Annotated in this window: 187 protein-coding genes and 2 pseudogenes (2 of these 189 running past the window's edge); 102 read left to right on the top strand and 87 right to left on the bottom strand. The window is 73.2% G+C overall.

Annotated elements, in window-relative coordinates:
- Positions 1 to 695 carry the 5' portion of an aldo/keto reductase gene (locus tag ACSU53_RS11385; RefSeq protein WP_437026989.1) on the bottom strand. Its footprint begins 250 nt before the window's first position, so 695 of the gene's 945 nt are visible here — the first part of the coding sequence; its start codon is at positions 693 to 695; its stop codon lies beyond the left edge, outside the window.
- 605 nt (positions 696 to 1,300) lie between these two features.
- Between ACSU53_RS11385 and ACSU53_RS11380 the strand changes: the two genes are divergently transcribed.
- The 8 genes from ACSU53_RS11380 to ACSU53_RS11345 all read left to right on the top strand — a co-directional run bounded on the left by ACSU53_RS11380 (position 1,301) and on the right by ACSU53_RS11345 (position 10,431).
- Entirely contained in the window at positions 1,301 to 2,353 is a 1,053-nt protein-coding gene (locus tag ACSU53_RS11380) for a BMP family lipoprotein (protein WP_437026987.1), read from the top strand.
- Between the two features lie 403 nt (positions 2,354 to 2,756).
- Entirely contained in the window at positions 2,757 to 3,812 is a 1,056-nt protein-coding gene (locus ACSU53_RS11375) for a BMP family lipoprotein (RefSeq protein ID WP_437026986.1), read from the top strand.
- 167 nt (positions 3,813 to 3,979) lie between these two features.
- Entirely contained in the window at positions 3,980 to 5,593 is a 1,614-nt protein-coding gene (locus tag ACSU53_RS11370; RefSeq protein ID WP_437033128.1) for an ABC transporter ATP-binding protein, read from the top strand.
- On the top strand, positions 5,593 to 6,714 hold the full coding sequence (locus tag ACSU53_RS11365; RefSeq protein ID WP_437026984.1) for an ABC transporter permease: 1,122 nt from the start codon (positions 5,593 to 5,595) through the stop codon (positions 6,712 to 6,714). The genes ACSU53_RS11370 and ACSU53_RS11365 overlap by 1 nt, the downstream gene beginning before the upstream one ends.
- Complete coding sequence (locus ACSU53_RS11360) at positions 6,711 to 7,985, top strand: ABC transporter permease (protein ID WP_437026983.1); 1,275 nt, start codon at positions 6,711 to 6,713, stop codon at positions 7,983 to 7,985. The genes ACSU53_RS11365 and ACSU53_RS11360 overlap by 4 nt, the downstream gene beginning before the upstream one ends.
- Positions 7,982 to 8,386, top strand: a complete 405-nt coding sequence (locus tag ACSU53_RS11355) for a cytidine deaminase (protein WP_164333607.1) — start codon at positions 7,982 to 7,984, stop codon at positions 8,384 to 8,386. Before ACSU53_RS11360 ends, ACSU53_RS11355 begins: the two co-directional genes overlap by 4 nt.
- Positions 8,387 to 8,474: 88 nt before the next feature.
- The gene (locus ACSU53_RS11350) at positions 8,475 to 9,752 is read left to right on the top strand and encodes a thymidine phosphorylase (RefSeq protein ID WP_437033126.1); all 1,278 of its coding nucleotides are present in this window, start codon (positions 8,475 to 8,477) and stop codon (positions 9,750 to 9,752) included.
- Positions 9,753 to 9,846: 94 nt separating this feature from the next.
- Positions 9,847 to 10,431: a Uma2 family endonuclease gene (locus ACSU53_RS11345; protein ID WP_437026981.1), complete on the top strand. Its 585-nt coding sequence runs from the start codon at positions 9,847 to 9,849 to the stop codon at positions 10,429 to 10,431.
- A gap of 90 nt (positions 10,432 to 10,521) precedes the next feature.
- Here ACSU53_RS11345 and ACSU53_RS11340 read toward each other — a convergent pair whose 3' ends face one another.
- Positions 10,522 to 11,445: an AEC family transporter gene (locus ACSU53_RS11340; RefSeq protein ID WP_437026979.1), complete on the bottom strand. Its 924-nt coding sequence runs from the start codon at positions 11,443 to 11,445 to the stop codon at positions 10,522 to 10,524.
- A 213-nt stretch (positions 11,446 to 11,658) separates the two neighbouring features.
- Here ACSU53_RS11340 and ACSU53_RS11335 point away from each other — a divergent pair, with 213 nt between their 5' ends.
- The gene (locus ACSU53_RS11335; protein WP_437033124.1) at positions 11,659 to 12,051 is read left to right on the top strand and encodes an STAS domain-containing protein; all 393 of its coding nucleotides are present in this window, start codon (positions 11,659 to 11,661) and stop codon (positions 12,049 to 12,051) included.
- Here the strand turns inward: ACSU53_RS11335 and ACSU53_RS11330 are convergent.
- Together ACSU53_RS11330 and ACSU53_RS11325 are read right to left on the bottom strand one after the other, a co-directional pair.
- The gene (locus ACSU53_RS11330; protein WP_437026977.1) at positions 11,935 to 12,951 is read right to left on the bottom strand and encodes a sigma-70 family RNA polymerase sigma factor; all 1,017 of its coding nucleotides are present in this window, start codon (positions 12,949 to 12,951) and stop codon (positions 11,935 to 11,937) included. The genes ACSU53_RS11335 and ACSU53_RS11330 overlap by 117 nt on opposite strands.
- Before the next feature lie 195 nt (positions 12,952 to 13,146).
- Positions 13,147 to 14,430, bottom strand: a complete 1,284-nt coding sequence (locus ACSU53_RS11325; protein ID WP_437026975.1) for an MFS transporter — start codon at positions 14,428 to 14,430, stop codon at positions 13,147 to 13,149.
- Between the two features lie 63 nt (positions 14,431 to 14,493).
- Here ACSU53_RS11325 and ACSU53_RS11320 point away from each other — a divergent pair, with 63 nt between their 5' ends.
- Positions 14,494 to 15,447 (top strand): LysR family transcriptional regulator, encoded by a 954-nt coding sequence (locus ACSU53_RS11320; RefSeq protein WP_437026973.1) that lies wholly within the window; start codon positions 14,494 to 14,496, stop codon positions 15,445 to 15,447.
- Between the two features lie 53 nt (positions 15,448 to 15,500).
- On the opposite strand, the gene ACSU53_RS11315 is transcribed toward ACSU53_RS11320, so the two are convergent.
- Complete coding sequence (locus tag ACSU53_RS11315; protein ID WP_437026972.1) at positions 15,501 to 16,262, bottom strand: alpha/beta hydrolase; 762 nt, start codon at positions 16,260 to 16,262, stop codon at positions 15,501 to 15,503.
- Positions 16,263 to 16,374: 112 nt separating this feature from the next.
- On the opposite strand from ACSU53_RS11315, the gene ACSU53_RS11310 reads away from it, so the two are divergent.
- Together ACSU53_RS11310 and ACSU53_RS11305 are read left to right on the top strand one after the other, a co-directional pair.
- Entirely contained in the window at positions 16,375 to 17,532 is a 1,158-nt protein-coding gene (locus ACSU53_RS11310; RefSeq protein ID WP_437026970.1) for an adenosine deaminase, read from the top strand.
- A 140-nt stretch (positions 17,533 to 17,672) separates the two neighbouring features.
- Positions 17,673 to 18,026: an ATP-binding protein gene (locus tag ACSU53_RS11305; RefSeq protein WP_437026969.1), complete on the top strand. Its 354-nt coding sequence runs from the start codon at positions 17,673 to 17,675 to the stop codon at positions 18,024 to 18,026.
- Positions 18,027 to 18,201: 175 nt separating this feature from the next.
- Here ACSU53_RS11305 and ACSU53_RS11300 read toward each other — a convergent pair whose 3' ends face one another.
- The 5 genes from ACSU53_RS11300 to afsQ1 all read right to left on the bottom strand — a co-directional run bounded on the left by ACSU53_RS11300 (position 18,202) and on the right by afsQ1 (position 22,396).
- Positions 18,202 to 18,402 carry a PspC domain-containing protein gene (locus ACSU53_RS11300; RefSeq protein WP_437026967.1) on the bottom strand — a complete coding sequence of 67 codons (201 nt, stop codon included), beginning with the start codon at positions 18,400 to 18,402 and terminating at the stop codon, positions 18,202 to 18,204.
- A gap of 58 nt (positions 18,403 to 18,460) precedes the next feature.
- Positions 18,461 to 19,039 carry a VanZ family protein gene (locus ACSU53_RS11295; RefSeq protein WP_437026965.1) on the bottom strand — a complete coding sequence of 193 codons (579 nt, stop codon included), beginning with the start codon at positions 19,037 to 19,039 and terminating at the stop codon, positions 18,461 to 18,463.
- Positions 19,040 to 19,218: 179 nt separating this feature from the next.
- Positions 19,219 to 19,809 (bottom strand): hypothetical protein, encoded by a 591-nt coding sequence (locus tag ACSU53_RS11290; RefSeq protein WP_437033122.1) that lies wholly within the window; start codon positions 19,807 to 19,809, stop codon positions 19,219 to 19,221.
- A gap of 140 nt (positions 19,810 to 19,949) precedes the next feature.
- The gene (locus tag ACSU53_RS11285) at positions 19,950 to 21,722 is read right to left on the bottom strand and encodes an ATP-binding protein (protein ID WP_437026963.1); all 1,773 of its coding nucleotides are present in this window, start codon (positions 21,720 to 21,722) and stop codon (positions 19,950 to 19,952) included.
- Complete coding sequence (afsQ1, locus tag ACSU53_RS11280; protein ID WP_024883374.1) at positions 21,719 to 22,396, bottom strand: two-component system response regulator AfsQ1; 678 nt, start codon at positions 22,394 to 22,396, stop codon at positions 21,719 to 21,721. The genes ACSU53_RS11285 and afsQ1 overlap by 4 nt, the downstream gene beginning before the upstream one ends.
- 264 nt (positions 22,397 to 22,660) lie before the next feature.
- On the opposite strand from afsQ1, the gene ACSU53_RS11275 reads away from it, so the two are divergent.
- Together ACSU53_RS11275 and ACSU53_RS11270 are read left to right on the top strand one after the other, a co-directional pair.
- Positions 22,661 to 23,395, top strand: a complete 735-nt coding sequence (locus ACSU53_RS11275; RefSeq protein WP_437026961.1) for a SigE family RNA polymerase sigma factor — start codon at positions 22,661 to 22,663, stop codon at positions 23,393 to 23,395.
- A 593-nt stretch (positions 23,396 to 23,988) separates the two neighbouring features.
- Entirely contained in the window at positions 23,989 to 24,183 is a 195-nt protein-coding gene (locus ACSU53_RS11270) for a hypothetical protein (RefSeq protein ID WP_437026959.1), read from the top strand.
- Positions 24,184 to 24,218: 35 nt separating this feature from the next.
- Here ACSU53_RS11270 and ACSU53_RS11265 read toward each other — a convergent pair whose 3' ends face one another.
- On the bottom strand, positions 24,219 to 24,863 hold the full coding sequence (locus ACSU53_RS11265; protein WP_437026957.1) for a uridine kinase family protein: 645 nt from the start codon (positions 24,861 to 24,863) through the stop codon (positions 24,219 to 24,221).
- A gap of 139 nt (positions 24,864 to 25,002) precedes the next feature.
- On the opposite strand from ACSU53_RS11265, the gene ACSU53_RS11260 reads away from it, so the two are divergent.
- Entirely contained in the window at positions 25,003 to 25,407 is a 405-nt protein-coding gene (locus ACSU53_RS11260) for a hypothetical protein (RefSeq protein WP_437026956.1), read from the top strand.
- Between the two features lie 147 nt (positions 25,408 to 25,554).
- Here the strand turns inward: ACSU53_RS11260 and ACSU53_RS11255 are convergent, their stop codons facing one another.
- Genes ACSU53_RS11255 through deoC form a run of 3 tightly spaced genes read right to left on the bottom strand, consistent with a single transcriptional unit; the run spans position 25,555 to position 28,833 of the window.
- Positions 25,555 to 26,445, bottom strand: a complete 891-nt coding sequence (locus ACSU53_RS11255; protein WP_437026954.1) for an aldehyde dehydrogenase family protein — start codon at positions 26,443 to 26,445, stop codon at positions 25,555 to 25,557.
- A complete protein-coding gene (locus ACSU53_RS11250; RefSeq protein WP_164346971.1) occupies positions 26,438 to 27,874 on the bottom strand; it encodes an aldehyde dehydrogenase family protein in 1,437 nt (478 codons plus the stop codon). Before ACSU53_RS11250 ends, ACSU53_RS11255 begins: the two co-directional genes overlap by 8 nt.
- Before the next feature lie 5 nt (positions 27,875 to 27,879).
- Positions 27,880 to 28,833 carry a deoxyribose-phosphate aldolase gene (gene deoC, locus ACSU53_RS11245; protein ID WP_437033120.1) on the bottom strand — a complete coding sequence of 318 codons (954 nt, stop codon included), beginning with the start codon at positions 28,831 to 28,833 and terminating at the stop codon, positions 27,880 to 27,882.
- A gap of 216 nt (positions 28,834 to 29,049) precedes the next feature.
- Here deoC and ACSU53_RS11240 point away from each other — a divergent pair, with 216 nt between their 5' ends.
- The gene (locus ACSU53_RS11240) at positions 29,050 to 29,769 is read left to right on the top strand and encodes a PH domain-containing protein (RefSeq protein WP_437026951.1); all 720 of its coding nucleotides are present in this window, start codon (positions 29,050 to 29,052) and stop codon (positions 29,767 to 29,769) included.
- A 422-nt stretch (positions 29,770 to 30,191) separates the two neighbouring features.
- Here ACSU53_RS11240 and ACSU53_RS11235 read toward each other — a convergent pair whose 3' ends face one another.
- The 3 genes from ACSU53_RS11235 to ACSU53_RS11225 all read right to left on the bottom strand — a co-directional run bounded on the left by ACSU53_RS11235 (position 30,192) and on the right by ACSU53_RS11225 (position 34,245).
- Complete coding sequence (locus tag ACSU53_RS11235) at positions 30,192 to 31,823, bottom strand: phospho-sugar mutase (protein ID WP_437026949.1); 1,632 nt, start codon at positions 31,821 to 31,823, stop codon at positions 30,192 to 30,194.
- A gap of 565 nt (positions 31,824 to 32,388) precedes the next feature.
- A complete protein-coding gene (locus tag ACSU53_RS11230) occupies positions 32,389 to 33,213 on the bottom strand; it encodes a purine-nucleoside phosphorylase (protein ID WP_362090914.1) in 825 nt (274 codons plus the stop codon).
- Positions 33,214 to 33,807: 594 nt separating this feature from the next.
- A complete protein-coding gene (locus ACSU53_RS11225) occupies positions 33,808 to 34,245 on the bottom strand; it encodes a gamma-glutamylcyclotransferase (RefSeq protein ID WP_362090916.1) in 438 nt (145 codons plus the stop codon).
- Between the two features lie 96 nt (positions 34,246 to 34,341).
- Here ACSU53_RS11225 and ACSU53_RS11220 point away from each other — a divergent pair, with 96 nt between their 5' ends.
- Both ACSU53_RS11220 and ACSU53_RS11215 read left to right on the top strand, forming a co-directional pair.
- Positions 34,342 to 35,790, top strand: coding sequence for an NAD(P)H-quinone dehydrogenase (locus tag ACSU53_RS11220; RefSeq protein WP_437026947.1), 1,449 nt, complete (start codon positions 34,342 to 34,344; stop codon positions 35,788 to 35,790).
- Positions 35,791 to 36,004: 214 nt separating this feature from the next.
- Positions 36,005 to 36,916 carry a DeoR/GlpR family DNA-binding transcription regulator gene (locus ACSU53_RS11215; protein ID WP_437026945.1) on the top strand — a complete coding sequence of 304 codons (912 nt, stop codon included), beginning with the start codon at positions 36,005 to 36,007 and terminating at the stop codon, positions 36,914 to 36,916.
- Between the two features lie 453 nt (positions 36,917 to 37,369).
- On the opposite strand, the gene ACSU53_RS11210 is transcribed toward ACSU53_RS11215, so the two are convergent.
- Positions 37,370 to 39,142, bottom strand: coding sequence for an acetyl/propionyl/methylcrotonyl-CoA carboxylase subunit alpha (locus ACSU53_RS11210; RefSeq protein ID WP_437026944.1), 1,773 nt, complete (start codon positions 39,140 to 39,142; stop codon positions 37,370 to 37,372).
- A 357-nt stretch (positions 39,143 to 39,499) separates the two neighbouring features.
- Between ACSU53_RS11210 and ACSU53_RS11205 the strand changes: the two genes are divergently transcribed.
- Positions 39,500 to 40,036 carry a hypothetical protein gene (locus tag ACSU53_RS11205; protein ID WP_437026942.1) on the top strand — a complete coding sequence of 179 codons (537 nt, stop codon included), beginning with the start codon at positions 39,500 to 39,502 and terminating at the stop codon, positions 40,034 to 40,036.
- Here the strand turns inward: ACSU53_RS11205 and ACSU53_RS11200 are convergent.
- The 4 genes from ACSU53_RS11200 to ACSU53_RS11185 all read right to left on the bottom strand — a co-directional run bounded on the left by ACSU53_RS11200 (position 40,005) and on the right by ACSU53_RS11185 (position 42,933).
- Entirely contained in the window at positions 40,005 to 40,625 is a 621-nt protein-coding gene (locus ACSU53_RS11200; protein WP_437026940.1) for a Maf family protein, read from the bottom strand. The genes ACSU53_RS11205 and ACSU53_RS11200 overlap by 32 nt on opposite strands.
- Positions 40,626 to 40,725: 100 nt before the next feature.
- Positions 40,726 to 40,854, bottom strand: a complete 129-nt coding sequence (gene mmpB, locus ACSU53_RS11195; RefSeq protein ID WP_437026938.1) for a morphogenic membrane protein MmpB — start codon at positions 40,852 to 40,854, stop codon at positions 40,726 to 40,728.
- Positions 40,855 to 41,104: 250 nt separating this feature from the next.
- Complete coding sequence (locus tag ACSU53_RS11190; RefSeq protein WP_437033118.1) at positions 41,105 to 41,314, bottom strand: acyl-CoA carboxylase epsilon subunit; 210 nt, start codon at positions 41,312 to 41,314, stop codon at positions 41,105 to 41,107.
- Positions 41,315 to 41,343: 29 nt separating this feature from the next.
- Entirely contained in the window at positions 41,344 to 42,933 is a 1,590-nt protein-coding gene (locus tag ACSU53_RS11185) for an acyl-CoA carboxylase subunit beta (protein WP_437026936.1), read from the bottom strand.
- Positions 42,934 to 43,043: 110 nt separating this feature from the next.
- On the opposite strand from ACSU53_RS11185, the gene ACSU53_RS11180 reads away from it, so the two are divergent.
- Positions 43,044 to 43,919: a biotin--[acetyl-CoA-carboxylase] ligase gene (locus tag ACSU53_RS11180; RefSeq protein WP_437026934.1), complete on the top strand. Its 876-nt coding sequence runs from the start codon at positions 43,044 to 43,046 to the stop codon at positions 43,917 to 43,919.
- A 226-nt stretch (positions 43,920 to 44,145) separates the two neighbouring features.
- Positions 44,146 to 45,258 (top strand): adenylate/guanylate cyclase domain-containing protein, encoded by a 1,113-nt coding sequence (locus tag ACSU53_RS11175; RefSeq protein ID WP_437026932.1) that lies wholly within the window; start codon positions 44,146 to 44,148, stop codon positions 45,256 to 45,258.
- A gap of 556 nt (positions 45,259 to 45,814) precedes the next feature.
- Here the strand turns inward: ACSU53_RS11175 and ACSU53_RS11170 are convergent.
- Entirely contained in the window at positions 45,815 to 46,495 is a 681-nt protein-coding gene (locus ACSU53_RS11170; protein WP_437026930.1) for a hypothetical protein, read from the bottom strand.
- Positions 46,496 to 46,710: 215 nt separating this feature from the next.
- On the opposite strand from ACSU53_RS11170, the gene ACSU53_RS11165 reads away from it, so the two are divergent.
- From ACSU53_RS11165 to hutH, 3 genes are all read left to right on the top strand, one after another.
- Positions 46,711 to 47,511: an enoyl-CoA hydratase/isomerase family protein gene (locus ACSU53_RS11165; protein WP_437026929.1), complete on the top strand. Its 801-nt coding sequence runs from the start codon at positions 46,711 to 46,713 to the stop codon at positions 47,509 to 47,511.
- 98 nt (positions 47,512 to 47,609) lie between these two features.
- A complete protein-coding gene (locus tag ACSU53_RS11160) occupies positions 47,610 to 48,758 on the top strand; it encodes a diguanylate cyclase domain-containing protein (protein ID WP_437026927.1) in 1,149 nt (382 codons plus the stop codon).
- Positions 48,759 to 48,834: 76 nt separating this feature from the next.
- On the top strand, positions 48,835 to 50,403 hold the full coding sequence (hutH, locus tag ACSU53_RS11155; protein ID WP_437033117.1) for a histidine ammonia-lyase: 1,569 nt from the start codon (positions 48,835 to 48,837) through the stop codon (positions 50,401 to 50,403).
- A 50-nt stretch (positions 50,404 to 50,453) separates the two neighbouring features.
- Here the strand turns inward: hutH and ACSU53_RS11150 are convergent, their stop codons facing one another.
- Positions 50,454 to 50,780: a hypothetical protein gene (locus ACSU53_RS11150; RefSeq protein ID WP_437026925.1), complete on the bottom strand. Its 327-nt coding sequence runs from the start codon at positions 50,778 to 50,780 to the stop codon at positions 50,454 to 50,456.
- Positions 50,781 to 50,889: 109 nt separating this feature from the next.
- Here ACSU53_RS11150 and ACSU53_RS11145 point away from each other — a divergent pair, with 109 nt between their 5' ends.
- A complete protein-coding gene (locus ACSU53_RS11145; RefSeq protein WP_437026923.1) occupies positions 50,890 to 51,456 on the top strand; it encodes a hypothetical protein in 567 nt (188 codons plus the stop codon).
- Positions 51,457 to 51,700: 244 nt separating this feature from the next.
- Positions 51,701 to 52,948 carry a L,D-transpeptidase gene (locus tag ACSU53_RS11140; protein ID WP_437026921.1) on the top strand — a complete coding sequence of 416 codons (1,248 nt, stop codon included), beginning with the start codon at positions 51,701 to 51,703 and terminating at the stop codon, positions 52,946 to 52,948.
- A 563-nt stretch (positions 52,949 to 53,511) separates the two neighbouring features.
- Here ACSU53_RS11140 and ACSU53_RS11135 read toward each other — a convergent pair.
- The 5 genes from ACSU53_RS11135 to ACSU53_RS11115 form a co-directional block, all read right to left on the bottom strand.
- Entirely contained in the window at positions 53,512 to 56,526 is a 3,015-nt protein-coding gene (locus ACSU53_RS11135; RefSeq protein WP_437026920.1) for a hypothetical protein, read from the bottom strand.
- A complete protein-coding gene (locus ACSU53_RS11130) occupies positions 56,523 to 57,644 on the bottom strand; it encodes an ATP-binding protein (protein ID WP_437026918.1) in 1,122 nt (373 codons plus the stop codon). Before ACSU53_RS11130 ends, ACSU53_RS11135 begins: the two co-directional genes overlap by 4 nt.
- A 161-nt stretch (positions 57,645 to 57,805) precedes the next feature.
- Positions 57,806 to 59,332: a VWA domain-containing protein gene (locus ACSU53_RS11125; RefSeq protein ID WP_437026917.1), complete on the bottom strand. Its 1,527-nt coding sequence runs from the start codon at positions 59,330 to 59,332 to the stop codon at positions 57,806 to 57,808.
- On the bottom strand, positions 59,329 to 60,753 hold the full coding sequence (locus tag ACSU53_RS11120) for a hypothetical protein (RefSeq protein WP_437026915.1): 1,425 nt from the start codon (positions 60,751 to 60,753) through the stop codon (positions 59,329 to 59,331). The genes ACSU53_RS11125 and ACSU53_RS11120 overlap by 4 nt, the downstream gene beginning before the upstream one ends.
- Positions 60,723 to 61,241: a hypothetical protein gene (locus ACSU53_RS11115; RefSeq protein ID WP_437026913.1), complete on the bottom strand. Its 519-nt coding sequence runs from the start codon at positions 61,239 to 61,241 to the stop codon at positions 60,723 to 60,725. Before ACSU53_RS11115 ends, ACSU53_RS11120 begins: the two co-directional genes overlap by 31 nt.
- 323 nt (positions 61,242 to 61,564) lie before the next feature.
- Here ACSU53_RS11115 and ACSU53_RS11110 point away from each other — a divergent pair, with 323 nt between their 5' ends.
- Complete coding sequence (locus tag ACSU53_RS11110; protein WP_437026912.1) at positions 61,565 to 64,876, top strand: S8 family peptidase; 3,312 nt, start codon at positions 61,565 to 61,567, stop codon at positions 64,874 to 64,876.
- A 155-nt stretch (positions 64,877 to 65,031) separates the two neighbouring features.
- Here ACSU53_RS11110 and ACSU53_RS11105 read toward each other — a convergent pair whose 3' ends face one another.
- On the bottom strand, positions 65,032 to 66,150 hold the full coding sequence (locus ACSU53_RS11105) for a hypothetical protein (protein WP_437026910.1): 1,119 nt from the start codon (positions 66,148 to 66,150) through the stop codon (positions 65,032 to 65,034).
- A 264-nt stretch (positions 66,151 to 66,414) separates the two neighbouring features.
- Here ACSU53_RS11105 and ACSU53_RS11100 point away from each other — a divergent pair, with 264 nt between their 5' ends.
- Entirely contained in the window at positions 66,415 to 67,572 is a 1,158-nt protein-coding gene (locus ACSU53_RS11100; protein ID WP_437026909.1) for a cystathionine gamma-synthase, read from the top strand.
- 30 nt (positions 67,573 to 67,602) lie between these two features.
- Here ACSU53_RS11100 and ACSU53_RS11095 read toward each other — a convergent pair whose 3' ends face one another.
- The 3 genes from ACSU53_RS11095 to ACSU53_RS11085 all read right to left on the bottom strand — a co-directional run bounded on the left by ACSU53_RS11095 (position 67,603) and on the right by ACSU53_RS11085 (position 69,217).
- On the bottom strand, positions 67,603 to 67,851 hold the full coding sequence (locus ACSU53_RS11095) for a hypothetical protein (RefSeq protein WP_437026907.1): 249 nt from the start codon (positions 67,849 to 67,851) through the stop codon (positions 67,603 to 67,605).
- A 199-nt stretch (positions 67,852 to 68,050) separates the two neighbouring features.
- Complete coding sequence (locus ACSU53_RS11090) at positions 68,051 to 68,554, bottom strand: sigma factor-like helix-turn-helix DNA-binding protein (RefSeq protein ID WP_437026905.1); 504 nt, start codon at positions 68,552 to 68,554, stop codon at positions 68,051 to 68,053.
- A gap of 156 nt (positions 68,555 to 68,710) precedes the next feature.
- Complete coding sequence (locus ACSU53_RS11085) at positions 68,711 to 69,217, bottom strand: MarR family winged helix-turn-helix transcriptional regulator (RefSeq protein WP_437026903.1); 507 nt, start codon at positions 69,215 to 69,217, stop codon at positions 68,711 to 68,713.
- A 179-nt stretch (positions 69,218 to 69,396) separates the two neighbouring features.
- Between ACSU53_RS11085 and ilvA the strand changes: the two genes are divergently transcribed.
- The 3 genes from ilvA (at position 69,397) to ACSU53_RS11070 (ending at position 72,678) form a co-directional block, all read left to right on the top strand.
- Positions 69,397 to 70,626, top strand: a complete 1,230-nt coding sequence (gene ilvA / locus ACSU53_RS11080; RefSeq protein WP_437026902.1) for a threonine ammonia-lyase — start codon at positions 69,397 to 69,399, stop codon at positions 70,624 to 70,626.
- Between the two features lie 184 nt (positions 70,627 to 70,810).
- Positions 70,811 to 71,821 carry an ATP-binding cassette domain-containing protein gene (locus ACSU53_RS11075; RefSeq protein WP_437026900.1) on the top strand — a complete coding sequence of 337 codons (1,011 nt, stop codon included), beginning with the start codon at positions 70,811 to 70,813 and terminating at the stop codon, positions 71,819 to 71,821.
- Positions 71,818 to 72,678, top strand: coding sequence for an ABC transporter permease (locus ACSU53_RS11070; RefSeq protein WP_437026898.1), 861 nt, complete (start codon positions 71,818 to 71,820; stop codon positions 72,676 to 72,678). The genes ACSU53_RS11075 and ACSU53_RS11070 overlap by 4 nt, the downstream gene beginning before the upstream one ends.
- Positions 72,679 to 72,762: 84 nt before the next feature.
- Here the strand turns inward: ACSU53_RS11070 and greA are convergent, their stop codons facing one another.
- Positions 72,763 to 73,260 carry a transcription elongation factor GreA gene (gene greA / locus ACSU53_RS11065; protein WP_362090994.1) on the bottom strand — a complete coding sequence of 166 codons (498 nt, stop codon included), beginning with the start codon at positions 73,258 to 73,260 and terminating at the stop codon, positions 72,763 to 72,765.
- 167 nt (positions 73,261 to 73,427) lie between these two features.
- The gene (locus ACSU53_RS11060; protein ID WP_437026896.1) at positions 73,428 to 73,826 is read right to left on the bottom strand and encodes a DUF4307 domain-containing protein; all 399 of its coding nucleotides are present in this window, start codon (positions 73,824 to 73,826) and stop codon (positions 73,428 to 73,430) included.
- A gap of 148 nt (positions 73,827 to 73,974) precedes the next feature.
- Between ACSU53_RS11060 and mca the strand changes: the two genes are divergently transcribed.
- A complete protein-coding gene (mca, locus tag ACSU53_RS11055) occupies positions 73,975 to 74,856 on the top strand; it encodes a mycothiol conjugate amidase Mca (RefSeq protein ID WP_437026894.1) in 882 nt (293 codons plus the stop codon).
- A complete protein-coding gene (locus ACSU53_RS11050; protein WP_437026893.1) occupies positions 74,849 to 75,103 on the top strand; it encodes a hypothetical protein in 255 nt (84 codons plus the stop codon). Before mca ends, ACSU53_RS11050 begins: the two co-directional genes overlap by 8 nt.
- A gap of 801 nt (positions 75,104 to 75,904) precedes the next feature.
- Here the strand turns inward: ACSU53_RS11050 and ACSU53_RS11045 are convergent.
- Positions 75,905 to 79,105: a tetratricopeptide repeat protein gene (locus ACSU53_RS11045; RefSeq protein ID WP_437026891.1), complete on the bottom strand. Its 3,201-nt coding sequence runs from the start codon at positions 79,103 to 79,105 to the stop codon at positions 75,905 to 75,907.
- 608 nt (positions 79,106 to 79,713) lie between these two features.
- On the opposite strand from ACSU53_RS11045, the gene ACSU53_RS11040 reads away from it, so the two are divergent.
- The 11 genes from ACSU53_RS11040 to ACSU53_RS10990 all read left to right on the top strand — a co-directional run bounded on the left by ACSU53_RS11040 (position 79,714) and on the right by ACSU53_RS10990 (position 97,563).
- On the top strand, positions 79,714 to 81,099 hold the full coding sequence (locus ACSU53_RS11040; protein ID WP_437026889.1) for a sensor histidine kinase: 1,386 nt from the start codon (positions 79,714 to 79,716) through the stop codon (positions 81,097 to 81,099).
- The gene (locus ACSU53_RS11035; protein ID WP_437026887.1) at positions 81,096 to 81,815 is read left to right on the top strand and encodes a response regulator; all 720 of its coding nucleotides are present in this window, start codon (positions 81,096 to 81,098) and stop codon (positions 81,813 to 81,815) included. Before ACSU53_RS11040 ends, ACSU53_RS11035 begins: the two co-directional genes overlap by 4 nt.
- Positions 81,816 to 82,087: 272 nt before the next feature.
- Positions 82,088 to 82,948: an ABC transporter ATP-binding protein gene (locus ACSU53_RS11030; RefSeq protein ID WP_437026886.1), complete on the top strand. Its 861-nt coding sequence runs from the start codon at positions 82,088 to 82,090 to the stop codon at positions 82,946 to 82,948.
- On the top strand, positions 82,945 to 85,719 hold the full coding sequence (locus ACSU53_RS11025) for an FtsX-like permease family protein (protein ID WP_437026885.1): 2,775 nt from the start codon (positions 82,945 to 82,947) through the stop codon (positions 85,717 to 85,719). Before ACSU53_RS11030 ends, ACSU53_RS11025 begins: the two co-directional genes overlap by 4 nt.
- A 306-nt stretch (positions 85,720 to 86,025) precedes the next feature.
- Complete coding sequence (locus tag ACSU53_RS11020; RefSeq protein WP_437026883.1) at positions 86,026 to 87,429, top strand: MFS transporter; 1,404 nt, start codon at positions 86,026 to 86,028, stop codon at positions 87,427 to 87,429.
- Positions 87,426 to 88,649 (top strand): FAD-dependent monooxygenase, encoded by a 1,224-nt coding sequence (locus ACSU53_RS11015; RefSeq protein WP_437026881.1) that lies wholly within the window; start codon positions 87,426 to 87,428, stop codon positions 88,647 to 88,649. Before ACSU53_RS11020 ends, ACSU53_RS11015 begins: the two co-directional genes overlap by 4 nt.
- A 123-nt stretch (positions 88,650 to 88,772) precedes the next feature.
- Positions 88,773 to 90,806 carry a thioredoxin domain-containing protein gene (locus tag ACSU53_RS11010; protein ID WP_437026879.1) on the top strand — a complete coding sequence of 678 codons (2,034 nt, stop codon included), beginning with the start codon at positions 88,773 to 88,775 and terminating at the stop codon, positions 90,804 to 90,806.
- Between the two features lie 229 nt (positions 90,807 to 91,035).
- On the top strand, positions 91,036 to 92,304 hold the full coding sequence (locus ACSU53_RS11005; RefSeq protein WP_437026877.1) for a glycosyltransferase: 1,269 nt from the start codon (positions 91,036 to 91,038) through the stop codon (positions 92,302 to 92,304).
- Positions 92,301 to 93,947: an ArnT family glycosyltransferase gene (locus tag ACSU53_RS11000; protein ID WP_437026875.1), complete on the top strand. Its 1,647-nt coding sequence runs from the start codon at positions 92,301 to 92,303 to the stop codon at positions 93,945 to 93,947. The genes ACSU53_RS11005 and ACSU53_RS11000 overlap by 4 nt, the downstream gene beginning before the upstream one ends.
- Positions 93,944 to 95,125 carry a glycosyltransferase gene (locus ACSU53_RS10995; protein ID WP_437026874.1) on the top strand — a complete coding sequence of 394 codons (1,182 nt, stop codon included), beginning with the start codon at positions 93,944 to 93,946 and terminating at the stop codon, positions 95,123 to 95,125. Before ACSU53_RS11000 ends, ACSU53_RS10995 begins: the two co-directional genes overlap by 4 nt.
- Entirely contained in the window at positions 95,122 to 97,563 is a 2,442-nt protein-coding gene (locus tag ACSU53_RS10990; protein ID WP_437026872.1) for a galactose oxidase-like domain-containing protein, read from the top strand. Before ACSU53_RS10995 ends, ACSU53_RS10990 begins: the two co-directional genes overlap by 4 nt.
- Positions 97,564 to 97,653: 90 nt before the next feature.
- Here the strand turns inward: ACSU53_RS10990 and ACSU53_RS10985 are convergent, their stop codons facing one another.
- From ACSU53_RS10985 to trhA, 4 genes are all read right to left on the bottom strand, one after another.
- Positions 97,654 to 98,385, bottom strand: a complete 732-nt coding sequence (locus ACSU53_RS10985) for a Mut7-C RNAse domain-containing protein (protein WP_437026870.1) — start codon at positions 98,383 to 98,385, stop codon at positions 97,654 to 97,656.
- A gap of 33 nt (positions 98,386 to 98,418) precedes the next feature.
- On the bottom strand, positions 98,419 to 99,051 hold the full coding sequence (locus ACSU53_RS10980) for a TetR/AcrR family transcriptional regulator (protein WP_437026868.1): 633 nt from the start codon (positions 99,049 to 99,051) through the stop codon (positions 98,419 to 98,421).
- Between the two features lie 5 nt (positions 99,052 to 99,056).
- Entirely contained in the window at positions 99,057 to 100,637 is a 1,581-nt protein-coding gene (locus ACSU53_RS10975) for an MFS transporter (protein ID WP_437026867.1), read from the bottom strand.
- A 141-nt stretch (positions 100,638 to 100,778) separates the two neighbouring features.
- Positions 100,779 to 101,480: a PAQR family membrane homeostasis protein TrhA gene (gene trhA, locus ACSU53_RS10970; RefSeq protein ID WP_437026865.1), complete on the bottom strand. Its 702-nt coding sequence runs from the start codon at positions 101,478 to 101,480 to the stop codon at positions 100,779 to 100,781.
- 336 nt (positions 101,481 to 101,816) lie between these two features.
- On the opposite strand from trhA, the gene ACSU53_RS10965 reads away from it, so the two are divergent.
- Entirely contained in the window at positions 101,817 to 103,637 is a 1,821-nt protein-coding gene (locus tag ACSU53_RS10965) for a phosphoenolpyruvate carboxykinase (GTP) (RefSeq protein ID WP_437026863.1), read from the top strand.
- A gap of 217 nt (positions 103,638 to 103,854) precedes the next feature.
- On the opposite strand, the gene ACSU53_RS10960 is transcribed toward ACSU53_RS10965, so the two are convergent.
- On the bottom strand, positions 103,855 to 104,406 hold the full coding sequence (locus ACSU53_RS10960) for an ATP-binding protein (RefSeq protein WP_437026861.1): 552 nt from the start codon (positions 104,404 to 104,406) through the stop codon (positions 103,855 to 103,857).
- 147 nt (positions 104,407 to 104,553) lie between these two features.
- Here ACSU53_RS10960 and ACSU53_RS10955 point away from each other — a divergent pair, with 147 nt between their 5' ends.
- From ACSU53_RS10955 to ACSU53_RS10930, 6 genes are all read left to right on the top strand, one after another.
- Positions 104,554 to 105,408, top strand: a complete 855-nt coding sequence (locus ACSU53_RS10955; protein WP_437026859.1) for a helix-turn-helix domain-containing protein — start codon at positions 104,554 to 104,556, stop codon at positions 105,406 to 105,408.
- A complete protein-coding gene (locus ACSU53_RS10950; protein WP_437026857.1) occupies positions 105,389 to 105,679 on the top strand; it encodes a DUF397 domain-containing protein in 291 nt (96 codons plus the stop codon). The genes ACSU53_RS10955 and ACSU53_RS10950 overlap by 20 nt, the downstream gene beginning before the upstream one ends.
- A 502-nt stretch (positions 105,680 to 106,181) precedes the next feature.
- Positions 106,182 to 106,808, top strand: coding sequence for a hypothetical protein (locus ACSU53_RS10945; RefSeq protein WP_437026855.1), 627 nt, complete (start codon positions 106,182 to 106,184; stop codon positions 106,806 to 106,808).
- A 347-nt stretch (positions 106,809 to 107,155) separates the two neighbouring features.
- A complete protein-coding gene (locus ACSU53_RS10940) occupies positions 107,156 to 107,410 on the top strand; it encodes a hypothetical protein (protein ID WP_437026854.1) in 255 nt (84 codons plus the stop codon).
- Positions 107,389 to 108,411 (top strand): hypothetical protein, encoded by a 1,023-nt coding sequence (locus ACSU53_RS10935; protein ID WP_437026852.1) that lies wholly within the window; start codon positions 107,389 to 107,391, stop codon positions 108,409 to 108,411. The genes ACSU53_RS10940 and ACSU53_RS10935 overlap by 22 nt, the downstream gene beginning before the upstream one ends.
- A 282-nt stretch (positions 108,412 to 108,693) precedes the next feature.
- Positions 108,694 to 110,025: a VanZ family protein gene (locus tag ACSU53_RS10930; RefSeq protein ID WP_437033115.1), complete on the top strand. Its 1,332-nt coding sequence runs from the start codon at positions 108,694 to 108,696 to the stop codon at positions 110,023 to 110,025.
- Positions 110,026 to 110,264: 239 nt separating this feature from the next.
- Here the strand turns inward: ACSU53_RS10930 and ACSU53_RS10925 are convergent, their stop codons facing one another.
- Complete coding sequence (locus ACSU53_RS10925; protein ID WP_437026850.1) at positions 110,265 to 110,687, bottom strand: hypothetical protein; 423 nt, start codon at positions 110,685 to 110,687, stop codon at positions 110,265 to 110,267.
- Positions 110,688 to 110,795: 108 nt separating this feature from the next.
- The gene (locus ACSU53_RS10920) at positions 110,796 to 112,007 is read right to left on the bottom strand and encodes a pyridoxal phosphate-dependent aminotransferase (RefSeq protein ID WP_437026848.1); all 1,212 of its coding nucleotides are present in this window, start codon (positions 112,005 to 112,007) and stop codon (positions 110,796 to 110,798) included.
- Between the two features lie 380 nt (positions 112,008 to 112,387).
- Here ACSU53_RS10920 and ACSU53_RS10915 point away from each other — a divergent pair, with 380 nt between their 5' ends.
- A complete protein-coding gene (locus ACSU53_RS10915) occupies positions 112,388 to 113,338 on the top strand; it encodes a S1 family peptidase (protein ID WP_437026847.1) in 951 nt (316 codons plus the stop codon).
- A gap of 42 nt (positions 113,339 to 113,380) precedes the next feature.
- On the opposite strand, the gene ACSU53_RS10910 is transcribed toward ACSU53_RS10915, so the two are convergent.
- Positions 113,381 to 114,991 (bottom strand): N-acyl-D-amino-acid deacylase family protein, encoded by a 1,611-nt coding sequence (locus tag ACSU53_RS10910; protein WP_437026845.1) that lies wholly within the window; start codon positions 114,989 to 114,991, stop codon positions 113,381 to 113,383.
- 11 nt (positions 114,992 to 115,002) lie between these two features.
- Positions 115,003 to 116,280, bottom strand: a complete 1,278-nt coding sequence (locus ACSU53_RS10905; protein ID WP_437026844.1) for an amino acid deaminase — start codon at positions 116,278 to 116,280, stop codon at positions 115,003 to 115,005.
- Between the two features lie 252 nt (positions 116,281 to 116,532).
- On the opposite strand from ACSU53_RS10905, the gene ACSU53_RS10900 reads away from it, so the two are divergent.
- The 5 genes from ACSU53_RS10900 to ACSU53_RS10880 all read left to right on the top strand — a co-directional run bounded on the left by ACSU53_RS10900 (position 116,533) and on the right by ACSU53_RS10880 (position 121,306).
- On the top strand, positions 116,533 to 117,540 hold the full coding sequence (locus ACSU53_RS10900) for a sugar kinase (RefSeq protein ID WP_437033113.1): 1,008 nt from the start codon (positions 116,533 to 116,535) through the stop codon (positions 117,538 to 117,540).
- A complete protein-coding gene (locus tag ACSU53_RS10895) occupies positions 117,537 to 118,301 on the top strand; it encodes an IclR family transcriptional regulator (RefSeq protein WP_362091081.1) in 765 nt (254 codons plus the stop codon). The genes ACSU53_RS10900 and ACSU53_RS10895 overlap by 4 nt, the downstream gene beginning before the upstream one ends.
- On the top strand, positions 118,298 to 118,708 hold the full coding sequence (locus ACSU53_RS10890; protein WP_437026842.1) for a RidA family protein: 411 nt from the start codon (positions 118,298 to 118,300) through the stop codon (positions 118,706 to 118,708). The genes ACSU53_RS10895 and ACSU53_RS10890 overlap by 4 nt, the downstream gene beginning before the upstream one ends.
- Before the next feature lie 132 nt (positions 118,709 to 118,840).
- Entirely contained in the window at positions 118,841 to 120,328 is a 1,488-nt protein-coding gene (locus tag ACSU53_RS10885) for a GntP family permease (RefSeq protein WP_437026841.1), read from the top strand.
- Positions 120,329 to 120,421: 93 nt separating this feature from the next.
- Positions 120,422 to 121,306 (top strand): hypothetical protein, encoded by an 885-nt coding sequence (locus ACSU53_RS10880; RefSeq protein ID WP_437026839.1) that lies wholly within the window; start codon positions 120,422 to 120,424, stop codon positions 121,304 to 121,306.
- Between the two features lie 238 nt (positions 121,307 to 121,544).
- Here the strand turns inward: ACSU53_RS10880 and ACSU53_RS10875 are convergent, their stop codons facing one another.
- Both ACSU53_RS10875 and ACSU53_RS10870 read right to left on the bottom strand, forming a co-directional pair.
- The gene (locus ACSU53_RS10875; protein ID WP_437026837.1) at positions 121,545 to 123,812 is read right to left on the bottom strand and encodes a heavy metal translocating P-type ATPase; all 2,268 of its coding nucleotides are present in this window, start codon (positions 123,810 to 123,812) and stop codon (positions 121,545 to 121,547) included.
- 219 nt (positions 123,813 to 124,031) lie between these two features.
- Positions 124,032 to 125,375, bottom strand: a complete 1,344-nt coding sequence (locus ACSU53_RS10870) for a M14 family metallopeptidase (protein ID WP_437026835.1) — start codon at positions 125,373 to 125,375, stop codon at positions 124,032 to 124,034.
- Between the two features lie 215 nt (positions 125,376 to 125,590).
- Between ACSU53_RS10870 and ACSU53_RS10865 the strand changes: the two genes are divergently transcribed.
- The gene (locus ACSU53_RS10865; RefSeq protein WP_437026833.1) at positions 125,591 to 126,925 is read left to right on the top strand and encodes an Nramp family divalent metal transporter; all 1,335 of its coding nucleotides are present in this window, start codon (positions 125,591 to 125,593) and stop codon (positions 126,923 to 126,925) included.
- A 395-nt stretch (positions 126,926 to 127,320) separates the two neighbouring features.
- Here the strand turns inward: ACSU53_RS10865 and ACSU53_RS10860 are convergent, their stop codons facing one another.
- Positions 127,321 to 129,036, bottom strand: coding sequence for a chitinase (locus ACSU53_RS10860; RefSeq protein WP_437026831.1), 1,716 nt, complete (start codon positions 129,034 to 129,036; stop codon positions 127,321 to 127,323).
- A 654-nt stretch (positions 129,037 to 129,690) separates the two neighbouring features.
- Between ACSU53_RS10860 and ACSU53_RS10855 the strand changes: the two genes are divergently transcribed.
- From ACSU53_RS10855 to ACSU53_RS10775, 17 genes are all read left to right on the top strand, one after another.
- Positions 129,691 to 130,545 (top strand): hypothetical protein, encoded by an 855-nt coding sequence (locus ACSU53_RS10855; protein ID WP_437033111.1) that lies wholly within the window; start codon positions 129,691 to 129,693, stop codon positions 130,543 to 130,545.
- Positions 130,546 to 130,695: 150 nt separating this feature from the next.
- The gene (gene cpaB, locus ACSU53_RS10850; protein ID WP_437026830.1) at positions 130,696 to 131,403 is read left to right on the top strand and encodes a Flp pilus assembly protein CpaB; all 708 of its coding nucleotides are present in this window, start codon (positions 130,696 to 130,698) and stop codon (positions 131,401 to 131,403) included.
- Between the two features lie 7 nt (positions 131,404 to 131,410).
- The gene (locus ACSU53_RS10845) at positions 131,411 to 132,679 is read left to right on the top strand and encodes an AAA family ATPase (protein ID WP_437026828.1); all 1,269 of its coding nucleotides are present in this window, start codon (positions 131,411 to 131,413) and stop codon (positions 132,677 to 132,679) included.
- Between the two features lie 16 nt (positions 132,680 to 132,695).
- Positions 132,696 to 133,115, top strand: a complete 420-nt coding sequence (locus tag ACSU53_RS10840; RefSeq protein WP_437026826.1) for a pilus assembly protein — start codon at positions 132,696 to 132,698, stop codon at positions 133,113 to 133,115.
- Positions 133,108 to 133,476, top strand: a complete 369-nt coding sequence (locus ACSU53_RS10835; RefSeq protein WP_437026824.1) for a TadE/TadG family type IV pilus assembly protein — start codon at positions 133,108 to 133,110, stop codon at positions 133,474 to 133,476. Before ACSU53_RS10840 ends, ACSU53_RS10835 begins: the two co-directional genes overlap by 8 nt.
- 115 nt (positions 133,477 to 133,591) lie before the next feature.
- A complete protein-coding gene (locus ACSU53_RS10830; RefSeq protein ID WP_437026822.1) occupies positions 133,592 to 134,929 on the top strand; it encodes a CpaF family protein in 1,338 nt (445 codons plus the stop codon).
- Between the two features lie 11 nt (positions 134,930 to 134,940).
- Positions 134,941 to 135,885, top strand: a complete 945-nt coding sequence (locus tag ACSU53_RS10825) for a type II secretion system F family protein (protein WP_437026820.1) — start codon at positions 134,941 to 134,943, stop codon at positions 135,883 to 135,885.
- A 22-nt stretch (positions 135,886 to 135,907) separates the two neighbouring features.
- Positions 135,908 to 136,795: a DUF5936 domain-containing protein gene (locus tag ACSU53_RS10820; RefSeq protein WP_437026818.1), complete on the top strand. Its 888-nt coding sequence runs from the start codon at positions 135,908 to 135,910 to the stop codon at positions 136,793 to 136,795.
- 16 nt (positions 136,796 to 136,811) lie between these two features.
- Positions 136,812 to 138,431 (top strand): sensor histidine kinase, encoded by a 1,620-nt coding sequence (locus ACSU53_RS10815; protein WP_437026816.1) that lies wholly within the window; start codon positions 136,812 to 136,814, stop codon positions 138,429 to 138,431.
- 56 nt (positions 138,432 to 138,487) lie between these two features.
- Positions 138,488 to 139,402 (top strand): response regulator, encoded by a 915-nt coding sequence (locus ACSU53_RS10810; protein WP_437026814.1) that lies wholly within the window; start codon positions 138,488 to 138,490, stop codon positions 139,400 to 139,402.
- Positions 139,403 to 139,562: 160 nt separating this feature from the next.
- On the top strand, positions 139,563 to 139,760 hold the full coding sequence (locus ACSU53_RS10805) for a Flp family type IVb pilin (RefSeq protein WP_362091127.1): 198 nt from the start codon (positions 139,563 to 139,565) through the stop codon (positions 139,758 to 139,760).
- Positions 139,760 to 140,350 carry a pilus assembly protein TadG-related protein gene (locus tag ACSU53_RS10800; RefSeq protein ID WP_437026812.1) on the top strand — a complete coding sequence of 197 codons (591 nt, stop codon included), beginning with the start codon at positions 139,760 to 139,762 and terminating at the stop codon, positions 140,348 to 140,350. Before ACSU53_RS10805 ends, ACSU53_RS10800 begins: the two co-directional genes overlap by 1 nt.
- A 34-nt stretch (positions 140,351 to 140,384) precedes the next feature.
- Entirely contained in the window at positions 140,385 to 140,966 is a 582-nt protein-coding gene (locus ACSU53_RS10795) for a hypothetical protein (protein ID WP_437026810.1), read from the top strand.
- A 57-nt stretch (positions 140,967 to 141,023) separates the two neighbouring features.
- Positions 141,024 to 141,617 (top strand): OmpA family protein, encoded by a 594-nt coding sequence (locus tag ACSU53_RS10790; RefSeq protein ID WP_437033109.1) that lies wholly within the window; start codon positions 141,024 to 141,026, stop codon positions 141,615 to 141,617.
- Positions 141,618 to 141,870: 253 nt separating this feature from the next.
- On the top strand, positions 141,871 to 144,441 hold the full coding sequence (locus ACSU53_RS10785) for a Tox-REase-5 domain-containing protein (RefSeq protein ID WP_437026808.1): 2,571 nt from the start codon (positions 141,871 to 141,873) through the stop codon (positions 144,439 to 144,441).
- 100 nt (positions 144,442 to 144,541) lie between these two features.
- Positions 144,542 to 145,366 carry a hypothetical protein gene (locus ACSU53_RS10780; protein WP_437026807.1) on the top strand — a complete coding sequence of 275 codons (825 nt, stop codon included), beginning with the start codon at positions 144,542 to 144,544 and terminating at the stop codon, positions 145,364 to 145,366.
- Positions 145,363 to 145,890: a hypothetical protein gene (locus tag ACSU53_RS10775; protein ID WP_437026805.1), complete on the top strand. Its 528-nt coding sequence runs from the start codon at positions 145,363 to 145,365 to the stop codon at positions 145,888 to 145,890. Before ACSU53_RS10780 ends, ACSU53_RS10775 begins: the two co-directional genes overlap by 4 nt.
- 26 nt (positions 145,891 to 145,916) lie before the next feature.
- Here ACSU53_RS10775 and ACSU53_RS10770 read toward each other — a convergent pair whose 3' ends face one another.
- Complete coding sequence (locus tag ACSU53_RS10770; protein ID WP_437026804.1) at positions 145,917 to 146,309, bottom strand: DUF192 domain-containing protein; 393 nt, start codon at positions 146,307 to 146,309, stop codon at positions 145,917 to 145,919.
- A gap of 156 nt (positions 146,310 to 146,465) precedes the next feature.
- Between ACSU53_RS10770 and ACSU53_RS10765 the strand changes: the two genes are divergently transcribed.
- From ACSU53_RS10765 to ACSU53_RS10740, 6 genes are all read left to right on the top strand, one after another.
- Positions 146,466 to 147,374, top strand: coding sequence for an LLM class flavin-dependent oxidoreductase (locus ACSU53_RS10765; RefSeq protein WP_437026802.1), 909 nt, complete (start codon positions 146,466 to 146,468; stop codon positions 147,372 to 147,374).
- A 1,334-nt stretch (positions 147,375 to 148,708) separates the two neighbouring features.
- The gene (locus ACSU53_RS10760) at positions 148,709 to 149,173 is read left to right on the top strand and encodes a hypothetical protein (protein WP_437026800.1); all 465 of its coding nucleotides are present in this window, start codon (positions 148,709 to 148,711) and stop codon (positions 149,171 to 149,173) included.
- Positions 149,174 to 149,367: 194 nt separating this feature from the next.
- Positions 149,368 to 150,141, top strand: a complete 774-nt coding sequence (locus ACSU53_RS10755; protein WP_437026798.1) for an isoprenyl transferase — start codon at positions 149,368 to 149,370, stop codon at positions 150,139 to 150,141.
- Positions 150,142 to 150,534: 393 nt separating this feature from the next.
- Positions 150,535 to 151,860, top strand: a complete 1,326-nt coding sequence (locus ACSU53_RS10750; protein ID WP_437026796.1) for a PhoH family protein — start codon at positions 150,535 to 150,537, stop codon at positions 151,858 to 151,860.
- Between the two features lie 423 nt (positions 151,861 to 152,283).
- On the top strand, positions 152,284 to 152,991 hold the full coding sequence (locus tag ACSU53_RS10745) for a transglycosylase SLT domain-containing protein (protein WP_437026794.1): 708 nt from the start codon (positions 152,284 to 152,286) through the stop codon (positions 152,989 to 152,991).
- Positions 152,992 to 153,136: 145 nt separating this feature from the next.
- On the top strand, positions 153,137 to 154,537 hold the full coding sequence (locus ACSU53_RS10740) for an AI-2E family transporter (protein ID WP_437026792.1): 1,401 nt from the start codon (positions 153,137 to 153,139) through the stop codon (positions 154,535 to 154,537).
- 86 nt (positions 154,538 to 154,623) lie between these two features.
- On the opposite strand, the gene ACSU53_RS10735 is transcribed toward ACSU53_RS10740, so the two are convergent.
- Together ACSU53_RS10735 and ACSU53_RS10730 are read right to left on the bottom strand one after the other, a co-directional pair.
- On the bottom strand, positions 154,624 to 155,157 hold the full coding sequence (locus ACSU53_RS10735) for an alkyl hydroperoxide reductase (RefSeq protein WP_437026791.1): 534 nt from the start codon (positions 155,155 to 155,157) through the stop codon (positions 154,624 to 154,626).
- A gap of 6 nt (positions 155,158 to 155,163) precedes the next feature.
- On the bottom strand, positions 155,164 to 155,718 hold the full coding sequence (locus ACSU53_RS10730; protein ID WP_437026789.1) for a peroxiredoxin: 555 nt from the start codon (positions 155,716 to 155,718) through the stop codon (positions 155,164 to 155,166).
- A 132-nt stretch (positions 155,719 to 155,850) separates the two neighbouring features.
- Here ACSU53_RS10730 and ACSU53_RS10725 point away from each other — a divergent pair, with 132 nt between their 5' ends.
- On the top strand, positions 155,851 to 156,795 hold the full coding sequence (locus ACSU53_RS10725; protein WP_437026787.1) for a LysR substrate-binding domain-containing protein: 945 nt from the start codon (positions 155,851 to 155,853) through the stop codon (positions 156,793 to 156,795).
- A gap of 73 nt (positions 156,796 to 156,868) precedes the next feature.
- Here the strand turns inward: ACSU53_RS10725 and ACSU53_RS10720 are convergent, their stop codons facing one another.
- The 5 genes from ACSU53_RS10720 to ACSU53_RS10700 all read right to left on the bottom strand — a co-directional run bounded on the left by ACSU53_RS10720 (position 156,869) and on the right by ACSU53_RS10700 (position 161,828).
- Complete coding sequence (locus tag ACSU53_RS10720) at positions 156,869 to 159,202, bottom strand: ABC transporter permease (RefSeq protein ID WP_437026785.1); 2,334 nt, start codon at positions 159,200 to 159,202, stop codon at positions 156,869 to 156,871.
- A complete protein-coding gene (locus tag ACSU53_RS10715; protein WP_437026783.1) occupies positions 159,199 to 159,900 on the bottom strand; it encodes an ABC transporter ATP-binding protein in 702 nt (233 codons plus the stop codon). Before ACSU53_RS10715 ends, ACSU53_RS10720 begins: the two co-directional genes overlap by 4 nt.
- Positions 159,897 to 160,421: a PadR family transcriptional regulator gene (locus tag ACSU53_RS10710; RefSeq protein WP_437026781.1), complete on the bottom strand. Its 525-nt coding sequence runs from the start codon at positions 160,419 to 160,421 to the stop codon at positions 159,897 to 159,899. Before ACSU53_RS10710 ends, ACSU53_RS10715 begins: the two co-directional genes overlap by 4 nt.
- A gap of 178 nt (positions 160,422 to 160,599) precedes the next feature.
- On the bottom strand, positions 160,600 to 160,884 hold the full coding sequence (locus tag ACSU53_RS10705; protein WP_437026776.1) for a hypothetical protein: 285 nt from the start codon (positions 160,882 to 160,884) through the stop codon (positions 160,600 to 160,602).
- Positions 160,881 to 161,828: an SPFH domain-containing protein gene (locus tag ACSU53_RS10700; RefSeq protein WP_437026774.1), complete on the bottom strand. Its 948-nt coding sequence runs from the start codon at positions 161,826 to 161,828 to the stop codon at positions 160,881 to 160,883. The genes ACSU53_RS10705 and ACSU53_RS10700 overlap by 4 nt, the downstream gene beginning before the upstream one ends.
- Positions 161,829 to 162,093: 265 nt before the next feature.
- On the opposite strand from ACSU53_RS10700, the gene ACSU53_RS10695 reads away from it, so the two are divergent.
- Complete coding sequence (locus tag ACSU53_RS10695; protein WP_437026772.1) at positions 162,094 to 164,379, top strand: transglycosylase domain-containing protein; 2,286 nt, start codon at positions 162,094 to 162,096, stop codon at positions 164,377 to 164,379.
- 190 nt (positions 164,380 to 164,569) lie between these two features.
- Here ACSU53_RS10695 and ACSU53_RS10690 read toward each other — a convergent pair whose 3' ends face one another.
- The 4 genes from ACSU53_RS10690 to ACSU53_RS10675 form a co-directional block, all read right to left on the bottom strand.
- A complete protein-coding gene (locus ACSU53_RS10690) occupies positions 164,570 to 166,753 on the bottom strand; it encodes a SpoIIE family protein phosphatase (protein ID WP_437026770.1) in 2,184 nt (727 codons plus the stop codon).
- Between the two features lie 276 nt (positions 166,754 to 167,029).
- On the bottom strand, positions 167,030 to 167,722 hold the full coding sequence (gene fomD, locus ACSU53_RS10685; protein WP_437026768.1) for a cytidylyl-2-hydroxypropylphosphonate hydrolase: 693 nt from the start codon (positions 167,720 to 167,722) through the stop codon (positions 167,030 to 167,032).
- A gap of 72 nt (positions 167,723 to 167,794) precedes the next feature.
- Positions 167,795 to 169,183: a class II fumarate hydratase gene (locus ACSU53_RS10680; RefSeq protein WP_437026766.1), complete on the bottom strand. Its 1,389-nt coding sequence runs from the start codon at positions 169,181 to 169,183 to the stop codon at positions 167,795 to 167,797.
- Between the two features lie 270 nt (positions 169,184 to 169,453).
- A complete protein-coding gene (locus ACSU53_RS10675; protein WP_437026764.1) occupies positions 169,454 to 171,130 on the bottom strand; it encodes a fumarate hydratase in 1,677 nt (558 codons plus the stop codon).
- A gap of 201 nt (positions 171,131 to 171,331) precedes the next feature.
- Between ACSU53_RS10675 and ACSU53_RS10670 the strand changes: the two genes are divergently transcribed.
- Positions 171,332 to 172,018 (top strand): DUF1707 SHOCT-like domain-containing protein, encoded by a 687-nt coding sequence (locus ACSU53_RS10670; protein ID WP_437026762.1) that lies wholly within the window; start codon positions 171,332 to 171,334, stop codon positions 172,016 to 172,018.
- A 172-nt stretch (positions 172,019 to 172,190) separates the two neighbouring features.
- On the top strand, positions 172,191 to 172,565 hold the full coding sequence (locus ACSU53_RS10665; RefSeq protein ID WP_437026760.1) for a WhiB family transcriptional regulator: 375 nt from the start codon (positions 172,191 to 172,193) through the stop codon (positions 172,563 to 172,565).
- A 316-nt stretch (positions 172,566 to 172,881) separates the two neighbouring features.
- Here the strand turns inward: ACSU53_RS10665 and glpX are convergent, their stop codons facing one another.
- Positions 172,882 to 173,916 carry a class II fructose-bisphosphatase gene (glpX, locus tag ACSU53_RS10660; RefSeq protein WP_437026758.1) on the bottom strand — a complete coding sequence of 345 codons (1,035 nt, stop codon included), beginning with the start codon at positions 173,914 to 173,916 and terminating at the stop codon, positions 172,882 to 172,884.
- Between the two features lie 144 nt (positions 173,917 to 174,060).
- Between glpX and ACSU53_RS10655 the strand changes: the two genes are divergently transcribed.
- A complete protein-coding gene (locus ACSU53_RS10655) occupies positions 174,061 to 174,567 on the top strand; it encodes a DUF4245 domain-containing protein (protein ID WP_437033107.1) in 507 nt (168 codons plus the stop codon).
- Between the two features lie 420 nt (positions 174,568 to 174,987).
- On the opposite strand, the gene ACSU53_RS10650 is transcribed toward ACSU53_RS10655, so the two are convergent.
- The 3 genes from ACSU53_RS10650 to xseA form a co-directional block, all read right to left on the bottom strand.
- A complete protein-coding gene (locus ACSU53_RS10650; protein WP_437026756.1) occupies positions 174,988 to 175,575 on the bottom strand; it encodes a malonic semialdehyde reductase in 588 nt (195 codons plus the stop codon).
- Between the two features lie 214 nt (positions 175,576 to 175,789).
- Complete coding sequence (locus tag ACSU53_RS10645) at positions 175,790 to 176,065, bottom strand: exodeoxyribonuclease VII small subunit (RefSeq protein ID WP_437026755.1); 276 nt, start codon at positions 176,063 to 176,065, stop codon at positions 175,790 to 175,792.
- 9 nt (positions 176,066 to 176,074) lie between these two features.
- Positions 176,075 to 177,283 (bottom strand): exodeoxyribonuclease VII large subunit, encoded by a 1,209-nt coding sequence (gene xseA, locus ACSU53_RS10640; protein WP_437026753.1) that lies wholly within the window; start codon positions 177,281 to 177,283, stop codon positions 176,075 to 176,077.
- A gap of 68 nt (positions 177,284 to 177,351) precedes the next feature.
- Here xseA and ACSU53_RS10635 point away from each other — a divergent pair, with 68 nt between their 5' ends.
- Together ACSU53_RS10635 and ppgK are read left to right on the top strand one after the other, a co-directional pair.
- Positions 177,352 to 178,380 carry a 4-hydroxy-3-methylbut-2-enyl diphosphate reductase gene (locus tag ACSU53_RS10635; protein WP_437026751.1) on the top strand — a complete coding sequence of 343 codons (1,029 nt, stop codon included), beginning with the start codon at positions 177,352 to 177,354 and terminating at the stop codon, positions 178,378 to 178,380.
- A gap of 75 nt (positions 178,381 to 178,455) precedes the next feature.
- A complete protein-coding gene (gene ppgK / locus ACSU53_RS10630; RefSeq protein WP_437026749.1) occupies positions 178,456 to 179,202 on the top strand; it encodes a polyphosphate--glucose phosphotransferase in 747 nt (248 codons plus the stop codon).
- Between the two features lie 263 nt (positions 179,203 to 179,465).
- On the opposite strand, the gene ACSU53_RS10625 is transcribed toward ppgK, so the two are convergent.
- Positions 179,466 to 179,891, bottom strand: a complete 426-nt coding sequence (locus ACSU53_RS10625) for a DUF6542 domain-containing protein (RefSeq protein ID WP_437026747.1) — start codon at positions 179,889 to 179,891, stop codon at positions 179,466 to 179,468.
- Between the two features lie 541 nt (positions 179,892 to 180,432).
- Here ACSU53_RS10625 and ychF point away from each other — a divergent pair.
- Positions 180,433 to 181,521, top strand: a complete 1,089-nt coding sequence (ychF, locus tag ACSU53_RS10620; RefSeq protein WP_437026745.1) for a redox-regulated ATPase YchF — start codon at positions 180,433 to 180,435, stop codon at positions 181,519 to 181,521.
- Between the two features lie 141 nt (positions 181,522 to 181,662).
- On the opposite strand, the pseudogene ACSU53_RS10615 reads toward ychF, so the two are convergent.
- The 7 genes and pseudogenes from ACSU53_RS10615 to ACSU53_RS10585 form a co-directional block, all read right to left on the bottom strand.
- Positions 181,663 to 181,821, bottom strand: a pseudogene (locus ACSU53_RS10615) (IS5/IS1182 family transposase); the annotation flags it as partial.
- Between the two features lie 97 nt (positions 181,822 to 181,918).
- Positions 181,919 to 182,311, bottom strand: a complete 393-nt coding sequence (locus tag ACSU53_RS10610) for a PIN domain-containing protein (protein WP_437026743.1) — start codon at positions 182,309 to 182,311, stop codon at positions 181,919 to 181,921.
- Complete coding sequence (locus tag ACSU53_RS10605; protein ID WP_437026742.1) at positions 182,308 to 182,574, bottom strand: hypothetical protein; 267 nt, start codon at positions 182,572 to 182,574, stop codon at positions 182,308 to 182,310. Before ACSU53_RS10605 ends, ACSU53_RS10610 begins: the two co-directional genes overlap by 4 nt.
- 267 nt (positions 182,575 to 182,841) lie before the next feature.
- Complete coding sequence (locus ACSU53_RS10600; protein ID WP_437026740.1) at positions 182,842 to 184,050, bottom strand: condensation domain-containing protein; 1,209 nt, start codon at positions 184,048 to 184,050, stop codon at positions 182,842 to 182,844.
- An 80-nt stretch (positions 184,051 to 184,130) separates the two neighbouring features.
- Complete coding sequence (locus ACSU53_RS10595) at positions 184,131 to 184,406, bottom strand: chorismate mutase (RefSeq protein ID WP_437026738.1); 276 nt, start codon at positions 184,404 to 184,406, stop codon at positions 184,131 to 184,133.
- 2 nt (positions 184,407 to 184,408) lie between these two features.
- Complete coding sequence (locus ACSU53_RS10590; protein WP_437026736.1) at positions 184,409 to 184,633, bottom strand: hypothetical protein; 225 nt, start codon at positions 184,631 to 184,633, stop codon at positions 184,409 to 184,411.
- Positions 184,634 to 184,716: 83 nt separating this feature from the next.
- Positions 184,717 to 185,073, bottom strand: a complete 357-nt coding sequence (locus ACSU53_RS10585) for a hypothetical protein (RefSeq protein ID WP_437026734.1) — start codon at positions 185,071 to 185,073, stop codon at positions 184,717 to 184,719.
- Between the two features lie 143 nt (positions 185,074 to 185,216).
- Between ACSU53_RS10585 and ACSU53_RS10580 the strand changes: the two genes are divergently transcribed.
- Positions 185,217 to 186,341: a LuxR C-terminal-related transcriptional regulator gene (locus ACSU53_RS10580; protein WP_437026732.1), complete on the top strand. Its 1,125-nt coding sequence runs from the start codon at positions 185,217 to 185,219 to the stop codon at positions 186,339 to 186,341.
- A 101-nt stretch (positions 186,342 to 186,442) separates the two neighbouring features.
- On the opposite strand, the pseudogene ACSU53_RS10575 reads toward ACSU53_RS10580, so the two are convergent.
- From ACSU53_RS10575 to ACSU53_RS10525, 11 genes and pseudogenes are all read right to left on the bottom strand, one after another.
- Positions 186,443 to 187,387 (bottom strand): annotated as a pseudogene (locus ACSU53_RS10575) (hydroxyacid dehydrogenase); the annotation flags it as partial.
- An 833-nt stretch (positions 187,388 to 188,220) separates the two neighbouring features.
- The gene (gene fabG, locus ACSU53_RS10570; RefSeq protein WP_437026730.1) at positions 188,221 to 188,973 is read right to left on the bottom strand and encodes a 3-oxoacyl-[acyl-carrier-protein] reductase; all 753 of its coding nucleotides are present in this window, start codon (positions 188,971 to 188,973) and stop codon (positions 188,221 to 188,223) included.
- Positions 188,970 to 190,043 (bottom strand): beta-ketoacyl synthase N-terminal-like domain-containing protein, encoded by a 1,074-nt coding sequence (locus ACSU53_RS10565; RefSeq protein ID WP_437026728.1) that lies wholly within the window; start codon positions 190,041 to 190,043, stop codon positions 188,970 to 188,972. The genes fabG and ACSU53_RS10565 overlap by 4 nt, the downstream gene beginning before the upstream one ends.
- The gene (locus ACSU53_RS10560; RefSeq protein WP_437026726.1) at positions 190,040 to 191,308 is read right to left on the bottom strand and encodes a beta-ketoacyl-[acyl-carrier-protein] synthase family protein; all 1,269 of its coding nucleotides are present in this window, start codon (positions 191,306 to 191,308) and stop codon (positions 190,040 to 190,042) included. Before ACSU53_RS10560 ends, ACSU53_RS10565 begins: the two co-directional genes overlap by 4 nt.
- Entirely contained in the window at positions 191,305 to 191,562 is a 258-nt protein-coding gene (locus ACSU53_RS10555; protein ID WP_437026724.1) for an acyl carrier protein, read from the bottom strand. The genes ACSU53_RS10560 and ACSU53_RS10555 overlap by 4 nt, the downstream gene beginning before the upstream one ends.
- A gap of 34 nt (positions 191,563 to 191,596) precedes the next feature.
- A complete protein-coding gene (locus ACSU53_RS10550; RefSeq protein ID WP_437026722.1) occupies positions 191,597 to 191,806 on the bottom strand; it encodes an MbtH family protein in 210 nt (69 codons plus the stop codon).
- Positions 191,807 to 192,012: 206 nt separating this feature from the next.
- Complete coding sequence (locus ACSU53_RS10545) at positions 192,013 to 200,481, bottom strand: amino acid adenylation domain-containing protein (protein WP_437026721.1); 8,469 nt, start codon at positions 200,479 to 200,481, stop codon at positions 192,013 to 192,015.
- Positions 200,478 to 208,217, bottom strand: coding sequence for an amino acid adenylation domain-containing protein (locus ACSU53_RS10540; RefSeq protein WP_437026719.1), 7,740 nt, complete (start codon positions 208,215 to 208,217; stop codon positions 200,478 to 200,480). The genes ACSU53_RS10545 and ACSU53_RS10540 overlap by 4 nt, the downstream gene beginning before the upstream one ends.
- Complete coding sequence (gene sbnA / locus ACSU53_RS10535; RefSeq protein WP_437026717.1) at positions 208,214 to 209,194, bottom strand: 2,3-diaminopropionate biosynthesis protein SbnA; 981 nt, start codon at positions 209,192 to 209,194, stop codon at positions 208,214 to 208,216. The genes ACSU53_RS10540 and sbnA overlap by 4 nt, the downstream gene beginning before the upstream one ends.
- A gap of 21 nt (positions 209,195 to 209,215) precedes the next feature.
- The gene (locus ACSU53_RS10530; protein ID WP_437026715.1) at positions 209,216 to 210,019 is read right to left on the bottom strand and encodes an ABC transporter permease; all 804 of its coding nucleotides are present in this window, start codon (positions 210,017 to 210,019) and stop codon (positions 209,216 to 209,218) included.
- Positions 210,016 to 211,002 carry an ATP-binding cassette domain-containing protein gene (locus ACSU53_RS10525; RefSeq protein ID WP_437026713.1) on the bottom strand — a complete coding sequence of 329 codons (987 nt, stop codon included), beginning with the start codon at positions 211,000 to 211,002 and terminating at the stop codon, positions 210,016 to 210,018. Before ACSU53_RS10525 ends, ACSU53_RS10530 begins: the two co-directional genes overlap by 4 nt.
- Before the next feature lie 370 nt (positions 211,003 to 211,372).
- Here ACSU53_RS10525 and ACSU53_RS10520 point away from each other — a divergent pair, with 370 nt between their 5' ends.
- The 3 genes from ACSU53_RS10520 (at position 211,373) to ACSU53_RS10510 (ending at position 215,157) form a co-directional block, all read left to right on the top strand.
- Positions 211,373 to 213,622 (top strand): MMPL family transporter, encoded by a 2,250-nt coding sequence (locus tag ACSU53_RS10520; RefSeq protein WP_437026711.1) that lies wholly within the window; start codon positions 211,373 to 211,375, stop codon positions 213,620 to 213,622.
- 62 nt (positions 213,623 to 213,684) lie between these two features.
- Positions 213,685 to 214,692, top strand: a complete 1,008-nt coding sequence (sbnB, locus tag ACSU53_RS10515) for a 2,3-diaminopropionate biosynthesis protein SbnB (protein WP_437026709.1) — start codon at positions 213,685 to 213,687, stop codon at positions 214,690 to 214,692.
- A gap of 252 nt (positions 214,693 to 214,944) precedes the next feature.
- Positions 214,945 to 215,157, top strand: coding sequence for a hypothetical protein (locus ACSU53_RS10510; RefSeq protein ID WP_437026707.1), 213 nt, complete (start codon positions 214,945 to 214,947; stop codon positions 215,155 to 215,157).
- 109 nt (positions 215,158 to 215,266) lie between these two features.
- Here the strand turns inward: ACSU53_RS10510 and ACSU53_RS10505 are convergent, their stop codons facing one another.
- Complete coding sequence (locus ACSU53_RS10505; protein ID WP_437026705.1) at positions 215,267 to 217,201, bottom strand: serine hydrolase domain-containing protein; 1,935 nt, start codon at positions 217,199 to 217,201, stop codon at positions 215,267 to 215,269.
- Positions 217,202 to 217,377: 176 nt separating this feature from the next.
- Between ACSU53_RS10505 and ACSU53_RS10500 the strand changes: the two genes are divergently transcribed.
- The gene (locus ACSU53_RS10500; RefSeq protein ID WP_437026703.1) at positions 217,378 to 218,625 is read left to right on the top strand and encodes a sensor histidine kinase; all 1,248 of its coding nucleotides are present in this window, start codon (positions 217,378 to 217,380) and stop codon (positions 218,623 to 218,625) included.
- A complete protein-coding gene (locus tag ACSU53_RS10495) occupies positions 218,610 to 219,254 on the top strand; it encodes a LuxR C-terminal-related transcriptional regulator (RefSeq protein WP_437026701.1) in 645 nt (214 codons plus the stop codon). Before ACSU53_RS10500 ends, ACSU53_RS10495 begins: the two co-directional genes overlap by 16 nt.
- 118 nt (positions 219,255 to 219,372) lie before the next feature.
- On the opposite strand, the gene ACSU53_RS10490 is transcribed toward ACSU53_RS10495, so the two are convergent.
- The 3 genes from ACSU53_RS10490 to ACSU53_RS10480 all read right to left on the bottom strand — a co-directional run bounded on the left by ACSU53_RS10490 (position 219,373) and on the right by ACSU53_RS10480 (position 221,991).
- The gene (locus ACSU53_RS10490) at positions 219,373 to 219,864 is read right to left on the bottom strand and encodes a DinB family protein (protein WP_437026699.1); all 492 of its coding nucleotides are present in this window, start codon (positions 219,862 to 219,864) and stop codon (positions 219,373 to 219,375) included.
- Between the two features lie 243 nt (positions 219,865 to 220,107).
- On the bottom strand, positions 220,108 to 220,737 hold the full coding sequence (locus ACSU53_RS10485; RefSeq protein ID WP_437026697.1) for an SAM-dependent methyltransferase: 630 nt from the start codon (positions 220,735 to 220,737) through the stop codon (positions 220,108 to 220,110).
- Between the two features lie 210 nt (positions 220,738 to 220,947).
- Positions 220,948 to 221,991 (bottom strand): helix-turn-helix domain-containing protein, encoded by a 1,044-nt coding sequence (locus ACSU53_RS10480; RefSeq protein WP_437026695.1) that lies wholly within the window; start codon positions 221,989 to 221,991, stop codon positions 220,948 to 220,950.
- A gap of 612 nt (positions 221,992 to 222,603) precedes the next feature.
- On the opposite strand from ACSU53_RS10480, the gene ACSU53_RS10475 reads away from it, so the two are divergent.
- The 7 genes from ACSU53_RS10475 to ACSU53_RS10445 form a co-directional block, all read left to right on the top strand.
- On the top strand, positions 222,604 to 224,187 hold the full coding sequence (locus ACSU53_RS10475) for a S8 family peptidase (protein WP_437026693.1): 1,584 nt from the start codon (positions 222,604 to 222,606) through the stop codon (positions 224,185 to 224,187).
- A gap of 138 nt (positions 224,188 to 224,325) precedes the next feature.
- Positions 224,326 to 225,864, top strand: coding sequence for a DUF4190 domain-containing protein (locus tag ACSU53_RS10470; RefSeq protein WP_437026692.1), 1,539 nt, complete (start codon positions 224,326 to 224,328; stop codon positions 225,862 to 225,864).
- A 105-nt stretch (positions 225,865 to 225,969) separates the two neighbouring features.
- Positions 225,970 to 226,722 (top strand): GntR family transcriptional regulator, encoded by a 753-nt coding sequence (locus ACSU53_RS10465; RefSeq protein ID WP_437026690.1) that lies wholly within the window; start codon positions 225,970 to 225,972, stop codon positions 226,720 to 226,722.
- A gap of 642 nt (positions 226,723 to 227,364) precedes the next feature.
- A complete protein-coding gene (locus tag ACSU53_RS10460) occupies positions 227,365 to 227,553 on the top strand; it encodes an SPOR domain-containing protein (protein ID WP_437026688.1) in 189 nt (62 codons plus the stop codon).
- A gap of 210 nt (positions 227,554 to 227,763) precedes the next feature.
- Positions 227,764 to 228,180: a (deoxy)nucleoside triphosphate pyrophosphohydrolase gene (locus tag ACSU53_RS10455; RefSeq protein WP_437026686.1), complete on the top strand. Its 417-nt coding sequence runs from the start codon at positions 227,764 to 227,766 to the stop codon at positions 228,178 to 228,180.
- 171 nt (positions 228,181 to 228,351) lie between these two features.
- On the top strand, positions 228,352 to 228,819 hold the full coding sequence (locus ACSU53_RS10450) for an ATP-binding protein (protein ID WP_437026684.1): 468 nt from the start codon (positions 228,352 to 228,354) through the stop codon (positions 228,817 to 228,819).
- Positions 228,820 to 229,360: 541 nt separating this feature from the next.
- Positions 229,361 to 230,686, top strand: partial view of a SpoIIE family protein phosphatase gene (locus ACSU53_RS10445; RefSeq protein WP_437026682.1) — the beginning only. Its footprint extends 1,353 nt past the window's final position; only the first 1,326 of its 2,679 coding nucleotides appear in the window; it begins with the start codon at positions 229,361 to 229,363; its stop codon lies off the right edge, out of view.

Genomic DNA, 230,686 nt, shown 5'->3' with positions numbered 1-230,686 from the left:
TAGGAACCCCACATCAGCGAGCTGTACGACCACACGGTGAGCCCTTCCGACCGCGCGAGGTCCAGGTCATCCTCGGTGAGCAGGCGATGGGCGCTCTCCGCGAGCGGGGTGAGGGGACGCGGCTGGACGAGCGAGTGGCGCAGCTGCAGGGCCGTCCACGGTTCCACGCCCTGCTCGCGGGCGAGCGACCGGGCGCGTTCGACACGCCAGGCGGCGTGATTGGCGGCCCCGACGCGCAGCACCGTTCCCTTCGTGACCAGCTCGCCGAAGGCACCGACGGTCTCCTCCAGCGGCACGGTCCGGTCCTCGGCGTGGGCCCAGAGAAGATCGACGTGGTCGACGCCGAGACGCTCCAGGCTCCCCTCGACACCCCTGCGCACGGCGGGGGCGGACAGCCTTTCGGCGCTCTGCGGCCAGGAGTGCGCGACGAGCGGGTCCTGCCGGACCTTCGTCGCAATCCGCACCGTGTCGCGTGCGCCGGGGCGGGACCGGAGCCAGGCGCCGATGACCCGCTCGCTGGCACCGCCGAGGCCACTGGCGTCGGTCCAGAAGGAGTAGCAGTTCGCGGTGTCGAGCCAGACGCCGCCTCCGTCGGCGAAGGCATCGAGGATCGCGAAGGCATCCTCCTGGCCGACGCGGGTGCCGAAGTCGATCGTCCCGAGGACGATCCGGGGAGCAGTGGTGTTGAGGTCCATGCCCGTGATCCTCGGATCTGGAGCGCGCTCCAGATCAAGTGCTTTCGCGGAACCGGGCGCGGAACGGAGGGACAGGGGTGGCGAACACGCGGTGCCGCATGCCCTCGCCACGGTCGATCGGACGGAGGGGGCGGCCGGGTGCCGGGGTGCGGCCGCTGCCGGCGCGCACGATGGCGCGGGTGCCGCGGGTGCCGCGGGTGCCGCGGGTGCCGCGGGCACGAGGGCGCGGATGCCGGCCGGCTTGTGGCCCCCGGGCGCCGCGGGCGGATGCCGGCCGGCCCGTGGCCCCCGGCGCCGCTCCTGCACCCTCCCGCCCAGGCCCTCGGCACTCCCGTCCCACCCGTCCCTCCCGTCCCCCGTCCGGCCGTTCCGGTTGCGGCCGGGACGGGGGAGGGGCAGCGTGGTGCCGCGCCGTCAGGCATGCGCGCCTGACCGGTTCCGCCCCTTTCCGCCCCGGCGGTCCCCCCGGTTCACCAGGGTGTAACCGGCCAGCGGCACGAATGGATAACGGCGCCGCGGAACCCCGTTCCCAGGAGTGTCTACGCGCGTTAATGTGCGCCGAACCGAGCACCCGCTGCGGGGCTTTGGAGAATGGGGAACTTCAGATGCGTCGGACATCGAAACTGACTCGCGTCGCGGTGGGGGTCGCGTCGCTCGCACTCGCCGCCACGGCCTGCGGCGGCACCAGCAGTGACAACGGCGACAGCGGCGGCAGCACCAAGGAGGACCTCGGTCTCGCCATCGCCTACGACATCGGCGGCAAGGGCGACCAGTCCTTCAACGACGCCGCCTACGCGGGTCTGCAGAAGGCCCAGAAGGAGTTCGGCTACAAGACCGCCGACGTCGAGCCCACCGAGGGCGAGACGGACGCGGACAAGGAGCAGCGCCTGTCCTCGCTGGCCAAGCAGGGCTACAACCCCGTCATCGGCGTCGGCTTCGCGTACGGTCCGGCGATGGAGGCGGTCGCCGCGAAGTACCCGAAGACCACCTTCGGCATCGTCGACTCCGTGGTCGAGGGCGACAACGTCGCCTCCCTGGTCTTCGCCGAGGAGCAGGCGTCCTACCTGGCCGGCGTCGCCGCCGCCAAGGCCACCAAGACCGACGTCGTCGGCTTCGTGGGCGGCGTGGACATCCCGCTGATCCACAAGTTCGAGGCCGGTTTCCAGCAGGGCGTCAAGGCCACCGACCCGAAGGTCAGGGTGATCCCCCAGTACCTGACCCAGACGGCGGAGGAGGGCGGCTTCTCCAGCCCCGACAAGGGCAAGGCCGCCGCCGAGGGCCAGATCGAGAAGAAGGCCGACGTCATCTACCAGGCCGCCGGTCTGTCCGGCCAGGGCGTGATCGAGGCCGCCGCCAAGGCGAAGGTCTGGGCGATCGGCGTCGACTCCGACCAGTACCAGCAGGAGGCCCTGGCGTCCTACAAGGACTACATCCTCACCTCCGCCCTGAAGGACGTCGGCGGCGCGGTCTACGCGCTGGCCAAGTCCGTCGAGGAGGACAAGCCGCTGACCGGCACCCAGGTCTTCGACCTCAAGGTGGACGGTGTCGGCCTGTCCGACAGCAACCCGAAGATGGCCGAGGTGCCGGGTCTCACCGACGCGGTGGCCAAGGCCAAGGAGGGCATCGTCGACGGGACGATCACCGTCAAGACGGAGTAGCGGACCGGCGCCGGCCGTGCGGCGCGGGGCGTCCGGGAGACGCCCCGCCACCGGCCGGCGGTGAAGGGTCCTGGTCCACCACCGCGGAGGCGGGCGGACGGCACACGTGCCCCCGCCCGCTTCTGCGTGTGGGCGGCACACGCGCCCCCGCCCGCCCGCGCGCATGGACGGCGCCCGCCCCGCCCCCTCGCACCTAAGGGCAGTGGCCGCCCTCACATCACCCAGGGCCACGTCCTCTTCGCAGTCGGCAACGCCGTGACCAGCGCGCACGACCGCTTGGCCACGGGCGCATAACAAGGTGGACAGAAGGGGTTTTCAGGCAGGTCTACGCGCGTTAATCTGCGGCGAAGCCAGCGCCGTTGCTGATACCGTCCGGCGCTTTGTACGACAGGAGCACCACACCATGCGCCGGATTTCCCGGATCACGGTCGCAGGCGCAGCGACCGCCTCCCTGGCCCTCGCCCTCTCCGCCTGCGGCGGCACCTCGACCTCCTCGTCCTCGGACTCCTCCGGGTCGAAGGAGGACAAGGGCCTGGCCATCGCGTACGACGTCGGCGGCCGCGGCGACCAGTCCTTCAACGACGCCGCCTACGCGGGCCTGAAGAAGGCCCAGGACGAGTTCGGCTACAAGACCGCCGACGTCGAGCCCACCGACGGCGAGACGGACGCGGACAAGGAGCAGCGCCTGGCCTCGCTGGCCAAGCAGGGCTACAACCCCGTCATCGGTGTGGGCTACGCCTACGCCGCCGCCGTGAAGGGTGCCGCGGAGAAGTTCCCGGACACCACCTTCGGCATCGTCGACGACGCCACGGTCGAGGCGGACAACGTCGCGGACCTGGTCTTCTCCGAGGAGGAGGCGTCCTACCTGGCCGGCGTGGCCGCCGCCGAGACCACCAAGACCGACGTCGTCGGCTTCATCGGCGGTGTGGACATCCCGCTGATCCACAAGTTCCGCGCGGGCTTCGAGCAGGGTGTCAAGGACACCAACCCGAAGGCCAAGGTCATCTCGCAGTTCCTGACCCAGACCGCGGAGGAGGGCGGCTTCTCCAGCCCCGACAAGGGCAAGAGCGCCGCCGAGGGCCAGATCGAGAAGAAGGCCGACGTCGTCTACGCGGCCGCCGGTCTCTCGGGCCAGGGCGTCATCGAGGCCGCCGCCGCCAACAAGGTGTGGGCGATCGGTGTCGACTCCGACCAGTACAAGCAGGAAGCCCTCGCCAAGTACAAGGACTCGATCCTCACCTCGGCGATGAAGGACGTCGCCAAGGCGGTGTACAACCTGGCGCAGTCGGTCGAGGACGGGAAGCCCGCGACCGGTATCGTCAAGGGCGATCTGAAGACGGGTGAGGTGAGCCTGTCGAACTCCAACCCGAAGTTCGCGGACGACGCCGAGCTCCAGGCAGCCATCGAGAAGGCCAAGGAGAAGATCATCAGCGGCGAGATCAAGGTCAAGTCCAGCTGACACCCCCTCCGAACGACCCGGAGCAGCGTGTGACTCCGGGGTTGCGTCCGCGCCACGGGGTGCGGGGAGCCAGGCTCTCCGCGCCCCGTCGGTTCGGTGCGCCACCCCTTTGTATGCCGTAGGGGCGCTACGCGCGTAGAAGGCCCCCGTCCCCAGGAGAGTGCGCCATCAAAGCGTCCAGCAGCCCTCCGGCCGGAGCGGCGGTCAACGGTCAGACCGCCGTCGAGCTCGCCGGGATCACCAAGCGATTTCCCGGTGTCGTGGCCAACCACGACATCCACCTGACTGTCCACAAGGGCACCGTCCACGCCCTGGTGGGCGAGAACGGCGCCGGCAAGTCGACCCTGATGAAGATCCTCTACGGCATGCAGAAGCCGGACGAGGGCACCATCGCCGTCGACGGCGAGCAGGTCACGTTCGGCTCACCCGCCGACGCCATCGCGCGCGGCATCGGCATGGTCCACCAGCACTTCATGCTCGCCGACAACCTCACCGTCCTCGAGAACGTCGTGCTCGGCAGCGAGAAGCTGTACGGGATCGGCGCCCGGGCCCGCCGCAAGATCAAGGAGCTCTCCGAGCGCTACGGCCTGGACGTGCGCCCCGACGTCCTGGTCGAGGAACTGGGCGTCGCCGCCCGCCAGCGCGTGGAGATCCTCAAGGTCCTCTACCGCGGTGCGACCACGCTGATCCTCGACGAGCCCACCGCCGTCCTGGTCCCGCAGGAGGTGGACGCCCTCTTCGAGAACCTCCGCGAGCTGAAGTCCGAGGGCCTGTCGGTCATCTTCATCTCCCACAAGCTGGGCGAGGTCCTCTCCGTCGCCGACGAGATCACCGTCATCCGCCGCGGCACCACCGTCGGCACCGCGGTGCCCGCCGAGACCACCTCCCGGCAGCTCGCCGAGATGATGGTGGGCAGCGAGCTGCCCAGCCCGGAGAAGGGCGAGTCGACGGTCACCGACCGCCCCGTCATCACCGTCGACAAGCTCCGCCTGACCGCCCCGGGCGGCAAGGCCCTGCTCGACGACATCACCTTCACCATCCACGAGGGCGAGATCCTGGGCATCGCCGGCGTGGAGGGCAACGGCCAGACCGAACTCGTCGACGCGCTGATCGGCCTGCGCGCCGCCGACTCCGGCGTCATCCGGCTCGCCGACGAGGAGATCACCGCCTGGAGCACCCGCAGGCGCCGGGAGGAGGGCATCGGCTACATCCCCGAGGACCGCCACCGCCACGGCCTGCTGCTGGAGGCGCCCCTCTGGGAGAACCGCATCCTCGGCCACGTCACCGAGAAGCCCAACGCCAAGGGCATCTGGCTGGACCCCAAGGCCGCGCAGGAGGACACCCGCCGCATCGTGACGACCTACGACGTCCGCACCCCGGGCATCGACGTCACCGCGGCCTCCCTGTCCGGCGGCAACCAGCAGAAGCTGATCGTCGGCCGCGAGATGAGCCACAAGCCGCGCTTCCTGATCGCCGCGCACCCCACCCGCGGTGTGGACGTCGGCGCGCAGGCCGCGATCTGGGACCACATCCGTGAGGCCCGCCGCGAGGGACTGGCCGTCCTGCTGATCTCGGCCGACCTCGACGAGCTGATCGGCCTGTCCGACACGCTCCGGGTGATCTACGACGGCAAGCTGGTCGCGGACGCCGACCCCGCGACCGTCACTCCGGAGGAGCTCGGCACCGCCATGACGGGTGCCGCCACCGGCCACCTCGAACACGAAGACACCCCCGAGACCTCGGCCGACGCCCCCGAGTCTCCGGAAGACGAGGCCCGCTGATGAAGAAGTTCGACAAGGAGCGCGTACTCCTCGCGGTGGCCGGACCGGTCATCGCGCTGGCCGTGGCCTTCGTGCTGAGCGCGATCGTGCTGCTCGCCTCCGGCAAGAACCCCACCGAGCCGTTCGCCCTGATGTTCCAGCAGGCGACGTACTCGGACATCCAGGTCCTGATCATCAACCAGGCGTCGATGTACTACATCGCGGCCCTGGCGGTGGCCATCGGCTTCCGGATGAACCTGTTCAACATCGGCGTCGACGGCCAGTACCAGCTCGCCGCCATGATGGCCGCCATCGTCGGTGCCCACGCCGACCTGCCGGCCGCCCTGCAGATCCCGCTGCTGCTCCTGACCGCCGTGTTCACCGGCGCCTTCTGGTCCGGCATCGCCGGTGTCCTGAAGGTCACCCGCGGCGTCAGCGAGGTCGTCGCGACGATCATGCTCAACGCGATCGCCACCGCCGTCATCGGCTACCTGTGGCTGCCCAGCGTCTTCGGCGTCAAGGTCGGCAACAACAACACCACCGGCGAGATGAACGAGTCCGGCTGGGTCCCCGGCCTCGACATGGGCGACGCGGGCGAGATCTACGGCCTGGTCCTCCTCGCCGTGGTGCTCGGCATCGGCTACTGGGTCGTCCTCAACCGCACCCGGTTCGGCTTCGACCTGCGCGCCTCCGGCGCCTCCGAGTCCGCCGCCGCGGCCAGCGGTGTCAGCCCCAAGCGCATGGTGCTCACCGCCATGCTGCTCTCCGGCGCCATCGCCGGACTCGCCGGCCTGCCGATCCTGCTCGGCGACACCCACACCTACAGCCTCAACTTCCCCACCGGCATCGGCTTCCTCGGCATCGGCATCGCCCTGCTCGGCCGCAACAGCCCGGTCGGCATCGCCTTCGCCGCCGTGCTGTGGGCCTGGCTCGACAAGGCGTCCCCCGAGCTGGACTTCCACGGCTACGACAAGGAGATCGCGGTCATCATGCAGGGCCTGATCGTCCTCTCGGTCGTCGTCTCCTACGAGGCCGTCCGCGAGTGGGGCCTGCGCCGCCAGCAGCGCCGTGTCGGCGCGGAGCTCGCCGCCGGACACGTCCTGGGCGCTGACAACAACACGAAGGAGGTGGCCGGCCGATGACTGCTCCGACCACTGCGACCGACGTCAACCAGCCGTCGCTGCAGCCCACGGCGCCGACCGGCCGCCGCATGTCGCTGCCGGTGCTGCTCCTGGTCATCGCCGGAGCCCTGGCGCTGACCTCGATCGTCCGCCTGATCACCGGCGCCAACGGCATCACCAACGTCAGCCAGATGTCCACCGCCCTCCAGCTCGCCGTCCCGATCGGCCTCGCCGGTCTCGGCGGTCTGTGGGCGGAGCGGGCGGGCGTCGTCAACATCGGCCTCGAGGGCATGATGATCCTCGGCACCTGGTTCGGTGCCTGGGCCGGGTTCCAGTGGGGTCCGTGGACCGGCGTCCTCGTCGGCCTCATCGGCGGCGCGCTCGGCGGCCTGCTGCACGCCCTGGTCACCGTCACCTTCAACGTCAACCACATCGTCTCCGGTGTGGCGATCAACATCCTCGCGCTCGGCGCCACCCGCTACCTCGCCCCGCTGGCCTTCGAGGGCCACCAGGGCGGCTCCGCCAAGCAGTCCCCGGCCGTCGAGTCGCTCGGCAACTTCACGGTGCCGGGACTCTCCGACGCCCTGCGGGACCTCAACGCCAAGGGCTGGTTCTTCGTCTCGGACATCGCGGGACTGCTCGGCGGCCTGGTCACCAACGTGTCCTGGCTGACCCTGATCGCCGTCGCGCTCGTCCCGGCCACCTGGTACATCCTGTGGCGCACCGCGTTCGGCCTGCGCCTGCGTTCCTGCGGTGAGAACCCGATCGCGGCGGAGTCCCTCGGCGTCAACGTCTACAAGTACAAGTACCTGGCCGTGATCATCTCCGGTGCCCTGGCCGGCCTCGGCGGTGTCTTCCTGTCCATCGTCGCCAACCCCTTCTACCTGGAGGGCCAGACCAGCGGCCGCGGCTACATCGGCCTCGCCGCGATGATCTTCGGCAACTGGATGCCGGGCGGCCTCGCCATCGGCGCCGGCCTCTTCGGCTACACCGACAGCCTCAACCTGCGCGGCGGCTCCGCCAACGTGCACGCCCTGCTGCTGCTCGGCGCGCTGCTGCTGGTCATCGGCGCGATCTGGCTGGCGATCCGCAAGAAGTACGTCCACGCGGCGATCACCCTGGTCATCGGCATCCTCGTCTACGCCTGGTACGCCGGCACCAACGAGGTCCCCAACCAGGTCGTCGCCGCCACGCCGTACGTCATCACGCTGGTCGTGCTCGCCCTGTCCGCGCAACGGCTGCGGATGCCCAGGGCGAACGGCATGCCGTACCGGAAGGGACAGGGCAAGTGACCCCGGCCGCGGCGGACGCCGACTGGGAGGCGCTGCGCGCCCTCGCCCGCGAGGCGATGACCCACGCGTACGTCCCCTACTCGGGCTACCCGGTCGGCGTGGCCGCCCTCGTCGACGACGGGCGCACCGTCTCCGGCTGCAACGTGGAGAACGCCAGCTACGGACTCGGCCTGTGCGCCGAGTGCGGGCTGGTCTCCGAGCTGCAGCGCACCGGAGGCGGCCGGCTCACGCACTTCACCTGCGTGGACGGCCGGGGCGAGATCCTCGTCCCGTGCGGCCGCTGCCGGCAGCTGCTGTACGAGTTCGGCGGCCCGGACCTGCTGCTGGAGACCCCGGCGGGCATCCGGCCGCTGTCGGAGATGCTGCCCCAGCCCTTCGGCCCGCAGCACCTCACCAAGTAACGCCCAGCGGCCCCCTCGGACGACGGTCGGTACCGTCACCCGGAGGGGGCCGCACCCTTCGCACCCCGGAAGGAACGCCAGCATGGCCATGGACGCCATCTCCGTCATCCGCACCAAGCGGGACCGCGCCGAACTCACCGACGAGCAGATCGACTGGGTCATCGACGCCTACACCCGCGGGGAGGTGGCCGACGAGCAGATGTCGGCGCTCGCCATGGCGATCCTCCTCAACGGCATGAACCGGCGCGAGATCTCCCGCTGGACGGCGGCGATGATCGCCTCCGGCGAGCGCATGGACTTCTCCTCGCTGTCCCGCCCCACCGCCGACAAGCACTCCACCGGCGGCGTCGGCGACAAGATCACCCTCCCGCTGGCCCCCCTGGTCGCCGCCTGCGGCGCGGCCGTCCCGCAGCTCTCCGGCCGCGGCCTCGGCCACACCGGCGGCACCCTCGACAAGCTGGAGTCCATCCCGGGCTGGCGCGCCCTGCTCTCCAACGAGGAGATGCTGGACGTCCTGGACACCACCGGCGCCGTCATCTGCGCGGCCGGCGACGGGCTGGCCCCCGCCGACAAGAAGCTCTACGCGCTGCGCGACGTCACCGGCACCGTCGAGGCCATCCCGCTGATCGCCTCCTCCATCATGTCCAAGAAGATCGCCGAGGGCACCGGCTCCCTGGTCCTGGACGTGAAGGTCGGCACCGGCGCCTTCATGAAGACCCTCGACGACGCCCGCGAACTCGCCCGCACCATGGTCGGCCTCGGCACCGACTCCGGGGTGAAGACGGTCGCCCTGCTCACCGACATGTCCACCCCCCTCGGCCTGACCGCCGGCAACGCCCTGGAGGTCCGCGAGTCGGTCGAGGTCCTCGCCGGCGGCGGCCCCGCCGACGTCGTCGAACTGACCCTCGCCCTGGCCCGCGAGATGCTCGACGCGGCCGGCCTGAAGGACGCCGACCCGGCGAAGGCCCTGGCCGACGGCTCCGCGATGGACGTCTGGCGCCGCATGATCACCGCCCAGGGCGGCGACCCGGACGCCGAACTCCCCGTCGCCCGCGAGCAGCACGTCGTCAAGGCCGCCTCCTCCGGCGTCCTGACCCGCCTCGACGCCTACGACATCGGCGTCGCCGCCTGGCGCCTCGGCGCGGGCCGCGCCCGCAAGGAGGACCCGGTGCAGGCCGGCGCCGGCGTCGAACTCCACGCCCGCCCCGGCGACGAGGTGACCGAGGGCCAGCCCCTCCTCACCCTCCACACCGACACCCCCGACCGCTTCGACTACGCCCTCACGGCCGTCGACGGCTCCTACGACATCGCCGCCCCCGGTACGGCCTTCAGGCCCACCCCCGTGGTGCTGGAACGCATCGCCTGACCTGCGCTTTCCCCGATCGGGTGAACGGGACCGGTGGACCCCCGCCGGTCCCGTTCGGCGTGCTGGACTCGACGTTGCCCCGAAGGAGGCCGTGATGCACGCACTCACCGTGAGCGAGGAACCCGAACAGCGCTGGGACGACCTCGTCCGGTTCTGGGAGAAGATGGAGTGGCCCGAGGGCAGCAGGGTGGAGATCATCGAGGGGATCGTCACCGTGTCACCTGCTCGCACATACAGTCATGATGAGATCGCGGCGCGCATTCAGCGCCGTCTGTACTTCCTGATCCCCGAGGCCTGGGAGATCTTCCGGACGCAGGCCATCGCCGTGCCGTCCCGGTTGGGCATGTTCATCCCGGATCTCGTGGTCGCCCCGGTACGGGACCGCACCGATCCTGAGTCCCACATCCCTGCCGCGCTCGCAGAGTTGGTCGTCGAGGTCACCTCCAAGTCCAATGCCCGCCATGACCGCGTGAGCAAGCCCGCCGCCTATGCCGCCGCGGGCATCCCGCTGTTCCTCCTGGTCGACCGCTGGGCCCCCGACGGCCCGGCCGCGACCCTCTACGGCGACCCCAAGGGTGACGTCTACCGGCCCCTGCTCACGGCGAAGTTCGGTGAGCCGCTGAAGCTCCCCGCCCCCTTCGGCCTCGTGATCGACACCGCGGAGTTCCCGGCCCCCTGAGTACGCCGGCGGGACGTGGCCGTCACGCAGGCCGGGCAACGGAAAACCCCCGGACTCCGGTGTCTGTGGCGTCCTCACGGGCGCGCACGCTCATCCCAGCAGCGCCGCCACGACCACCAGCACCGGGACCGACAGCACCGTCGACACCAGGACGGCCTCCCGGGCCAGGGTCTCGCCCGCGCGGTAGCTGCTGGCGTAGGTGAACAGGTTCTGGGCGGCGGGGAGCGCCGAGGTGACGACCACGTCGAGGAGGAGGGGGCCGCGCAGGCCGAAGACGCCGGCCGCCAGGACCCAGGCGACCGCGGGCTGGACGAAGGACTTCAGGGCCACGGCGAGCAGCACCGCGCCGCGCTCGCCGTTGCGCAGGGGCAGGGTGCTGCCGCGCAGGGAGATGCCGAAGGCGAGGAGGACCGCCGGGACGGCCATGTTGCCGATGAGGGTGAGGGGGTCCATCACCGGGCCGGGGATGTCCGCACCGGTCGCTGACACCGCCACGCCCGCCAGCGAGCCCACCGCGACCGGATTGCGCAGCGGGGTCAGCAGCCGGCGTGCCAGGGACTGCCGGGCGCCGTCGGCGGTGGCCAGGTCGAGCACGGTCAGCGCGACCGGGGTGACGCCGACGAGCTGGAACAGCAGGACCGGTGCCACCAGCGAGGCGTCGCCGAGGACGTACACGGCGATCGGGATGCCGAGGTTGCCGGCGTTGACGTAGCCGGAGCACAGGGCGCCGATGGTGGTGCGGGCCACGCCCCAGCGGCGGGCCACCCCCACCGCCACGAAGACGCCCGCCACGCCCACCGCGCTCAGCGCCGTGACCAGGAGGCGGCTGGAGAAGACGACGGACAGGTCGGCGTCGGCGAGGATCGTGAACAGCAGCGCCGGTGACGCCACCCGGAAGGCGAGCCGGGTCAGGACCTCACTGCCGTGCGGTCCGAGGTAGCCCCGCCGGCCGATGAGGTAGCCGGCGCCGATGACGACCGCGATCACCGCGAAGCCGCTCAGCACCCCCTGCACGGCGGCCCCTGACGGCGGAGCGGGACACCGGGCGCGGCGGGCGGTGGCGGTCTGTGGCACATGCAGCCAACCCTCCGGGGGCGGGCGCGCCCGGGTCAATGTGATCCTCGTGGCGTGGCTGTTGCCCCCGGTCCGCGCGCCGCCCGCGCCGGTGTCCCGCTCCCTTCCTCGCCCGGTCCCAGGACCCCGCCCCGGGACCGTGGCCGGGCCGCGATGAGTTCCGGGCTCCCGCCGGGTCTACCGGTCGTGGACGCCATGACACCGCCCGTACTCGTGCTGCAGGGCCCCGTCACCCGGGACGGGGTGCGGGAACCCTGCGCCGCGCTGCGCGCTCTGCTGGACGGCCGAGGCGGCGGCTGCGGGGTGGTCGTGTGCGACGTGGCCGGACTGGGGCCGCCGGGTCTCGCGGCGGTGAACCTGCTCGCGCGGCTGCAACTGCTGGCCCGCAGGACGGGCGGGCGGATCCGGCTGCGGGACCCCGATCCCGCGCTACGCGCCCTGCTCGACCTGGTCGGTCTCTCCTTCGAGGTGGAGGGGCAGCCCGAACAGCGGGAACCACCGCTGGGTGTCGAGGAAGCAGTGGAACCCGGTGATCCGCCCGTCTGAGATCTCCAGCACCTGCACCGCCCAGGGCGTGTGACCGCCGGACTCCGGGTCGGGCTTGTACTGCGCGAACCCGGGCAGGCCGTTGACCTGGACCGGAAGCAGGCGGGAGTGGGCGCAGGCGGCGCCCATCGTGGTCATGAAGCCGGTGATGTCCTCGGCGCCGGTCAGCCACAGGTCGAACGGCGGCATCGTCATGATGGCGTCCTCGTGCAGCAGCGCGGTCAGGGCCGTCATGTCGTACCCCTCGAACGCGGCCACGTACCGGTCCAGGAGCTTCTGCTGCTCCTCGTCCAGCGGGTCGGAGACGGCCGCGTCCTCACCCGGCTGCCGCCGCTCGGCGAGCGTGGCCCGCGCCCGCTGCAGCGCGCTGTTCACCGAGGCGACGGAGGTGCCCAGCAGCTCGGCGACCTCGCTCGCCCGCCACGCCAGCACCTCCCGCAGGATCAGCACCGCCCGCTGCTTCGGCGGGAGTTGCTGGAGCGCGGCCATGAAGGCCAGCCGCACCGACTCCTTGGCGACGGCCGCCTCCGCCGGGTCCTCGACGGTGGGCAGCACCCGGGCGTCGGGGACCGGCTCCAGCCAGGTGTGGTCCGGGCGCGGTGACAGGGCGGCCTGGGCGAGCGGGGTCGACTCGGTCAGGTCCATCGGGCGGGCCCGCTTGTTGCCCGCCGTGAGCATGTCCAGGCAGACGTTGGTCGCGATGCGGTACAGCCAGGAACGCAGGCTGGAGCGCCCCTCGAACTTGTCGAAGCTGCGCCAGGCCCGGACCATCGTGTCCTGCACGGCGTCCTCCGCCTCGAAGGACGAGCCGAGCATCCGGTAGCAGTACCCGGTCAGTTCGACCCGGTGGGCCTCCAGCCTGCTGTCCAGGTCCGTCGTCGTCGCCGTGCCGTTCGTCATCGTCCACCCGCCCCTGTGGCCTGTCCGTGGTGCGTCGTCGCATCCAGCACTTCGGAAGCTACCGCAGCCCACTGACAACGGCCCGGCGAGCGGGAGAACACGCAGGCCGGAGCGTGATCGTGCCGGAAGGAGCGGTCGGATCGGGCAGGGGGAGGAAGGGGTGGGGAGGGGGGCCGGAGCGCCCAGCGCCCGGGGTCAGGCGGCCGCGGCCACCCGCCGCTCCACCCGGGCCGCCCGGGTGCCCAGCAGGGTGATCGCCCCGACGCCCGCCACCGCGACGAGCCCCACGCCGACCGTGCCGGCCCAGCCGGTGCCGTGGAAGGCGAGCGCCCCGACGGTGCTGCCGACGCTGGAACCGACGTAGTACGCGGACTGGTAGAGCGCCGACGCCTGCGCCCGGCCGTGGGTCGCGATCCTGCCGACCGCGGAGGACGCCACCGCGTGCCCGGCGAAGAAGCCCGCCGTGATCAGCACCAGCCCCAGCAGCACGAGGGGCAGCGAGCCGGCCAGGGACAGCAGCAGCCCCGCCGCGGTCGTGGCGCCGCCGGCGTACAGCGCGCCCCGGCGGCCGAGCCGGCTCACCAGGCGGCCCGCCGCCGACGCCGACACGGTGCCCACCAGGTACACCAGGAAGATCGAGCCGACGATGCCCTGGGGGAGGGAGAACGGCGCCTCCGTCAGGCGGTAGCCGATGACGGTGTAGACCCCGCCGAACACCGTCATGAACAGGGCGCCGATCGCGTAGAGCCGCCGCAGCAGCGGGTTCGCGAGGTGGCCGCGGACCGTGCGCACCAGCACGCCGGGGCGCAGGGAGCCGGGCCGGAAGTGCCGCGGCGCGGGGAGCAGCAGCCGGAAGGCCACCGCGCAGCCCACCGCGAGCACGCCGACGACGGCGACGGCGACCCGCCAGCCCCACTCCTGCGCCACCCAGCCGGTGAGGACCCGGCCGCTCATGCCGCCGACGCTGTTGCCCGCGACGAACAGCCCGATCGCGGTGACCAGCGCCCGGGGCGTGACCTCCTCCGCGAGGTACGCGGTCGCGGACGCGGGCAGACCGGCGAGGGCGGCCCCCTGGAGCGCCCGCAGCGCCACCAGGGCGCCGAGGGAGGGCGCGAAGGGCACCAGGACCCCGAGGGTGACCGCGACGGCCAGCGAGGCGGTCATGACCGTCCGCCGGCCGTAGCGCTCGGAGAGGGCGCTCATCGGCAGGACGAACACCGCCAGTCCGCCGGTGGCCGCCGCCACCGTCCAGCTCGCGTCGCCCGCGCTCACCCCGAAGTCGCCGGAGATCAGCGGCAGCAGGGCCTGGGTGGAGTACAGCAGCGCGAAGGCCGCCACCCCCGCGAGGAACAGCGCGAGGCTCATCCGGCGGTAGCCGGGGCCGCCCGGGGACATCCGGGACTCGGCGGGAGGCGGGGAGGAGGGAACGTTCGGACCGGCGTCCACCAGGGTGGACGCCCCGGTACTGGCGGGAGACATGCCTCGAACGTACGGACGGCCCCGCTGATCCGTCCAATGCATGGAATCGTCATAATCGTTCCCATGGTGCATCAGCAGAGGTCAGCGGAGTGGCTGTCACCGTCCGGTGACACAGAAGACATGGTGATGTCGCTCGCGCCCCGCCTCGCGTACTTCGCGGGCGTGGCGCGGACCGAGCACGTCACGCGGGCCGCGCAGGAGATGCAGGTGCCGCAGTCCACCCTGTCGCGGGCGATGGTCCGGCTGGAACAGGACCTCGGCGTCGACCTGTTCGCGCGGCACGGCCGCACCCTCTCCCTCACCCCGGCCGGCCGTACGTTCCTGCGGTCCGTGGAACGCGCCCTCGCCGAGGTCGGGCGGGCCGCGGAGGAGGTCCGTGCCGACGCCGACCCGGCCACCGGCAAGGTCGCCTTCGGCTTCCTGCACACCATGGGCGCGGAGACCGTGCCCGGCCTGCTGCACGCCTTCCGCGCCGACCACCCGCGGATCCGCTTCGCGCTGGTCCAGAACTACGGCGAGGCCATGCTCGAACGCCTGCGCGCGGGCGACCTCGACCTGTGCCTGACCTCTCCGGTGCCGGACGCCCCCGACCTCGTCGCCCGCCGCCTCGACGAGCAGAAGCTGCGGCTGGTCGTGCCCGCCGACCACCGGCTGGCGGGCCGCCGCCGCATCCGGCTCGCGGAGGCCGCCGACGAGACCTTCGTGACCCTGGAGCCCGGCTACGGCCTGCGCCGCATCACCGACGACCTGTGCGGCCGGGCCGGGTTCCGGCCCCGGGTGGCCTTCGAGGGCGAGGAGGCGGAGACGCTGCGCGGCCTGGTCGCGGCGGGACTCGGCGTGGCGCTGCTGCCCCCGCCGGCCGTCCCCCGCCCCGGGGTGGTGGAACTGACCGTCACGTCCCCCAGGGCGGCCCGCGAGATCGGCGTGGCCTGGCTGGCGGGCCGCCCCGACACGCCCCCGGTCGCGGCCTTCAAGAAGTTCCTGCTCTCCCGCAGAGGGTCGCTGCTGCCGCACTGAGGCGGGGAGGGGACGGGGACGGGAGGGGGACGGGCCGGCGGCCGGGCGGTGTCTCAGCGGCGCAGGGACGAGCCGAACCCGGCGGCCAGGGGCATGCGCAGGCCCAGCGGCGGCGGCGCGGCGAAGGCGTCCTGGACCGGACGGGAGAACGGCCGGCCGGACAGCACGCCGCCCACGAAGTTCTCGGCCAGAGCGAGCACTTCGTCCTTGTACTGGCTCAACCCGTGCCCGTCGGCGTGGACTTCGAAGCGGCACACGTCCCGGTTGGCCTTCTTGGCCCGTGCCGCAAGCCGGAAGGACAGCTCCGGGTCGGTCCGCGCGTCGTGGGTGCCGTGCACGATCAGCACGCGCCGGCCGGCGAGGTGCTTCACCGGTTCGAGTGTGTCCCCGCCCTCCTCCCCGGGCAGCCACGGGGCCAGCGCCAGCACGGAGTTGACGGCGTCGTGCCCGCCGGCGCGCAGCGCGGCCCGGCCGCCCATCCCGAGTCCGGCGAGGCACACGGGGACGTCCCCGTAGCGCCGTACGGCCTCGTCGGCGGCCCAGGCGGCGTCGTGCGCGAGGTGGGCGTGGCCGCCGTTCCAGCCCCGGTAGCGGTAGTGGACGACGTGCACGACGAGGCCGTCGGCGCGGCCCGTGCGGCCGAGCCGCCGCCCCAGGGCGCGGACGGAGGCGGCCGCCATCATCGGGGACGGCCTGCGGGTGGAGACCTCGTCACCGGTCGGGAGCAGGAGCACCACACCGCTCACCGCCGTCGGTTCGGGACCGAGGGCCTTGCCGAGCCGGGCCCTGCGAACCGGCGTCGCTTGCTGTGCCATGACAGAACATTCTCAGAACCCGGGCCGAACCCGACCCGTCCGTGCGGTCACCGTTACGTATCGACGGATTCGTACACCGGTGATCTACGCGCGTAGGGGTTACAGTGCCGAAATGACCAGCCAGAGCATCGTGAACACGCCGACGGCGGATCAGATCCGCCGGGCGCCCAAGGTTCTGCTGCACGACCACCTGGACGGCGGGCTGCGCCCCGGCACCGTCGTCGACCTGGCCCGGGAGAACGGCTACGACCGGCTGCCGGAGACCGACGCCGGAAAGCTCGGCCTGTGGTTCCGGGAAGCGGCCGACTCCGGTTCCCTGGAGCGGTATCTGGAGACCTTCTCGCACACCGTCGGCGTCATGCAGACCCGCGAGGCGCTGGTCAGGGTCGCCGCCGAGTGCGCCGAGGACCTCGCCGAGGACGGGGTCGTCTACGCCGAGGTCCGGTACGCCCCCGAACAGCACCTGGAGGGCGGGCTGACCCTGGAGGAGGTCGTCGAGGCGGTCGACGAGGGCTTCCGGGAGGGTGAGCGGCGGGCGAGGGAGAACGGGCGGCGCATCCGGGTCGGCGCCCTGCTCACCGCCATGCGGCACGCCGCCCGTGCGCTGGAGATCGCCGAACTGGCCAACCGCTACCGGGACCGGGGCGTCGTCGGCTTCGACATCGCGGGCGCCGAGGCCGGGTACCCGCCCACCCGGCACCTGGACGCGTTCGAGTACCTGAAGCGGGAGAACAACCACTTCACCATCCACGCCGGCGAGGCGTTCGGGCTGCCGTCCATCTGGCAGGCGCTCCAGTGGTGCGGCGCCGACCGGCTCGGGCACGGCGTGCGCATCATCGACGACATCGAGGTCCGCGAGGACGGCACGGTCGAACTGGGCCGGCTCGCCTCCTACGTCCGCGACAAGCGGATCCCGCTCGAACTGTGCCCCAGCTCCAACCTCCAGACCGGGGCGGCGGACTCCTACGCCGGGCATCCCATCGGACTGCTGCGGCGACTGCATTTCCGGGTGACGGTCAACACGGACAACCGCCTCATGTCGGACACGAGCATGAGCCGGGAATTCGAGCACCTGGTCGAGGCATTCGGCTACACGCTCGACGACCTCCAATGGTTCTCCGTCAATGCGATGAAATCAGCATTCATTCCTTTCGATGAACGACTGGCCATGATCAATGACGTGATCAAGCCCGGATATTCCGAGCTGAAATCCGAATGGCTGTTCCGGCAAACCGCTTCCACCAGCGGTTCTGTCCCAGAGAAGGGCTGACGCGGAGGACGTGTGCACACGCGGAATGCGGACGGTGTTCACCATCCGTCCGCATTTCGATGTTTGCGGCGGGGGGTACGGCGTGTTTACGGTCACGGCACCGCTCACATCCCCGTATCCCATTTCGAGGACACATCTTCATGAAGCAGTCTGCTGCCAAGACCCTCGGCGTCGCCGCCCTCGGTGCCGCCTTCGCCGCCACCGGTGCGGGTGCCGCCAACGCGGCGCCGGCGCTCCCCGACGCCGGTTCGGCCCTGGACACCGTCACCCAGGCGCTTCCGGCGGAGAACCTCTCCGGCGTGCTGCCCGGCGCCGAGCGCGCCCTGGAGACGGGTCAGCACGTGGCGGGCACGGGCATGACGGCCGCCCAGCCGGTCGCCCAGCAGCTCGTCTCCGAGGGCCCCACGCAGCCGGTGGCCGGTCTGCTCGGCGGCCTGCCGCTCCAGGGTCTGCCCACCCAGGGCCTGCCCGTCAACGGCCTCCCGCTCGGCTGACCCACCCAGGCGGAACCGCGCCGACGGGGCGCCCCGGTGTACGGGCGCCCCGTCGGCGTACCCGGACGCGGCGCACCCGGCGCCCCGGCCGGACGCACCGGGCACCCGGTGCCCGGGGCGGGAGCGGGCCGTGGCGGGCCGTCCCCCGCGGAGCCGTCCGCGCCCCGGGCCCGCGTCACCAGGCGGCCCGTTGCCTGTCCTCCGACGGCAGCAGGATCCACAGCGCGATGTAGAGCAGGAACTGCGGGCCGGGCAGCAGACACGACACGAGGAAGATCACCCGCATCGTGGTGGTCGACGTGCCGAAGCGCCGGGCCAGCGCGGCGCACACTCCGCCGAGCATGCGGCCGTTGGTGGGGCGGGCGAGGCTGGACATCGTGGCTCCTTCGTGAGCGGTCCGAGGCTCCCGTCCGGGTGCCTCTCTGCCCTCCACGTTACGGAGACGAAGGGGGCAAAGCGTCGCTCCACGGGGCGATCCCGACCCTGGGAATCGTCGGGGTCCGACCCTGAGCCGGCTCCTGGAGCGGCGGCGGGACGGCACGGTTCCCGGCCCGGCGGCGCAGCCAGGACCGTCCGGCGGGCACCACGAGAACGTGCGCGAGTGCCGCGCCCGCCGTGTTCAGCAGCAGCGAGTCGACGTCCACGACCTGCCCGGGAACCGCGGTCTGCAGCATCTCGATGCCCAGCGACAGCAGGGCCGTCGCGGCCATGGTGCGCACCAGCGAGCCGAGCGGGGACACCCCGAGCCGGCCCCCGGCCATGGGCAGCAGCACCCCCAGGGGGGCGAGCAGCGCCAGTCCCTCGGCGACCCGGCGGGCGCCCTCGGTCCAGCCCGCCGCGAAGTCGGCCCGCAGCCCGTCGAGCGGGTGCAGGTTGGCGGGCATGACCCAGGGGACGTCGAGCGGACGCAGCGTGTACCAGGCCACGAACGCCAGATACGTGGCCAGGAGGATTCCCCCCGTCACACGGATGCGGATCGCGGCGGTGCCGCCGATGGAGCCTTGACGCTGCACGAACCCCTAGACGCGGCCCCTGGCACCATCGGTTCCGTGCGGGGGGCCGTTCCCCGGCTGAGGCGTGCGCCACACCCGGCCGCACCGGCGGCCGACTCCGTCCACAGCCGGGACACCGCCGCTTCCGGCCGCCGGCCGCGGGGCCGGACGGCCGTTCCCGGCATCGGGCGCCTTCGCCGTCAGCGGTCCCCGGCGGCCTGGGCCGACGGCGGTTCGTTGCTCCCCGGGCGGGCCCGCACTTCCTCGGTGCACTCGTAGCGGCGCGGCGGTTCGTCGCCGGGCCCGCCCAGCACCACCGACCCGTCGCCCTCCGCCGTGGCCGAGTCGGAGAAGGTGCACACGACCTGAGCGAGCGCGAACGACGTGAGGTCGCCGGGCGGGGTGCTCAGGCGCAGGGTGTCCTCCGGGTCGCCGGGACGCGGTCCGCTCACGGTCGTCCGCGCCGGGACGTGCGTGCTGTACCCGGCGCGCTTCTCCGCGGCCGTCGGCGGGGCGGCGAGCGCGTCCAGCACGCCCTGGGCCACCAGCGCGCGCCGGCCGTCGTCCGCCGCGCCGTCGGGGACCCGCACCGTGCGGTCCACGGCCGCCAGGGACGAGCCGCACAGCAGGAACAGCCGCACCGGCAGGCCCACCCCGTCCCGGGTGGTCACCTCCGGCTCGGTCAGGGAGCAGCGCACCCGGGAGGGCGCGGGGCCGAAGTCGGTCGGCACCTCGGTGGCCCGGATGCCGCAGCCCGTGACCAGGACGCCGAGCGCGACCGCGGCGAGCAGCCCTCTGGCGCGGCCCGCCCTCGGCCGGTCCGTCCGTGCCGGGCCTGCGGCGGTCCGGCCTGCGGTCGCCGGACGTGCGTCCACGCCGCCCGCTTCCGTCCCGTGTCCGCCCGTGTGTCCCGCGTGCCTGCGGCGCCCGTTCATCCGGCGTCCCCCTTGCCGCCCCCGCCCTTGCCGGCGGACCTCCGCGTGCCGTCCGGCACGTCCCCGTTCCCCTCGTCGGCCCGCGCGCCGGCCCCGCTCCCGGTGCCGGGTCCCGCGCCCGTGCTGCTCGTACTGCTGGTGCCCTTCGTGCCGGCCGTGCCGTTCGTCCGGGCCGCGGCCCTCGTGCCGTCGGCGGCCTCGGCGTCCTCGGCGGCATCCCGCTCCGTCAGCGCGGTGGCGTCCCGGGGCAGGCTCAGGGTGAACACCGCACCCCCCTCGGGGTGGTTGAACGCGGTGATCTCGCCGCCGTGGATGTGCGCGTTCTCCAGGGCGATGGACAGCCCGAGCCCGCTGCCCTCGGAGCGCGGCCGGGAGGCGCTGGCCTTGTAGAAGCGGTCGAAGACGTGCGGCAGGACCTCCTCGGGGACGCCCGGCCCGCGGTCGCGCACCTCGATGACCACCGCCCCGCCGTCCTCGGCACCGTCCTCCCGCTCCTCGCGCACCGACACCCGCACCGGCGAGCCGCCGTGCTTGAGGGCGTTGCCGATGAGGTTGGCGAGGATGACGTCCAGCCGGCGCGGATCGATCCGGGCGTGGATGCCGCGCTCGGCGTCCAGTTCCACCGCGTCCAGCCAGGCCCGGGCGTCGATGCAGGCGGTGATCTGGTCGGCGACGTCGACGTCGTCCAGGACCAGTCGGGCGGTGCCCGCGTCGAAGCGGGTGACCTCCATCAGGTTCTCGACCAGGTCGTTCAGCCGCCGCGTCTCGCTCACCACGAGCCGCACCGCCGGCTCGATCATCGGGTCGATGCCGCCGCCCTCGAACTCCAGCTCCTCCTCCAGGACTTCCGTCACGGCGGTGATCGCGGTCAGCGGGGTGCGCAGCTCGTGGCTCATGTCGGCCACGAACCGGCGGGAGGCCTCGTCGCGTGCGGCCATCTCGGCCACCCGCTGCTCCAGCGCCTCCGCCGCCTTGTTGAACGTGCGGGACAGGTCGGCCAGTTCGTCGGTCCCGGACACCCTGAGCCGGGTGTCCAGCCGGCCCTCGCCGAGCCGCCGCGCCGCCGTGCCGAGCCGCTGCACCGGCTTGAGCACGGTGGTCGCGGCGGCCTGCGCGAGCAGGGCGGAGCCGATCAGGGCCAGCCCGGTGGCGATCCCCAGGGACCAGGCCAGCGAGTTGAGGTCCTTGGCCTCCGGCTCCAGCGACTTCAGCATGTAACCGGTCGGCCCGCCGCCGATCATCCGGGCGCCCGCCACCAGGTAGGGCGTGTCGTCCTCGACGATCCGCTGCCAGTACATGCGGTGCGGGTGCTTGTTGGTGGAGGTGATCTTCTGCTCTTCGGTCACCGCGGTGCGCAGCGACTCGGGCACGTCCTGCAGCGAGAAGCCGTTGAGCCCGCCCGAACTGCCGTAGACCGTACGGCCGTCGGGGTCCTGGGCGACCAGCAGCACCGTGAAGCGCTGACTGCTGTTCGCCATCTGCCCGGCCGTGTGCTGCAGTTCGTCCTGGGTCGGGTGCTCGGGCAGCGCGCCCGCCCGGTTCTGCATCGCCTGCTCGAAGTCGCGCAGCACCGCGTCCTGCGTCCGGGTCAGCACCGCCTCCCGGTTGAGCCAGTACGCGATGCCGGACGCCGACACGGCCGCGGTGAGCGCGACCAGCGCGAACACGAGCACGAGCCGCAGCCTGAGGCTGGTCAGGCGCAGCCGCGCCCAGACTCCCTTGCGTGCCGCGGACCAGCGGCGGGTTCCCCCCTGGTGTTCCTGGGTCACTGAGGCGGGTCCAGCCGGTAGCCGACACCGCGCACGGTACGGATCAGGGTCGGGGACGACGGCACGTCCTCGACCTTGGCGCGCAACCGCTGCACACACGCGTCCACCAGACGCGAGTCGCCCAGGTAGTCGTGCTCCCACACCAGCCGCAGCAGCTGCTGCCGGGACAGGGCCTGTCCCGGACGGCGGCTCAGCTCCAGCAGCAGCCGCAGCTCGGTGGGCGTCAGCTGGAGGTCCTCGCCGTTCTTCGTGACGGTCATCGCCGACCGGTCGATGACGAGGCTGCCGAAGGTCGCCGAGTCGCTGGACTCCCGCTCGCCGCGCCGCAGCACCGCCCGGATCCGGGCGTCCAGCACCCGGCCCTGCACGGGCTTGACGACGTAGTCGTCGGCGCCGGACTCCAGCCCGACCACCACGTCGATGTCGTCGTTGCGCGCGGTGAGCAGGATGATCGGCAACTGGTCGGTGCGCCGGATGCGCCGGCACACCTCGAAGCCGTCGATGCCGGGCAGCATCACATCCAGCACGATCAGATCCGGTCGCTGCTCGCGGAGCAGTTTCAGACCGTCCTCACCGCTGGCAGCGGTCGCCACCCGGTGTCCCTGGCGCGTCAGGGAGAGCTCCAGGGCCGTACGGATGGCGTCGTCGTCCTCGATCAGCAACAGGGAAGGCACGGGCTCATTCTGGCCCATGGAGGGCTTCCGGTTCGACCCGCGGAGTCAGATGCCCGCAGGGCCCGCACAAAGGCGCTCCCCGCACCGGCCCGCGCACCCGCCCGCGCGCCGCTCGCGTGAAGATCGTGTGCGCGCGGGCGGCCGGTCCCTGTGACAGGTCTGTGACAGTCGGCGGACACGGCCATGAAGTGGGTTCGGCAAGCTTTTCGGCACAGGCAGGGATCAGCACCGAGAAGACCGGAACTCCACGACGGGGGGCGCGAGATGAACACGCTGCACGGCTCCAGCACCAGCGCAGTGGTCACGCGTCTGCACGACGTGCACCGGGGTGCCGAGAAGTCCGGTGCCGTGGCCAAGCGGGGGTGCTCGCACGGCACCGGGCGTCACACCACGTTCATGACGGTGGTGGACGCGCCGACGGGGGAAACGCACGGGGGAAGCGCGTACGGGGAGGGCTCGGGGGAGCGTCGCTCGCCGTCGGAGGCGGAGTTCACCGCCTACGTCCAGGAGCGCCGCGCCTCCCTGTACGCCACCGCCTACCACCTGACCGGCGACCGCTTCGAGGCCGAGGACCTGCTGCAGAGCGCGCTGTTCTCGACCTACCGGGCGTGGGACCGGATCAGCGACAAGGCGGCGGTCGGCGGGTACCTCCGCCGCACCATGACGAACCTGCACATCAGCGCCTGGCGGCGCCGCAAGCTCAACGAGTACCCGACCGAGGAACTGCCGGAGACGGCCGGCGACACGGACGCGATGCGCGGCACCGAGCTGCGCGCGGTCCTGTGGCAGGCCCTGGCCCGGCTGCCCGAGCTCCAGCGCACCATGCTGGTCCTGCGTTACTACGAGGGCCGCACGGACCCGGAGATCGCGGACATCCTCGGCATCAGCGTCGGCACGGTGAAGTCCAGCATCTGGCGGTCGCTCCGCCGGCTGCGCGAGGACGAGGTCCTCAGCTTCGGCCGTGACGAGGAGAACGCCTTCGGCGAGCTGGTCGCCTGAAGGTCCCGGGGACCGGACGGGGAAACGGAACCGGCGGACCGGGGGGTCCAAGGGTTCCGGGAGGCCGGTCACCGGGGAACCGCGGGGATGCCGGGGGGCGTCACCGCACACACGGGGGGGGGACCTCAAGGGGGTCACGGGGGACCCTGGGGGGGGATCCGGGGGGATCCCGCGAGGGGGGAAGCACGGGGGGAGTACGGGGGAGCACCAAGGAACGGGACTGGAGGGCCGGGGGGTCCGTCCAGTCCCGTTTCCGTGTGTGCGGGGAGGGGGCCCGAGCCCGTGCCTCCCGGCCGCGGACCGCTTGTGCGGCCCGCCCCCGGTCGGCCAGGATGCGCGGAGAGGCCGTCCGTGATCCACGGGGAAGCCGTCCGTGATCCACGGGGAAGCCGTCCGTGATCCAGGGGGAAGCGGGCGTCCGGGCCCCATGGGGAAGCGGGCGTCCGGGCCCCATGGGGAAGTCGGCGTCCGGGCCCCACGGTGAAATCGTCCGCGCTCCGTGACATGCCCCGGGTCGCCGCCTGCCGCCGTGTGGCGGGACAGCTGGCCCGGGCGGACGGCGGAGACGTTCCAGCACCTTCCGGGAGATCCACGTGAACCGAACGTCCGTCGGCGGTGCGCTGATCGCCGTCGGTGCCGTCGCCGTCATGGCCGGTGTCCTGATGTACGTGCTCCCGGGGCCCGGCCTTCCCGTCCTCGTGGTGGGGACGGTGCTCACCGCCGCCGGAGCCGCCGTACGGCTGCTCGGCAGCGGGCGGAACGAGCGGTCGCGGTCGGCCGGACCCTGAGCGCGCGGCACCGCCCCGCGGGCGGACCGGTCCGGCTACGCCGTCGCCGCGCCCGTGCCCGCCGGGGAGAGGCCCGCGGACGCCGCCGCGCGCAGCCGGCCCAGGGCCTCGTCGCGGTCGCAGGCGTGGGCGCCCAGGGCCGTCTGACGGGCGATGATCGACCGCTCCAGCCGCATCAGGCGCCAGCCGCGGCGCAGCAGGAACGGCACGGACTTGCGGCCCTCCCGCAGGTCCCGCAGGAACCGGCGGCGGAACGTCGTCACCGCGCCCCGGCTCAGGCACAGCGCGTCGGCCAGCAGTCCCGCCTCGCGGCAGCGGCCGACGATCTCCGCGGCGAAGACGCCCTCGGCGATGAACAGCGGGGCGCCGCCGATGTCGACGCTGCCCTCGCCGGTGCGGGCGCTCAGGGAGATGTCGTAGACGGGGATGCCGGTGCGGCCGGTGCGGCACAGCCGTTCGATCGCGGCGACGGCGGTGTCCGCGTCCCACGAGCCGGGATGGTCCCAGTCGATGTCGGAACTGCCCGCGACCAGCGGGAGCGTCGGGTCGTCGCCCTCCTTGTAGAAGTCGTCGAGGCGCAGCACCGGAAGGCCGGAGCGGGCCGCGAGGAGGGACTTGCCGGAGCCTGAGGGGCCGCAGAGCAGCACGACACGCGCGGATATGGGCGACTGGGAACTCACGGAACACCATTGTGCGGCAGCGGGCGGCCCCCGGACGACCCGGTGGGTCGACTTTGATGCGCGCCTCACACCTCAACTACGCTGCGCGTCGACCCGTTCACGCAGTGCAGGCAAGCGAAGGCAAGAGGTGGCAGCAGCGATGGCCCGACACGTCTCCCCGAAGAAGCCGACCGTCCGGCGCGCGCTTGCGGTCCTCTCCGTCGCGGGCGCGGCCCTCGGGGCGGGGGCCGGCTCGGCGGCGGCGGACACCGAGCCGCTGCTGGGCGTGGCGGAGAGCCGCCCCACCTCGCTCGGTGAGGTCGACCCGCAGGCCGGGCTCCAGGCGCTGACCGGCACCGTCGGGTACGTCACCGGCCCGGTCGCGGGCCTGAAGCCCAACCCGCTGGCCGGCACCGGCGTCGACCCCCTCGACAACGGGGTGGGCACCCAGCTCGCCGACTTCCAGCCGCTGACCTCGCAGGCGGTGACCGGCCCGGTGGCGCAGGCCCCGTCGGTCGACAGCATCCCCGTCGTCGGCCAGGTGACCGGGCTGCTCGGCGCCTGACCCGGCCACCGGCCCGCGTCGGCCCCGCCCCGGTACGCGTAGGAGTCCCGCCCCGGCACGCGAAGAGCCGCCCCCGCATACGAAGAGCCGCGCCCCTCCCGGACGGAGGAGGGACGCGGCTCTCCAGCTGTGGGGGTGGCGGTCAGGTCAGTACGCCGAGCCGGACGCGCCCAGCGAACCCGTCGGGTGCCAGACCGTCTTGGTCTCCAGGAAGGCCGTCAGGCGCTCGGTGCCGGGCGTCGCCGCCCAGTCGTCCACAGGCTGTGGACGCAGCACCCGCTTGAGGTTGTCGGCCGCCGCCGTCTCCAGCTCCTTCGCCAGCACCTCGTCGGCGCCCGCGAGGTCGATCGCGTTGACGTCCTGGTGCGCGGCCAGCGGCGCGGCGATCTCCGCCGTGCGGCCGGACAGCACGTTGACGACCCCGCCGGGCAGGTCGGAGGTGGCCAGCACCTCGCCCAGCGACAGGGCGGGCAGCGGAGCCCGCTCCGAGGCCACCACGACCGCCGTGTTGCCGGTGGCGATCACCGGGGCGACGACCGAGACCAGGCCCAGGAAGGACGACTCCTGCGGGGCCAGGACGGCGACCACGCCCGTCGGCTCGGGGGACGACAGGTTGAAGAAGGGGCCCGCGACCGGGTTGCCGCCCCCGACCACCTGGGCGATCTTGTCGGTCCAGCCCGCGTACCAGACCCAGCGGTCGATCGCCGCGTCCACCTGGTCGGCGGCCTTGGACTTCGACAGCCCCTCGGCCGCCGCGACCTCGCGGACGTACTGCTCGCGGCGGCCCTCCAGCATCTCGGCGACGCGGTACAGGATCTGGCCCCGGTTGTACGCGGTCGCGCCGGACCAGCCGCCGAACGCCTTGCGGGCGGCGGACACCGCGTCCCGGGCGTCCTTGCGGGAGGACTGCGGGGCGTTCGCCAGCCACGTGCCCTTGGAGTCGGTCACCTCGTACACCCGGCCGCTCTCCGAACGCGGGAACTTCCCGCCGACGTACAGCTTGTAGGTCTTGAAGACACTGAGTCGCGGGTCAGACATCGAGGTACGCCTCCAGGCCGTGGCGGCCGCCCTCGCGGCCGTAGCCCGACTCCTTGTACCCGCCGAACGGCGAGGTCGGGTCGAACTTGTTGAACGTGTTGGACCAGACGACACCCGCCCGGAGCTTGTTCGCCACGGCGAGGATCCGCGAGCCCTTCTCCGTCCAGATGCCCGCCGACAGGCCGTACGGCGTGTTGTTCGCCTTGGCGACGGCCTCGTCCGGGGTGCGGAAGGTGAGCACCGACAGCACCGGGCCGAAGATCTCGTCGCGGGCGACGGTGTGCGCCTGGGTGACGCCGGTGAACAGCGTCGGGGCGAACCAGTAGCCGCTCTCCGGCAGGTCGCAGGGGGCGGACCAGCGCTCGGCGCCCTCCGCCTCGCCCCGCTCGACCAGCGAGGTGATGCGGCTGAGCTGCTCCTCGGAGTTGATCGCGCCGATGTCGGTGTTCTTGTCCAGCGGGTCGCCGAGGCGCAGCGTGGACAGGCGGCGCTTGAGGGCGTCCAGCACCTCCTCCTCGACCGACTCCTGCACCAGCAGCCGGGAGCCCGCGCAGCAGACCTGGCCCTGGTTGAAGAAGATGCCGTTGACGATGCCCTCGACGGCCTGGTCGACGGGGGCGTCGTCGAAGACGATGTTGGCGCCCTTGCCGCCCAGTTCGAGGGTGACCTTCTTGCGGGTGCCCGCGACGGTGCGCGCGATCTGCTTGCCGACCGCGGTGGAGCCGGTGAAGGCCACCTTGTTCACGTCGGGGTGCGCGACCAGGGCGGCTCCGGCGCGGCCGTCGCCGGTGACGATGTTGACGACGCCCCGGGGCAGCCCGGCCTGGCGGCAGACGTCCGCGAAGAACAGGGCGGACAGCGGCGTCGTCTCGGCCGGCTTGAGCACGACCGTGTTGCCGGTGGCCAGCGCCGGGGCGATCTTCCACGCGAGCATCAGCAGCGGGAAGTTCCACGGGATGACCTGGCCGGCCACGCCCAGCGGGCGCGGGTTCGCGCCGAAACCGGCGTGGTCCAGCTTGTCGGCCCAGCCCGCGTAGTAGAAGAAGTGCGCGGCGACCAGCGGCAGGTCCGCGTCGCGGGTCTCCTTGATCGGCTTGCCGTTGTCCAGGGTCTCCAGGACGGCCAGCTCGCGGCTGCGCTCCTGGATGATCCGGGCGATGCGGAAGAGGTACTTCGCGCGCTCGGAGCCGGGCAGCGCGGACCACTTCTCGAACGCCTTGCGGGCGGCGCCGACCGCGCGGTCGATGTCGGCCTCGCCGGCCTCGGCGACCTCGGAGAGGACCTCCTCGGTGGCGGGGGAGACCGTCTTGAAGACCTTGCCGTCCGCGGCCTCGGCGAACTCGCCGTCGATGAACAGGCCGTAGGAGGGGGCGATGTCGACGACCGAGCGGGACTCGGGCGCCGGGGCGTACTCGAATGCGGATGCCATGGTGATCAGTCCACCGTCACGTAGTCGGGGCCGGAGTAACGGCCGGTGGCCAGCTTCTGCCGCTGCATCAGCAGGTCGTTGAGCAGCGAGGAGGCGCCGAAGCGGAACCAGTGGTTGTCCAGCCAGTCCGCGCCCGCCGTCTCGTTGACCAGGACGAGGAACTTGATGGCGTCCTTGCTGGTGCGGATGCCGCCGGCCGGCTTCACGCCGACCTGCACGCCGGTCTGGGCACGGAAGTCGCGCACCGCCTGGAGCATCAGCAGGGTGTTGGCGGGCGTGGCGTTGACCGCCACCTTGCCGGTCGAGGTCTTGATGAAGTCGGCCCCGGCCAGCATGCCGAGCCAGCTCGCCCGGCGGATGTTGTCGTACGTGGACAGCTCGCCGGTCTCGAAGATGACCTTGAGCCGGGCGTTCGCCCCGCAGGCCTCCTTCACGGCGGTGATCTCGTCGTACACCTTCAGGTAGTTCCCCGCGAGGAACGCCCCGCGGTCGATGACCATGTCGATCTCGTCCGCGCCGGCGGCGACGGCCTCGCGGACATCGGCCAGCTTGACGGCGATCGGGGCGCGGCCCGCCGGGAAGGCGGTGGCGACGGAGGCGACCTTGACGCCGGAGCCGGCCACGGCCTGCTTGGCCACGGCCACCATGTCGGGGTAGACGCACACCGCGGCCGTGGTGGGCGTGGAGCGGTCGGTCGGGTCGGGGAGGACCGCCTTGGCGCCGAGCGCCCGGACCTTGCCCGGGGTGTCCGCGCCTTCCAGCGTCGTCAGGTCGACCATCGAGATGGCGAGGTCGATGGCGTACGCCTTCGCGGTCGTCTTGATCGAACGGGTGCCGAGGGAGGCGGCGCGCGCCTCCAGGCCGACCGCGTCGACGCCGGGCAGCCCGTGGAGGAAGCGGCGCAGCGTGCTGTCGGACGCGGTGACGTCAGCAAGTGCGTGGGGTGCAGTGGTGGGCATGGTCACCAGCCGAGCATATCTACGCGCGTAGCGGCTGTACAGCCCCCGACCTCATCTCCGCGACGCCCGGACGCTTCGGCGGCCCCCGCCCGCTGCGGAAGGGATTCCTCCGGTTCATGCGTCCCCTGCACCCCCTGCGCCCCACCGGTACCTCCCGCACCGTCCGTACCGGACCGCGGCTCGGGTCCGCACGCCTCCGTCGTGCAGAATCGCCGTATGACGACCCCCGAGCCCCAGTCGCCTGCCCCGGAGCCCAAGCAGCCCCCGGTGTCCGCCGCACCCGACGACCGGGACCAGGTGCACCGGTCCCCCGCGGGCATCGCCGGCGGCGTCCTGCTCCTCGGCGTCTGCGCGTGGTTCGGCATCGACGCCTCCCTCCGCGGTGAGGGCCGCACGCCATGGCTCGCGCTCGCCTCGCTGCTCCTGGCGGTGCCGCTGATCGTGGCCTTCACGCTGCGCCCCGCGATCCACGTCAACGAGGACCGGCTGCGGGTCCGCAACCCCTTCCGGCTGATCGTGCTGCCCTGGGGGCGGGTCGCCTCGCTGCGCTCCGGCTACTCCAACGAGGTCTTCTCCGACGCGGGCACCACGTACCAGCTGTGGGCCCTGCCGGTGTCCCTGCGCGCCCGCAAGCGGGCTGCCCGCCGCGAGATGCGGGCCACGGGGGAGCGGGCCTCCGGCGTCGACGTGCGCACCGCGGGACACGGCCCGGGCGGCGCCGCCCTCCGCCGGGGCGGGCGGCCGTCCGCCGCCGCCGACGACGGTCCGGTCCGGGGGCGGACCGACGGTGTCATGGACGAGCTGCGCGAACTGCACGAACGCCGTCAGGGCGCGGACGCCGCACAGGGCGCCCCCGTCGTGCGCTGGGCGTACGAGATCCTTGCGCCCGCGGCGGCCGGTGCCGTGCTGCTGGCGGTCCTGCTGGCGACGGGCTGAGGCCGGACGGCCGCACCGGCGGGCCCTGCGGGGGCGTACGGCTGACCGGTGACCGACCGGTGAGCCACCGGTGAGCCACCGGTGAGTGGCGGGTGAGGGCGCGGACGGACCTGGACGGCCGACGGGCCGAGGGGGCTGCACGGGCGCCTACAGGCGCCTACAGGCGCCTACAGGCGCCTACGGGAGCGTGCGGGCGAGTACGGGCGCACGTGCCAGCTGGTACGCAGGGCGCGCACGAGCAGGCCGGTGCGCCCGGCGCACCCGGCGTCGGCGGGCCCGGCGTCCCGTCCCCGTGGGCCGACCGCCCGTCCTTGGTGGGCCGGAGTTCGGCGGCCCCGAAACGCTCCGGGAGCGTTCCGGGCCCGCTGGGGTGAGGTGTGTGAGGTGCGCAGCCGCCCGGCCGGGGACCGGTGCCGGCGGCGTCAGATGCCGGCGGCGCGGGACAGGTCCCGCTTGAGCGCGTCCAGCAGTTCCGTCGCGCGGGCGCGGGCGGCCGGGAGACCGTCACGGCCGGAGACCGGGATCACGACCTCCAGGTAGCACTTCAGCTTCGGCTCCGTGCCGCTGGGCCGGACGATCACGCGGGCGCCGTCCAGGGTGTACCGCAGGCCGTCCGTGGGCGGCAGCTTCGCCGAGCCCCGGGTCAGGTCCTCCGCCTCGACGACGCGCAGCCCGGCCAGCTCGGCCGGGGGCTGCTCGCGCAGGCGGCCCATGGCGTCCGCGATCAGCGAGAGGTCCTGCACCCGGACCGACAACTGGTCGGTGGCGTGCAGACCGTGCTCCACCGCCAGGTCGTCCAGCAGGTCCGGCAGCGTGCGGCCCTCCGCCTTGAGCACCGAGGCCAGCTCGGTGAGCAGCAGCGCCGCCGTGATGCCGTCCTTGTCGCGGACGCCGTCCGGGTCGACGCAGTAGCCGAGCGCCTCCTCGTAGCCGTAGCGCAGGCCGTCCACCCGGGCGATCCACTTGAAGCCGGTCAGCGTCTCCTCGTACGGCAGCCCGGCCGCCTCGGCGATCCGGCCCAGCAGCGAGGACGACACGATCGACTCGGCGAACGTGCCGGCCGCCCCCCGCCGCACCAGGTGGGCCGCCAGCAGGGCGCCCACCTCGTCGCCGCGCAGCATGCGCCAGTCGCCGCCGTCCCGCACGGCGGCGGCGCAGCGGTCGGCGTCCGGGTCGTTGGCGATGACCAGGTCCGGCTCGACCGCGCGGGCCCGTGCGAAGGCCAGGTCCATCGCGCCGGGCTCCTCCGGGTTGGGGAACGCGACGGTGGGGAAGTCGGGGTCCGGCTCGGCCTGCTCGGCGACCAGCACCGGCTCCGGGAAGCCGGCCCGGGCGAAGGCGGCGAGCAGCACGTCCTTGCCGACGCCGTGCATCGCCGTGTAGACGGTGCGGGCGGTGCGCGGGGAGTCGGGGGCGAGGACGGCGTCGGTGCGGGCGAGGTAGGCGTCCAGGACACCGTCGTCCAGGGTCTCCCAGCCGTCGGCCGGGCGCGGGACGTCGGCCAGGGACGCGACCGCCTCGATCTCCGCGGCGATCTCCGCGTCGGCCGGCGGCACGATCTGGGAACCGTCGCCGAGGTACACCTTGTAGCCGTTGTCGCGGGGCGGGTTGTGGCTGGCGGTGACCTCGACCCCGGCGACCGCGCCGAGGTGCCGGATCGCGAAGGCCAGTACGGGCGTGGGCAGCGGCCGGGGCAGCACGGCGGCGCGCAGACCGGCACCGGTCATGACGGCGGCGGTGTCGTGCGCGAACTCGGCGGACTTGTGGCGGGCGTCGTAGCCGATGACCACCAGGCCGTCGCCGTGGCCCTGCCCGCGCAGGTACGCGGCCAGACCGGCGGCCGCACGGATGACGACCGCGCGGTTCATCCGCATCGGGCCGGCCCCGAGTTCACCGCGGAGACCGGCGGTGCCGAACTGCAGGGTGCCGCCGAAGCGGTCGGCGAGCTCCGCGTGGTCCCCGGTCTCGATGAGCCGGGCGAGTTCGGCGCGCGTCTCCGGGTCGGGGTCCTCGGCGAGCCAGGCCCGGGCGCGGGCGATGAGGGCGTCGTGCACGGTCGGTCAGCCTCTCCTCGTGCGGGTGGGTGTAGGGAACGTGGGGTGCGGTGTCCGGTGCGGGTACCCCGGGCCGGTGCCGGAAGCGGGGTGTGCCCCCGGCGCGACGGGCCGGACGGATACGGACCGGGGGGAGGGGACGGCGGAGGGCCGACCTGCGGCCGGTCGTGGAGCCGGCCGCCCCTTGGTGGGGGCAGGTCCCGCGGCTGCCGGCCCGCGATGCCAGGGCCGGTCCGGTACGACCGGGGATGCGGCCGTCGGCCGGGTACGACCAGGGGCGCGCTCGGACCGGCCGGGTGCGGGCGGTGGCGCCGCGCGCGGCGGCGCGGGACCGTCCGGCGGGGCCGCGGTGCGCGCTCCTCGCGTACCGGGTGCCGTATCCGGCACACGGTCCTCCCGTACCGGGTGCCGTATCCGGCCCCGGGGCCCGGATCTCCGGCGCGCCGGGGCCGGGCGGCCGTCGGTGCCGGCCTTGCGCCCCGGTGGCGCGCCCGGGAGCCCGGCCCACGCCCCGTGGGGGCACCCGGCGGGCACCCCCGCACTCGTCCGACACTGCGCGGGCCGGTTACAGGCGGCCCAGGACCTGGGTGAGCAGGGCCCCCATGCGGGTGGCGGAGTCGCGGCCGGCCTGGAGGACCTCCTCGTGGTTGAGGGGTTCACCGGTCATGCCGGCGGCCAGGTTGGTGACCAGCGAGATGCCCAGGATCTCGGCGCCGGCCTCACGGGCGGCGATGGCCTCCAGCACCGTCGACATGCCCACCAGGTCCGCGCCGATGACACGGGCCATGCGGATCTCGGCCGGGGTCTCGTAGTGCGGGCCGGGGAACTGGGCGTACACGCCCTCCTCCAGCGTGGGGTCGATCTCCTTGCACAGGGCGCGCAGGCGCGGCGAGTAGAGATCGGTGAGGTCGACGAAGTTGGCGCCGACGATGGGGGAGGTGGCCGTGAGGTTGATGTGGTCGCTGATCAGGACCGGCTGGCCGGGACGCATGCCCTCGCGCAGGCCGCCGCAGCCGTTGGTCAGGACGACGGTCTTGGCGCCGGCCGCGACCGCGGTGCGCACCCCGTGGGCGACGGGGGCGACCCCGCGGCCCTCGTAGTAGTGGGTGCGGCCCAGGAAGACCAGGGCCCGCTTGCTGCCGACACGGTACGAGCGGATCTTGCCTCCGTGGCCCTCGACCGCCGGGGGCGGGAAGCCGGGCAGCTCGGTGACCTGGAACTCCGCGTCGGGCTCGCCGAGGGCGTCGACGGCCGGAGCCCAGCCGGAGCCCATCACGAGGGCGACGTCGTGGGTCTCGGCGCCCGTCAGTTCGCGCAGGCGCGCGGCGGCGGCGTCGGCTGCGGCGTACGGGTCGCCCTGGATGTCGTCCGGAAGAAGAGAAGCGTTCACCCGCACGAGAGTAGCCGGTCTTCGCCTACGCGCGTAGATGTGAAAGCTCACGGGGTGGCGATCGTTGTCTTGTCGTTTCCGACAGGAGGGGACGGCCGCGGGCCGGCCGGGGCCCGGGGGCGAGCCGGTCGCGCCGGTGACGAGTCGGGCCGGTGGCGAGTCGGGCCGGGGGACCGGCGGGGGGCGGGGAAGTGGAGGGGAAGGGAAGTGGAGAGCCGGGGAAATGAGGGCGGGGATGCGGCGGCCCCGCGCATCGGAACCGGCGCGTCAGGAGCGGCGCGTCACCCGACGCGCGCGCCGCTTCCGCACCCCGCACTCCTCCGTCCGTCCCGGCCCCCGGCGCACACGCCCGGCGCATCCGGGCCTGCGCCCGACCCGGCCGGGGCCTGCGCCCGAATCGGCCGGGGGCCTGCGCCCGAACCGGCCGGGGGCCTGCGCCCGAACCGGCCGGGGGCCTGCGTCCGGCGCATCCAAACCTGCGCCCGGCCGATCCGGGCCTGCGCCCGGCGTACCCGAAACCTGCGCCCGACCGAACCAGGGCCTGCGTCCGGCGTCACGCCGGGCCCGAGCCCGGCGTGATGCCGAGGAGAGGCTCTAGCAGGGCCGCTTCCGCAGCTCCATCACGTAGTCGTGCGGGGCGCCCGCGGACTCCGCCGCGTCGGCGATCTCGCCCAGGTAGCGGGCCGAGGGCAGACCGCCCTCGTACGCGTTCAGGACGTAGGTCCAGGCGTTCTCCTCGCCGTCCAGGGTGTGGACGCGCACCCGGGTGCGGCGGTAGATGCCCATCCCGGAGCCCTCCCAGCGGTCCAGCGACTCCTCGTCCATCGGGGCGATGTCGTACAGCGCCACGAAGACCTGGGCCAGGGGGTCCTCGACCAGGGTCGCCAGCGCGCCGTCCCAGCCGATCTGCTCGCCCCCGAACGTCAGCCGCCACCCGTTGAGCCACCCGGTGGCGCGCAGCGGCGAGTGCGGAGCGCGGCGGGACATCAGCCGCGCGTCGAGGTTGCCGGCGTACGCGGCGTAGAGCGACATGGGGAGAGCGTACGGCAGCCGTCACACGGGCCCCGGACGCAACGGGGGAGCCCCGCCCGGGCCCCCGGGCGGTCGCACGGTGAAGTGTGCGGGACAATGGAGTACGTGACTCGGATCGTGATCATCGGTGGCGGACCCGGCGGATACGAAGCGGCGCTGGTCGCCGCGCAGCTCGGCGCGGAGGTGACCGTCGTCGATGCCGACGGTCTGGGCGGTGCGTCGGTGCTGACCGACTGCGTGCCGTCCAAGACCCTCATCGCCACGGCGGAGGTGATGACGACCTTCGACTCCTCCTACGAGGAACTGGGCATCATCGTCGCCGACGACACCCCCCACATCGAGCAGGCCGCCCGGGTGGTCGGCGTGGACCTGGGGAAGGTCAACCGCCGGGTGAAGCGGCTGGCGCTCGCCCAGTCGCACGACATCGCCGCGTCCGTGACCCGGGCCGGCGCGCGCGTGCTGCGCGGCCGGGGCCGGCTGGAGGGCATGCAGGCCCTCGACGGCTCCCGCAAGGTCGTGGTGCGCGCCGCCGACGGCACCGAGGAGACGCTCACCGCGGACGCCGTCCTGATCGCCACCGGCGGGCACCCCCGCGAACTCCCCGACGCCCGCCCCGACGGCGAGCGCATCCTGAACTGGACCCAGGTCTACGACCTCACCGAGCTGCCCGAGGAGCTCATCGTGGTCGGCTCCGGTGTGACCGGCGCCGAGTTCGCGGGCGCGTACCAGGCGCTCGGCTCCCGGGTGACCCTGGTGTCCTCCCGCGACCGCGTGCTGCCCGGCGAGGACCCGGACGCCGCGGTCGTCCTGGAGGACGTCTTCCGGCGCCGCGGGATGAACGTGATGGCGCGCTCGCGCGCGGCGTCCGCCAAGCGGGTCGGGGACCGGGTGGAGGTCACCCTCGCCGACGGGCGGGTCATCACCGGTTCGCACTGCCTGATGGCCGTCGGCGCCGTCCCCAACTCCGCGGGCATGGGCCTGGAGGAGGCCGGGGTCCGGCTGCGGGACTCGGGCCACATCTGGACCGACAAGGTCTCCCGCACCACCGCCCCGGGCGTGTACGCGGCCGGTGACGTCACCGGGGTGTTCGCGCTGGCGTCGGTGGCGGCGATGCAGGGGCGCATCGCGATGTACCACTTCCTGGGCGACGCCGTCGCCCCGCTGAACCTGAAGGCGGTCTCCTCGAACGTCTTCACCGACCCCGAGATCGCCACCGTGGGCTACACCCAGGCCGACGTCGACGGCGGGAAGATCGACGCCCGGGTGGTGAAGCTGCCGCTGCTGCGCAACCCGCGCGCCAAGATGCAGGGCATCCGCGACGGATTCGTCAAGATCTTCTGCCGTCCGGGCACCGGGATCGTGGTCGGCGGCGTCGTGGTGGCGCCCCGCGCGTCCGAGCTGATCCACCCCATCTCGCTGGCCGTGGACAACAACCTGACCGTCGAGCAGATCGCGAACGCCTTCACCGTCTACCCCTCCCTCTCGGGGTCGATCGCCGAGGTCGCACGGCAGCTGCACACCCGCAAGACGGACGGTGCCGGCTGACCGCCGCCGGGCGGGCCGGAGCCGACTCCCCGCCCACGGCGGGGAGTTGCCGACCATGCGGGCGGCATAGGCGGTCGGCCTAGGCCTTATACCACTTGCCCGGGTGGTGTGCGAACAACTTCTGCTATTCAGCGCAAACTGCTGAAAGCAGACGGTCGTCGGCGTTACTGTCAGTTTCGTGTTCGCTGCAGAACGTCGCCAATTGATCCTCGAAATGGTGCGAGCGAACGGGGCCGTGTCGCTCCGTGAACTCGCCCGCGTCGTCCAGACCTCCGAAGTGACCGTACGGCGGGACGTGCGCGCGCTGGAGGCAGAAGGACTCCTCGACCGCCGGCACGGCGGTGCGGTACTGCCGGGCGGTTTCACGCGAGAGTCCGGTTTCCCGCAGAAGTCCCATCTCGCGACCGCCGAGAAGACCGCGATCGCCGACCTCGCCGCGAACTTCGTGGAAGAGGGCGAGGCCGTCGTGGTCGGTGCGGGCACCACCACACAGGAGCTGGCCCGACGGCTCGCCCGGGTGCCGGGCCTGACCGTGGTCACCAACTCCCTGCTGGTGGCCCAGGCGCTGGCCCACGCCAACCGGGTCGAGGTCGTGATGACCGGCGGCACGCTCCGCGGCTCCAACTACGCCCTGGTGGGCAGCGGTGCCGAGCAGTCCCTCCAGGGGCTGCGGGTGTCCCGTGCCTTCCTCTCGGGGAGCGGTCTGACCGCCGAGCGGGGGCTGTCCACGTCCAACATGCTCTCGGCCTCCGTCGACCGGGCGCTGGTCCAGGCCGCGGCCGAGGTGGTGGTCCTCGCCGACCACACCAAGCTCGGCACGGACACCATGTTCCAGACCGTGCCGACGGACCTCATCACCCGCCTCGTCACCGACGAACCGCCCGCCCACGACGACCGTGCGGGCACCGAGCTCCAGGCGCTCGCCGACCAGGGCGTGCAGATCGCCGTCGCCGGGGCCCCCGGAGGGTCGTCGGCCCAGGGGGGTGACGGCGTCCCGACGCGCCGGCAGCGCCGGGACGTACCCCTGCCCGGGCCGCGCCGTCAGGGCCCCGGACTCCGCTCGGCGGTCCCCATGGGCGCCGACCAGCCGGAACGCGCCCGGGTCGCGGACCTCCGCCGGCGCTGACCATCGGGACGGCGGGCGCCGGAAGGGCCTCCGGCGGGTGCGGGCACGGGCCGCGCCGCGAGGGCCGCGGCGCCCGGACCCGGCCGTGCGGGAGGCGCGGACGGTGCGCGGGCGGCACCCGAGGGCAGGGCAGGGCCCCGGTGACCGCCGCACGGACGGCGGGCCCGGTGCGAACGCCGTCGACCGCCCCCGTGCCGCCCGGCGCCGGAACGGGAACGTGCCCGCACCACGCCGCAGGGTCCGGCACCCACCGCACGGTCCTGCATCACGCCGCGCGGTCCTGCATCACGCCGCACGGTCCTCCAGCGGGGCGGAACCGTGCCCCGGCGTGCCGGAACGGTCCGGCACCGCCCCCGGACACGCCCGCGCCCGGCAGTTCCTGACGACCTGCCGGGCGCGGGCGGACGGGGCGTGGTGCGGGACCGGCCCCGGTACAGCTCCGTTCTCGTGCGCTCAGTCCTTGATCTCGCAGATGGTCGCGCCGGACGTCACCGACGCGCCGATCTCCGCGCTGAGGCCCTTGATGGTGCCGGACCGGTGGGCGTTGAGGGGCTGCTCCATCTTCATGGCCTCCAGGACGACGACCAGGTCGCCCTCCTTGACCTCCTGGCCCTCCTCCACGGCGACCTTCACGATCGTGCCCTGCATCGGCGAGGCGAGGGTGTCGCCGGAGGCCACGGGACCGGACTTCTTGGCCGCGCGGCGCTTCGGCTTGGCGCCGGCCGCCAGCCCCGTACGGGCCAGGGACATGCCGAGCGAGGCCGGGAGGGAGACCTCCAGGCGCTTGCCGCCGACCTCGACGACGACCGTCTCCCGGCCCGCGTCCTCGTCCGCCTCGGCGTCCACGGCGGCGGCGAAGGGCTTGATGTCGTTGACGAACTCGGTCTCGATCCAGCGGGTGTGGACCGTGAACGGCTCGGTGGAGCCCGTCAGCTCGGGGGCGAACGCCGGGTCCTCCACCACCGCGCGGTGGAACGGGATCGCGGTGGCCATGCCCTCGACCCGGAACTCCGCCAGGGCGCGCGCGGCCCGCCGCAGCGCCTCCTCACGGGTGCGGCCGGTGACGATCAGCTTCGCCAGCAGGGAGTCCCAGGCCGGGCCGATGACCGAGCCGGACTCCACACCCGCGTCCAGGCGCACACCCGGACCCGACGGCGGGGCGAACGTGGTGACGGTGCCGGGGGCGGGGAGGAAGCCCCGGCCCGGGTCCTCGCCGTTGATGCGGAACTCGAAGGAGTGACCCCGCAGCGGCGGGTCGTCGTAGCCGAGCTCCTCGCCGTCGGCGATGCGGAACATCTCGCGCACCAGGTCGATGCCGGCGACCTCCTCGGTGACCGGGTGCTCCACCTGCAGACGGGTGTTGACCTCCAGGAAGGAGATCGTGCCGTCGGCGCCGACCAGGAACTCCACCGTGCCGGCACCGACGTAGCCGGCCTCCTTCAGGATGGCCTTGGACGCCGAGTACAGCTCCGCGACCTGCTCGTCGGACAGGAAGGGCGCCGGGGCCTCCTCGACCAGCTTCTGGTGCCGGCGCTGCAGCGAGCAGTCACGGGTGGAGACGACGACCACGTTGCCGTGCTGGTCCGCCAGGCACTGGGTCTCCACGTGCCGCGGCTTGTCCAGGTAGCGCTCCACGAAGCACTCGCCGCGGCCGAAGGCGGCCACCGCCTCGCGCACCGCGGAGTCGTACAGCTCCGGGACCTCCTCCAGCGTGCGGGCGACCTTCAGGCCGCGGCCGCCGCCGCCGAACGCGGCCTTGATGGCGATCGGCAGGCCGTGCTCCTCGGCGAAGGCGACGACCTCGTCGGCGCCCGAGACCGGGTCCGGCGTGCCGGCCACCAGGGGGGCTCCGGCGCGCTGGGCGATGTGCCGGGCGGCGACCTTGTCGCCGAGGTCGCGGATCGCCTGCGGGGGCGGGCCGATCCAGGTCAGGCCCGCGTCGAGCACGGCCTGGGCGAAGTCCGCGTTCTCGGAGAGGAAGCCGTAGCCCGGGTGGACGGCGTCCGCACCGGACTCGCGCGCGGCGCCCAGCACCTTGTCGAAGTCGAGGTAACTGGTGGCGGGTGTGTCACCGCCCAGGGCGAACGCCTCATCCGCAGCGCGGACATGCAGAGCGTCCCGGTCCGGGTCGGCGTAGACGGCAACGCTCGCGATCCCGGCATCCCGGCAGGCCCGGGCCACGCGGACAGCGATTTCGCCACGGTTGGCGATGAGCACCTTGCGCACGATTGAGGCTCCCTCCTTGAAACAAGCCGAGTTTAGGGACAGCCGACACGGCACTTCGAGCCGTCCCCCATGGTGAGCTTCCCCACACGGAGCGTGACCCGAGGCTCGCTCGAGGGGCGAAATCCCTTGTCGCACCGCGGTGCACAGGGCTCCCTCCGGAAAACCCTAGCCCCCGCATGTGGTCAAGGTCTCTGTGAGAGCGTGCTGCGCCCCACTCGGTTTCTTTGTGGAGTCCCTACGAATGGCCCAATGATTCTTTGCCCGCCACCGGCCCCTTGTACCGAGGTTTACCCGTTAGTAGCCTTCGCGTCGACCCGAACGTACTCGGGGTAACCGCACGGGAGTGCTGGAAAGGGGGTGGGGCCGGTGGTCCGCAGACCGGTGGCGTGGCTGGTGGCGTCGGTGCTCCTGGTGGAGGCGTTCGGCGTCGCGGCGGTGAACTGGTTCCTCGGTCTGGTCGTGGACCGGCAGGACATGTCGCTGGCGGGCCTCGACCCGCACATGATGTCGGTGTCCTCGAAGGCGGGCGCGGTCCTCTTCGGGCTGTACTTCGCGTGCTGCGCCCTGGTGGCCCTGCTGGTGGGGGTGCGCGACCGGGCCCCGGCCGGGCTGGGCCGAATCCTGCTGATCAGCGCCGCCGTGGTGCACGGCCTGCTGGCCGCGTTCGCCTGGGGGCTGGTCGGCCCGTCCGCGTTCGTCTGCCTGGTGGTGGTGCTCGGCCTCATCGTGCTGCTGCTGATGACGTACGACCGTCCGCAGACGTCCGCCGCCCCGCCGGACGGCACGCCGGGCACGCCCGGGAACGGCGCCCCGGCGGACGGCACCCCCGGGCACGGCGGCGCCGGGGACGGCGGCACGCCGGTCACGCCTCCGGCCGCGCCCACAGCTCCGTGATGCCGACGCCCAGGCCGGCCAGCAGGCGGCGCACCAGCGGCAGGCTGATGCCGATCACGTTGCCGTGGTCGCCGTCGATGCCCTCGATGAACGGTGCCGACCTGCCGTCCAGGGTGAACGCCCCGGCGACGCGCAGCGGCTCGCCCGTGGCGACGTAGGCGGCGATCTCCGCGTCGCTGGGCTCCCCGAAGCGGACCACGGTGGAGGCGGTGCCGGAGGTGTAGCGGCCGCTGACGGTGTCGTAGACGCAGTGGCCGGTCTGCAGGGTGCCCGCGCGGCCCCGCATCGCCTTCCAGCGCGCGGTGGCCTCCTCGGCGTCCGCGGGCTTGCCCAGGGCGTGGCCGTCCAGCTCCAGCACCGAGTCGCAGCCGATCACCAGCGCGCCCTTCAGCTGCGGCTTCGCGGCCACCACGGACGCCTTCGCCTCGGCGAGGGCCAGGGCGAGTTCGGCCGGGGTGGGGGCGCTGACGGCGTCCTCGTCGACCCCGCTGACGATCACCTCGGGGTCGAGTCCGGCCTGCCGGAGCAAGCCGAGCCGGGCGGGGGACTGGGAGGCGAGCACGAGTCGGCGGCGCGGCTGGTCTGTCATGCGTTCAGCGTATCGGCGACGCCCCGCACGTCTCGCGCCATGGGCCCCGGCGCGGGCCGGGCGGCGGCCCGTGCGGACGGCGGCGGCCGGCGCACGCCGCTCACCGCACGCCGATCACGAGCATCGCCAGCAGCATGGCCAGCGCCATGAGAACGCCCAGCCGCCGCAGCATCGCCTGCGTGTCCCGCAGTTCCTTGGGCGGCTCGTTCTCGGGGTCGGACCACAGCATGCCCCCAGCGTCGTATGCGGCACCGTGCCGGGGCCTGAGTACGGGTACTCAAGTACGGAAGCACTCCGTCCGGACCGCACTCCGTCCGGACCGCACTCCGTCCGGACCGCAGCCCGTGCGGACCGCGGCAGCCCGCACCGCCCGACTCCCGCACCGCCCGTGCCGCAGCACGGATCGGTCCCGCCCGTCCGGAGCCGCACAGCCGTGGCGGCACGGGCGGGGGGACGGTGCGGGACCGGGTGGGGGCGGCTCAGCCGGGCCAGTAGGTCCGGGTCCAGGTCGCCGGCCCGGGCTGCGGCAGCCGGTGGGCGGCGATGCGGGCCGGGTCGGACCAGGAGTCGCGGGGGCCGGACGCGCCGGACGGCGTGGCGGACGCCGCCGCGGCGCGGGCTCGCACCACCGCCAGTGCGGCGGCCAGCTCCTCCGGGGTCGGGTTGCCCCGGACGACCTTGATCATCACGGTGGCCTCCAAGGGATCGGCGGGGGTGGTCACAGGGGGATGTTGCCGTGCTTCTTCGGCGGCAGGGACTCCCGCTTGGTGCGCAGCTGGCGCAGCCCCCGCACGATGTGCCGACGGGTGTCGGAGGGCATGATCACCGCGTCGACGTAGCCGCGCTCGGCCGCGACGTACGGGTTGAGCAGCGCGTCCTCGTACTCCTGCATCAGCCGGGCCCGCGTGGCCTCGGTGTCGTCCGATTCGGCGATGGTGCGGCGGTGCAGGATGTTGACGGCGCCCTGCGCGCCCATCACCGCGATCTGCGCGGTCGGCCAGGCCAGGTTGAGGTCGGCGCCCAGGTGCTTGGAGCCCATCACGTCGTAGGCGCCGCCGAACGCCTTGCGGGTGATGACCGTGATCAGCGGGACGGTGGCCTCCGCGTACGCGAAGATCAGCTTGGCGCCGCGCCGGATGATGCCGTCGTGCTCCTGGTCCACGCCCGGCAGGAAGCCGGGGACGTCGACGAAGGTCAGCACCGGGATGTTGAACGCGTCGCAGGTCCGCACGAAGCGGGCGGCCTTCTCGGAGGCGGTGATGTCCAGGCAGCCGGCGAACTGCATCGGCTGGTTCGCCACGATGCCCACCGGGTGCCCCTCGACCCGCCCGTACCCGGTGACGATGTTCGGCGCGAACAGCGCCTGCGTCTCGAAGAACTCCCCGTCGTCGAGAACGTGCTCGATGACGGTGTGCATGTTGTACGGCTGGTTCGCGCTGTCCGGGACGATGGTGTCCAGCTCGCGGTCCTCGTCGGTGACCGTGAGGTCGGCCTCCTCCGGGTAGACCGGCGGCTCGGACAGGTTGTTCGACGGCAGGTACGACAGCAGCTGCTTGACGTACTCGATGGCGTCCTTCTCGTCCCCGGCCATGTGGTGCGCCACGCCCGAGGTGCTGTTGTGGGTGCGGGCGCCGCCCAGCTCCTCGAAGCCCACGTCCTCGCCGGTGACCGTCTTGATGACGTCCGGGCCGGTGATGAACATGTGGCTGGTCTGGTCGACCATGATCGTGAAGTCGGTGATCGCGGGCGAGTACACCGCGCCGCCCGCGCACGGGCCGACGACCAGACTGATCTGCGGGATGACGCCGGAGGCATGGGTGTTGCGGCGGAAGATCTCGCCGTACGCGCCGAGGGAGGCCACCCCCTCCTGGATGCGGGCGCCGCCGGAGTCGTTGATGCCGATGACCGGGCAGCCGGTCTTCAGCGCGAAGTCCATCACCTTGACGATCTTCTGGCCGTAGACCTCGCCGAGGGCCCCGCCGAAGACGGTGAAGTCCTGGGAGAACACGGCGACCGGGCGGCCGTCGACCGTGCCGTACCCGGTGACCACGCCGTCGCCGTAGGGACGGTTGGCGTCCAGGCCGAAGTTGGTCGACCGGTGCCGGGCGAACTCGTCCAGTTCGACGAAGGACCCCTCGTCGAGCAGGAGTTCGATCCGTTCACGGGCCGTCAGCTTGCCCTTGGCGTGCTGCTTCTCGACGGCGCGTGCGGAGCCGGCGTGCGTCGCCTCCTGGATACGACGCTGAAGATCCGCGAGCTTGCCCGCGGTCGTGCGAATGTCAGGCTGCTGCTCTTCCGGCTCGGACATCGGGATGCGGCTCCCTGCCTGCTCAAAAGGGGGGACGGTTACTCATTCGAAGGGTAGTGGGGTGCCCACCCATCAGCAGTGCGGTCTTTGCCACACCTAATGTGGCTTGCATGACGCCGCGCGACGACTCCGACTCCTCCCCCAACCGCTGGTCCGACCTGGACCGGCCGCCGCTCAACGTGACCTCCCTGCGCCGCGGGCTGCTCCGCGAGGGAGGGCTGTGGCGGCAGGTGGACGTCGTGCAGCGCACCGGGTCCACCAACACCGACCTGGTGGCCCGGGCCGCCGACGGCACCGCCGGCGAGGGCACGGTCCTCGTCGCCGAGGAGCAGACCGCCGCGCGTGGCCGCCTGGACCGGCAGTGGACGGCACCGCCCCGGTCCGGCCTCTCCTTCTCCGTCCTGTTGCGCCCCGCCGAGGTGCCGGTGCACCAGTGGGGCTGGCTGCCGCTGCTCACCGGCGTCGCGGTGGCGACCGGGCTGTCCCGGGCGGCCGGTGTGGACACGGCCCTGAAGTGGCCCAACGACCTGCTCGTCACGGTCGGCGACCAGGAGCGCAAGGCCGGCGGGATCCTCGCCGAGCGGGCCGGGGACGACGCGGTCGTCGTCGGCGTCGGCATCAACGTCTCCCTGCGGGCCGACGAACTGCCCGTGCCGCAGGCCGGCTCGCTGGCCCTGGCCGGCGCGGTGAGCACCGACCGCGACCCCCTGCTGCGGAGCGTGCTGCGGTCCCTGGAGGACTGGTACGGCAGGTGGCGGCGCGCCGGCGGCGACGCGACGGCCTGCGGCCTGCAGGAGACCTACGCGGCCGGCTGCGCCACGCTCGGCCGGATGGTGCGGGCGGAACTGCCGGGGGACCGGTCGGTGGTCGGCGAGGCGATGGCCGTCGACGGCGACGGGCGGCTGGTGCTGGCCACCGGGGCGGGGCTGCAGGAGCCCGTGGGCGCGGGCGACATCGTGCACCTGCGTCCCGCCGGGGGCGCGTGAGCGCGCGGCGTCGCCGCGGCGGTGCGGCGCACACCCTCCGGTGCGGCGGGGCGCCCGTCCGGTGCGCCGTGCGGGGCCGGCGCACGCCTCCCGGGCTTCGGCGCACCGCCTCCGCCTCCCGGCCGGTGCCCCTCGGCGCGACCGAACGGAGTGAGCTGGGGCACACCTGCCGTAGAGTTGAGGCCGGTCGATCCAGGGCCGTGGCAGATCGGAAGGGCAGCAACGCGTGACCGTCGACGACTCGGGTTCCGGCGCGGACGCGCAGGATTCCGGCGAGGATCCGCTCGCTCTGCGCCTCGAACAGCTCATTCTGGGTGCCGAGCGGCGCTACACACCCTTCCAGGCGGCCCGCAGCGCGGGCGTCACCATGGAGCTGGCGACGCGCTTCTGGCGGGCCATGGGCTTCGCCGACGTCGGCCAGGCCAAGGCGCTCACCGAGGCCGACGTGCTGGCGCTGCGCCGGCTGGCCGGTCTCGTCGAGGCGGGGCTGCTGAGCGAGGCGATGGCCGTCCAGGTGGCGCGCTCCACCGGACAGACCACCGCACGGCTGGCGGAATGGCAGATCGACAGCTTCCTGGAGGGGCTGACCGAACCCCCCGAGCCCGGGATGACCCGCACCGAGGTCACCTATCCGATCGTCGAGCTGCTCCTGCCCGAGCTGGAGGAGTTCCTGGTCTACGTCTGGCGGCGGCAGCTCGCCGCGTCCGCCGGGCGGGTGGTCCAGGGCGCGGACGACGAGGAGATGGTCGACCGGCGGCTGGCGGTCGCCTTCGCGGACCTGGTGGGCTTCACCCGCCTCACCCGGCGCATGGAGGAGGAGGAACTCGGCGAACTCGTCGAGGCCTTCGAGACCACCGCAGCCGACCTGGTCGCCGCGCGCGGCGGGCGGCTGATCAAGACCCTCGGCGACGAGGTGCTGTACGCGGCCGACGACGCGGGCACGGCGGCGGAGATCGCCCTGCGGCTGATCGACACCATGGCGAACGACGAGACGATGCCGGAACTGCGCGTCGGCATGGCCTTCGGCACGGTGACCACCCGGATGGGCGACGTCTTCGGCACGACCGTCAACCTCGCCTCCCGGCTGACGTCGATAGCGCCCCGGGACGCCGTCCTGGTCGACGCCGCCTTCGCCCAGGAACTGATCCGGGCCGGCGACGCCCCCGCCTCCGAGGCCGCCGCGGTGGAGGCCGCGGCCGCGGCCGAGAAGGAGGGCGAGGAACCGCCCGTGTACCGCTTCGCGCTGCAGCCGATGTGGCAGCGTCCGGTGCGTGGCCTGGGTGTCGTGGAACCCTGGCTGCTCACCCGCAGGGGCGGCGGCACGGCGCCGGAGTCCTGAGCGGCGGCGACCGCGCCGACGGCGCACGCGCCCGGGGACGGGCCGGTGGATCGCCGGTGGCTGTGCACCTGGCGGCGGGAACGCCGAATGGTGGCTTCCGGCTGCTGGGGGCGTCGGCTTCCAGCCGCTGAGGGCTTCGGCGGTCGGGGACGCAGGACGGCGCCCGGGGTGATGCACCGTGCGGGGCGTCCTTTCGGCGCTCCGTCTCGTGGCGCCCCGTCTCGCGGCGCTCGGCGCCCGGCGGGGCGCCCGCGGTCGGCTGTTCGCCGCTCTGCGGCCCGTCGTCCGTCCTGGCCGCGCCGGGCGCGCCGGGCGGCCCGTGGGTCCGACTCCGGGGTTCGGGCGGCCGGGTCGGAGCTTCCGGACCTCTCCCGGCGTCCGGGTGTGTGCTTCCGGCCCTCTCCCGGTGGGTCTGCCCGTCCTTCCCCTGCCGTTCCGGGGCTCGGTGCTGCGCGCCGTGCCGGCCGGTCCGTGCCTCCGACTGCCCTTCGGGCCGGGCCCGTGCTCCCGGCCTGTCCGCAGGCCCCGTCCGCCCGTCCCCCTGTCGGCCCGCGGCTCAGCGCACCGCCGGGCCGTCGAGGCCCAGGCCGCCCACGCACAGGTTGAGCAGCGGGATGCACAGACCCGTGTCCCGGGCCGGCGGGCGGGGCGGTGCGGGCTGTTGCTGCTCCGGGGGAGGCGGTTCCGGGGAGCGGGGGCGGCCGGGGCCGGGCGAGGTGGGCGGGGTCGGTCGGGTGGGCGGGCCGGTCGGTTCGGGGGCCGGGCTGCCGGGCGCGGCGGGGACGTCCTGGGCGCCGGGGGCGCGGGAGGCCTCCGGGAGGCCGGGTGACCGTGAGGCGCCGGTGCCCGCAGCCGCCGAGGGGGACGGCGGCGCGGTCGCCGGGCTGCCGGTCCGTGCCGTGACCGGCGTCCCGCTCTGGCCGCCCAGCGTGGTGGGGGAGGTCGGGCCGGCGTCGGGGGCGGCCGGGGCGGTCGTACCGGCCGGTGTTCCGGAGGGCGCCGCACTGGTGGCCGCACCGTCCGGGACGGGACGGGGGCCCGCCACCGCGCCGGCGTCCGCGCCGCCCGGGTCGGACACCAGCCGGACGAGGCCCAGGGCGCCCGCGGCCAGGGCCAGGCCGCCCACGGCGAGCAGGGCCTTGCGGGGGCGGGGCTTGCGGTGGCGGCCCCGGGGGCGCGACGCGCCCGGCGGTGCCGCTGCGCCGCGGGCCGGTCCGGTCGGTGCGGTCGTGGTCATGGCGTCCCTCCCCCCGCGCACGCGCCCCCGTACGCGTCGCAGTGGAGCGCACGTTAGGCGCTCCGGCCCGCGGGGTGACCGGAGTCGCGCGGATGTCACTCGAACGGGTGGGCGGGGCGCGACGGGGGAACCGGCCGCACTCCCTTTTCCGGGTGGGCTCCGGCTGCGATGATCGGGGCGAACGTTTTGTTAACCCGCGTTAACCGGAGGACGTCATGACTGAGGAACGGTTCGGGGAGTTCGTGCTGGTGCGGCGGCACGAGCAGGGGCATGTCGCGGAGCTCGTCCTCGACCGGCCCAAGGCCATGAACGCCGTCTCGACGGAGATGGCCCGGTCCATCGCCGGCGCCTGTGCGGCGCTGGGTGCCGACCGTGCGGTGCGCGCGATGGTGCTGACCTCCTCGCACCAGCGGGCGTTCTGCGTCGGGGCCGACCTCAAGGAGCGCAACTCCTTCAGCGACGCCGACCTGGTGCGCCAGCGCCCGGTCGCGCGGGGCGCGTACACCGGCGTGCTGGAGCTGCCCGTGCCCACGGTGGCCGCGGTGCACGGCTTCGCCCTGGGGGGCGGGTTCGAACTGGCGCTGTCCTGCGACGTGATCGTGGCCGACCGCACGGCGGTGCTGGGTCTGCCCGAGGTGTCGGTCGGGGTGATCCCGGGCGGGGGCGGCACGCAGCTGCTGCCCCGGCGGGTGGGGGCGGCGCGGGCCGCGGAGCTGATCTTCACGGCGCGCCGGGTGGAGGCCGTCGAGGCCCGTGAGCTGGGGCTCGTGGACCAGTTGGTGGACGAGGGGCGGGACCGTGAGGAGGCTCTGGGGATGGCGGCCAGGATCGCCGGCAACTCGCCGGTGGGGCTGCGCGCCGCCAAGAAGGCCCTCCGGCTCGGGCACGGGCTGGACCTGCCCGCGGGCCTGGAGGTCGAGGACGCGGCCTGGCGGTCGGTGGCGTTCTCCGGCGACCGTGCGGAGGGGGTCGCCGCCTTCAACGAGAAGCGCCGGCCGAACTGGCCGGGAGAGTAGCCACCGCACCGGCGGTGATCTGCGGCGATCCGTCCGGGATGATCCCCATTCGCGTCGATAATCTCCCCATTCCGGACGAACGTCCCTAGCCTGGGGGGATGGGTGAGGACAGCCGGCTGGCGGACGTGGTGACGCTGGCCCAGGGCATGGCCGCCGCGCACAGCTCGCGGGAGGCGTGGCGGGCCGCGGCCTGCGGCGCCTGCCGGGCCCTCGGGGGGAGCTTCGCCGCACTGTCCGTCTGGGAGCGGGAGCTCGGGCGGCTGCGGGTCCTGGTCAACGTGGGGGAGCTCGCCGAGGGCGAGGAGGAGTTCCCGGACGACGAGTCCTACCCGGTGCACCAGTTCGCCGAGATCACCGAGTTCCTGCATGAGCGGTGGGCCGGGGGCGGGGAGCCGGACGCCTGGGTGGAGACCGCCGAAGGTCCGGCGGAGGGGCGGCCCGGCTACTGTCACCAGCGGGTCGCCGCGCTGCGGCGGCGCGGGCGGGGCTGCTGCGTGGTCGCGCCGATCGTGCTGCACGGCCGGGCCTGGGGCGAGCTGTACGTGGCCCGCCCGGTCGGCCGGCCCGTGTTCGCGCGGGCCGACGCGGAGTTCGCGACCGTGCTGGCCGCAGTGGTGGCCGCCGGGATCGCCCAGACGGAGCGGTTGGAGGAGGCGCGGCGGCTGGCGTACACCGACGCGCTCACGGGCCTCGCCAACCGGCGGGCCGTGGACGGGCGGCTGGACGAGGCGATCGAGCGGCACCGCCGGGACGGCGCTGTGGTGAGCCTGGTGGTGTGCGACGTGAACGGCCTCAAGCGCGTCAACGACACCCTGGGGCACGCCGTCGGCGATCGGCTGCTGGAACGTTTCGGCATGGTGCTGTCGCTGTGCGGGGCCATGCTCCCCGGGGCTCTGGCGGCGCGCTTGGGCGGCGACGAGTTCTGCCTGCTCGCGGTGGGTCCGCCCGCGGACGACGTGGTCAAGGCGGCCGACGAGGTGTGCCGCAGGGCGGTGGAACTGGGTCTGGGCGACGGCGTGTCCTGCGGGGTCGCCTCCACCGAGGACCCGATCGGTCCGGTGCGGTCCGCCCGGCGGCTGTTCCGGCTGGCCGACGCGGCGCAGTACCGGGCCAAGGCCGAGCGGGCGAAGCATCCCGTGGTGGCGGGGCGGGAGGGACCGGACGATCCCGTCGTGCGGCTGGCCGACGAGCCGTCCGGCCCCGCCGACGGGGAGCGGCGCAGGTTCCGCGGGCGTCATTCGCCCTGAGCCGACGGGTAAGGGGCGGGCGGGGTTTCCAGGGGTGACAGCGTGGAATTCACTGCGTACGCTCCTGAATATGGATATGCACACTGTGGTGGTGGGACCCTCCGGCGTGACGGAGGCCGACGTGCTCGCCGTGGCGCGCGGCGGTGCCCGCGTCGAGCTGTCCGAGGAGGCGCTGGCCGCGCTCGCCGCGTCCCGGGAGATCGTGGACGCCCTGGCCGCCAAGCCCGACCCCGTCTACGGCGTGAGCACCGGATTCGGTGCCCTGGCGACCCGGCACATCAGCCCGGAACTGCGCGGCCGGCTGCAGCGCAACATCGTCCGCTCGCACGCGGCCGGGATGGGGCCGCGGGTGGAGCGCGAGGTCGTCCGCGCCCTGATGTTCCTGCGCCTGAAGACGCTGTGCTCGGGCCACACCGGGGTGCGCCCCGAGGTCGCGCGGGCCATGGCCGACGTCCTCAACGCCGGCATCACCCCGGTCGTGCACGCCTACGGCTCGCTGGGCTGCTCCGGGGACCTCGCCCCGCTGTCCCACTGCGCCCTCGCACTCATGGGGGAGGGTGACGCCGAGGGTCCCGACGGCACGGTGCGGCCCGCCGGCGACCTGCTCGCCGAGCACGGGATCCGGCCCGTCGAACTGCGCGAGAAGGAAGGGCTCGCCCTCCTCAACGGCACCGACGGCATGCTGGGCATGCTGGTCATGGCCCTGGCCGACCTGGACACCCTCTACAAGTCCGCCGACGTCACCGCCGCCCTCAGCCTGGAGGCCCTGCTCGGCACGGACAAGGTGCTCGCGCCCGAGCTGCACGCCATCCGCCCGCACCCGGGGCAGGCCGCCAGCGCCGCCAACATGCTCGCCGTACTGGAGGGTTCAGGCCTGACGGGGCATCACCAGGACGACGCGCCCCGCGTCCAGGACGCCTACTCCGTGCGCTGCGCCCCCCAGGTCGCCGGGGCCGGACGGGACACCCTGGCCCACGCCCGCACCGTCGCCCGGCGCGAACTCGCCGCCGCCGTCGACAACCCGGTCGTCCTGCCCGAGGACCCCTCCCGCGGGTACGGCTCCGGTGGCGGCAGGGTGGAGTCCAACGGCAACTTCCACGGCGCCCCGGTCGCCTACGTGCTGGACTTCCTCGCCATCGCCGCCGCCGACCTGGGCTCCATCGCCGAGCGCCGCACCGACCGGCTGCTCGACAAGAACCGCAGCCACGGGCTGCCGCCCTTCCTGGCCGACGACCCCGGGGTCGACTCCGGGCTGATGATCGCCCAGTACACGCAGGCCGCCCTGGTCGGCGAGCTGAAGCGGCTCGCCGTGCCGGCCTCCGCCGACTCGATCCCGTCGTCGGCGATGCAGGAGGACCACGTCTCCATGGGCTGGTCGGCGGCGCGCAAGCTGCGCACCTCCGTCGACAACCTCACCCGGGTCCTCGCCGTCGAACTGTACGCCGCCGCACGGGCGGTGGAGCTGCGGGAGGGGATGGAGCCCGCTCCCGCCACGCGCGCGGTCCTCGACGCGCTGCGCCGGGCGGGTGTGCAGGGGCCGGGCCCCGACCGGTACCTGGCCCCCGATCTGGCGGCGGCGGAAGCCTTCGTCCGGGACGGACGGCTGGTCGAAGCAGTCGAGCGGGTCACCGGACCGCTGCGCTGAACGGGCCGTCAGGTGCGTGGCGGGCGGACCCGTCACGCGCCTGAGGCGTCTCACAGTCCCAGACGCTCCCGGCGCACCGAGTACACGACGAAGCCGGCGCCGAGGGTCAGGAACGCGGTGCCCCCGACGACGTACGGGGTGCTGTCGAAGCTGCCCGTGTCGGCCAGGCGGGCTCCCCCGGCGGGACTGTCGAGGGACGCGTTGGTCGCGCCGGACGCGACTCTCGCCTGCTCGGTGACCTGCGGGGAGGGGGTGGCCGGGGTCAGGCCGCCCGAGGGGGCGTCCGACGTCGCGTTGGCGGACGGGACGAACCAGAGAGCGCACAGCAGCGTGCCCGCCGCGGTGGCGGTCAGCAACGGACGGAGAGCGGATGACACGGAATATCGATCCCCTTGCGACGCTGGCGAATTGGCCGTGTGGTGCGATGTTAGTGAACAGCGCGGGTCACAGGAAAGTCACGGGCGCCGGGCACCGTACGCTCCGGTCATGAATCAACCGGAGACATCACGGTTTGTGCGGCTTCGCGTCGAGCTCGTCCTCGAGGTCGACGACGAGGGCGCGGTCACCGAGGAAGCGCTGGCCAGGATCGCGCAGGACGCCGACCTGCCGCCCGCGGAACGCGTGCACGCCGAGGCCGCTGTGACCGACGACACGGCGGAGGCCCTGGCCCACCTCGTGGACCCCTTCGCCCTGGTGGGCGAGGTGCCGGGCGTCGAACTGCACCAGGCGTCCTGGAGCAGCGAGCGGATCGACTACGACCCCGACTCGCACGACTGGGACCTCGACGGGGAGGATGACGACGCGGCCTTCGAGGACGACGACGGCTCGTTCGGCGAGGAGGCGTACGGCGGTGACGACGCGGACTACGCCGAGAACGCCGAGAACGCCGAGGACGACGAGGATTACGACGCCGACGACGCCGACGACTTCGAGGCGGACGCATACGTGGACGACGACGAGGCGGGCTACGGCGGTCACGGGCACGGCGGCCACGGTGGTCAGGTCGACTCCCGGGAGGGCAGCGGGGTACGCGGAGTGGGTGCGGCCGGTTGAGGCGGACCGCCGAGGGGAATCCGTGACCTCGGCCGGCAACCGCCGGCCGGGGTCACGGCGTCTCACGCGAAGCGCCGACGGTCGTCCGTACGGTCCGCCGCGCCGGACGTGGTGTGCCCCACATCCGTGGGCCGGTGGGAACGGGATCAACCGGTCGTAGCGTTGTAAGTGTTGGCGGGACCTCTCGGCCGTGACCGGGGGGACCGCGGGGTTCGGGGAAGCGGCGACGATGGAGAAGCGTGTGATGACGGACGGTAAGCGGCGCAGGGGTCTGATGGCCGCGTCCGCTCTGCTCGGCGGAGTGATGGTGCTCTCGGCGTGTTCCGGCGGTGGCGACAGCGGCGGGGACAAGGGCAACGACACCTCGCAGGCCCAGGTCGACGAGGCCGCGGCCAAGAAGTCGTCCGAGGCCCAGATCAAGATCACGCCCAAGGATGGGTCCACCAACGCCTCCATCAACAACTCCGCCGCCGTCACCGTGGCCAAGGGCACGCTGACCGAGGTGAAGATGACGACCGCCGACGGCACGGCCGTCGAGGGGCAGATATCCGCGGACAAGAAGTCCTGGAAGCCCGAGGGGCAGCTGGAGCGGGCCACCACCTACAAGCTGACCGCCACCGCCGAGGACGCCAAGGGGCGCGCGGCGCACGAGAACGCGTCGTTCACCACGGTCTCCCCGGACAACAGCTTCATCGGCAACTTCACTCCGGACGACGGCACCACGGTGGGCGTCGGCATGCCGGTGTCGATCAACTTCGACAAGGCGATCACCAACAAGGCCGATGTCCAGAAGGGCATCACCGTCTCCACCGACAGCGGCCAGGAGGTCGCCTGTCACTGGTTCAACGCCAACCGCATGGACTGCCGGCCCGAGGAGTACTGGAAGGGCGGCTCCACGGTCACCCTGAAGCTCGACCTGGACGGCGTCGAGGGCGCCGAGGGCGTGTACGGCGTCCAGCAGAAGACGGTGACCTTCAAGATCGGCCGCAACCAGGTCTCGTACGTCGACGCGAAGACCAAGCAGATGAAGGTCACCCGGGACGGCAAGACCGTCCGGACCATCCCGATCTCCGCCGGTTCGCCCGAGAACAAGACGTACGAGGGCGAGATGGTGATCTCCGAGAAGTTCAAGGAGACCCGGATGAACGGCGCGACCGTCGGCTTCACCGACGACGACGGCAAGGGCGAGTACGACATCAAGGACGTGCCGCACGCCATGCGCCTGAGCACCTCCGGCACCTTCATCCACGGCAACTACTGGGGCGCGAAGTCCATCTTCGGCAGCGCCAACACCAGCCACGGCTGCGTGGGCCTCTCCGACACCAAGGGTGCCAACGACCCGAACACGCCGGGCGCCTGGTTCTACGAGAACTCGATGATCGGTGACGTGGTCGTCGTCCAGAACACCGGCGACAAGACCATCGCCCCCGACAACGGCCTCAACGGCTGGAACATGGACTGGCAGCAGTGGAAGGCCGGTTCGGCGGTCTGATCCGCCGTAGGCGGGAGCGGCAGCGCTCCCGCCGCCCTCCGGCCCTGCCGAAGCGACGATGCCGCCGCCCGCCCCCGTCCGGGGTGGGCGGCGGCATCGTCGCTTCCGGGCGGCCCGCGTCGCCTCCCGGTGCTCCGCCCCGGTCAGCCCCGCCCTTGACGGCTTTCGGATCCCTCGGCCCGTGCGGCCCGTCGGGGTCCGTCGGTGCCTGCCCGTCGGTGCCCGTCAGCGCCTGCCCGTCGGGGGCCGTCCGCGCCTGCCCGTTGGGGTCCGTCCGTGCCCGTCCGCGCTTCTCATGCGGCTTTTGTCCGGGGCTCAACACTTCATCAGGGACCGTTCCCAGCGTGCCCTCATGTTCTTCACCTACCTGAGGCGCGGTCCGGTTCGGATGCACGATGCCTCGCCCGCACCCCCCGAAGGCTCCCCCGGGCGCGCCTGCCCCCGTACGCACCCGGGCCCCGGCCCACAGGCGTCCGCCCCGGCCCCCCGAGCCGGGCGCGGGGCACGCTTCCGGCCCTCCGGCCCCCGGGGCGTCCCGGAGGGCCGGAAGCGTCGTCCCCCGGTCAGGTGCCGGCGAGCAGCGACTCCAGTGCCGCCGCCGACTCCGGATGGCGGGCCGTCAGGACGGCGCCCGCCTCGGTCCCCGGGGCGGCGGCGGGGGCCCAGCCGTCGGTGCAGCCGAGGAGCGCGGCGGCCGCGTCGCACGCCGCCGGGTGCGCGGCGAGCAGCGGCACCCCCCGCGGGGTCTCCGTGGCGGCGGCGGGGGCCCAGCCGTCCGTGCAGCCCAGCAGCGCGGCCACCGCGTCGCAGGCGTCCGGGTGGGCCGCCAGCAGCGCCGTACCCCCGGGGGCGGCCGCTGCCGCCGCCCGCTCGCCGCGGGCCGGGGGGAGGGCGGGGGCCCGCCACGGCGGCACCCACGCGTCCAGTTCCGCCAGACGGCCCGGGAAGACGCGCCCGGCCTCCCGGATCAGCAGCGGCGCCAGGGCCGCCGCGTCGTTGCGCAGAGTGGTGATCAGCGTGGGGAGCCACGGCAGCAGCACCGGGTCGGGGAGCCGGCCGAACGCGTTCGACACCGCCTCCACGACCACGTCCGCCAGCCCCGGCACCGGCTCCAGCGCGTGCACGAAACCGCTCAGGTAGCGCGGATACGCGGGTACCACCAGCGGGTTGGCCAGCAGCGCGTCGCACCGTTCCCGCAGCTCGCCGCGGGTCAGCGTGCCGAGCTGCACCTGTGCCGCCCACAGCAGCGCCGTCCGCGACGGGTCCTGCGGGTGGGACTGGGCGACCGCCAGCTCCAGCTGGGCCCGGTCGCAGCCCAGTGACAGGGCCAGGCCCTCCATGGAGAACAGGAAGCCGAGCATGGCCGCGACCTGGCCCACCGTGGCGTCCTCGTCGGAGAACGCCGTCGGCAGCAGCGTGCAGTAGTGCGCGTAACCGGTCTTGGCGAAGGCCTCGATCCACGGCGGCAGGACCGGCTCGCTCGTGCGGTAGTACGCCAGCAGACGGCGCACCCGGCGCAGCACCTCCGGCGCGCCGTCCACACTGCGCTCGGAGGCCAGGACCTCCAGTGCGCGCGTGCCCAGCTCGTCGGCGAGACGGCGGCTGCCCAGGTACAGGGTGGCGTCCTCCACGGCGGCCAGCACGGTCGCCGTCGTCGCGCGCGGCGCGTAGGCGGCGCGCCGCAGCCGCTGCTCCAGCACCTGCTCGATGCTGACGCCCTCGTAGCCGAGCTCGATCAACGCCCGCTGGTGGGTGCCGATCGACAGGTCCCAGGACTCCTGGATGGACCGCTCGCCCAGGGCACGCTCGCCCATGATCGGGCGGGCGGCGCCCTGCGGCAGCAGCCGCCGCAGCATCCACAGCACGTCGGAGCAGGCCCGCAGCTCGGGGCGGGACGCCATGTCCAGCAACGCCCGCTGCACGCCCCGCTGCTGCAGCTTCAGCCCCAGCGGGGCGAGCCGGTCGTGCACGTCACGGGCGAGGGGCGGCAGCGCGTCGTAGCCGACCTGGCCGACCCGGTCGCCGCCCATCATGATCTCGACCAGCCGCTGCACGTCCCGCCGCCCCGGCACCACGTCCTTCTCGATGCAGGTGACGGCGGCGTCCTGGAAGTCGTACGGGGTGGGCTTGGCGCGGTCCCGCATCCCGGCGAGCAGGATCGACGTCTCGAAGACGGCGATCGCGTCGGCGGTGGAGGCGAGGTAGCCGTTGCGCCGGGCGGCGCGCACGATGTCCACGGACCAGCCGAGCAGTTCGGCCTCGTCCAGGGCGTCCAGGACCGGGGGGCGGCGCAGGAAGCCGGTCAGCCGGTCGCTCGCCGCGAGGCCGCCGTCCGCCGGGGCGGCCGGGGCGGCGGTCCGCCGCGCGCGGGACTTCTTCGTGCCGGCCTGCCCCTGGAGCCGGTACGGCTCGACCCGGCTGCGCCTGAGGTTCTTCGCCCACTGGGCCGCCGCGATGGACACCGAGCCGGAGGCGAGGCCGAACTGCGCCTCGATCGCCGCGTGACTGGACGGGATCAGCCCGTACTGCCAGGTGGTGGCGGAGCGGGGGGTGATGGTGAAGGTGTCCGCGCCGCCGACGCCGAACTCCTCGACGCGGCTGGCCGCGTGGAACGCGCCGCACACGTACAGGCAGTCCGCCGGGTCCGTCCCGGTCGCGGCCAGGTGCTCGCGCATCCGCGTCCACATGTACCGCTCGCGGTCCTCGTCCACCCGCGTCCTGGCCGTGTCGCCGGGGGCGAGCCGGCGGAACAGGCTGCCGATGAGGAACATGACCTGGCGGTAGGTGTCGTGGTCGCTGTCGCCGAGGGGCAGTTCGACGTACTGGTGCCACCACTCCGACCAGTGCCGGACCCGGCCGTGCCGCAGCAGGTGCTCCTCCAGCTCGGCGAAGCGCGGCCGCAGGTCGCCGATCTCCACGCCGACGGCCTCACCGTGCAGCGCGGCCTCCTCCTGGCCCGGGTCGGCCGTCTTCCCGCCGCCGGGGCCGGCCGCCCCCTCCGCGGCCGGCTCCGGGGCGGACTCCCCGCGGGCGTCCCACTGGAAGACGTGGTCCGAGGACCGGTCGACCAGCACCAGTTCCACCCCCGGGGTGTCCAGGGCGTAGGCGATGGCCTGGTACTCGGCGGACGCCTCGGTGATCGGCGCGACCACCGACAGCGGCGCCCACTCGGCGGGGAAGTCCTTCACCTCGCTGGCGAACGCCTGGACGGCCACCGGCAGGCGGCAGTTGCGCAGCTCCGTCAGCAGCGGTGCCATGTCCTCGCACAGCTCCAGGTACACCACCCGGGGCTGCTTCTCGCGCAGCCGGCGGGCCATCGCGGTGGCGGACGCGGGGGAGTGGTGGCAGACGGGGAAGATCTCCAGCGGTTCCCGGACCGCGCGGTCCACGTCGTCGACCATGCCGAGGAGGATGTCCTCCAGGGCGTCCGGCCCCCCGGCGAACGCGGCGGCGGCTTCGTGGAGTTCGCCGCGCAGTGCGGCGAACGTGCTCCCGTGCTCGGTGACGGTGTCCTCCAGGGGCGTGGGCGTGGGCGTGTGACGCGGGGCGGGGACGGGGCTGAGCGGGGTGCCGCTCATGACAGCGTGGCGATCGCGTCGCGGCCGCCCTCCAGGAACTCGGGCCAGGAGCCGCCCTCCTCCTTGCTGCGCGGCTCGACGACGCCGTGCAGGTACTTGTTGAGGATGGCCAGGTCCTCCGGCTCGCGGCGGGCGAGGGAGCCCACCAGGGAGGCGGCGAGGGTGCGGGCGGTCAGGGTGCGCTCGCCGAAGAAGTTGCTGTGCAGGATGGCGTCCTCCAGCACACCGATCTGCTCGGCGGTGGACAGGGCCGACTCCAGCTTCTCGTCGTCGCTGCCGGCCGCGGCGGCCGAGGCGCGCAGGTCGGCGAAGCTCTGCAGCAGCACGTCGAGCAGGGTCGGCGGCACGTCCAGCTCGATGGAGTGGCGCCGCAGCAGCTCCTCGGTGCGGAAGCGGACGATCTCCGTCTCGCTCTTCTTGTTGGTGACGACCGGGATGCGCACGAAGTTGAACCGGCGCTTCAGCGCGGACGACAGGTCGTTGACCCCGCGGTCGCGGCTGTTGGCCGTCGCGATGACGGAGAAGCCGGGCCTGGCGAAGACGATGTTGTCGCTGCCGCCGCTCTCCAGCTCCGGGACGGAGATGTACTTCTCGGACAGGATGGAGATCAGCGCGTCCTGGACGTCGCTGGTCGAACGGGTCAGCTCCTCGAAGCGGCCGATCGCGCCCGCCTCCATCGCCGTCATGATCGGCGAGGGGATCATCGACTCCCGGGACTGTCCCTTGGCGATGACCATCGAGACGTTCCACGAGTACTTGATGTGGTCCTCGGTGGTGCCGGCGGTGCCCTGCACCACCAGGGTCGAGTTGCGGCTGATCGCGGCGGACAGCAGCTCGGCCAGCCAGCTCTTGCCGGTGCCCGGGTCGCCGATCAGCAGCAGGCCGCGGTCCGAGGCGAGGGTGACGATGGAACGCTCGACGAAGCTCCGGTCGCCGAACCACTTCTGGGAGATCTTCCGGTCCAGGCCGTCGGAGCGCTCCGAGCCGAGGATGAACAGCCGGACCATCTTGGGCGACAGCCGCCACGAGAACGGCTTGGGGCTGTCGTCGACGGACTCCAGCCAGTCCAGCTCCTCGGCGTACTTGATCTCGGCGGGGGCGCGCAGCAGGTCGGACATCGGTGAGGGGGCCTTTCGGTAAGGGCGGATGGGGGTCCGGAGCGAGGCCGGACGGGCGGGCTCCGGTCGTCCGCCGCGGCGGACGCGGAAGCCGGACGCGCGGCTCCCGGGCGGGCGCGGCCCCGCCGGAGGGCCGGGCCGCGGTGGCGGGAGACGTGAGGTCAGGTGAGGAACGTCTTGAGCTCGTGCACGAGCTTCTTGATGTGGCCGGAGATCACCGGCGTGCCGAGGTCCTTGAACCGCTCCCGGAACCACGGGTTGACACTGCCGCGGCCCGAGCTGGTGACCGAGCCGACCGGGATGAACTTGGCGCCCGAGCGGTGGATGGCGGCCATGCTGTCGAACAGCTCGTCGGTGCGCCATTCGTAGAAGTCGGAGATCCACACCACCACGGTGTTCCGCGGCTCGGCGATCTTCGGCTGGGCCAGGGCCATCGCCACCGTGCCGTCGGTGCCGCCGCCCAGCTTGGTGCGCAGCAGCGTCTCGAACGGGTCACTCGCCCAGGGTGTGAGGTCCAGGGCCTGCGTGTCGTAGGCGATCAGGTGGACGTCCACCTTGGGCAGGCCGGCGAAGATGGAGGCCAGGATGGTGCAGTTGACCATCGAGTCCACCATGGAGCCGGACTGGTCCACGACGACGATCAGCCGTTGCGGTGTCGTCCTGCGGCTGGTGTGCCGGTAGTAGAGGCGGTCGACGTAGAGCCGCTCCTCCTCCGGGCTCCAGTTGGTGAGGTTCTTCCAGATGGTGCGGTCCAGGTCGAGGTTGCGGAAGACCCGCTTCGGCGGCACCGACCGGTCGAGTTCGCCGACCGTGGCCTTCTCCACCTGGGTGCGCAGGACCTCGGCGACCTCGTCGACGTAACGGCGGATGAGCGACTTGGCGTTCGCCAGGGCCACGCCGGACAGGTTGTCCTTGTCGCGCAGCAACTGCTCGATCAGGGACATGCTCGGGGTGAGCCGTGCGGCCAGCCGGGAGTCGGCGAGCACCTCGCGCAGGTGCATCCGTTGGACGAGGCCCGCCTCGATGGCACCGAGTTCGGGCCCGATGGCCGGGACGAGCCGGCCCAGCTCCGGGGTGCGCCCGCCGCCCGTACCGGTCGGGCTGACCCCGCCTCCCGCACCGCCGCCCGCCCGGTCCCCCGCGCCGCCGTTCGGGGCGGGGGCCGCGCCGCGGGCGCCGCGCAGCTCGCCGGGACGGCAGCCGAACGCCCGCTCCAGCCACCCCGTGTCGGACTGCCAGCGCGCCAGCTGCTCGGCGCTGACCGTGCCGGAGCCGGTGGCGAAGACGTTCAGCAGCACCTTGGAGGCGAGCGCCGCGCGCCGTACCTCGGCCGCCCGGTCCCGCGCGCCGTCCTGCTCGGGCTCGGGAGTCATCAGCCCGTCGAACTCGGCCGCGAGTTCGGGGTGGCGCTGCACCACGGAGTCGACGGAGGCGCCCGGGTCGAGCAGCGCGGACGGCAGGCCGAGGTCCTCGACGACGGCCAGGCTCGCCGACTCCAGCGCGGCCTGCTCCTCGGGGTCGAACAGCCGCGCCAGCAGGCGCCAGTACAGGGCCTGGCGGCGGTTGTCGTGCGGATCCGGGCCGTCGGGAACGGCCGGGCTGTCGGGAAGGGCCGGGCTGTCGGGGACGGCCGGGCTGTCGGGGGCGGCGGGTCCGGCGGCCGGGTCGTGGTGAAGGTCGTGGGTCATGTGCGCAGCAGCTTTCCGGCTCGTTCGCGCAGGACGGCGACGGCGTCGGTGGCGGCCTTCTCGGCACGCACCCCGGCCTTGTCGGTCGTCCCTCCGGCCCAGGCGCCGGCGTGGACGGCGACGGGCTTCTTGCGCACCAGCCGCTCCACAGCCAGCGGCTGCACCCGGAACTCCCCGGCGTCCCAGCGCAGCAGCGCGATGCAGGCGCCCGACGCGGCGACGGCGTCCGCGGTGAGCGGCCCGGCGGCCGGCACCCGGTCGGCGTCGACGGCGAGGCGCTGTCCGGCGATCCGGAACGCGAGCCCGGTGTCGTCCTGCTCCGCCTCGTACCCCTCCAGCAGGACGGGGACGGCGATGCGGGCCGGGTGGCGGTCCAGCGGGGCGGCCGGCGCGGCGGTGGCGGCGGGCAGCGCGACCCGCGCGGTGACGAGGGCGTCGGCCGGTTCCCCGGCGCGGGCGCGCGCGTCGTCCCAGAGGAGGTCGCCCTCGGCGGTGACGGGCATGGCGTCGAGGTCCATCGCGCGGCCCTCGCCCACCGCGGCCAGCAGCGACATGTGCGGGCGCAGCAGCTGCCACAGACCGGCGCCGACCACCGTGTCCGGCTTCGGGGCGGACACGTGGGCCCGCACCAGGCGGGGCGCTCCGCCGTCCGCGGGCTCGAGGACCGCGTGCACCTGGGCCTGTACGGCGGTGGCGTGCTCCTGGAGGTCCACCCCGAGCGGCAGCAGGCGGCCGGTGGCCGTGGCCGTCGCGGGGGCGCCGGCCGCGCCGGGCACCGTCAGCAGCAGGGCCCGCGACCACAGGTCGGCCCAGCGGCGCACCGGCACCCGCTCCAGGGCGGCCCCCGGGCAGGAGGCGGCGAGTTCGGCGGCGAAGCCGTCCAGCAGGGTGGCCGGACGGCGCAGGGCCGGATCCGGCAGCATCGCGGAGACGACGGGCGCGGCGCCGGCGACCAGTTCGTGGTCGAGGCCGCGCCAGCCGGCGCGCGTGAGGTCGCAGAGCCAGCTGCGGGCCGCGGACAGCAGGTTCGCCGCGTGGCCCGCGTCCTCCGTGCGGGCGGCGGGCGCCTCCTCGGCGGCGGGGCGGCCGACGGCCTCCGTGACCCGGACGGTCAGCGCGTCGTGGACGGAGCCGAGCAGCGCGGTGCGGGCGGCGGCGAGGGCCAGGAGGTGGTCCTCGCCCGCGGCTCCGGCGGCCGCCTTGTCGGCGGCCTCGGCCACCCGCGCGGCGAGCGGCGATCCGGCGACGGCGTCGGCCAGTCGGGCCAGGGCGGCGGCCTGGGACGCCTGCGGCCGCAGGAGTCCGGCGACGAGCACGCCGTCGAAGGCGTCCACGGCCGCCAGCGCCTCGTCGAGGCCCTCGATGCCGGCGGTGAGCAGGTCGGCGCGCATCAGGCCACCGCCCTCGTCGTCGGGAACCACTGCATCTCGGGCAGCGGGGCGGTGACCGGCGCGAGTTCGAGGTAGGCGAGGTGGCGCAGGAACCGGCTGAAGACCGGTGCCGCCGCCGAGGTGTCGCCCTGCGCGGGCCGGGTGCTGCTCATGGCGACGGTGAGGGTCCCCGCGTCGGGTGCCTCGTCCCCGACGTCGGCCTTCAGGTAGCGGGCCACGCGCTCGGCGCCGTACTGCAGCACCGCTTCACCGATCAGCGCCCGTATGTGGTTGCAGAACGTGCCCCGGGCGCCGCCGCAGGGGCGGTTGTTGTTGGTGCTGCACGCGAAGGCGTACGTCCCGGCGGCGACGGACGACACGTACACCCGGCCGATGTCGGACCCGCTGGAGACCACGCCCTGCAAGCGGCCGTCGGCCAGCTCCACGAAGGGCACCTTGGACAGTTTCCGTGGACGCGCGGGCGGCACCACCCGTACCGTGCTCGACTTCTCCCAGACGGACAACGCACCATCTCCCATGCATGCGAAAGGGGACGTCCACGCCACTGCGGCGCAACAAGATCGAAGGTAGCGCCGGGCACTGACATCGCCCCCGACAGCGGAACCCCGGACCGCCGCAGTGTGCCTGCCGCCCGGCCCGCCGGCCGCTCAACCCGACGGTTCTGTAACGGAGTTGCGGCGGTGTCGTTGCGGTGGGCCGACGGCTTGCGCACGGGCCGCCGCATCCCTTGAGGGGCATGATCGGGCCCCGTCATACTGCGTCGGCCGGCGGGTGCGCACCCGCGCACGCGACCACCGCCGGCCGGATGTCGAAGGACTCCGCGGAGACCCCAGGGGGGCACGTGCCCGGACAAGTGAAGAGAGCATGCGCGGCCGCGGTCGCCACGGCGGCGGCCGTGGCCCTGACGGCCGGCATGACCGTACCGGCGGCGAGCGGGGAACGCGCCGCCACCCCGGCGGCGGCAGCGGGGAGTTCCCCGGCCGCCGCCCGCCACGTCACACTGATCACGGGGGACCGGGTCGCCGTCGACGCCGAGGGCCGGGTCGTCGGCCTGCGGCGGGCGGAGGGCCGGGAACGCATACCCGTGCGGATCAGCACCTCCGGCGGCCGCACCCTGGTGATACCGGCGGACGCCGCCCCGCTGGTGGCGAGCGGGCGCCTGGACCGGCGCCTGTTCGACCTCACCGAACTCGCCGGGAAGGCGGCCGGGACGTCGCAGCAGCGGGGCCTGAAGGTCATCGTGGGCTACCGGGGGGCCGCCCGCGCCGCCAAGGCCGAGGTGCGCGACGCCGGCACCCTCCGGCGCACCCTCACCACGCTGAACGCCGACGCCGTCCAGACCCCGCCCGAGAACGCCGCCGACCTGTGGGACGCCGTCACCGACGGCGAGGGCACCGCCTCCGGGATCTCCCGCGTCTGGCTCGACGGAGTGCGCAAGGCGTCCCTGGACACGTCCGTGGCGCAGATCGGCACGCCCAAGGCGTGGGCGGCGGGCCACGACGGCACCGGCGTGCGGATCGCCGTGCTGGACACCGGCGTGGACACCACCCACCCCGACCTGAGGAACCAGGTCGTGGCCGAGAAGAACTTCAGCGCCTCGCCCGGCACCGGCGACCGGTCCGGCCACGGCACCCACGTCGCCTCCACCGCCGCCGGCACGGGCGCGAAGTCCGGCGGCACCTTCAAGGGGGTCGCCCCCGGCGCGAAGATCCTCAACGGCAAGGTCCTCGACGACGAGGGGTTCGGCGACGACTCCGGCATCCTCGCCGGCATGGAGTGGGCGGCCGCCCAGGGCGCCGACATCGTCAACATGAGCCTGGGCGGCCCGGACGGCCCCGAGACCGACCCGCTGGAAGCGGCCGTCGACAAGCTCTCCGCCCAGGGCATCCTGGTCGCGGTGGCCGCCGGCAACGCCGGTCCCGACTCGATCGGTTCCCCCGGCAGCGCCGACTCCGCCCTCACGGTGGGCGCCGTCGACGGCAAGGACCGCCTGGCCGACTTCTCCTCCACCGGCCCGCGCGTCGGCGACGGGGCCGTGAAGCCCGACGTCACCGCCCCCGGCGTGGACGTCACGGCCGCCTCCGCCAAGGGCAGCGCCATCGCCGCCGAGGTCGGTGAGAAGCCCGCCGGCTACACCACCATCTCCGGCACGTCGATGGCGACCCCGCACGTCGCGGGCGCCGCCGCGCTCCTCAAGCAGCAGCACCCCGACTGGGGTCCCGCCGAGCTCAAGGGCGCGCTCACCGCGTCCGCCAAGGGCGGCGCGTACACGCCGTTCCAGCAGGGCGCCGGCCGCATCCAGGTGGACCGGGCGATCCGGCAGACCCTGATCGCGGAGCCGGCGTCACTGGCCTTCGGCGTCCAGCAGTGGCCGCACACCGACGACGAGCCCGTCACCCGGAACCTCACCTACCGCAACCTCGGCACCGAGGACGTCACGCTGAAGCTGACGTCCACCGCCACCGACCCGAAGGGCAGGCCGGCGCCCGCGGGCTTCTTCACCCTGGGCGCCGCCACCGTGACCGTCCCCGCGGGCGGCACGGCCTCCGTGCCGTTCACCGCCGACACCCGGCTCGGCGGCACCGTGCACGGCGCCTACGGGGCGTACGTGGTGGCCACGGGCGGCGGCCAGACCGTGCGCACCGCCGCCTCGGTGCACCGCGAGGCCGAGTCCTACGACGTGACCGTCCGGGCCGTCGGCCCCGACGGCAAGCCCGCCGCCGAGCACCTGACCGACCTCACCGGCTACACCGGCGAGGCCAAGAACCGCCGCTACGCCGTACCGGCCGAGGCCGACGGCACCACCACCGTGCGTGTGCCCAAGGGCACCTACCTGCTGGACTCCTGGACCGTGAAGGACCCCGAGACCTTCCGCGGCGGCATCGACTGGGTGGTCCAGCCCCGCCTCGATGTCACGCGGGACACCACCGTCACGGTGGACGCCCGCACCACCCGGGCGGCCGACATCAGGGTGCCGGACACCAAGGCGCGGCCCGCCACGGCCACCGTCTCCTACTCCCACGACACCTCGGGCGCCCTGATCGGCTTCGCCGGTGCCTCGTTCGCCGACGTGCGGATGGCCCACCTCGGGCCCGAGGCGCCGGGCGGCATCCAGCAGACCTGGAACGGCCAGTGGACCAAGGGCGCGAACACCGAGTACCACGTGGCCACCAGCGCCCGGGTGCAGAAGATCCAGGCGGCGAAGAAACGGCACTTCACGGCCCGTGAACTCGCCACCGTGACCCTCGGTCTGGGCGCCTCGGCCCCCGGCCGGACCGGCGGGGTCGACACCATCGGCCTGCTGGCCGACGACGTGGTCTTCGGTGAGCTGATCGAGCAGAAGCTGCCCGGTTCGCGCACCCTGCACCTGTCGACCGGGGACCGCGCCCGCTGGGCCTTCGACTTCGAACAGCACGCCGGAACGGACGCCCAGGGACTGCCCGTCGTGGAGGCCGCCTACAGCCTGGGCGGGGAGCGGACCTACAAGGCGGGCAAGAAGTACGCGCACAGCGTCAACCGGGCCGTCTTCGGGCCGGCCCTGGACGAGGACTCCGGGCTCTCCCGTGAGGGGAACACCCTGTACGGCTACGTGCCGATGCTGGTCGACGGCGCCCGCAACCCGGGCGGTTCCAGGACCACGTCGTCCCTCACGCAGCTCTACCGCGACGGCCGGCGGATCGGCACCACCCGCGATCCGCTGTCCGAGGGGGTGGAGTTCGGCGTGCCGTCCGGCGACGCCGAGTACCGGCTGACGACCTCCCTGAAGCGCAGCACCCGGGTCGCCGGCGTCTCCACCCGCGTCGACGCGTCCTGGACCTTCCGCTCCAAGAAGGTCACCAGGCCCGCGGCGCTGCCCCTGTCCACGGTCCGTTTCGGCGCGGTCACCGCCGCGGACAGCACGGTCGTCGCCGGACGGACCGCGAAGGTGCCGGTCTCGGTGGAGGGCGCCGCGCGCGGCAGGAACCTCCGGTCCCTCGTCGTGCACGTCTCCTACGACGGCGGCCGGACCTGGAAGAAGGCCGCGGTCACCAAGGGCGCGATCACCGTCAGGAATCCGGCGAAGGGCCGGTCGGTCTCCTTCCGCGCCAAGGTCACCGACACCAGGGGCACCGTCTCGACGGTCGCGATCCACCACGCCTACCACGGCAGGTGAGCCGTCCGGCGGTGCGTTGAGCGCCGCGTTCGGCACCGGGGTCCGTCGGAGGCACATGTCTCCGGCGGACCTTTCGGCGTGTCAGGACCCGGCCGGCGGGCCCGCCGCGGTTCACCGGGTGCAGTGCACCGTGGCGGCACGGGCGCGGTCCCGGGTCAGTGCGGCAGCGTCGCCGGGCTGCCGCCGTTCGCCTCGTAACCCGCCACCGCCAGCGCCCGGTAGACCGCGAACTCGGCGGCCGGGTCGTCGGCCAGCGACCAGGGGAGCGCGCCGACGTGCCCGTCGACGCGGACCAGCTGGTCCATGGCTTCCGCCCAGCGCTCACTGCGGACCAGGAAGAACACCAGCAGGTGCCGCACGTGCGCCTGCATCGGGTCGTCGGGCCGGGCCGCGTGCACCGCGTGCAGCGCGCCGTGCACCGCCTTGGTGACGACCTCGGTCTGGTAGAAGCTGCTGACCAGGGTCACGTCGGGCAGGTGCTCGAACACCGCGAACAGCGGCATCGCGGCCAGCAGGGAGCCCTGGGGCGCCCGGGCCGCCGCGGCCTCGGCGAAGGAGTACGCCAGCTGCCGGGAGCCGTGCCACTTCTCGCACCAGTACTGCAGGGCCGCCAGATGGGCGCCCATGTGCGTCGGGGCGCGGTCCAGGATCTTCAGCCAGACCTGCTCGAACTCCTTCTGGGAGTAGCCGAGCCCGCGCGCCACGGACAGCTCGATGATGTACGGGACCGGGTCGCCGGGGGCCAGCAGCGCCGCGTCCCCGCAGGCCGCTCTCGCCTCCTCCATGATGATCCGGAACTCGTCCGTGCCGGGCGTCGCCGTGCGCCACGCCTGCTGCACCAGGAACTCCGCGTGCACCGCGGCGCCGCCCGCGTCCTTGGGCTGCTCGGCGCGCCACACCCGCAGCCACTGCCCGCCCGGTGCCTCGTCCACCCCGCCCGGCCGCTCCCGCAGCTCCAGCGAGGCGGCACCGGCGAACGCCTGCACGCGCTGCCAGCGCTGCTCGTCCGCGGCGTCGGTGCCGGACAGCAGCTGCCGGGCGGCGCGGTAGTCCTGGGTGCGCTGCACCAGGTCGAGGACGTCGAGGAGGTCCTGGTCGGGGCCCGGCATGCGGATGTCCAGCTCCTCCTCGCGGACAAAACCGTAGTTCGCCGGGTCCGCCGCGTCCGGGTGGTCCGGGGACACGAGGCCGACCGCGCCCTTCCTGCGCCGCAGGACGGGGAGCAGCACGATGCTGATCATGATCAGCGCCATCAGGACCCAGAGAATCTCCATGTCTCAAGCGAACCAGAACACGCCGACAAATGGCCAACCTGGTGCCGAGCCTGTGGAAAACTCCGGGCGCGGCGTCGGCCGCCGGCCCGGACCGCGCGACCGGACAGGCCGGCACCCCGGCCCCCGGCGAGCCCGTCCGCCGACCCGCACCGGCCCGCCCGCAGGACCGCGCCCCCCCGTCCCGCGACCTCCGCGGGCCCGCCCCGGACCCCGGGCGGTGGCTCGGATCGGCATCCGGCTCGCGCGCGCACTACCCTCGGGCCCATGAGCGACAGGCACATCAGTCAGCACTTCGAGACGCTCGCGATCCACGCGGGCAACACCGCCGACCCCCTGACGGGCGCGGTCGTCCCGCCGATCTACCAGGTCTCCACCTACAAGCAGGACGGTGTCGGCGGCCTGCGCGGCGGCTACGAGTACAGCCGCAGCGCCAACCCCACCCGGACCGCGCTGGAGGAGAACCTCGCCGCCCTGGAGGGCGGCCGCCGCGGTCTCGCGTTCGCGTCCGGACTGGCGGCCGAGGACTGCCTGCTGCGCACCCTGCTCAGCCCCGGCGACCACGTGGTGATCCCCAACGACGCGTACGGCGGCACCTTCCGCCTGTTCGCCAAGGTCGTGGCCCGCTGGGGCGTGGAGTGGTCGGTGGCCGACACCGGTGACGCCGCCGCCGTGCGGGCCGCCATCACGCCGAAGACCAAGGCCGTGTGGGTGGAGACGCCCTCCAACCCGCTGATGGGGATCACCGACATCGCCGCCGTCGCCCAGGTCGCCCGGGACGCGGGCGCCCGGCTGGTCGTCGACAACACCTTCGCCACGCCGTACCTCCAGCAGCCGCTCGCGCTCGGCGCGGACGTCGTCGTGCACTCCCTGACGAAGTACATGGGAGGGCACTCCGACGTGGTCGGCGGCGCGCTGATCACGGCGGACGCCGAGCTGGGGGAGGAGCTGGCCTTCCACCAGAACGCGATGGGCGCGGTCGCCGGGCCCTTCGACTCCTGGCTGGTGCTGCGCGGCACCAAGACCCTCTCCGTGCGCATGGACCGGCACAGCGAGAACGCCGCCAAGGTCGCCGACATGCTCACCCGGCACCCGCGGGTGACCGGCGTGCTCTACCCCGGGCTGCCGGACCACCCCGGTCACGAGGTCGCCGCCAAGCAGATGCGGTCCTTCGGCGGCATGCTCTCCTTCCGGGTCGAGGGCGGCGAGGAGGCGGCCGTCGAGGTCTGCAACCGGGCCCGCGTCTTCACGCTCGGCGAGTCCCTCGGCGGCGTCGAGTCGCTGATCGAGCACCCCGGGCGCATGACGCACGCCTCCGTGGTGGGCTCCGCCCTCGAGGTGCCCGGCGACCTGGTGCGCCTGTCCGTCGGCATCGAGAACGTGGAGGACCTGCTGGAGGACCTCCAGCAGGCCCTCGGCAAGTAGCCCACGGAACGAGGACGGGACGGGGCCGGATCACCAGCCGGTCAGGGGTGGAGTCGTCTCCGACGGCGGCTCCACCCACGGGCGCGCGGTCAGCGTCCACACCAGGAACGCCACCGTCGCCGCGCACAGCAGCAGCCACAGCGCGCGGCGGGCGGCGTTCCGGCGCCGCAGCAGGCGCTGCCCGCGGCGCACGGCGTCCGCGTGCAGCTCGGGCGGAACCGGGGGCGGGACCCCCTCCAGCATCCGCCGCACCCGCGCCTCGCGGTGGAGGTGGTTCACGGCGACCCTCCGGCACGGAAGTGCGGCCTTCCGGCACGGGCGTGCGGCCTTCCGGCAGGGGCGTGCGACCCTCCGGCACCGGTGTACGGCCTTCCGGCACAGCGCGGCGCAGGTCCGGTGGCCGGCCGCGGCTGCACGGGCCCGGGGCCCGGCGACGGGGCCGCAGGGACCATGACGCGACGGCCGTCCCGTGCCGGGATCACGACGGCACCGCCCGCATGCTCCCGACGGCGGGCGCCGGGGCGGAGGGGCGCCGCAGCAGCGTCTCCGTCGCGCGGGCGGCCAGCGCGCGGACCCGGTCCGGGGACAGCCCCAGCAGGGCAGCGGTCTGCTCCTCGGCGACCCCCTCCAGGAAGCGCAGCACCACCACCAGCCGCTCCTGCGGGCCGAGGGCGGCCAGCGGGCTGCCGGGATGGGGGCGGGCGCGCAGCAGGCCGCCGGGCCCGCGCCGGTCGCCGCGCGCGAAGCGCAGGGCGAGCTGCCGCCGGGCGTGGTCGTAGGGATCGTCGCCGCGCAGCCGGTTCCAGCCGGCGTACGTGTGCGCCAGGGAGCGGGTCAGCAGGCGCCGTGCCCGCGGGTTGTCGTCGGGGGCCTCGGCGGTGAGCAGGGTGGCGGCGTGCAGCAGCCGGCCGGCCGCGCCCGCGACGAACGCCGCGAACTCGCGGTCCCGGCGAGCGTCCTGGAGCACGTGCCGTTGTCGCACCGCGCCTCCCGCACGAACCGGAGAGACGGTCCCGGCCGCGTACGGCGCCGGGCCGGCGCGTACGACGGGGACCCGATCTCCATCATCGGGCCAGGGCGGCCCCCGCGGTCAAGGGGCGCGCACCGCCCGCACGGCAGTCCCCGGCCTCGGGGGCGCTCAGGAGGCGGACGGGGCCTCCGGACCGGGCACGCCGTGCGCGGACATCCGCGCGGAGAGCGCGCCGTTGAAACGGGTGAGGAGCGCGCAGAACACCTCGCGCTCCGCCGGCTCCCAGTCCTGGGTCAGCTCGGCCATCAACTGCCTGCGGGAGGAGCGCACTTCGTCCAGCCGCGCCTGACCGCGCGGGGACAGCTGCAGGACGACCGCGCGGCCGTCGTCGGGGTGCGAGGTGCGCTTGACCAGCCCGGTGTCCACGAGCGGCGCCACCTGCCGGGTGACGGTGGAGGAGTCGATGCCCATGCTCGCGGCGAGGGCCTTGACGCCCATCGGGCCTTCCTTGTCCAGCCGGTTGAGCAGCAGGTAGGCGGCCCGGTCCATGGAGTTGCGGACCTGGCCCACCCCGCCGAGCCGGGTCTGTTCGGCACGGCGTGCGAACAACGCCACCTCGTGCTGCAACGTGTCGAGAAGACCGGTGTCCCCGACGGTCGTCTGGTCCGTCGGCATTCCAGGTGTTGTGGCCATGGCCGGGCGCTCGCTTCGTGGAGGGCTGCTGATGTGGAAGGACAGGGTACGCGGCCGGGGACCCCGCCGTACCGGTGCCGGGCAAAGCCGGTTCGGCCCGCACCGGTTCGTTCCGTGGCCGTCGCCGCCCGCGGCGGGCCGCGAACTGCGATGCTGGAGCCATGAACCACGGCACGGCCGGCTCCTTGCGGGCCGTCACCCTCGACGACGTGCGCGGCGCGCAGAAGATGCTCTCCGGGGTGTCCCGGGCGACCGCGCTCGAGAGCAGTCGGCACCTGTCCGGCCTGGTGGGCGCACCGGTGCACCTGAAGTGCGAGAACCTCCAGCGCACCGGCTCCTTCAAGCTGCGCGGCGCCTACGTGCGGATCGCCGGGCTGCTGCCCGAGGAACGGGCCGCCGGGGTCGTCGCCGCGAGCGCCGGGAACCACGCGCAGGGCGTCGCGCTGGCCTCCTCCCTGCTGGGGGTCCGCTCGACGGTGTTCATGCCGAAGGGCGCCCCGCTGCCCAAGATCAGTGCCACGCGCGAGTACGGCGCGGAGGTGCGCCTGCACGGACAGGTGGTCGACGAGACGCTGGCCGCGGCCATGGAGTACGCGCGACGCACGGGTGCCGTGTTCATCCACCCCTTCGACCACCCCGACATCATCGCCGGTCAGGGCACCGTGGGCCTGGAGATCCTGGAGCAGTGCCCGGAGGTCCGCACGGTCGTCGTCGGCATGGGCGGCGGCGGGCTGATCGCCGGGATCGCGGTCGCCGTGAAGGCGTACCGGCCCGATGTGCGGATCATCGGTGTGCAGGCGGAGGGTTCCGCCTCCTATCCGCCGTCGCTCGCGGCCGGGCACCCGGTGGCGGTGCGCGATCCGGCGACGATGGCGGACGGCATCAAGGTGGGGCGGCCCGGCGAGGTGCCGTTCGGGATCGTGGCCGAGCTGGTGGACGAGGTCCGCACCGTCACCGAGGACGAACTGTCGGCCGGGCTGCTGCTGTGCCTGGAGCGGGCGAAGCTGGTGGTGGAACCGGCCGGGGCCAGCCCGGTGGCGGCGCTGCTGAGCCGCCCCGGCAGCTTCGAGGGGCCGGTCGTGGCGGTGCTGTCCGGCGGGAACGTCGACCCGGTGCTCATGGAGCGGGTGCTGCGGCACGGCATGGCCGTGCAGGGCCGCTACCTGGCGGTCCGGCTGCGGCTGACGGACCGGCCGGGCGCCCTGGCGGCACTTCTGCGGGCGTTGTCAGTGGTCGACGCTAACGTCCTGGACGTGAGCCATGTACGGACCGACCCCCGGCTGGGGCTCACGGAGGTGGAGGTCGAGCTGCACCTGGAGACCAAGGGCCCCGAGCACTGCACGGAGGTCGGACGGGCCCTGCGCGAGGCCGGTTACACGGTCATCGGCTGAGCCCCCGGCGGCCTTCGGGCTCCGTGTCACCCGTGCGGGTGATCTCCTGGTGAGACGCGATACATCGCGTTATGGTGTGTGCGGGGGCGGTCCCGGCGCCGTCCCGCGACGGCAAAAAAGTTCGGCAAGAGAAAACGCACAAATCTAGGCTTCTCGAAGAATCCCCGACGACGTGGAGACTGATATGCCAGGCGCCATCCATGCCGAAGGTCTGGTGAAGACCTTCGGAGACGTCAAGGCGCTGGACGGCGTCGACCTCGACGTGCCCGAGGGCACCGTCCTGGGCCTGCTCGGACCCAACGGCGCGGGCAAGACGACGACCGTCCGCTGCCTCACCACCCTGCTGCGACCGGATTCCGGCTCGGCGGTCGTGGCCGGCATCGACGTGCTCAAGCACCCCGACGCCGTGCGCCGTTCCATCGGCCTGTCCGGTCAGTTCGCCGCGGTGGACGAATACCTGACCGGCCGGGAGAACCTCCAGATGGTCGGCCAGCTGTACCAGATGAAGTCGAAGGCGGCGAAGGCACGCGCGGACGAGCTGCTGGAGCAGTTCAACCTCACGGACGCCGCCGACCGCACCACCAAGACCTACTCCGGCGGCATGCGCCGCCGCCTCGACCTCGCCGCCGCCCTGGTGGTCTCGCCGCCCGTGATGTTCATGGACGAACCGACCACGGGCCTCGACCCGCGCAACCGCCAGCAGCTGTGGGAGGTCATCAAGGACCTCGTCTCGGGCGGGACGACCCTGCTGCTGACCACCCAGTACCTGGAGGAGGCCGACCACCTCGCGCACGACATCGCGGTGGTCGACCACGGCCGGGTCATCGCCCAGGGCACCTCCGACCAGCTCAAGGCCCGCACCGGAGGCGAGCGCGTCGAGGTCGTCGTGCACGAACGGGAACACCTCTCCACCGCCTCCGAGGTCCTGCGCGGCTTCGGCAAGGGTGACACCACGGTCGAGGAGCACATGCGCAAGCTCACCGTGCCGGTGACCGGAGGCGCCAAGCTGCTCGCCGAGGTCATCCGCGAACTCGACACCCGGGGCATCGAGATCGACGACATCGGCCTGCGCCGCCCCACCCTCGACGACGTCTTCATCTCCCTCACCGGACACGTCGCGGAGCGCACCGAGGGCAACGGCAACGGGACCGGGGCTCCCGCGGGGCGCCCCCAGCAGAAGGAGACCGCGAAGTGAGTGCCGCCACCGACGCCGTGCGCACCAGCACGGCCCCCGGCAACCCGATCGGCCAGTCGGTCCGGGACTCCCTGATCGTCGCCAAGCGCAACCTGATCCGCATGGCCCGCATCCCCGAGATGGTCCTGTTCGGGATCATCCAGCCGGTGATGTTCGTCGTGCTGTTCACCTACGTCTTCGGCGGCTCGATGAAGATCGGCAACACCACCGATCCCAACGTGTACAAGAACTTCCTGATGGCCGGCATCTTCGCCCAGACCGTCACGTTCGCCACCGCAGGCTCCGGCGCCGGCATCGCGGACGACATGCAGAAGGGCCTCATCGACCGCTTCCGCTCGCTGCCGATGGCCCGCGGCGCGGTGCTGACCGGCCGTACGGTCGCCGATCTCGTGCAGACGTCCATCACCCTGCTGGTCCTCGCGGTCGTCGCCCTGATCGTGGGCTGGCGCCCGGGTTCGGCGGAGCCGACCAACGTCGGCAAGATCCTGGCCGGCTTCGGCCTGCTGCTCCTGCTGGGCTACGCCTTCACCTGGATCGGTGCGCTGATCGGCCTGTCCGTGCGCACCGCCGAGGCGGCGACCTCCGGAGGAATCATCTGGCTGTTCCCGGTGACGTTCATCTCGAACGCCTTCGTCGACGCCGGACAGATGACCCCCTGGCTGCGTCACGTCGCCGAGTGGAACCCCTTCAGCGCCACCGTCCAGGCCTGCCGGGAGCTCTTCGGCAACCCCGGGGTGTCCAGCTCGACGGCCTGGCCCATGCAGCACCCGGTGTGGGCGTCGCTGATCTACTCGGTCCTGATCATCGTCGTCTTCAGAACGCTGGCGGTGCGCAAGTACCGCTCGGCGGCGGCATGACGAAGCCCCCTGCCCCACGCGGGAGGCGCGGGGCAGGGGGCCGGTCGGGCCCTTCGGGGCCGGCGCGCGGCTGGCGCGGCGGGCTCAGCCGTCGTAGGGCTCGGCCTTGAGGATCCGCACCGAGGCCATCTTGCCGTTGGGCAGCTCGTACTGGACGTCCTCGCCCACCTTGTGGCCCATCACACCCGAGCCCAGCGGGGACTGCGGGGAGTAGGTCTCCACATCGGCGCTCGCGTACTCCCGCGAGGCGAGCAGGAACGTCAGGGTGTCGTCCTCGTCGCCGTCGAACGCGATGGTCACGACCATGCCGGGCGCGACCGAGCCGTCGGCCACCGGGGGCTCGCCCACCTGGGCGTTCTCGAGGAGCTGGGTGAGCTGGCGCACGCGGAGCTCTTGCTTGCCCTGCTCCTCCTTGGCCGCGTGGTACCCGCCGTTCTCGCGCAGGTCGCCCTCCTCACGCGCGGCGGCGATCTTGGCAGCGATCTCCGAGCGCGCGGGACCAGTAAGGTACGCAAGCTCGTCCTTGAGCTTGTTGTACGCCTCCTGGGTCAGCCAGGTGACGTTCTCGCTGGTCTGGGTCACAGGTGCTCCTCGTAGGACTGGGAATACAAAGGATCGCCCTCCCCAGAAGGATGTTCCTCCACGGATGGGCGAAACCACGAGCCTAACAATTCAAGGCAGGAAGGGGGAGGACATAAGCCACCGGACTCATGTCGTCGCAGGTCAGCGCCTGTGTTTTGGCCGCGGCATCAGTCGGCGTGGCAGCCGATCAGCTCGGCGGACGTCGCCTTGCCGGTGGTGCGGAGCGTGACGACCTCGTCGATGCGGGTCTCGTCCCCGTCGAAGCGGAAGTCGGCCCGGCCGACCTCGGCACGGGTGGAGTCCACCGAACGGACCGTGCAGTAGCCGGCGGTGCCCGCGTCCTTGTGCACCTCCAGGTGCACGCGCACCGACTTCTCCCCGGCGTCGAAGCTGATCACTTCCGCGCTGATCTCGTTCTGGACCACGTAGTGGTAGCCGAACCAGCCGATCAGCCCGAGCATCACCGCACCCAGCACGGCTCCGATGATCTTGAGCATCCGGTCGGCACGCTCATCCGAGGAACGGCCGTAGCGGCCCTCGGGCGGTCGCGTGCTCGCCGTCGTCATGATCGTCTCCTCGGCAGGAAGGGGGACCCGGGTCCCGTGGGAGGCCCCGGGCGGAGCCCCGGAATTAATCGCCCCCCGATTCGGTCACTATAGAAGCCCGAGACTGCGCCGACGCACGCAGGGCGCCGACCGACTGAGGATTTGAGTCTTGACTGACCAGTTGCGACTGATGGCTGTGCACGCCCACCCCGACGACGAGTCGAGCAAGGGCGCGGCCACCATGGCGAAGTACGTGTCCGAGGGGGTGGACGTGCTGGTGGTGACCTGCACGGGCGGGGAGCGCGGCTCCATCCTCAATCCGAAGCTCCAGGGTGACGCCTACATCGAGGAGCACATCCACGAGGTCCGCAAGAAGGAGATGGACGAGGCCCGCGAGATCCTCGGGGTCAAGCAGGAGTGGCTCGGCTTCGTCGACTCCGGACTGCCCGAGGGCGACCCGCTGCCGCCGCTGCCCGAGGGCTGCTTCGCCCTGGAGGACGTCGACCGGGCGGCCGGCGAGCTGGTGCGCAGCATCCGCTCCTTCCGCCCGCAGGTGATCACCACCTACGACGAGAACGGCGGCTACCCGCACCCCGACCACATCATGACGCACAAGATCACGATGGTGGCCTTCGAGGGCGCGGTGGACACCGTCAAGTACCCCGAGGACGAGTTCGGGCCCGCCTGGCAGCCGCTGAAGGTGTACTACAACCAGGGCTTCAACCGTCCCCGCACCCAGGCCCTGCACGACGCGATGCTGGAGCGCGGGCTGGAGTCGCCCTACGGGGACTGGCTCAAGCGCTGGTCGGACTCCGAGCGCAAGGAACGCACGATCACCACGCACATCCCGTGCGCCGACTTCTTCGAGATCCGCGACAAGGCGCTGATCGCGCACGCCACGCAGATCGACCCCGACGGCGGCTGGTTCCGGGTGCCGATGGAGGTCCAGAAGGAGGTCTGGCCCACCGAGGAGTACGAGCTCGCCAAGTCCCTCGTCGACACCTCCCTCCCCGAGGACGACCTCTTCGCGGGCATCCGGGACAATGGCTGACATGAGCGCGAGTGCAAGCCTGGCATTGACGCACCTGGTCCCCCTTGCCGAGGAATTCGACAAGAACAAGGTCACCCCCGGCGTCCTCGGATTCATCGTCTTCGCGGCGATGGCCCTGGCGGTGTGGGCCCTGATGAAGTCGATGAACCGGCACATGAACAGGGTCGACTTCACCGAGTCCCCGGAGCCGGGTTCGAAGGCCGAGCCGACGGCGGCCTCCGGGGCGGCCAAGGACAAGCAGGACTGAACGGTGGGCTCTCCGCCCCGGCGGAGAGCCCACCGTTCGGCCGCCGGCCGGGCCGCCACCAGGCCCTGCGCCGACCGCGTGCCGCCGACCGCGTGTCGCGCCGACCGCGTGCCGCGCCGACCGCGTGTCGCGCCGATCCCTGCCGCGTCGCGTCGATGTTTCCCGGCTGCGGAGCCGACGTATCCGGCCGTGGTGCCGGGTGGGCCGCTGTTCCCCGCCGCTGTCTCCGCTGCTGTTCCCCGCCGCTGTCCCGTGGCCGCGGTGCTGTGCCGGTATGCCGCCCCTCCCGCGCGGCGAGGCGGCGGAGGGGCCAGCGCTCCTCACGGGTTCCTCCCGCGCTCCTTTCGCGGGCCTCGGTCACGTCGCGCTGGTCCGCGGCCGTCGGGTGGCCGCGGGGCCGGACGAGCCGTCCGTCTCGTGAAACGGTCCCTGCGTCTGGCCTTTCCGTCCGTTTGTCCGGTCTCCCGGGCCCCGGTCCCCGAGTCGGGCCTTACCGTCCGTTTGTCCGGTCTCCCGGGCCCCGGTCTCCGGTCTCCGGTCTCCGGGCCTCGGTCTCCGGGCCCCGGTCCCTGCGACCTGCCGTACTGCCGTCCCCCGGCTCCCGCGCCGGAGGGCCGCTCCCACGACCGCAGACCCCCGGCCCCGAGGGTCCGCTGCACGGTCCACGGGCGGCGCTGGTCGGGCCGCTGCTGCCCCGGGGGTGCTGGTCGGGCTGCCACCAGGCCTCCGGCGCCGGACGGACCACTCCGCGGCCCGGCGGCGCAGGTCCGACCGCCTGCCGCGCCGCCGCGTGCCGCCCGCCTACGGCGCGGGCGCGACCTCCACGCCCATGACCTCGCGGGCGTGACGGCTGGGCACCATGCCCAGGCGCCACGCCTGCCACCCCGCCTCCAGGGTGACCCCGCGTTCCAGCAGGAGCTGGAACGCCTCCACGTAGTCGTCCAGCTTCTCGTCGCGCAGCGGATGACCGTCCCGCGCGAGCCGGGACAGTTCCTCCTGGGCGACCGCCGTGCCGACCTCCGTGCCGCCGGGGGCCGCGTACGGCAGGAGGGTGCAGCGCAGGAAGCGGGCCCAGTCCTCGCCGCGCCGGTCCCCGTAGGACGCGAACAACGGCAGCGCCTCGTCGCACAGCGCCAGGGCCTGCTGCGTGCGCGCGTTGCCCGCGTCGACGACCGCCAGCTCCAGGCAGGTCCACGCCTCCCCGTGGGCGACCCCGATGCGCCGGAAGTCGGCGCGGGCGTCCACCAGCAGCTGCCGGGCGAACCCGGAGTTGCGCAGCGAGCCGGTCCGGGCGGCACGCTGGTCGCGGGTGACCCGGGCCGAGTGGTGCCGGGCGCAGGCCAGGCCGTAGACGTCCCGCATGCGGGAGAACATCGTGCGGGAGCGTTCCAGCTCGCGCACGGCACGGTCCAGGTCGCCGGTCTCCTCCAGTGCCTGCCCGAGGTAGTAGAGCGTCCACGCCTCGCCCCGGGCGTCCTCGTTGTCCCGGTGCCGGGCCGCCGCCCGGCGCAGGTCCTCCACCGCCGGGGAGGCGTCCCCCGTCACCAGCCGGGTCCGGGCCAGCTGGGTCAGCGCCCAGGCCTCGCCGCGTCCGTCCCGGGTGCGGCCGTACAGCTCCAGGGCCGCGCGCAGCTCGCTCTCGGCCCGCGTCACGTCCCCCAGCCGCAGGTGCAGCTGGCCCAGCTGGAAGTGGGCCCACGCCTGGCCGTGCACCGACTCGCCCGCGCGATGCAGCACCAGGGACTCGTCGAGCAGGCCGAGCGCCTCGGACAGGCGGGCCCGGTCGCGTTCGACCGCGGCCAGCGCGTGCATCGTCCACGCCCGGTCCGTGGCCAGCTCGGGAGCAGCCTGGAGGGCGAGGGACTCCCGCAGCTTCGCCGCCGCCTCCGTCAGGTTGCCCTGGTGGTGCAGCGTGATCCCGAGCGAGGTGAGCGCACGGGCCGCGCCCGCGTCGTGGTGCGCCTCCCGGTAGAGGTCCACCACGGAGGTGAGGGTGGTGCGCGCCTTGTCCAGCTCGCCGAGCTGCCGGGCGGCGATGCCGGTGCGCCACTGCACCGACCTCACCAGCAGCCCCTCGTCCACGGCCTGCGCCAGCTCGCTGATCTCGCCCAGCCGGTACAGGTCACCGCGGAGCAGGCAGTAGTCGCACAGCGCGCCGAGCAGGTTCAGCACCGCCGCCCGGTCCACGCCCTCGGCGTGCCGCAGGGCGGCGGTGATGAAGCTGGACTCGTCGTCCAGCCAGCGCAGGGCCTCCTCCAGCGAGGTGAAGCCGTAGGACCCGAAGCGGTCGGACCGGGTCGACACGTTGCCGTCGACCAGCCGCAGCACGGAGTCGGCCAGCTCGGCGTAGTTCACGATCAGCCGCTCCTGCGCCGCCGACCGCTCGGCGGGGTCCTCCTCGTCGGTCAGCCGGGCCTGGGCGAAGGCGCGCACCGTGTCGTGCAGCCGGTACCGGCCCTGCCGCACCGGGCTGATCAGACCGGCCCGGGCCAGCGCCTCGAGGTGCCGGGTCGCCTCGGTCTCGTCGGTGGCCAGCAGCGCGGCGGCCGCCGCAGCGCCCAGCGAGGCCCGGCCGGCCAGCGCCAGCCGGCGCAGCAGTCTCCGTACCGTCTCGTTCTGGTCGGTGTAGCGCAGCCACAGGGCGCGCTCCAGCGGCTCGACCGGGCCGTAGGCGCCCAGGTCGGCGGCGAGGGTGCGCGGCGATCTCGGGCCGAGCGAGGAACCGGCGATCCGCAGCGCCAGCGGCAGCCCGCCGCACAGGTCCCGCACCCGGTCGGTGGCCTCGGCGTCGTACGGCCCGGAGGAGTCCTGCGCGGCGGCCGACAGCAGTTCCTCCGCACCCGCCGGGTCCAGCGCCTCCACGGCCAGCTGGTGCACCCGCGCGGGCAGGTCGTCGGGCAATCCGAGCGGGGCGCGGGCGGTGACCAGGACCAGGCTGTCGGAGCGTTCCGGGACCAGGGTGCGCACCTGCATCGGGTCGGAGGCGTCGTCCAGGACGATCGTGACCGGCAGCCCCGTCAGGTGCTGCTGGTACAGCTCGCTCAGCCGCTTGACCTGCTGGTCCGCGGAGGACCGCTCGCGGAACAGCAGCTGCTCGCGGGGCGCGCCGAGCCGGTTCAGCAGGTGCAGCAGCGCGTCCCGGGTGGACAGCGGCGGCTCGCCGGGGCTGTCGGCGCGCAGGTCCACCACGCAGGCTCCCCGGAAGTGGTCCCGCAGCTCGTGCGTGGCCCGCACCGCGAGGGTGGTCCGGCCGCTGCCGGGCGCACCGTGCAGCACCACCACCGTGGGCCGGGTCTCGGTGCTCGCCCGCGCGGACTGCACCCACTGCCGGATCCTGGCCGTCTCCTGCCGCCGGCCCGCGAACGGGCCCACCGGCTCGGGCAGTTGCCCGAACGACTGCTCCAGCACGGTCCGCCCGCGGGCCGCCGCGCTCTTGTCTGCGCCGCGCAGCCGCGGCCCCGGCTTCGTCGGCCCGGTCGACGCGGCCAGCACCCGCTGCTGGTCCAGGAAGGGGCGGATGCCCCGCACCTCCAGGGCGGTCAGCCACTGGAGCCGCAACTGCTCGGGCCCTCCCGGCTGGCTCACCGAACCGGCCCGGCGGTGGGCGGCCGGCACGTGCGTCCCGGCCACCTTCACCACCGTCGCGGCGGCCCCGGCCACGCCCACGGTCACCCCGGCGCTCAGCGCCGTCCCGACGCCGGTGCCCAGCGCCACGTCGGCGACCACTGCCGCCATCCCGGCCACCCCGGCCACGAGTAACGGGGTCCCGGCGCCCTCGCGGGCGTAGCGCTGGCGGAAGGTGAGCCGCCCGGCCTCGGCCTCGTCCAGGGCGCTCACATACGCCTCGTACTCCTCGGCCGCGGTCGCCGCCATCGCGTCGAGCGCCCCGCGCGCCCGGCTCAGCAGCACCTTCCCGTCCGTACGTCCGCCCGTGCGGCGGACCTCCTCCTCGACGGCCCGCCCCAACAGCCGCTCGGCTTCCGCCCGATGACTGTCCCGCATGTCTCGTCCCCCTCCGGCGGCGACGCCCCTTCCGGCCCCGTTCCTTGGTCACAAGTGTGTCGTCCGGGAGCGTTCGTGGGGAGGGGGCAGCCGGGAGGGACGGGCTGGAGGGACAGGACGGAGGGACGGGCCGGCGGGGCGGGCCGGAGGAGGCCGGGGCCGGGGGCGGCGAAGGGACACCCGGCGCTCACGGTTGCCGGTGCCGCCCTGACCCTGCCACCCCCTACCGGGGTATCACCCGGAAATGGCTCCCCGGGGTGACGCCTCACGGGCGCCCCCTCCCCTACCCTCCGCAGCGTGAGCAGGGACGAGAGGAGAGAGACGGGCGGGTACCGGACGCCGAGGGCGACGCACCCGTTGCGGTGGAGCCGGACGCAGTCGGCTCAGTGGTCCGGCCGTCGCCGCCGACTACGGTGGAGTCCCGTTCCTACGCAGGTGCGGGTACCGCCGGACAACCACGTGCGGGACCGACACGTGCGGGACAACCACGTGTCGGACAACCACGTGTCGGACAACCACACGCGGCACCGCCACATGCGGGACAACCACATGCCGGACAACCACGTGCCGGGCGGGCGGCCGCCGGCCGTACACAAGAGGGTGGGCCCTTGACCCCACTGGAGGAGCAGCCGCCGCGCGCGCTGTTCGCGGAGGCCTCGCGGCGGTGGGTGCGGGCGCTGCCGTGGGCACTGGCGTTCGTCCTGGCCGTCTCCCTGCTGCCCACCACCATCGTGGTCCTCACCGCCGACTACGGCCTGCACGGCGCCGTCGCCGCCGGACTGGCGGTCGGGCAGGCCGCGCCGCTGCTGCTCGCCGTGGTGCGGCCGCTGCGGGCCTGGTACGTGGTCTTCGTCGCGGACGTGGCCGGGGCCCTGACCCTGCTCGGCGCCGACTTCGGGCAACGGCTGCTGTGGCCGTTTCCGCCCCCGGGACTTGTCGGGTACGTAGCCCTCTGCCTCGCCCTCGGCCTGCGCGAACGCCGCCGAACCCTGCTGCTGGTGTGGCTGGCCACGGCAGCGGCCAACGTCGGCCTGGGCTTCGTCGCGCCGCACGGCTTCGGGGCCCGGGAACTGCTGCTCACCATCCTCGGTGGTGTCGCGCTGCTGCTGGGGGGCGCGCTGCGCGAGCGGTACGAGGTGCAGCGCCGGCTGGCCGAGCAGGAGACGATCAGCGAGGCGGAGCGCGGCCGGCGGACGCTGCTGGAGGAACGCGCCCGCATCGCCAGGGAACTGCACGACGTGGTGGCGCACCACATGTCCGTCATCACGGTGCAGGCGGACACCGCCGAGTACCGTCTGCCGGCGCTCCCCGCGGAGGCGCGGGCGGAGTTCACGTCCATCGCGTCGACCGCGCGGGAGTCGCTGGTCGAGATGCGCCGCCTCCTCGGCGTCCTGCGGAGCGAGGAAACGGGGGGCGAACTCGGGCCGCAGCCCGGCCTGACGCAGATCGGGCAGCTGGTGGAGGCGACGGCACGGGCCGGCGGGCCGGTGGAGTACAGCCCGTACGAGGGCGAGGTGCCCGACGCGGTGGGGCTCTCGGCGTACCGGATCGTCCAGGAGGCCCTCGCCAACGTCGTACGTCACGCGCCGGGAGCCCCGACCCGGGTGTCGCTGACGCTGTCGGAGCCGCGGTCGCTGTCGGAGCCGGAAGGCGACCGGGGCGGTCAGCGGCTCACCGTCCTGGTGGTCAACGGCCCGCCGCCCCGGCCGCCCGGCCGGCCGCTGGAGGCAGGCGGCGGTACCGGGCACGGACTCGTCGGCATGCGCGAGCGGGTCCGGCTCGTCGGCGGCACCCTCGACGTGGGTCCGCTGCCGGACGGCGGCTTCCGGGTCGCCGCCCGCCTCCCCGTGGCCGGAACGCCCGAAGCGCCCGGAGCGATCGCGGGAGCCGCAAGGCCCGGAGCGACCGGGAAGCCCCGAGAGACCCCGGAGACCTCAGAGGCCGAGACCTCAGAGACCCCAGAAACCCCAAGGACGGGAGAGGACTCCACGTGACGACGCGCGTCATCATCGTCGACGACCAGGCCATGGTGCGGGCCGGGTTCGCCGCTCTGCTGGCCGCCCAGAGCGACATCGACGTGGTGGGCGAGGCCCCCGACGGTGCGCAGGGCGTCGAACTGAGCCGGCGCACCCGCCCGGACGTCGTGCTGATGGACGTGCGCATGCCGGAGATGGACGGGCTGGAGGCGACGCGCCGGCTGCTCGCCCCTCCGCCGGGCGGCGGAGGAACCACCTCCGCGGACCCGGCCGCCTCCGGTCCGGTGGGGGAGCACCGGCCCCGGGTCCTGATGCTCACCACGTTCGACGTCGACGACTACGTCTACGAGGCGCTGCGGGCGGGCGCGAGCGGCTTCCTGCTGAAGGACGCACCGCCCGCCGACCTCATCGCCGCGGTCCGCATCGTGGCCGCGGGCGACGCGCTGCTCGCCCCGTCCGTGACGCGCCGGCTGATCGCGGACTTCGCCCGGCAGCGTCCCGCCGCGCGCGGCCGACCGGAGTTGCGGCTCAAGGCACTGACGGAACGCGAGACCGAGGTCCTCACGCTGGTCGCCCGCGGCCGGTCCAACGCGGAGATCGCCGGGATCCTGGTGCTCGCGGAGCAGACGGTGAAGACGCACGTGAGCCGTGTCCTCACCAAGCTGGACCTGCGCGACCGCGCGCAGGCGGTCGTCCTCGCCTATGAATCGGGACTGGTGACCCCGGGGGAGTAGCGGACCGGCCCGCCTCCCCTCCCCTTCCGTCCCTTTACCTCCCCTCCCCTTCCCTTTCCCTCCCCCTCCCCTCCCTTTCCCCTTCCCGTCCTCCTGCGGCGGCCTCACGGGCCGTGCCCCACCGTGCCCGTTTCCCGCCGCCCTCCTCCACCCCCTACCGGGGTAGCACCCCCACATCGGCTCCCCGGTATGACGCCCGGCACCGAACCCTCACCGCACTGTTGCTGACGTCACCGACGAGCGGTCATGCACCGGAGTGAGGGAGAGCGACCATGAGACTACGCAGGGGCGGGCGGCGGACCGCCGACGACGGGGCGGCGCCGGACCCGCGTCCCGAGGCATCGGACCGGCGCCCCGCGGCGACGGACGCCCTGTCCGGTGCCGCCGTCGAACTCCGGGGAGTGCGGCGGCAGTACGGCCGCGGCGCGGACGTCGTGCACGCCCTCGCCGGCATCGACCTCGCCCTCGCGCGCGGCACCTTCACCGCCGTCATGGGCCCCTCCGGGTCCGGCAAGTCGACCTTCCTCCAGTGCGCCGCCGGGCTCGACCGGCCGTCGGCGGGTTCCGTGCGCCTCGGCGGTACGGAGATCACCGGCATGAGCGAGAACGAGCTCACCGCACTCCGCCGCAGCCGCCTCGGTTTCGTCTTCCAGGCGTTCAACCTGCTGCCGTCGCTCACGGTGGAGCAGAACGTCCTGCTGCCGATGCGCCTGGCCGGGGTGCGCCGCGACACCGAGGGGCGGGCGGCTCAGGTGCTCGCGCAGGTCGGGCTCTCCGACAAGGCACGGCGGCGGCCCGGTGAGCTGTCCGGCGGTCAGCAGCAGCGGGTGGCGGTCGCCCGCGCCCTGGTCACCGCTCCCGACGTGGTGTTCGCCGACGAACCCACCGGAGCCCTCGACACCGGCGCCGCCGGGGAGGTCCTCGGGCTGCTCCGCGACGCGGTCGACTCCCTCGGCGCGACCGTCGTCATGGTCACCCACGACCCGGCCGCGGCCGCGTGGGCCGACCGCGTGCTGTTCCTCGCCGACGGCGTCTTCGCCGGCCATCTCGAACGGGCCCCGGCGGAACGGATCGCACAGCGGATGACGGTGCTGACCGCCCGCGCGGGCAGGACGGCGGGTGTGGCGGCATGAGGCGCCCCAACGGTCTCGCCCGCGCGGCGGTCCGCTTCAAGCCCGCGTCCTTCGCCGGGACCTTCCTCGCGCTGATGATGTCCGCGCTGATCGTCACGGCGTGCGGCGTCCTGCTCGAGACGGGCCTGCGCGCGGGCGTGCCGCCGGAACGCTACGCCGACGCGCCGGTCGTCGCGGCGGCCGACCAGTACGTGCGCGTCGTCACCGGCAGCGGGGAGGACCGCGAGGAGGAGGCGGTCCCGCTGCCCGACACGGCGCGCGTCGACGTCGCACTGGCGGCGCGGGCCGCCCGGGCACCCGGTGCGGCGGACGCCGTCGCGGACTTCACCTTCCCGGTGCGCCCGGCCGGCGCAGCGGACGACGGCGGACGGAATGTCCCCGGGAAGGGAGCGGCCGGCGCAGCGGACGACGGCGGACCGGTCGTCCCCGGGAAGGGAGCGGGCGGCGGAGCAGGCGACGGCGGACCGGTCGTCCCCGGGAAGGGAGCGGGCGAGGGAACAAGCGACGGCGGACCGGGCGTCCCGGCCGGGGAGGCCGTTGGTACCGGATCGGCCGGCGAGACCGTTGGTACCCGACCGGCCGGGAAGGCCGCTGGTACCGGACCGGCCGCCCCGGCCGGGGTGCTCACCGGGCACGGGTGGGGCTCCCACGCCTTCACCGGGACCGCGCTGACCGAAGGCTCCGCACCCCGCGAGGGCGAGGTGGTGCTCGACGCGCGGACCGCCCGGGCCGCAGGGACCGGCACCGGCGGCACCATCACCCTGGACACCGCGGCCGGGCGGCGGGACTTCCGCGTCGCGGGCCTCGCCGCGCCCGGGCCCGGGGACGCCCCCGGACCCCGTGGTCCCGGTTCCACGGGGGGCCTCGCCTGGTTCGCCGACGCCCAGGCCCCCGCACTGGCCGGTCACCCCGGCAAGGCGGACGCCGTCGTCGTCCTCGCCCGGCGGGGCACCGGCACGGGCGACCTCGCCGCCGCCGTGCGCACGGCCCTGGAGGGCTCCGGCGCCCGGGTGCACGTCGGCGACGACCGAGGCGCCCTGGAGGAGCCGCTCCTCGGCCACGCCAAGGAGACCCTGTTCGGGATCGGCGCGTCGTTCGGGGGCATCGCCACCCTCGTCGCGATCTTCACCGCGGCCGGGACCGTCGCCCTGTCCGTGTCCCAGCGGGCCCGCGAGTTCGCGCTGCTGCGTGCCGTCGGCGCGACTCCGCGGCAGATCCGCCGCGCGGTCGCCTCCGAAGCGCTCCTGGTCGCCCCCCTGGCCGGGCTCCTCGGCTGTCTGCCGGGCATCGGGCTGGCGCACTGGTGGTTCGGGCAGTTGCAGGACCGCGGGGCGATCCCGCAGGCGGTGCAGGTGCACGTCTCCGTTCTCCCCCTGCTCGCGGCCGTCGGCCTCGGACTGCTCACCGCGCTCGGCGCCGGCTGGGCGGCCGGCCGCAGGCCCGCGCAGATCAAGCCGGGGCAGGCGCTGACCGAGGCATCGGTGGAGCGGCCGCGCCCGGGACCCGTCCGGACCGCTCTGGGCGTCGCCGCCCTGGCCGGCGGCGCTCTCCTCACCGGGGTCTCCGCCCGCTCCGCGGGGGACGACGCGGCCGGGGCGGCGCTGGGCGTCGTCATGTGCTTCATGTTCGCCGTCGCTCTGCTCGGCCCCCTGGTCGCCCGGCTGGGCGTCGGACTCCTCGGCCCCGTGCTGCGCGGCGCGGGCCCGGTCGCCGGGCTCGCCGCCGCCAACTCCCGTACCAACGCGCGCCGTCTGGCGTCCGCGATCACCCCGGTCGTGCTCGCCATGGCCTTCGCCTCGACGCTCGTCTTCATGAACACCAGCGAGCGTCAGGTCGCCGACCGGCAGCTGCGCGAGGGCATCACCGCGGACCACGTGGTGACCGATCCGGCCGGGCTGCCGCCCGACGCGGCCGCCCGCGCGGCCCGGGCGCCGGGTGTGGAGGCGGCCGTCGGTCTGCTCACCGCCCAGGTGCTGGTCCCGGTGGGGTCCGGCGAGTTCGCGTCCCTGCAGGGGGCCCGGGTCCAGGGCATCACGGGCACCGGGGCCGAACTCGCCGAGGTGCAGGACCTCGACGTGCGCGACGGCAGCCTCGACCGCGTCGGCGCCGGCCGGATCGCCGTCGACCGGACCCTGGCGACCGCGGCGGACGCGGGCGTCGGCGACCGGCTCCCGCTCCACCTCCCCGACGGCACCCGGGCCGCCCCCGAGATCGTCGCCGTCTACGGCCGCGGCCTCGGTCTGGCCACGGTGACCATGGACCGGGCGTCCCTGGCCGAGCACGTCACCTCCGGCTTCGACAGCACCCTGCTGGTCCGCGGCGGCTCGAAGACGTCCCTCGCCGCCCTGGGCACGGTCACCGACGCCTCCGGCCACGCCGCCGAACGGAACCTCGACGCCAGGCTGGGCGCCTGGACCAACCTCACGATGGCGGCCCTCCTCGGCGGCTTCGCCGCGGTCGCCGCCGTCAACACCCTGGTGATGACGGTCCTCGACCGCCGCCGCGAACTGGGCACGCTCCGCCTCGTCGGCACGACCCCGCGCCAGGTCCTGAGCATGCTGCGCTGGGAGAGTCTGCTGGTCAGCGGCATCGGCGTGGTCCTCGGCTCCGCGATCGCCGCGGTCACGCTGATCCCGATGGTGCGCGGGACCACGGGCGCCCTGCCCCACGTGCCGCCCCTGGTGTACGGCGGCTTCGTGACCGCCGCCGGCGGCCTGGCCCTGCTCGCGGTCACGCTGCCCGCCCGGGGCGTACTGCGGCGCCGGCCCTGACCCGCGTCCCTGCCGTCGGCCCCGGGGCCCCTTCCGGCCCCGGGACACCGACCGACTCCCGCCGGCACGGGCGCCTCCCCCGTACGCGCCACCAGCCGCCCCACCCGGCCGACCCGGGACACGCCCCACCCGAACCGCCCCGACCCGCCACGGCCCGGCACGGTCCTTCCCGATCCGCCACAGTCCGGCGCTCAGCCCCGCCACGGCCCGGCACGGTCCCTCACGACCCGCCACGCCCCGGCGCCCGGCCCCGCCACGCCCCCCCACAACACACCACCCTCACCCGCCCCGCCGGAAAGGACGCCCATGACCACGACCCAGGCCCCCACCGTCTCACCCCCGACGGGCAGGGCAGCCGTCGGAGCGCTCGGCCTGCTGGCGCTGTCCGCCGGCGCCCTGGAGTCGGTGGTGGCGCCGACGCTGCCGCTGCTGGAACGCGAACTCGGCCTGGATCCCTCCGGGGCGGCCCTGCTCGGCGTCGTGCTCCTCGTCACCGGCGCGCTCGTCACCCCGCTGGCGGGCACGCTCGGCGACCGCTACGGCGGCAGGACGGTCCTGATCCGGCTCATGGCGGTCGTCGCGGTCGGCGGCACCGTGTCCGCCGTGGCGCCGAACCTGCCCCTGCTGTTGCTCGGACAGGTGCTGCAGGGAGCCATGGTCGGCGCGCTGCCCCTGTCGTTCGTCGTGGTCCGCGCACACCTGCCCGAGGGCCGGGCGAAGGTCGCCATCGGCACCGTCGGCGGCCTCTTCATCGGGGGCGGGACGGTCGGCATGCTGGCCGCCGGGCCGGTCGCGGAATCGCTCTCCCGGCACTGGATGTTCGCCCTGCCCACCGCCGCCGTCGCCGCGTCCACCCTGCTCGTGCACCGGCTGATGCCGGCCGACCCGCCGGGCCGGCCGCGCGGCACCCGGACCGACTGGCCCGGCCTGCTGCTCCTCAGCGGGACACTGGGTTCGCTCCTGCTCGTCCTCGCCCTGGCCCCGCAGGCCCGCGCGCACCCCGTCCCGCTCGGCGCGCTGCTCGTCCTCCTCGGTGCCTTCGGCACCGCATGGGTGGCCGTGGAACGGCGGTCGGCCGCTCCGATGGTCGACCTGCGCCTGCTGGCCCGTCCCGCGATCTGGAAGGCGTGCGTCCTGACCTTCGTGATCTGCCTCGGCACGTCGGCGGCGGTCTTCCTCGTGCCCCAGCTGCTCGACGAACGCGGGGACGGACACGGGTTCGGCCTCGGCGCCACCGGCATCGGCCTCGTCCTGCTGCCCGGCGCCCTCGCCGCCACGCTGGCCGGGCCGCTCGGCGGGCTCGGGGAACGCCGGTTCGGCTCACGCGCCGTGGTCGGGGCCGGCGTCGTCACGATGACCGCCGCCCTGCTGTTCCTGGCGGCCGCGCACACCGAGATCTGGCACGTCGCCGCCGGGAAGGCACTCGTCGCGCTGGCCAACGGCCTGTGCGTCACCGCCCTGATGACCAGTACCGCCACGGCCGTCGACGCGGGCGACACCGGCATCGCCACCAGTCTGATCCTGGTGAGCCGGGTGCTCGGCTACGCCGTGGGCGGGCAGCTCGGCGGCGCCCTGCTCACCGCCGCGACCCCGCCCGGCTCGACGGTCGCCGCCGAGTCCGCCTACGTCACCGGCTTCGTCCTGGCCGGCCTCGTCACCCTGCCCGCCCTGTTCCTCACCCGCACCCTCACCAGGGGAGTCACCGCATGACCCGCGCCCACCGTCCGGCCCGCCCGCACACCGCCTCCCCGGACACGGTCCTGATCTCCGGCGCCGGCATCGCCGGCCTGTCCCTCGCCCACTGGCTGCACCGCCTCGGACACACGGTCACCGTCGTGGAGAAGGCCGGCGCACCGCGCCATGGCGGCTATCCCGTCGACATCCGCGGCACCGCACTCGATGTCGTGGAGCGGATGGGCCTGCTGCCCCGGCTCCGGGACGCGCACATCGGCCCGCGCCGCCTCACCTTCCTGGACGGCGACGGCACCGAAGTCGCCTCCCTCGCCCCGCACGCCCTCACGGGTGGCGCCGCGGGACGTGACCTGGAGATACGCCGCGGCGACCTGACCGACGCCCTGTACGGGACCGTCCGGGACGACGTGGAGTTCCTCTTCGACGACTCGGTCGACACCCTCGATGCCGACCCGTCCGGTCCCGGCGCCGACGTCACCTTCCGCAGCGGTGCCCGCCGCACCTTCGGCCTGGTCGTCGGCGCGGACGGCACCCACTCCCGCACCCGGGAGATCGTGTTCGGCCCGGAGAACCGCTTCCACCGTCACCTCGGCCACTGCTTCGCCGTGTTCACCATGCCCAACACGCTCGCCCTCGCCGACGAAGTGGTCCTGTGGAACACCCCCGGGCGGGCCGCGGCCCTCTACGCGGTGGGCGACGGCGACGAGGTGCACGCCTTGCTCGACTTCGCCCACCCCGGGCCGCCCAGCGGCCTGTTCGGTGACCCGCAGGCCCAACGGACCCTGCTCACCGAGGTCTTCGCCGACGCCGGCTGGCACGTCCCGGACATGGTGGCCGCCGCGCGCGAGGCCGGCGACCTGTTCTTCGACGCCGTCGGCCAGATCCGCATGCCCCGCTGGTCCAGCGGCCGGGCCGCACTGCTCGGCGACGCCGCGTACGCGCCCTCCTTCCTCACCGGGCAGGGCACCAGCCTCGCCCTCGTCGGCGCGTACATGCTCGCGGTGTCGCTGGCCGGCCGGGACCACACCGCAGGGCTCGCCGCGTACGAGCACGGCACCCGCGCCTTCGTCACCCGGAACCAGGACCTCGCCGATGAGGGCGGCGCCACCCTCTTCCCGGCCACCGCCCCGGCCCTGGCCCGGCGCAACGCCCGCCTGCGCACCCTGCGCTCGCTGCCGTCCCCCGCTCCCCGCCCCGCCCACGCCTCCCTCGCCCTGCCGGACTTCCCGGCGCCCTGACGCCGACGGGGCCCCGAACCGGCAACCCCGGCGGGGCGGGTCCGGCCGCCCCGTCCCCCGCCGTTCGTGTCCTCCCCTGTGGCGCACGGGCGGGCACGGGGCGGGGTGAGCGAGGATGGGGGTATGCCCAACCGACTCGCACAGGCCACGTCCCCGTACCTCCTCCAGCACGCGGACAACCCCGTCGACTGGTGGCCCTGGGAGGCGGGCGCGTTCGACGAAGCCCGACGGCGCGGCGTTCCCGTCTTCCTGAGCGTCGGCTACAGCGCGTGCCACTGGTGTCACGTCATGGCGCACGAGTCCTTCGAGGACCGGGAGACCGCCGACTATCTGAACGCGCACTTCGTGAGCGTGAAGGTGGACCGCGAGGAGCGCCCGGACGTCGACGCCGTCTACATGGAGGCCGTGCAGGCGGCGACCGGCCACGGGGGCTGGCCGATGTCGGTGTGGCTGACGCCGGACGGGGAGCCGTTCTACTTCGGCACGTACTTCCCGCCCGAGGCCCGACAGGGCATGCCGTCCTTCCGGCAGGTCCTGGAGGGCGTGCAGCGGGCGTGGGACGAGCGGCGGGACGAGGTCGCCGACGTCGCCGGGAAGATCGCGCGGGACCTGTCCGCCCGGGAGATCGCCTTCGGGGACGCCGAGATGCCGGGCGAGCAGGAGCTGGCGCAGGCGCTGCTGGGGCTGACCCGTGACTACGACCCGAAGCGGGGCGGGTTCGGCGGGGCGCCGAAGTTCCCGCCGTCGATGGTGCTGGAGTTCCTGCTGCGCCACCACGCCCGCACGGGCGCCGAGGGCGCGCTGCAGATGGCGGCGGACACCTGCGAGCGGATGGCGCGCGGCGGGATCTACGACCAGCTCGGCGGCGGTTTCGCGCGGTACTCGGTGGACCGGGACTGGACGGTCCCGCACTTCGAGAAGATGCTCTACGACAACGCGCTGCTGTGCCGCGTCTACGCCCACCTGTGGCGGTCGACGGGCTCGGAGCCGGCGCGTCGGGTGGCCCTGGAGACCGCCGACTTCATGGTGCGCGAACTGCGCACGCCGGAAAGGGGGTTCGCCTCCGCCCTGGACGCCGACAGCGACGACGGCACGGGGCGGCACGTCGAGGGTGCCTACTACGTGTGGACGCCCGCGCAGCTGCGGGAGGTGCTCGGTGAGGCGGACGCCGAACTGGCTGCGCGGTACTTCGGGGTGACCGAGGAGGGCACCTTCGAGGAGGGTGCCTCCGTGCTGCAACTCCCGCAGCGGGACGAGGTGTTCGATGCCGGGCGGATCGAGGGGATCCGGGAGCGGCTGCTGGCGGCGCGGGCGTCGCGGCCCGCGCCGGGGCGGGACGACAAGGTGGTGGCCGCGTGGAACGGGCTGGCGATCGCCGCGCTGGCCGAGACGGGGGCGTACTTCGACCGTCCGGACCTGGTCGAGGCGGCCTCGGCCGCGGCGGACCTGCTGGTGCGGGTGCACCTCGACGAGCACGCGGCGCTCGTGCGGACCAGCCGGGACGGGCGGGCCGGGGTGAACGCGGGCGTGCTGGAGGACTACGCGGACGTCGCCGAGGGGTTCCTGGCGCTGGCCTCGGTGACGGGGGAGGGGGTGTGGCTGGAGTTCGCGGGGCTGCTCCTGGACCACGTGCTGACCCGCTTCACCGACGAGGAGTCGGGCGCGCTGTTCGACACGGCGGCCGACGCGGAGCGGCTGATCCGGCGTCCGCAGGACCCCACCGACAACGCCGCGCCGTCGGGCTGGACGGCCGCCGCCGGTGCGCTGCTGGGGTACGCGGCGCACACGGGTTCCGTGCGGCACCGCACGGCGGCCGAGCGGGCGCTGGGTGTGGTGAAGGCGCTGGGGCCGCGGGTGCCGCGGTTCATCGGGTGGGGGCTCGCGGTGGCGGAGGCGGCGCTGGACGGGCCGCGGGAGGTGGCGGTGGTGGGTCCGGCGCCGGACGATCCCGGGACCGTGGCGCTGCACCGGGCGGCGCTGCTCGGGGCGGCTCCGGGCGCCGTGGTCGCGGTGGGGACCGCGGAGAGTGACGAGTTCCCGCTGCTGGCCGGTCGTCCGCTGGTGGACGGGCGGGCGGCGGCGTACGTCTGCCGCAACTTCACCTGTGACGCGCCGACGACCGAAATTGATCGGTTGAAGAGGGCGCTGGGCGGCTGAGGGGCGAGGGCACCGGGTGTTTCGGTGCCTCTCGGCGCGGGTCGCGGAATGGCTTGTTCCTGGCAACTCCGGTCAGATGAAGGACAGTTACGCAACAGTCTGTTTATCGGAAAAGCCCCCGCGCTTCACAACTCCCCCCTAATCTCTGCACGGTGACGTGACGCGAGCGGCGTCGCGCGGGTGACGCGCGGTCACAGCACGGGGGTTCTGGGATCTGGGGGGATCTGTCTTGCTCACGTCGTTATTCATCGCTGTCGTCTCGCTGGCCCTGTTCTGGATGGCCGGTTTCACCCTGTGGTGGCAGATGCACGCCTGGCGCACGCCGGAGGTGCTCGCCTCCACACGGTTCAGCAGCCCGGACGGCGGGGAGCACCTCTCGTTCTCGCTGCTGCTGCCGGCCCGCCACGAACAGGCGGTGCTCGACCACACGATCCAGCGCCTGCTGGAGTCGAGCCACGCGGACTTCGAGATCATCGTCATCGTCGGGCACGACGACCCCGGCACCACCGCGGTCGCCGAAGCCGCCGCGGACCGCGACCCGCGCGTCCGGGTCGTCGTCGACACCCACGAGCGCAAGAACAAGCCGAAGGCCATGAACACGGCGCTGCCGTACTGCCGCGGCGACGTCGTCGGCGTCTTCGACGCCGAGGACCAGGTCCACCCCGAACTCCTCGCCCACGTCGACCACGCCTTCCGCTCCACCGGCGCGGACGTGGTCCAGGGCGGGGTGCAGCTGATCAACTTCCACTCCAGCTGGTACAGCCTGCGCAACTGCCTGGAGTACTTCTTCTGGTTCCGCTCCCGTCTGCACCTGCACGCGCAGAAAGGGTTCATCCCGCTCGGCGGCAACACCGTCTTCGTCCGCACCGACGTGCTGCGCGCGGCGGACGGCTGGGACCCCGACTGCCTCGCCGAGGACTGCGACCTGGGCGTGCGGCTGTCCAGCGTCGGCAAGCGGGTCGTCGTCGCCTACGACTCCGACATGGTCACCCGGGAGGAGACCCCGGGCTCCCTGGTGTCGCTGCTGAAGCAGCGCACCCGCTGGAACCAGGGCTTCCTCCAGGTGTACCGGAAGAAGGACTGGCAGCAACTGCCCACCTTCGGGCAGCGGATGCTCGCCCGCTACACGCTGATGACCCCCTTCCTCCAGGCGTTCACCGGGCTGATCATCCCGCTCAACGTGGCGATCGCCATCTTCCTGGACGTGCCCGTGGGCATCGCCTTCATCACCTTCCTGCCGGCCGTCACCGCCCTGGTCACCTTCGTCTTCGAGGTCGTCGGGCTGCACGACTTCGGCAAGCAGTACGGCCTGCGGGTCCGGTTCCCGCACTACCTCAAGCTGATCGTGGGCGGCCCCTTCTACCAGGTGCTCCTCGCCGGTGCCGCGGTCCGCGCCGTCTGGCGCGAGCAGCGCGGCCGCAACGACTGGGAGCTGACCACCCACGTCGGCGCCCACCTCGACGCGTCCGCCGCGACCCGAGAGGACGTTCCCGCGTGACCTCCACCCTTCCCGCGGCGACCCCGACGACGGTCCCCGCGCAGCGCCGGCCCGAGCCCTCGGGCGGTCCGGCCGGCCGCACGGTGCCGCCGAGACGGCTCCGTTCGTCCCGTTCCGACCTGATCCTGTGCGGGGCCCTGCTGGTGGCGATCCTGTTCGTCCAGGGCTGGAACATCGCCGACTACCCGACCCTCAGCGACGACGAGGGCACCTACCTCGCCCAGGCGTGGGCCGTCCAGGAGGGCCGGGGCCTGGCCCACTACACCTACTGGTACGACCACCCGCCGCTCGGCTGGATCCAGCTCGCCGTCCTGACCTGGATCCCCGCGATGCTCAGCCCCGAGTCGATGACCGTGGGCACCATGCGGGCGGTGATGCTGCTGATCAGCGGCATCAGCGCGGTGCTGGTGTACGTCCTCGGCCGCCGGCTCGCGCTGCCGCGCTGGGCGGCCGGCCTCGGCATGGCCCTGTTCGGGCTGTCGCCGCTGTCGGTGGTGCTCCAGCGGGAGATCTTCCTCGACAACCTCGCGGTGATGTGGACGCTCCTGGCGTTCACCCTCGCCGCCTCCCCGAGCCGTCACCTCTGGCACCACTTCGGCGCGGGCATGGCCGCCGCGACCGCCGTGCTCACCAAGGAGACGATGCTCGTCGTCCTGCCCGCCCTGTTCGTCACCGCCTGGCGGCACAGCCACCGCGACACCCGCAAGTTCGCGCTGACCGGCGCCGTCACGGCCTGCGCGCTCATCGGCTTCTCCTACCCCCTGTTCGCGCTGCTGAAGGGCGAGTTGCTCCCGGGCAGCGGGCACGTGTCGCTGTGGGACGGCGTCGCCTACCAGATGACCCGGCCCGGCTCCGGCTTCATCCTCGACGAGGGGTCCGGCTCCTGGGGCGTCCTGCAGTCCTGGCTGTACTACGACCGCATCCTGCCGCTCGGCGGTCTCGCGGGCGCCCTGCTGCTGCTCGTCACCTGGCGCTGGTCGGTCACCGCCCGCGCGCTCGCGGGCCCCGCGCTCGCCGTGGCGATCCTGGCCGCGCTGGCCCTGCGCCCCGACGGCTACCTGCCCGCGATGTACGTCATCCAGGCGCTGCCGTTCCTCGCACTGGTGCTCGCCGGGGGCGCGGCGAGCGTCGCGCACGCCGTGCTGCGCCGCGGACGCTCCGACACGGAGCGCCGGTCCGTGCGCGGGGCGCGCTACGCGCTCGCCGTCGCCCTGGCCTTCGCCGCCTGCGCCTACGTCGGCCCCCGCTGGTACGACGGCGCCCGTACCGCCGTCACCACCGACGCCAACGCCCCGTACGAGGCGGCCTCGGCGTGGATGGCCACCGAGGTCGACGATCCGGACGGCACCCGGGTGCTGGTCGACGACGCGATGTGGCTGGACCTGGTGCACGCCGGCTACCGGCCCGGTCTCGGCGTCATCTGGTTCTACAAGGCCGACCTGGACCCGGCGGTGACGAAGACGATGCCGCGCGGCTGGCGGGACGTCGACTACGTGGTCGCCTCGCCGACGGTGCGGCGCGACGCGAAGGACCTGCCGACCGTGCGGGCGGCCATCGAGCACTCGGTGCCGGTGGCCACCTTCGGCTCCGGCGAGGACCGGGTCGAGATACGCCGCGTCGAGACCGCCGGAGGCAGCCGATGAGCCAGGAGCACGCGGTCCCCGGAGGACTCGGCGACCCGGCCCTCGACCCGGTCGGGGTGGCCGAGCCGGGGGCGGTCACCATCGTCGTCCCGACGTTCAACGAGTCCGCCAACGTGGCGGCGCTGCTGCGGCAGATCACCGAGTCGGTGCCCTCCCGGCTGCCGTGCGAGGTGGTGTTCGTCGACGACTCCACCGACGACACCCCCGAGGCGATCCGCCGGGCCGCGCAGGACTGCCCGTTCCCGGTGACCGTGCTGCACCGCGAGGAGCCGGCCGGCGGGCTCGGCGGCGCGGTCGTCGAGGGCATCCGGGCCGCCACGTCGGACTGGGTGGTCGTCATGGACGGCGACTGCCAGCACCCGCCCGCCCTGGTGCCGGAGCTGGTGGCGACCGGGGAACGGACCAACGCGGGCCTCGTCGTCGCCTCCCGCTACCTCGAGGGCGGCAGCCGCGCCGGACTGGCCGGCGGCTACCGCGTCGCCGTCTCGCGCGGTGCGACCTGGCTGGCCAAGGCTCTCTTCCCGCGCCGCCTGCACGGCATCAGCGACCCGATGAGCGGGTTCTTCGCGATCCGCCGCAGCACGGTCACCGCCGACGAGCTCAAGCCCCTCGGCTACAAGATCCTCCTCGAACTCGCCGTCCGCGCCCGCCCCCGCATGGTCGCCGAAGTCCCGTTCGTCTTCCGGGAGCGGTTCGCGGGCGAGTCCAAGTCGACCGCCCGGGAGGGCCTGCGCTTCCTGCGGCACCTCACCGGGCTGCGCACCGAGGCGCCGCCCGCCCGCATGGTGGTGTTCGGGCTGATCGGCCTCACCGGCTTCCTGCCGAACCTGGCCGCGCTGTGGGCGCTGACCGGGGCGGGCGTGCACTACCTGCCGGCCGAGATCGCCGCCAACCAGTTCGGCGTGGCCTGGAACTTCCTGCTGATCGAGACCCTGCTGTTCCGTGAGCGGCGGCGGCACCGGCACTGGGCCGACCGCACCGCGCGGTTCGCGCTGCTCGCCAACGCCGACCTGGTGGTGCGCCTGCCGCTGATCGCGCTGCTGGTCGGCCGGTTCGGGATGACCGCCGTCCCGGCCACCGCGCTGGCCCTCGCGATCACCTTCGTCCTGCGCTTCGTGGGGACCGAAGCGCTGGTGTACCTCCCTCGCCGCCGTCGTCCAAGGAGAAGCACCCCATGAACCTCGCCACCGTCCTCTCCCGGCGCAGACCGGCGGCCCTGCTGGCCGTCGGCGCCCTCACCACGGGCCTGCTCCTCACCGCACCGCAACCCGCCTCCGCCGCCAACCTGATCACGAACCCCGGCTTCGAGACCCCCGGCACCGGCGACATGCCGTACTGCTGGGAGAAGTCCGGCTGGGGCGACAACGACTTCACGTTCACCACCACCTCCGACGCCCGCACCGGCGACAGCGCGATGAAGGTCGAGCTGACCCGCCGCACGGACGGCGACCGCAAGGCCCTGATCACCGAGTCCGCCGACTGCGCGCCCGTGGTGACGCCGGGCAAGCAGTACGACCTGGGGCTCTGGTACAAGACGACCACCCCGGACGCGTCCATCACCCTCTTCCGGCACGACAGCACGGCCGGCTGGCAGTACTGGACCGACCTCAGGACGCTGGACATGCAGCCCGACACCTGGACCGAGGCGACCGTCCGCACCCCCGAGGTCCCCGAGGGCACCGACCGCATCTCCTGGGGCGTCTCCGTCTACGGCACCGGCGCGGCCACCACCGACGACTACACGATGGAGCAGGTCGCCGACCCCGTCCCGGAGCCGGACTGCACCAGCTCACCGGCCGACTGCGCCGACGGCGAGTGGGAGGTGCTGGCCACCGAGAACCCGGTCCGCTCCATGCACTCGGTGGTGCTGCACAACGGCAAGGTGCTGCTGATCGCCGGTTCCGGCAACGACCCGGAGCTGTTCGAGGCGGGCACCTTCACCTCCGCCGTCTACGACCCGGAGCAGGGCACCTACAAGGTCATCCCCACCCCGGACGACATGTTCTGCGCCGGCCACGTGCAGCTCCAGGACGGCCGGGTCCTGGTGATGAGCGGCAACAAGGGCTACCCGTCCGACGACGGCACGATCGGCTACCAGGGCTACAAGGACTCCTACATCTTCGACCCGGAGACGGAGACCTACACGAAGACCAACGACATGAACGACGGCCACTGGTACCCGTCGGCGACCATCCTCGGCAACGGTGACGTGCTCAGCTTCGGCGGTCTGCGGGAGGACTCCACCGGCTCGGTCACCGCCGAGCGGTGGTCGGACGCCGAGCAGCGGTGGCTGCCGACCTGGCAGGTCAACCAGACCTGGTCGTACTGGGGCCTGTACCCGTCGATGATCCTCATGCAGGACGGGCGCCTCTTCTACTCCGGCAGCCACGTCTTCGGCAACAACATCCCGGGCACCGGTTCCGCGATCTACGACTACGACGCCAACACCATCACCCAGGTGCCGGGCCTGCAGAACAAGGACGAGCGGGACCAGTCCGCCAGCGTGCTGCTGCCCCCGGCGCAGGACCAGAAGGTGCTCACCCTCGGCGGCGGCAACATCGACACCAACCCGGACGCCAACCGGCTGACCGACATCATCGACCTCAAGCAGCCCGACCCCGCCTACGTGGCCGGCCCGCCGATCCCGCAGGGCACCGTCGACCTCGGCAACGGCCGCGTCCCGCAGACCGGTGACCAGGGCAAGATGTACGTCTCCGCGGTCCTGCTGCCCGACGGCACGGTACTGGAGACCGGCGGCGCCCTGCACAACCGGGCCGACCCGGTCTTCGAGACGTCGATCTTCGACCCGGCGACGGAGACCTTCGACCCGGTGGCCGCCGACCCGGAGGCCCGCGGCTACCACTCCTCGGCGTTCCTGCTGCCCGACGGCCGGGTCATGACCACCGGCGACAACCCGGGCGACGGCTCCTGGAACCACAACGTGTCCATCTACAGCCCGCCCTACCTCTTCAAGGGCGAACGCCCGGTGATCACCTCGCTGATCGACACCGAGTGGACCTACGGCGACACCCAGCGGATCACCGTCGACCGGCCGATCGCCAAGGCCGAGCTGATCCGCCCGGCGGCCGTCACGCACTCCTCCGACCCCAACCAGCGGTTCGTGGACCTGCCGCTGTCGGTGGACGGTGACGACCCCACGACCGTCGACCTGAACGTGACGAGCAACCCCAACCTGGCCCCGCCGGGCTGGTACATGCTGTTCGCCGTCGACGCCAACGGGGTCCCGTCGGTGGCGAAGTGGGTGCACCTCCAGGGCCCGCCCGCCCTCACCGCCCAGGACGCCCACGCCCACGCCCACGTCCACGACTTCGCCGACGCCCCGCGGGGCAAGGTCACCGGCCCCCGCACGAAGCGCGCCGCCGAACCGGTCGCCCCGACCGTCTCCGGCTGCGACCGCCACTACGGCTCGGCCAACGTCTGCGTGCCCACCACCTTCCCGGCGGACATCGAGCCCACCACGGCCGCCCGCTGCGACTGGTTGAAGGAGCACGACTACGGCCGTCTGAAGGTCAACGGCAAGGACGACCCGCTGAAGCTGGACCGCGACCGGGACGGCATCGCCTGCGGCAAGGGGGACTACCGGCAGCGCCGCTGAAGAACCGCTGAGGAACCCCTGAACGCAGGCGGGGGCGCACGGACCACCACGGTCCGTGCGCCCCCGCCTGCGTCGCGTGCTTGCCGCACCTCACCCGCGCTCGGCGTGGAAGGCGACCGCCCGGTCCACGATGGCCTCCAGCTGCTCGTGGTGCGCGCCCTTCCAGTACGCGCGCCCGCACTGGGCGCACTGCGCGAACACGTCGTACGTCCGGTGCGTCCCGCCCTTGAGCTGGTCGGCGACCTGCTCCTTGGTCGCGGAGCGCAGCAGCCCGTTGCAGGCGGTGCACCGGGTCCACGGCCGCAGCTCGGGCCGGAACCGGTCGAGCACGTACTCCAGCTGCTCCTCGGGCCGGGTGCTGTAGACGAACGCGCCCGCCCACAGTTCCCGGCGGCGCAGCAGTCCCCGGTCGCGGCTGAGCATCACGCGCTGCTCGGCCGCCGAGCGGGCGGCCAGCGCGGGATCCCCGATGTCGGTGGACTCGTACGCGGTGTCCACGCCCAGCAGCCGCATCCGCCGCGCCAGCGTGCCGAGGTGCACGTCGAGCAGGAACCGCAGCGGCGCGCCAGGCACCCGCTGGGGGTGCTCGACGGCCCGCACGGTCACCGACTCGCCCGCGCCGGGCAGATGGGAGACGGGCACCTCGCGGCCGTCCACGAGCAGGGTGCCGACCTCGGTGAGCGGCACGCCGAGGGACTCGACGACGTGGCCCAGGCCGCTGACACCGTCGGTGCCGGTCCGCACGGTGCCGGTGTCCCGGGCCTGGGGGACGAAGACGAGCAGTTGCGGGGCGAACTCGACGCGGATCTCGGGACCGTTCACCCGGCAAGGATGACACGGCCGCCGGTCGCGTCCTCAGGATTTCCCGGCGGGCAGTCCGCGCGCGAGGACGTCGAGGGTCCGGTCGACGAGCTCGCCGAAGTCCTCCCGCGGTGCGTGTTCGGCCCAGTACTTCGAGGCCTCCAGCAGGCCGCCGAGCAGGGCCATCGTGTACACGCGCACCTCCAGGCCGTCCGGGTCCAGGCCGGTGCGCCGCGCGATCGCCCGGCCGAGCAGGTGTCCGGTGGCCGACATGCTCTCCAGCAGCCGGGACCGCACGGCCGGCACCTCGCGCATCAGCCGCGCCCGCAGCTGGGTCACCTCCGGCTCCTCGGCCATGGCGACCTCGATGCCCCGGCGCACAACGTACCGGACGGACTCCAGCCAGGGCTCGTCGGCGGGCCGCGCGGTGAGTTCGGCGAGCAGCGGCTCGTCGTACTCGTCGGTGAGGACGATGTCCTCCTTGACGGGGAAGTAGCGGAAGACGGTGGACGGCGACACGTCGGCCCGTGCAGCGATCTGCTCGACCGTGGTGGCCTCGTATCCCTGCTCCTCGATGAGCGCGTAGGCCGCCGCGCGGATCGCCTGCCGGGTCCTGATCTTCTTCCGCTCGCGCAGCCCGGGGGGCTGCGGACCGGTGGGGGTGAGGGGGGATCGTGCGGCCGTCATGAAGGTCATTGTCGGGCATCGGGCTCCGCGGCGGCCACGTCCGGGTCCGGGTCCGCGGCGGATCGCTTTCCGGCCCGCCGCGGCGGTGTGCCGGGCAGGAACGCCGCCGTGAGGAGCGCCGTCAGCAGGGCGGCGATGCCGCACACCGTCAGGACGGTGGTCATGCCGTCGGCGTAGGCGGCGTCGGCGGAGCGGGCGAGGGCGGGCAGGCCGAGCCGTTCGGCCACCGCGTGGGCTCCGCTGAGGGAGGCGCGGGCGGCGTCGGCGGCGGGCGCGGCCAGGCCGCCGGTGTCCAGGCGGCGGGCGTAGACGTCGGCGACGAGACTGCCCAGCAGGGCGATGCCGACGGCGCCGCCCACCTGGCGCAGCGTCATCAGCAGCCCGGAGCCGCTGCCGGCCCGGTCGGCGGGGACGCCGCCGAGTGCCGCGTCCATCGCCGGCACCATCGCGAGGCCGAAGCCGAGGCCCGCGAGGGTCAACCACAGCGCGATGAACCCGTAGCCGGACCCTGGTCCGGTGCGGGCGCCGAGCAGGGCGGCGAAGCACAGCACGGTCAGGCCCGCGGTGACCACGGGCCGGGAGCCCAGGCGCCGCACGAGGGAGGTGCTCACGCGGGCGGAGACCAGCAGGCCGCCCATCATGGGCAGCAGCCGGAGCCCGGTGCCGAACGCGTCGGCGCCGCCGGTCTCCTGGAAGCGGGCGGGCAGGACGAACAGCAGCCCGGCGAACACGAACGTGCCCAGCGTCGCGGCCAGCACGTTGAACAGGAACACGCGGCGGCCCAGCAGGCTCAGGTCGAGCAGGGGCCGCTCGGCCCGCCGCTCCCGCAGCACGAGCGCGGTCAGCAGCACGGCGGCCAGCGCGAACGCGCCGAGCACCCAGCCGCCGCCCCAGCCGCGCGAGGGTCCCTCGATGATGCCGAACACCAGGGCGCCCAGCCCCAGTGCGCTGTACGTGGTGGACAGCGCGTCGACGCGCGGCGACGCGGGGTCGCGCGACTCGGGCAGCAGGAACAGGCAGGCGGCGATGCCGACGGCGGCCATGGGGATGTTGATCAGGAAGACCGACCCCCACCAGTAGTGGTCCAGGAGCAGTCCGCCGACGAGCGGCCCGAGCGGCATTCCGGCGGCCATGGAGGCGGTGACGGCCGCCACCGCCTTGCCCCGCTCCTCCTCGCCGAACATCGACGGCAGCACGGACAGCCCGAGCGGGATGACCAGCGCGGCCCCGAGGCCCATCACGGAGCGGGCGGCGACGACGAGCTCCGGCGCGTCGGTGAGGGCCCCGAACAGGGACCCGGTGAGGAAGAGGACGAGGCCCGTGACCAGCATCCGGCGGCGTCCGTAGCGGTCGCCGAGGAGTCCGGCGGGCAGCATCAGCGCCGCGAACACGACGACGTAGGCGTCGACGATCCACTGGAGCTGACCCGTACTCGCTCCCAGGTCGGCGGCCATGGTCGGCAGCGCCACGTTGAGGATCGTCAGGTCGAAACCGAGGGTGAGCATGCTCGCGACCAACGCGCCGAGCGCCAGCCAGCGCCGGGGGTCGGTGCCGTGGGCGGGGGCGCCCGAAGTGACAGTGGCCATGAAGTGAGAGTAACTGTCATAAGAGGGTGACTGTCAATATCGCGGGAGCGGGCACGAGAAAGCCGCGGCGTCGGTCTCGACGCCGCGGCCTGCGGAGAGTGTGCGGAGGGCCGGGCTCCCGGGCGGTCCGGCGGGAGCCGGCTAGTACGCGACCAGGGAGATGCCCACGTAGTGGGCGATGAAGGCCGCCAGGGTGAAGGAGTGGAAGACCTCGTGGAAGCCGAACCAGCGCGGTGAGGGGTTGGGGCGCTTGATGCCGTAGATGACGCCGCCCGCGCTGTAGAGCAGGCCGCCGACGACGACCAGGACCAGGACGGCGACACCGCCGGCGCGCAGGAAGTCGGGGAGGTAGAAGACGGCCGCCCAGCCCATCGCGATGTAGCACGGGGTGTAGAGCCAGCGGGGCGCCCCGACCCAGAAGACCCGGAAGAGGATGCCCGCGGCGGCCGCGGCCCAGATGCCCCACAGCAGCCACCGGCCCTTGGCGTCCGGCAGCAGCAGGATCGTGAGCGGGGTGTAGGTGCCGGCGATGATCAGGAAGATGTTGGCGTGGTCCAGACGGCGCAGGATGCCGTCCATGCGCGGACTCCAGTCGCCCCGGTGGTACAGCGCGCTGACGCCGAACAGCAGGCAGGCGGTCAGGGCGTAGATCCCGCAGGCGATGCGGCCCCGGGTCGAGTCCGCCAGAGCGGTGAGGGTGAGGCCGGCGACCAGGGCGGCGGGGAACATGCCGAGGTGCAGCCAGCCGCGGAGCTTCGGTTTGACCGGGTGCGGCAGGGAAAGTGTCACCGGTCCACGGCCGGTGGAGGTCTCACGGTGTGCGTCGGGGACGAACGCTGTCATGGCCCCATCGTACCTACGCGACCGTAAGTTACGGATGAGTGCGAGGTCTTGACCAACGGGAAGTGGCCATCGTCTCACGCCTCCCGGGGTGGACAACACCCCGGAAAGCGTCACGCAAAGAATGCGCAAGGTGTCCTCAATGGGTACGTAAAGAGCCACGGAAAACCGTGGTCATCGTCACGTTGCTCACCTGTGCGCCCCTCTGGACAGATGGGCGCTCGCGTCGCATGATCATATGAGTGCGGTCGGTACCGGATGAGCGCCACCCACCGTGAAGCATCCGGGCCGCAGCCCCCACGGGGCCTCCAACCAAAAAACCCTCATTTAGGAGCAATCGTGGCGCGCGACATCGCGGCTCCCAGCGTCCCCACCACCCACCAGGGACTGATCTCCTGGGTCAACGAGATCGCCGACCTGACGCAGCCCGACGCCATCGTCTGGTGTGACGGCTCGGAGGCCGAGTACGACCGGCTGTGCGAGGAACTCGTCGCCAAGGGCACCTTCAAGAAGCTGGATCCGATCAAGCGCCCCAACTCCTACTACGCGGCCTCCGACCCCACCGACGTCGCCCGCGTCGAGGACCGGACGTTCATCTGCTCCGAGAAGGAGGAGGACGCCGGCCCCACCAACCACTGGAAGGCCCCCGCCGAGATGCGGGAGATCTTCACCGGGGAGAACGGCCTGTTCCGCGGCTCGATGAAGGGCCGCACCATGTACGTGGTGCCCTTCTGCATGGGCCCGCTCGGCTCGCCGCTCTCGGCGATCGGCGTCGAGATCACCGACTCCGCGTACGTCGCCGTCTCCATGCGCACCATGACCCGCATGGGCCAGCCCGTCCTGGACGAGCTCGGCGACGAGGGCTTCTTCGTCAAGGCCGTGCACTCCGTCGGCGCCCCCCTCGCCGAGGGCCAGCAGGACGTCCCCTGGCCGTGCAGCAGCACCAAGTACATCTCGCACTTCCCCGAGGACCGGGAGATCTGGTCCTACGGCTCCGGCTACGGCGGCAACGCCCTGCTCGGCAAGAAGTGCTACGCCCTGCGCATCGCCTCCGTCATGGCCCGCGACGAGGGCTGGCTCGCCGAGCACATGCTCATTCTCAAGCTGACCCCGCCGCGCGGCGAGTCCAAGTACGTCGCCGCCGCCTTCCCGAGCGCCTGCGGCAAGACCAACCTCGCCATGCTGGAGCCGACCATCCCCGGCTGGACGGTCGAGACCATCGGCGACGACATCGCCTGGATGCGCTTCGGCGAGGACGGCCGCCTCTACGCCATCAACCCCGAGGCCGGCTTCTTCGGCGTCGCCCCCGGCACCGGCGAGCACACCAACGCCAACGCCATGAAGACCCTCTGGGGCAACTCCGTCTTCACCAACGTCGCCCTCACCGACGACGGCGACGTGTGGTGGGAGGGCATGACCGAGGAGGTCCCGGCCCACCTGACCGACTGGAAGGGCAACGACTGGACGCCCGAGTCGGGCACCCCGGCCGCCCACCCCAACGCCCGCTTCACCACCCCCGCCGCGCAGTGCCCGATCATCGCGCCCGAGTGGGAGGACCCCAAGGGCGTGCCGATCTCCGCGATCCTCTTCGGCGGCCGTCGCGCCACCGCCGTCCCCCTGGTGACGGAGTCCTTCGACTGGAACCACGGCGTCTTCCTCGGCGCCAACGTCGCCAGCGAGAAGACCGCCGCCGCCGAGGGCAAGGTCGGCGAACTGCGCCGCGACCCCTTCGCCATGCTGCCGTTCTGCGGCTACAACATGGGCGACTACATGGCCCACTGGATCGAGGTCGGCGCCGACAAGGACCAGTCGAAGCTGCCCAAGATCTACTACGTCAACTGGTTCCGCAAGAACGACGAGGGCGCGTTCGTCTGGCCCGGCTTCCGCGAGAACTCCCGCGTCCTGAAGTGGATCGTGGACCGCCTGGACGGCAAGGCCGAGGGCGTCGAGACCCCCATCGGCATCCTGCCGACCAAGGACGCCCTCGACACCGACGGCCTCGACCTCTCCGACAGCGACCTGGAGTTCCTCCTCACCGTCGACAAGGAGGTCTGGCGCGAGGAGGCCGCCCTGGTCCCCGAGCACCTCAACACCTTCGGTGACCACACCCCCAAGGAGCTGTGGGACCAGTACCGCGCGCTGGTGCAGCGCCTGGGCTGAGCCCTCGCCCCCATGAACCCCGCGGCCGGTCGGTACTCGGTTTGAGGATGCCCTGACCAGCGATCGTCACGCCACGACCGGCCGCGGAACACACCGGCGGGGCCCCGCACAACGGCGTGCGGGGTACCGGACCCGCCGCCGCTCCCCGTCAGCCCCGACGGGAACCGCGGCGGCGGGCCCACCCCCGCCCCTGCGGCACGGCCCGCCCCGCGGGCTTTCACGAACGTGCCGATGGATGACCGAGCGCTCCGGCCGACGGACCCCGTCGACCGGAGCGCTCGGCCGTTGTTCCGTCCTGGCCGTCAACGCCGTTCTCGCTGTTCTCCCCATCCTCCCTTTCCTCGCCGTCCTCGGCGTCCGAGGCGAAGAGTTCGCACCACACCGTCTTGCACCCCGGCTCCCGGTCCACCCCCCACCGCACGGCCAGCGCGTCCAGCAGCACCAGCCCCCGGCCCGACTCCGCCTCGGCACCCGGCGCCCCGCACAGCACGGGCAGCGCCCCCGGCTCCGGATCCGTCACCCCCACCCGGACCCGCCCGCCGTCCCGCCACACCCGCACCGTCACGGGCACCCCCTCCCCGACATGCCGGACCACATTGGTCACCAGCTCACTCACACAGAGCCGGACATCGATCCCGTACGCCCGCAGCGCGCCCCGCAGCCGCGGCACGGCCGCCGGAGTCGCGAGCAACTCCAGCGTCAACGGCGGTCCCACGAAGCGGGAGCCTGTGGCCAGGGAGCCGGTAACCAGGGAGTGGTGGTCGTGCATGAGGTTCACACCTTCCAGTGCGCTGTGTGACGAACCGCTCACACTCTGCCGCCGCACCGCCTAGCGTGACAGGGCTCCGGACTCCCCACCCCCGACAGGGGAAGCACCGGGCACCGCGCGGCAACGGCACTCCCAGGACGGTGAACGATGGGGCAACGCAAGGACATCGACGGCTCGACCGGCGTCCCGACCTTCTACGGCAGCGAGTTGCGCTGGAAACGCGAGAAAGCGGGCCTGACCCTCCAGCAGTTGGTCGAGGGCAGCTTCTACGGCCCCAGCCACCTCAGCGAGATCGAACGCGGCACGCGCCGCATGCCCGCCGAACTCGCCGAACACGTCGACCGCGTCCTCGGCACGGACGGCTTCTTCACCCGACGGTGCGAGGACGTACGGCGGGCGAAGCGGAAGGGGCACGCGAGCTACTTCGAGCGGGTGCTGGATGCGGAGAAGCACGCGAAGACGATCGAGGAGTGGTGTCCGACCCTCTTGCCCGGGCTGCTGCAGACGGACGCGTACGCGCGGGCGCTGGTGACGGCAGCCATGCCGCTGGCGCAGGACGACGAAGTGGACGAGAAAGTGAGCGCCCGGCTGGCACGAGCCCGGCTCTTCGAAACGAACCACAAAACGCCGATGTACTGGGCAATCCTGTCCGAGGTGCTGCTGCGACAGCCGGTACTGCCACCGGGCCAGTGGGCCGACCAGCTTGATCACATTGTTGAGCTGGCGCGGCGTCGCCGGATCGTTCCACAGATTCTTCCGTGGAACTGCGGGCCGCATCCGCTGATGATGGGCATGGCCAAGATCATGGACTTCCCCGACGCACCCCCACTGGTCTACTTGGAGTCGCAGCACAGCGGGGACACCCTTGACGATCCAGCCCTCGTGGAGGAGTACCGCAGGTCGTACGATCTGCTCAGGGCCGCCGCACTGCCTCCGAAGGCGTCCCTCGCCCTGATGGAGAAGGCGGCTGAGGATGACCGAAATGGCAAGCACCGTGATTGACTTGAGCGCCGCTGTCTGGCGCAGGAGCAGCTACAGCAACGGCACGGGCGGGGATTGCGTCGAGGTGGCCGAGGCGTTCCCCGGAGCCGCCCGCTGGCGCAAGAGCAGCCACAGCAACGGGGACGGGGGCAACTGCCTCGAAGTCTGCGACGCCCACACCGGCGTCGTCCCCGTCCGGGACTCCAAGGTCCCGCACGGCCCCGTGCTGACGGTCACGGCGTCGGCGTGGACGTCGTTCGTCACGTCCCTCAAGCCGGCCCCCGGGGCGTGACGCAGCCGCTCGGCACCGAGCTCTTCGACGCCGACCGGCTGACCCTCCAGGGCCGTGGGTCACACGGCATCGTCCTGACGTGGGCCGGGCGGCGTACCGCTACTACGCACTGCGCCGGACCCCCGGAGCGGCCGTGTGGCTGTCGTCCCTGCTCGCGGTGGTGGCCCGACCGTCGGACGGCGGACAGCGTCCCTTCTAGGCATGCCCACCGAGCGGGCCCCGCCCCCGGGTGATTATTCGGCCATATTCATACGAGTGTCCGACTGTGTCTACGCGCGAGTCCCGTTTCAACTCTCCGAGTAAGCAGCGGATTTGGTCAGATGGCGCGGCTACGGATGCCGTACTCCCCGCGCTCGGCGTTGGCAAGATCGACTCTCTGATGTCCTGACCGGTTTGGATCTCTCAACTTCGCAGGTCAGGGTGGTGGCAGTGAGCGTCCTCCGACCTGAAACAGGGCGCTCGCGCCAAGCATCAGCGTGCTTTGACCACACAGGGGGAACTTGTGGCCACGACTATGCGCCCAGGCCTGCGCATCATCACGTCCATAACCGTCGCCTCGCTCACGGCAGGAGTGGCCTTCGCCGCCAGCGGTATGGCGACCGCTGCCGACCTCGCCCCGGCGTCAATTGAGGGGACGGACACGACCGAGGTCATTGATGTCACCGAGCCGGACCAGTTGCTTCCGACCGGGGACGCCGTACTCGGTGAAGGGGAGTTGACGGAGGACGGAGGTGCAGCCGAGTGGTCCGAGGCCGTGAGCCTCCGGGCTGCAGCGGCCAAGCGGCTGCCGTACCTGTGCAAGGCCTCGGTGGACTATCCGCACAATTCGCACACCACCAAGGGCACGATCAACGTGCACTTCGACACCAAGTGCGGCCAGATGGCTCCGAACCTCAATACCGAGGGCAGCTTGTCCCGGTCCCGGTGGTACGGCTGGGAGCACCTCAGCACCGGTAAGGGCAACAAGAAGAAGACCAAGAGCTTGCGGGTGGTCGCTCCCAAGGGCTGCAAGAAGGGCACCTGGTACCGCTACAAGGGGCAAGCGCGCTTCTACGTGTCCGGCCCGCAGGGCAAGGGGTCCGCGCACGTCTATAACCAGAACGACAAAGAGATCAAATGCGCGGGCTGACACGTAGCCTCCTGAGCGGCGCGGCGGCCTGCGGTGCCGCCGCGTTGCTCGTGTCCTGCGTGGGGTCGTCGTCCGGGACGTCGGGGCAATCACCCGCCGAAGGGAGACCGGACGCAGCGACTGGTCAGGGCTCGGGCTCTGCGGGCCCGGCGCAACCGACAGCCAGGCTGCGAGGCCGAGGGGCGGTCCTGCCCCTGGTGGCGGGAGAGTGGGACGACGGCCGACGCAAGGCGCCGCCCGAGCGGCTCGACTGGAAGTCATCCGGAGGGCGGACCCCGCTGACCAGCGCCGGCGAGCCGCCTCGGATCACGGTCACTGCCGCGTCGGCCCCGACGTACGTCTCGTTCATGCTGCACAGCAGGATCGACGGATCAGGAATACCGGACGAGGACCCGCGGCGGCAGAAGGTCCTGGCGTGTGGGGAGGGCATCACCGACCCGGGCTGCCGCATCACGGACCATGAGGACCGCCGGTCGTACACCATCGAGGCCGTGGACCCGCTGCCTGCGGGCCGTCCCTACCGCGTACTGTACGTGCAGTGGGCACCGGAGCGTCCCGGCGGCAAGGAGACCTGGGCTTCATGGCAACTACCCACTGGCTAGGCGATCCGCCCGCACAGCGGGACCCATTGACCGGCTGGGCGCTGTCCCGGCTCGCCTCGGCGGTCGCCGAGGACGTAAGGCTGGACGCGGTCGTCGACGTCACGTCCACGGCACGGCCCGTCGAGGCGGACCTCGGCGGACCGTTCGGCGCCCGGGTGGCCGGCAGCCCCGCCACCGGGCGGTCCGGCGAGGCGCGGACGTACCGCCTCACGGACATCTCGACGCGAAGCTTGCGCGAGGAGGACGAGGGCGAGCCGTGGGCGGTGCTCTTCGACCCCGCCCGCCTGATCCGGGGCATCGGCACGGTAACCGGTGCCCGGCGAGACGGGGACGGGATCGAACTCGTCCTGACACCCCACCCGTTGTTCGCCGACCCTGCCGATGACTGGCTGCCGCCCGGTGCCCGCAGCCTGGTGGTGCGACTCGACCCGGCGACCGGCCTGCTCCGCTCCGCCGTGCTCCACGACGACCAGGGACTCCTGCTCACGGCCCGCGTCCGCGAGGTGCACATCGACGAGGTGCGGTCGGAGGAAGGGGCGGGGCAGGTCCTGGCGCGGATGGCCAGGACCCTGGTGGAGCCGGCCCGGCTGACGGCCGAGGTCACCGTCGAGACGGACCCGCACGAGGACCTGTCCTTCACCTCCGAGCCGTCGGCCCGTTCCTGGACGGTCACGGTCGGCCGGGAGACCGTGAGGATGTCGGGCGACTACGCCCCGGACCGCACCGGTCCGCTCGCCGCGCGGCTGGCCGAACTGCTGGCACCGGCCCGCATCGTCTCCCACCTGACCCACGCCATGCCTGGCCTTGGCACCTCCGTCCGGAGCAGAGTCCGCCCCCTCCGCACGTTCCCGTTCAGCGCCTGGGCCCCGGACGACGGTCTGACGTGCACCTTCGCCGTCGACCCGGACACGGGCGTCCTTCTGCAGGCGGAGGCGACAGCGTCCGGCCACTCGGTCTTCCACCACACGGTCACCGGGGTGCGCGCGCAGGCGGGGCGGTGAACGCAGTCCCACACAGCCGCCTTCTCGAGGATGCGCGTGGAGCCACGCGTCACCAGGGACGCAATGAAGCCTCATTTTCCAAATGCGTCACCTTTGGTGAGTGCATGGCTGGGAGTTGCCCGCGCTTCCGGCCCTGCTTGGTGAAGAGAATGTGCGCGGGCTACGGTCGGCTCGTTACCGACGGTCATTGCCGTGGTGCCGAGAGTGAATACATGAGAGGTGTGACGCCCATGGCACCGCCGACCGCCCCGCTTTGCATGGGATGACACGCATTTGATCAAAGTGATTTTTGGCGATGCGATCGGCTTCGCTCTGGCATCCCTGGTTGTCTCCTCGGCCGCATGTTATGCCGCTGTGAAAATCGCCGGGCGAACCGGAGTGCGCAGGCCGTGGGCTGTCGGCATCTTGTGCGCGCTCGTTGTCATGGAGGTCAGTGCGACCCTTCTGCTTCCGGGAAGTGCCGGCGTGACGGACGGGGTTTGTTACCTGAATCGCTCGCCCGCCAACGTCCTCATGACGACGCAAGGACTCCTGAACGTCGCGATGTTCGTTCCTATCGGAGCCTCTGCGGTGATGGCGACGAGATCGCCACTGCTTTCCTTGGCCGGGGCGGCCTCTCTCAGTGTCGCAACGGAGTTTGCGCAGGCCACGGTGTTCGGTAGGAATTGCGATTCCAATGACTTTCTGGCGAACTTCGCAGGGGCCGTCATCGGGGTCCTGGCAGTCCACATGGCTTCGGTGCTGTCCGGTCGACCGGAGTCCGACTGGAAGAGGGGAGCGAAGCACTCCGGGGGCGTGCTGCTTGCCTTGCTGATCGCCGTCGGGATTTCGGTCAACACCGTGATCTTTCCGGTGGCGCTCGACGACTCCAGTATTCGGCTGTCCAGCTCCTCCCAGGAAGATGCCGCACGGGATGCCATGCGCCGCGCCTTCGGCGACCACGTGAACATCACGAAGACCACGCTCCGTCCGGGAACGGAGGGTGCTGAAGATCACGTCGTCATCGCGTTCGCCAACGGGATCGCCCAACTCGCCTGGCCCAGCCGCAGCGAGTTCAGCGTACTGCTCGAGCCCGAGAGCACTCCCGGAAGGCATAGCTTCCCGCTTGATCCTCCGGCGCCTTCACCGGCCGGTGCCTCGGACGCCGAGAAAATCGCGCACACCTACGCGGCATCCCGTTACCCCGACCAGATGACGGGAGCCTCAGTGAAGACCTTCCCCGTCGGAGACGATGCGGAGTTCGGGTGGGTCACCAGTTGGCGCACGAGCGAAGACGGGGTGCTTCTGCCCAACCGGCTCGACGTTCAGGTGAATCGCGCCGGGAGAATATCTCAGCTCGTCGTCCGTGAGTTCTCGGAGAGTTATGACATTCCGCGTGATCGGATCAGCAAGGGCGCAGCACTGAGGGTGGTGCGGAATGAGACAGGAATCGATCCGGACCACGCGAGCGAACACCTGATAAAACGTGACGGTACATACAAGGTCACCTGGGTGGTGGACGTCTCGCACTCTGCCGATGATGTCGAATCGTTCTTCGTGGACTCGCTCAGCGGCGAAATGATCGACCATATACCGGGGGTTTCCGTGGACCCGGACAGCCGAGGAGCCGTGTGACGCGCTCCCCTTCGTCCTGCTGCACGTCGAAGGATGGAGCACTGCGGAGGGCGGCGACCGTCGATGCGGCGGCGCACCGGAAAGTGGGGATCACCGCCGACCGCGTCGACAGTGTGGAGTCCGTCCGTCCACGGGTATGCCCGCGCCCCTGTCCCCGCGGGACGTGCATGGCGCCCGGTCCACGCGTCGCTGCGGGTGCGCGCGGACCGGGGCCGTTCTGGGGAGCCCCGGGGTGGGGCTCAGCGGGACGCGAGTTCGCGCGGGTGGAGGGCCGCGCTGTGGGCGTCCATGCGTTCGGCGGCCAGGATGGCGACCGCCGTGTCGGCGCGTGAGGCGGCCACGACCAGGGCGCGGCCCGACAGTGCGTGCGCCCGCCGGTGCAGGGCCGCCGCGTCGGGTTCGCGGCTCTGGGTGGTCGCCGACGCGCGGGCCGGCGTGCGTCCTCCGCGCAGGCGGGTGACCTGCTCCGACAGCCGTTCGGCCGCGGTGTTCAGGTCGCTCGACGGGGCCACCGCACGCAGCTCGTCGGTGACGGCGAGCAGTGCACCGAGATGGCCCGCGAGCTGGATGTCCAGCTCGTCCTCGCGGGAGCGGCGGGGGACGTCCTCGGAGGTGCCGGCCATCGTGGTGTGGACCGACTTGGTGCGGATCGGTTCGTACATGGATGGCCTCCTGAGTGCTAACAGGAAACCATCCTAGCTTGGATTCAGTCTAAAGTTGAGTCGTTCACAAAAGAGGGCCCGACTGGACACGCAAGGTGAACGCGTCGGTCAGGGCTGGCTGTATCCGTCCAGGAAACGGCCGATCCGGCCCATCGCGTCCTCCAGGTCGGCGGCCGACGGCAGGGTGACCACCCGGAAGTGGTCCGGTTCCGGCCAGTTGAAGCCGGTGCCCTGGACGACCATGATCTTCTCGCTGCGCAGCAGGTCCAGGACCATCTGCCGGTCGTCCTCGATCTTGAAGACCTTGGGGTCGAGCCGGGGGAAGAGGTACAGCGCGCCCTTCGGCTTGACGCAGGTCACACCGGGGATCCGGGTGAGCAGGTCGTAGGCGATGTCCCGCTGCTCGCGCAGCCGGCCGCCGGGCAGGACCAGGTCGTTGATCGTCTGCCGGCCGCTGAGTGCGGCGACCACGCCGTGCTGGCCCGGCATGTTCGCGCACAGGCGCATGTTCGCCAGGACCGTCAGGCCCTCGATGTAGGAGTCGGCGTGTGCGCGGGGGCCCGAGATCGACATCCAGCCCACGCGGTAGCCCGCCACCCGGTACGCCTTCGACATGCCGTTGAAGGTGAGGGTGAGCAGGTCGGGGGCGACGGCGGCGGTCGGGGTGTGGGTGGCCTCGTCGTAGAGGATCTTGTCGTAGATCTCGTCGGAGCAGACCAGCAGGTTGTGGCGGCGGGCGATGTCGGTGAGGCCCTTGATCATGGCCTCGTCGTAGACCGCGCCCGTGGGGTTGTTCGGGTTGATGATCACCAGGGCCTTGGTGCGGTCGGTGATCTTGCGCTCGACGTCGGCGAGGTCCGGCATCCAGTCGGACTGCTCGTCGCAGCGGTAGTGCACCGCCGTGCCGCCGGAGAGCGAGACGGCGGCCGTCCACAGGGGGTAGTCGGGCGCAGGGACCAGGACCTCGTCGCCGTCGTCCAGTAGCCCCTGCATCGCCATCACGATCAGCTCGGACACGCCGTTGCCGATGAAGACGTGCTCGACGTCGGTCTCGATGCCCAGGGTCTGGTTGTGCATGACGACCGCGCGCCGTGCCGCCAGCAGGCCCTTCGCGTCGCCGTAGCCGTGGGCCGACGACACGTTGCGGAGGATGTCCTCCAGGATCTCGGGCGGACACTCGAAGCCGAAGGCGGCCGGATTGCCGGTGTTCAGCTTGAGGATGCGGTGGCCTGCCGCTTCCAGCCGCATCGCCTCCTCGAGCACCGGGCCCCGGATCTCGTAACAGACGTTGGCGAGCTTGGTCGACTGGATCACCTGCATGCAGGGAGCTTACGGCCCCCTCGTGCCGTTTGGACCGTGTTTTCCGCCACGTGAGACGCGTCGGTTCGAGTGGTTATGTCCTGCGGTCCTCGTTCACAGGAGGCGGGTCCTCCCTTTACGGGCCGTGGGTGTCGCGAGCGGGCCCCGGCCGTCCTCCGAGGCCCGTGTCCCTCGTTCACGGGCCGCGCACGATCCCTCCCCGCACCGTCACGGGCCCCGCTCGTGACGGTCGCCACCCCCGGCCTGCTGCGGGGCACGCTGATCCGGCCACCGCCGTACGCGACCTTGCCCCCTCGATGTTCCGCACTGACAATGCCCATGACAATTCTGTGGGTGTCCGGAGGATTCCGGGCGCCCAAGTCGCAAGAGGGGACCCCCACATGAGACAACCTCTCGTCGTCGCGCTCGCCGCCCTGGCCCTGGCCGGCGTCGGCGCGACCCCCGCGGTCGCCGCCGGGCCCGCCCCCACGGCCCCGGACACGACAGCGGCCACGACCGCGGTCACGGACGCCGGCCGCACCACGCTCCTCGATGTCGTCGACGGTGCCGCCGCGACCGTGACGGACACCGTGTCCGGCCTCACCGCACCCCGGGCGAACGCCGTGAACTTCGCCGGGACCGTCGCGCTCAGCAACTGCTCCGGGTCCGTCGTCCGCATGCCCGACTCCGCCGCCGACGACCCCGCGCTCGTCCTCACCAACGGCCACTGCCTGGAGAGCGGCTTCCCGGCGCCGGGCCAGGTCCTGGTCGACCGGCCCTCCAGCCGCAGCTTCGGCCTGCTCAACGCCTCCGGCTCCCGGGTCGCCACCCTGCGCGCCGAACGGCTCGTCTACGCGACGATGACCGACACCGACGCGGCGATCTACCGCCTCAACCGCACCTACGGGCAGATCCGGAGCGCGTACGGCATCGACGCGCTCACCCTGAACGACACCCGCCCGACGGCCGGGACCGCGATCAGGGTGGTCTCCGGGTACTGGAAGCGGATCTACAACTGCTCCGTCGACGGCTTCGTGTACCGCATGAAGGAGGGTGACTGGACCTGGAAGGACTCGGTCCGCTACACCCCCTCCTGCAACACCATCGGCGGGACCTCCGGCTCGCCGGTCGTCGACGCCGCCACCGGCAGGGTCGTCGCCGTCAACAACACCGGCAACGAGGACGGGCAGCGCTGCACGGTGAACAACCCCTGCGAGATCGACGAGCAGGGCCGGGTCACCGTCCGCCAGGGCATCAACTACGCCCAGCAGACCTACTGGTTCCTCGGCTGCTTCGGCGCGGACAGCAAGCTGGAGCTCGGCGCGAGCGGCTGCGTGCTGCCCAAGCCGTGACACCGCGGCCGTAGACGCCGTACCGGGCCAGGGGGCGGGCGGTCACCGGGGTGTCCGGCGTACCGCCCGTCCCGCCAGCACGTCGGTGCGCCGCCCGTCCTCGATCACGAACCGTCCGTCCACCAGCACGTACGGGATGCCCGTCGGCGGCGTCCGGGGCTCCTCGAAAGTCGCGCCCGCCCCCACCGTGGCCGGGTCGAACAGCACCAGGTCGGCCCGGTAGCCCTCACGGATCAGCCCGCGATCCGGCAGCCGCAGCCGGGCGGCCGGGCGCGCGGTCAGGTGGGCCACGCACTCCTCCAGCGACAGCACCCCCAACTCCCGTACGTAGTGCCCGAGATAGCGCGGGAACGTGCCGTAGGCGCGCGGGTGCGGCTTGGCGCCCTGGAGGATGCCGTCGGAGCCGCCGGTGTGCACCCGGTGCCGCATGATGGCCCGCACGTTCTCCTCGTGGCCGACGTGCTGGAGGATCGTCGGCGCCAGCCGGTCCTTCAGCAGCAGCGCGCGGGCCACCGCCCAGGGGCTCTCGCCCTGTTCCCGGGCGGAGTCCAGCACGGTGCGGCCCACGTACTCGCCCAGCGCCGGGTCGCCGACGCCGGAGATCTCGATGGTCTCCCACTCCACGGGCACGCCGTGGCAGCCGTCCGAGCCGGTGACCTCCAGGTGGTGGCGGATCCGCTCGGCCGTCTCCTCGTCCGCGAGCCGCCGCAGCGTCTCCTCCGGCCCGCCCTCGCTCGCCCAGCTCGGCAGCAGCGCCACCAGGGTCGTGCAGCCGGGGGTGTAGGGGTAGGTGTCGAGGGTGATGTCCGCGCCGGCGTCCAGGGCCTCGTCCAGCAGGGCCAGCAGCTGGGGCGCGCGGCCCTTGTTCTCCCCGAAGTTCATGGTGGCGTGCGCCAGGTGCAGCGGGCAGTCCGCCTCCCGGGCCAGCTCCACCATCTCGGCGTACGCGCCGAGCGCGCCGGCGCCGTAACTGCGGTGGTGCGGGCAGTAGTAGCCGCCGTACTCGCCCACCACCCGGCACAGCTCGGTGAGTTCGGCGCCCCGGGCGTACATCCCCGGCGTGTACGTCAGCCCCGAGGACATGCCGACCGCGCCCTGCTCCAGGCCCTCCGCGACCAGGCGCCGCATCCGGTCCAGTTCGGCGGGCGTGGCCTCGCGGTCCTCCCAGCCGACGGCGAGCGCGCGGACCGTGCCCTGCGGGATCAGATAGGCGGCGTTGACCGCGATCCCCCGGTCCAGCCGGTCCAGGTACTCGCCGACGGAACGCCAGTCGAAGTCGACGTCGTCCCCGTCGCCGTTCCAGCCGGCGATCGCCCGGCGCACCTCGCCGAGGGTGCGGTCGTCGACCGGCGCGTACGACAGGCCGTCCTGGCCCAGGACCTCCAGGGTGACGCCCTGCGCGGCCTTGGCGCTGTGGTCCGGGTCGCGCAGCAGCGCCAGATCGCTGTGGGCGTGCATGTCGATGAAGCCGGGGGAGAGGGCCAGGCCCTCGGCGTCGATCTCCCGGCGGGCCTTGGGGCGCTGACAGCCCGCGGCCGCCGCTTCCTTCACGATCGAGACGATCCGGCCGCCGTCGACGACGACGTCCGCGCGGTAGGAGTAGTCGCCGGAGCCGTCGACCACCTCCGCGTCCCTGATGACGAGCTCTTCCATGCGCCGGCCTCCTAGAAGAACGTGCGGACGTAGTCGACCACCGTGCCGTCGGCCTCCGCCACGGGGATGAGCGCCCACTTGTCGAAGGACGTGCACGGGTGGGACAACCCGAGTCCCACCCAGTCTCCCACTCCCAGATCGGCCTCCCCGGAGGTCCGCAGCCAGGCGTGCTGGTCGGACAGGCCGGTCACGGTGATCCCGGTGGCCGGGTGTTCGGCGCCGTCCCGGCGCACCACCTGGGCGGACGGGAGGTTCAGGTCGTACGCCGCGTCCCGCTTGCCCGCGTTGAGGAACGCCTGCCCGGGCGACGGGCGGGAGACGACCTGCGCCCACAGCCGGAACGCCGGTTCCAGGGCGCCCTCCTCCGGGACCCGGTTGAACGGGGTCAGCCGGCGGTAGTGCCCGTCGTCGTGCGAGACGTACGCGCCCGAACGCAGCACCTTCAGTGCGGGCGCCGACAGTTCGGGGATCTGTGCGAAGACGTCGGCGACCGCGTCGAACCAGGCGCTGCCGCCCGCGCTCACCACGATCTCCTCCAGCCCGGCGAACCGCCCCGCCTTGTCGAAGTCCACGGCCAGCGACACCAGCCGCCTCAGCCAGGCCCGTACCCGCTCCGGGTCGGCGTCCGGCACCTCGCCCTCGTACCCGGCGACCCCGGCCAGCCGCAGCCCGCGCGAGGCGGCCACGGCGTCGGCGACGGCGGCGCACTCCTCCTCGGTGCGCACGCCCGTCCGGGCGCCCTCTCCGGCGGCCAGTTCGACGACCACGTCCACCGGGCGGGTGGCCCCGGCGAGCGCCGCGTCCATCAGCTCGACGCCGCGCACGGAGTCGACGTAGCAGAGGAAGCGGAACTCCGGGTCGGCGTCCTGCTCGGCGGCGATCCAGCGCAGCGCGGCCGCGTCCACCAGCTCGTTGGCCAGGAAGACCCGCCGGACGCCGAACGCCCGCGCCACCCGCACCTGGTGGGGCACGGCCAGGGTGATGCCCCAGGCGCCGTGCTCGATCTGCCGCCGGAACAGCTGCGGGGCCATGGAGGTCTTCCCGTGCGGGGCGAAGGCCAGCCCGTGGCGGGCCGCGTAGGTCTCCATCAGGCGCAGGTTGTGCTCCAGCCGCTCCGCGGACAGGGCGAGCACGGGGGTGGTGAAGCCGCCGGTGAACAGGTTGCGGCGCTGCGCGGCCAGCTCGCCGACGGTCAGGCCGTCCGCGTCCGGCGGGAGGCCCTTGAAGCGGTGGTCGACGCGTTCCTCCGCGAGGCGGGCGAGCGCGTCCGAGCCGGTGCCGGAGACCATCGGAACCTCCCTGATCAGGTGCGTTGCGCTTGTTGCAACACTCATTGCGTATATCGCTTACCGCTGTCTAGCATCTCGGCCAAGCGGGGTCAACGGACACCGCCCCGCCCCACCGCCCCGAGGAGCCCCGCCATCGTGACCGTCACCGGAACCGGCAACGCCCCCGGCGTCCAGGAGGCCGTCGGCACCGTCGACGCCACCCACGGCGCCGACGCCGTCGACACCGTCGATGTGGTCGCGCTCGGCGAGTCCATGGTGGCGTTCCGGCCCGTCCGGCCCGGCCGCCTCGCCGACGTCCCCGCCTTCGACCGGGGTATCGGCGGCGCGGAGTCCAACGTGGCCTGCGTTCTCGCCGCGGCCGGCCACACCACCCGGTGGGTCGGCCGGGTCGGTGCCGACGGCTTCGGCGACCACCTTCTCGAGGCCATCGGCGCCCACGGCGTCGACGTGTCGCACGTGCGCCGCGACCCGGACCGCCCCACCGGCATCTACTTCCGCACCGCCGGGGACCGGGCCGACGACGCCCACGAGGTCGCCTACTACCGGGCCGGCTCGGCCGCCTCCGCGATGTCCCAGGACACCGTGGACCCGGCCGTGGTGCGCGCCGGACGGATCCTGCACCTGTCCGGCATCACGGCGGCCCTCTCCGCCGGCTGCCTGGACCTGATGCGGGAACTGACCGCGCGCCGCCCCGGACGGCCCCTGGTCTCCTTCGACGTCAACCACCGCCCCGGCCTGTGGCGCGACGGACACGGACCCGAGGTGCTGCTGGAACTGGCCCGCGGGGCGGACATCGTCTTCGTGGGCGACGACGAGGCACGCGAGGCATGGGGGCTGCACGGGGCCCGCGCGGTGCGGGAGGCGCTGCCCGAGCCGCGCCTCGTCGTCGTCAAGCAGGGCAGGGGCGGGGCCGTCGCCCTGGACCGGGACCCCGACGGCTGCGCGGACGCCGACGGCACCGCGACCTTCGTGCCCGCCCTGCACGTCGACGTCGTCGCCGCCGTCGGCGCCGGCGACGCGTTCGCCGCGGGTTTCCTCTCCGCCACCCTGCGGGGTCTGCCCGTACGGGACCGCCTCCGCCACGGGCACCTCACGGCGGCCGCCGCCCTCACCGCCCCCGGCGACCTCGCCCCGCCGCCCGCCCGCGCCCTGGCCGACCGCCTCGTCGCCCTGGACGACACCGCGTGGGGGAGACTGCGACTCGGCCCCGGCTGGACCCGAGCCGACGAAGAGGCCGACGAGGAGGTACGCACCCCATGAGCCAGACCGTCGACCGCGCCCTGAGCATCCTGCCGCTGCTCGCGGAGGGACCCGCCGACCTCGGACAGGTCGCCGACCGCCTCGGCGTCCACAAGTCCACGGCCCTGCGCCTGCTGCGCACCCTCCACGAACACGGACTCGTCTACCGCCAGTCCGACCAGCGCTACCGCCTCGGCGCCCGCCTGTTCGCCCTGGCCCAGGAGGCGATGGAGAACCTCGACGTCCGCGAGATCGCGCACCCCCACCTCGCCCGCCTCAACGAGCGCTGCGGCCACACCGTGCACCTCGCCGTGTACGAGGAGAACGAGGTCCTCTACATCGACAAGGTGGAGAGCCGCTACCCGGTGCGCATGTACTCGCGGATCGGCAAGCCGGTCGCCATCACCGTCGCCGCCGTCGCCAAACTGCTCCTGGCCGACCTGCCCGAGCACGAGCGCCGCGCACTCGCGGAGAAGCTCGACTACCCCATGTACACGCCCCGTTCGACACCGAACGCCACCGCGTTCCTCCAGGAACTGGCCACGGTGCGCGAACAGGGCTGGGCCACCGACCTCGGCGGCCACGAGGAGTCCATCAACTGCGTCGCCGCCCCGATCCGCGGCGCCGACGGCCGGGTGGTCGCCGCGATGTCGGTGTCCGCGCCGAACGTCGTCGTCACCGCCGACGAACTCCTCACCCTGCTCCCGCTGGTGCGCCGCACGGCGGACGCCATCAGCGGCGAGTACTCCGGCAGAACCCCAGTGAAGGACACCCCCGTATGACCGAGAAGACCGCGCTCACCCCGCCGACGCACACCACCCCGCCCGCGAAGTTCTCCCACGGGGTGCGCAAGGGCAACATCCTCCAGGTCGCCGGTCAGGTCGGCTTCCTCCCGGCCGAGGAGGGCAAGCCCCCGACGCCCGCCGGCCCCACCCTGCGCGAGCAGACCCTCCAGACCCTCGCCAACGTCAAGGCCATCCTCGAAGAGGGCGGCGCGACCTGGGACGACGTGATGATGATCCGCGTCTACCTCACCGACGTCGACCACTTCGCCGAGATGAACGACCTCTACAACGCCTACTTCGAGGAGCAGGGCCTCACCCAGCCCCCGGCCGCCCGCACGACCGTCTACGTCGGTCTGCCCGCCGGACTCCTCATCGAGATCGACGCGCTCGCCGTCCTCGGCTGACCCGCGTCCTCCCTCACCCCCGTCTCCCACCCCCTCGCAGTCGTCCGGCACGGCGTCCCCGCACACCCGCGGGCGCCGTGCCGCGATCCCCCCTGCCCGAAAACCCCATGCCCTTAGCCAGAGGACCCCCGCATGTCCCACCCGTACCTCCCGTTCGCCGCCCCCGCGGCGGACGGAGCGCCGCCCCACACCGGCGGACTGCTCCTGCTCATCGACGGCACCGCCGGCCTGCTCACGGTCGCCGCCCTCGGCATCGCGCTCCTCCTCTTCCTGATCATCAAGGTCAGACTCCAGCCGTTCGTGGCCCTGCTCGGCGTCTCCATAGCCGTCGGCCTGGCGGCCGGGCTCTCGGTCACCGAACTCTTCGGCACGGTCCAGCGCTCGGACGCGGTGTCCACCATCGAAAGCGGCATGGGCGGCATCCTCGGCCACGTCGCGATCATCATCGGCCTGGGCACCATGCTCGGCGCGATCCTCGAAGTCAGCGGCGGCGCCGAGGTGCTGGCCGGCCGGCTGCTCGGCCTGTTCGGCGAGAAGCGCGCCCCCCTCGCCATGGGCCTCACCGGCCTCATCTTCGGCATCCCGGTCTTCTTCGACGTCGGCATCTTCGTCCTCGCGCCGATCGTCTACGCGGCCGCCAAGCGGTCCGGCAAGTCGATCCTCCTGTACTGCCTGCCCCTGCTCGCCGGCCTCTCCGTCACCCACGCCTTCCTGCCCCCGCACCCCGGCCCGGTGGCCGCCGCCGGTCTGCTCCAGGTGGACCTCGGCTGGGTCATCCTGATGGGTGTCGTCTGCGGCATCCCCGCCGTGATCGCCGCGTGGGCCTACTCCGCGTGGATCGGCCGGCGCATCTTCGTCGCCGTGCCGCAGGACATGGTCGAGGCCGCCGAGGAGGCCAGGGCGGCCGTCGTCGCCGAGCAGCGCGCCTCCGGCGTGGCGCCGCGCGAGACGCCGGTGCCGCTCGGCACCGTCCTCGGCATCATCGGCACCCCGCTCCTGCTGATCCTCGCCGCGACCTTCTCCTCGATCGCCCTCGACCCGTCCACCCTGCGCTCGGTGATCGAGTTCTTCGGCCACCCGTTCGTGGCGCTGACCCTCGCGCTGTTCCTCGCCTACTACCTGCTCGGCATCCGGCGCGGCTGGTCCCGCAAGTCCCTGGAGACCGTCTCCACGTCCTCGCTGAAGCCGGTCGGCAACATCCTGCTCGTCGTCGGCGCGGGCGGCGTCTTCGGCGCGGTCCTCAAGGCCAGCGGGGTCGCGCAGGCCCTGTCCGACACCTTCAACGACGTCGGCCTGCCCGTCATCGTGCTGTCGTACCTGATCTCCGTGGTGCTGCGGGTCGCCCAGGGCTCGGCGACCGTCGCCATCGTGACCACGGCGGGCATCGTGGCCCCGCTGCTCGCCGAGGGGAACCACTCGCAGGCGTTCGTGGCCCTCGTCATCATGGCCATCTCGGCGGGCTCCATCTTCGCCTCGCACGTCAACGACGGCGGGTTCTGGATGGTGGCCAAGTACTTCGGCATCAGCGAGCGCGACACGCTCAAGACGTGGACCGTCCTGGAGAGCGTGCTCTCGGTGGCCGGGTTCCTGGTCGCGGCCGCCCTCAGCCTCGTCGTTTGAGGCGACGGATCCGCGGGGTCCGTGTAGGCGTCCGATAACGAAGTCGGGGGCTGGCTGTGCCCGGCACAGGTTTGTCGACCATACTGCTCCGCTGTGGAGCAGCAGCGCATTGGTTCGAGCAGCCAGCCCCTGGAAGGCGCCGGATTCGACCCGGCTTTCATCCCCGGGCTCACCGCACCCGTGTCCGGCCGGGAGGAGGGCACCCGACCCGGCAAGGACGACCGTCGCGGTGAGCCGGAGGAGTCCAACGGGACGGTGAACTCCGGCAGTTCCTCACCGGAGGCGCGTGATGCGGTCCCGGGGCCGGAGGACGCGCCGCAGGACGCGGCCGAGGAGGACCCGGCCGCCGTCCCGGACGGCCCGGTCTTCGAGGCGTCCGACCGCCGCGCCACCATCGTCGCCGACCACCGGGGCGTCCGGCTGCGGCTGGACGACCAGGAGTGCGAGTTCCGTTGGGACGAGATCGGCGCGGTGGAGACGGAGACCGCCCGCTTCGGCAAGCGCTACACCGTCACCGTCCACACCCCGGACCGGCGCTGGTACCCCATCGAGATCGAAGCCCCGGCCCGCAGCCGCTTCGCGGAGTGGGACGAGCAGTTGGACGCCGTCCTGGACGTCTACTTCGACGACGGGGAGTCCGACGCCGAGAAGCCGGAAGCGGCCGACGGCGCGGAAGAGGCCGACGGCACGGGCAGCACGAACGGCACGGGCAGCACGGACGGCGCTGAGGTCGCCGACGGGGATGCCGAGTCGGGCGACAAGGAGAAGTCCTCCGCCGAGGAGAAGTCCTCCGACAAGGAGAAGGCTTCCGACGACGAGGAGACCTCCGCCGACGAGAAGACCTCCGACGACGAGAAGACCTCCGCCGCCGACGAGGAGTCCTCCGTGACGGCCGACGCGCCCGAGGCGGGCCGGGCCGGCAAGGCCACGAAGGCCCGTAGGGCCGCGAAGTCCTCCGAGGCGTCGAAGAAGCCGTAGACGGGGACCTCCTGGACGCAGGAAAGCCGTGGACGCCCGCGAGCGGCCGCAACGCGAGCGACCCCGGCGCCTGCAGCAGCCCGAAGCAACCGGGGGCACCCCGAAGCATCCGGGGGCACCCCGAAGCCGCCCGCGGGAGCCGGAGCGGCGGCCGTGAGAGACGAGGGCTCCGGAGCCGGTGAAGGCTCCGGAGCCCTCGCTCCGTGGCGGGGCGCGTAGCCCCGGGGCCGTGCTCAGCTCAGCTCAGCGGCTTGAACCCCCGCAGCCGCAGGCTGTTGCCGACGACGAAGACCGAGGAGAAGGCCATCGCGGCCCCGGCGATCATCGGGTTGAGCAGTCCGGCCGCGGCCAGCGGCAGCGCGGCGACGTTGTAGGCGAAGGCCCAGAACAGGTTGACCTTGATGGTCCCCAGGGTCCGGCGGGCCAGGCGGATCGCGTCGGCGGCCACCCGCAGGTCGCCGCGGACCAGGGTCAGGTCCCCGGCCTCGATCGCCACGTCGGTGCCGGTGCCCATGGCCAGTCCGAGGTCGGCGCGGGCCAGCGCCGCCGCGTCGTTGACCCCGTCGCCGACCATGGCCACCGAGCGGCCCTCGTCCTGGAGCCGCTGGACGACGGCCACCTTGTCCTCCGGCATGACCTCCGCGATCACCTCGTCGATGCCAACCTCGGCCGCCACCGTCCTGGCGACGGCCTCGTTGTCGCCGGTGAGCAGGATCGGCGTCAGGCCCAGCGCGCGCAGCCGGGCGACGGCTTCCGCGCTGGTCTCCTTCACCGCGTCGGCGACCTCCAGGACGGCGCGGGCCTCGCCGTCCCAGGCGACCGTGATCGCGGTGTGCCCGGCGGCCTCGGCGTCCGCCCTGGCGCGGGCCAGCGTCTCGGGCAGGGTGAGCGACCAGTCGCTCAGCAGCTTCTCCCGTCCGACGAGGACCGCGTGCCCCTCGACGACGCCCTGCACCCCGAGACCGGGCACGTTGCGGAAGTCCTCGGCGGCGGGCAGGGTGCCGACCCGCTCGGCCGCGCCCGCGGACACGGCCCGGGCGATCGGGTGCTCGGAGGCGTGCTCCAGGGCGCCCGCGAGGCGCAGCACGTCCTTCTCGTCGGTGCCGTCGGCGGTGTGCACGGCCAGCAGGCTCATCCGGCCGGTGGTGACCGTGCCGGTCTTGTCGAGGACGACGGTGTCGACGGCGCGGGTGCTCTCCAGGACCTCCGGGCCCTTGATGAGGATGCCGAGCTGGGCGCCCCGCCCGGTGCCGACCATCAGCGCGGTGGGGGTGGCCAGCCCGAGGGCGCAGGGGCAGGCGATGATCAGGACGGCGACGGCGGCGGTGAACGCGGCCGTCGGCCCCGCCCCGTTGCCCAGCCAGAAGCCGAGCGTGCCGAGGGACAGCGCGATGACGACCGGGACGAAGACCGCCGAGATGCGGTCCGCCAGCCGCTGGGCCGCCGCCTTGCCGTTCTGGGCGTCCTCGACCAGCTTCGCCATCCGGGCGAGCTGGGTGTCGGCGCCGACCCGGGTGGCCTCGACGACCAGCCGCCCGCCGGCGTTCACGGTGGCGCCGGTGACCGCGTCCCCGACGGTGACCTCGACGGGGACGGACTCGCCGGTCAGCATGGAGGCGTCGACCGCCGAGGTGCCCTCGACCACCGTGCCGTCGGTGGCGATCTTCTCGCCGGGCCGGACCAGGAAGCGGTCGCCGGTGGTCAGCTCGCCGACCGGGATCTGCTCCTCCCGCCCGCCGCGCAGGACGGTGACGTCCTTGGCGCCCAGTTCCATCAGCGCCCGCAGGGCGGCCCCGGCCCGGCGCTTGGAGCGGGCCTCGAAGTAGCGGCCGGCCAGGATGAACGCGGTCACCCCGGCGGCGGCCTCCAGGTAGATGTTGGCGGAGCCGTCGCCGCGGGCGATGGTCAGCTCGAAGGGGTGGGTCATGCCGGGGGTGCCGGCGGTGCCGAAGAACAGCGCCCACACCGACCAGAGGAAGGCGGCCGACACACCGACCGAGACCAGGGTGTCCATGGTGGCCGCGCCGTGCCGCGCGTTGGTGAAGGCGGCGCGGTGGAAGGGCCAGGCGGCGTAGGTGACCACCGGGGCGGCCAGGGTCAGCGACAGCCACTGCCAGTACTCGAACTGCCAGGCCGGGACCATCGCCAGGACGATCACCGGGACGCTCAGCACCACGGCGGTGATCAGCCGCTCCCGCAGCGGCCGCAGCTCGTCGGGAGCGGAGCCGTCCGGTCCTGCGTCGCCGTCGCCCGCCCCCTGGCCGCGCGCCGGTTCCGGGCGGGGCTCGTGGGCGGTGTAGCCGGTGGCCTCCACCGTGGCGATCAGGTCCGCGACGGCGACGTCCCCGCCGTAGCTGACCTTGGCCTTCTCGGTGGCGTAGTTGACGGTGGCGGTGACGCCCTCCATCCGGTTGAGCTTCTTCTCCACGCGGGCGGCGCACGAGGCACAGGTCATGCCGCCGATCGCGAGTTCGACCTCGGCCTGGTCCGGGACGGTGGTGGCCATCGCTGCTGCTCCTGGTGCCGGTTCGGGGGTGGTGCCTGTGGTGGGAGTACCCCTTGGGGGTATTCTACTCCCCACTGTATACCCCCTGGGGGTATCGTGGTACCACGGGGATCACCGGTATCCCTCAAGGGGCGGGCCCCGATCCCGCGCCCGCACGGCGAGGGCCCCTCCTCGGTGGTGAGGAGGGGCCCCGGAGCGCAGGGGGACGGCTGCCGGCCGCTAGCCGCAGTACTGCGCCTCCTTGCCGATCGACCGGTACATGCAGTCCGCGTTCTCCAGCAGCTGGAGCACCGCGTCCCGGTTGCGGGACGTCTCCCGCTCGATGACCTCGTCGGGCGGGTAGAAGCCGCCGCTCCACGAGGAGCGCGGGTACATCTCGAAGGTGTAGCCGAAGATCTTGTGCGCGCCCCACAGGTAGTCGTCGATCGACCCGTCGGTGATGTACAGGTCGCTGGACTGCTGCGCGGTGTAGCCGTTGCTCGCGGCCATCTTCTGTCCGACGGTCCGGAACGCGGCGTGGTCGTCCGCCGTCATCCCGGTGGTGGTGTCGGAGTAGGTGTAGCCGAACGGCCACAGCACCAGCTCGCTGTAGGTGTGGAAGTCGATCCCGGCGGTGATCTGCTGCTTCCCGCCCACGACCCGGCTGCGCACGAAGTCCGCGACGACCTTCACCTCCGGTGCCGACTCCGGCGCCGAACCCCGGTACGTCTCCGAGGACTTGCTGCCCGACGAGCCGCCGCAGCAGCCCCAGCGGTAGTCCCAGTTGCGGTTCAGGTCCGTGCCGACGGCCGACGAACCGGAGTTCGGTTGCCGGTTCTTGCGCCACGAGCGGTAGGAGCCGGTGGCGATGTCGTACTCGCCGCCGTCCGGGTTGAGGTCGGGGACGATCCAGATCTCGCGGCTGTTCACCAGGTTCGTGATCCGGGAGTCGCTGCCGTAGCCCGCGCCCAGCTCCCGCAGCAGGTACAGGGCCATCTCGACGGTCAGGTGCTCGCGGGCGTGCTGGTGGTGGGTGAACAGCACCTCGGGTTCGTTCTCGTCCGTGGCCACGTTGTCGCTGATCTTGACCGCGACGATGTCCCGGCCCTGGTAGGACTTCCCGATCACCCGCTTGCTCATGATGCCCGGATGCGCGGCCAGCCGCTGGTCGATCTCGGCGTTCATCTCCGCGTAGTTGTGGTAGCGCGAGTCCGCCGACGGGAAGTCGTACAGCCGCACGCCGTCCGAGCCGGACGACCGGTCGGGAGCGGCGCCCAACGGCGTGACGTCGTAGCCCTGGCGGCGCAGGGCACGGATCTGGTCGGCCCGGCCGGAGACCACCACGGTCTCCTCGTCGGCCTCGTCCACGCTGACGCCGGAGCGCTGGATGGCCGTGCGGGTCAGGGGGGTGGTGTGCCGGTGGATCTCGTACTGGCGGATGTCGTCGGCGGAGGGGGTGGCCGGCGGGGCCTTCGCGCTGTCGGCCCCGGCCTCGGGCGCCGTGAGCGACAGGGGGGCCGCGAGGGCGAGGGCGATCAGGGCGGCGAGCACGCCGGGGCGTCTGCCGCGGGGGCGAAGTCGCATGAAGTCTCCTGGTGGGAGGTGGGGGTGGTTCATGGCGACGTGCGTGGTGCGGTGGGCTCATGGTCGGGGCGTGACATGATCAGGTCAAGAAGGTGGGTGAAAGGGGAAGGGCCTCGCGCTCGTGCCGGTGAGGGGCCGCCGCCGACCAGGTGCATCCCGTGAAGACGCCCGCACGCCCCCTTGTCGGCTCCCGCCCCGTCCGCTTTCCTGCGCCCATGGCGGACACCACGGGCAACACGGGAAACCCCCAGGAGATCCGAGCGCTCCACTCACCCGACTCCCCACCCCGCAGGTCCGGTTGGCGGCACCTCGGGCCCGGCATCGTCGTCGCGGCGACCGGCGTGGGCGCCGGTGACCTCGTGGCCACCCTCATCGCCGGCAGCACCTTCGGCCACACCCTGCTGTGGGCGGCCGTCGTCGGCTGCCTGGTCAAGATCTCCCTCGCCGAGGCGGTCGGCCGCTGGCACCTGGCCACCGGCCGCACCCTCTTCGACGGCTGGGCCCAACTCGGCCGCTGGACCACGTACTTCTTCGGCGTCTACGTCGTCGTCTGGGGCTTCGTCTACGGCGCCGCGGCCATGTCGTCCAGTGCCCTGCCCCTGCAGGCACTCTTCCCGGGCGTGATGGAGCTGGAGGGCTGGGGCATCGCCTGCGCCCTGGCGGGCCTGGTGTTCGTCTGGTTCAACCGGTACGCCGTCTTCGAGAAGGTCATGACCGTCCTGGTCGGCGTCATGTTCCTGGTGACCGTCTACCTCGCGGTCCGCGTCGCCCCGAACCTCGGCGACGCCTTCGCCGGGCTCCTGCCGGTGCTCCCCGACGCCACCGATTCCGTCCTCTACACCCTCGGCCTGATCGGCGGCGTCGGCGGCACCATCACCCTCGCCGCGTACGGCTACTGGGTCAACGCCAAGGGCTGGACCGACAGCGGCTGGATGACGGTGATGCGCCTGGACAACCGCGTCGCCTACCTCACCACCGGCGTCTTCGTCGTCGCCATGCTGGTCGTCGGTGCCGAACTCCTGCACTCCGCCGGCATCGCCCTCTCCTCGGGCGACCAGGGGCTGATCCAGCTCGGCGACGTCCTGGAGGACCGCTACGGCTCCGCGACCGCCACCTTCTTCCTGATCGGCTTCTTCGCCACCTCGTTCACCTCGCTGATCGGCGTCTGGCACGGCGTCAGCCTGATGTTCGCCGACTTCGTCACCCGCGGCCGGAAGGCGGCCGCCGCCTCCCGGGGCGAGGACTTCGCCTCCGGGCGGCCCGAGAGGTCCTGGCCGTTCCGCGCCTACCTGCTGTGGCTGACCTTCCCGCCGATGATCCTGCTCTTCCAGGGCCAGCCCTTCCGCCTGATCATCGTCTACGGCGTGCTGGGCGCCGCCTTCATGCCGTTCCTCGCCCTCACCCTGGTCTGGCTCCTCAACTCCGGCCGCACACCCCGAGAATGGCGCAACGGCCCGCTCAGCAACGCCATGCTCGCCCTCGCGGGACTGCTGTTCCTGGTCCTCGCCGTGAAGCAGATCTGGGACCAGCCCTGGGCGGAGTTCTTCTAGGACCCCCGGGACGGGCCCGCGGCCGGACGCTCACAGCAGCGCGTCCCGCGGTCAGGGTCCTACGGACCGACAGCCCCTCCGCCCCGGGCTCCGGCCGCGGGGTCGCGGAGGCGTCCGGCCGCGGGACGGCGTCCACGACGGCCCGCCACCGCGGAGCCGTCACCGGCTTCGTCAACTCGTCCTGGGACGAGGGGGGGTTCCGGACGGCTGACCGGCGCGTCCTTCTGTGCGGGAGCGTTCCACTCGCTGACGCCGACGTGCTGCCCCTCGGGCGGGACCAGCTCCGCGGTCCACATCCTGGTCTCCGCCCGCCGGTCCGGGTACTCGAACCCGCGCCCCCGTCCACAGCGTGCTGGACGGGGGAGCCGGCGCCTTCGGGTGCGAGCGGCCGGGTGCTACGGCAGCGCGTGGACGTGCGGGCCGACCGCGTTGGACCAGGCGTTGCCCGCCGTGGCGTCCCAGTTGGTCGACCAGGTCATCGCACCGCGCAGGCCCGGGTACGTCTTCGACGGCTTGAAGGTGCCGCAGTTCGTGCCCCGGGTCAGGCAGTCGAGGGCGTTGTTGACGACGGACGGGGAGACGTAACCGCCGCCCGCTCCCCGGGTGGAGGCCGGGAGGCCGAGGCCCACCTGCGACGGGTCGAGGCCGTTCTCCAGCTGGATGCAGGCCAGCGCGGTCAGGAAGTCGACCGTGCCCTGATGGTAGACCTTTCCGTCGCAGCCCAGCATGGAACCGCTGTTGTAGTACTGCATGTTGACGACGGTGAGGATGTCCTTCACGTTCAGCGCCGTGCGGAAGTAGGCGTTGGACGTCGACTGCATGTCGATGGTCTGCGGGGCCATGGTGAGGATCATCGACGGGCCGGCCTTCGCGGACAGGGCACGCAGGGCCTGGGTCATGTAGGTGGCGTTGAGGCCGTTCTCCAGGTCGATGTCGACGCCGTCGAAGCCGTACTCCTGCATCACGGCGTACACCGAGTTCGCGAAGTTCGTCGCCGAGGCGGCGTCGTTGACCGAGACGGTGCCCTTCTCGCCGCCGACGGAGATGATGACCTTCTTCCCGGCGGCCTGCTTGGCCCGGACGTCGGCCTTGAACTGAGCCTCGGTGTAGCCGTTCAGGCCGGCCGAGTCCAGGGTGAAGTCGACGGCGCCGGGCGTGCCCGTGGCGTCCGCGAAGGCGACCGCGATGATGTCGTACTGGTCCTGCACGTCCGAGATGCGCTGCACGGCCGCGCCGTTGTTGAAGTTCTGCCAGTAACCCGTCACCGCGTGCCGGGGCAGGTCACCGCCCCCGCCGCCGTCCTGGTCCTTGGTGCGGGCGGTCACCGCCGCCGACTGCGGGGACTCGCCGGCCGCGTTGGTGGCCGCGACCCGGAAGGAGTACGACGTCGAGGGGGCGAGTCCGGTCACGGTCGCCGAGGTGCCCGACACCGCGGTCACCTTCGTGCCGTCGCGGTAGACCGTGTAGCCGGTCGCGCCGGACACCGTGTTCCAGGCCAGGGAGACCGACGAGGCCGTGGTGCCCGAGACGGCCAGACCGCCGGGGGTGCCCGGGACGGTGGGCTCCGGTTCGCCGTCACCGCCGCCGCCACCGTCGGGGCCGAAGACGGACAGGTCGTCGGCGTAGTACGGCTGCTGGCCGTACCAGCCGTGGGTGTAGACCGTCACCGAGGTGGTGCCGGAGCCGGTGGTGAAGCTGGTGGACAGCTGCTTCCAGGCGGCGGAGTCCGGGGTCCAGGTGGACACGTCCGTCGTGCCGGTACCGCTCACGCCCAGGTAGGCGTAGCCGCCCCGCACCCAACTGCTCAGCTGGTACGTGGAGTTCGGCTTGACGGCGACGGTCTGGGAGCAGCGGGCGTTGTCCTGGCCGGCCGGGGTGGCCTTGAGGGCCGCCGTGCCGCCGTGGACGGGTGAGGAGACGGTCGTGCCGCTGTTCGCCGAACAGGTCCAGTTGCTCAGGCCCGACTCGAACCCGGCGTTCCTGGCGTTGTTGACGTCGGCCGCCGACGCCTGGCCCGCGCCCACGCCCGCGAAGGTGAGGGCGAGGGCGGAGACGACGGCTCCGGCCCAGATGCGTCTGATGCGTCCGGTGCTGCGTGGTGCGCGGTCCACTGGGGCCTCCGGTGAGGAGTGGGGGAGTGGGTGTGGGTGTGCGGGTGTGCGGGTGTGGGGGAGACGGGGAGGAGGGAAAGGGGGAAGGGGGAAGGGGGACGTTCCGGGGTGAGGGGGGTGAGGCGGGTGAGGGGAACGACGGAGCGGCGGGAGCAGGTGAGGGGGAGGAGTGTGAGGGGGAGGAGTGACCAGGACGGGGGAGGGACGGCGACGGTGGCCACCGGCCGTCCCGGAGCTACAAGTTGGTCCAGACCAATCCGCTTGTCAATGGGTTCGGGGCGACTCCGTCCCCGGAAATCCGCCGGATCCGGGCCTCGGCCGGGTCGGGTTCCGGTCGGATTCGGCCCGGGCCCGGACCAAATTCCGGTCGGATCCGGGCCGGCGTCCGGTCGGGTCAGCGCCGGATCTGCGACGGAATCCGCCCGTCCGCGCTCGCGCCGGCACCGGCAAGATGCTCAACCTGCCCCGTTTTGGCGCGGCTTGTGCGGCACCAGTTGCCGTTCAGCTGGCCAAACGCTGTTCTCCGGCCACAGAGCCGTGGTTACAGTGCTGAGGTAGTCACGCAGTGAAGTCACCAAGGTCCACCGGAGTAACAGCCGTCGGGCCGACGGGCATGGGGAGATCGGGGAGCTGCGCGTGCCAACCGCCATTGCCGTGACCAGTGCCGACCTGGCGCTGCCGCCACACGACGACCGCACGCTGCCCGCCGTGGTGCTCCGGGACATCGACACCCGGCCGCTCGACCGGCTCCTGAGCGACGTCCAGCTGCTCGTCGAGCACCACGGGCACGTCATCGTCGTCTGCCCGCAGGCCGCCCCCACCCGGGTGCTGCGCCGGCTGCACACCCTGCGCTCCCTGCTGGAGAGCGACCGGATCGCCTTCTTCCGGCCCGACCTGCCACCGCTGGCCGTCGCCGTCCTGGCCCGCCAGTTACGGCAGCTCGCCTCCTGCGACCTCGGCCCCGGGGTGCTCGCCTCGGCCGGCCGCCTCCTCGTCCACTACCTGCACGCCGGGGCCCTGCTCGGCTCGGTCGCCCGCCTGGACCGGGTCCCGGTCAACCTCAAGCAGCACGCCAAGTCCTGGATGCCCGGCACCCAGTTCGCCGTCCTCGCCCACCCCCAGCCCCAGCTCGTCCGCTTCGGCCCGGAAGCCGCCCTGGAGGGCCCGGAGTTCGACACCTGGATGGTCACCGCCAAGGGGCAGCTCACCTCCGACTGGGTCACCGGCACCCTCGCCCCCGCCTGGAAGGTGCAGGGACTGCACGAGACGGCCCTGCCCGCCGCCTCCCCCGGCTGGTGGGGGACCGGCAAGCTGGTCGAGTTCTGCACCTTCCTGCCCGACCTGTCCGTGCTCTACCAACTGGTCACGTCCGTGCGGCGCGGCACCTGCCACTGGTGCGGCATCGACGTCATCGGCGACCGCTGCGTGTTCTGTTCGGCCACCCCGCCCGCCCACGACGGCCCGCCGGGGAGCCACGCCTCCGGGCGGGCCCTCGCCCACCGCCCATGAACCCCGCCCGCGCCCCCGCCCCGCCCGGACCGCGTACCCGTCCGGCCCGTGCCCCGGACCCGGCCCCGCCCGGCCGGCCCCACCGCCCCCCGACCGACCACCGCATCCGGTCCCGACCGACCGCTCACCCCCAATGAGGTTGCACGGTTCATGAACTCCCGTCAGCGCCGCGGCGTGATACTCCTGCTCCTGTCGGTCCTGTGCGCCCTCGGTGCCTTCGCCGGCGTTCTCTCCGTCATCGACGACGTGAAGTCCAAGGTCGGCCCCGAGGTCACCGCCTACCGGCTGAAGTCCGACATCGCGCCCTACACCGCGCTCCGTACGGGCCAGTTCGAGAAGATCCGGATGCCCGAGCGGTGGCTGTCCGAGAACGCGGTCACCGATCTCGACGACATCCGCGGCAAGATCGCCGTGACCACCCTCCGCGAGGGCTCCCTGCTGCAGAACGACATGATCGTGAACCAGCCCGCCCTCCAGCCGGGGCAGCAGGAGGTCGCCATCATGATCGACGCGGCGACCGGCGTCGCCGGCAAGATCACACCGGGCTCCGCGGTCAACGTCTACGCCACCTTCGACGGCGAACGCGAGGGCGCCCCCGCCCAGTCGAAGATCATCGTCACCAACGCCAAGGTCCTCGACGTGGGCCGGATCACCGCCCTGGAACCCGACGAGACGGACCGGCGGCGCCGTCCCACCGACGCCGTCCCCATCACCTTCGCGCTGTCCGCCCTCGACGCCCAGCGCCTCACCTACGCCGAGTCGTTCGCCCAGCGGGTCCGCCTCGCGCTGGTCGCCCCCGGCGGCGACACCACCGTCCCCGAGAAGGACCGGACGTACGAACTCGCGAAGGACAAGTGAGAGCCGCATGCCCACGAGGATCCTCCCGGCAGTCGGCGACGCGGACGCGGTCCGTTCCCTCACCACACTGCTCAGCCAGCTCCCGGACGCCGAACCGGTCGCCCCGGTCGTCGACTCCACCCAGCTCGTCGACACCCTCGCGCGGCTGGCCGCCGAATCCGTCGACGAACTGCCCGAGGTCGTGGTCGTGCACGAGCGGATCGGCCCGGTCCCCGCGCTGGAGCTGATCCGCGAAGTCGCCCTGCGCTTCCCCGCCGTGGGCGTCATCCTCGTCACCTCCGACGCGAGCCCCGGCCTCTTCCAGGCCGCCATGGACTACGGCGCCCGCGGCCTGGTCGCGCTCCCGCTCGGCTACGAGGAACTGGCCAGCCGGGTGCAGGCCGTCGCCCAGTGGTCCACCGGCGTCCGCCGTCACCTCGGCACGGGCGTCGACGTGTTCACCGGGGCCGGGGGCCGGGTCGTCACCGTCAGCGGGGCCAAGGGAGGTGTCGGCGCCACCCTGACCGCCGTCCAGCTCGCGCTCGCCGCCCAGGCGTCCGGCCGCAGCACCGCCCTGGTCGACATGGACCTCCAGACCGGCGACATCGCCTCCTACCTGGACGTCCAGTTCCGCCGCTCCGTCGTCGACCTCGCCGGCATCACCGACCTCTCGCCCCGCGTCCTCGCCGACGCCGTCTTCCGGCACGACACCGGCGTCGCCCTGCTGCTCGCCCCCGCCGAGGGCGAACGCGGCGAGGACGTCACCGACCGGGCCGCCCGCCAGATCGTCAGCGCCCTGCGCTCCCGCTACGAGATCGTCGTCATCGACTGCGGCGCCCAGCTCGGCGGCGCGGGCGCCGCCGCCGTCGAGATGGCCGACACGGCGCTGCTCGTCACCACCCCCGACGTGATCGCGGTCCGCGGCGCCAAGCGGGCCGTCCGCATGTGGGACCGGCTGCAGATCCGCAAGGCGGAGGAGACCACGGTCGTCGTCAACCGGCACACCCGCAGCACGGAGATCCAGCCGGCGCTCATCCAGCGGATCACCGGCACCGCGGTCGCCGCCACCGCGGTGCCCGCGCACTTCAAGGAACTGCAGGCCGTCGTGGACGCCGGACGCGTCCACGAGCTGGAGGCCAAGAGCGCCGTCAAGCAGGCCCTGTGGGGGCTGGCCGGCGAACTCGGCCTGGTCAGGCCCACCGAGGGCGCCCACCGGGCGGGCCGGCTGCGCGGCGACCGGGGCGCGGTCGGCCTCCGGCGCCGCAAGGAGCAGGGCACACCGGGCAGAAAGACGTGACCGGGAGACAGGAGGCATGAGGATGCTGCTCTTACCGCGGGCACGGCCCCGCACCGGCCGCCGGAGGTCGGACCGGGGACAGGTCACCGTCGAGTTCCTCGGCATGCTGCCCACGATCCTGGTGACGCTGGTGGTGCTGTGGCAGCTCGTCCTGGTCGGCTACACGTTCTCGCTCGCGGGCAACGCCGCGGACGAGGCGGTACGGGCCGCGACCGCGGCCGCCCCCGGTGAGCGCGGCGGGCCCTGCCGGGAGGCCGGGCTGGACAAACTGCCCGGCGCCTGGCGCGGCTCGGCGACCGTGACCTGCGGCGGGGGCGGCGGATTCGTCACCGCCGACGTACGGCTGAACGTGCCCATCCTCTTCCCCGGCACGGCCGCCTTCCCCTTCGACGTGACGGGGCACGCCGGAGCCGTCGAGGAGGACACCGGTGACTGACACGCCGCGGCGCCGCGCGCCGCACCGCGACCGGGGCCAGGCGGCCCTGGAGTACCTCGGCTTCCTGCCCGTCCTGCTCATCGTCGCCCTGGCCGCCGTCCAGCTCGGCCTCATCGCCTACACCGCCCAGCAGGCCGGCACCGCCGCCCGCGCCGGGGCGCGCAGCGCCTCCCTCGACCGGGACGCCCAGGGGGCCTGCACGGCCGCGGTCAGCTCCTGGCTGGCGGACGGCACGGACTGCGGGGAGGGCGGTGGGGGCGGCGAGGTCACCGTCACCGCCACGGTCGAGATCCCGTCGGTCGTCCCCGGCTGGGACTTCGGCCCGGCCCGGCGCACCGCCACGATGCCGAGGGACCGCTGATCCGCAGGACCACACCGAGGATCGCGACCGACACGGACCACCGGCCCAGGACACGCACCACCGACCCAGGACACGGCGACCACCGCCCCCACGCACAGGACGGAGCACCGGCCCCATGAGTCTGCGGGCACGCATCAACTCCCCGGAGGAGACCGGAAACCGGGGCGAGGACGGCCACCTGGTCGCCTCCTACCGGGCCAAGCTCCTGGAGGAGATCGACCTCGCGGAGATGAGTGCGCTGGCCGCCGCCGAACGCCGGGCGCGGCTGGAGCGGGTGCTCGGGCACATCATCAGCCGCGAGGGACCCGTCCTGTCCACGGTGGAGCGCTCCCAGCTCATCCGCAGGGTCGTCGACGAAGCGCTCGGCCTCGGCATCCTCGAACCCCTCCTGGAGGACGCCTCCATCACCGAGATCATGGTCAACGGCCCCGACGCCGTCTTCGTCGAGCGCGGCGGCCGGGTCGAACAACTGCCCCTGCGCTTCGCCTCCCACGACCAGCTGATGCAGACGATCGAACGTATCGTCTCCACCGTCAACCGCCGGGTGGACGAGTCCAACCCCATGGTCGACGCCCGCCTGCCGTCCGGCGAACGCGTCAACGTCATCATCCCGCCGCTGTCGCTGACCGGCGCCGTCCTGACCATCCGCCGCTTCCCGCGCTCCTTCACCCTGCACGAACTCATCGGCCTCGGCTCGCTCGACGAGCACATGCTGTACCTGCTGGCCGGGCTGGTGCAGGCGCGGTTCAACATCATCGTGTCCGGCGCCACCGGCACCGGCAAGACGACCCTCCTCAACGCCCTGTCCGGCCTCATCCCCGAGGGCGAACGCATCATCACCATCGAGGACTCCGCCGAACTCCAGCTCCAGCAGCCCCACGTCATCCGCCTGGAGTCCCGCCCGCCCAACGTCGAGGGCAAGGGCCGGGTCACCATCCGCGACCTGGTGCGCAACTCGCTGCGCATGCGCCCCGACCGCATCGTCGTCGGCGAGGTCCGCGGCGGCGAGTCCCTCGACATGCTCCAGGCGATGTCCACCGGCCACGACGGCTCCCTCGCCACCGTCCACGCCAACAGCGCCGAGGACGCCCTCACCCGTCTGCAGACCCTCGCCTCCATGTCCGACGTGGAGATCCCCTTCGTGGCCCTGCACGACCAGATCAACAGCGCCGTCGACGTCCTCGTCCAGCTCACCCGCTTCGCCGACGGCGCCCGCCGCATCACCGAGATCGCCCTCCTGGAGAGCCACGGCGGCGAACCGTACCGGCTGGCCACCGTCGCCCGCTTCAACGCGCAGCCCATGACGAACGACGGCCGGATCCACGGCACCTACGGCCACTACCCGCTCCCGCGCCGCACCGCCGAACGCCTCTACATGGCCGGCCAGCCGCTGCCGCAGGCCTTCGGCGTCGCCCAGTCGCCCGACCAGCTTGCCACCCGAGAAGCCAGGTAGGAACCGCCCCCATGGACCTGCAGAACCTGATCACGCTGACCACCGGCGTCACCCTGCTGACCTGCGTCCTCGCGGTCGTCGGCGTGCACTCCTACGCGACCGGCCGGGCCCAGCGGCAGGCCCTGGTCGACCGCCTCTCGGCCACCGGACAGATCCCCCTGCCCGGCCGCCGGCACCACTTCCCCACCCTCGACCGCCGCCTGCGCCGCACCCGGGCCGGCCGCAAGCTGGAACTGCGCCTGCTCGCCACCGGCCTGGACATCACCCCCGGCGAGTTCGTCGCCGCCATGCTCGCCACCGTCGCCGGACTCTGGCTCGTCGGCCAGGCCACCCTCGCGCCCTTCTTCGGCCCGCTCGCCGGACTCGTCGGCGTCTGGGCGGCCCTGCAGTTCCTCTCCTGGCAACGCCAGAAGCGCATCGAGCGGTTCATCAACCAGCTTCCCGAACTCGCCCGCATCCTCGCCAACGCCACCCAGGCCGGCCTCGCCCTGCGCACCGCCATCGGCATGGCCGCCGAGGAACTGGAGGCCCCCGCCGGCGAGGAACTGGTCAAGGTCGCCAACCAGCTCGCCATGGGCGCCTCCCTGGACGACGCCCTCGGCGAACTCGCCGACCGGCTCCCCTCCCGTGAACTCGTCGTCCTCGTCACCACCCTCGTGCTGTCCAACCGCGCGGGCGGCCAGGTGGTGAGCGCCCTGCGCAACCTCACCGAGACCCTGGAGGAACGCAAGGAGACCCGGCGCGAGGTCCGCACCCAGCTGTCCCAGGTGAGCATGACCTCCTACGCCGTTCCCGCCCTCGGCATCGGCTCGTTGTTCCTGATGAACGGCGTGAAGGACGGCGCCCTGGAACGCATGACCGGCTCCCCCGTGGGCCAGACGGCGGTGATCGTCGCCTTCGGGCTGTACGCCGTCGGCTTCCTCCTCATCCGCCGCCTGTCCCGCATCGACGTCTGACCGCCGAAGGAGGCTGACCGACATGGCACTGCTGCTCGCCCTCCTCATGGGCCTCGGCGTCTGGGGCGTCTTCGCCGGCATCCGCATGTACCGCGCCGAGGCCAAACTGCCCGGCGACCTCGTCCTCGCCCTGGAGGTCGGCTCCACCCGCACCGGCGCCGTCGACTCCGTCGTCGACCGCATGGGCATGCGCTACGCCCCCGCCGTGCTGCGCCTCATGGGACCCAAGCAGGTCGCCAAGTACCGCCGGAAGATCGACCTCGCGGGCAACCCCGGCGGCCTCACCATCGACCGCTACGCCGCCCGCCGCGCCGTCTACGGTGCCCTCGGCCTCACCGGCTTCCTGGTCTTCCTGCTGCGCGGCCAGCCCTTCGTCGCCCTGCTGCTGCTCGCCTTCGGCGCGTTCTGGACCGAGGTCGGCATCTGGTCCGCGATCCGCATCCGCAAGGACGTCATCGAACGCACCCTGCCGGACTTCCTGGACGTGCTCGCGGTCGTGGTGAGCGCCGGACTCGGCTTCCGCCAGGCCCTCGACCGCGTCTCCTCCCGCTACGAGGGACCCTGGGCCGACGAACTGCGCATCACCCTGCGCCAGATGGACCTCGGCATGAGCCGCCGCCAGGCCTTCGCGGAGCTGCGCCGCCGCAACGACTCCGAGCAGGTCGCCCTGTTCGTCACCGCCCTCCAGCAGGGCGAGGAACTCGGCGCCCCCATCGTCGACACCCTGGTGTCCCTCGCCAAGGACATGCGCCGCACCGACGCGCAGAACGCCCGCCGCAAGGCCGCCCGCGCGGTCCCCAAGGCCACCATGATGATCACCACGTTCATGGTCCCGGCCACCATGATCCTCCTCGGCGCCGGCCTGCTCCTCGGCTCCGGCACCGACTTCGGCTCCCTCACGGGCGAGTAGGAAGGGTGCCGGTGCCATGACGACGACCAGGGAACGCGCGGCCCGCCTGCGCCGCCGCCCGCGCTCCGCCGAGATCACCACCCCGCCGACGGGCACGGTCCTCCCCGACCACGCCCGCACCGGCGCCCCCGACGTCCCGGTCACCTCGGCGACGCCACGGGTGCTCGGGGCTGGGGTGCGGGCGGCCGATGGCGCGGGTGGGCCCGGAGGCGCCACCGGGGCGGCTCACCGCCCGAGTGCACCGGGAGCAGCCGCCGGGGCGGCCGGTGGCGGTGGGCCGGGGGGAACCGCCGGGGCGGCCGGCGGCTCGCTCCCGGCTGCCCTGGCCCGGCCGCCGCAGGCGCCGTCCCCCGGGCCCGGGGCCGCCCATCCTGCCCCCACCCATCCCGCCCCCACCGTCGACCTGCAGATCAACGCCCTCCAGGCCCTGTGCCGGCAGGTGTTCGGCTTCCGCCTGGCCATGATCGCCCTCGCCGCGCCCGCCGCCCTCCTCAACGCCGGCCCCGGCTGGGGCACCCGCCTCGTCGCCCTCGCCGTCGTCGTCACCTTCATGGCGTCCTACGCCCTCTTCCGCGACTGGGAACGCTTCGGCCCCCTCCTCCTGCGCCACCCCACCCTGCTCGCCCTGGACACCCTCCTCGGCGCCCTCCTGCTGGTCTCCGCCGGACCCGAGTCCACCCTCGCCTACGTCAGCGTCTGCACCCCGCTCCTGGCCGGCCTCATCTACGGCTGGCGCACCGCCGGTGTCTTCGCCTCCCTCCAGGGCGTCGTCCTCCTGCTGGTCCACGCCACCCTCCAGGACACGCCGGCAGGGCCCGCGGAGACCCTGCTCCTGCCCGGCCTGTGCGTCATCGCGGGCGCCGCCGGCTCCTCGCTCCGCCAGCTGCTGCTCCGGTTCGGCGCGGCGACCCGCGCCCTGACCGACATGCAGGCCCGCCTCGCCGTCACCGAGGCGGTCGGCGCGGAACGGGCGCGCCTCGCACGGGAGATGCACGACTCCGTCGCCAAGACCCTGCACGGCGTCGCCCTCGCCGCCGACGGCCTCACCCGCTCGGCGGGCGCCCCGGACCTGGACGCCGCCCGCGTCCGGCAGCAGGCGGCCCTGGTGGCCCGCTCCGCCCGCCGGGCCGCCGCCGAGTCCCGCGAACTCCTCGCCGACCTGCGCCGCGAGGCCGACCCGGAGCAGGGCACCGACGTGCTGGCCGAACTCGCGGCCCGCACGCACGACTTCCAGACCCGCACCGGACTGACGGCCACCTACCGGGCGGCCGGTGACGGCACCGCCCCGCCCGTCCCCCCGGCCGTCGCCCGCCAGCTTCTCACCATCGCCGCCGAGGCCCTGGAGAACGCCCACCGTCACGCCGGCGCCACCCGCGTCGAGGTCCTGGCGGGCGTCCACGGCGACCTGCTCCGCATCAGCGTCCACGACGACGGGCGCGGCCTCCCGCCCGGCACCGACCTGCAACACCTGCGCCGATCCGGCCACTTCGGCCTCATCGGCATGGTCGAACGGGCCGCCTCGGTCGGCGCCCGCATCCGCATCGGCCGGGGCACCCGCACCCACGGCACGGAAGTCCGCCTGGACCTGCCCCTGGCCGCCCTGACGACCACGCCCCGGGGAGCGACACCACCGTGACCGTGACACACCCGCCGCCCCGCACCCCCCGCCACCCCCGCAGAGGAGGCCGCACCGTGCAGCCGCCGCCCAGCCCCTTCCAGAACGTCCCCCCGCCCGCCGCCCTCCGGGTCGTGGTGGCCGACGACAACCCGGTGGTCCGGGCCGGCCTCACCGCCCTGCTGTCCGGCCGCGACGACATCACCGTCGTGGCGGAGGCCGCCGACGGCAGGGAAGCCTGCGAGGCCGCCCGGGAGCACCGTCCCGACGTCGTCCTCCTGGACGTCCGCATGCCCGGCGTGGACGGCATCTCCGCCCTGCCGTACCTGGTGGACATCGCCCCGGTCGTGATGCTGACGTACAGCAGGGAGTCGGAGGTCGTCCAGGAGGCGCTGCGCAGGGGAGCGGGCGGCTACCTGGTCCACGGCGAGTTCACCGCCGACCAACTGGTCACGGCCGTCCGCGACATCCGCTCCGGCCGCCCCCACTTCACCCCGACGGCAGCGGGCGCCCTGCTGGCCCAGCTGCGGCAGAGCGGGACGGGGAACGCGGGTGCGCTGCCGGACGACCTGGGCGCGGTGAGTGCGACTGCACACGAACGGTACGGGGCGGAGGGAGCGGCGCCGGAGCGGGAACGGGGCGGGGGCGAACGCCCCTTGCATCGGCACGCGCCTCAGCCCTCGGCTACTTCTGCGGAAAACCTTTCGCATCTGCAACCGGATATGGCACAGTCGTCGTCTGGGTGGACAAGCGGCCTCCCGGCCGCCCCCGACAGGTCGAAGTACCAACTGAGCGCGAGGGAGGCGGAGATCATGGACCTCATCGCATCCGGCATGACCAACCAGCAGATCGCCGCCGCCTGCTTCATCAGCGAGAAGACGGTGAAGAACCACATCAACCGCATCTTCGCGAAGCTCCACAGCACCAGCCGGTCCGAGGCAGCCGCCAAGTGGCTCGGTACGGCTCCCGGTTCCGGCCGAGGGATGGGGTGACCTGCGGTGGGGACAGAAACGACGACGATCCGGCGACGCTTTTGGGCCCGGGTTTGGGCCCAGGGGCCCTCTGGCGCATCCGGAAATCAGCCGTACGTTGCTCATGTCGAACGCGGCCCCGCCGAGGAGGCCGCCATCGCGTCAGCCGGAGGGGAACAGCATGAGCAACTGGATCAACACCACGGTCACGTACCTCCAGTCCCGCGCGGCCCGCAACGACAAGGGCCAGACCGCGGTGGAGTACCTGGGCATCATCGCGGTGGTCGTGGCGATCGTGCTGGCGATCACGGGGACGGACATCGGCCAGTCGATCTACGACGCGATCACGGAGCAGATCGCCAACGTCACCGGCGGGTGATGAGGCGTTCCAAGCACGGCGACGCAGGGCAGGCCTTCCCCATCTACATCACTGTGGTGGGGGGTCTGCTCTTTCTCGCGTTCGCATACCTGGCGGTCGGACAGGCGGCGGCGAATCGGAGTGACGCACAGACTGCCGCTGACGCAGCAGCACTCGCCGCCGCTCAGGACAGGCGGGACAAGCTTGCTGACGTGTGGTTGGCAAACCTGAATGACCCCACGACGTGGTTGGACATCTTCGACGGTGACGTCGGTTCACTCGGACCGTCGTGTGTGCGAGCCCACGAACTTGCCGCGGCGAACAACGCGACCGTTCAGGAGTGCGCTCCGGATGGGCTCCTGGGCTTCACGGTCGAGGTACAGACGAACCACACCGTAGGTGAGTCCATCGTGCCCGGGACTGAGGATTTCAAGTCGAGTGAGAGGGCCACGGCGGTGATCGAGCCCCGTTGCACGTTCGCGTTGCCGGAGGGCGCAGAGGACCTGCCACTGCTCACCTGCAAGGGCACACCGTGGAAGCTCGACCCGGAAGGCCCGGCAAGCCTACTGCCGCAGCCTGAGGACCTGTTCGATGTCCACTTGGCCGACTGACAAGCGATCGACGAGGGAATAGGGAAGCAGAGGCATGAGCATTCGGTCTACGACGAAGGCCCGCAGGGGGATGGTCGCGCTGACCATTGCGGCCGGACTGGCCCTCGGGGTGGCCGGTTGCGGGGGAGGCGGTGACGAAGACAGCAAGCCCGAGAAGTCCGCGTCCGCCTCCCAAGACCGGGGGTCCGGCCCCAGCACGCACGAGACAGCGGAGGGTGAGCCTCTCGCGGAGTTGCGAGGGTCGGACGGTTTGCTCCTTCAGATCACCTCTGCCGAGCGGGACGCCGGCGGATTTCTGACCGTGAACGGCACGCTGAAGAACGACGGTGCGAAAAGCGTGGTCGTGCCCGCTGCACTGAGTGGCAACGAGACCGAGATCGTGAGGAACGGCAGGTCTCTCGGGGGAGCGACGCTCGTCGACGCAAAGGGTAAGAAGCGCTACTACGTGTTGCGAGACACGGATGGCCGCGCGCTGACCACCACGGGATTCTCCACGATCAAGGCAGGTGCGAGCCTCTCGGTCTTCATGCAGTTCCCCGCGCCGCCGACCGACACGACCGAGGTCACCTTCCAGTTGCCGACGTTCGCCAGCGGCGCTATCCAGATCTCCGGGTGACCGGCCATGACACGTAACCACCGCACGCAGCGGCGGACGGGTGTGGCTCTCGCCGTCATGCTAGCCGCCGGCCACCTGTACGTGGCCGCTCCCGCCCTGGCCGACGACGGCCCCAGCGTCCCTCCCGGCACCGAAGCCACTGCCTCGGCGCCCGTGGAGCTGGACCCCAACGACCCCGATCTGAAGCTCCCCGACGGCGCCACGCTGGCCGAACCCAAGGTCCTCGACATCAAGCAGGTCGTCGAGGACCAGAGCGGTGACGAGCGTCGCGAGGACACCAACTCCGACGTGAAGTTCGCGCTCCAGGCCGAGGTGCTGTTCCCCAAGGACAGCGCCAAGCTCAGCGCTCAGGCGAAGTCCCGCATCTCCACCATCGCCCAGGAGATCAAGACGCAGAACGCGACGAAGATCCGCGTCTTCGGCTTCACGGACAACCTCGGTTCCTCCGCGCACGGCGACATCCTGTCGCGCAAACGGGCCAATGCCGTGCAGAGCGTGCTCGACCAGGAGCTGAACGACGCGAACGTCACGTACGAGGTGCGGGGCTACGGCGAGCAGTACCCCATCGCCGACAACTCCACCGAGGCGGGTCGCAAGAAGAACCGCCGGGTCGAGGTCTCCTTCCCGCGGGAGGAGAACGCGGCGTCCTGACGCGTTCGGCACCGGCCGGTGCGGGGGCGGGTCCACACCGCCCGGCCGGAGCCGTGGGCCGCGTGGCCCCGGCTCGTCGGGTCGTGTGCTCCGCCGACGCGACGGCGACGGTCGCGCCCGACTTGTTCCGCCCCTCACCGCCGCTTTGGGTGTCCCTTTGGGCCCTCGGGCCCATGCCGCCCCGCCGCCCCCTCCCTACGCTCGCCGTGACATGAACGCGACCTCCCCGCGCGGGAGGTGAGGGGGAGTGGGCATGGCGTCGGCGGGGGGAGTGACGGGGGCGGGCGGCTTCGGGGGAGCGTCCGGGACCGGGACCACAGGGCCGTCGGGGGCTGACGGAGGGCGCCGGGGGCTGCCCAGGCCGCTCGGCACGGCTCTGCTCCTCGTCCACACGCTCTTCGCCCTCACCGTGCTGGGCGGCCTGGGCGTACTGCTCACCGCGAGCGCCTACGACCGCCTCGACGCGGGCCTCCTCGCCCTCACCGCCTACGGCGCCGCTCCCGGGGTCCTCGGCTGGTGGCTGGCCCGGCGGACCTGGGAGGGCGGGCCTCGTGTCCGGGCGGGCCTGGCGGCGGTGCAGGTCTGGCTGGTCCTCGGAGCCGTCGCGAACATCGCCGACGGGTCGCTCAAGGGCTTCGGCCAACTCCTGCTGCCGCTCCTGGTCCTGTACTTCCTCACCCGGCGGGAGAGCCGGGACTGGTACCGCCTGGCCGACCCCGAGCGAGCGAACCGGACCCCGTTCTCCCTGCGTCGGATGATCCGCTGGGGGAGGCGGGACGAGGGCCAGACGGCCGTGGAGTACGCGGGACTGGTCGCGGTCGTCGCCGCGATCATCGCCGCGCTGCTCGTCAGCGGCCTCGGCGGGCAGATCCTGTCCGGCATCCAGGCGGAGATATGCCGGGTCACCGGCACGGCCTGCCCTGCCCCCGCCACCGGCGGCGCGGGCGACGTCACCGCCGGCGACGGCGCCACCACCGGCGGCTCCGAGGGAGACGGCACCGGGGGAGCCGGCACCGGGGGAGACGGCTCCGGCAACGGCGGCGGCAGCGACAACGGCACCGCCGGCGGGAGCACCGGCGGCACCGGAACCGGCGACACCGGCACCGGAGGCGACACCGGCACCAGCACCGGAGGCGACACAGGCGGCAACCCCGGCGGCAACCCCGGCGGCGAGCCCGACGGTCCCCCCGATGGTCCCCCCGACGGCGGTGCCGCGGACGGTGCCGCCGACCCGGCCACCACGCCCGTCGACCCGACCGACCCCGTGGCCGCACGGGACGAGATCGACGAACCCCCGTACGAGGACCCGACAGCAGACAGTGGCGGGAGCGGTGACGACGGCGGCGGGGACGGGGACGACGAGGGCTGCTTCTCCGGCTTCGGGGCGTTCTTCGGATGCGCCGGCGACCAGCTCGGCCAGATCGGCGGGGGCCTCTTCGTCGACGGCATCTGGGGCGACCTGACCGGCATCTGGGACGTCGTCACCAACCCGGTGGAGACGTGGAACGGCCTGATGGACTACGGCAGTTCCCTCGGCAGCGACTGGTGGAGCGACTCGGCGGGCGCCCGGGAGAAGTGGAACGACGGCGACTACCTCGGAGCGCTTCTCGGCTGGGGCGGAGCCTCGCTGAACACCGGCGGCACCGTCCTCTACGACTCCTTCATCGGCGACGACGTGGCCGACCAGTGGAACAGCGGCAACCACACCCGGGCCGTCACCACCGTCCTGTGGAACGTCGGATCCGTGTTCATCCCCGGTTACGGCGGAGCCAAGGTCGCCGAGAAGGTCGGGGGGCTCGGCACGCTCGGCCGGCTCACCGACGACGCGGCCGACGCCGCCCGGGACGCGCGGCGCGCGGCCGAGGCGGGCGACCTGGACGCGCTGGAGGATGCGGCCCGGCGTGCCGACGAGGCCGCGGACGAGGCCGAGGACGCCGCCCGCAGGACGGGCTGCACGATCGCCGCACCCCCGCACCGCCTCCCGTACGGCGACGGGGACGGCGACGGCGCCCGCACCGCCCGCACCGCCCGCACCGGCGCGGGCGCCGCCCCCGGCGCCGCGTCCGGCCTGCTCGGCGGGCCCGGCACCGGTACCACCGTGCTGGCCGGGGGGTCCGCCGCCGGTACCCCGCACGTCGTGCTGGCCCAGGGCGGCTGCGACGAGGAGGCGAAGGAGGAGGCCCGCCGGGCCCGCGAGCACGCACGGGAGGCCTACCTCGAACGCAAGCGCGCGGAGGAACCCGGCCGGGCCCAGGAGGCGCTGGCGAACAAGAAGCAGTGGCCCGAGCCCCGGCACGGCGACACCGCCGACCCGCGCAACTACAACCCGCCGGACTGGGCGGCCGACCTGAGCCCCCGCACCTACGGCGACGCCGATGGCGGCGACGGCTTCTGGGCGAGCCGGGACCGCAATCCGGCACCCACCTGGCGCAACGAGTCCTGGCTGCGCTACCAGGAGCAGGTCACCGGCACCGAGCGCGGCTACGAGTACGTCATCCCGCACACCGATCCGGACGTGCCGGACGTGGAGTTCGACGGCTGGGACTCCTCGCGCCAGACCTTCCTGGAGGCCAAGAACGGCTACGACAGCTTCCTCACCGCGGACCGCACCGAACTCACCCCGTCCGGCAGGGAGCGCCTGCTGGCCGAGGCACGCCGGCAGACCGAGGCCGCCCGCGGCAAGGGTGTCGAGTGGCACTTCTCCAACGAGGAGGTGGCCGACGCCGCCCGGGACGCCTTCGAGGACGCGGGACTGGACATCGAGGTCGTCCACACACGGCCCGGGCCCGTGGCCGGCGAGCGGAGACCGGGAGCCTTCGGCTGACGGGGCCGGGTGCCGTGAGCGGCCTAAGGTGGGAACGTCCGGGCGGGGGCGTCCGGTCCGCCAAGGAAGTCCGGTCCGCGGGAGAAGAGGACGGCAGAGTATGCGACGCGTGGTGCGGGGCTTCTGGGGCCCACGGCGGGAGTCCGCGGAGGAACTCGCCGAACGGTGGAGCACGACCCTGATCCGATTCAGCCGGCTCCTCCCCGCCGCCGGCGCCCCGGCCCCCGAGGGGCGGCCGTCCGGAGCATCGGCACCCGCTTCGCCCGCACCACAGCACCCGTCCCCCGGCGCCCCGTTGACGACCTGGCGGACCGTCCCCGCGGCCGGTGACGGCCGCCCGTCCGAGATCATCGGCCTGCCGGATCCCGCCGCGGGCGACCCGGCCGGCGCGCTGCGGGAGGCCCTGCTGCGGGCCCTGCGCGCCGCGCAGGAGGCCGACGGGTGGGCGGCGGCGGACGGCACCTCGCTCCGCCTGCTGGCGGACACCGCCGAGGGCTGGAAGATCGAACTGGCCGGTCTGGCGGGCGGCACACCTCAGTTCCTGCTCCAGTCGCTGGTGGCCACCCTGGTCGCACCGGACGGCGTGCCGCTGCCCGACGCCGGACTCCTCACCGCCGTCGCGGAGGCGTGGGAGCCGGACCACGGGGACGCCGGCGACAGGGCCCTGACCGCGGCCCTGAAGAAGGAGGCGGGCTTCACGATCGGCACGCCGTCCGCGGGGACGGTGACCTACCTCTCCCCGGGCCGTGCCGCCCGCGTCCCGGGCACGTGGGCGGACCGGGGCAGGCGGCTTGCCGGAGGCGGACTGCTCCTGGAGATCGCGGAGCCCGGGGACACCGCCGAGGTCGTCCGCGCCTACCGGGACCTCAAGGACGCCGGCGCCCTCGAACCGCTGCCCCGCCCGCTGGACAGGCCCGTCCTGTGACGTCCCGCCGCGGCGAGCCCTTCGACCCCGACCGGGCCCGCGCCGACCTGGAAGCACGCCTGGCCGGCCCTCTCCCGGCGTCCGGCCCGGCGGTGGCGGAGGACGATCCGGTCACGGGGGAGTGGGCGGCGACCCGGGGCGACGGCTTCCTCGTCGTCCCGCTCTGGGAGGGCGACTGGCTCACGGGCGTGTACGGGCCGGAGTGGAACGCCGCCGAGGAGGCCGCCGAAGCCCGGCTGCGGGCCCTGGTGACCCGCCTGGACGACCGCTGGGGACCGCACCGCACCGTCAGCATGCGCCTCCCCCTGCTCCGGCCGGACGCCCCGCTCCCCGAACCCCTGCGGACCCTGGCCCGCCTGGACTGCCACGGCGACCTCAGCGTCTGGGGACCGGTGCCCGCAGCACCGCCGGCCGGCCCCCGCTGGGTCGCGGTCTCCCTCAACCAGTCCGACGGGGAGGCCCCGATGACCCTGGTCGGCGTGGTCAGCGCCCGCCCGCTGACGGAACCCGGAGGGGACGACTGACCTCCCCGGGCCCGGGCGGCGCCCCGTCACCCTCCCCGGGGGCCGGGAGGCACCACGACGGTCACCCGCGTCCCCGCCTCCAGCCCCCACCGCGCCATGGCCCCCGCCTCCGCCTCCAGCACGTGCCGGGCCCGCAGCCGGGGCCGCCCCAGCCGCCCCGGCGGCATGGTGCGCACGGCGACGACCCTCAGGCGCCGGTCGAGGTAGGCCACGTCGATGGGCATGCGCATCCGGAAGGTGTGCACGCTCCCCGCCGGGGACAGCAGCATCGCGCCGTCGACCGAGTCCCGCCCCAACAGCCCCCGGGTGCGCGCCCGGTAGGAGCAGGCCAGCTCCAACGGCACGCGTACCGGCTCTCGTTCGTCGCCCGTCCGCCCCCGGATCTCCAGCTCGCCCCGTCCGTCCCGCCAACGTCCCACCCCTGCCGCCCTTCTCCCCGCTCACCCGCCGCAGCGTTCCCCGCGGACTCCGGTCCGTCCGTCCGCAGGGCCACTCTGCCGAACGGCGCGGGTGCCGGTGGGCGGGCCGCCGAAAATGCGTTTGCCCGTTCGTCCCGGTCCGGGTAGGAACGGCCCATGACGACACTCGGCGCGGTGCTCCGCCCCCAGCTGGCTCCCGAACGCCTCCGCTCCGTCGCCCGCGCCGCCGACGAGGCCGGGCTCGACGAGCTGTGGCTGTGGGAGGACTGCTTCCTGGAGGGCGGCCTCACCAGTGCCGCGGCCACCCTCGCGTGGACGGAGCGGGTGCGGGTCGGCGTCGGGCTGCTGCCGGTGCCGCTGCGGAACGTGGCGCTCACCGCGATGGAGGCCGCCACCCTGCACCGCATGTTCCCCGGTCGGGTGACCCTCGGTGTCGGACACGGGGTGCAGGACTGGATGGGGCAGGTCGGGGCGCGGGTCGCCTCCCCCCTCACCCTGCTGCGGGAACACCTCGTCGCCCTGCGCGCGCTGTTGCGCGGCGAGCGGGTCACGACCGAGGGGCGGTACGTCCGGCTCGACGGCGTGGCCCTGGACTGGCCGCCGGCGGCCGACGACGTCACGGTCCTCGCCGGCGGCACCGGGCCGCGCACCCTCCGGCTCACCGGGGAGGCCGCCGACGGCACCATCCTCACCGCGAACACCTCCGCCGACGGCGTACGCCGGGCCCGCCGCCTCGTCGACGAGGGGCGTGCGGAGGCCGGACGCCCGGCGGAGCCGCACCGCGTCGTGGTGTACCTGCTCACCGCCACCGGCCCCGGAGCCGCCGAGCGGCTGCGCGCCGAACTGGCCGCCGAGGGCGCCGCCCCCGACGCGGACCTCGGCGTCGCCGGGGACGCCGGTGCGGTGGCGCGGGAGGTGCGGCGACTGGCCGAGGCCGGTGCGGACGCGGTGATCCTCCAGCCGACGGCGGACGAACCGGACCCGGAGGGGTTCGTGCGGTTCGCGGCCCGGGACGTGGCCCGCGAGCTGGCGGACGGGCCCTCCGGCGCGACGGACGGGCCCTGAACGGGACTGATCATCCACAGGAGCGCCCAGGAGCGCCCAGGAGTCCCCGACCCGGGACCCGCGACCAAGCGTACGAGGGGAGGGCCACCGGGGCGCGGCCCTCCTGGGGCTACGCGCGGGCGCCCGCCGGACGGCTCGGACGGGCCGAGGCCGTGCTGGACGTCGGACCGGCGGCCGTGAGGTGCTCGACTTCGCGCTCGCCAACATCCCGGCGACCACCCCACCCGGGGCCACCGGTGCCGGGGCTCCCCGAGGGCGGCCCCGGGCCCTGCACGAGCGGATCGAGGCCGAGAGGGCGTTCGTCACCCACGGCGGCCGGCACCTCGTGGAGACCCGCCGGAGGGCTCCCGGCCGGTAGCCGTCGGGTGGCCGCATCGTTATGGACCCGGACTCGCGCTCCCGTCCCGCCGTCCCGTACCGTCGTCCCAGGCAATTCGCGTGAGCAAAGCTGCGCGGGGTGGTACCGCGCAGCGGAGGGGGCTGCGCGGTGCCCGGCCGTACCGAACCCCGCTCCGTCCGCCTCTCCCGCCTCCGCACTCTTGCCACGGCCCCGGTTCCCGGCGGCGGGCTCTCCTCCGCCTCCGCCCCGTCCGCCGCCCCGGCGCAAGGCGCCCGCACCCGTTCCCACCGCACCGGCCCGCTCCGCCGGCCGCCCCCGCGCGGGCTTTCTCCCGGCTTCACCCTCTCCCGCCTCGTCCGTCCCGCCGGGTCAAGACGGCGTGTCGGGTCGGGTCACTCGTCCGGGGGACGGCCGGAAGATTGATGGCGGGGGACACCGAAGACGCCACATCCCTCACAGCGACCTCACATCTCCAGCAATTTCCCAGGTGAAGGCACGGTTTCCACAGGAAATCGGCCATGCGAGCGGCCTGAATCGCTCGTTCCGCGACCACCGTGGCGTCGCCGGACGAATTCGGAGAGTAGTTGTGGCACGCCGATGGACGCAGCATCACTTACGAAGGGTTATGGTGGAAACCCCCCCTCGGGCCGGTCCGTCTCCCCCCCCCACGGACCGGCCCGTTTTTTTGTGCCCGTCACCCGGAGCCGACCTCGCGCCCACGCCCGCGACCGCTCGCGACGGACCGACGCACCCGGACCGCACCCCCCATGGCGCATGGGCCCGTGACCCACGGCCCCCATCCCGTCCCGGCACCCCGTCCCGGCACCTCGCCCCGGGGCCCCGTCCCTCTCCCCTCAGCACGGCGACCCCACGCCACGATCCGTCCCCTGCACACGCCGACATCCCGTCCCCCGCCCCTGTAGGGGTTCGCCTGTACGGGTCCGCGGCACCCGGGCTGTGTCCGGGGCCGGGGTCCGTGGCTAGAGTCCCCCGCATGTCGAACGAGTACCCGGCCCTGTCCTCCCGGCAGCCCGGTCGCACCGGCGAGGCCGCTCGCCGGCCGCACACCCCTCCCTACGCGCACGGCCCGCAGCCGCCCGGCGGCATGCCCGCCGCCGTGCGGGCCGCCCAGGTGGTGATCTTCGTGCTCGCCGGACTCGGGGTGGTGCACAGCTCCCTGGTGGGCGCCTTCTCCGGTGCCGAGGCCGCCGGGAAGGCCTTCGCGCCCTACCTGACGGCCTGGGCGCTGCTCGTCCTGGCCTTCCTGTTCCCGACCGCGGGGCGCGGGGTCCGGGCCGCCGCGCTGGTGCTCGGCTCCGTGCAGATCGTGCTGGCGCTCGGCGGGGCGGTGCGGGGCACGCCGTTCGGCATCCTGCCCCTCGCGGGCGCCGTCGCCGTCGTGGTCCTGCTCGGCCAGGGCTCGGCGGGGGACTGGTTCCGGCGGCACCGGGCGCGCTGAGCCCGTGGCGGCGCCCGGCAACGGCCGTCCCACCGCGGGCTTTACGGCAGCCCGCCCGCACGGGGGTAGGCTTCGCCCCCTGGGGGACCGCCATACGGACAGGGGCCGCCCGCGACCACGACCGGGTCGCCATGCCGCGGACCCGCGGCGGGGCGCCGCGCCTGTCCGATCCGTACGGAGGGGCTGACGATCACGTGAACCTGCGCGACAAGCTGCGCGGCCTGCTGGTCAGGCTGTACGCGCGCCGGGTGGAAGGCCACCTGGACACCGCTCAGGTGCCCAAGCACATCGGCGTCATCATGGATGGCAACCGCCGGTGGGCCAAGGCCGCGGGGTCCAGCACCGTCCACGGCCACCGCGCGGGTGCCGACAAGATCGAGGAGTTCCTCGGCTGGTGCACCGAGACGGACGTCGAGGTCGTCACCCTCTGGCTGCTGTCGACGGACAACTTCGACCGGCCCGAGGAGGAACTCGTCCCCCTGCTCGGCATCATCGAGGACGTGGTCCGCAGCCTCGCCGCCGACGGACGCTGGCGCGTGCACCACGTCGGCACCCCCGACCTGCTGCCCGCCGGGATGCAGACCACCCTCAAAGAGGCGCAGCAGGCCACCGCGCACGTCGACGGCATAGTGGTCAACGTCGCCATCGGCTACGGCGGCCGCCAGGAGATCGCCGACGCCGTACGGTCCATGCTCCTGGAGGAGCACGAGAAGGGCACCTCCATGGCGGAGCTGGCCGACGCCGTCGACGTGGACATGATCGGCCGTCACCTCTACACCCGCGCCCAGCCCGACCCGGATCTGGTCATCCGCACCAGCGGCGAGCAGCGCCTGTCCGGCTTCATGCTCTGGCAGACCGCTCACTCGGAGTACTACTTCTGCGAGGTCTTCTGGCCGGCCTTCCGCAAGGTCGACTTCCTGCGCGCGCTGCGCGACTACGCCGCCCGCCACCGGCGTTACGGCGGCTGAGGGACCGCCACGGCCGTTCGCGGGGCGCCCGGTCCGCCGCCCGTTCCCGCATCCGGGTCACACGGTGTCACGGAGAGTTCATGCGCACGCCGTCGTGCGCCGTGGCATGGCGGCCTGCGTTCGAGGGCATAAGCCAGACAGGTCGACACCCGAACCACGGGTGTCGGATCTCAGCGGACGGCCCGGGGTCGTCCGCCCGGGAGGCCCTTTGCATCAGCCCCACCGTGCGGTCACGGCACGGACAGAGCAGCCAAGGGCCGGTTCGCGCCCCGCTGCGCAGGGGCGTCGTCGACCGGCCGCGGTGTGTGCCCGGCCGGCCACGATCGGCACCGGCCGCCCGGCCCGGCTCCGCTCCGTCGCTCCCCGACCTCATCCGAGGGGGTACGTCCTTCCGTGGTGACCAGCACAAAGCGCCACAAGCCCGACCGGCGCACCTATGTCCTCGACACCAGCGTCCTGCTGGCCGACCCAGGCGCCCTGAGCCGCTTCGACGAGCACGAGGTGGTGCTCCCCGTCGTCGTGGTGACGGAACTGGAGGCCAAGCGGCACCATCCCGAACTGGGCTACTTCGCCCGGCAGGCCCTGCGCCTGCTCGACGAGTTCCGGGTGCGGCACGGTCGCCTCGACACCCCGATCCCCGTCGGGGACCTGGGCGGCACCGTACGGGTCGAGCTCAACCACTCGGACCCCAGCGTGCTGCCCAGCGGCTACCGGCTGGGGGACAACGACTCCCGCATCCTCGCGGTCGCCCGCAACCTGCAGGCCGAGGGGTTCGACGTCACGGTCGTGTCGAAGGACCTGCCGCTGAGGATCAAGGCGTCCTCCGTAGGACTCCTCGCCGAGGAGTACCGCGCCGAACTCGCCATCACGGACGCCTCCGGCTGGACCGGAATGTCCGAACTGACCCTGCCCGGCGAGCAGGTGGACATCCTCTTCGAGGAGGGGCACGTCTACGTGCCCGAGGCGTCCCATCTGCCCGTGCACACCGGCCTGACCATCCAGTCCGAGCGCGGCAAGGCGCTCGGCCGGGTCACCGCCGACGGCAACGTCCGTCTGGTGCGCGGAGACCGGGAGGTGTTCGGCATCAAGGGCCGCAGCGCGGAGCAGCGCATCGCGCTGGACCTGCTGCTCGACCCGGACGTCGGCATCGTGTCGATGGGCGGCCGGGCCGGCACCGGCAAGTCGGCGCTGGCGCTGTGCGCGGGCCTGGAGGCGGTGCTGGAGCGCCGTCAGCACCAGAAGGTGATGGTCTTCCGGCCGCTGTACGCGGTGGGCGGGCAGGAGCTCGGCTACCTGCCCGGCACCGAGGCCGAGAAGATGAGCCCCTGGGCGCAGGCGGTCTTCGACACGCTGTCCGCCGTCACCTCGCGGGAGGTCATCGAGGAGGTCACCGCGCGCGGCATGCTGGAGGTCCTGCCGCTCACCCACATCCGGGGCCGCTCGCTGCACGACGCGTTCGTCATCGTCGACGAGGCCCAGTCGCTGGAACGGAACGTGCTGTTGACCGTTCTGTCCCGGATCGGGGCCAATTCGCGGGTGGTGCTGACCCATGACGTGGCCCAGCGGGACAACCTGAGGGTGGGCCGGTACGACGGAGTGGTCGCCGTGGTCGAGAAACTGAAGGGGCATCCGCTCTTCGCCCACGTCACCCTGACCCGGTCCGAAAGGTCCCGGATCGCCGCACTGGTGACCGAAATGCTCGAAGACGGGCAGGTCTGACCGGCACTCCCCGATAAGGAGCGGTTACGCGGGAGTTGACGCCGTCCGGAAAGGCACAGAGCCTAGCCGGGCGGCGTCGGCGTGCGCGGGTCTTTCCGGAAAACGCCTGGGGCAAACGAGGTGTGAGCTTTCACACGTGGCAGGGAATTGCCTGTCGCGGCCGGATTACGGCAGAGTCTCGTTCCTGTCAGGCCCCGCATACGACACATCCGTACCCCCAGCGGTACGGGACACCGAACGAAGCACCGGCTTCCAACTGCATAGCGTCGTCGTATGCCGCCCGAGCACCACGCGGCGCTCCCCTCCCGGGGAGTTGCCCACCGGGCCCGCGCCTCCCGTGGCCCGCAGTTGGGGAGGCCAGTGCCAGGGGCACGATTGCGTCCGCGAGGGTCACCGAAGCGGGCGATGCTGGAAGGAAACCGTGTGAGCCGGATCTCGGTCCGGGGATTCGCAGTGGCTTCGGCCACCGCGGTCACCGCTGTCGGAAGCGTCGTCGGCGTTGCCTCGGGCAGCACCGCGCAGAACAACGACGTCGAGGCGACGGCAGCCGGCACCACGCTGCTCGCGGACATCCCCGCGGGCCAGCAGGCCCAGGTACAGACCGCCTCCGTGACGCAGCAGGCCGAAACGATGGCCATCGCCGCGGACACGAGCGCCAAGAAGGACGCCGAGGAGGCCGCCCGCAAGGCCGCCGCCAAGACCGCCGTGGCCAAGAAGGAGCAGGCCGAGAAGGCTGCCAAGGCCGCGAAGGAGGCCAAGGAGCGCGAGGCCGAGACCAAGGCCGCCGCGAGCCGTTCCGCGACCCGTGACGCGTCCAGCTTCGCCGCCAAGGCGAGCTACACCGTCGCCGAAGTCCAGGCCATGGCCCGCCAGATGATTCCCGGCGACCAGTTCCAGTGCTTCAGCAACATCGTGACCCGCGAGTCCACCTGGAACTACAAGGCCGTCAACCCGTCCTCGGGCGCCTACGGTCTCGTGCAGGCACTCCCGGGCTCCAAGATGGCGTCCGCCGGCGCCGACTGGCAGACCAACCCGGCCACCCAGATCAAGTGGGGCCTGAACTACATGAACGAGCGCTACGGCAGCCCCTGCGGCGCCTGGTCGTTCTGGCAGGCCAACCACTGGTACTAGACCTGTCGGAGGCCCGGCGGGCCTCCCCCCGGCTCGACCCCGGCACAGCCCCGCACCGTCCTACGGTGCGGGGCTTTCGCCCTGTACCGTCTGACCGACGACTCCAGGCGGAGTGGTGGGGAGAAACGGGGGAAGAGGACGGATCATGTCGCGAGTGCCAGGATGGCTCAATCGGGTCGGAGCCGGACTGACCGCGGTCGGCAGACGACTGGACGAACGCCGCGCCGAGGTGGAGCGGGAGGAGCGGGACGGCGGCACGTCCGCACCGGCCGCCGCGCCCGCCGAGGGCCACGTGCCCCCGCCGCCCGACTACGCGCCCGCGGTGCCGGCCCGTCCCGACCCGGCGCAGGCCGTGCCGTGGGGCGTGCGGGTGGCCGCCGAGGCCGGCTGGCGGCTGCTGGTCCTCGCCGGCACCGTCTGGGTCCTCATGCGGGTCATCAGCGCCGTCCAGCTGGTGGTACTGGCGTTCGTGGCCGCCCTGCTCATCACCGCCCTGCTCCAGCCCACGGTGGCGCGGCTGCGCCGCCTCGGGGTGCCGCGCGGACCGGCCACCTCCCTGACGGCGCTGTTCGGCTTCGTCGTCATGGGCCTCATCGGCTGGTTCGTGACCTGGCAGGTCATGGAGAACATCGACACCCTGACCAGCCAGATCCAGGACGGCATCGACGAGCTGCGCAAGTGGCTGCTGAACAGCCCCTTCCACGTCACCGACAAGCAGATCAACGAGATCGCCAAGAACCTCCGCGAGGCGGTCGGCGCCAACAGCGAGCAGATCACCTCGGTGGGCCTGGAGGGCGTGACGGTCGTCGTCGAGGCGCTCACCGGCGTCCTGCTGGCGGCGTTCTCCACGCTGTTCCTGCTCTACGACGGCCGCCGCATCTGGGAGTGGTCGCTGAAGCTGGTCCCGGCCGTCGCGCGCCCGGGTGTCGCCGGTGCCGGGCCGGCCGCCTGGCGGACGCTCACCGCCTACGTGCGCGGCACGGTGATAGTGGCCCTCATCGACGCCATCTTCATCGGCCTCGGCATCTACTTCCTCGACGTGCCGATGGCGGTGCCGCTGGCCGTCTTCATCTTCCTGTTCGCCTTCATCCCGCTGGTCGGCGCGGTCGTCTCGGGGGCCCTGGCGGTGGTCGTCGCGCTCGTCACCCAGGGCGTGTTCACGGCCGTGATGACGCTGGTCGTGGTGCTGGCGGTGCAGCAGATCGAGGGCCACATCCTGCAGCCGTTCATCCTCGGCCGCGCGGTCCGGGTCCACCCGCTCGCCGTGGTGCTGGCCGTGGCCACCGGCGGCATGGTGGCCGGCATCGGCGGCGCGGTGGTCGCCGTTCCGCTGGTCGCGGTCACCAACACGGTCGCCACCTATCTGCGCGCCTACTCCCAGGAGGCGTCGAACCGGCTGGCCCCGCGGCCCCGCGGCGCCACGGCCGTCACCGCGACCGCCGCGGAGGCGTCCGCGGGGGGAGCCGTGCCCCCACCGCCCCCGCCCACGCCCGACACCGGCCCCGCCGAGGAACGGCCGGACCCATCGGACCCCCGCGGCGGATAGCGCACCGGACACGGCACGGCAACGGGCCCGGTCACCCCCAAGAGGGTGGCCGGGCCCGCTGCTTCACGCGCCGTGCGGCGCCGGGGTCACTCCGCGAGGACCGCCTCGGCGTCCAGCGTGGCGGCGACCGCCTGGATCACCGCGGCGATCTTGAACGCCTCCTGCACGGCCTCCCGCTCGACACCGGCCTTGCGCAGCACCTGCTCGTGCGAGTCGAGGCACATGCCGCAGCCGTTGATCGCGGACACCGCGAAGGACCAGAACTCGAAGTCGACCTTGTCGACGCCCGGGTTGCCGATGACGTTCATCCGCAGACCGGCGCGCAGGTTGCCGTACTCGTGGTCCGACAGCAGGTGACGGGTGCGGTAGAAGACGTTGTTCATCGCCATCACCGCGGCGGCGGCCTTGGCGGCCGTGTACGCCTCCGGCGACAGGTTCGCCTTCGCCTCCGGCTCCAGCTCGCGCAGCACGATCGGCGAACGCGAGGCGATGGCCGTCGACAGCACCGTGCCCCACAGCTGCTGGGCCGGCAGGTCCGAGTTGCCGATGACCGAACCCAGGTTGAGCTTCAGGTCCTTGGCGTAGTCCGGTATGCGGGACTTCAGGGAATCGAGGGACATGTCAGGTCACTCCCCGGCCAGCAGCGCGACCGGGTCCAGGGTGTCCTCGCCCTTGGTCCAGTTGCACGGGCAGAGCTCGTCGGTCTGCAGCGCGTCCAGGACCCGCAGGACCTCCTTCGGGTTCCGGCCGACGGAACCGGCGGTCACCATGGAGAACTGGATCTCGTTGTTCTGGTCCACGATGAACACGGCACGCTTGGCGAAGCCGTCCTCGCCCTCGATGCCGAGGTCGCGCATCAGCTCGTGCTTGGAGTCCGCCATCATCGGGAACGGCAGGTCGCGCAGGTCGTCGTGGTCCTTGCGCCAGGCGTGGTGGACGAACTCCGAGTCACCGGAGAAGCCGAGGATCTGGGCGTCGCGGTCGGCGAACTCCTCGTTCAGCTTGCCGAAGGCCGCGATCTCGGTCGGGCACACGAAGGTGAAGTCCTTGGGCCACGCGAACACGATCTTCCACTTGCCCTCGTAGGTCTTGTGGTTGATCGTCTCGAACTCCTTGCCCTTCTCCAGCGAGACGCAGGCGGTCAGTTCGAACTCGGGGAACTTGTCACCGACAGTGAGCACGCGCTCTCCTTGCAGCGAAGAAACACCCGTAATGCGGTGTTTCCCATGGGTTGGACGAGGCTGATGTTGGCACAGGGTGCATTGATTAGTGAAATAGCTACACTCGGTCGTGTTGATCGGAGGGAGCTATCAGTGACGGTCGGCAACAGGCGCAGACAGCCCAGCCTCGCGCAGCTCAGGGCGTTCGCCGCGGTCGCCGAACACCTCCACTTCCGGGACGCCGCCGCGGCGATCGGAATGAGCCAACCGGCCCTGTCCGGCGCGGTGTCGGCGCTGGAGGAGACACTGGGTGTCAAGCTCATCGAGCGTACGACGCGCAAGGTCCTGCTCTCCCCGGCCGGTGAGCGCCTCGCCGCCCGGGCCAAGGCGGTGCTGGAGGACGTCGGCGCGTTCATCGAGGAGGCCGAGGCGCTGCGGGCGCCGTTCACCGGGGTGCTGCGGCTGGGGGTGATCCCGACGGTCGCGCCGTACCTGCTGCCGACGGTCCTGCGGCTGGTCCACGACCGCTATCCGGACCTCGACCTCCAGGTGCACGAGGAGCAGACCGCGCGGCTGCTCGACGGACTCGCCGGCGGGCGGCTGGACCTGCTGCTCCTGGCCGTGCCCCTCGGGGTGCCCGGGGTGACCGAACTCCCCCTCTTCGACGAGGACTTCGTGCTCGTCACACCGCTGGACCACGCGTTGGGCGGGCGGCAGGGCATCCCCCGCGAGGTGCTGCGGGAGCTGAAGCTGCTGCTGCTCGACGAGGGCCACTGCCTGCGCGACCAGGCCCTGGAGATCTGCCGGGAGGCCGGGCGCGCGGGAGTCCCGGCCACCACGACGGCGGCCGGGCTGTCCACGCTGGTGCAGCTGGTGGCCGGCGGACTCGGCGTCACCCTGCTGCCCCGCACGGCCGTCGACGTGGAGACCAACCGCGCCGGCCGCCTCCTCACCGGCTGCTTCGCCGAACCGGCGCCCACCCGCCGCATCGCCCTCGTGATGCGCACGGGCACAGCCCGCTCCGCCGAGTACGAGCAGCTGGCGGCCGCGCTGCGGGAGGCGATGAGGTCCCTGCCGGTGCGGACGGTGGCCGCCTGAGCACCGGCGGGACCCGGCCTGCCTCCAGGCGGGACCCCGGCCGGTGCGGACGAGGGCCGCCCGGGCACCGGCCCTACTCGGTGCGCAGCCCGTCCGGCCGCATCATGCGCAGCAGCGGCGGCAGGCTCAGGAGCGTCACCACCACGACGACGCCCGCACCGATGCCGGTCATCTGCAGGACGCTCGGCCAGTCCACCCGGACGGGCGTCGCGGTCATCCGCAGCAGGACCGCACCCAGGGTCATGCCGACGGCCGACGCCACCAGCAGGCCCAGGCCGATGGGGATCGCCGTCTGCCACAGCACCGACAGGCTCAGCGTGCGCCGCCGGGTGCCGAAGGCGACCAGGGCCGCCAGCAGCTTGCGGCGTTCGCGCAACTGCTCCAGCTGGGACACCAGCAGGCTCGCCCCGATCAGGACCAGCACGGCTGCGGCGCCGACGAACAGGCCCGTGCGGACGGCGTCGAAGCGCTCGGAACGCTCGGTCGTCGACCACGTGGTGGGCTGGGCCAGCGGGTCGAGTGCGGCGACCGCGTTGCGCACGTGCTCGCGGGCGTGCGGGACCGAGTCGTCGACGGAGAGGTACACATGCCCGTTGAGCGCCTCCGCCAGGCCGGCCGTCAGGGCTCCCGGGGTCATCAGGAAGCCGCCGCGCCGGACGCCGGTCGGGTCCTCGACGGAGTCGGCCTCCTTCAGCGGGTCGGGCAGGGTGTAGGCGACGTCGGTCACCTTCCCGTCGGCGGCCTGCGTCTCGGCGTACAGCTTCTGGCCCGGCCTGCTCAGCGGCGCGGTGTCGGTGTCGAACTCGCCGCCCCGCAGCGCGAAGACGTCGCCGTCGGCGCACGAGGGCAGCCTGGCCACCCGGCGCAGGGCCGCGCAGTCGCCGACGGTCGCCTGGACACTGCGTTCGGGCTCCTGGCCCCAGGGCCGGTCGCCCAGGTACGTGTCCGACAGCGGGTACACCGCGCGGACGCCCTCGGTGCCCTCCAGCTTCGCCGTGGCCTCGGAGAGATCCAGGTGCGCGGGCACGTGGAACGCCATCTGGGCCTGGGAGACCTCGAATCCCGTCTCCCGGGTGTAGTCGTCCTCGACCCCGGCGAACAGCATCTGCAGCGCGATCGCACCGGCCACGGCGACCGCGATGCCGTTGACCATGCGGGCCGCCGCCCCGCTGCTGAGCTGCAGGCGGCGCACGGCCAGCTGCCAGGACACACTGCCCGCGCCGAGCCGGCCGACGACCGTCTCCACGATCCACGGCAGCAGCGCCGTGACCCCGACGAGCAGGCAGATGACGCCACCGGTGACCAGGTACCCGTTGAAGTCCCCGTTCTCCCGGCCCTGGCCGAGCATGGGCGCCAGCATGCCGAGGCCCGCCAGCGGGAGCAGCAGCCGCCACCACAGCCGGCGCCGCGCCGGCCGCGCCGTGCGGACCACGCCCAGCGGTTCGATGACCACCCCGCGCAGCGCCAGCAGGGTCACCAGCACGGCGGCGGCCGGCACCGCCACGGCCACCAGCAGCGCCAGCAGCGGGGACGGGTTCAGGTAGCTGGGGAAGACGCTGATCCGGAACAGCTCGACGGACGCCGCGAACTCCCGTCCCGCGAGGAAGAAGACGGTGCCGAACAGCAGGCCCAGCAGGGCCCCGCCGAGCGCCTCTCCGGCGGCCACCCGGCGGGTCATGCCGCCGTCGGAACCGACGAGCCGCAGCGCGGCCAGCCGGCGGTCGCGCCGCTCGCCGCCGAAGCGGACGGCCGCGGCGATGAACACGGCGACCGGCATCAGCAGCACCACGAACACGACCAGCACCAGGAGCATGAGGACCGGGTCCAGTTCCTCCGGTGTCGCGTCGGGGTTGCCGAAGGCCCTGATGCGGCCGGCCGTCCCGTCGTGCACCCGGTCCGCCAGGCCCTCGGCGCCGGCGTAGTAGGCCAGTTCCTGCGAACCGATCAGTCCCTGCTCGCCGATGGTGCCCACGACCTCGTACGGAAGCCGCTCGCGCAGCAGCGCACCGCCGTCCGAGTCGAGGAGCTCCCGCAGGGCGGGGGAGACCATCATCTCGTCGGGTGCGGGGAACCTCGTCAGTCCCGGCGGCAGCGGGGCCTTGTCCCCCTCCGGCTCCAGTATCCGGCCGCGGACGTGCAGGTCGCCGAAAGCCGTGTCGACGTCCGCGGTCATCAGGGTGTCGTCGCCGCGCCCGATCTCCTCGCCGTAGGTGTAGTTGAGCCGTGCCTCCTCCCGGCGGTCCCGCTCCGCGAGCGCGCCGGGCAGGGCGGTGGTGAGCAGCAGCAGCGCCACGCCCAGTCCCACGCCGACCGCGGTGAGCAGCGCCCGGATCCAGCCCTCCCGCCCGCCGGCGAAGGCGAACCGCAGGCCCATGCCGAGGTCGCGGGTCCACTGACGGGCGTTCATACGACGTGCTCCATGTCCCGGGAGCGGCCGTCGCGCACCACGATCTCGCGGTCGGAGTAGGCGGCCACCCGCGCCTCGTGGGTGACGAGGACGACGGCGGCGTTGGAGGACCGGGCGGCGTCGGTGAGCAGTTCCATCACCCGCTCCCCGTTGAGGGAGTCCAGCGCGCCGGTGGGTTCGTCGGCGAACAGCAGCCGCGGGTCGGTGACCAGCGCCCGCGCCACGGCGACCCGCTGCCCCTGGCCGCCGGACACCTCGCCGGGCCGCTTGGCGCGGACGTCGTCGACCTCCAGGCGTTCCATCCAGGTCAGCGCCGCCCGTTCGGCGTCCTTGCGGGGCGTGCCGTTGAGCCGCAGCGGCAGGGCGACGTTCTCCACGCAGGTGAGTTCCGGGACCAGCTGCCCGAACTGGAAGACGAAGCCGAACTCCGAGCGGCGCAGCGCGCTGCGCCCGGCGTCGCTCATGGTGCTCAGTTCGCGTCCGTCGTAGGTGATCGACCCGGAGTCGGGGGTGACGATGCCGGCGAGGCAGTGCAGCAGCGTGGACTTGCCCGAGCCGGAGGGTCCCATCACGGCGACGACCTCGCCGGGGTGGATGGAGAAGTCGGCGCCGTCGAGCGCGTGCGTCGGCCCGTAGGCCTTGCGCAGGCCGCGGGCGACGAGGAGGGAGCCGGGCGGGCCGGGAGGCGGGACGGTCACCGGACCACCGCTTCCCGGAGCCGGTCGAGGCGGGCCGCGGTGAGCTCCAGCCACCGCAGGTCCGCCTCCAGGTGGAACAGCGCGTGGTCGCAGATCAGCTGGTCGGCGAGGTCGCCGCCGCGCTTGCGGTCGGTGAGGATGCGCATGCTGCGCAGGTGTTCCGAGCGCTGGGTGTCCAGCACGTCGGCGGCGTCGCGGCTGGTGAGCAGCGCGAGGACGACCTTGGTGTAGAGGGTCGACTGCAGGTACGGCTCGGGCTTCTCGGGGGTGGCGAGCCACCGCTCGACATCGGTGATGCCGGCCTCGGTGATCGCGTACCGCTTCCGCTCGGGGCCGTCGCCGGCCTCGATGCCGTCGACCTCGACGAGCCCGTTCTTCAGCAGGCGGGACATCGTCGAGTAGACCTGGCCGTAGTGCAGCGGCCGGTCGTGACCGAACTTCTCGTCGAAGGCCCGCTTGAGGTCGTAACCGTGGCGCGGGCCGGACTCCAGGAGTCCCAGGAGGGTGTGACCGATGGACATGACGCGCACTCTACACAGTGTGTATACCTGCCGTGTATACACACGGTGTGCAGCCCATGGCCCGACGTGTCACCGGCCTGGTGGGAGGCGATTGTCACGGTTCTGTCACCGGGGCCGGAGCGCGCGCCGAGGCCGGCCGGCGCCGGTTCGCGGGCCGGCCGCCACCGCCGGACCCGGGTCAGTCCGGCGGTGGCGGCCCGGCGTCCCGGCCGCTGCCGGGCGGGCGGCCCCGGCGGGGGATCGGCCGCGCCTCGCCGGGCAGCCGGCCCGCCTCGGCGAGGGCCCGCCGCAGCAGGAACTCGATCTGTGCGTTGGCCGAGCGGAACTCGTCGTTCGCCCAGCGCGCCAGCGCCTCGTACACCAGGGGGTCCAGCCGCAGCAGCACCTGCTTGCGCTGCTGCGGCCTGCGCCGGGACCCCCCGCCCGGGGCGTCCCCGCCCGGGGAGTCCGAGGGGCCGGTCACTGGTAGAGGGTCCCGGTGTTGAGGACGGGCTGCGCGGAGCGGTCCCCGCAGAGCACGACCATCAGGTTGGACACCATGGCCGCCTTGCGCTCGGAGTCCAGCTCCACGATGTCCTGCTCGGTGATCCGGGCCAGTGCCGTCTCCACCATGCCCACGGCGCCCTCCACGATCTGCTGGCGCGCGGCCACGACCGCGCCCGCCTGCTGCCGCTGGAGCATCGCCGAGGCGATCTCGGGCGCGTAGGCGAGGTGGGTGAAGCGGGACTCGATGATCTGCACGCCGGCCGCGTCCACCCGGGCCCGCAGCTCCACGGCCAGCTTCTCGGTGATCTCCTCGGCGTTGCCGCGCAGCGAGAGGCCGTCCTCGTCGTGGGCGTCGTAGGGGTACTCGATGGCGATGTGCCGGACGGCGGCCTCGGTCTGGGTGGAGACGAACTCCACGTAGTCGTCGACCTCGAAGGTCGCCTGCGCGGTGTCCTCGACCCGCCACACCACCACGGCGGCGAGCTCGATCGGGTTGCCGTAGGCGTCGTTCACCTTCAGCACGGCCGTCTCGTGGTTGCGCACCCGGGTGGAGATCTTGGCGCGGGAGGTGAAGGGGTTCACCCAGCGCAGGCCGTCCTCGCGGATCGTGCCCCGGTAGCGGCCGAAGAGCTGGACGACCCGGGCCTCGCCCGGCGCCACCATGTTCAGCCCGCACATGGCGATGAAGGAGGCGAGCGCGATCAGGATGCCGCCGGCGATCAGCACCGCCTTGCCGGCCACCGCGGCGACGGCGGTCGCGGAGACGGCCATGGCGATGCCGGCCAGCAGTCCGGCCAGGCCCAGCGTCAGGGCGAGCCCGCCTCCGATGCTGTGCGCCGGGATCTCGCGGACCCGGGGCTCGGGCATCTCCGGCATGTCGGGCGCGCCGGCCGTCGGGACGCGGTCGTCGGGTGCGGTCATGGGAGATCCCCCGTTTCCTCAGGACGCGATGCGCGCGGTGCGGCTAGCGTCTGTCTATCCAAGTGATATCACTTTAACGCGTCCCGACAACCCCGCACAGCCCCCGGACGTCGGTTCCGGTGGGGTGGGTGCTGATTGTCACGTCCTAAACGACCGCATCGGCAGCCTTTGTCACAGCCCCCGGTGTTAGCTTTCTGAGCTGACCCGAGCGGCCGAACCCGTGTGGCTGCATGACACACATGAGCGAAGCGGAGCAGAGGGACCCATGGGACGAGCGGACGAGCGGCGCGCCCGGCAGCGCGGTGGGCGCCGGGCGGCGCCCGGCAGCCGTCGCGCGCCGCGTGCCGGACGCACCGGCATACGCCGCCTCTTCACCTGGAAGAAGCTCCTCGGTACGTTCTTCACCCTCTGCCTGCTCGGCATGGGCGCCTTCATCGTGCTCTACATGATGATCGACATCCCCGAGGGGAAGGCCGACGCCAAACGCCAGAGCAACGTCTACCAGTACAGCGACGGCTCGATCATGGCCCGCGACGGCGAGGTCAACCGCGAGGTCGTCGACCTCGCCCGGATCCCCAAGCCGGTCCAGCGCACCTTCGTCGCCGCCGAGAACAAGACCTTCTACAACGACGCCGGCGTCGATCTGAAGGGCACCGCCCGCGGTCTGGTCAACACCCTCTCCGGCAAGGGCGCCCAGGGCGGCTCGACGATCACCCAGCAGTACGTCAAGAACTACTACCTGACCCAGGACCAGACCGTCTCGCGCAAGCTGAAGGAACTGGTCATCTCGCTGAAGCTGGACCGCGAGAAGTCCAAGGACTACATCCTCGCCGGCTACATCAACACCAGCTACTACGGCCGCAACGCCTACGGGATCCAGGCCGCCGCCCGCGCCTACTACCGGGTCGGCGCCGATGAGCTGACCGTCGAGCAGGGCGCCTACCTCGCCGCGCTGCTCCAGGCCCCCAGCCAGTACGACTGGGCGGTCGCCTCCGAGACCGGCCGCAAACTGGTCACCCAGCGCTGGAACTACGTCCTGGACAACATGGTCGAGCAGGGCTGGCTCGACGCCTCCGAGCGGTCCGGCATGAAGTTCCCGGTGCCCAAGGAGCCCAAGGGCGACCCCGGCATGGCCGGGCAGACCGGCTACCTCGTGCACGCCGCCAACACGGCGCTGAAGCAGCAACTGGTCGCCGAGGGCACCGCCGAGGACGCCAAGCAGGCCGACGCCCTGGTCGACGCGGGCGGCTGGACCATCACCCTCAACATCGACAAGAAGAAGCAGAAGGCGCTGGAGAAGGCCGTCAAGACGCAGCTCACCGACGAGCTGGACCCGAAGAAGCGCAAGGTCGACGCGGACATCCAGGCCGGAGCCGTCTCCGTGGACCCGAAGACCGGCTCGGTCGTGGCCATGTACGGCGGCGAGGACTACCTCAAGCACTACTTCAACAACGCCACCCGGACCGACTACCAGCCCGCGTCCACCTTCAAGCCGGTGATCCTGGCCGCCGCCCTGGAGGAGGAGGCCACCACGCAGGACGGCGACCCGATCCGGGCGAACACCGTCTACGACGGCACCAGCAAGCGGCCGGTCGTCGACGGCGGCCGCGAGGTCGGCTTCGCTCCGGAGAACGAGGACGACGTCGACTACGGCGACATCACCGTGCAGACGGCGATGAACAAGTCCGTCAACTCCGTGTTCGCGCAGATGGGCGTCGACGTCGGCATGCCGAAGGTGATGGAGACCGCCGGCAAGCTGGGCATGGCGGTCGAGGACCTGGAGGCCGTCCCCGCCCAGACCCTGGGCTCCATGGGCGCCAGCCCGCTGCAGATGGCCGGCGTCTACGCCACCCTCGACAATCACGGCAGGAAGACCACGCCGACGATCCTGAAGAAGGCCGAGCACCGCAGCCGCACCGTCACGCCGCCCGACGCGATCGGCGAGCAGGTCATCGACCGCGAGGCGGCGGACACCGTGACCTCGGTCCTCACCGGAGTGGTCGACGACGGCACCGCCCGGCGCGCGGTGCGCGACAACCCGCTGCGCGGTGGCCAGCAGGTGGCGGGCAAGACCGGCACCTCCGACAACAACAAGTCGGCCTGGTTCGCGGGCTACACCCCCGACCTGGTCACCACGGTCGGCCTGTTCGGCGAGGACGACAAACCCCCGCACAAGCAGGTCGAGATGTACGGGGCGGGCGGCAACGACCGCGTCAACGGCGGCGGGTACCCGGCCGAGATCTGGGCGGCGTACACCTTCGGCGTGATGAAGGAGACCAGCCGGTTCGACCTGCAGACCCGGCAGGGCGCGGCGGTGAAGCCGAGCCGGACGCCGTCGGCCACGCAGTCGCCGTCGCAGAGCCCGACGAGCGAGGCCCCCACCACGGAGCCGCCGACCAGGGAGCCGACGACGCAGTCGCCGACCCAGGAGCCGACCACGCAGCCCCCGACCCAGGACCCGACGACGAAGCCGCCGGGCGGCGGCCCGAGCACCATCCCGCCGACGATCGGGCTCCCCGACGACCCCGACGACGGGGACCGGGAGCAGTAGCCGGCGGCAGCCGGCCGGCCCGGCCCGCGGCGGCCGGCGCCGGACACGACGCAGGGGGGCGCCCCGGTGACAGCACCGGGGCGCCCCCCTGCGTCGTGTCCGGCCGTACCGACGTGCCGGCGTGCCGTACCGCCGTACCGCTGTGCCGCACGGCCGTTCCCACGGTGGCCGGTCAGCCGGTTCCGGCCGGTCAGCCCGTGTGGTTCAGCTCGAACCACACCACCTTGCCCGTGCTCAGCCGGGTCGCACCCCACCGCCGGGCCATGCGGTTGACCAGGTACAGGCCGCGCCCGCCCTCGTCCGTGGCGCGCGCCTGCCGCAGCCGGGGCAGCTGGGGCACGTCGTCCCCGACCTCGCAGCGCAGCACATCGGTGCGCAGCAGGCGCAGCGTCACCGGCCGGGTGGCGTACCGCACCGCGTTCGTCACGACCTCGCTGACCAGCAGCTCCACCGAATCGGTGAGGTCCTCCATGCCCCAGCGCGACAGCGCGCGCCGGGCCAGTCGGCGGGCCCGGCCGGGCGCCGCGTCCTCCGGCTCCAGGAACCAGTACGCCACGTCGTTCGGGGCGATCCCGTCGAAGCGGGCGGCGAGCAGCGCGATGTCGTCGTCCCGGTCACCCGGGCCGAGCATGTCCAGCACCTCGTCGCACAGCGCCTCCAGCGGCGGCGGGTGGTCCGGCCCGGTCAGCTGCGCGGTCGCGGCCAGCTTGTCGCGCAGCTGGTCGATGCCGGTCCACACGTCCCGCAGCCGGGACTCCACCAGGCCGTCGGTGTACAGCAGCAGGGTCGCCCCGGCGGGCGCGTCCAGCTCCACGGCCTCGAAGTCCACCCCGCCGACCCCGATCGGGGCGCCCGCCGGCACCCGCAGCACCTCCGCCCGGCCGCCCAGGTGCAGCAGGACGGGTGGCGGGTGGCCGGCGTTGGCGATGGTGATGCGGTGCGCGACCGGGTCGTAGACCGCGTAGAGGCAGGTCGCCATGCGGTCCACGCCGAGCCGCTGCGCCTGCTCGTCGAGGTGGTGCAGGACCTCCTGCGGCGGCAGGTCGAGCCCGGCCAGGGTCTGCGCGGTGGTCCGCAGCTGGCCCATGATCGCGGCGGAGGTCATGGAGTGGCCCATCACGTCGCCGACGACCAGCGCCACCCGGCTGCCGGGCAGCGGGATCGCGTCGTACCAGTCACCGCCGACCCGTGCCGTCTCCGCGGCCGGCAGGTAGCGCGAGGCCAGCCGCACGCCGGTGCAGCGGGGCAGGTGCTCCGGCAGCATGGTGCGCTGCAACTCGTCCGCGATGTACGCCTCGCGCCCGTACAGCACCGCCTTGTCGATGCCGAGCGCGCTGTGCGTGGCGAGCTGGGCGGCGACCAGCAGGTCGTCCGCCTCGAACGGGATGCGCTCCGGGCCGCGCAGGAACAGCGCGGCGCCGATCACGCGCCGCCGCCCGCGCAGCGGCGCGAGGATCGCGCGCTGCCCGTCGGGCACGGCCGACTCGCCGTCCGGGCCGAGGAGTTCGGGCAGCGCCGCCCGGGCCGCCGGGGCGTCCGTGAACACCGGGCGGACCCCGCGCAGCACCTCGGCGAGCGCGCTGCCGGGCCGCACCGTGCACAGCTCCTCGCCGACCGAGTCCAGCTCGGACGGCTCCGGCTGCACCAGGGGCGCGAACCCGGCGCCCTCGGTGTCCCGTTCGGCCGGGATCCGGTCGCTGCGGCGCAGCCGCAGCACCAGCGGGCCGGTGGGCCGCTCGTCCCCGACCGGCAGCGGGTCCCGCAGGTACACGAGGATCGCGTCGGAGAAGGTCGGCACGGTGGCCCGGCACAGCCCCATCACGATCTCGTCCAGGTCGATGCCGCGGGCGATCCGCCGGGTCGCGGCGCCCACGAACCGCAGCCGGTCGCCGTCCCGCCGCATCGGCGTCGGCTTCCCGGGCGTGGTGAGCTGACCGGTGCGCCGTTCCGTGCCGTCGGGTGCCTGGACCGCCGTGCGGTCCGCGGCCCCGGCCGGCTGGACGGGGATGCCCTCGGGCACGGGCCGCGGCCGGGGCGCGTCGGGCCCGGCGCCCTGTTCGGCGCCCGGCTGCGAGTGCTCACCGACCGGGCCGGTGTCCCGGGCGGCGGCATCGGGCGCGGAGCCGTCCGGGGAGGCCGGCGCGGGCGTCCCGTCGGCCTGGGAGTCCGGGGCGGGCGCTGCGGACGGCGGCGCGGAAGCGGTGCCCGCCGGATCGCCGGCGGGGCGCGCCTGTGCCGGTAAGGCGGCAGCGGTGTCCGGCACCCGGGCCGGATCGGGGGCAGGCGCCTGCGCCCCGCGGGGATCCGCGGGGGCGGCGCCCGGCTGCAGGCGCTCGAAGGAGGTCCGCTGCTCCGTCACGCGTGTCGAGTCCATCCGTCCGGCGCCGGGCGCCATGCGTGCAGTTCGTCCCGCCGAGATGCCGATACCCGGAAAGCCTGTCCCGGGAACGGGATCCCGGCGTGCTCGGAGGCCGTTCCTGTGCCGCCGGCCGGCCGTGCCCGGCCCGTACCGGTGTTGCCGTACCCCTCGCTCACGTCGTGCCGCCCCTCGGTGACGATCGGTCAAGCCCAGCGCATGGTCCGGCGTTTGCCGCCCGGGTCCGTGCGGAGGACGATCCTACGGTTTCGGCCCTGGGGCCCATCAAGGGTCTCACGGGGACACCCGCGCGGGCGTGCGGTCCCAGTTCTGTGGCAGCGACGGTACCGTCCAGGACGGGTCCGGGCGCCAGTTCTGCCACCCGTCCGAGAACGGCGGCTCCCAGGCGGTGATCGCCGCGACCGCGTGCCGTCCGGCCGCCCGCACCCGTTCGGCCAGCGCGGCGCCGACCAGGCCGTCCCGCTGCGCCTGCGCGAACTCGTCCTCGTCCCGCCAGTGCCAACTACGGTCCGGCTGCACGGAGATGTCCAGGAAGTGGTCCTCGGAGTCCACCCCGCCCGACCACCGGACGAGCGGGTCCTCCAGGTTCACGTACCAGTTCTTGAACCGCCACCCCGGGTCCCAGAACAGCCACACCGACCAGGGGACGCCCGGCCGGGCCAGCTTCAGCACCCCGGTCCCCGACCAGCGTCCCCGGGACACCGCGCGGGGCCTGGTGTAGCGGGTGCCCAGCGGCTCCTGGTGCACCGGAGTGCCGTCGGCGATCACCGGTCTCACGCACTCCGTGCCGGGCGCCATCCACACGGCGAGCAGGTCCGAGTCGTCGCGTACGACCGTGACGGGGCGCGCGATGTGGATGCGCGCGCCGCCGTTCTCGCGGTAGCGCCACAGGATGTGCGTCCCGGGCGCCCAGAAACCGGTCGAGCCGCCCGCTTCCGTGTGTTCCGTCGTTCCGCCCTGTGTCATGGGCAGATATTAGGTGCCCGGGGCACGCGGTGCCGTGGTCCCCCCGCACGGTTCACTCCCGTGCGGCACACCTCACGGCCGGGTCATGCGCAGTACGTCCAGGGCCTCGTCGAGCTGCTCCGCCGTGAGGTCGCCCCGCTCGACGTACCCGCCCTCCAGGACCACCTCCCGGATGGTCCGCCGCTCGGCCAGCGCCTTCTTGGCGACCTTCGCGGCCTCCTCGTAGCCGATGTACCGGTTCAGCGGCGTCACCACCGACGGCGACGACTCGGCGTACTCCCGGGCCCGTTCCCGGTCGGCGACGATGCCGTCGACGGTGCGGTCGGCCAGCAGCCGGGAGGCGTTGGCCAGCAGCCGGACCGACTCCAGCACGTTCTTGGCCATGAGCGGCAGCATCACGTTGAGTTCGAAGTTGCCGGAGGCGCCGGCCGTGGTGACCGTCACGTCGTTGCCGATGACCTGGGCGCACACCATGAGCACGGCCTCCGGGACCACCGGGTTGACCTTGCCCGGCATGATCGACGAGCCGGGCTGGAGGTCGGGCAGGGTGATCTCGGCGAGACCCGTGCGCGGGCCGGAGGCCATCCAGCGCAGGTCGTTGGTGATCTTCGTCAGGCCGACGGCGATGGTGCGCAGCTGCCCGCTGGTCTCCACGACGCCGTCCCGCGCGCCCTGCGCCTCGAAGTGGTCGCGCGCCTCGGTCAGCGGCAGCCCGGTGGCACGGGCCACCTCCTCGATCACGGCGGCGGAGAAGCCGGGCGGGGTGTTGATGCCGGTGCCGACGGCGGTGCCGCCCAGCGGCAGTTCGGCCAGGCGGGGCAGGGAGGCGTTCAGCCGCTCCACGCCGAGGCGGATCTGGGCCGCGTAGCCGCCGAACTCCTGGCCGAGGGTCACGGGCGTGGCGTCCATCAGGTGGGTGCGCCCGGACTTCACCACGTCGGCGAATGCGGCGGCCTTGCGCTCCAGCGAGGCGGCGAGGTGCTCCAGGGCGGGGATCAGGTCGCGGGTGACGGCGGCGGTGGCGGCGATGTGCAGCGACGACGGGAAGACGTCGTTGGACGACTGCGAGGCGTTGACGTGGTCGTTGGGGTGCACCGGCCGCCCGAGCCGCTCGGTGGCGAGGGTGGCGATGACCTCGTTGGTGTTCATGTTGGACGACGTCCCCGAGCCGGTCTGGAAGACGTCGACCGGGAAGTGCTCGTCCCACCGCCCCTCGGCGACCTCCAGGGCCGCCTCCTGGATGGCGTCGGCGATGTCCTGGTCGAGCACCTTCAGCCCCGCGTTCACCTTGGCCGCGGCGCCCTTGATGCGGGCCAGGGCCTCGATGTGGGCGCGTTCGAGCCGCTGCCCGGAGATCGGGAAGTTCTCGACGGCGCGCTGCGTCTGCGCGCGCCACTTGGCCTCGGCGGGGACGCGTACCTCGCCCATGGAGTCGTGCTCGATGCGGAAGTCGTCGCTCATACCCCGTACAGCGTGCGACGGGCCGCGGTTGTTCCGGAACCCGCGCGCATGGGGCCGTATGGGTGGGTGTGTGCGGGGGCGGGGAGCCGGGGGCGGAGCATGGCGCGGCGAAGCGCGGGCGGGGCGGAGGCGACGGGTGCGGATCCGTCGGCCGGCGGCACCACCCGCGCCGGTGGGGCCGGTTCCCGGCAGGCGTGCGGCCCCGGGCGGCGACGGTGCGGGCGGACAGGGGCCCGCGTGCACCGCCGCTCCCGGCCGGCCCGGCGAGGACTACGCCAGGCCGGGCCCCCGCACCGGGATCGTCGTGAACGTCGGGGCGGGTGCCGGGTCCTGGAAGAAGTCGTTGCCCTTGTCGTCGACGACGATGAACGCCGGGAAGTCCTCCACCTCGATCTTCCAGACGGCCTCCATGCCCAGCTCCTCGTACTCCAGGACCTCGACCTTCTTGATGCAGTCCTGGGCCAGCCGCGCCGCCGGGCCGCCGATCGAGCCGAGGTAGAAGCCGCCGTGGGTGCCGCACGCGTCGGTGACCTGCTTGCTGCGGTTGCCCTTGGCCAGCATCACCTTGGAGCCGCCCGCCGCCTGGAACTGCTCCACGTAGGAGTCCATCCGGCCGGCCGTGGTGGGACCGAAGGAACCCGACGCGTAGCCCTCGGGCGTCTTCGCCGGACCGGCGTAGTAGACCGGGTGGTCCTTGAGGTACTGCGGCATCTCCTCGCCCGCGTCCAGCCGCTCCTTGATCTTGGCGTGCGCGATGTCGCGCGCCACGACCAGCGGGCCGGTGAGGGACAGCCGGGTCTTGACCGGGTGCTTGGTCAGCTCGGCGAGGATGGCGTCCATCGGCTGGTTGAGGTCGATCCGCACGACCTCGCCCTCGTCGGCCAGCTGCTCGTCCGTGGTGTCCGGCAGGAAGCGTGCCGGGTCCTTCTCCAGCTGCTCCAGGAAGACGCCCTCGGCGGTGATCTTCGCGACGGCCTGACGGTCGGCGGAGCAGGACACGGCCAGGGCGACCGGGAGGGACGCGCCGTGCCGGGGCAGGCGGATCACGCGCACGTCGTGGCAGAAGTACTTGCCGCCGAACTGCGCGCCGATGCCGATCTTCTGCGTCAGCTCGAAGACCTTCTCCTCCAGCTCCTTGTCCCGGAAGCCGCTGCCCAGCGGGGTCCCCTCGGTGGGCATGTTGTCCAGGTAGTGCGCGGAGGCGTACTTGGCGGTCTTCAGCGCGTACTCGGCCGAGGTGCCGCCGACGACGATGGCCAGGTGGTACGGCGGGCAGGCAGCCGTGCCGAGCGAACGGATCTTCTCCTCCAGGAACTTCATCATGGAGGTCTCGTTCAGGACCGCCTTGGTCTCCTGGTAGAGGAAGCTCTTGTTGGCGCTGCCGCCGCCCTTGGCCATGAACAGGAACTTGTAGGCGTCGCCGTCCGTCGCGTACAGCTCGATCTGGGCCGGCAGGTTGGAGCCGGTGTTCTTCTCCTCCCACATGGTCAGCGGGGCCATCTGGGAGTAGCGCAGGTTCAGGTTCCGGTACGCGTCGTAGATGCCCCGGGACAGGGCCTCCTCGTCGCGGCCGGACGTCAGCACGTTCTGGCCGCGCTTGCCCATGACGATCGCCGTGCCGGTGTCCTGGCACATGGGCAGCACGCCGGCGGCCGCGATGTTGGCGTTCTTCAGCAGGTCCAGCGCGACGAACTTGTCGTTGGAGCTGGCCTCCGGGTCGTCGATGATGCGGCGGAGCTGGGCGAGGTGGTCGGGCCGCAGGTAGTGCTGGATGTCCTGGACGGCCTCCTCGGCCAGCCTGCGCAGCGCCTCCGGCTCCACCTTGAGGAAGGTCCGCCCGTCGGCCTCGAAGGTGGAGACACCCTCGGAGGTCACCAGCCGGTAGGGGGTGGTGTCCTCTCCCATGGGGAGCAGATCGGCGTACTCGAACTCAGGCATCTCGCCCATTCCTCACTCGACAGACGGCCGCCCGCCTCCATCGGCGGGCGCCACCAGCGTAGGACGTGCCGCCGACGGCGCGTCTGTGAGGTTGTCCTCAGTTGTCCGGGCATGACGGGAGGGCCGCCCGGGGCGCGGGCGGGCGGCCGGGGCCGGCGAGTTCGCCGCGGGGGCTAGTCGCGATCTATCGCGTTTGGGTACGCTGCCCTGGTGGACCTTCACAAGCACCCCCAGCAGCAGGACCGCACCCCGCAGACCGCGGAGCTGCGGGCCTCGGACGCCGACCGCGACCGCATCGCCGATCTCCTGCGCGATGCCCTCGCGGAGGGCCGGCTGACCCCCGACGAGCATGCCGAGCGGGTGGAGGGCGTGCTGGCCGCGAAGACCGTCGGGGAGCTGGAGGTGTTCGTCCGCGACCTGCCGTCGGGCCGGCCGTCCCGCCCGCACGCCCCGGCGCCGAGCAGGCCCACCGCGATCCCGCCCGACCCGGACGACAACGTCGTCGCGGTGTTCAGCGCCGCCGTCCGCAAGGGCCGCTGGCGCGCCGGCCGCCGCATCCACGTCTACGCGGTCTTCGGCAACGTCGAGATCGACCTCAGCGAGGCCCTGTTCGACCACCAGCAGGTCGTGATCAAGGCGTACTCCGTCTTCGGCAACGTCGAGGTCCGGGTGCCGGAGAACGTCTCGCTGCGCGGCACCGGCGGCGGGGTGTTCGGCAACTTCGAGGTGGCCTCGCTCGACGCCGAGGACCCGCAGGCCCCGGCGATCTACGTCGACGGCTGGGCGGTGCTGGGCAACATCGAGGCCCGGCCCAAGCGGGGCAAGCTGGTGGCGGACATCCTGGACCGCGTGCAGCGCTCGGTGGACAGGGGTTTGCGCGGGCGCTCCGACCGTTGACGGCCGCGAACCCACCGGAAACGGACCCGACGAGTCCGCCGGAACCGGGGTGCCGGACGGTGAATTCCCGTGCCGCTGACGGCGGTTCGGGACTCAGTGCATAGGCGCGCGTACATCGGGTAAGCCTTGCTGCATCGTGTCTCGCTCGCGAAGCCGTCGTCAGGAGTAGACCGTGCTGCAACCGCCGCATTCGTCCCTGCAGGTAGCCGCCGTCCCGGCCCAGCGGGGGCCCGCGCGAGACAGGGACGAGGACGCGCCCTGGCACACCGAGGCGGTGTGCCGCCGCGACGAGGCGGCGCTGTTCTTCGCCCCGTCGAAGGAACCCACCGCGGCCCGGCTGTCCCGCGAGGACGCGGCCAAGCGGGTCTGTGCCCGCTGCCCGGTGATGGTCGAGTGCCGCGAGCACGCCCTGCTCCAGCCGGAGCCCTACGGCGTCTGGGGCGGCCTGACCGCCGCCGAGCGCCGCGTGGTGCTGGCCCGCCGCCGGCGCCGCGACCTGGAACTCCAGTCCACCCGCCAGTCCGGCCGCATAGCCGCGGCCGGCTGACCACCGGCACCGCGGGACAAGGGCGCCCTCCCCGCACGGAGGCCGCCCTTCCTCGTCGCTGCGGCCACGCCGGAGCGGAACCCACGAGGTCCGCTCCGCACGGCCGCCCCGCTCCGGGGCGCGGGGGAACGGCGCGCTCAGCCCTTGCCCACCGGCACAGGTCGGCGTCGGCTCAGCTCACGGGGCGCACCCCGCCGACGTCCCGCCTGCGGACCGGTGGCCGCACGGCCGGACCGCAGGGGGCGCGGGGAACGGCGCGCCCGACCACGACGCGCCCGCACACGAACCCCGCACCCCACCCGTCCGACCGGCCGCGTCACTTCGCCCGGTCGAAGTCCACCGCGCTGTACGCCCGCAGTTTGCTCAGCCGGTGCTCCGAGTCGATCCGGCGCACGGTGCCCGACTTGGAGCGCATCACGATCGAATCGGTCGTGGCGGTCTCGGAGCGGTACCGCACGCCCCGCAGCAGCTCACCGTCGGTGATGCCGGTCGCCACGAAGAAGACGTTCTCCCCGGAGACCAGGTCGTCCGTGGTCAGCACCCGGTCGAGGTCGTGCCCGGCGTCGACGGCGCGCTGCCGCTCCTCGTCGTCCTTGGGCCACAGCTTGCCCTGCAGGGTGCCGCCCAGGCACTTCACGGCGCAGGCCGAGATGATCCCCTCCGGGGTGCCGCCCACACCCAGCAGCAGGTCGATGCCCGTGCCCTCGCGCAGGGCGAGGATGGAGCCCGCCACGTCGCCGTCGGAGATCAGCTTGATGCGCGCGCCGGTGTCCCGGATCTCCTTGATGATGCCCTCGTGCCGCGGCCGGTCGAGGATCACCACGGTGACGTCCTCGGGGGTGACCCGCTTGGCCTTGGCGACGCGGCGGATGTTCACGTTCACCGGCGCGTTGATGTCGACGAAGTCGGCCGCCTCCGGCCCGGTGACCAGCTTGTCCATGTAGAACACGGCCGACGGGTCGAACATCGTGCCGCGTTCGGCGGCGGCCAGCACCGCGATGGCGTTCGTCATGCCCTTGGCGGTGAGGGTGGTGCCGTCGATCGGGTCGACGGCGATGTCGCACTCGGGGCCGGTCCCGTCGCCCACGCGCTCCCCGTTGAACAGCATGGGGGCTTCGTCCTTCTCGCCCTCGCCGATGACGACGACGCCGTTCATCGACACGGTGGAGACGAGCGTCCGCATGGCGCGCACGGCGGCGCCGTCGGCCCCGTTCTTGTCCCCGCGCCCGACCCAGCGGCCGGCGGCCATCGCCGCGGCTTCGGTGACCCGTACGAGCTCCAGGGCGAGGTTGCGGTCGGGTGCCTCGGAGGGCACATCGAGCTCGGACGGCAAATGATGATGTTCGGTCATCGGAGCGCACCTTTCTGTACGACGACGGCCGGATGAGGGTTCCGGGGCACTCTATCGCCGGGCGAACAGAATGAGCAGGGGCCCCCACGGATGAGCGCGACCGGGACCTGCGACGATGGGGACGTGTCAGCAGGAAAGAACAGCATGCAGAAGTCGGCCCGGGACATGCTCCTGTCCCTGGGTCTCATCGGGCTGGTGGCCGGGTTCGTCTGGCTGTTCATCCCGCACGACGACGGCGAGCCCGACCTCCCGCGGGTGGACTACCGGGTCGACCTGCTCACCGCCCGCCGCGCCGCCGCCTACCCGGTGGCCGCCCCCGTGGGGCTGCCCGACACCTGGAAGGCCACGTCGGTCCGGTTCCGGGGCGACGAGGGCGATGCCTGGCACCTGGGCTACCGCGCCCCGGACGGCGAGTACGTGGCGGTCGAGCAGTCGACCCAGAAGCGCACGCTGTTCATCGAGAACAAGACGCAGAAGGCCGAGCGGACCGACGTCACGCAGGAGATCAACGGCGAGACCTGGGCGCGCTACGAGGGCAGCCAGTACGACGCCCTGGTCCTGGAGCACCCTGACGGCTCGACGACCGTCGTGACCGGGACGGCCTCCTTCGGGCAGCTGACGAAGATGGCCAAGGCGCTGCGCACGGAGTGAGCCGGCGCGTGCCCTCGGTCGGCAGCCGGAGGGCGCAGAGGCCGGACGGCCCGGACGGCCCGGGAGGCCCGGGAGGGCCGGGAGGGCCGGACCGCCCGGGAGGGCCCGACGGGTTCGGAGCGCCGGCGGGGGCGACGGGATCGGCGGGGTCGGCGGCCGGTCGGTCCGGGAGGTCATGAGGGCGTCCCGTCCGGTGCCCGAGGGGCGGCCGACGGGCACGTGCTCGACCCCGGGCCCGGACCCCGACGCCTCCTCGCGGACCGGCAGCGACCGGCAGCGGACGACGGACAGGACAGGGCCCCGACGCGGATCGGATCGCGTCGGGGCCCTGTTCCGCTGGTGCGGGTGAGGGTGAGGCGTGGGGCCGCCCGGCCGCCCACCCGTCAGGTCGGGGCGGGCCCTCGGCGGCGTCCCGTCGGCTCAGACCGTCGTCACGACCTGCTCGTAGGACAGGCGCGGGCTGCGCGGGAACCAGGCGTCCGGGCCGGGGCGACCGATGTTGACGACCATCAGCGGGGTGTGGTCGTCGTCCAGGAACTCCTTGCGGATGCCCTCGAAGTCGGCGCCGGTCATCGGTCCGGCGGCCAGGCCGGCGGCGCGCACGCCGAGGATGAAGTACCCGGCCTGCAGGGTGGCGTTGAGGGCGGCGGAGCCCTCGCGCCCCGGGCGCTCGGAGAAGAGGGCCTTGGCCTGCGGGAAGTGCGGGAAGAGCTGGGGCAGCTCCTCGTGGAACTCGTTGTCCGCGGAGAGGATCGCCACCAGCGGGGCGGCCAGGGTCTTGGCGCGGTTGCCCTCGGCCATGAGGCCGGCCAGGCGCTCGCGGGCCTCCGGGGAGCGGACCAGGGTGACGCGCAGCGGCGACTGGTTCATGGAGGTCGGGCCGTACTTGACCAGGTCGTAGATCGCCTGGACCTGCTCGTCGGTCACCGGCTCGTCGGTGAAGGTGTTCGCCGTGCGGGCTTCGCGGAAGAGCAGGTCCTGGGCGGCCGGGTCGAGAACGAGAGACATGCGTGAACCTTTGCGGGACGTACGTGCAGGGGTACGCCGGAACCGTGTGCACTCCACGGACGTTCCGACGAGCACGACAGTACGCGCAGGAAGTTCAAGGTTCAACAAAAGTCGGAATCCGGTGATCCACTTCACAGCACGCGGTGGTCCCGGCTCCGCCGCACCGCGCGGTGGGCCAGGCCCCGCCGGATCACGCAGTCCCGGCCCCTTCGGATCACGCGGTGGGCCCGGCCCCGTCGGCGCCCTCCGGCCCGGTCCCCGCCCTCGCCTCCTCCTCGGCCAGGGCCGCGTCCAGCCGGGCGCGCGCCCCCTCCAGCCAGCGCCGGCACACCCGGGCCAGCTCCTCGCCCCGCTCCCACAGCGCGAGGGACTCCTCCAGCGTCGTGCCGCCCGTCTCCAGCCGCCGCACGACCTCGATCAGCTCGTCCCGGGCCTGCTCGTACCCGAGGGCCTCGGCCACCGCCGCCGTCTGCTCCGTCTTGCCGGTCATCCGCCCACCCTACGTATCGACTCGAACCGTGAACTCGCCCTCGGACACCCGTGCCCGCAGCTCCTCGCTCGGCGCCACCTCGTCCGGGGCGCGCACCGCGTGCCCGTCCGCGCGCTGGAGCACGGCGTACCCGCGCCGCAGCGTCGCCGCGGGGGAGAGGGCCACCACCCGCGCGTGCGTGTGCGTCAGCTCCGACTCCGCCCGGTCCAGCTGGTGCCGCAGCGACCGCCGGGCGCGGTCCAGCAGCGCCGTCACCTCGTCCTCCCGGGCGTCCACCATGCGGTGCGGATCCTGTATCGACGGCCGGGCCAGCGCGTGCGCCAGCCCCCTCTCCTCCCGGTCCAGCAGCGCGTGCACGCACCGCCGCGCCCGGTCCCGGAGCTGCCGCACCCGCTCGGACTCCTCACCGACGTCCGGCACGACCTTCTTCGCCGCGTCCGTCGGCGTGGAGGCCCGCAGGTCCGCGACGTGGTCCAGGAGCGGGTTGTCCGGCTCGTGCCCGATCGCCGACACCACCGGCGTGCGGCAGGCCGCCACCGCCCGCACCAGCTGCTCGTCGGAGAACGGCAGCAGGTCCTCCACGCTGCCCCCGCCGCGCGCCACGATGATCACGTCGACGTCCTCGGCCGCGTCGAGCTCCTTCACCGCCTGCACCACCTGCGGCACCGCGTGCACGCCCTGCACCGGCACGTTGCGCACCTCGAACCGCACGGCCGGCCAGCGGTGCCGCGCGTTCTCCAGCACGTCACGCTCGGCCGCCGACGCCCGCCCGCACACCAGCCCGATCAGCTGCGGCAGGAACGGCAGCGGCTTCTTCCGCTCCGGCGCGAACAGTCCCTCCCGCGCCAGCGACTTCTTCAGCTGCTCCAGCCGCGCCAGCAGCTCCCCGACCCCCACCGGCCGGATCTCGGCGGCGCGCAGCGACAGCTGGCCGCGCGGGGCGTACCACTCCGGCTTGCAGTGGACCACCACCCGCGCGCCCTCGCTCACCACGTCGGCGACCGCGTCGAACACCTGCCGGTAGCAGGTCACCCCCACCGAGATGTCGTACGACGGATCCCGCAGGGTCAGGAACACCACCCCCGCGCCCGGCCGCCGGGACAGCTGGGTGATCTGCCCCTCCACCCACACCGCGCCCAGCCGGTCGATCCACCCGCCGATGAGCCGCGACACCTCCCCGACCGGGAGGGGAGCTTCCGCAGACGTGTTGACAGCCATGCCGCGAGGGTAGTGCGCGCCACCGACAACGCACCGTGACCACCGGGCCCCCGAGCCGGGCCCTTACGATGGGACGCATGACCGCTTCGCCTGGCCGCCGTGTCCTGCTCGCCGCCCCCCGTGGCTACTGCGCGGGTGTGGACCGCGCCGTGATCGCCGTCGAGAAGGCCCTGGAGCAGTACGGGGCCCCCGTCTACGTCCGGCACGAGATCGTGCACAACAAGTACGTCGTGCAGACCCTGGAGAAGAAGGGCGCCATCTTCGTCGAGCAGACGGAGGAGGTCCCGCCGGGCAACATCGTGATGTTCTCCGCGCACGGTGTGGCGCCCGTCGTCCACGAGGAGGCCGAGCGCGGCCGCCTCGCCACCATCGACGCCACCTGCCCGCTGGTCACCAAGGTCCACAAGGAAGCGGTCCGCTTCGCCCAGGAGGACTACGACATCCTCCTGATCGGCCACGAGGGCCACGAGGAGGTCATCGGCACCTCCGGCGAGGCCCCCGACCACATCCAGCTGGTCGACGGCCCCGAGGACGTCGCCAAGGTCGAGGTCCGCGACCCCTCCAAGGTGGTCTGGCTCTCCCAGACCACGCTCTCCGTCGACGAGACGATGGAGACCGTCGACGCCCTCAAGGACAAGTTCCCCCAGCTGATCTCCCCGCCCAGCGACGACATCTGCTACGCCACCCAGAACCGCCAGCTCGCCGTCAAGCAGATGGGCGCCGACGCCGACCTGGTGATCGTCGTCGGCTCCCGCAACTCCTCCAACTCCAAGCGCCTCGTCGAGGTCGCCCTGCAGGCGGGCGCCCGCGACGCCCACCTGGTGGACTTCGCCGACGAGATCGACGAGAGCTGGCTGGAGGGCGTCACCACCGTCGGCCTCACCTCTGGCGCCTCGGTGCCGGAGGTGCTGGTCGAGCAGGTCCTGGAGTGGCTGGCGCAGCGCGGCTTCGAGGACGTCGAGATCGTCCGGGCCGCCGAGGAGTCCATCGTCTTCTCCCTGCCCAAGGAACTCCGCCGCGACCTGCGTGAGGAGGCCGCCGCGCTGGTCGCGGAACGGCGAGGCTCCGCCACCGGCGCGACCGACGCCTCCGCCTGACGCCGGGCCGCCGTCATCCGGCCCGGCGCGGCCGGATGACGCGGCACCGGGGGCCGGGGTGAGTACCGTGGATCCATGGAGATCTTCGGCGTGGACATCGGCGGATCCGGGATCAAGGGCGCCCCGGTCGACCTGGACAAGGGGGACCTGGCGCAGGAGCGCCACAAGGTCCTGACTCCGCACCCGGCCACACCGGACGCGGTGGCCGACGGCGTCAGGGAGGTCGTCGGACACTTCGGCTGGACCGGCCCCGTCGGCATCACCTTCCCCGGCGTGGTGGAGGGCGGCACCACGGTGCGCTCGGCGGCCAACGTCGACAAGAGCTGGATCGACACCGACGCGCGCGTCCTGTTCGGCAACCGCCTCGGCGGCCTGCCCGTGACCCTGGTGAACGACGCGGACGCGGCCGGGCTCGCCGAGATGCACTTCGGCGCCGGCCGCCACCGCCGGGGCACCGTCATCCTGCTGACCCTCGGCACCGGCATCGGCAGCGCCGTGTTCGTGGACGGCGTCCTGGTCCCCAACACCGAGCTGGGCCACCTGGAACTCAACGGCCACGAGGCCGAGAAGCGGGCGTCCAGCAAGGCCAGGGAGGACCACGACCTGTCGTGGGAGAAGTGGGCCCACCGGGTGCAGAAGTACCTGGCCCACGTGGAGATGCTGTTCTCCCCGGAGCTGTTCGTCCTCGGCGGCGGCGTGAGCCGCAAGGCCGACAAGTTCCTGCACCACATCAAGGGCATCAGGGCCGAGGTGGTCCCGGCGAGCCTGCAGAACAACGCGGGCATCGTGGGCGCGGCACTGCGGGCGGCGACGGGTTCGTAGACCGGCCGCGGGCTCGTGGGTCGGCGACGCGGGTTCGTGGGTCGGCGACGCGGGTTCGTGGGCCGGCGGTGCGCGGGGCCGGAAGCGGGAGGGGCAGGGCCGGAGGACTCCGGACCGCCTGTCCGCTCCCGTCCCCGCCCGCGCCCGCTCGGTTCCGCCGGCGCCCGCTCGGTTCCGTCTGCCCGATCCCGTTCCTCGGTCCCGTTCCCCGGCCACGCCCCCGGGTCCCCGCCTGCCCGGCTCTTCCCGCCCGGTCCGTCTCCTCACCCCTGCGGCCGGTTGCGCGCGTTCCTCCGCCGGATCATCCGGACCCTGCGGACCAGCGCGATCGTCCCCGCGATCAGGGTGCCCCCGTACAGCCAGCCGGCCTGCGTGGCGAGCCCCGTCACCATGCCCATGGCCGCCCCGCCGGTGCCGTCGCTGTCCACGAGCGGCACCAGGCCCACGGCGAACGCGATCGGCACCACCACCGGCGCGGTCAGCAGGTCCCCCCGGCGCACCCACAGCGCCGTCAGCGCGCTCACCGGCAGGAACAACACCCCGTAGGCGGTCTGCGAGGCGAACAGCGCCGCGTCGATCAGGCCGAGCACCAGCATCACCAGGCCGCAGAACAGGCCCCCGCCGAGCCCGGTCAGCCGGGGATCGGGCAGCCGCCGGACCGCCGCTGCACCGGGGCGGCGGCCCGCCACCGGACGCCGCTGAGGCGCCGCCTCCCGGCCCGCCGGATGCGTCCGGACCTGCGGATCGGCCCTGCCCTGCCCCTGCACACGGGGGCGGGCCTGTGCACCGGGCCTGCCCGGCGCGGGGGGCCTGCCCTGTCCGCCCGGCTGCCTTCCCTGCCCGCCCGGCTTCCCCTGCGGGCCGGGTCTGCCCTGGGCTCCCGGCCGCCCCTGGGCGTCCTTGCGCCGCTCCGGGACGCGGTCGGGCCGTGGGGAGCGCACCACACCGCCGCCGGCCGCCCGTCCCGCCTGTGGGGGGACCGGTGGCCTGGGCGGCTCGTCACGTCGCGGTGCGGGCTGCGGGGGGCGCGTCCTGGGTTGCTCCACCGGACCAACTTTGGTCGGTTTATGTGCCGAATAGCCCGCCTGACACGCCGGGGGCCGGAACTGTCCAGGCGTTCGACGTAGCGCCGGGCCGCCCGCGGGCACGCCGTAGACTGGTGGATCGGCCCACGCAAGCCCAGTCGCCGGGTCCTCGTCACCCTCACCTCACGTAACGGGAAGTCGCAACGTGTCGCTCACGATCGGAATCGTCGGTCTGCCGAATGTCGGCAAGTCGACCCTGTTCAACGCCCTGACCAAGAACGACGTGCTGGCGGCCAACTACCCGTTCGCCACGATCGAGCCCAACGTCGGCGTGGTCGGCGTCCCCGACGCGCGCCTGGCCAAGCTGGCGGAGATCTTCGGCTCCCAGAAGATCCTCCCCGCCACCGTCGACTTCGTCGACATCGCGGGCATCGTGCGCGGCGCCTCCGAGGGCGAGGGCCTGGGCAACAAGTTCCTCGCGAACATCCGCGAGTCCGACGCGATCTGCCAGGTCATCCGCGCCTTCAAGGACGAGAACGTCGTCCACGTCGACGGCAAGGTCTCGCCCAAGGACGACATCGAGACGATCAACACCGAGCTGATCCTCGCCGACCTCCAGACCATCGAGAAGGTCCTGCCCCGCCTCCAGAAGGAGTCGCGGATCAAGAAGGACATCGCGCCGAAGGTCAAGGCGGTCGAGGAGGCCAAGGACCTCCTCGAGAAGGGCGACACCCTGTTCGCCCACGGCATCGTCCAGGGCAGCGAGCGCGCCGAGCTCCTGCACGACCTGCACCTGCTCACCACCAAGCCGTTCCTCTACGTCTTCAACGTCGACGAGGACGAGCTGACCGACGAGGACTTCAAGAACGAGCAGCGCGCCCTGGTCGCCCCCGCCGAGGCGATCTTCCTCAACGCCAAGCTGGAGGCCGACCTCGCCGAGCTGGACGAGGAGGACGCGATGGAACTCCTCGAGTCCGTCGGCGCCCAGGAGCCCGGCCTCGCCACGCTCGCCCGCGTCGGCTTCAACACCCTCGGCCTGCAGACGTACCTCACCGCCGGCCCCAAGGAGTCCCGCGCCTGGACCATCAAGCGCGGCGCCACCGCCCCCGAGGCCGCCGGTGTCATCCACACCGACTTCCAGAAGGGCTTCATCAAGGCCGAGGTCATCTCCTTCGCCGACCTCGTCGAAGCCGGCTCGGTCGCCGAGGCCCGCGCGAAGGGCAAGGCCCGCATGGAGGGCAAGGACTACGTCATGCAGGACGGGGACGTGGTGGAGTTCCGCTTCAATGTTTGATTGAAGTTGAGCCACTTTCTCAGGTTTCGGAAAACTGCAGTTCAGAAGGGGTTCGCCTTCAAGGTGGGCCCCTTTTCTGATGGCCGGAAGGTGCAGGTGAAATGAAGCTTTGCCGGTGCTTCGCAGAACGCTCCTGGAACGGGGTGAGGCGGTGCCTTTTGTGAGGTTGGTCCGCCCGTACGCGGCGACCAGCAGGACCCGGTCCTCCAGCGACAGGCTCCAGGGCCGGCCCTTGCGCACCGGATCTGCGCCCTCGCGCCGCAACGCGGTGACCAGCTTGTCGAACTGACGCGGACTCAGCCCGGTGAACGGGGCTGTCCAGGAGGGCTACGACGCGGCGGTCACAGCAGACACAGCAAGATCATCTCACCCGTGACCAGCAGTTGCGGGACAGCCCTCAGACGATGCGGATGACGGGGGCGGGTTTGATGTCCTGGGCGTCGACGAGGGTGCGGATGTGGTCCGGGTCCGAAGTCCAGATGATGGCCCCGAGGCTGGCTGCCATGGTCACGACGGTGGCGTCGACGATGTCGGAGGTGCCGGCCTTGCCACAGAGAATGCCTGCGGTCTTGGCGGTTTCGAGGCCGACGGGTGCGACGTGGCACCCGGCGAGGAACTTGCCGAGTCTGACCTGGCGGCGGGAGTCCCGCCATGCCTGGCTGACGACGACGGACGGGACGTGGATGTCCCGGCCGTCGTCCAGGGCCAGACTGTGGCGGACCCACATGCGTCGGTCGTCGTTGTCGATGGCGATGAGTACCCCGGCGTCGTACAGGTAGGGGATGTTCACGCGGCCGAGGCTCCCGAGCTGCTGAGGTACTCGGCGTCGGCGGCGGCCAGCTCCGCGCGGGCGGCGGCGAGCTCTTCCGGGGTGAAGGCGCCGTGTTCCGCCTGCCACTCCTGGATGACGGCCCGGCCGGCCCGCAAGCGCAGCTCGCGTTCGGCTGCTCCGGCGACGAGGCGGGAGAGTGGGATGCCTTCTTCTTCGGCGGCTCCGGCCAGGGCTTCGACCAGGGCTTCGTCGAGAGTGATAGTCACCTTCTTGGTAGCCATACAGCAACCATAGCGCGGTATGGCCTTAGGTGCTGATGCGCGGATCACGTGCTGACGAGCGCGGAAGGTGCGAGCGCATCCGGCGAGGAGGGCTTCGCCGACTCGATGGCCCGCGGGGCCGCGGGTGGGACTGGTCCACAGTTGCTGAAAAGGGTGGATGGGTGATGAATATCTTGCTCGGCTGTGGGGTGACGGTGCACGGTTTCGAGCACGGGCCAGGCGACGGATCGGTGCATGCCTCCGGTGCGGGGTTGGCGGCCTCCACGGTCAATGACCGGATGGTGATGGTGGCCGCCATGATGGAGGCGGCCGTCGTCGACAGACGCATCCCGGACAATCCCGCGCGCGGCGTTCCGGATATCCCGGGCGGCCCCGTGTGGGGTGGACGAGGACGAGAATCCCACGCTGGGCGAGGTCGATCTGATCGCGGAGGACATCGCCCCGCCGTACCGGCTCGCGGTCTGCCTGCAATCGGGTACCGGACAGCGCCCCGGCGAGGCCCTGGCCTTCGCCACTGGGTGCCGACGCTCTGGTTTCGTCCGGATCCGCTGGCAGGTCAGCGCCAAGGCTCGCCGCGATGACGGCCGCACGGCCTTCGTGCCGCTCAAGCACCGGGCGGAGGGTGAGTACCGGGACGTCCCGGTAGCCCCGTTCGTCGGGCAGGAGATCGACGACGACCTGTCGCGGTGGGAGCCGGCGCCCGTGGCCTTCACCGGAGTGCGGGGCAGGCGACGGCGCCTGGAGGTTTTCTTCGCCCCGCGCCAGCACGGCAAGGGCGTGATGCCCACCGCCTCCACGCGCGACGCCCGTCGGCGGCAGGGGCTCGTCGGAGAAGCCGGGCACCCGGTCGAGGCCGTCGAACACGCCCCGCCAGTACCGGCGGTCCTCCTGGAAGCCGGCCGAGGCACGGTACCGCCCGTCCTCCTCGACCAGGGCGGCGAGGGGACCGAAGGGGGTGGCGGCGGGTGCCCGGCCGGCGGCCAGCGCGTCGTGGACCTCCGCGGCGCGCCGGACCAGCAGCAGCGACCCCACGCCGTCGGAGACGATGTGGTGCAGCTGCCAGAACCAGAGGTGCCGCTGCGGCGAGAGGCGGAGCACCGCCGTGCGGGCGACCTCCCCCGCGGACGGGGCGAGCGGAGAGTGGACGCGTACCCGCATCCACTCCCGCGCCGCCTCCCGCGGATCCGCCTCGCCGGTCAGGTCGACGAGCGGCACGGGAGCACCGGGCGGGGCCCCGGTCCGCTGCCACGGCCCGTCCGCGTCCTCGCCGAAGGACGTGGACAGCGCCTCCGCCTCGGCGAAGGTCCGGCGGACGGCGTCCCGGAGGAGCCCCGGGTCGAGCGGCCCCGTGATGTCCAGGAACTCGGCGTAGGCGTGGGCGAGTCCGGAGGGGTCCAGCTGCCGGCCGTACCAGATGCCGGCCTGGCCCGCGGTGAGCGGAAGCCGGGACGGGAAGCCGGCGGGTGAACCAGACACGTCGGAGCTCTCTCGTGGGAGGGAGGGCCGGACGGGCCCGGCCCTCGCGCTCGGTGCTGCTGTGTGTGGGGGGCGTGCGGCTACTGGGGTGCGGCGCCGGTGCCGCGACAGATCTCCAGCAGCGCCATCGCGATGGCCGTTCCCTGCCGTCCGTACGCCTCGGTGTAGGGGGAGATGACGCGCATCTCGCGGGCGAGGTCGGTACGGGTGCCGCCGGAGGTGAGGCGGATGCTCTGGATCGCGCGGGAGAGTTCGCGGCGGCGGCCCACCAGAGCCCGGATCTCCGCGTCCACGCGGTCGAGGTCGGCGCGGAGGGCGGACATGTCCGCGAGCGCGGTCGACTCGGTCTGCGGCATGGTCAGTTGCCCCAGGTGTGGCCGAGCGGGCCGAGCAGGTCCGAGACCGCCGCGCGGGTCTCCTTCTCGGCGTCCTCGAGGGTCTGCACGGTGGACGGGAGCACTCCCGCGGACTCCGTGGCCATGGCCGACGGCGCGGTGGCGATGCCGGCGGCCAGCACGGCTAAGGCGACGGTGACGGCGCGGCGGGCGGCCGGCTTGACGGGGTGGTGGGTCAGGGTGCGCATGGGTGTCCTCTCCTCGGATCCCCGGGATCCTGATGTCGGTGACGCTCTCGGTGATGCGATCCTCACACCCGCCACGGGCTCCGTCAGCATTGCCGATTGTCAGGCTCCTGTGATGGCAGCTCCCTGTCATGCCGCCCGTTCCGGGCGCCGGAGCCGAGCTGCTCCAGGGCGCGGACGACGGGCAGGGGCGGCGCCCAGTCGAGGTGGGCGCCCACCGCCGGAGGGAGCACACGGGCCACCAGGCGGGCCGCCGCCCGCTCGGTCTCCCCGCTGTCCGGGTGGCCGAGGAACAGCGTGAGGTGCGTCCCGCCGCCGGACGCGCGCAGCACGTGGACGTGCTCCAGACGGTCCTCGGGCCGTGCCGTGCGGCGGATGCGGTCGATGAGCGGCAGGTGGCGCGGCAGGACTCCGGCCGGGACGGTCGTCGAGACCAGGTACATGGGTTGCGCCTCCGCGAACATCCGGGGAACCGACTCGCGTACCCCTGAGTAAGGTTGCCCTGGCTCGAAAGTGGCTGGGATGATTGGGGTGACTGCGGTGTAATGCGCGCTGTCGACGGGGGAACTTCGGGGGGAGTCGGGCGATGGGTCAATTGGGTCTCGATGCGGACGCCGAGGCGGTGTACCGCATTCTTCTGAAGCGCCCCAGAGCGGGTGTGGCGGAGATAGCGGAAGGGCTCGGATGGCCCGTCGAGCGCGCCGAACACACCCTGGACAGACTGGCCGAACTGACCCTCGTGAGAAAGTCCTCCGAGGAAATGGACAAGGTCCGTCTCGTCAATCCGGAATTCGGACTCGCCGGGCTTCTCCAGCGCCGGGAGCGGGAACTGGCACAACATCAGCAGGCGGTCGCGGCCACCCGCCTGGCCATCACGCAGATGCTCACGGAGTACGGCGACGACACCGGGGCGCAGACCGACGAGGTGCGCCGCTACATCGGCCTCGACGCCATCAACTCCCAGATCGAGCGGCTGGCCCAGGGCGCCGAGAGCAGCGTCGAGGTGTTCGCGCCCGGCGGTGCCCAGACGGAGGCGGCCCTGGAGGCCGCCCGGCCCCTCGACCAGGCCGCCGTCGAGCGTGGCGTCCAGGTCCGCTACGTCTACCTGGACTCGGTGCGCAACGATCCGGCGACCCTGAACTACGCGCGCTGGCTGGGCGCCATCGGCGGCGAGGTGCGCGTGCTGCCCCAACTGCCGCCCCGCATGATCATCTTCGACCGGCGGGCCGCCATCGTGCCCATCGATCCGGAGGCCGCCGCGCGCGGCGTGCTGATCCTGCGCGGGGCCGGGGTGGTCACCGCCCTGGTCTCCCTGTTCCGGGAGACCTGGACGCGCGCGCAGCCGCTCTGCGGCAGCAGGGCGGCGGCGACGGACCCGGACGGGCTGACGAGTCAGGAGCGGGCCGTCCTCGACCTGCTCTTCGAGGGGCACACCGACGAGGTCGTGGCCCGCAAGCTGGGCGTGTCCGTGCGCACCGGCCGGCGCATCACCGCCGACCTGATGGCGCGTCTGGGCGCCCGCAGCCGCTACCAGGCGGGGGCGCTGGCGATGGAGCGCGGATGGCTCGGCGGGAGCATCCGCCCGGACACCGATGCGGGCCCGGACACGAACACGGATGCGGCCCCGGACACGGATGCGGACGCTGACGGGGACCGCAGGCGGGCCGGGGACGACGGCGGGACGGCGCCCGCGCTGTCCGCCGGAGACTGAGACCACCTCCCGGCCGGCGCCGTTCGGCGGTGTCATCGCGCGTGCGCGGGAGGTCCGGCCGGGGCGCCGGCCGCGTCGGTCACGGAAGGGGCGGGAGGCGCGTTGACCGCGTCGGGCACGGGCCTGCCGCCGAGCGCCAGCAGCACCGACTCGGCGGCCCGGGTGCCGGCACGCTCCTGCGCCTCGGGGGTGCTCGCGCCGAGGTGCGGCGTGCCGATCACGTTGTCCAGCGCGAACAGCGGCGAGCCGGTGCAGGGTTCCTCGGCGTACACGTCGAGGGCGGCTCCGGCGATCCGGCCCTCGGCGAGCGCGGCGTGCAGCGCGTCCTCGTCCACGATGCCGCCGCGCGCCGCGTTCACGATCCGCAGGTCGGGGCGGACCCGGCGGAGGGCGTCGCCGCCGATCAGCCCGGCGGTGCCCTCGGTCAGCGGCAGGTGGACCGTGAGGAACTGGGCTCGGGCCAGCAGTTCGTCCAGGCCGGTCAGCCGCACGCCGAGGGCGTGGGCGTGCTCCGGGTCCGCGTACGGGTCGTACGCGAGCACCCGCATGTCGAACGCGGTGAGCCGGCGCGCCACCAGTGAGCCGATCCGCCCGAGGCCCAGCACGCCGAGCGTCTTGCCCGCCAGTTCCACGCCCGTGAACGCGCCGCGCTCCCAGCGTCCGTCCCGGAGTGAGGCGTGCGCCTGCGGGACGTGCCGGGCGAGGGCCAGCAGCAGGGCGACGGTGTGCTCGGCGGCGCTGACCACGTTGGACGCGGGGGCGTTGGCGACCAGCACGCCCGCGGCGGTGGCCGCGGCGACGTCCACGTTGTCGAGGCCGACCCCCGCCCGGGCCACGATCCTGAGCCGTGGCGCCGCGGCGAGCGCCTCGGCGTCGATGCGGGTGGCGGAACGCACCAGCACCGCGTCGGCACCGGCGAGCGCCGCGAGCAGCGCCGGCCGGTCGGTGCCGTCGACGTGCCGGACCTCGACGGAGCCGTTCCGGGTGAGGACCTTCGCGGCCCGGGGGCTGAGCGCGTCGGCGATGAGGACGACGGACTGACTCATGGGGCGAGTGGCCTTTCCGAGGTGGGAGGGGTGGGGCGCGGTCGGCCCCGGGGCGGGGGCACGGCCGGTTCCGGGGACGGACGCCGGGACGGCCGCGGCGAGCGGGGCGGACCCGTCGTGCGCGGCCGGGCGCACCGGAGCGCCCACGGACGCGGGCGCGGGCGCGGCCCGGGGCCGGTGCCCGGGGCGTCCAGGTCGTACGGGTGCGGGGGAGCCCCGGGCGGCCGGGGTCCGGCCAGGACAGCAGCCGGGGGCGCTTGCGCCGGGCGCGGTGACGCGCGGCAGCCCGGGGGGCCACCGGGAGCCCGTCGCCGGTCGCCCCGGTCGCCCTGAGCAGGGCCTCCTCGCGCGTCCAGGAGCGCGTGAACCCGGCGGCGCGGCTCGGGCCGGGAAGCGCCGCGAGGACCGCGCGTTCCGGCCCGCACAGCGCCCGTTCGCGGCCTCCTGCGCGTACCGGGCGGTCCGCTCCCCGTGCACGCCGACCTCGGTGCCGAGCGCCACGGCCGCCGCCACCCGGTCACCGGAGGGCCGGGACGGCCCGAGCGGCCCCGGCGGGCGGGGCTCGCCGTGCGGGCCGCCGCACCGCCGGCACGTGGCGGTCGGCGTCGACGGCCCGGCGGGAACGCCGGGAGGGGCACCGGCCACGACGCGCGCGAGCGCGTGCGCGACAGGGCGGAACGCCCGCGCGGCCGGCTGCCGCAGCCTGCCGGAACGGGCGCGCCCGTCCTCGTCGAGGAGCCCGCGCAGCGGCGGCCGGGCACTGCGGCCCGACGCCCGCCGCAGCCGGCAGACCCCGGGCCGCAGTGCCGGCACGCACCCCCCGGTCCCGGGGGTCACAGCCCTCCGTCCACGGGGAGCACCGCCCCGGTGACGTAGGAGGCGCGGTCCGAGGCCAGGAAGGCCGCGGCCTCGGCGACCTCCGTGGCGAGCCCGGTCCTGCCCAGCGCGGTGCGCTCGGTGACCTGCGCCCTGACCTGCTCGTCGAGGACGGCCGACATGTCGGTGTCGATCAGGCCCGGCGCCACCGCGTTGACGCGGATCCCGCGCCGGCCGACCTCCTTCGCCAGGGAACGGGAGAAGGCGATGATGCCGGCCTTGGACGCCGCGTAGTTGGTCTGCCCCGCGTTGCCGTGCAGGCCGGTGACGGAGGCGACGGTCACGATGCTGCCGGCCCGCCGCTTCAGCATCGGGAAGACCACCGCCCGGCAGACGTGGTAGACGCCGGTCAGATTGGTGTCCACCACCTCGTGCCAGTCGCTGTCGGCCATCATCAGCAGGGGCTTGTCCCGGGTGATGCCGGCCGAGGTGACCGCCACCGCCACCGGGCCGACGTCCCGTTCCGTGGCCTCGACCCAGTCCCGCACCGACGGGGCGTCGGTGACGTCGGCCCGCCGCGCCAGCACCCGGGCGCCCAGCTGCTCCAGCTCCTTCCGCAGGTTGGCGGCGGCCTGTTCGTCGCCGCGGAAGCAGAAGGACACGTCGTACCCGTCCGCGGCCAGCCGCAGGGCGACCGCCCGGCCGATGCCGCGGGAGCCGCCGCTGACCAGGGCGACCGGCCGGCCGTCCGCCGGCCTGCCGCCGCTCACGCGTCCGCCCCGTCCGTCAGCAGCCGCAGCACCGCGCAGCCCACGGGACCGTCCGGGTCCGTGGTGGTGGCCAGGGCGATGCGGCCGGGCTCGCCCGGCTCCGACAGCAGCGCCGCGAGCTGGTACGCCCCGGTGGCCGCGGCCGTCTCGCCGAGCAGCGCCACGGACGCCGCGCGGGCGCGCACCCCGGCGGGGAACAGGTCCTCGTGCACCCGCCGCTCCTGCTCGCCCGCCGCACCCGGCGCCTGGCCCGGTACCGCCGCCCAGACCGCGCCGGCCCCGACGCCCGCCTCGGCGAGGGCCGAGCGGACCGCCGCCGTGAGGGCCCCGGCGAAGTCCCCGTCCCGCGCCACCCGGTGGTGGACGGCCAGCACCTCGGCCAGCGGCTCGCCGGCCGCGGTGCCGCCGGACTCCAGGAGGACCATGACGCAGCCCTCGCCCAGCACCACGCCGGTGCCGTGCGCGGCGTGCGTGAGGTGGGCGCGGGTCGCCGAGTACTCCTCGGCCGACCCGGCCAGTACCCGTTCCGCCCGCCCGTCGGCGAGCAGCCGGCGCGCCTGGTCGAGGGCGACCAGGCCCGAGAGCCGTCCGGCCGCCACGGTGGTGTTGGGTCCCTTGAGGCGGTGGCGGATCGCGCTCGCCGAAGCCGCCCTGTTCATCGCCATGTTGGGGGTCTTCGACGGGGGCACGTCGATGGGACTGGCGCCTTCGAGGGAGGCCCGGGTGAACTCCATGAACCCCTGGACGCTGCCCGAGGCGACACCGAGCACGACCCCGGTGCCGGTGTCGGCGTCCTCGCCGGCCGGGCCGGTGCCGGCCAGCAGCTCCCGGACGGTCACCGCGGTGAGGCCGGTCAGCCGGTCCATGCCCCGGGTGCCTGCCTTCCCCAGCGCGTCGCGGACCTCGAACCCGGGCACGACGCGGGCGGTCGCGTCCGGGTCCGCGGTCCACTCCTCGGGTCCGGCGGACGCGGGCGCCTCGGCGCGGGCGCGCAGCCCCGCGGCGAGCGGGGCGCGGCCCGTGCCGTACGGCGACACGGCCGACCATGCGGTGATGACCGCGGTACTCATCGGACGTACTCCCCTCGGGGGCTCTCGTGGCGGCCGAGCAGGACGACGGCGTTGTTGCCGCCGAACGCGAGCCCGTTGTTCTGCACGATCCGGACGTCGGCGTCGACGGACGTGTTCGGCACCACGTCGACGGGGCAGTCCGGGTCGGTGGTGCGGTGGTTGGCCGTCGGCGGGACGAAGCCGTGCCGGACGGCGAGCGCGGAGGCGATGGCGCCCAGGGCGCTGGCGGCCCCCATGGTGTGCCCGATCATCGACTTCACGCCCACCGTGCGCGGCGGCCGGTCCCCGTAGACCTGGCGGATGGCCGCGATCTCGGTGGTGTCGTTGGTCGGGGTGCCGGTGCCGTGCGCGGAGATCAGGTCGACCTCCTCCGGCTTGACGGACGCGTTGTCCAGGGCGAGGCGGATGCAGCGGGCGACGTTGTCCCGTTCGGGCGCGGTCGGGTGCCAGGCGTCGCAGTTGAGGCCGTAGCCGAGCACCTCGGCGTAGATCCGCGCGCCGCGGGCGAGCGCGGACTCCTCGGTCTCCAGCAGCAGCAGGCCCGCGCCCTCGCCGGTGAGCAGACCCGCCCGCTCGGAGTCGAACGGGCGGCACTCGTCCGGCGCGATGAGGCCGAGCCGGGCGAAACCCGCGAAGGTCTTGCGGTTCAGTGCGTCCGCGCCACCGACGAGGGCCCATTCGCTGCGGCCGCTGCGGAGGGCGTCGAACCCGGCGCCGATCGCGTAGTTGCCGGCGGCGCAGGCGGTGGCGACGGTGGACGCCTCCACGTCGGACAGGCCGAGTTCGCGGACGACGCCGAGTGCGAGGCTGCCGGTGGCTGTCCGGCCCAGGCTCGTGCCGGTGAAGGCCGTGAGCCCGAGGGCGAGGGCCGACTCGGTCAGCAGGTCGAGCTCGCCGACCTCGCCGTCGGTGGTGCCGACGACGACCGTGCCGCGCCGGGCGAGCAGCCAGTCCTCGTCCAGACCGGCGTCGTCGAGCGCCATCCGGGCGGCTGCGGCGGCGAACTGCGTCGCGCGGCCTGCCGACTCCGGGCGCACCCGGCGCAGCCGGGACGCGGCGTCGAAGCCGTGCACCTGGTGGCCGCGGCGGCTGGGGAAACCGGCCGTGTCGAAGACGGTGATGTCTCCGGTGCCGACCCGGCCGGCCCGCAGCCCCTCGGTGAACTCGGCGACCCCGGTGCCGATGCTGGACAGGGCGCCGCAGCCGGTGAGGACGACCCGGCGCGGCCGCGCGGCGCGGCCGGCCGTCGTGCGCCCGGCGCTCACGGCCGACGCCGTTCCGCGGTGGCCAGGACGCCGAGGACGGCGTCCAGGTTGACCAGCTTGACCAGGTCTTCCTGCGGGATGACGACGCCGAGTTCCTTCTCGATGCGGGACAGGATCTCGATGGCGCCCAGCGAGTCGGCGCCGTGGTCGTCGACGAACAGGCTGGTGCCGGTCAGCTCGTCGTCCTCCAGCTCCAGGATGTCGACGATGATGGCCCGGACGGCCGTGACGTCCACGGGAGTGTTCACAGTCATGGCAGCTGCCTCTCGGATCTGGATGGCCTGGTGCTCAGGCGGCGGTACGGGTCAGGGACTTCGGACGCATGTCGGTCCAGGTGCGCTCGATGTGCTCGAGCGCGGCCTCGCGGGAACCGGCGGGCAGGACGACGGTCCAGCCGGCCGGAACGGCGGCGAACTCGGGCCAGATGCAGTGCTGCCCCTCGTCGTTGGCCAGCACCAGGAAGGTGCCGTTCTCGTCGTCGAACGGGTTGTTCTTCATGGTTTTCTGGTTTCCCTTCCTCGGGGAATTCGGGCGGAATGCGACGGCCGGAGCCGTTCTTCACGGCCTTTCCGTTCGCGCGGTGGTGCGTCCGGCTTGCGGCAGGCCAATTCGGTGATGCGTGCGAGCATTTCCTGCGGGTGGTTCGGGAGGGGGGTGGGGAATGGCGCAGGGGCGTGGAGGCGCAGCGCATTCCCCGGGCGTCGTCACGGAAGCCTTTCGAGGTGGTCGGCGATGATCCGGCCGATGTCCCGCTGCGGTGCGGGCCGCATCATCCCGTCGTGATCCGAGGCGATCGTGCGGTGGGTGACGCGCCCCGCGATGTACGGCTCCCACACCGCGACCGTCGGGGAGTCCGCGTCGGTGCCCTGCTCGGCCGAGAGGAACAGCACGTCCCCGCCGAAGCGGTCCGGGACGAACTCGGCGCTGAGGACCGCGTGCCGGCGCACCACGCCCAGCAGCCGGGCCAGTTGCTCCTCGTCCAGGCCGGCCAGCGGGTTGGCGTCCCGGCGGAACAGCTCCAGCACCTCCCGGAGCGTGGGCTCGCCGCCGGCGAAGGCCGCGGCGTCGTAGCCGCAGTACTCCAGGATCTTGGCGAGCAGGGCCCGGTCGTCCGGGATGCCGCCCGGCTCCGGGACGGGGTAGCTGTCGAGGTTCACGAGCAGCGCGACGCGGTGTCCGAGCCCTTCCAGACGCGTGGCCGCCGCATGGGCGAGAAGCCCCCCGAAGGACCAGCCGAGAAGGTGGTAGGGCCCCTCGGGCTGGATCTCCAGCATTCTGCGGACGTACGCGTCCGCCATATCCGGTATCGACTCCGGAAGCGGTGCTTCCGTGATGATTCCGGACGCCTGGAACCCGTAGACGGGGAATTCCTCGGACAGGTGCTCGACCAGCCCGAGGTAGGGCCAGCTGAGCCCCACCCCGCCGTGCAGGAAGAACAACGGCTCACGGGTGCCGTCGGGCCGTATGGGCAGCAGCGTCTCGAACGCCTCGGTGAGCAGCGCGGGCCGCCGCCCACCGCCCCCGCCGGCCGCCGAGGGGCGCCCCGCGGCGAGTTCGGCGGCCCTGTCGGACAGGGTGCGCAGCGCGCGGAACCAGCCCTCGGCCAGCGCCTCGGCGTCGTCCCGGTCCAGCAGGTGGCCCGCCCACGTCCAGGTGGCGACCAGGACGGGCCCGCCGGGGCCGTCCTCGACCAGGGCGTCCACCTCGATGGTGTGGCCCAGCGGCATGCCGTCCGACGTCGCCGCGAACCCCTCCCGCGCCTCGGGGGCGGCCGCCCAGCCGTCGCCGTACGACTCCGCCGCGGCGAAGCGGCCCAGGTAGTTGAAGCCCAGCTGCGGGTCGACCGCGGGCAACGGGGCGGGCCCGTCGCCGAGGTGGCGCAGGATGCCGTGGCCGAGTCCGTGGTCGGGGAGCGCGGCGCGCTGCTCGCGCATTTCCTTCACCGCCTGCTCGGCGTCGAGCGCGGCGGCCCTCAGCAGCACCGGGTGGGTGCCGGTGAACCAGCCGACCGTACGGGAGAGGTCGACGCCCTCGTGCAGCTGCTCGCGCCCGTGGGTCTCGACCTCGACGAGCAGGCTCCGGCCGCGCCACTCGGCCGCCGCCAGGGCGAGCCCGGCGAGCAGCACGTCGTTGATCTCCGCCTGGAAGGCGGCGGGACCGTGCTCCAGCAGCGGGCCGGTGTACTCGGCCGGCAGGGTCAGGCGCCGGGTCCGGGCGGTGGCGTAGGTGTCCCGGGCGGGATCCAGCGCCCGCGCGCCGACCGGCCGTTCCGTGTGCGCCAGCAGCTTGTTCCAGTACGGCAGCTCCCGGGTGCGCGCCGCGGCCTGCTCCCGCAGGAGACCGGACCAGTGGCGCAGGGAGGTGCCGACCGGGTCGAGGGCGGCGTCGGGTCGCTCGTACGCGGTGAGCAGGTCGGGCAGCAGCACCCGCCAGGAGACGCCGTCCACGACGAGGTGGTGCAGCATCAGGACCAGCCGACCGGTGCGTGAGGGCCCCCGGTCGATCCACACGGCCTGGAGGGTGACCCCCCGGCGCGGGGCGAGCCGGTCGCGCGCGGCCTCCGACTGGGCGGCCACCGCCCGCCGCAGCAGAGCCTCGTCCTCGAAGGCCCGGTGGCCCGCGTCGATGCGGGTCACCAGCGGTGCCACCGGCACCGTCCCGGGCGCGCCGATCACCAGCCGCCCGTCGCCCGGCCCCCGGCCCGTCAGGCGCAGCCGCAGGGCGTCGTGGTGGTCGACGACCCGCTGCAGTGCCCCGGTGAGACGCTCCGGGTCCAGGCCGGCGGGGGTGGTGAGCACGACGGACTGGTTGAACCCGTCGATGGGGCCGCCCTCCTCCAGCAGCCGCAGCATGACCGGCAACGGTGCCAGCTCGCCCACGCCGTCGTCGGTGCCGGCGACCTCGACGGGCTCGGCCGCGCGGACGGCGGCGGCCAGCGCGGCCACCGTCTTGTGGGTGAACACGTCGGCGGCGGTGACCCGCAGTCCGGCCCGGCGGGCGCCGGCGACCACCTCGATGGAGCGGATGCTGTCGCCGCCGAGGTCGAAGAAGTCGTCGTCGACGCCGACCGAGGGCAGGGCGAGGACGTCCGCGAAGACCGCGCACAGGGCCCGCTCGGTGTCCGTGCGGGGCTCGCGCGTGGGGCCCGTCGGGTGAGCCGACGGGTCGGGTGCGGGGAGGGCTTTGCGGTCGAGTTTGCCGTTGGGGGTGAGGGGGAGGGCGGGGAGGGTGAGGAAGGTGCTGGGGATCATGTAGCCCGGCAGTGTGGCTGCGAGTGCGGTTTTGGGGTCGTCGGTGGTGCCGATGAGGTAGGCGACGAGGCGTTGGTGGTGGACGGCTGTGGCGGCGTCGGTGATGCCGGGGAGTTGGCGGAGGGCGGTTTCGATTTCGCCGAGTTCGATGCGGTGGCCGCGGATTTTGATCTGGTGGTCGGTGCGTTCGAGGAATTCGAGTTGGCCGTCGGGGCGTTGGCGGACGCGGTCGCCGGTGCGGTACATGCGGGTGCCGGGGTGGGGGTTGTGGGGGTCGGCGGTGAAGGTGGTGGCGGTTTTGGCGGGGTCGTGGAGGTAGCCGTGTCCGACGCCGGTGCCGGCGATGTAGAGCTCGCCGGGGGTGCCGGGGGGTACGGGTTGGAGGTGGTGGTCGAGGATGTAGAGGCGGGTGTTGCGGACGGGGTGGCCGATGGGGGCGCGGGTGTCGAGTGGTGTGGTGGGGGTGATGACGGCGTGGGTGACGTCGTCGGAGCACTCCGTCGGCCCGTAGGCGTTGACGAGCGGTAGGTGCGGCGCCAGGTCCAGCCACTCCCGCGCCAGGTCGGCGGGGAGGGTCTCGCCCGTCACCATCAGGTGGGTGAGCGGGGCGAGTTCGGGCCGGGGCAGGCCGTTGCGCCAGGCGTCGAGGGCGGCGCGCAGGAGGGAGGGGACGACTTCGAGGACGGTGACGCCGTCGGCGCTGATCCGGCCGAAGAGTTCCTGCGGGTCGGCGGCGGTGTCGCGGTCCACGACGACGAGGCGTCCGCCGGTGATGAGGGGGCAGAGCATCTGCCAGACGGAGATGTCGAAGGTGACGGGGGCGTTGTGGACGGTCACGTCGTCGGCCGTCATGGCGAGGTCGTCGACCTTGGCCAGCAGGTGGTTGACCATGCCGGCGCGGTGGACCATGGCGCCCTTGGGACGCCCGGTGGACCCGGACGTGAAGATGACGTAGGCGAGGTCGTCGCCGGTGCCGGAGGGCGGCAGGAGGTCGGTGTCACGGGAGGCGTCCCAGCTGACGGTGGCCGGTGCGGCCGTGGCGGCGGCCAGCAGCTCGGTGGCGGTCTCCTCCAGTCCGGGCCCGACGTAGAGGACGTCCGGGCCGGAGTCGTCGAGCAGGCCGGCGGTGCGGGCCAGCGGTGCCCGCAGGTCGAGCGGGACCCAGGCGGCTCCGGCGCCCAGGACGGCGAGGACGCCGGCCACGAAGGGGATGCCGGGCTCGCACAGCATCGCCACCCGCGACCCGCGGCGCACCCCGGCGCCGGTCAGGCGGCGGCTCAACGCCGAGGCCAGGGAGACCAGTTCGGCGTAGGTGACGGTTCCGTCCGGGTCTTGCACGGCGGTGCGGCCGGGGTGCGCGGCGGCCTGGGCCCGCACCCGTTCCACGACTCCGAGGTAGGGCTCCTCGACGGTGGTGGCGTCCCAGCCCGCCCGCACCGCGGCCGACTCCTCCGGCAGCAGCACCCCGGCCTCGCGGACCGGCCGGTCCGGCGCCGCGACGAGTACGCCCAGCAGGTGCACGAGCCGGTCGGCGAGGGACCGCGCGGTGGGCTCGTCGAAGAGGTCGCCGCTGTACTCCAGGACCGCGTCGATCCCGTCCGCCGCACCGTCCGGCGTGCGCCGCTCGAACAGCTCGAAGGCCAGGTCCGCCTTGGCGGTCCCGGTGGCGATGAGCAGGGGCTCCGACTCCAGGCCGGCCAGGCGGACCGCCGCCTCCGGCGTGTTGTGCAGGGTGAGCATCGTCTGGAACAACGGGTGCCGGGACAGCGACCGGGCCGGTGCCAGCGCGTCGACCAGGGCCTCGAAGGGCAGGTCCTGGTGGGCGTAGGCGGCCAGGTCGGTGGTGCGCACGCGGTCCAGGAGTTCGGTGAAGGTCGGGTCGCCGGACAGGTCCGTGCGCAGCACCAGGGTGTTCACGAACAGGCCGACCAGGTCGTCGAGCACCGGGTCGGTGCGGCCGGCGACGGGCGAGCCGAGCGGGATGTCCTCGCCCGCGCCGAGCTTGGACAGCAGGGCGGCCAGCGCCGCCTGGAGCACCATGAAGGTGCTCACCCCCTGCGCCCGCGCCAGGTCACCGACCGCCGCGTGCAGCGTGCCGTCGACGCGGAACTCCACCTGCCCGCCCCGGTGGGTGGGGGTGGCGGGACGCGGCCGGTCGGTGGGCAGTTCCAGTTCGTCGGGGAGGTCCTTCAGCGCCTCCCGCCAGTGCCCGAGCTGCCGGTCCGCCACGTCCGCCAGCAGCTCCCGCTGCCACAGCGTGTAGTCCGCGTACTGCACGGGCAGCGGTGCCCACACCGGGGCCCGGTTCGCGCGGCGCGCCTCGTAGGCCGTCGCGAGGTCCGCGCCGAGCGGGCCCAGCGACCAGCCGTCGGCCGCGATGTGGTGCACGACGAGCAGCAGCACGTGCTCCTGCTCCGCGACCCGGAACAGTTCCGCCCGCAGCGGCAGGTCCGCCGCCAGGTCGAAGCCGCGCCGTGCCGCCCGCCGCACCGCGTCCTCGCTCATCGCGGTCACCGGCAGGTCGATCCGCACCGCCTCCGCGTCCACGACCTCCTGACGGGCGCGCCCCTCGGTGTCCGGGAAGCGGGTGCGCAGCGCCTCGTGGCGCACGACGACGTCGCGCACCGCGGCCCGCAGCGACGCGACGTCGAGGGCGCCCGTCAGCCGGACGGCGACCGGGATGTGGTACGCCGGGTTGTCCGGCTCCAGCCGGGCGAGGAACCACAGCCGCTGCTGGGCCGGGGAGAGCGGCAGCACGTCCGGGCGCACGGCCGGCGCGGGGGCGGGCCGGGCGTCGCCGGCGTCCGCGGCGAGGGCGGCGAGGGCGGCCGGGGTCGGTGCGTCGAAGACGGCGCGGACCGGCAGGTCGGCGCCGAGCGCCGTGCGGATCCGGCCGGTGAGCCGGGTCGCGAGCAGGGAGTGGCCGCCGAGCTCGAAGAAGGAGTCGTGCGGTGCCGCGGGCGCGGGCAGCCCGAGGACCTCGCCGAACACCTCGCACAGCAGCTGCTCCTGCGGGGTGCGCGGGGCGCGGTCCGCGGTGCGCGGCCCCTGGGCGGGGGCGGGCAGCAGCTTGCGGTCGACCTTGCCGTTGGCGGTGAGCGGCAGCGCGTCCATCGCCACGTACAGGGCGGGCACCATGTGTGCCGGCAGGCTGTCGGCCAGGTGCGCGCGCAGCGCGGCCGGGGCGGCCGTGCCGACCGTGTAGGCCACCAGCTGGGTGCCGCCCGGCAGGTCCTCGCGGGCCACGACCGTGGCCTGGGCCACCTCCGGATGGGCGGCCAGCACCGACTCGATCTCGCCGAGCTCGATGCGGAAACCGCGGATCTTCACCTGGTGGTCGGCCCGTCCGATGTACTCGATCTGCCCGTCGGCCCCCCAGCGCACGACGTCGCCGGTCCGGTACATGCGGCTGCCGGGCGGGCCGAACGGGTCGGCCGTGAACCGGGTCGCGGTCAGTGAGGGGCGGCCGTGGTAGCCGCGGGCCACGCCGTCGCCGGCGATGTACAGCTCGCCGACCGCCCCCGCGGGAGCGGGGCGCAGCGCGTCGTCGAGGACGTACACGCGGGTGTTGGCGATGGGCCGGCCGATCGGCGGCACGCCTCCGCGCTCGCCGTCGAGGACGGCGGCGGTCGACCAGATCGTCGTCTCGGTGGGCCCGTAGACGTTGGTGACCTCGCGGCACGCGGCGCGCAGCGCGGCGGCGAGCGGTTCACCGACGGCCTCGCCGCCGATCAGCACCCGCAGCCCGGCCAGGCTCTCCGGGTGCTCGGTGACCAGGGCGTGCCACAGCGTCGGGGTGGCCTGCATGACGGTGGTGCCGCTGCCGGTGACCAGGGCCGCGAGGGCGGCCGGGTCGCGCACCGTGTCGCGGTCGGCCAGGACCAGTTCGGCTCCGGTGAGCAGCGGCACGAGGATCTCCAGGTTGGAGATGTCGAAGCCGAAGGTGGTGACCGACAGGAAGCGGTCCCCGTCCGTCACGCCGAACCGTTCGCCCATGTCGTGCACCAGGTTGACCAGCGCGTCCTGGTGCACGACCACGCCCTTGGGCCGGCCGGTGGAGCCCGAGGTGTAGATCGTGTACGCGGTGTCCAGCGGGTGCGGGTCCGCGGTGCCCACCGGGCCGGTGGGCCGGTCCGCGAGGAGGCCGGCGGCCGTGTCCAGGGTCAGGTGCGGGCGCTCGGTGACGGCGTCCAGCGCGGCGGCGACCCCGGTCGTGGTGACGACGAGGGCGGGTGCCGCGTCGTCGAGCATGTAACCGATGCGGTCGGCCGGGTAGTCGGGGTCGAGGGGCAGGTAGCCGGCGCCCGTCTTGACGACGGCGAGCGTCGCGACGATCAGGTCGGTCGACCGGGGCAGCGCGAGTGCCACCAGTTCGCCCGGTCCCGCGCCGCGGGCCACCAGTTCGTGGGCCAGCCGGTCGGCGCGCGCGTGCAGTTCGGCGCGGGTGAGCCGCTCGCTGCCGCAGCGCAGCGCGGGGGCGTCCGGACCGGCCGCGGCCCGCTCGGCGAGCTGGTCGCGCAGGGCGTGCCGCGGGTAGGGGCGCCCGGTGGCGTTGTGGGAGCCGAGCAGCGTGGCCCGCTCCTCCTCGCCCAGCAGTTCCAACCGGGCCAGCGGCAGGTCGGCCGCGTCGGGGAGCGCGGCGAGCAGCCGCAGCACCCGCCCGGACAGGGCGGCGGCCTCCTCGGCGGAGACCAGGTCGGGCGCGTGGTCGAGCCGCAGCGTCAGTTCGTCACCGGGCAGCACGAGCAGCGAAACGGGGTAGTGCGTCGCGTCGCGGCCCTCGATGCCGGTGACCGTCAGACCGGGGACGGCCGCGCGCAGGGCGTCCGGGTCCAGGGGGTAGTTCTCGAAGATCAGGACGGTGTCGAACAGCTCGCCGTGGCCCGCGTCCCGCTGGATGCGGGACAGTCCCAGGTGCTGGTGCGGCAGCAGCGCGGTGTGCTGTTCCTGCGCCGCCCCCACGACCTGGGCGAGGGTCCGGGAGGCACCCGTGCCCAGCCGCACGGGCAGCGTGTTGATGAAGAGACCGACCATCGACTCGACGCCCGGCAGCTCCGGCGGCCGGCCCGACGTCGTGGTGCCGAACACCACGTCGTCCCGGCCGGTCAGCGCGCCGAGGACGACGGCCCACACCCCCTGCAGGACGCTGGACAGGGTGACCCCCCGGTCCCGGGCCCACGCGGTCAGGCGTGCCGTGGCCGCCGCGTCCAGCCGGGCGACGTGCCGCTCGGGCAGCACCGGGGCGCGGCCGGGCGGCGCCGGCACGAGCCGGGTGGGCTCCTCCAGCCCGCCGAGCAGCTCCGCGTAGGCCGCCGCGGCGGCCGGCTCGTCGCGCCGGCTCAGCCAGGACAGGTAGCTCTTGTACGCGGTGACGGCGGGCAGCACGGAGGGGTCGCCGCCCGCCGCGTACGCGGTGAACAGCTCGGACAGCAGCAGCGGCATCGACCAGCCGTCGAGCAGGATGTGGTGGCAGGTGACGAGGAACCGGTGGCGGTCCGGGCCGGTGGTGATCAGCGTGAAGCGGATCAACGGCGGCCGGCCCACGTCGAACGGCTCGGTGCGGTCCCGGGCGGTCAGCGCCTCCGGGCCCTGCGGGTCCCGCGTGCCGTCCGTCTCCCGCCAGGGCAGGGGCACCTCACGGGGGATCAGCTGGACCGGCCGGCCGTTCCCGCGGTGACGGAAGCCCGCCCGCAGGTTCGGGTGCCGGTCCAGGAGCCCGGCCGCGGCGGCCCGCAGCGCGTCCCGGTCGAGCGGTCCCTCCAGGTCGATGACGAGCTGGACCGCGTACACGTCGAGTTCCCGCCGGTCGTACACGGCGTGGAAGAGCAGGCCCTCCTGGAGCGGCGTGAGCGGCAGTACGTCACTCAGTCCGCCCGACGCCCGCGGCGCCCCGGGCCCCTTCCCCTGTGCGGTCGTGCTCATCCTGCGTCCCCCCACTCGTGTGCGAACTCGTTCTCGAACTCGTCGATCTCGTCCTGGCCGAGGTCCCCGACGAGCCCCACGTCCGAGGGCGTGAGGCCCCCGGCGTCGGGCCGTGCGGCGTGCGCGACCAGGGCCTCCAGCGCCCGGAACCAGCCGTGGGCGATCGCCTCCGCGTCCGTGTCCGCGACCGCCCGCCCCGCCCAGGCCCACTCGGCGACCAGGCGCGGGCCGCCGGGCAGATCCTCGGTGCGCGCGTTGACGCCGAGCGCGTGCGGCAGCGGCATCCCCGGGTCGGTGCCGGCCGCGACGTCCGGCGACTCCGGCGCGACCTGCCAGTCGCCGGGCTCCGCCAGCGCCATCCGGCCCAGGTAGTTGAAGCCCAGCTGCGGCGCCGGACGGTCGCCCAGCACCGCCGCCGAGGCGGTGTCGAGGCGGCTCAGCAGACCGTGCCCGATGCCGTGGTCCGGGATCCGGCGCAGCTGCTCCTTGACCTCCTTCAGCGCCTGGCCGACCGCGGCTCCGCCCGCCCACACGTCGTCCCAGTCGCACAGGCCCACGTCCAGGCGGACCGGGTGCGTCGTGGTGAACCAGCCCACGGTGCGGGACAGGTCGACGCCCGGCACGATCGGCTCCCGGCCGTGCCCCTCCAGGTCGACGAGCACGTCCTGCCGTTCGCCGCGCCCGCGCCGCCAGTCGGCGACCGCGAGGGCGAGGGCCGTCAGCAGCACGTCGTTGATCTCGGCGTGGAAGACCGACGGCACGGTCGTGAGCAGCTGCGCCGTGGACGCGGCGGGCAGGGTGAGCCGCAGCCGGCGGGCGGTCGCCGCGGTGTCCCGCGCGGGGTCGAGCGGCCGGGTGCCGAGCGGCGGGTCGCCGCCGTCCGTGATCTCCCGCCACAGCGGGAGTTCGGCCCGGCGCCCGTCCCGTGCGGCCTCCTCGCGCAGCAGCAGCGCCCACTGCCGGAAGGACGTCCCCACCGGGGCCAGGGGCCGCTCCGGGTGCTCGTAGGCCTGCGCCAGGTCGGGCAGCAGGATGCGCCAGGAGACGCCGTCCACCACCAGGTGGTGCAGGGTGAGCAGCAGCCTGCCGGGACGTTCGGCACCGGCGTCGATCCACACCGCCCGCACCACGTCGCCCCGGGCGGGCGCCAGTTCGCCGCGGGCGGCGGCGGCCTCCTCGCGGACGAGGGCCGCGGGGTCGGCGGCGGGGCTGGCCGCGACCCGGCGCAGAACGTCCCCGGCCCGGACCGCGCCGGGCTCCAGGATCTGCTCGCCCCGCCGGCGCAGCGCGTCGTGGTGGTCGAGCAGTGCCTGCAGCGCGGCCTCGATCCGCTCGTGGGAGGCACCCGCGGGGGTGCGGACGACGGCCGCCTGGTGGAAGCCGTCGGTCGGCCCGGGGATCGCGTCGAACCAGGCCGTGATCGGCGTGGCCGGCACCGGCCCGGTGCCCTCCCCGGCCCCCACGGTCCCGGTGGGCGCGGCGGTCCCGGCGACGCGCGCCAGCCCTTGCGGGGTGCGGTGCAGGAAGACGTCCTGCGCGGTGATCGCGAGACCGGCCTCGCGTGCCCGGCCGACGAGCTGGATGGAGCTGATGCTGTCGCCGCCGAGGTCGAAGAAGCCGGCGTCGGCCCCGACGGACTCCAGCCCGAGCACCTCCGCGAACGCCCGGCACAACGCCGCCTCCCGCTCGTCGGCGGGGGCCTGTCCGGCGGCCGCCCGGCTGTGGTCGGGTGCGGGCAGGGCACGGCGGTCCAGCTTGCCGTTGCCGGTGAGCGGCAGCGCGTCGAGGGCGACGACCGCACTGGGCACCATGTGCTCGGGCAGCTCGCGGGCCAGGTGCGCGCGGACCTCCCGCACGTCCACCGGGGCGTCCGCGGCGACGACGTAGGCGACGAGCCGCTTGTCCCCGGGCCGGTCCTCGCGGACGATCACCGCGGCCCGCGCGACGTCGCCCCGGGCGAGCAGCGCGCCCTCGATCTCGCCCGGCTCGATGCGGAAGCCGCGCAGCTTCACCTGGTCGTCGACGCGGCCCACGTAGTCCAGGCTGCCGTCGGCGTTCCAGCGCACCAGGTCGCCGGAGCGGTACATCCGGCCGCCCGGCGCGGTGGCGTACGGGTCGGCGACGAACCGGCCCGCCGTCAGGGACGGGCGCCGCAGGTAGCCGCGGGCCAGCTGGTCACCGCCGATGTACAGCTCACCCGTCACGCCCGGCGGCACCGGCCGCAGCCGCGCGTCGAGCACGTACAGCCGCGTGTTGTGCAGCGGGAACCCGATGGGCGGCTTGACCGCGCCGGACAGCGGTTCGCTGATGCTCGCGCAGACGGTCGCCTCGGTCGGCCCGTAGGCGTTGCGCATCACGCGCCCGCGGGAGAACCGCTCCACCAGTTCCGGCGCGCAGGCCTCGCCCGCCACGACCAGCTGCACGCCGTCCGGCATCGGCCGGTCGGCCGGCCACGCGGACAGCACCGTCGGCGGCAGGCACACCATCGTGGTGCCGGTGCGCTCCACCAGCTCGGCGAGCGGCCCGCCCGGGCCGCGCTCCTCGGCCGTCGACAGGATCATCGTCGCGCCCGACAGCAGACCGATGGACAGCTCCCAGGTCGCCGCGTCGAAGCTGTACGAGGCGAACTGCAGCCAGCGGGTGCCGGGTCCGATGCCCATCCGCGGCCCCTGGTCGGCCACCATCACGGCGACCGTGCGGTGCTCCACGACCACGCCCTTGGGCCGCCCGGTGGAGCCGGAGGTGTAGATGACGTACGCCGGGTCGTGCACGGTCAGCGGCCGGGTCCGGTCGGCGTCGGCCGGCGCGCGGTCCGGCCGGGACCGCACCGCGGCCCGCACGTCCGGGTCGTCGAGCAGCAGCCGGGGCACGTCCGAGCCGTCCAGGCCGGCGGACTCGGCCGCCATCGTCAGGACGAGCGCCGGGCGCGCGTCGTCGAGCATGTAGCCGATGCGGTCCCGCGGGTAGGCGGCGTCGATCGGCAGGTAGGCGGCGCCCGCCTTGAGGACGGCGAGCAGCGCGACGACCATCTCCGGCGAGCGCGGCAGCAGCAGCGCCACCAGGTCGCCGGGGCCGGTGCCGCGGGCGGCCAGTTCGTGGGCGAGCCGGTTCGCCCGGGCGTCCAGTTCGGCGTACGACAGCACCTGCGCGCCGAACTCCAGCGCCGGGTGCGCGGGCTGCGCGGCGGCACGGGCCGCGAACAGCTCGTGGACCGGGGCCACCGTCACGTCCCGCACCGGTCCCGCCCACGCGCCCAGCACCCGGTCGCGCTCGGCGGGCAGCAGGGCGTCGGCCCGGCCCAGCGGCAGGTCGGGGTCGCCGGTCAGGACGTCGACGAGGTGGGCGAACCGTTCGGCCGTCGACCGGGCCGTCGCCTCGTCGAACAGGTCGCCGCTGTACTCCAGGACCGCGTCGATCCCGTCGGGCCTGCCGTCGGGGCCGTGCCGCTCCGTCAGCTCGAACGCCAGGTCCAGCTTGGCGGTGCCGGTGCGGACCGGAACGGTCTCCACGTCGAGGCCGGGCAGGGAGAGATCGGCGGCGGCGTTGTTCTGCAGCACCAGCATGGTCTGGAACAGCGGCTGCCGGGACAGCGACCGGCTGGGGGCGAGCGCGTCGACCAGCGTCTCGAAGGGCAGGTCCTGGTGCGCGTAGGCCGCCAGGTCGCTCGCCCGCACCCGGTCGACCAGCTCACGGAAGGTCGGGTCGCCGGACAGGTCGGTGCGCAGCACCAGGGTGTTGACGAAGAAACCCACCAGCTCGTCCAGGGCCGGGTCGGTGCGTCCCGCGACGGGCGTGCCCAGCGGGATGTCCTCGCCCGCGCCGAGCCGCGACAGGAGCGTGGCGAGCGCGGCCTGCAGCACCATGAAGGTGCTCGCCCCCTGGGCCCGGGCCAGGGCCGTCACCGCCGCGTGCGTTCCGGCGTCCATCCGGAAGGCCACGGTGCCGCCGCGGTGGCTGGGCACGGTGGGCCGCGGCCGGTCGGCGGGCAGCTCCAGTTCCTCCGGGAGGCCGTCCAGCGCCGCCGTCCAGAAGGCGAGCTGTTCCTCGGCCACCGTGTCCAGGATCCGGCGCTGCCACAGCGTGTAGTCCGCGTACTGCACGGGCAGCGGCGACCGGTCGGGGGCCGCCCCCGCGCACCGCCGCCCGTACGCCTCGGCCAGGTCCCGCGCCAGCGGGGCGACGGACCAGCCGTCGGACGCGATGTGGTGCAGCACGACCAGCAGGACGTGCTCGTCGTCGGAGAGTCGGAACAGCTCGGCGCGCAGCGGCAGTTCGGCCGCCAGGTCGAAGTCCCGGGCGGCCGCGGCGGCCAGCGCCCCGGGCAGTTCTTCCCGGGTCGTGCCGGTGACCGGCAGGGCGAGGTGTGCCTCGGCCGGGGCGAGGATCCGCTGCCGCGGTCGGCCTCCCGCGTCGGGGAAGACGGTGCGCAGGCTCTCGTGGCGGGCCACGACGTCGCCCAGTGCGGCGCCGAGCGCGGCCACGTCCAGGCCGCCGGTCAGGCGCACGGCGAACGGCAGGTGGTAGGCCGCCGAACCGTTGCCCAGGTGGTTCAGGAACCACAGCCGCTGCTGGGCCGGGGAGAGCGGCAGCTCGTCCGGGCGCACGGCGGCGGTCAGCGCGGGCCGCACCGGTCCGTCGGCCCCGTCGGCCGCGTCCAGGCGGGTGGCGAGCTCGGCGACCGTCGGCGCGTGGAACAGCGTCCGGATGGTGACCTCGATGCCGAGCCGGGCCCGGATGCGAGCCGCCACCCGGGTGGCGAGCAGCGAGTGCCCGCCCAGGTCGAAGAAGCTGTCGTCGATGCCGACGGCGGGCAGCCCGAGGACCTCCGCGAAGATCTCGCACAGCGCCCGCTCTCGCGGGGTGCGCGCCGGCACCAGCCCCGAGACGGCGGTGTCCGGGTCGGGTGCGGGGAGGGCTTTGCGGTCGAGTTTGCCGTTGGGGGTGAGGGGGAGGGCGGGGAGGGTGAGGAAGGTGCTGGGGATCATGTAGCCCGGCAGTGTGGCTGCGAGTGCGGTTTTGGGGTCGTCGGTGGTGCCGATGAGGTAGGCGACGAGGCGTTGGTGGTGGACGGCTGTGGCGGCGTCGGTGATGCCGGGGAGTTGGCGGAGGGCGGTTTCGATTTCGCCGAGTTCGATGCGGTGGCCGCGGATTTTGATCTGGTGGTCGGTGCGTTCGAGGAATTCGAGTTGGCCGTCGGGGCGTTGGCGGACGCGGTCGCCGGTGCGGTACATGCGGGTGCCGGGTTGGGGGTTGTGGGGGTCGGCGGTGAAGGTGGTGGCGGTTTTGGCGGGGTCGTGGAGGTAGCCGTGTCCGACGCCGGTGCCGGCGATGTAGAGCTCGCCGGGGGTGCCGGGGGGTACGGGTTGGAGGTGGTGGTCGAGGATGTAGAGGCGGGTGTTGCGGACGGGGTGGCCGATGGGGGCGCGGGTGTCGAGCGCGGTCGTCGGGGTGATGACGGCGTGGGTGACGTCGTCGGAGCACTCCGTCGGCCCGTAGGCGTTCACCAGCGGTATACCGGGTTCCAGCCGGCCCCACGTGACCGCGAGGTCCGCGGGGAGCGTCTCCCCGGTGACCATCAGCGAACGCAGCCCGCCCGTCGCGGGCCTGGGGGTGCCCGCCTCCCATGCGTCGAGGGCGGCGCGCAGGAGGGAGGGGACGACTTCGAGGACGGTGACGCCGTCGGCGCTGATCCGGCCGAAGAGTTCCTGCGGGTCGGCGGCGGTGTCGCGGTCCACGACGACGAGGCGTCCGCCGGTGATGAGGGGGCAGAGCATCTGCCAGACGGAGATGTCGAAGGTGACGGGGGCGTTGTGGACGGTCACGTCGTCGGCCGTCATGGCGAGGTCGTCGACCTTGGCCAGCAGGTGGTTGACCATGCCGGCCCGGTGGACCATGGCGCCCTTGGGACGCCCGGTGGACCCGGACGTGAAGATGACGTAGGCGAGATCGTCGCCGGTGCCGGAGGGCGGCAGGAGGTCGGTGTCGCGGGAGGCGTCCCAGCTGACGGTGGCCGGTGCGCAGGTGGCCGCGGCCAGCAACCGGCCGGCGGTCTCCTCCAGTCCGGGCCCGACGTAGAGGACGTCCGGGCCGGAGTCGTCGAGCAGGCCGGCGGTGCGGGCCTGGGGGGCGCGCAGGTCGAGCGGGACCCAGGCGGCTCCGGCGCCCAGGACGGCGAGGACGCCGGCCACGAAGGGGATGCCGGGCTCGCACAGCATCGCCACCCGTGACCCGCGGCGCACTCCGGCGCCGGTCAGGCGGCGGCTCAACGCCGAGGCCAGGGCGACGAGTTCGGCGTACGAGGCCGCCCCGTCCGGGTCCTGCACGGCGATCCGCGCCGGATGCGCGGCAGCATGCGCCCGCACCCGCTCGACCACACCGGCGTAGGGTTCCTCGACCGTGGTCGCCGCCCACCCTGCCCGCACCGCCGCCGACTCCTCCGGCAGCAGCACGTCGAGGCGGTCGACGCGCGCGTCAGGGCCCGCCTCGGCGAGCGTGGTCAGCCAGGCGAACAGCCGGCGCCGGTGCAGGTCCAGCTCCTCCTCCGTGTAGCGCGTCGGGTTGGCGTCCAGACGGACCGCGTACCCTTCCTCGGCCGCGTCGAGGTAGATGATCTGGAGGTCCTCGACCGGACCGGTCGACAGGTTGTGCAGCAGACCGGTGCACGCGCCGAAGGCGTAGTCGAAGCCCGACTCCAGGACGTTGACGGTCGGGCCGAGCGAACGGCCCGCGTCACCGGTGAAGCCCAGGTCGCGGCGGATGCGGTCGCCCCGGTAGTTCTGGTGCCGCAGGGTGGCGCGCAGCTCGCCCGCGCTGTCCCGCAGGAAGTCGGCGACCGTCAGGCCGGGACGCACCCGCACCGGGTGCGGCACGAAGTTGGCGCGCATGCCCGGGACCGCGCGGGCGGCGGCCGTGGCACGGGCCGGCACCGCGAGGGTGAGCAGGGCGCGGTCCACGCCGGCGGCCCGCTGCACGTACGCGCCGGTGGCGGCGATCAGCAGGGTCTGCCAGGTGACACGGGCGTCCCAGGCCAGCGACCGCAGGCGCTCGACCGTCGCGGCGGGCAGCACCGCCTCGCAGCGCAGCGAGCTCCGGGCGGGCCCGCCGGGGCGCGGCGAGAGGCTCACCGGCTCCGGCTGCTCCTCGAACCGGGCCCGCCAGAATGCCTGCTCCTTGCGGTACTTGGGCGTCTCGGCGTAGGCGGCCTCGTCGTCGGTGAGGGTGCGCGGGTCGGGGAACGCGCCCCCGGCGTCCGGGTCCGCGTACAGCGCGGCGAGCCGGTTGTAGACGAGGACGCGGCTGAAGCCGTCGACCAGGATGTGGTTGACCCGGATGTAGAACAGCAGGTGCTCCGGGCCGAGCCGCAGCAGGACCGAGCGGAGCGTGCCCGCGGTCAGGTCCGGCGGCACCAGCAGGTCCTGCCGCATGAACGTCTCGGCGGCCTCGCGCGGGCGGGGCTCGCCGGACAGGTCGAGCGTCTCGACGGGGAAGTCCGCGACGTCGGCCAGCTCCTGGCGGGGCTCGCCGTCGTGCTCGGTGAACCGGGCGCGGAGGGTGCCGGCCTCCCGCAGCACGCGCTGCCACGCGGCCGTGAAGCGGGCGGTGTCCAGGGGGCCGCGCAGCTCCAGGAAGTCGCCCATGGTGAAGACGGGGTTGCCCGGGTCGGCCTGCTGCCCGTACCACATCTCGCGCTGGGCGGCGGAGAGCGGCAGCTGCCGGAGCGGAGGGGTGGGGGTCATGACTGCGTGGCTCCCGTGGAGAGTTCGGTGGGTTCGATGCCGTACACCTCGCGCACCCAGCCGGGCTGGTAGACGGTGTCGAGATAGCGCTCGCCGAGGTCCGGGGCGATCGCGACCGCCGTGCCGTTCTCGCCGGGACGGTTGTCGGCGAGCCAGCGCAGCGCACCGCTGACCACGGTTCCGGTCGAGCCGCCGAAGAGGAATCCGCCGCGGGCCAGGGCGTGGCAGGCGCTCACCGTGTCGGCCTCGGTGACGTGCACGACGTCGTCGACGAACGAGGTGTCGAGGAGCGCGGGACGCACGCCGGTGCCGAGGCCGGGGATCATGCGCGGACCGGCCGGGCCGCCGAAGGTGACGGAACCGACGCTGTCGACCGCGACGACCGTCACCGGCCGCGGCAGCTCCTTGAAGTAGCGGGCGCAGCCCATCAGCGTGCCGGTCGTGCCGGCGCCGACGAACAGCAGGTCCAGATCGGGGAACTGCTTCTCGATCTGCGGTGCCGTGGTGCGGAAGTGGGCCCGCCAGTTGTCCGGGTTGGCATGCTGGTTCAGCCAGACGGCGCGGGGGTCGGCGGCCAGCAGCGTCCGGACGTAGGCGAGCCGGGCCGCCAGGAAACCGCCCTCCTCGGCCGGCTCCGTGACGGTGTGCACCTCGCTGCCGAGGGCCTCGATGAGCTTGCGCGTCGCCACGTTGGTCCGGGTGTCGACCACGCAGACGAAGCGGTAGCCCTTGGCAGCGGCGATCACGCTGAGCGCGACCCCGAGGTTGCCGGACGACGACTCCACCAGCGTCGATCCCTGGGTGAGCGCACCGCTGCGCTCGGCCGCCTCGATCATGCCGGCAGCGGCCTTCAGTTTGATCGAACCGGCGAAGTTGAATCCCTCGCATTTGAGGTGCAGCGGATATCCGTACAACGTCCGGAGATCAACGTAGAGATCTTCTGTGTTGAATTCGTGCGGAGCCGATATGACCGGCATGATTCCCCCAGGAAAACAAAGCTATCGCGTTGCCGATATGCGGTACACGCGCAGGCTGAGAGGTACGAGAACGGCGACGAGTGCTCCGATGCTGATCACCGAGACGAGCACGGCGTTCTCCACCGGGAAACTCCCGGACGTGGCGGCCCCGGTGTTTCCCCACAATTGCCGGCAGGCTTCCGAGACCGCGCTGACCGGATTCCACTCGGCGGCCGTCCGCAGCCAGCCGGGAAGCCCGGTCAGCGGCATGAACGAGCTGGAGAGGAAGGAGAAGAGCACCAGGAGCAGCGCGGCCACGCCGCTGATCGCCTCCAGGTTGCGCATCACCATGCCGAGGAGGGCGCCGACCCAGAGCATGGCGTAGGCGAAGCCGAGCAGCAGCAGGAAGCCGGCGGCGTTCTCGGCGAACGAGCCGTGCACCCGCCAGCCCACGGCGAGTCCGGTCACCGCGACGAGCGCGATGCTCAGGGCCGCGGCGGCGAGGTCGGCGAGGGTGTGGCTGACCAGGACGGTGGCCCGGCCCATCGGCAGCGAACGGAACCGGTCGATCAGTCCCTTGCCGAGGTCCCCGGCCACCCCGATCGCCGTGATGCCGATGCACGAGAGGCCGACCTGGGCGAAGACCCCGGCCATGATGTACTCGCGGTAGCTGCCGCCGGTGTTGCGCACCTCCACGACGGTCGCGAAGAGGTAGCCCAGGATCACCACCATTGCGACGGGCGTGAGCGCCACACCGATGATCTTCTCCGGGGTGCGCCGCAGATGGCGCAGGTGACGGCCGGTGAGGGCCGCGACGTCACTGCCGTGGGCAAGCACCGAACTCATGGGGACGCCTCCGCCTTCGCTGCGTCGGGGTGCGGGGCCGGCGCGCCCGTGGGCTCGCCGGTCAGATGGAAGAACACGTCGTCCAGCGAGGGGCGCCGCAGCGCGAACTCCTCGACGGTGATGTCCGCGTACTCGAGCGCGGTCGCGGCGGACGCCAGCGCGCCCATGCCGTCCGGCAGCTGCACCAGGAGGGTGCGCTGCCGCTCGTCCGGCTGCGGCGGGCAGACCGCCAGCGGGGCTAGCACGGCGGCCGCCGGCGCGAGGTCCGCGGCGTCGGCGACGGTCACCTCCAGTCGCTCGCCCCCGACCTTCCGCTTGAGCTCGTCGGAGGTGCCCTCGGCGATCACCCGGCCCCGGTCGACGACCAGGATCCGGTCCGCGAGGTGGTCCGCCTCCTCCAGGTACTGGGTGGTCAGCAGGACGGTGACGCCCCGGTCGGCCTCCTCCCGCACCATCCGCCACAGCGTCGCCCGGCTGGCCGGGTCGAGGCCGGTGGTCGGCTCGTCGAGGAAGAGCACCTCGGGCGAGGCGATCAGGCTGACGGCGAGGTCGAGGCGGCGCCGCATGCCACCCGAGTACGTGCCGGCGGGTTTGTCGGCGGCGGCCTCCAGCTCGAACTGCGCCAGCAGATCGGCGGCCCGGACGGCGGCGCCCCTGCGGCCGAGCCGCAGCAGCCGGCCGAGCAGCACGAGGTTCTCGCGCCCGGTCAGCAACTCGTCGACGGCGGCGTACTGCCCGGCGAGACCGATCCGGCGGCGCACCTCGCGCCGCTGCCGCACGACGTCGAAGCCCGCGACGCGAGCCGTGCCGGCATCGGGTTCGAGCAGGGTGGCGAGCGTGCGGACGGTGGTGGTCTTGCCCGCTCCGTTGGGCCCGAGCAGGCCGAGCACGGTGCCCGCCTCGACCGACAGGTCCACGCCGTCCAGGGCGCGGTGGCTGCCGTACTGCTTCGTCAGGCCGGCCGCCTCGATCGCGGTGTTCACGGAATTCCCCCTTTCACGCCTCAGGTGAATTGGTTGGCTGGATAGGGACTGGGGACGGTTCGTGAGGGTGGGTCAGTGTGGGGCGGGGTTTCCGGGTGAATGCATCACGTGCGGCGGACGCATCTCGTTCCACGCCGTCCGGACAACTCCCGACGAGAAGGAACCTAACCGTCGGCATGGCCGGATCGTGCCGTTCCCCCTGGCCACAGGCTGCCGCTGCAACATGCTGCAGGGTCGCTCACGCCCCGTTGGCAGGAAGCTGCCACGGCATTCAACTGACATGCGGAACAAAGGGGAGTGCGGGCCGCCGAAATCTACAGTGACTGCGTCGCTCATCACGGGCCCCGCTGACGTCCCACTGGGAGAGGTAATGGCAAGTCAACGAAATCTGGCGGCTTCGCTGGGCGCCTGGAGCGCCCGGCACCGCAAGACCGCACTTTTCGGATGGCTCCTCGCCGTCGTCGCGCTCACGGTCCTCGGCGGCATGACGGGGCAGCAGGGTCTGACCGAGGCGGACTACGGCACCGGGGAGTCCGGGCGGGCCGCCCGGGTCCTCGTCGACGCCGGCATCAAGACCCCGGCGCCCGAGATGATCCTGGTCCACAGCGAGGGCTTCACCGCCGAGGACCCAGCGTTCGAGAAGGCCGTCGCCGACGCCATCGCCGCCGTGGACGGGACCGGCCTCGCGCAGAACATCGGCGACCCGTACAAGACCGGCGCGGTCTCCGAGGACGGACACGACGCGCTGATCCAGTTCGCGGTGAAGGGCGACCCGGACACCGCCGCCGACCGCATCCAGCCGGTCGTCGACGCGCTCGCCGAGACCGACGAGGCCCACTCCGGCGTCACCCTCGGCCAGTACGGCGCCGCGAGCGGGCTCAAGGGCATCAACGACTCCCTCGGCGAGGACTTCACCCGCGCCGAGTTCACCGCGGTCCCGGTCGCCCTCGGCATCCTGCTCGTCGTGTTCGGCGCTCTCGTCGCCGCCGTCCTGCCGCTGATGCTGGCGATCACCGCCTGCGTCGCCGCCATGGGCCTGCTCGCGCTCTCCAGCCAGCTCGTCCCGGTCGACGCCATGACCAACTCGGTGCTGCTGCTGATGGGCCTCGCCGTCGGTGTCGACTACTGCCTCTTCTACATCCGCCGCGAGCGCGAGGAGCGTGCCGCCGGCCGCGACAAGGAGACCGCGCTGCGCATCGCCGCCGCGACCTCGGGCCGTTCGGTGCTGATCTCCGGCCTCACCGTGGCCGTCTCCATGGCCGGCATGTTCCTCTCCGGCCTCACGGTCTTCGAGGGCTTCGCCATCGCCACCATCGAGGTCGTGCTCATCGCGGTGCTCGGCTCCATGACGGTGCTGCCCGCCGTGATGGCGATGCTCGGTGACCGGATCGACGCCGGCCGCATCCCGTTCCTGCGCCGCAAGGCGGTCGTCCGCAGCGGGGGCGAGAAGCCGGGCCGCCTGCTCGGCGCGGTCCTCAGGGCGCCCGCCGTCTTCGCCGTGCTCGGCGTCGCGCTGTTCCTGCTCCTCGCCGCGCCCGCGCTGTCCATGAAGACCGAGAAGCTCGGCTTCGACCAGCTGCTCCCCGCCGACAACGTCACCGCGAAGACCGCCCAGCGGATCGAGGCCGTCTTCCCCGGCGCCCCGGCACCGGCCCAGATCGTCTTCAAGACCTCCGACATCACCTCCCCCGAGGCCACCGGCGCCCTCGCCGGCTTCAAGGAGCGCGCCCTGGCCTCCGGCCACGTCAAGAACCCCGTCGAGGTGACCGTCCACGAGGACGAGGACATCGCCGTCATCAACGCGCCGCTCGCCGGCGACGGCCGCAACGCCACGTCCGTCCGCGCCCTGGAGGAACTGCGCGGCGACATCATCCCCGCCACGCTGAAGCAGGACGCGTCCGACGAGGCCCTGGTCGGCGGTGACCTCGCCTTCTCCACCGACTACAACGACCAGCTCAAGTCGTCGATCGTGCCCGTCTTCGCCTTCGTGATGGGCGTCAGCTTCCTGCTGATGCTGCTCTGCTTCCGCTCCCCGGTCATCGCCGTCACCTCGATCGTCCTCAACCTCCTGTCCGTGGTCGCCGCCTACGGCGTGATGACCGCGGTCTTCCAGAAGGGCTGGGGCGACGAGCTGGTCGGCACCACGGCGGTCGGCGCCGTCGAGTCGTGGATGCCGCTGTTCGTCTTCGTCGTCCTGTTCGGCCTGTCGATGGACTACCACGTCTTCGTGGTCTCCCGGATCCGCGAGGCCTACGACCAGGGCCTCGACAACCGCGCGGCCGTCGCCCACGGCATCCGCGCCACCGCCGGGGTCGTCACCAGCGCCGGGCTCATCATGGTCGCCGTCTTCGCGGTCTTCGGCACCCTGTCCATGCAGGACTTCAAGCAGCTCGGCGTGGGCCTCGCCGTCGCGGTCCTCCTCGACGCGACCCTGGTGCGGGCCGTCCTGCTGCCCGCCGTCATGACCCTGCTCGGCCGGTCCAACTGGTGGCTGCCGTCCTGGCTGCGGTGGCTCCCGCAGCTCTCGCACGGCGAGGGCGCCCCGGCCCGGACGGCCGAGCACACCACGCCCCCCGCACAGCAGGCCGGCCCGGCCGAGCACACCCTCGCGGGCCGCTGAGCGACACGGCCCGCGCCCGCCCCCTCTCCTCGTCACTCCTCACGACCCAAGGACCCACCGGCATGTACGAGTTCAGCGTCGTCGGCGGCAAGGCCGCACGCGACATCATCGCGGCCTCCCGACCGGACATCGTCGAGGTCGTCCGCGACACCTACCTCGCCCACCACGACGGCGACTCGGTGAACCCCGACAGCTACTTCCTCCGCTTCCCCGACAAGCCCGACGCCCGCATCATCGCGCTGCCCGCCCACCTGGGTGCCGGCGCCGACGTCTCCGGCATCAAGTGGATCAGCAGCTTCCCGGCCAACATCGAGCGCGGCATACCGCGCGCCTCGGCCGCCCTGCTCCTCAACGACCACGAGACCGGCTACCCCTTCGCCTGCCTGGAGGCGTCCCAGATCAGCGCCGCCCGCACGGCCGCCTCCGCGGTGCTGGCCGCGGAGCAGCTGACCGGCGGACGCACCGCAGGCCGGCTGACCGTCGTCGGCGCGGGCATCATCGCCCGCAACATCCTGGAGTTCTTCGCCGCCCGTGACTGGCAGGTCGGTTCGGTCACGGTCCACGACCGCAACGAGGAGTACGGCGCCGCGCTCGCCGCCCACGCGACGAACGCCCTCGGCTACCCGTCCGCCACCGAGCCCGACCTCTCCTCCGCCCTCACCGGCGCCGACCTCGTCGTCCTCGCGACCACCGCGGCCGAGCCGTACATCACCGAGCCGGACGCCTTCGCACCCGGTCAGGTCGTCCTCAACATCTCGCTGCGCGACATCGGCCCCGAGCTCATCGAGGGGGCCTACAACATCCTCGACGACGTCGAGCACTGCCTGAAGGCCGACACCTCCCCGCACCTCGCCGAACAGAAGTACGGCGACCGGCACTTCGTCACCGGCACCCTCGCCCAGGTCGTCCGCGGCGAGGTGGCCGTCGGCGACGACAGGCCGGTCGTCTTCTCGCCCTTCGGCCTCGGCGTCCTCGACCTCGCCGTCGGCCTGCACGTCCTCCGCGCGGCCCGCGCGGCGGGCGAGGCCGTGGACATCGCGGACTTCTTCGGCGAGACCAGCCGCTGGTAGCCGGCCACCACCCCCACGCACGACGGGGCCCGGGCAGGTACCCACCTGCCCGGGCCCCGCGGCACGCCTCGCCTCGGTCACCGCGCCTGTGCGCAGGGCGTGTCGAAGGACGCGGACACCAGCCCACCTGCCCATGGTGTCCTTTTGATCATGTGATGTCATGACTGTGACCAGCGGCCCGACCAGCCGCTGTGAACACGGGGGGAAGGACTCTCAGGCATGCCCACACCAGCACCACCAGCAGTACGTGCGGTGTCTCACAGCACGCGGCGCCGCACCTGGCGCCCGGCCGACATCTACCTGGCCGGCGCCCTGGTAGCGGCAGGTGTCCATGCGGGGCTGCTGATCGTGCGCTTCGCGGCGTCCGACCCGCTCTTCGGCATCAGGGACCTCGGGATCGTTCCGGCGACCTTCGTGATCGCCCTGGTCGGGCAACACGGGGCACGGCGCAAGAAAGCCGGGTGAGGTGAGCTCCCGGCCCACACGGAACCGCCCGTCCGGGCCCATCGCGTCCCGGACGGGCGGTTCCCCTCCGTCCTCCTGCGGAGGCCGGGCGCCGGCCCGGCCCTCCGTCTCACCCCACCAGCCGGTACGAGGCGGCCACCCCGAGGAAGATCAGCGCCGCCAGCGTGCTGCACGTGTAGTGGAGCCGCCCGGTCACCGCCCACCAGCGGCGCCGCCAGGACAGGACCGTGCACACGACCATGGCGCCCGTGGTCGCCAGCGCCACGCCGGTCAGCGCCGGGACCGCCCGCAGCAGCGGCGAATCGCCCACGATGATCGTGCGGTTGAGGGCGTTCGGGTCGGCGGACAGCAGCACGAAGCAGACCACCGCCGCGATGATCAGCGCACCGGACGCCCACAGCAGCAGCCGCGCCGCCCGTGCCCCGGCCGGCGTGCCCGGGGAGCGGCGGCGGACCAGGGCGAGCACCGGCAGCGCCAGCACCGTCAGCGCGAGGAACGCCAGCGAGCCGAGCAGCACCTGCTGGTGCAGCACCGGGGAGAGGTACCAGGGCAGCCGCTCGTAGGAGACGGAGGCGTCGGAGGCGACCGAGAGGCGTCCGTCGCGGAACGCGAGGCGGTCCTGGCCGCCCTTCTCCTGGAACAGCCCCGGGCTCAGCTGCACCCAGTGCCGCTCGCTCACTTCCGGGTCGCGGGACAGCCCGGTCGTGGTCAGCGTCGCGCCCTCGCCCGCGGTCACCCGGACCGACCCGATCAGCGCGCTGACCCGGGTCAGCTCCGAGGAACTGGTCCGCGTGGAGCGGTACTCGCCCTCGTACGGCGTGACGTCGGCCCGCGAGACGGAGCGGCGGGCGCCGGCGGCGGTGCCGAAGTGGCCGGCGAAACGGTCCACGACCTCCTGCCCCGCGTACGCGGCGGAACCGTCCTCGCCGTCGCCGTTGTAGACGACGTACACCGCCGCGTCCCGGTCCGGCAGCAGGGCCAGGTTGCCGTGGAAGCCGGGCAGGTCACCGTCCTTGACCAGCATCCGCTGCCCGTCACGGACCCGCTCCTCCAGGATGTAGCCCAGGCCGGGCAGCCGGTCGTCGTTGCCGAACTGACGCGTCATCAGCGCGGCGGCCGAGCGTTCGGTCAGCACCGCACCGCCGCCGTCGAGCAGCGCCGTCAGCAGCCGGCCCATGTCGGCCGCCGTGGTGACCGCGCCCGCACCGGTCGGGGACCAGTCGCCGTACTGCCCGTCCTGGGCGCGCTGACCGCCGCCCGCCGGGCGGTGGCCGCGGGCGAGGCCGGCGGCGATGGCGGGGGGGTGCGGCTGCGCGAAGCTGGTCCGCGTCATCCCGAGCGGCCGCAGCACCGACTGCTCCAGGTAGTGCGCGAAGGGGGTGCCCGTCACCGACTCGACCAGGTAACCGGCCAGCGCCACACCGTAGTTGTCGTAGCTGGCGACCTCACCCGGCGGGCGCACCCGGCGCGGCTGGTGCGCGGCGAGGCTCTCACCGAGCGGGCGCACGTCCTCGGGCCGGGTGGCGGCCCGCCCGATGATGGTGTTGTCGAAGCCCGCCGTGTGCGTGAGCAGATCGCGTACCGTCACGGGGTGCCCCGGATACGTGTCCTTCACCTGGAAGGTCCTGAGGTAGCGGTTGACGTCGGCCGACAGGTCGAGACGGCCGCGCTCCACCTGCTGCAGGACCGCGACCGCCGTGAACAGCTTGGCGTCGGAGGCCAGGAAGAACCCGGTGCGCCGTGGGTCGACCGGGGTCCCCGCGTCGGTGTCGGCGACGCCGTAGCCGCGGGTGAGGACCGGCCGGCCGCGCTCGACGACCACCACCGACGCGCCGGGGATCCGGTGGTCGGCGAGCTGCCGGCGCACGAGCGCGTCGACGGTCCCCGGCAGACCGGACGTCCCGTCGGCCGCGGGGAGTCCGGAGGCGGCGCGGGTCTCCGCCCGCACCGCGGGGGTCGCCGAGGCGGTGCCGGCGCCCCCCGCCAGGAGCAGCGGGACGCACAGCGGGAGGAGCAGGTGCCGCAGTCGCTGTCGCATCGTCATGGAACAAGTCAAGACCGCGCGCAGGGAGCGGGACAGCCACCTCGGTGGCGTCCCGAGGGGGACCTGGGTACACCATCGGAGACGGGACGCACGTCCCCTGTGCACGGCCCCCGAACGGAGCAGACTCAGGGCATCGGCACGGCAGGGAGCCGTGCACAGAGGGGAATGGGACGACCGTGAACAGTCTGGACATACGCACCGGTTACCGAGCCGTCGGCAAGGGACTGCCCGTCCTCGGTCTCGTGATCGCGGAACTCGTCCTCTTCTGCCTCTTCCTGACCGCGGTCTCGCTGATCGGCATCGGCCTGGGCGTCCTGCTCGTCCCGGCGCTCGCCGTCGCCGTGCGGTCGGTGGTCAACGCCTCCCGCCGGCTCGCGGAGAACTGGTCGGGCCGGCCGATCGAGGAGCCGTACCTGCCCGCCCCCGCCGCCGAACCGGGTCTCAAGGGCCAGTGGCAGCGCACCCACTGGGTGCTCACCGACCCGGCGACCTGGCGCGACCTGGCCTGGATGCTGGTCAACCCGGTGGCCGGCGTGACCCTCGCCCTGATGCCCTTCGCCCTCGTCGTCAGCGGCGTCGGCGGCATCCTGATGCCCGCCTACTACCGCCCCATCGCCGACGCGGGCTCCAACTACTACCTGTGGATCCAGATCAGCGATCTGACCTCCGCCTTCTACTGCGCCGCCCTCGGCGTCGTCGTCCTGGCCGCCGGCCTGACCACCGGGCCCGCCCTGCTGCGCGCCCACGCCTCCCTGGCCCGCACCCTGCTCGCCCCGACCCGCACCGTCCAGCGCGTCCGCCGCCTCACCGACAGCCGCAGCGACGCCGTCAGCAGCTCCGCGGCCGAACTGCGCCGCATCGAGCGGGACCTGCACGACGGTGCGCAGGCCCGTCTGGTCGCCCTCGGCATGAACCTGGGCGTCGCCGAGCAGCTCCTCAGCAAGGACCCGGAGGCCGTCCGCGCCATTCTGTCCGACACCCGCAAGGCCTCCGCCGCCGCCCTGACCGAACTGCGCGACCTGGTCCGCGGCATCCACCCGCCGGTGCTCGCCGACCGCGGCCTCGCCGACGCGGTGCGCGCCCTCGCCATGGACAGCCCGCTCGACGTCACCGTCAACGCCGACCTGCCCGGCCGCCCCGAGGCGCCCGTGGAGTCCGCCATGTACTTCGCGGTCGCCGAGGCCCTCGCCAACGCCGCCAAGCACGCCGAGCCGGACACCGTGAGCATCGACCTCTGGTACGAGAACGGCTCCCTGCGCGGCCAGGTCATCGACGACGGCCGGGGCGGCGCCGACCCCTCGCGCGGCACCGGGCTGCGCGGCATCGAACGCCGGCTGGCGGCCTTCGACGGCCTCCTCGCCATCAACAGCAAGCCGGGCGGACCGACCACCCTCACCATGGAGCTGCCGTGCGTGTTGTCCTAGCCGAGGACCTCTTCCTGCTGCGGGACGGACTCGTCCGCCTGCTGGAGTCCTACGACTTCGAGGTGGTCGCCGCCGTGGACACCGGGCCCGGACTGCTCCGGGCCCTCCTCGACCACAAGCCGGACGTCGCGGTCGTCGACGTCCGGCTTCCGCCGTCGTTCACGGACGAGGGCCTGCGGGCCGCCCTGGAGGCCCGCAGCCACATCCCCGGCCTGCCGGTCCTCGTCCTCTCCCAGTACGTGGAGCAGCTCTACGCCCGCGAACTCCTCGCCGACGGCAGCGGCGGCATCGGCTACCTCCTCAAGGACCGGGTGTTCGACCCGGACGGCTTCGTGGACGCGGTGCGCCGCGTCGCGTCCGGCGGCACCGCGATGGACCCCGACGTCGTCGCCAAGCTGTTCGCCAAGGAGCACCACCGCGACGGCCCGCTCTCCCGCCTCACCCCGCGCGAGCGCGAGGTCCTCGGCCTGATGGCGGAGGGCCGCTCGAACGCGGCGATCGCCCAGGAGCTGGTGATCACCGAACGGGCGGTCATCAAGCACACGTCCAACATCTTCACCAAGCTGGACCTGCCCCCGTCGGAGGCGGACAACAGGCGCGTCCTCGCGGTCCTCGCCTACCTCAAGTGAGGTGCCGTCGGCACGCGTCACGGCTGCCGTCGCCGCCCGTCTCCGTGCGCTCGGGACGCGCCGACCGGTCGTCGGAGGCCGGCCGCCGCCGGCCGGTCCGTGCCCGGCTGACCCGGGATCAGCGCCCGGTCGACCCGTCGATCAGTTCGCGGAGGATGTCCGCGTGACCGGCGTGGCGGCCTGTCTCCTCGATCAGGTGCGTGAGGGCCCAGCGGGTGCTGGGTGAGGAGCGCCCGGGGAGAGGCGCGGCGAGGTCGGTGCAGGAGTCGAGTACGGCGTTCGCCCGGTCGACGGTCTCCCGGTAGCGGGCGACGACCTCCTCGACGCCGTCCTCCTCGGGGGCCCGGAAGGTGGCCTGCCAGTCGGTGACCCGTTCCCCGAGGAACGTCGCGCGCTCCACCCAGGTGAGGTGGTGCAGCAGGCCGAGCAGGTTCGTGCCGGACGGGACCGCGGCCGTCCGCACCCCGGGTTCGGGGGCACCGTCGACCTTGTCCGCCATCGAGGTCCGGAGGTAGTCCAGGAAGCCGCGCAGGACGTCGGCCTCGGTGTTCGCGGTCCGGGGCGGCGGGGTGTCCCGGCGTCGGCGGTGAGGGGCGGTGGGCGGGGGCATGGGGCCTCTTCCTTCGGTGGTGGAGCAAGGCGTCGGCGGGGCCGACGTGTTGGTGGGGGCCACGGGTTCGGTGGGCCGACGGGGTTCGGTGGGGCTCACCGGTTCGGTGAGGCCGACTGAAGCGGTGTGGTTCGGCGGGCCCGACCGGTTCGGTCGGCGGCCGACGGGTTCGATCGGCCGCGCCGGCCGGACCGACCGAACCAACCGAACCGGCCGAACCGGCCGAACCGGCCGGCCGCCGGGTCAGCCGGTGCGGCGTACGAGCAGGACGTGGTCGGTGACCTCGGCGGTGCTCCCGTCGGGTCCGGTGGCCGTGCGGGGCGACGCGTCGGCGCGGTCGACCGTCCAGGTCGCCGGATCCAGGGCCAGGTCCTCCGCGACCTCCGTGGGACTCGGGTACCGGACGTCGGGGTCCTGGTCCCACGACCAGGGGGCCGTCGATCCGTGGTCGACGACCAGCAGGCGGCCACCTGGGCGCAGGGCCTGCGCGGCCCGGCGCAGAACGGTGGCCCGGTCGAGCTCGTAGGGGGTGTGCAGATAGTGGGCGGTCACGAGGTCGAAACGGCCCGCCGGGAACGACCGGCTCAGGTCGTGGCGTCGGGCTCTGACCTGCTCGCCCAGGCCGGCCCCCGCCGCGCGCTCGGTGAGCCGCCGCACCGCCACGGCCGACAGGTCGACGGCCGTGACCCGCCAGCCCCGTCCCGCGAGCCAGAGGGCGTCGCCGCCGTTGCCGCATCCCAGGTCGAGGGCGTCACCGGGCGGCAGGTCCGCCGCGGTCTCGACCAGCCGGGCGTTGGGGCGGGGGGAGGCGGCCTGCGGACGGGCCGCGTGGACGTCGTCCCAGAAGGTGACCGCTGCGTCGGTCGCACTCATCGGGGCTCCTCATCGGGTCGGTGTGCGCTCTGCCGGAGTGTTCGCCAGTCTCACCCGATGTCCCGGAACCGGCACGGCGACTTGCAGCTTCGGCAAAGGGAGTCCCGTAGGGGTCCGCTGAGGGCGGGCGGCGCGACCGCCGCAGGAAACCGGCCCCGGCGGGCCGCCGCCGGACCTGGCCGGCGCGGTGCGACCCGGGGTGCGGTCCGGCTACGGCTTCCGCTCGTCGGTGACCGCCGCGGGCAGCGGTGAGGGACCCCCGTGCGAGGTGCAGACCTCCGCGCCGCCGTCGGCCGGGACCACGCAGGCCCGCACGGCGGCGGGGTAGGGCGCCTCGATCATGGGCGAGTAGGTGTCCCGGTCGTAGGAGATCGAGCGCGTGGCCGAGAGCTTCTCCTTCCCCTCGACCCGGGCGGTGTCCCCGACCTCGCCCTCGGTGATGCGCGCCCACGCGGCTCCGCACCGCGGGCTGTAGCGCAGTTCGAGGTAGAGGCCGTCCACCTTCTCGGCGGCGGCCGTCCACACCCCGATGTGGCATTCCATGCGCTGGGCGTCCTTGCCCCGGCACTCGAAGCCGGTGCACCGGGCGACGCTGCCCTTCGCCTTGGGCTCGCTCTGGCTCACCGGCGGGGAGATGAGCATCCCGCCCAGCAGTCCCGTGACCATGCCCACTCCGGTCGCCGCTCCGAGCAGGAGGCTCCAGCGCCGGGGTCTTCGGCGGGCGGCAGGGGGCGCGGGCCGCTGCGGCTCCTGCGCCCCGGCCGGGCCGGCGGCCGGTCCCGGGTCCGCGTCCGCCGCCGGTACGGAGGCGGGAGCGGCGGGCGAGGTGCCGTTCGCGGGCGGGGTGTCGGCCACCACGCGCTCGGCGGGCTCCGCGGGCCCGGAGTCCTCCCCGGTCGGTGTTTCGTCCCGGGTGCGCTCGACGGTCCCGCCGGCCGGCTCGTCCGCCTGCTCGGACCCGGTGGCCTCCGGGCTCCGTACGTCCGGCTGCGCGCGCTCGGCGATCTCCAGCATGAGGAGCAGCCGGTCGGGCCTGACGCCCACCGCCCGGGCGAACTCGTGCACGGCCTGCCGGGGCGGCAGCGCCTTGCCGCTGAGGTAGCGCCCCCAGGAGGACTTGCTGTAACTCGTCCGGTTGGCCAGCGTGGCCAGGGTCATCCCGTGGCGGCGGCGCAGGAGCCGCAACTGTTCGGTGAGCAGTTCGGCCTCCCGGGCGGACCCCCCGGCCCGCGAGGTCTCGTCCTGTCCCGCCACCCCTTGTCCTCCCTCGCCTACTCCCGCCCGTCACAGGGGCGTTGACGCGTCCCACGTCCCATCATGTCCCATCGCGTCCCACCGCTCTACCGGCGTCCGCGGCCGACCGCCGACCATGTGATCACCGCGTCGGGCCACCGCCGGGAGCACGACCGGACGCTGCCGGCGGCACGACCGGACGCTGCCGGACGCGCTGCGGATCCGCGCCCGGGGGGAGCCGTCGGCACCGTGTCCGGGGTCCGGTGCGTCTCGTGACCTGCGGCGGCACCACGGGGGAGTGTCGCCGCAGGTCATGTGGCAGAGGCGCGCGTAGGACGGCGGTCTGTGGGCGCGTGGGCCAACGACCCGCGTACGCCTCGTGAATGACGCTGCCGAAGCCCCCACTCCCCATGTGTCGCCGGCATGGCGGGGCTGTTTCGTTCGTGCAGGGCCCTTGTGCAATTCCTGTGCAACCCTCAATCTTTCGCTGATGCCCGGATGAAGAAGCCTGCTGTTGACATGCTCCTGTCAGGAACGGTCAGTGGCTGGTTCTCTCCGCCACCCCTGGGGTCCGGGCGTCGACCGCACCACCCCCCACAGCACGCGCACCACCGATTGAGGAGGAACCCTCACATGGCAGTGATGCGTCATCCCCGGCGAAGACTGGCCACCCTCGGTGCCGCGGCGTCCGCCGCGCTCGTCGTGAGTCTGGTCTCCGCTCTCCCCGCGGGCGCGGCCCCGGCCGCGGCCGAAGGCCGCATCCAGTACGAGGGCGCGGCGAACGCCGTCGCCGGCAGCTACATCGTGACCCTGAAGGCGGACGAGGCCCGCTCCGGCACCGCGGAGGGCCGGGCCGTCGCCAAGAAGCACGGCGCCGAGATCGAGCGGACGTACACCAAGGCCCTGAACGGGTACGAGGTCGAGGCGTCCGAGGCCGAGGCGAAGCGCCTCGCCGCCGACCCGGCCGTCGCGTCGGTCATCCAGAACCGCACCTTCCACGTCACCGGCACCCAGACCAACCCGCCGTCCTGGGGCCTGGACCGGATCGACCAGCGGAACCTGCCGCTCGACAACTCGTACACCTACCCGGACTCGGCCGGTGAGGGCGTCACGGCCTACGTCATCGACACCGGTGTGCGCATCACGCACAGTGACTTCGGCGGGCGCGCCTCCTACGGCTACGACGCGATCGACAACGACAACACCGCCCAGGACGGCCACGGCCACGGCACCCACGTCGCCGGCACCGTCGCGGGAAGCTCCTACGGTGTGGCCAAGAAGGCCAAGGTCGTCGGTGTCCGCGTGCTGAACAACTCGGGCTCCGGCACCACCGCCCAGGTCGTCGCCGGCATCGACTGGGTGGCGCGGAACGCGGTCAAGCCGGCCGTCGCCAACATGTCGCTCGGCGGCGGCGCGGACAGCGCGCTCGACGCGGCGGTCCGCAACGCCGTCGCCTCCGGCATCACCTTCGTCGTCGCGGCCGGCAACGAGTCCACCAACGCCTCGACCAAGTCCCCGGCCCGCGTCACCGAGGCGATCACCGTCGGCGCCACCACCTCCAGCGACGCGCGCGCCAGCTACTCCAACTACGGTTCGGTGCTGGACCTGTTCGCGCCGGGTTCCTCCATCACCTCGGCCTGGAACAGCAGCGACTCCGCCACCAGCACCATCTCCGGCACGTCCATGGCGAGCCCGCACGTCGCCGGCGCCGCGGCCCTGCACCTCGCCGACAACCCCTCGGCCACCCCGGCCCAGGTCTCCTCGGCCCTGACCGCCGCCGCCACCTCCGGCGTCGTCGGCAACCCGGGCAGCGGATCACCCAACCGCCTGCTGCACGTGGGCGAGGGCGGGACCACCCCGCCGCCGCCCCCCGGTGACCGCTTCGAGAACACCACCGGCGTCACCATCGGCGACCGTTCCACCGTCGAGTCCCCGGTGACCGTCTCCGGCATCTCCGGCAACGCGCCGAGCGACCTGGCCGTCGACGTCGACATCAGCCACACGTACATCGGCGACCTCCGGGTCCAGCTGATCGCCCCGGACGGTTCGGCCTACACGCTGAAGTCCTACGGAGCGGGCGGCAGCTCGAACGACATCAGGACCACGTACACCGTGGACGCCTCCTCGGAGACGGCCAACGGCACGTGGAAGCTGCGCGTGAGCGACAACGCGTGGTGGGACACCGGCCGGCTCAACAGCTGGGCCCTGCAGTTCTGACCGACCCTCACCCATGCACGGCGGGAGCCGTGTTCCGGAGCCCGACTCCGGAGCACGGCTCCACCGCTGTGTCCGGCAGGTACTTCCCGCAGGTGCTCCCGGCACGTCCGCACCATCGACGGGCAGATCCGCTCCTCCATGGCCCGGGCGCGGTGGACGCGACCCGCCCGCTTACGATGCGCGCAGCCGCTCGTCGGCCGGTATCTCCACAGCGCAGCCGAACCAGGAGCGGTATCCGTGTCCCTACCTCCGCCCGCCGGGCCCAGACCGCAGCCGCACGACCCGGCGGACCCGCCCCCCGGAGCCGACGGCCCCGAACACGGCGAGAGCCCAGCGCCCGCGCCCAGCCCGTTCGCCCCACCGGGGTCCCCCGAGCCGCCCCCTGCCGTCCCGAGCTCCTTCGCCCCACCGGGAACGCCCGAGCCGCCGGCCGGTGATGCCCCGGCCCACCCCGATCCGCACGGCCCTTACGGCATCCCGGACCCTTACGGGGCCCCGCACCCCTACGGGACCCCAGACCCTTACGGGACCCCAGACCCTTACGGGACCTCGGACCCGTACGGGACCCCGGTCCCCTACGGGTATCAGGCCCCCCGGCCGCCCGCCCCGGTCAACGGCTTCGCCGTCGCGTCGCTCTCGTTCGGTCTGCTGCTGTTCTGCCTGCCCCTGGTGGGGCTCGTACTCGGGCTGATCGCGCTGTGGCAGATCCCGCGCCGGGGGCAGGGCGGCCGGGGCATGGCGGTCGCCGGGTCCGTGCTGTCCGGTCTGGGGGTGGCCGTGTGGACGGTGCTGTTCACCACCGGAGCCGTCGCCACGGTGTGGGACGGCTTCCGGGACGGGCTGCGCCGCACCGCCGTCCACTCCCTCCGGCCCGGCGAGTGCTTCACCGCGCCGGACGGGAGGGGCGTCTGGTCCGACGAGTTGTACCGGGCGGCCTGCGAGGAGGAGCACCACGGCGAGGTCTTCGCCCGCATCCGCCTCCCCGACGGTCCCTACCCGGGCGACGCGGAGCTCGACCGGAGGGCCGAAGCCGAGTGCCACGCCCACCAGTACGCCTACGTCCTGGACGTCCGGACGATGCCCGACAACGTGGGCGTCTACTTCTTCTCACCCTCCCGGGAGGGCTGGCGTCACGGCGCCCGCGAGGTCGTCTGCGCGTTCGGCGACAACGACCCGTGGGCCGTACTGACCGGTTCGCTGCGCCGGGACAGGAGCACCCTGAACGCCGATCAGATCGCCTTCCTGGAGGCCGAACGCGTCTCCGGGCAGGCCATGGACCGGTGGCCCGACGGGGAGCCCCAGGACAACCTGACGGGGTACCGGGAGTGGGCCGAGGACATCACGGCGGCCCTGGACGAGGAGACCGGGATGCTGCGGGAGCACACCTGGCCCGCCGCTGCCGCGGGGCCGGTGACCGATCTCGTCGCCGACCTGGAGGAGGCCCGCACGGTGTGGGCGCGGGCCGCCGAGGCCGAGGACGCGGAGACCTACGACGACCACTACGCCGAGGGGATGGCCCTTCTGGAGCCGGAGAGTGCGATCACCGCGCGCGAAGCTCTGGGGCTGAGCATCGCGCCTCCGTCGCACGACCCCGGCACCCGGATCACCCCCGGACCGGACGGCGCCGAGGTGTGGGCGGGCCGGGAGTGGGGAGAAAGTGCCTGGGTACGGCGGTAGCCGGGCGCCATTCATCACATCGAGTGATTCTCTGGCCTTTGCTTGCCTGTGTGAACCGCGGGTTGCCACGCTGTTGCTGTCTGTACAACCTGATGGGAGCGGCCCGTGACTTTCGGTGAGCAGCCGGCGTACCTGCGTGTCGCGGGAGATCTCCGCAAGAAGATCGTCGACGGCCGACTGCCGCCCCACACCCGGCTCCCCTCGCAAGCCAGGATCCGCGAGGAGTACGGCGTCTCCGACACGGTGGCGCTGGAGGCGCGCAAGGTCCTGATGGCCGAGGGGCTGGTCGAGGGCCGTTCCGGCTCGGGGACCTACGTGCGGGAGCGGCCCGTGCCCCGCCGGGTCGCCCGCTCCGGCTTCCGGCCCGAGCGCGGCGCCACGCCGTTCCGGCAGGAGCAGTCCGACGCGGCCGTGCACGGCACCTGGGAGTCCCGCAGCGAGCAGACCGAGGTGTGCGGCGCGGTCGCCGAGCGGCTCGGCATCCAGCCCGGCGACCGGGTGATGCGCACCAAGTACCTCTTCCGTGAGGCCGGCGAGCCGATGATGCTCTCCACCTCCTGGGAGCCGCTCGCCCTGACCGGCCGGACGCCCGTGATGCTGCCCGAGGAGGGCCCGCTCGGCGGGATGGGCGTGGTCGAGCGCATGCGCGCCATCGACGTGATCGTGGACAACGTCACCGAGGAGGTCGGTGCCCGCCCCGGCCTCGCCGAGGAACTGGTCCTGCTGGGCGGTGTCCCCGGCCACGTCGTGCTCGTCATCCAGCGCACCTACTACGCCTCCGGACGCCCCGTCGAGACGGCCGACGTGGTGATCCCCGCCGACCGCTACCGGGCCGCCTACCACCTCCCGGTGCGGTAGCACCCGCTGCCCGCTGCCCGCTGCCCGCTGCCCGCTGCCCGCTGCCCGCTGCCCGCTGCCCGCTGCCCGCTGCCCGCTGCCCGCTGCCCGCTGCCCGCTGCCCGCTGCCCGCTGCCCGCTGCCCGCTGCTGGCGCGCGTCCGCCGTCCGTCCCGGGCGTGCGCCCGGCCGCGGCGCCCGGCCCGGGCGCCTCGTCGTGCACCCTCCCGGTGCGCAACCCCGCCCCCCGCCACCCGTGTCCCGCTCCGGCGTCGCCGGCATCGCGCCGCCCGCACCCCGCCGACCGCACACCCCGCCGGGCGCGGTCCGGGCGGCCGTGCGAGCCCCCGGACACGCCGTTCACACCCTCCGTGCGCCGCCGCTCCGGCGCACGGAGCGCCGGGCACGTCCCCCGGGGCCGTAGCGTTTCGGTCGTTCTCGCTGGTCGTCCGTGAGCCACGGCCGGACTCCGGCATCGCTCTGACCGGACCTGTCGACCGGGCGCACGGCGCATTCACCACCCTGCGCCCCCTGCGTTCTGGCTGGTTGGATACCGCTTTGTAAAAAGACGTGTTCGCAGCGTGAAGGTAAGGCGTAGGCTCGGGCATATGCGGATTGCGGTTTCCTTACCGGGCGGATCGCGGGCGGCACGTGGAGGGGCGCGATGAACGACGGCACGGTGACACTTCCCTGGCTCGTCGTGCGCCAGGACGACAACGGCAATCGCTACCGCGTCGGCCGGTACGCGAGCCGGGCCGAGGCCCAGCAGATCGCGGACAGCCTCGACGGGCGCGGCCACAAGCAGCTCTACTGGGTCGAGCGCATCGGCCAGAACGGCCGGACGCCCGACTGACCCACCCGGCCGATCCCGCCCGACGGGATCTGCCAGACCCACCCGGCCGATCCCGCCCGACGGGATCCGCCAGACCCGCCCGGCCGGTCCTGACGGGATCCGCCAGACCCACCCGGCCGGTTCCGGTGGGTTTCGTCCGGCGCTCCCGCCGGTCCCTGCCCCCGCCCGGGGCGGCCGGTGACGTCTCCGTCCTCCCGTAGGCTCGCGCCCATGGACGAGCGGATCGTGGTGGCCGGTGCGGCCCTCTGGCACGGGGGGCGGCTCCTCGCCGCCCGCCGCAGCGCCCCCGCGGATTTGGCCGGGCGCTGGGAACTCCCGGGCGGCAAGGTCGAGCCCGGGGAGTCCGGTGAGGCGGCCGTCGTACGGGAGTTGCGCGAGGAACTCGGCGTCGACGCCGAGGCCGGGCCGCGCGTCCCGGGGGAGTGGCCGTTGCGCCCGCCCCACGTGCTGCACGTGTGGACGGCCCGGCTGCGCCCCGGCTCCCCGGCCCCCGCTCCCCTCCAGGACCACGACGAGCTGCGCTGGCTCGCACCCGCAGAGGTCTGGGACGTCGACTGGCTGGACCCTGACGTACCGGCCGTCCGGGAGGTCCTGGCCCACGTCGGCCACTCCCCGACCCGGACCTGAGGCGACCGCGGACGCCGGCTCCGGCCCGCCGCCCCTCCCCGCCGCCCGTCCCCGCCCGCTGCCGTGGCCCCGCCCGCCGTGCCGCCGACGCGCCTCCCGGTCGCCGGCCGCCGGCCTCACCACCGCCGGACCTGGACCTCCGGCGACGGTACGTGCCCTGTTTATCGGGGTATGGGCCACTTATCCCGCTTGACGTCGGGTGAGATCGGACGCGATTGCCGGGAAGTGGGTCCCGTGACCGACATCGAGGGTGACTGTGCCGCGTGGTCCTTCCCCGCGGAGCCGGGCGCCGTGCGCGCCGCCCGCTCCGCGGTCCGGGGCCGACTGCGGGTCTGGGACCTCGACAGCGTCGGTGATCTCACCGCCCTGCTGGTCAGCGAGCTCGTCACCAACGCCCTGCGCCACGCCGCCGGGCCCATCGGCGTCCGGCTGGTGCGCCCGCGCGGGCTGCACGGTGTGCTGCTGGTGGAGGTCTCCGACACCCTCCCCGACCTGCCGCACGAGTGCGTCCCCCGGCCCGAGGACGAGCACGGCCGGGGGCTCCAGCTGGTCGCCTCCACCTCCCGCCGCTGGGGCACCCGCCCCGGCAGCGACGCCGCCGGAAAGACCGTCTGGTTCGAACTCGCCGTGCCGCTGTGAGCCCCCCGCCCTCATGACGAGCCCGCTCCCATGGCGGGCCCGCCCCCACGACGAGCCCCGGAGCCCCGCCCCTCGTCGAGCCTCCCGACCCCCTGTCGAGCCCGCCGCCCCGCGATGCCCTCCCCGCGATGCCCTCCCCGCGATGCCGGCCCCGCCGCCCCCGCCATGCCCCCGCCGTGACGCCCCGTCGCACCGGCCGCTCCACGGTGGGCACCGGCCGTTCCACGGTGGCCGACCGGGTACGGCACGAAGGGGCGCGAGGGGGGTACGGAGGGAGTGCGGCAGCTCGTTCGGAGGGGGTGCGCGCCCCTGTCCGGCACCGAGCGGCCGGTTCGCGTCGGCGACCGTTGCGGCAGAGGGGGTTCGACCGCGTGTCCGCTGGTTAGAAGACTGGGAGTGTTCTCATGGCACGGACCGAAAAGCAGTGGGACCGAGCTGTGATCGTGAACACCGTGTTGCGCGGCGCCGTAGTGCTGGATACTGCGGGCAGCCGCCCCCGGTGACCGGTGCCGGACGCGGTGAGCTGGAGGGGACGGTTCGCGTGAGCGAGATACCAGCGAAGGCCACGGGGTCCGAGGACCCGTCGGGCGGCGCGAGGACGGAGGCCGCGGACGGCCTCTACTCCGGCGACGCCCCGTCCGGCGACCCGATGTGGCAGAGCAGCCCGCCCGGCTCCATGTACGACTACATCAAGGTCGCCTCGTTCTCCATCGGCCCCGACGGGCTCGTCGACCAGTGGAGCCTGCGCGCCGAGCAGCTTCTGGGCGTCCCCGCCGAACGCGCCGTCGGCATGGACCCGATCGCCGCGTTCGTCGACCCGGCCCGGCGCGAGCAGGGCCAGCGCAAGATGGCCGAGATCCTGGACGGCCGCGAGTGGACCGGGGTGGTGCCCGTCCGGCTGCCGCACACGGCGGAGGACGGCGCCCGCGAGGGGGAGCACGGCCGTGAGGGCCTCGCCGAGGTCTACGTCATGCCGACCCGGACCGAGGACGGCCGGAAGGCCGCCGTCTGCATCGTGGTCGACGTCCGCACCCTGCGCAGCATCGAGACCGACCTCGCCGCCTCGCAGGCCATATTCGGCCAATCTCCGTTCGGCTTCGTGCTGATCGACCCCGACCTGCGGGTGCGCCGCGCCAACCAGCGGTTCGCGTCCCTCTTCGGCGGCACCCCCGACGACCACCGCGGCAAGGGCGTCCACGACTACCTGCCGCGCGGTGAGGCGGAGCGGGTCGAAGCCACCCTGCGCCGGGTGCTGGAGACCGGCGAGTCCATCACCGACATGCACGTGACCGGCTACATCCCCGGGGCCGAGGACCGCCGGCACTGGTCCGTCAACCTCTACCGCGTGCACAGCGGAAGCGGCCGTCCCATCGGCATCGCCTGGCTCGGCATCGACATCACCGCGCGCCGGGCCGCCGCCCGCGAGGCCGCCGCGGCACGGCGCAATCTCGCCCTCCTGAACGAGGCCGGTGCCCGGATCGGGAACTCCCTCGACCTGGAGACCACCGCGCGTGAACTCCTCGACGTCGTCGTCCCCGGCTTCTGCGACCTGGCGACCGTCGACCTCTACCAGGGGCTGCTGTCCGGCGACGAGACCCCGCAGGGGCTGGCCGACGGCAGCGCGGAGGTGCGCCGGGTGGCCTTCGCCAGTGCCGTCTCCGAGGCCCCGCTCGGCAGCACCGGCGAAACGGTGAAGCTGGGCGCCGTCCACCACTACCCCTTCAACTCGCCCTGCGCGGACGCCCTGCGCACCGCCCGCCCGCAGACGGTGCCCGGGGAGGACGGCGACCTGGTGCAGTCCACCCTGGCCGTGCCGATGGTCGCCCAGGACACCGTCGTCGGGCTCGCCCGGTTCGCCCGCACCAAG

Origin of the sequence: Streptomyces sp. enrichment culture (genome assembly GCF_964273255.1) — a bacterium.
Lineage (GTDB): Bacteria > Actinomycetota > Actinomycetes > Streptomycetales > Streptomycetaceae > Streptomyces.
This window is presented reverse-complemented; position numbering and strand designations above follow the sequence as displayed.

Bases quoted from the DNA above. Each gene is read 5' to 3' on its own strand.
- ACSU53_RS11380 (WP_437026987.1), top strand. From the start codon at position 1,301: ATGCGTCGGACATCGAAACTGACTCGCGTCGCGGTGGGGGTCGCGTCG.
- ACSU53_RS11375 (WP_437026986.1), top strand. From the start codon at position 2,757: ATGCGCCGGATTTCCCGGATCACGGTCGCAGGCGCAGCGACCGCCTCC.
- ACSU53_RS11365 (WP_437026984.1), top strand. From the start codon at position 5,593: ATGAAGAAGTTCGACAAGGAGCGCGTACTCCTCGCGGTGGCCGGACCG.
- ACSU53_RS11360 (WP_437026983.1), top strand. From the start codon at position 6,711: ATGACTGCTCCGACCACTGCGACCGACGTCAACCAGCCGTCGCTGCAG.
- ACSU53_RS11350 (WP_437033126.1), top strand. From the start codon at position 8,475: ATGGACGCCATCTCCGTCATCCGCACCAAGCGGGACCGCGCCGAACTC.
- ACSU53_RS11345 (WP_437026981.1), top strand. From the start codon at position 9,847: ATGCACGCACTCACCGTGAGCGAGGAACCCGAACAGCGCTGGGACGAC.
- ACSU53_RS11335 (WP_437033124.1), top strand. From the start codon at position 11,659: ATGAGTTCCGGGCTCCCGCCGGGTCTACCGGTCGTGGACGCCATGACA.
- ACSU53_RS11330 (WP_437026977.1), bottom strand. From the start codon at position 12,951: ATGACGAACGGCACGGCGACGACGACGGACCTGGACAGCAGGCTGGAG.
- ACSU53_RS11325 (WP_437026975.1), bottom strand. From the start codon at position 14,430: ATGTCTCCCGCCAGTACCGGGGCGTCCACCCTGGTGGACGCCGGTCCG.
- ACSU53_RS11320 (WP_437026973.1), top strand. From the start codon at position 14,494: ATGGTGCATCAGCAGAGGTCAGCGGAGTGGCTGTCACCGTCCGGTGAC.
- ACSU53_RS11315 (WP_437026972.1), bottom strand. From the start codon at position 16,262: ATGGCACAGCAAGCGACGCCGGTTCGCAGGGCCCGGCTCGGCAAGGCC.
- ACSU53_RS11310 (WP_437026970.1), top strand. From the start codon at position 16,375: ATGACCAGCCAGAGCATCGTGAACACGCCGACGGCGGATCAGATCCGC.
- ACSU53_RS11305 (WP_437026969.1), top strand. From the start codon at position 17,673: ATGAAGCAGTCTGCTGCCAAGACCCTCGGCGTCGCCGCCCTCGGTGCC.
- ACSU53_RS11300 (WP_437026967.1), bottom strand. From the start codon at position 18,402: ATGTCCAGCCTCGCCCGCCCCACCAACGGCCGCATGCTCGGCGGAGTG.
- ACSU53_RS11275 (WP_437026961.1), top strand. From the start codon at position 22,661: ATGAACACGCTGCACGGCTCCAGCACCAGCGCAGTGGTCACGCGTCTG.
- ACSU53_RS11260 (WP_437026956.1), top strand. From the start codon at position 25,003: ATGGCCCGACACGTCTCCCCGAAGAAGCCGACCGTCCGGCGCGCGCTT.
- ACSU53_RS11255 (WP_437026954.1), bottom strand. From the start codon at position 26,445: ATGTCTGACCCGCGACTCAGTGTCTTCAAGACCTACAAGCTGTACGTC.
- ACSU53_RS11250 (WP_164346971.1), bottom strand. From the start codon at position 27,874: ATGGCATCCGCATTCGAGTACGCCCCGGCGCCCGAGTCCCGCTCGGTC.
- deoC (WP_437033120.1), bottom strand. From the start codon at position 28,833: ATGCCCACCACTGCACCCCACGCACTTGCTGACGTCACCGCGTCCGAC.
- ACSU53_RS11240 (WP_437026951.1), top strand. From the start codon at position 29,050: ATGACGACCCCCGAGCCCCAGTCGCCTGCCCCGGAGCCCAAGCAGCCC.
- ACSU53_RS11225 (WP_362090916.1), bottom strand. From the start codon at position 34,245: ATGTCGCTCTACGCCGCGTACGCCGGCAACCTCGACGCGCGGCTGATG.
- ACSU53_RS11220 (WP_437026947.1), top strand. From the start codon at position 34,342: ATGGAGTACGTGACTCGGATCGTGATCATCGGTGGCGGACCCGGCGGA.
- ACSU53_RS11215 (WP_437026945.1), top strand. From the start codon at position 36,005: ATGGTGCGAGCGAACGGGGCCGTGTCGCTCCGTGAACTCGCCCGCGTC.
- ACSU53_RS11200 (WP_437026940.1), bottom strand. From the start codon at position 40,625: ATGACAGACCAGCCGCGCCGCCGACTCGTGCTCGCCTCCCAGTCCCCC.
- mmpB (WP_437026938.1), bottom strand. From the start codon at position 40,854: ATGCTGTGGTCCGACCCCGAGAACGAGCCGCCCAAGGAACTGCGGGAC.
- ACSU53_RS11185 (WP_437026936.1), bottom strand. From the start codon at position 42,933: ATGTCCGAGCCGGAAGAGCAGCAGCCTGACATTCGCACGACCGCGGGC.
- ACSU53_RS11180 (WP_437026934.1), top strand. From the start codon at position 43,044: ATGACGCCGCGCGACGACTCCGACTCCTCCCCCAACCGCTGGTCCGAC.
- ACSU53_RS11170 (WP_437026930.1), bottom strand. From the start codon at position 46,495: ATGACCACGACCGCACCGACCGGACCGGCCCGCGGCGCAGCGGCACCG.
- ACSU53_RS11165 (WP_437026929.1), top strand. From the start codon at position 46,711: ATGACTGAGGAACGGTTCGGGGAGTTCGTGCTGGTGCGGCGGCACGAG.
- ACSU53_RS11160 (WP_437026927.1), top strand. From the start codon at position 47,610: ATGGGTGAGGACAGCCGGCTGGCGGACGTGGTGACGCTGGCCCAGGGC.
- hutH (WP_437033117.1), top strand. From the start codon at position 48,835: ATGCACACTGTGGTGGTGGGACCCTCCGGCGTGACGGAGGCCGACGTG.
- ACSU53_RS11145 (WP_437026923.1), top strand. From the start codon at position 50,890: ATGAATCAACCGGAGACATCACGGTTTGTGCGGCTTCGCGTCGAGCTC.
- ACSU53_RS11140 (WP_437026921.1), top strand. From the start codon at position 51,701: ATGACGGACGGTAAGCGGCGCAGGGGTCTGATGGCCGCGTCCGCTCTG.
- ACSU53_RS11135 (WP_437026920.1), bottom strand. From the start codon at position 56,526: ATGAGCGGCACCCCGCTCAGCCCCGTCCCCGCCCCGCGTCACACGCCC.
- ACSU53_RS11130 (WP_437026918.1), bottom strand. From the start codon at position 57,644: ATGTCCGACCTGCTGCGCGCCCCCGCCGAGATCAAGTACGCCGAGGAG.
- ACSU53_RS11125 (WP_437026917.1), bottom strand. From the start codon at position 59,332: ATGACCCACGACCTTCACCACGACCCGGCCGCCGGACCCGCCGCCCCC.
- ACSU53_RS11115 (WP_437026913.1), bottom strand. From the start codon at position 61,241: ATGGGAGATGGTGCGTTGTCCGTCTGGGAGAAGTCGAGCACGGTACGG.
- ACSU53_RS11105 (WP_437026910.1), bottom strand. From the start codon at position 66,150: ATGGAGATTCTCTGGGTCCTGATGGCGCTGATCATGATCAGCATCGTG.
- ACSU53_RS11100 (WP_437026909.1), top strand. From the start codon at position 66,415: ATGAGCGACAGGCACATCAGTCAGCACTTCGAGACGCTCGCGATCCAC.
- ACSU53_RS11085 (WP_437026903.1), bottom strand. From the start codon at position 69,217: ATGCCGACGGACCAGACGACCGTCGGGGACACCGGTCTTCTCGACACG.
- ilvA (WP_437026902.1), top strand. From the start codon at position 69,397: ATGAACCACGGCACGGCCGGCTCCTTGCGGGCCGTCACCCTCGACGAC.
- ACSU53_RS11075 (WP_437026900.1), top strand. From the start codon at position 70,811: ATGCCAGGCGCCATCCATGCCGAAGGTCTGGTGAAGACCTTCGGAGAC.
- ACSU53_RS11060 (WP_437026896.1), bottom strand. From the start codon at position 73,826: ATGACGACGGCGAGCACGCGACCGCCCGAGGGCCGCTACGGCCGTTCC.
- ACSU53_RS11050 (WP_437026893.1), top strand. From the start codon at position 74,849: ATGGCTGACATGAGCGCGAGTGCAAGCCTGGCATTGACGCACCTGGTC.
- ACSU53_RS11045 (WP_437026891.1), bottom strand. From the start codon at position 79,105: ATGCGGGACAGTCATCGGGCGGAAGCCGAGCGGCTGTTGGGGCGGGCC.
- ACSU53_RS11030 (WP_437026886.1), top strand. From the start codon at position 82,088: ATGAGACTACGCAGGGGCGGGCGGCGGACCGCCGACGACGGGGCGGCG.
- ACSU53_RS11025 (WP_437026885.1), top strand. From the start codon at position 82,945: ATGAGGCGCCCCAACGGTCTCGCCCGCGCGGCGGTCCGCTTCAAGCCC.
- ACSU53_RS11020 (WP_437026883.1), top strand. From the start codon at position 86,026: ATGACCACGACCCAGGCCCCCACCGTCTCACCCCCGACGGGCAGGGCA.
- ACSU53_RS11015 (WP_437026881.1), top strand. From the start codon at position 87,426: ATGACCCGCGCCCACCGTCCGGCCCGCCCGCACACCGCCTCCCCGGAC.
- ACSU53_RS11010 (WP_437026879.1), top strand. From the start codon at position 88,773: ATGCCCAACCGACTCGCACAGGCCACGTCCCCGTACCTCCTCCAGCAC.
- ACSU53_RS10995 (WP_437026874.1), top strand. From the start codon at position 93,944: ATGAGCCAGGAGCACGCGGTCCCCGGAGGACTCGGCGACCCGGCCCTC.
- ACSU53_RS10990 (WP_437026872.1), top strand. From the start codon at position 95,122: ATGAACCTCGCCACCGTCCTCTCCCGGCGCAGACCGGCGGCCCTGCTG.
- ACSU53_RS10980 (WP_437026868.1), bottom strand. From the start codon at position 99,051: ATGACGGCCGCACGATCCCCCCTCACCCCCACCGGTCCGCAGCCCCCC.
- ACSU53_RS10975 (WP_437026867.1), bottom strand. From the start codon at position 100,637: ATGGCCACTGTCACTTCGGGCGCCCCCGCCCACGGCACCGACCCCCGG.
- trhA (WP_437026865.1), bottom strand. From the start codon at position 101,480: ATGACAGCGTTCGTCCCCGACGCACACCGTGAGACCTCCACCGGCCGT.
- ACSU53_RS10960 (WP_437026861.1), bottom strand. From the start codon at position 104,406: ATGCACGACCACCACTCCCTGGTTACCGGCTCCCTGGCCACAGGCTCC.
- ACSU53_RS10955 (WP_437026859.1), top strand. From the start codon at position 104,554: ATGGGGCAACGCAAGGACATCGACGGCTCGACCGGCGTCCCGACCTTC.
- ACSU53_RS10950 (WP_437026857.1), top strand. From the start codon at position 105,389: ATGGCAAGCACCGTGATTGACTTGAGCGCCGCTGTCTGGCGCAGGAGC.
- ACSU53_RS10940 (WP_437026854.1), top strand. From the start codon at position 107,156: ATGCTGCACAGCAGGATCGACGGATCAGGAATACCGGACGAGGACCCG.
- ACSU53_RS10935 (WP_437026852.1), top strand. From the start codon at position 107,389: ATGGCAACTACCCACTGGCTAGGCGATCCGCCCGCACAGCGGGACCCA.
- ACSU53_RS10925 (WP_437026850.1), bottom strand. From the start codon at position 110,687: ATGTACGAACCGATCCGCACCAAGTCGGTCCACACCACGATGGCCGGC.
- ACSU53_RS10920 (WP_437026848.1), bottom strand. From the start codon at position 112,007: ATGCAGGTGATCCAGTCGACCAAGCTCGCCAACGTCTGTTACGAGATC.
- ACSU53_RS10915 (WP_437026847.1), top strand. From the start codon at position 112,388: ATGAGACAACCTCTCGTCGTCGCGCTCGCCGCCCTGGCCCTGGCCGGC.
- ACSU53_RS10910 (WP_437026845.1), bottom strand. From the start codon at position 114,991: ATGGAAGAGCTCGTCATCAGGGACGCGGAGGTGGTCGACGGCTCCGGC.
- ACSU53_RS10905 (WP_437026844.1), bottom strand. From the start codon at position 116,280: ATGGTCTCCGGCACCGGCTCGGACGCGCTCGCCCGCCTCGCGGAGGAA.
- ACSU53_RS10900 (WP_437033113.1), top strand. From the start codon at position 116,533: ATGGTGGCGTTCCGGCCCGTCCGGCCCGGCCGCCTCGCCGACGTCCCC.
- ACSU53_RS10895 (WP_362091081.1), top strand. From the start codon at position 117,537: ATGAGCCAGACCGTCGACCGCGCCCTGAGCATCCTGCCGCTGCTCGCG.
- ACSU53_RS10890 (WP_437026842.1), top strand. From the start codon at position 118,298: ATGACCGAGAAGACCGCGCTCACCCCGCCGACGCACACCACCCCGCCC.
- ACSU53_RS10885 (WP_437026841.1), top strand. From the start codon at position 118,841: ATGTCCCACCCGTACCTCCCGTTCGCCGCCCCCGCGGCGGACGGAGCG.
- ACSU53_RS10875 (WP_437026837.1), bottom strand. From the start codon at position 123,812: ATGGCCACCACCGTCCCGGACCAGGCCGAGGTCGAACTCGCGATCGGC.
- ACSU53_RS10870 (WP_437026835.1), bottom strand. From the start codon at position 125,375: ATGCGACTTCGCCCCCGCGGCAGACGCCCCGGCGTGCTCGCCGCCCTG.
- ACSU53_RS10865 (WP_437026833.1), top strand. From the start codon at position 125,591: ATGGCGGACACCACGGGCAACACGGGAAACCCCCAGGAGATCCGAGCG.
- cpaB (WP_437026830.1), top strand. From the start codon at position 130,696: ATGAACTCCCGTCAGCGCCGCGGCGTGATACTCCTGCTCCTGTCGGTC.
- ACSU53_RS10845 (WP_437026828.1), top strand. From the start codon at position 131,411: ATGCCCACGAGGATCCTCCCGGCAGTCGGCGACGCGGACGCGGTCCGT.
- ACSU53_RS10840 (WP_437026826.1), top strand. From the start codon at position 132,696: ATGAGGATGCTGCTCTTACCGCGGGCACGGCCCCGCACCGGCCGCCGG.
- ACSU53_RS10830 (WP_437026822.1), top strand. From the start codon at position 133,592: ATGAGTCTGCGGGCACGCATCAACTCCCCGGAGGAGACCGGAAACCGG.
- ACSU53_RS10825 (WP_437026820.1), top strand. From the start codon at position 134,941: ATGGACCTGCAGAACCTGATCACGCTGACCACCGGCGTCACCCTGCTG.
- ACSU53_RS10820 (WP_437026818.1), top strand. From the start codon at position 135,908: ATGGCACTGCTGCTCGCCCTCCTCATGGGCCTCGGCGTCTGGGGCGTC.
- ACSU53_RS10815 (WP_437026816.1), top strand. From the start codon at position 136,812: ATGACGACGACCAGGGAACGCGCGGCCCGCCTGCGCCGCCGCCCGCGC.
- ACSU53_RS10805 (WP_362091127.1), top strand. From the start codon at position 139,563: ATGAGCAACTGGATCAACACCACGGTCACGTACCTCCAGTCCCGCGCG.
- ACSU53_RS10800 (WP_437026812.1), top strand. From the start codon at position 139,760: ATGAGGCGTTCCAAGCACGGCGACGCAGGGCAGGCCTTCCCCATCTAC.
- ACSU53_RS10795 (WP_437026810.1), top strand. From the start codon at position 140,385: ATGAGCATTCGGTCTACGACGAAGGCCCGCAGGGGGATGGTCGCGCTG.
- ACSU53_RS10790 (WP_437033109.1), top strand. From the start codon at position 141,024: ATGCTAGCCGCCGGCCACCTGTACGTGGCCGCTCCCGCCCTGGCCGAC.
- ACSU53_RS10785 (WP_437026808.1), top strand. From the start codon at position 141,871: ATGGCGTCGGCGGGGGGAGTGACGGGGGCGGGCGGCTTCGGGGGAGCG.
- ACSU53_RS10780 (WP_437026807.1), top strand. From the start codon at position 144,542: ATGCGACGCGTGGTGCGGGGCTTCTGGGGCCCACGGCGGGAGTCCGCG.
- ACSU53_RS10765 (WP_437026802.1), top strand. From the start codon at position 146,466: ATGACGACACTCGGCGCGGTGCTCCGCCCCCAGCTGGCTCCCGAACGC.
- ACSU53_RS10760 (WP_437026800.1), top strand. From the start codon at position 148,709: ATGTCGAACGAGTACCCGGCCCTGTCCTCCCGGCAGCCCGGTCGCACC.
- ACSU53_RS10740 (WP_437026792.1), top strand. From the start codon at position 153,137: ATGTCGCGAGTGCCAGGATGGCTCAATCGGGTCGGAGCCGGACTGACC.
- ACSU53_RS10735 (WP_437026791.1), bottom strand. From the start codon at position 155,157: ATGTCCCTCGATTCCCTGAAGTCCCGCATACCGGACTACGCCAAGGAC.
- ACSU53_RS10720 (WP_437026785.1), bottom strand. From the start codon at position 159,202: ATGAACGCCCGTCAGTGGACCCGCGACCTCGGCATGGGCCTGCGGTTC.
- ACSU53_RS10710 (WP_437026781.1), bottom strand. From the start codon at position 160,421: ATGTCCATCGGTCACACCCTCCTGGGACTCCTGGAGTCCGGCCCGCGC.
- ACSU53_RS10700 (WP_437026774.1), bottom strand. From the start codon at position 161,828: ATGACCGCACCCGACGACCGCGTCCCGACGGCCGGCGCGCCCGACATG.
- ACSU53_RS10695 (WP_437026772.1), top strand. From the start codon at position 162,094: ATGGGACGAGCGGACGAGCGGCGCGCCCGGCAGCGCGGTGGGCGCCGG.
- ACSU53_RS10690 (WP_437026770.1), bottom strand. From the start codon at position 166,753: ATGGACTCGACACGCGTGACGGAGCAGCGGACCTCCTTCGAGCGCCTG.
- fomD (WP_437026768.1), bottom strand. From the start codon at position 167,722: ATGACACAGGGCGGAACGACGGAACACACGGAAGCGGGCGGCTCGACC.
- ACSU53_RS10680 (WP_437026766.1), bottom strand. From the start codon at position 169,183: ATGAGCGACGACTTCCGCATCGAGCACGACTCCATGGGCGAGGTACGC.
- ACSU53_RS10675 (WP_437026764.1), bottom strand. From the start codon at position 171,130: ATGGGCGAGATGCCTGAGTTCGAGTACGCCGATCTGCTCCCCATGGGA.
- glpX (WP_437026758.1), bottom strand. From the start codon at position 173,916: ATGACCGAACATCATCATTTGCCGTCCGAGCTCGATGTGCCCTCCGAG.
- ACSU53_RS10655 (WP_437033107.1), top strand. From the start codon at position 174,061: ATGCAGAAGTCGGCCCGGGACATGCTCCTGTCCCTGGGTCTCATCGGG.
- ACSU53_RS10650 (WP_437026756.1), bottom strand. From the start codon at position 175,575: ATGTCTCTCGTTCTCGACCCGGCCGCCCAGGACCTGCTCTTCCGCGAA.
- ACSU53_RS10645 (WP_437026755.1), bottom strand. From the start codon at position 176,065: ATGACCGGCAAGACGGAGCAGACGGCGGCGGTGGCCGAGGCCCTCGGG.
- xseA (WP_437026753.1), bottom strand. From the start codon at position 177,283: ATGGCTGTCAACACGTCTGCGGAAGCTCCCCTCCCGGTCGGGGAGGTG.
- ACSU53_RS10635 (WP_437026751.1), top strand. From the start codon at position 177,352: ATGGGACGCATGACCGCTTCGCCTGGCCGCCGTGTCCTGCTCGCCGCC.
- ppgK (WP_437026749.1), top strand. From the start codon at position 178,456: ATGGAGATCTTCGGCGTGGACATCGGCGGATCCGGGATCAAGGGCGCC.
- ACSU53_RS10605 (WP_437026742.1), bottom strand. From the start codon at position 182,574: ATGGCTACCAAGAAGGTGACTATCACTCTCGACGAAGCCCTGGTCGAA.
- ACSU53_RS10595 (WP_437026738.1), bottom strand. From the start codon at position 184,406: ATGCCGCAGACCGAGTCGACCGCGCTCGCGGACATGTCCGCCCTCCGC.
- ACSU53_RS10590 (WP_437026736.1), bottom strand. From the start codon at position 184,633: ATGCGCACCCTGACCCACCACCCCGTCAAGCCGGCCGCCCGCCGCGCC.
- ACSU53_RS10585 (WP_437026734.1), bottom strand. From the start codon at position 185,073: ATGTACCTGGTCTCGACGACCGTCCCGGCCGGAGTCCTGCCGCGCCAC.
- ACSU53_RS10580 (WP_437026732.1), top strand. From the start codon at position 185,217: ATGGGTCAATTGGGTCTCGATGCGGACGCCGAGGCGGTGTACCGCATT.
- ACSU53_RS10565 (WP_437026728.1), bottom strand. From the start codon at position 190,043: ATGAGTACCGCGGTCATCACCGCATGGTCGGCCGTGTCGCCGTACGGC.
- ACSU53_RS10555 (WP_437026724.1), bottom strand. From the start codon at position 191,562: ATGACTGTGAACACTCCCGTGGACGTCACGGCCGTCCGGGCCATCATC.
- ACSU53_RS10550 (WP_437026722.1), bottom strand. From the start codon at position 191,806: ATGAAGAACAACCCGTTCGACGACGAGAACGGCACCTTCCTGGTGCTG.
- ACSU53_RS10545 (WP_437026721.1), bottom strand. From the start codon at position 200,481: ATGAGCACGACCGCACAGGGGAAGGGGCCCGGGGCGCCGCGGGCGTCG.
- ACSU53_RS10540 (WP_437026719.1), bottom strand. From the start codon at position 208,217: ATGACCCCCACCCCTCCGCTCCGGCAGCTGCCGCTCTCCGCCGCCCAG.
- sbnA (WP_437026717.1), bottom strand. From the start codon at position 209,194: ATGCCGGTCATATCGGCTCCGCACGAATTCAACACAGAAGATCTCTAC.
- ACSU53_RS10530 (WP_437026715.1), bottom strand. From the start codon at position 210,019: ATGAGTTCGGTGCTTGCCCACGGCAGTGACGTCGCGGCCCTCACCGGC.
- ACSU53_RS10520 (WP_437026711.1), top strand. From the start codon at position 211,373: ATGGCAAGTCAACGAAATCTGGCGGCTTCGCTGGGCGCCTGGAGCGCC.
- sbnB (WP_437026709.1), top strand. From the start codon at position 213,685: ATGTACGAGTTCAGCGTCGTCGGCGGCAAGGCCGCACGCGACATCATC.
- ACSU53_RS10505 (WP_437026705.1), bottom strand. From the start codon at position 217,201: ATGACGATGCGACAGCGACTGCGGCACCTGCTCCTCCCGCTGTGCGTC.
- ACSU53_RS10490 (WP_437026699.1), bottom strand. From the start codon at position 219,864: ATGCCCCCGCCCACCGCCCCTCACCGCCGACGCCGGGACACCCCGCCG.
- ACSU53_RS10485 (WP_437026697.1), bottom strand. From the start codon at position 220,737: ATGAGTGCGACCGACGCAGCGGTCACCTTCTGGGACGACGTCCACGCG.
- ACSU53_RS10475 (WP_437026693.1), top strand. From the start codon at position 222,604: ATGGCAGTGATGCGTCATCCCCGGCGAAGACTGGCCACCCTCGGTGCC.
- ACSU53_RS10470 (WP_437026692.1), top strand. From the start codon at position 224,326: ATGGCCCGGGCGCGGTGGACGCGACCCGCCCGCTTACGATGCGCGCAG.
- ACSU53_RS10460 (WP_437026688.1), top strand. From the start codon at position 227,365: ATGAACGACGGCACGGTGACACTTCCCTGGCTCGTCGTGCGCCAGGAC.
- ACSU53_RS10455 (WP_437026686.1), top strand. From the start codon at position 227,764: ATGGACGAGCGGATCGTGGTGGCCGGTGCGGCCCTCTGGCACGGGGGG.
- ACSU53_RS10450 (WP_437026684.1), top strand. From the start codon at position 228,352: ATGGGCCACTTATCCCGCTTGACGTCGGGTGAGATCGGACGCGATTGC.